Origin of the sequence: Streptomyces sp. NRRL F-5122, from assembly GCF_001507435.1 — a bacterium.
GTDB lineage: Bacteria > Actinomycetota > Actinomycetes > Streptomycetales > Streptomycetaceae > Streptomyces > Streptomyces lannensis.
Map to the genome: position 1 here is coordinate 285,193 of NZ_LMWH01000001.1, position 196,823 is coordinate 482,015.

At 71.4% G+C, this 196,823-nt stretch carries 173 protein-coding genes, 1 tRNA gene and 1 rRNA gene (1 of these 175 running past the window's edge); 75 read left to right on the plus strand and 100 right to left on the minus strand.

Annotated elements, in window-relative coordinates:
- The 3 genes from ADL25_RS01320 to ADL25_RS01330 form a co-directional block, all read right to left on the minus strand.
- Positions 1 to 460, minus strand: partial view of an FKBP-type peptidyl-prolyl cis-trans isomerase gene (locus ADL25_RS01320; protein WP_059125683.1) — the beginning only. 545 nt of this gene lie to the left of the window's left edge; 460 of the gene's 1,005 nt are visible here — the first part of the coding sequence; its start codon is at positions 458 to 460; its stop codon lies beyond the left edge, outside the window.
- Between the two features lie 127 nt (positions 461 to 587).
- A complete protein-coding gene (pafA, locus tag ADL25_RS01325; protein ID WP_059125684.1) occupies positions 588 to 1,949 on the minus strand; it encodes a Pup--protein ligase in 1,362 nt (453 codons plus the stop codon).
- 9 nt (positions 1,950 to 1,958) lie between these two features.
- Positions 1,959 to 3,218: an MFS transporter gene (locus ADL25_RS01330; protein WP_059125685.1), complete on the minus strand. Its 1,260-nt coding sequence runs from the start codon at positions 3,216 to 3,218 to the stop codon at positions 1,959 to 1,961.
- A 129-nt stretch (positions 3,219 to 3,347) separates the two neighbouring features.
- Between ADL25_RS01330 and ADL25_RS01335 the strand changes: the two genes are divergently transcribed.
- Positions 3,348 to 4,361: a LacI family DNA-binding transcriptional regulator gene (locus ADL25_RS01335; RefSeq protein ID WP_059125686.1), complete on the plus strand. Its 1,014-nt coding sequence runs from the start codon at positions 3,348 to 3,350 to the stop codon at positions 4,359 to 4,361.
- 89 nt (positions 4,362 to 4,450) lie between these two features.
- Here ADL25_RS01335 and prcA read toward each other — a convergent pair whose 3' ends face one another.
- The 6 genes from prcA to arc form a co-directional block, all read right to left on the minus strand.
- Entirely contained in the window at positions 4,451 to 5,206 is a 756-nt protein-coding gene (gene prcA / locus ADL25_RS01340) for a proteasome subunit alpha (protein WP_059125687.1), read from the minus strand.
- 61 nt (positions 5,207 to 5,267) lie between these two features.
- Positions 5,268 to 6,113, minus strand: a complete 846-nt coding sequence (gene prcB / locus ADL25_RS01345) for a proteasome subunit beta (RefSeq protein ID WP_059125688.1) — start codon at positions 6,111 to 6,113, stop codon at positions 5,268 to 5,270.
- Positions 6,065 to 6,658, minus strand: a complete 594-nt coding sequence (locus ADL25_RS45550) for an endonuclease VII domain-containing protein (protein ID WP_107116481.1) — start codon at positions 6,656 to 6,658, stop codon at positions 6,065 to 6,067. Before ADL25_RS45550 ends, prcB begins: the two co-directional genes overlap by 49 nt.
- A 41-nt stretch (positions 6,659 to 6,699) precedes the next feature.
- Positions 6,700 to 6,918 carry a ubiquitin-like protein Pup gene (locus ADL25_RS01350; RefSeq protein WP_058079921.1) on the minus strand — a complete coding sequence of 73 codons (219 nt, stop codon included), beginning with the start codon at positions 6,916 to 6,918 and terminating at the stop codon, positions 6,700 to 6,702.
- A 183-nt stretch (positions 6,919 to 7,101) separates the two neighbouring features.
- A complete protein-coding gene (gene dop / locus ADL25_RS01355) occupies positions 7,102 to 8,613 on the minus strand; it encodes a depupylase/deamidase Dop (RefSeq protein WP_365298008.1) in 1,512 nt (503 codons plus the stop codon).
- A 233-nt stretch (positions 8,614 to 8,846) separates the two neighbouring features.
- Positions 8,847 to 10,613, minus strand: a complete 1,767-nt coding sequence (gene arc, locus ADL25_RS01360; RefSeq protein WP_059125690.1) for a proteasome ATPase — start codon at positions 10,611 to 10,613, stop codon at positions 8,847 to 8,849.
- Between the two features lie 245 nt (positions 10,614 to 10,858).
- On the opposite strand from arc, the gene ADL25_RS01365 reads away from it, so the two are divergent.
- A complete protein-coding gene (locus ADL25_RS01365; protein ID WP_059125691.1) occupies positions 10,859 to 11,161 on the plus strand; it encodes a ferredoxin in 303 nt (100 codons plus the stop codon).
- A 119-nt stretch (positions 11,162 to 11,280) separates the two neighbouring features.
- Here the strand turns inward: ADL25_RS01365 and ADL25_RS01370 are convergent, their stop codons facing one another.
- From ADL25_RS01370 to ADL25_RS01380, 3 genes are all read right to left on the minus strand, one after another.
- The gene (locus ADL25_RS01370; protein ID WP_059125692.1) at positions 11,281 to 11,856 is read right to left on the minus strand and encodes a hypothetical protein; all 576 of its coding nucleotides are present in this window, start codon (positions 11,854 to 11,856) and stop codon (positions 11,281 to 11,283) included.
- Positions 11,857 to 12,072: 216 nt separating this feature from the next.
- The gene (locus tag ADL25_RS01375) at positions 12,073 to 12,975 is read right to left on the minus strand and encodes a tRNA (adenine-N1)-methyltransferase (protein ID WP_059125693.1); all 903 of its coding nucleotides are present in this window, start codon (positions 12,973 to 12,975) and stop codon (positions 12,073 to 12,075) included.
- A gap of 89 nt (positions 12,976 to 13,064) precedes the next feature.
- The gene (locus ADL25_RS01380; protein WP_059125694.1) at positions 13,065 to 14,750 is read right to left on the minus strand and encodes a site-2 protease family protein; all 1,686 of its coding nucleotides are present in this window, start codon (positions 14,748 to 14,750) and stop codon (positions 13,065 to 13,067) included.
- 259 nt (positions 14,751 to 15,009) lie between these two features.
- Between ADL25_RS01380 and ADL25_RS01385 the strand changes: the two genes are divergently transcribed.
- Together ADL25_RS01385 and ADL25_RS01390 are read left to right on the plus strand one after the other, a co-directional pair.
- Positions 15,010 to 15,975 carry a RecB family exonuclease gene (locus ADL25_RS01385; protein ID WP_079050108.1) on the plus strand — a complete coding sequence of 322 codons (966 nt, stop codon included), beginning with the start codon at positions 15,010 to 15,012 and terminating at the stop codon, positions 15,973 to 15,975.
- Positions 15,976 to 15,989: 14 nt separating this feature from the next.
- Positions 15,990 to 16,661 carry a response regulator gene (locus tag ADL25_RS01390; RefSeq protein WP_059125695.1) on the plus strand — a complete coding sequence of 224 codons (672 nt, stop codon included), beginning with the start codon at positions 15,990 to 15,992 and terminating at the stop codon, positions 16,659 to 16,661.
- 228 nt (positions 16,662 to 16,889) lie between these two features.
- Here the strand turns inward: ADL25_RS01390 and ADL25_RS01395 are convergent, their stop codons facing one another.
- The 3 genes from ADL25_RS01395 to metH all read right to left on the minus strand — a co-directional run bounded on the left by ADL25_RS01395 (position 16,890) and on the right by metH (position 23,587).
- Positions 16,890 to 18,494 (minus strand): ABC transporter substrate-binding protein, encoded by a 1,605-nt coding sequence (locus tag ADL25_RS01395; protein WP_059125696.1) that lies wholly within the window; start codon positions 18,492 to 18,494, stop codon positions 16,890 to 16,892.
- A gap of 421 nt (positions 18,495 to 18,915) precedes the next feature.
- Positions 18,916 to 19,617 (minus strand): HAD family hydrolase, encoded by a 702-nt coding sequence (locus ADL25_RS01400; RefSeq protein WP_059125697.1) that lies wholly within the window; start codon positions 19,615 to 19,617, stop codon positions 18,916 to 18,918.
- A 445-nt stretch (positions 19,618 to 20,062) separates the two neighbouring features.
- The gene (metH, locus tag ADL25_RS01405) at positions 20,063 to 23,587 is read right to left on the minus strand and encodes a methionine synthase (RefSeq protein ID WP_059125698.1); all 3,525 of its coding nucleotides are present in this window, start codon (positions 23,585 to 23,587) and stop codon (positions 20,063 to 20,065) included.
- A 269-nt stretch (positions 23,588 to 23,856) separates the two neighbouring features.
- Between metH and ADL25_RS01410 the strand changes: the two genes are divergently transcribed.
- The 8 genes from ADL25_RS01410 to ADL25_RS01445 all read left to right on the plus strand — a co-directional run bounded on the left by ADL25_RS01410 (position 23,857) and on the right by ADL25_RS01445 (position 33,221).
- Positions 23,857 to 24,621, plus strand: coding sequence for an IclR family transcriptional regulator (locus tag ADL25_RS01410; RefSeq protein ID WP_059125699.1), 765 nt, complete (start codon positions 23,857 to 23,859; stop codon positions 24,619 to 24,621).
- A gap of 399 nt (positions 24,622 to 25,020) precedes the next feature.
- On the plus strand, positions 25,021 to 25,809 hold the full coding sequence (locus ADL25_RS01415) for an MIP/aquaporin family protein (RefSeq protein WP_059125700.1): 789 nt from the start codon (positions 25,021 to 25,023) through the stop codon (positions 25,807 to 25,809).
- 88 nt (positions 25,810 to 25,897) lie between these two features.
- Entirely contained in the window at positions 25,898 to 27,436 is a 1,539-nt protein-coding gene (gene glpK / locus ADL25_RS01420) for a glycerol kinase GlpK (protein WP_059125701.1), read from the plus strand.
- Between the two features lie 6 nt (positions 27,437 to 27,442).
- Positions 27,443 to 29,050, plus strand: a complete 1,608-nt coding sequence (locus ADL25_RS01425) for a glycerol-3-phosphate dehydrogenase/oxidase (protein ID WP_059125702.1) — start codon at positions 27,443 to 27,445, stop codon at positions 29,048 to 29,050.
- 143 nt (positions 29,051 to 29,193) lie between these two features.
- Complete coding sequence (locus ADL25_RS01430) at positions 29,194 to 29,955, plus strand: nucleoside phosphorylase (RefSeq protein WP_059125703.1); 762 nt, start codon at positions 29,194 to 29,196, stop codon at positions 29,953 to 29,955.
- Positions 29,952 to 31,253: an amidohydrolase gene (locus ADL25_RS01435; protein ID WP_059125704.1), complete on the plus strand. Its 1,302-nt coding sequence runs from the start codon at positions 29,952 to 29,954 to the stop codon at positions 31,251 to 31,253. Before ADL25_RS01430 ends, ADL25_RS01435 begins: the two co-directional genes overlap by 4 nt.
- Positions 31,254 to 31,394: 141 nt before the next feature.
- Complete coding sequence (locus tag ADL25_RS01440; protein ID WP_059125705.1) at positions 31,395 to 32,066, plus strand: FadR/GntR family transcriptional regulator; 672 nt, start codon at positions 31,395 to 31,397, stop codon at positions 32,064 to 32,066.
- A 183-nt stretch (positions 32,067 to 32,249) separates the two neighbouring features.
- Positions 32,250 to 33,221 (plus strand): PAC2 family protein, encoded by a 972-nt coding sequence (locus ADL25_RS01445; protein ID WP_059125706.1) that lies wholly within the window; start codon positions 32,250 to 32,252, stop codon positions 33,219 to 33,221.
- A gap of 347 nt (positions 33,222 to 33,568) precedes the next feature.
- On the opposite strand, the gene mshC is transcribed toward ADL25_RS01445, so the two are convergent.
- The 4 genes from mshC to ADL25_RS01465 all read right to left on the minus strand — a co-directional run bounded on the left by mshC (position 33,569) and on the right by ADL25_RS01465 (position 37,099).
- Positions 33,569 to 34,798 (minus strand): cysteine--1-D-myo-inosityl 2-amino-2-deoxy-alpha-D-glucopyranoside ligase, encoded by a 1,230-nt coding sequence (mshC, locus tag ADL25_RS01450; RefSeq protein ID WP_059125707.1) that lies wholly within the window; start codon positions 34,796 to 34,798, stop codon positions 33,569 to 33,571.
- A 119-nt stretch (positions 34,799 to 34,917) separates the two neighbouring features.
- Positions 34,918 to 35,736, minus strand: coding sequence for an SCO1664 family protein (locus ADL25_RS01455; protein WP_079050109.1), 819 nt, complete (start codon positions 35,734 to 35,736; stop codon positions 34,918 to 34,920).
- Positions 35,700 to 36,290 (minus strand): DUF3090 domain-containing protein, encoded by a 591-nt coding sequence (locus ADL25_RS01460; protein ID WP_059125709.1) that lies wholly within the window; start codon positions 36,288 to 36,290, stop codon positions 35,700 to 35,702. The genes ADL25_RS01455 and ADL25_RS01460 overlap by 37 nt, the downstream gene beginning before the upstream one ends.
- Positions 36,291 to 36,412: 122 nt before the next feature.
- Positions 36,413 to 37,099 (minus strand): histidine phosphatase family protein, encoded by a 687-nt coding sequence (locus ADL25_RS01465; RefSeq protein WP_059125710.1) that lies wholly within the window; start codon positions 37,097 to 37,099, stop codon positions 36,413 to 36,415.
- 173 nt (positions 37,100 to 37,272) lie between these two features.
- Here ADL25_RS01465 and corA point away from each other — a divergent pair, with 173 nt between their 5' ends.
- A complete protein-coding gene (corA, locus tag ADL25_RS01470) occupies positions 37,273 to 38,271 on the plus strand; it encodes a magnesium/cobalt transporter CorA (protein ID WP_059125711.1) in 999 nt (332 codons plus the stop codon).
- A 40-nt stretch (positions 38,272 to 38,311) separates the two neighbouring features.
- Here the strand turns inward: corA and ADL25_RS01475 are convergent, their stop codons facing one another.
- Positions 38,312 to 39,100, minus strand: coding sequence for a hypothetical protein (locus tag ADL25_RS01475; protein ID WP_059125712.1), 789 nt, complete (start codon positions 39,098 to 39,100; stop codon positions 38,312 to 38,314).
- Between the two features lie 215 nt (positions 39,101 to 39,315).
- A complete protein-coding gene (locus ADL25_RS01480) occupies positions 39,316 to 40,371 on the minus strand; it encodes an LLM class F420-dependent oxidoreductase (protein ID WP_059125713.1) in 1,056 nt (351 codons plus the stop codon).
- Between the two features lie 160 nt (positions 40,372 to 40,531).
- Between ADL25_RS01480 and ADL25_RS01485 the strand changes: the two genes are divergently transcribed.
- Entirely contained in the window at positions 40,532 to 41,515 is a 984-nt protein-coding gene (locus ADL25_RS01485) for an aldo/keto reductase (protein ID WP_059125714.1), read from the plus strand.
- On the plus strand, positions 41,446 to 43,713 hold the full coding sequence (locus ADL25_RS01490) for a helix-hairpin-helix domain-containing protein (protein ID WP_420711330.1): 2,268 nt from the start codon (positions 41,446 to 41,448) through the stop codon (positions 43,711 to 43,713). The genes ADL25_RS01485 and ADL25_RS01490 overlap by 70 nt, the downstream gene beginning before the upstream one ends.
- Positions 43,714 to 43,829: 116 nt before the next feature.
- On the opposite strand, the gene ADL25_RS01495 is transcribed toward ADL25_RS01490, so the two are convergent.
- The gene (locus tag ADL25_RS01495) at positions 43,830 to 44,531 is read right to left on the minus strand and encodes a hypothetical protein (RefSeq protein ID WP_059125716.1); all 702 of its coding nucleotides are present in this window, start codon (positions 44,529 to 44,531) and stop codon (positions 43,830 to 43,832) included.
- Between the two features lie 47 nt (positions 44,532 to 44,578).
- Between ADL25_RS01495 and ADL25_RS01500 the strand changes: the two genes are divergently transcribed.
- A complete protein-coding gene (locus tag ADL25_RS01500) occupies positions 44,579 to 44,767 on the plus strand; it encodes a DUF5703 family protein (protein ID WP_005485166.1) in 189 nt (62 codons plus the stop codon).
- A gap of 232 nt (positions 44,768 to 44,999) precedes the next feature.
- Here the strand turns inward: ADL25_RS01500 and ADL25_RS01505 are convergent, their stop codons facing one another.
- The 3 genes from ADL25_RS01505 to ADL25_RS01515 all read right to left on the minus strand — a co-directional run bounded on the left by ADL25_RS01505 (position 45,000) and on the right by ADL25_RS01515 (position 47,644).
- Positions 45,000 to 45,728: a chaplin gene (locus ADL25_RS01505; protein ID WP_059125717.1), complete on the minus strand. Its 729-nt coding sequence runs from the start codon at positions 45,726 to 45,728 to the stop codon at positions 45,000 to 45,002.
- Between the two features lie 169 nt (positions 45,729 to 45,897).
- Positions 45,898 to 46,131: a chaplin ChpH gene (chpH, locus tag ADL25_RS01510; protein ID WP_059125718.1), complete on the minus strand. Its 234-nt coding sequence runs from the start codon at positions 46,129 to 46,131 to the stop codon at positions 45,898 to 45,900.
- Between the two features lie 187 nt (positions 46,132 to 46,318).
- Positions 46,319 to 47,644 carry a M20/M25/M40 family metallo-hydrolase gene (locus ADL25_RS01515; RefSeq protein ID WP_059125719.1) on the minus strand — a complete coding sequence of 442 codons (1,326 nt, stop codon included), beginning with the start codon at positions 47,642 to 47,644 and terminating at the stop codon, positions 46,319 to 46,321.
- Between the two features lie 186 nt (positions 47,645 to 47,830).
- Here ADL25_RS01515 and ADL25_RS01520 point away from each other — a divergent pair.
- Together ADL25_RS01520 and polX are read left to right on the plus strand one after the other, a co-directional pair.
- A tRNA-Leu gene (locus ADL25_RS01520) sits at positions 47,831 to 47,915 on the plus strand.
- Between the two features lie 115 nt (positions 47,916 to 48,030).
- Positions 48,031 to 49,758, plus strand: coding sequence for a DNA polymerase/3'-5' exonuclease PolX (polX, locus tag ADL25_RS01525; protein WP_059125720.1), 1,728 nt, complete (start codon positions 48,031 to 48,033; stop codon positions 49,756 to 49,758).
- 63 nt (positions 49,759 to 49,821) lie between these two features.
- Here polX and ADL25_RS01530 read toward each other — a convergent pair whose 3' ends face one another.
- Genes ADL25_RS01530 through ADL25_RS01540 form a run of 3 tightly spaced genes read right to left on the minus strand, consistent with a single transcriptional unit; the run spans position 49,822 to position 52,640 of the window.
- Positions 49,822 to 50,952 carry a CapA family protein gene (locus ADL25_RS01530; protein ID WP_059125721.1) on the minus strand — a complete coding sequence of 377 codons (1,131 nt, stop codon included), beginning with the start codon at positions 50,950 to 50,952 and terminating at the stop codon, positions 49,822 to 49,824.
- A 52-nt stretch (positions 50,953 to 51,004) separates the two neighbouring features.
- Positions 51,005 to 52,315, minus strand: coding sequence for a phosphoribosyltransferase family protein (locus ADL25_RS01535; RefSeq protein ID WP_059125722.1), 1,311 nt, complete (start codon positions 52,313 to 52,315; stop codon positions 51,005 to 51,007).
- Between the two features lie 13 nt (positions 52,316 to 52,328).
- Positions 52,329 to 52,640, minus strand: a complete 312-nt coding sequence (locus ADL25_RS01540; RefSeq protein WP_059125723.1) for a dsRBD fold-containing protein — start codon at positions 52,638 to 52,640, stop codon at positions 52,329 to 52,331.
- A 142-nt stretch (positions 52,641 to 52,782) separates the two neighbouring features.
- On the opposite strand from ADL25_RS01540, the gene ADL25_RS01545 reads away from it, so the two are divergent.
- Positions 52,783 to 53,157, plus strand: a complete 375-nt coding sequence (locus ADL25_RS01545) for a YchJ family protein (RefSeq protein ID WP_059125860.1) — start codon at positions 52,783 to 52,785, stop codon at positions 53,155 to 53,157.
- A 51-nt stretch (positions 53,158 to 53,208) separates the two neighbouring features.
- On the opposite strand, the gene ADL25_RS01550 is transcribed toward ADL25_RS01545, so the two are convergent.
- On the minus strand, positions 53,209 to 53,910 hold the full coding sequence (locus ADL25_RS01550) for a FadR/GntR family transcriptional regulator (RefSeq protein WP_059125724.1): 702 nt from the start codon (positions 53,908 to 53,910) through the stop codon (positions 53,209 to 53,211).
- Between the two features lie 127 nt (positions 53,911 to 54,037).
- Between ADL25_RS01550 and ADL25_RS01555 the strand changes: the two genes are divergently transcribed.
- The 4 genes from ADL25_RS01555 (at position 54,038) to ADL25_RS01570 (ending at position 57,889) form a co-directional block, all read left to right on the plus strand.
- The gene (locus ADL25_RS01555; RefSeq protein WP_059125725.1) at positions 54,038 to 54,562 is read left to right on the plus strand and encodes a gluconokinase; all 525 of its coding nucleotides are present in this window, start codon (positions 54,038 to 54,040) and stop codon (positions 54,560 to 54,562) included.
- 120 nt (positions 54,563 to 54,682) lie between these two features.
- On the plus strand, positions 54,683 to 56,080 hold the full coding sequence (locus tag ADL25_RS01560) for a GntP family permease (RefSeq protein WP_059125726.1): 1,398 nt from the start codon (positions 54,683 to 54,685) through the stop codon (positions 56,078 to 56,080).
- Between the two features lie 10 nt (positions 56,081 to 56,090).
- Positions 56,091 to 56,849 carry an SDR family oxidoreductase gene (locus tag ADL25_RS01565; protein WP_059125727.1) on the plus strand — a complete coding sequence of 253 codons (759 nt, stop codon included), beginning with the start codon at positions 56,091 to 56,093 and terminating at the stop codon, positions 56,847 to 56,849.
- Positions 56,850 to 56,863: 14 nt separating this feature from the next.
- Positions 56,864 to 57,889 (plus strand): L-idonate 5-dehydrogenase, encoded by a 1,026-nt coding sequence (locus tag ADL25_RS01570; protein WP_059125861.1) that lies wholly within the window; start codon positions 56,864 to 56,866, stop codon positions 57,887 to 57,889.
- Positions 57,890 to 57,907: 18 nt separating this feature from the next.
- Here ADL25_RS01570 and ADL25_RS01575 read toward each other — a convergent pair whose 3' ends face one another.
- The 5 genes from ADL25_RS01575 to ADL25_RS01595 form a co-directional block, all read right to left on the minus strand.
- Entirely contained in the window at positions 57,908 to 58,531 is a 624-nt protein-coding gene (locus ADL25_RS01575; RefSeq protein WP_079050110.1) for a cytochrome b/b6 domain-containing protein, read from the minus strand.
- A complete protein-coding gene (locus ADL25_RS01580) occupies positions 58,515 to 59,288 on the minus strand; it encodes a molybdopterin-dependent oxidoreductase (RefSeq protein ID WP_059125728.1) in 774 nt (257 codons plus the stop codon). The genes ADL25_RS01575 and ADL25_RS01580 overlap by 17 nt, the downstream gene beginning before the upstream one ends.
- Before the next feature lie 115 nt (positions 59,289 to 59,403).
- Complete coding sequence (locus ADL25_RS01585; RefSeq protein ID WP_059125729.1) at positions 59,404 to 60,954, minus strand: APC family permease; 1,551 nt, start codon at positions 60,952 to 60,954, stop codon at positions 59,404 to 59,406.
- Positions 60,955 to 61,015: 61 nt separating this feature from the next.
- Positions 61,016 to 61,969, minus strand: a complete 954-nt coding sequence (locus ADL25_RS01590; RefSeq protein WP_059125730.1) for a hypothetical protein — start codon at positions 61,967 to 61,969, stop codon at positions 61,016 to 61,018.
- Positions 61,970 to 62,169: 200 nt separating this feature from the next.
- Complete coding sequence (locus ADL25_RS01595) at positions 62,170 to 63,825, minus strand: FAD-binding dehydrogenase (protein ID WP_059125731.1); 1,656 nt, start codon at positions 63,823 to 63,825, stop codon at positions 62,170 to 62,172.
- A 239-nt stretch (positions 63,826 to 64,064) separates the two neighbouring features.
- Between ADL25_RS01595 and ADL25_RS01600 the strand changes: the two genes are divergently transcribed.
- The 7 genes from ADL25_RS01600 to ADL25_RS01630 all read left to right on the plus strand — a co-directional run bounded on the left by ADL25_RS01600 (position 64,065) and on the right by ADL25_RS01630 (position 69,142).
- The gene (locus tag ADL25_RS01600) at positions 64,065 to 64,958 is read left to right on the plus strand and encodes a DMT family transporter (RefSeq protein ID WP_059125732.1); all 894 of its coding nucleotides are present in this window, start codon (positions 64,065 to 64,067) and stop codon (positions 64,956 to 64,958) included.
- Positions 64,959 to 65,028: 70 nt separating this feature from the next.
- The gene (locus ADL25_RS01605; protein WP_059125733.1) at positions 65,029 to 65,547 is read left to right on the plus strand and encodes an NUDIX hydrolase; all 519 of its coding nucleotides are present in this window, start codon (positions 65,029 to 65,031) and stop codon (positions 65,545 to 65,547) included.
- A 61-nt stretch (positions 65,548 to 65,608) separates the two neighbouring features.
- Positions 65,609 to 66,001 carry a YidH family protein gene (locus ADL25_RS01610; protein WP_059125734.1) on the plus strand — a complete coding sequence of 131 codons (393 nt, stop codon included), beginning with the start codon at positions 65,609 to 65,611 and terminating at the stop codon, positions 65,999 to 66,001.
- Positions 65,998 to 66,321, plus strand: coding sequence for a DUF202 domain-containing protein (locus tag ADL25_RS01615; protein WP_059125735.1), 324 nt, complete (start codon positions 65,998 to 66,000; stop codon positions 66,319 to 66,321). Before ADL25_RS01610 ends, ADL25_RS01615 begins: the two co-directional genes overlap by 4 nt.
- A gap of 106 nt (positions 66,322 to 66,427) precedes the next feature.
- Positions 66,428 to 66,727, plus strand: coding sequence for a hypothetical protein (locus ADL25_RS01620; RefSeq protein ID WP_059125736.1), 300 nt, complete (start codon positions 66,428 to 66,430; stop codon positions 66,725 to 66,727).
- A gap of 171 nt (positions 66,728 to 66,898) precedes the next feature.
- Positions 66,899 to 67,921, plus strand: a complete 1,023-nt coding sequence (locus tag ADL25_RS01625; RefSeq protein WP_059125737.1) for a phosphotransferase family protein — start codon at positions 66,899 to 66,901, stop codon at positions 67,919 to 67,921.
- A 6-nt stretch (positions 67,922 to 67,927) separates the two neighbouring features.
- The gene (locus ADL25_RS01630) at positions 67,928 to 69,142 is read left to right on the plus strand and encodes an acyl-CoA dehydrogenase family protein (RefSeq protein ID WP_059125738.1); all 1,215 of its coding nucleotides are present in this window, start codon (positions 67,928 to 67,930) and stop codon (positions 69,140 to 69,142) included.
- 56 nt (positions 69,143 to 69,198) lie between these two features.
- Here the strand turns inward: ADL25_RS01630 and ADL25_RS01635 are convergent, their stop codons facing one another.
- The 3 genes from ADL25_RS01635 to ADL25_RS01645 are packed head-to-tail and all read right to left on the minus strand — an operon-like array spanning position 69,199 to position 72,238.
- Complete coding sequence (locus ADL25_RS01635; protein WP_059125863.1) at positions 69,199 to 69,792, minus strand: TetR/AcrR family transcriptional regulator; 594 nt, start codon at positions 69,790 to 69,792, stop codon at positions 69,199 to 69,201.
- 38 nt (positions 69,793 to 69,830) lie between these two features.
- Positions 69,831 to 71,477 carry a class I adenylate-forming enzyme family protein gene (locus ADL25_RS01640; protein WP_059125864.1) on the minus strand — a complete coding sequence of 549 codons (1,647 nt, stop codon included), beginning with the start codon at positions 71,475 to 71,477 and terminating at the stop codon, positions 69,831 to 69,833.
- Positions 71,474 to 72,238, minus strand: coding sequence for an SDR family oxidoreductase (locus ADL25_RS01645; RefSeq protein WP_059125739.1), 765 nt, complete (start codon positions 72,236 to 72,238; stop codon positions 71,474 to 71,476). Before ADL25_RS01645 ends, ADL25_RS01640 begins: the two co-directional genes overlap by 4 nt.
- Before the next feature lie 187 nt (positions 72,239 to 72,425).
- Here ADL25_RS01645 and ADL25_RS01650 point away from each other — a divergent pair, with 187 nt between their 5' ends.
- On the plus strand, positions 72,426 to 73,670 hold the full coding sequence (locus ADL25_RS01650; protein ID WP_059125740.1) for an exo-beta-N-acetylmuramidase NamZ domain-containing protein: 1,245 nt from the start codon (positions 72,426 to 72,428) through the stop codon (positions 73,668 to 73,670).
- Positions 73,671 to 73,751: 81 nt separating this feature from the next.
- Positions 73,752 to 75,116: a hypothetical protein gene (locus ADL25_RS01655; protein WP_059125741.1), complete on the plus strand. Its 1,365-nt coding sequence runs from the start codon at positions 73,752 to 73,754 to the stop codon at positions 75,114 to 75,116.
- Between the two features lie 21 nt (positions 75,117 to 75,137).
- On the opposite strand, the gene ADL25_RS01660 is transcribed toward ADL25_RS01655, so the two are convergent.
- Positions 75,138 to 77,939 (minus strand): penicillin acylase family protein, encoded by a 2,802-nt coding sequence (locus tag ADL25_RS01660; protein ID WP_059125742.1) that lies wholly within the window; start codon positions 77,937 to 77,939, stop codon positions 75,138 to 75,140.
- 262 nt (positions 77,940 to 78,201) lie between these two features.
- On the opposite strand from ADL25_RS01660, the gene ADL25_RS01665 reads away from it, so the two are divergent.
- Complete coding sequence (locus ADL25_RS01665; protein ID WP_059125743.1) at positions 78,202 to 78,804, plus strand: hypothetical protein; 603 nt, start codon at positions 78,202 to 78,204, stop codon at positions 78,802 to 78,804.
- A gap of 76 nt (positions 78,805 to 78,880) precedes the next feature.
- Positions 78,881 to 79,609: a 3-keto-5-aminohexanoate cleavage protein gene (locus ADL25_RS01670; protein ID WP_059125744.1), complete on the plus strand. Its 729-nt coding sequence runs from the start codon at positions 78,881 to 78,883 to the stop codon at positions 79,607 to 79,609.
- Between the two features lie 44 nt (positions 79,610 to 79,653).
- Here the strand turns inward: ADL25_RS01670 and soxR are convergent, their stop codons facing one another.
- Positions 79,654 to 80,160, minus strand: a complete 507-nt coding sequence (gene soxR / locus ADL25_RS01675; protein WP_059125745.1) for a redox-sensitive transcriptional activator SoxR — start codon at positions 80,158 to 80,160, stop codon at positions 79,654 to 79,656.
- A 110-nt stretch (positions 80,161 to 80,270) separates the two neighbouring features.
- Here soxR and ADL25_RS01680 point away from each other — a divergent pair, with 110 nt between their 5' ends.
- A complete protein-coding gene (locus tag ADL25_RS01680) occupies positions 80,271 to 80,732 on the plus strand; it encodes a MaoC family dehydratase (protein WP_059125746.1) in 462 nt (153 codons plus the stop codon).
- Here ADL25_RS01680 and ADL25_RS01685 read toward each other — a convergent pair.
- The 3 genes from ADL25_RS01685 to ADL25_RS01695 form a co-directional block, all read right to left on the minus strand.
- Entirely contained in the window at positions 80,723 to 81,370 is a 648-nt protein-coding gene (locus ADL25_RS01685) for a TetR/AcrR family transcriptional regulator (RefSeq protein ID WP_059125747.1), read from the minus strand. The genes ADL25_RS01680 and ADL25_RS01685 overlap by 10 nt on opposite strands.
- Before the next feature lie 89 nt (positions 81,371 to 81,459).
- The gene (locus ADL25_RS01690; protein WP_059125748.1) at positions 81,460 to 81,747 is read right to left on the minus strand and encodes a YiaA/YiaB family inner membrane protein; all 288 of its coding nucleotides are present in this window, start codon (positions 81,745 to 81,747) and stop codon (positions 81,460 to 81,462) included.
- Positions 81,748 to 81,807: 60 nt separating this feature from the next.
- Positions 81,808 to 82,959, minus strand: a complete 1,152-nt coding sequence (locus ADL25_RS01695; RefSeq protein ID WP_059125749.1) for an acyl-CoA dehydrogenase family protein — start codon at positions 82,957 to 82,959, stop codon at positions 81,808 to 81,810.
- 87 nt (positions 82,960 to 83,046) lie between these two features.
- On the opposite strand from ADL25_RS01695, the gene ADL25_RS01700 reads away from it, so the two are divergent.
- From ADL25_RS01700 to ADL25_RS01710, 3 genes are all read left to right on the plus strand, one after another.
- The gene (locus tag ADL25_RS01700) at positions 83,047 to 83,697 is read left to right on the plus strand and encodes a TetR/AcrR family transcriptional regulator (RefSeq protein WP_181923015.1); all 651 of its coding nucleotides are present in this window, start codon (positions 83,047 to 83,049) and stop codon (positions 83,695 to 83,697) included.
- Positions 83,698 to 83,753: 56 nt separating this feature from the next.
- Positions 83,754 to 84,470 (plus strand): ArsR/SmtB family transcription factor, encoded by a 717-nt coding sequence (locus tag ADL25_RS01705; RefSeq protein WP_107116484.1) that lies wholly within the window; start codon positions 83,754 to 83,756, stop codon positions 84,468 to 84,470.
- A 66-nt stretch (positions 84,471 to 84,536) separates the two neighbouring features.
- Complete coding sequence (locus ADL25_RS01710; protein ID WP_059125865.1) at positions 84,537 to 85,469, plus strand: DMT family transporter; 933 nt, start codon at positions 84,537 to 84,539, stop codon at positions 85,467 to 85,469.
- On the opposite strand, the gene ADL25_RS01715 is transcribed toward ADL25_RS01710, so the two are convergent.
- From ADL25_RS01715 to ADL25_RS01735, 5 genes are all read right to left on the minus strand, one after another.
- On the minus strand, positions 85,466 to 86,548 hold the full coding sequence (locus ADL25_RS01715) for a Zn-dependent alcohol dehydrogenase (RefSeq protein ID WP_059125752.1): 1,083 nt from the start codon (positions 86,546 to 86,548) through the stop codon (positions 85,466 to 85,468). The two genes, ADL25_RS01710 and ADL25_RS01715, sit on opposite strands and share 4 nt — an antisense overlap.
- 5 nt (positions 86,549 to 86,553) lie before the next feature.
- Complete coding sequence (locus ADL25_RS01720; protein ID WP_059125753.1) at positions 86,554 to 87,951, minus strand: aldehyde dehydrogenase family protein; 1,398 nt, start codon at positions 87,949 to 87,951, stop codon at positions 86,554 to 86,556.
- 269 nt (positions 87,952 to 88,220) lie between these two features.
- Positions 88,221 to 90,461, minus strand: coding sequence for a molybdopterin oxidoreductase family protein (locus ADL25_RS01725; protein ID WP_059125754.1), 2,241 nt, complete (start codon positions 90,459 to 90,461; stop codon positions 88,221 to 88,223).
- Between the two features lie 162 nt (positions 90,462 to 90,623).
- On the minus strand, positions 90,624 to 91,244 hold the full coding sequence (locus ADL25_RS01730; RefSeq protein WP_059125755.1) for a TetR/AcrR family transcriptional regulator: 621 nt from the start codon (positions 91,242 to 91,244) through the stop codon (positions 90,624 to 90,626).
- 81 nt (positions 91,245 to 91,325) lie between these two features.
- The gene (locus ADL25_RS01735) at positions 91,326 to 91,853 is read right to left on the minus strand and encodes a hypothetical protein (protein WP_059125756.1); all 528 of its coding nucleotides are present in this window, start codon (positions 91,851 to 91,853) and stop codon (positions 91,326 to 91,328) included.
- Positions 91,854 to 92,057: 204 nt separating this feature from the next.
- On the opposite strand from ADL25_RS01735, the gene hmgA reads away from it, so the two are divergent.
- The 3 genes from hmgA to ADL25_RS01750 are packed head-to-tail and all read left to right on the plus strand — an operon-like array spanning position 92,058 to position 95,338.
- Positions 92,058 to 93,374 carry a homogentisate 1,2-dioxygenase gene (gene hmgA / locus ADL25_RS01740; RefSeq protein WP_059125757.1) on the plus strand — a complete coding sequence of 439 codons (1,317 nt, stop codon included), beginning with the start codon at positions 92,058 to 92,060 and terminating at the stop codon, positions 93,372 to 93,374.
- Positions 93,375 to 93,400: 26 nt separating this feature from the next.
- Entirely contained in the window at positions 93,401 to 94,150 is a 750-nt protein-coding gene (locus tag ADL25_RS01745) for a GntR family transcriptional regulator (RefSeq protein WP_059125758.1), read from the plus strand.
- Positions 94,151 to 94,162: 12 nt separating this feature from the next.
- Positions 94,163 to 95,338: a type ISP restriction/modification enzyme gene (locus tag ADL25_RS01750; RefSeq protein WP_059125759.1), complete on the plus strand. Its 1,176-nt coding sequence runs from the start codon at positions 94,163 to 94,165 to the stop codon at positions 95,336 to 95,338.
- On the opposite strand, the gene ADL25_RS01755 is transcribed toward ADL25_RS01750, so the two are convergent.
- A complete protein-coding gene (locus ADL25_RS01755) occupies positions 95,335 to 96,048 on the minus strand; it encodes a TetR/AcrR family transcriptional regulator (RefSeq protein WP_059125760.1) in 714 nt (237 codons plus the stop codon). The two genes, ADL25_RS01750 and ADL25_RS01755, sit on opposite strands and share 4 nt — an antisense overlap.
- A 64-nt stretch (positions 96,049 to 96,112) precedes the next feature.
- On the opposite strand from ADL25_RS01755, the gene ADL25_RS01760 reads away from it, so the two are divergent.
- Both ADL25_RS01760 and ADL25_RS01765 read left to right on the plus strand, forming a co-directional pair.
- The gene (locus ADL25_RS01760; protein ID WP_059125761.1) at positions 96,113 to 97,081 is read left to right on the plus strand and encodes an ATP-binding cassette domain-containing protein; all 969 of its coding nucleotides are present in this window, start codon (positions 96,113 to 96,115) and stop codon (positions 97,079 to 97,081) included.
- Entirely contained in the window at positions 97,078 to 97,860 is a 783-nt protein-coding gene (locus ADL25_RS01765; RefSeq protein WP_059125762.1) for an ABC transporter permease, read from the plus strand. The genes ADL25_RS01760 and ADL25_RS01765 overlap by 4 nt, the downstream gene beginning before the upstream one ends.
- A gap of 515 nt (positions 97,861 to 98,375) precedes the next feature.
- On the opposite strand, the gene ADL25_RS01770 is transcribed toward ADL25_RS01765, so the two are convergent.
- The 3 genes from ADL25_RS01770 to ADL25_RS01780 all read right to left on the minus strand — a co-directional run bounded on the left by ADL25_RS01770 (position 98,376) and on the right by ADL25_RS01780 (position 100,210).
- A complete protein-coding gene (locus ADL25_RS01770) occupies positions 98,376 to 98,642 on the minus strand; it encodes a hypothetical protein (protein WP_059125763.1) in 267 nt (88 codons plus the stop codon).
- A gap of 115 nt (positions 98,643 to 98,757) precedes the next feature.
- Positions 98,758 to 99,579, minus strand: coding sequence for an anti-sigma factor (locus tag ADL25_RS01775; RefSeq protein ID WP_059125764.1), 822 nt, complete (start codon positions 99,577 to 99,579; stop codon positions 98,758 to 98,760).
- 88 nt (positions 99,580 to 99,667) lie between these two features.
- A complete protein-coding gene (locus ADL25_RS01780) occupies positions 99,668 to 100,210 on the minus strand; it encodes a sigma-70 family RNA polymerase sigma factor (protein ID WP_059125765.1) in 543 nt (180 codons plus the stop codon).
- Between the two features lie 207 nt (positions 100,211 to 100,417).
- On the opposite strand from ADL25_RS01780, the gene ADL25_RS01785 reads away from it, so the two are divergent.
- From ADL25_RS01785 to ADL25_RS01800, 4 genes are all read left to right on the plus strand, one after another.
- On the plus strand, positions 100,418 to 101,947 hold the full coding sequence (locus tag ADL25_RS01785) for a DUF4331 domain-containing protein (protein ID WP_059125766.1): 1,530 nt from the start codon (positions 100,418 to 100,420) through the stop codon (positions 101,945 to 101,947).
- A 144-nt stretch (positions 101,948 to 102,091) separates the two neighbouring features.
- A complete protein-coding gene (locus tag ADL25_RS01790; RefSeq protein ID WP_079050111.1) occupies positions 102,092 to 103,774 on the plus strand; it encodes a tetratricopeptide repeat protein in 1,683 nt (560 codons plus the stop codon).
- Positions 103,771 to 105,318, plus strand: coding sequence for a sulfite exporter TauE/SafE family protein (locus tag ADL25_RS01795; RefSeq protein ID WP_059125767.1), 1,548 nt, complete (start codon positions 103,771 to 103,773; stop codon positions 105,316 to 105,318). The genes ADL25_RS01790 and ADL25_RS01795 overlap by 4 nt, the downstream gene beginning before the upstream one ends.
- 63 nt (positions 105,319 to 105,381) lie before the next feature.
- Positions 105,382 to 106,983, plus strand: coding sequence for a serine/threonine-protein kinase (locus tag ADL25_RS01800; protein ID WP_059125768.1), 1,602 nt, complete (start codon positions 105,382 to 105,384; stop codon positions 106,981 to 106,983).
- A gap of 3 nt (positions 106,984 to 106,986) precedes the next feature.
- On the opposite strand, the gene ADL25_RS01805 is transcribed toward ADL25_RS01800, so the two are convergent.
- On the minus strand, positions 106,987 to 107,793 hold the full coding sequence (locus ADL25_RS01805) for an SGNH/GDSL hydrolase family protein (protein WP_059125769.1): 807 nt from the start codon (positions 107,791 to 107,793) through the stop codon (positions 106,987 to 106,989).
- Positions 107,794 to 108,160: 367 nt separating this feature from the next.
- On the opposite strand from ADL25_RS01805, the gene ADL25_RS01810 reads away from it, so the two are divergent.
- The 6 genes from ADL25_RS01810 (at position 108,161) to ADL25_RS01835 (ending at position 116,419) form a co-directional block, all read left to right on the plus strand.
- Positions 108,161 to 108,583, plus strand: coding sequence for a hypothetical protein (locus ADL25_RS01810; RefSeq protein ID WP_059125770.1), 423 nt, complete (start codon positions 108,161 to 108,163; stop codon positions 108,581 to 108,583).
- 4 nt (positions 108,584 to 108,587) lie between these two features.
- The gene (locus ADL25_RS01815; protein WP_059125771.1) at positions 108,588 to 109,682 is read left to right on the plus strand and encodes a GNAT family N-acetyltransferase; all 1,095 of its coding nucleotides are present in this window, start codon (positions 108,588 to 108,590) and stop codon (positions 109,680 to 109,682) included.
- Between the two features lie 369 nt (positions 109,683 to 110,051).
- Complete coding sequence (locus tag ADL25_RS01820; protein ID WP_059125772.1) at positions 110,052 to 110,870, plus strand: glycosyltransferase family 2 protein; 819 nt, start codon at positions 110,052 to 110,054, stop codon at positions 110,868 to 110,870.
- Complete coding sequence (locus tag ADL25_RS01825; protein ID WP_059125773.1) at positions 110,867 to 111,862, plus strand: glycosyltransferase family 2 protein; 996 nt, start codon at positions 110,867 to 110,869, stop codon at positions 111,860 to 111,862. Before ADL25_RS01820 ends, ADL25_RS01825 begins: the two co-directional genes overlap by 4 nt.
- On the plus strand, positions 111,859 to 112,659 hold the full coding sequence (locus ADL25_RS01830; RefSeq protein ID WP_181923016.1) for a polysaccharide deacetylase family protein: 801 nt from the start codon (positions 111,859 to 111,861) through the stop codon (positions 112,657 to 112,659). The genes ADL25_RS01825 and ADL25_RS01830 overlap by 4 nt, the downstream gene beginning before the upstream one ends.
- The gene (locus tag ADL25_RS01835) at positions 112,652 to 116,419 is read left to right on the plus strand and encodes a lipopolysaccharide biosynthesis protein (RefSeq protein ID WP_059125774.1); all 3,768 of its coding nucleotides are present in this window, start codon (positions 112,652 to 112,654) and stop codon (positions 116,417 to 116,419) included. The genes ADL25_RS01830 and ADL25_RS01835 overlap by 8 nt, the downstream gene beginning before the upstream one ends.
- Positions 116,420 to 116,448: 29 nt before the next feature.
- Here the strand turns inward: ADL25_RS01835 and ADL25_RS01840 are convergent, their stop codons facing one another.
- Positions 116,449 to 117,870 carry a GH39 family glycosyl hydrolase gene (locus ADL25_RS01840; protein ID WP_059125868.1) on the minus strand — a complete coding sequence of 474 codons (1,422 nt, stop codon included), beginning with the start codon at positions 117,868 to 117,870 and terminating at the stop codon, positions 116,449 to 116,451.
- Positions 117,871 to 118,037: 167 nt separating this feature from the next.
- Here ADL25_RS01840 and ADL25_RS01845 point away from each other — a divergent pair, with 167 nt between their 5' ends.
- Both ADL25_RS01845 and ADL25_RS01850 read left to right on the plus strand, forming a co-directional pair.
- Positions 118,038 to 119,132, plus strand: a complete 1,095-nt coding sequence (locus ADL25_RS01845) for a DUF5925 domain-containing protein (protein ID WP_059125775.1) — start codon at positions 118,038 to 118,040, stop codon at positions 119,130 to 119,132.
- Positions 119,133 to 119,173: 41 nt separating this feature from the next.
- A complete protein-coding gene (locus tag ADL25_RS01850) occupies positions 119,174 to 119,965 on the plus strand; it encodes a DUF72 domain-containing protein (RefSeq protein WP_059125776.1) in 792 nt (263 codons plus the stop codon).
- Positions 119,966 to 120,054: 89 nt separating this feature from the next.
- Here ADL25_RS01850 and ADL25_RS01855 read toward each other — a convergent pair whose 3' ends face one another.
- A complete protein-coding gene (locus tag ADL25_RS01855) occupies positions 120,055 to 120,423 on the minus strand; it encodes a GntR family transcriptional regulator (protein ID WP_059125777.1) in 369 nt (122 codons plus the stop codon).
- Positions 120,424 to 120,492: 69 nt separating this feature from the next.
- On the opposite strand from ADL25_RS01855, the gene ADL25_RS01860 reads away from it, so the two are divergent.
- Both ADL25_RS01860 and ADL25_RS01865 read left to right on the plus strand, forming a co-directional pair.
- Complete coding sequence (locus ADL25_RS01860) at positions 120,493 to 121,419, plus strand: GNAT family N-acetyltransferase (protein WP_059125778.1); 927 nt, start codon at positions 120,493 to 120,495, stop codon at positions 121,417 to 121,419.
- Positions 121,400 to 121,900, plus strand: a complete 501-nt coding sequence (locus tag ADL25_RS01865) for a DUF402 domain-containing protein (RefSeq protein ID WP_059125779.1) — start codon at positions 121,400 to 121,402, stop codon at positions 121,898 to 121,900. The genes ADL25_RS01860 and ADL25_RS01865 overlap by 20 nt, the downstream gene beginning before the upstream one ends.
- Before the next feature lie 10 nt (positions 121,901 to 121,910).
- Here the strand turns inward: ADL25_RS01865 and ADL25_RS01870 are convergent, their stop codons facing one another.
- Positions 121,911 to 122,552, minus strand: coding sequence for a class I SAM-dependent methyltransferase (locus ADL25_RS01870; protein WP_059125780.1), 642 nt, complete (start codon positions 122,550 to 122,552; stop codon positions 121,911 to 121,913).
- A 166-nt stretch (positions 122,553 to 122,718) separates the two neighbouring features.
- Here ADL25_RS01870 and ADL25_RS51485 point away from each other — a divergent pair, with 166 nt between their 5' ends.
- Complete coding sequence (locus tag ADL25_RS51485; RefSeq protein WP_107116480.1) at positions 122,719 to 122,853, plus strand: hypothetical protein; 135 nt, start codon at positions 122,719 to 122,721, stop codon at positions 122,851 to 122,853.
- Between the two features lie 23 nt (positions 122,854 to 122,876).
- Here the strand turns inward: ADL25_RS51485 and ADL25_RS01875 are convergent, their stop codons facing one another.
- Positions 122,877 to 123,365: a GNAT family N-acetyltransferase gene (locus tag ADL25_RS01875; protein WP_059125781.1), complete on the minus strand. Its 489-nt coding sequence runs from the start codon at positions 123,363 to 123,365 to the stop codon at positions 122,877 to 122,879.
- Between the two features lie 201 nt (positions 123,366 to 123,566).
- Between ADL25_RS01875 and cseB the strand changes: the two genes are divergently transcribed.
- From cseB to ADL25_RS01905, 6 genes are all read left to right on the plus strand, one after another.
- Positions 123,567 to 124,331, plus strand: coding sequence for a two-component system response regulator CseB (cseB, locus tag ADL25_RS01880; RefSeq protein ID WP_059125782.1), 765 nt, complete (start codon positions 123,567 to 123,569; stop codon positions 124,329 to 124,331).
- A 1-nt stretch (position 124,332) separates the two neighbouring features.
- Positions 124,333 to 125,586, plus strand: coding sequence for a sensor histidine kinase (locus tag ADL25_RS01885; RefSeq protein WP_059125783.1), 1,254 nt, complete (start codon positions 124,333 to 124,335; stop codon positions 125,584 to 125,586).
- A 208-nt stretch (positions 125,587 to 125,794) separates the two neighbouring features.
- On the plus strand, positions 125,795 to 126,883 hold the full coding sequence (locus ADL25_RS01890) for a D-alanyl-D-alanine carboxypeptidase family protein (protein WP_059125784.1): 1,089 nt from the start codon (positions 125,795 to 125,797) through the stop codon (positions 126,881 to 126,883).
- 7 nt (positions 126,884 to 126,890) lie between these two features.
- Positions 126,891 to 127,877 (plus strand): endonuclease/exonuclease/phosphatase family protein, encoded by a 987-nt coding sequence (locus ADL25_RS01895; protein WP_234380283.1) that lies wholly within the window; start codon positions 126,891 to 126,893, stop codon positions 127,875 to 127,877.
- A gap of 443 nt (positions 127,878 to 128,320) precedes the next feature.
- Positions 128,321 to 132,478 (plus strand): Pls/PosA family non-ribosomal peptide synthetase, encoded by a 4,158-nt coding sequence (locus ADL25_RS01900; RefSeq protein WP_059125785.1) that lies wholly within the window; start codon positions 128,321 to 128,323, stop codon positions 132,476 to 132,478.
- A 57-nt stretch (positions 132,479 to 132,535) separates the two neighbouring features.
- Complete coding sequence (locus tag ADL25_RS01905; protein ID WP_059125786.1) at positions 132,536 to 133,282, plus strand: BPL-N domain-containing protein; 747 nt, start codon at positions 132,536 to 132,538, stop codon at positions 133,280 to 133,282.
- Positions 133,283 to 133,637: 355 nt separating this feature from the next.
- Here the strand turns inward: ADL25_RS01905 and ADL25_RS01910 are convergent, their stop codons facing one another.
- Both ADL25_RS01910 and ADL25_RS01915 read right to left on the minus strand, forming a co-directional pair.
- Positions 133,638 to 134,531, minus strand: a complete 894-nt coding sequence (locus tag ADL25_RS01910) for an esterase/lipase family protein (protein WP_059125787.1) — start codon at positions 134,529 to 134,531, stop codon at positions 133,638 to 133,640.
- Between the two features lie 193 nt (positions 134,532 to 134,724).
- The gene (locus ADL25_RS01915) at positions 134,725 to 135,171 is read right to left on the minus strand and encodes a MarR family winged helix-turn-helix transcriptional regulator (RefSeq protein ID WP_059125788.1); all 447 of its coding nucleotides are present in this window, start codon (positions 135,169 to 135,171) and stop codon (positions 134,725 to 134,727) included.
- Positions 135,172 to 135,260: 89 nt separating this feature from the next.
- Between ADL25_RS01915 and ADL25_RS01920 the strand changes: the two genes are divergently transcribed.
- Positions 135,261 to 135,635 carry a cupin domain-containing protein gene (locus tag ADL25_RS01920; RefSeq protein WP_059125789.1) on the plus strand — a complete coding sequence of 125 codons (375 nt, stop codon included), beginning with the start codon at positions 135,261 to 135,263 and terminating at the stop codon, positions 135,633 to 135,635.
- Positions 135,636 to 135,638: 3 nt separating this feature from the next.
- Here the strand turns inward: ADL25_RS01920 and ADL25_RS01925 are convergent, their stop codons facing one another.
- The 7 genes from ADL25_RS01925 to ADL25_RS01955 form a co-directional block, all read right to left on the minus strand.
- Positions 135,639 to 136,613, minus strand: coding sequence for a DNA polymerase Y family protein (locus tag ADL25_RS01925; RefSeq protein ID WP_059125790.1), 975 nt, complete (start codon positions 136,611 to 136,613; stop codon positions 135,639 to 135,641).
- A complete protein-coding gene (locus ADL25_RS01930) occupies positions 136,610 to 140,116 on the minus strand; it encodes a DNA polymerase III subunit alpha (protein WP_059125870.1) in 3,507 nt (1,168 codons plus the stop codon). Before ADL25_RS01930 ends, ADL25_RS01925 begins: the two co-directional genes overlap by 4 nt.
- A gap of 233 nt (positions 140,117 to 140,349) precedes the next feature.
- Positions 140,350 to 141,579, minus strand: a complete 1,230-nt coding sequence (locus tag ADL25_RS01935) for a S1 family peptidase (protein WP_402523654.1) — start codon at positions 141,577 to 141,579, stop codon at positions 140,350 to 140,352.
- Positions 141,580 to 141,707: 128 nt separating this feature from the next.
- On the minus strand, positions 141,708 to 142,613 hold the full coding sequence (locus ADL25_RS01940) for a slipin family protein (protein ID WP_059125792.1): 906 nt from the start codon (positions 142,611 to 142,613) through the stop codon (positions 141,708 to 141,710).
- A gap of 173 nt (positions 142,614 to 142,786) precedes the next feature.
- On the minus strand, positions 142,787 to 143,689 hold the full coding sequence (locus tag ADL25_RS01945) for a S1 family peptidase (protein WP_059125793.1): 903 nt from the start codon (positions 143,687 to 143,689) through the stop codon (positions 142,787 to 142,789).
- A gap of 208 nt (positions 143,690 to 143,897) precedes the next feature.
- Positions 143,898 to 144,680 carry a DUF1684 domain-containing protein gene (locus ADL25_RS01950; protein WP_059125794.1) on the minus strand — a complete coding sequence of 261 codons (783 nt, stop codon included), beginning with the start codon at positions 144,678 to 144,680 and terminating at the stop codon, positions 143,898 to 143,900.
- 305 nt (positions 144,681 to 144,985) lie between these two features.
- Entirely contained in the window at positions 144,986 to 146,164 is a 1,179-nt protein-coding gene (locus tag ADL25_RS01955; protein WP_079050113.1) for a DUF5685 family protein, read from the minus strand.
- A 290-nt stretch (positions 146,165 to 146,454) separates the two neighbouring features.
- Between ADL25_RS01955 and ADL25_RS01960 the strand changes: the two genes are divergently transcribed.
- Entirely contained in the window at positions 146,455 to 146,892 is a 438-nt protein-coding gene (locus ADL25_RS01960) for a cell division protein SepF (protein WP_059125796.1), read from the plus strand.
- Between the two features lie 39 nt (positions 146,893 to 146,931).
- Here ADL25_RS01960 and ADL25_RS01965 read toward each other — a convergent pair whose 3' ends face one another.
- Complete coding sequence (locus ADL25_RS01965; RefSeq protein ID WP_059125797.1) at positions 146,932 to 148,122, minus strand: acyl-CoA dehydrogenase family protein; 1,191 nt, start codon at positions 148,120 to 148,122, stop codon at positions 146,932 to 146,934.
- 132 nt (positions 148,123 to 148,254) lie between these two features.
- The gene (locus ADL25_RS01970) at positions 148,255 to 149,868 is read right to left on the minus strand and encodes an MFS transporter (protein WP_059125798.1); all 1,614 of its coding nucleotides are present in this window, start codon (positions 149,866 to 149,868) and stop codon (positions 148,255 to 148,257) included.
- Positions 149,869 to 150,126: 258 nt separating this feature from the next.
- Between ADL25_RS01970 and ADL25_RS01975 the strand changes: the two genes are divergently transcribed.
- Entirely contained in the window at positions 150,127 to 151,293 is a 1,167-nt protein-coding gene (locus ADL25_RS01975; RefSeq protein WP_059125799.1) for a glycosyltransferase family 39 protein, read from the plus strand.
- Positions 151,294 to 151,531: 238 nt separating this feature from the next.
- Positions 151,532 to 152,551: a phosphatase PAP2 family protein gene (locus tag ADL25_RS01980; RefSeq protein WP_059125800.1), complete on the plus strand. Its 1,020-nt coding sequence runs from the start codon at positions 151,532 to 151,534 to the stop codon at positions 152,549 to 152,551.
- 99 nt (positions 152,552 to 152,650) lie between these two features.
- Here the strand turns inward: ADL25_RS01980 and ADL25_RS01985 are convergent, their stop codons facing one another.
- From ADL25_RS01985 to ADL25_RS02005, 5 genes are all read right to left on the minus strand, one after another.
- Positions 152,651 to 152,866: an I78 family peptidase inhibitor gene (locus ADL25_RS01985; protein ID WP_059125801.1), complete on the minus strand. Its 216-nt coding sequence runs from the start codon at positions 152,864 to 152,866 to the stop codon at positions 152,651 to 152,653.
- 325 nt (positions 152,867 to 153,191) lie between these two features.
- Positions 153,192 to 154,193: a helix-turn-helix transcriptional regulator gene (locus tag ADL25_RS01990; protein ID WP_059125802.1), complete on the minus strand. Its 1,002-nt coding sequence runs from the start codon at positions 154,191 to 154,193 to the stop codon at positions 153,192 to 153,194.
- 50 nt (positions 154,194 to 154,243) lie between these two features.
- The gene (locus tag ADL25_RS01995; RefSeq protein ID WP_059125803.1) at positions 154,244 to 155,068 is read right to left on the minus strand and encodes a hypothetical protein; all 825 of its coding nucleotides are present in this window, start codon (positions 155,066 to 155,068) and stop codon (positions 154,244 to 154,246) included.
- Positions 155,065 to 156,312, minus strand: coding sequence for a glycosyltransferase (locus ADL25_RS02000; RefSeq protein WP_059125804.1), 1,248 nt, complete (start codon positions 156,310 to 156,312; stop codon positions 155,065 to 155,067). The genes ADL25_RS01995 and ADL25_RS02000 overlap by 4 nt, the downstream gene beginning before the upstream one ends.
- A 464-nt stretch (positions 156,313 to 156,776) precedes the next feature.
- Positions 156,777 to 157,430 carry a transglycosylase family protein gene (locus ADL25_RS02005; RefSeq protein ID WP_059125805.1) on the minus strand — a complete coding sequence of 218 codons (654 nt, stop codon included), beginning with the start codon at positions 157,428 to 157,430 and terminating at the stop codon, positions 156,777 to 156,779.
- Between the two features lie 540 nt (positions 157,431 to 157,970).
- Between ADL25_RS02005 and ADL25_RS02010 the strand changes: the two genes are divergently transcribed.
- Together ADL25_RS02010 and ADL25_RS02015 are read left to right on the plus strand one after the other, a co-directional pair.
- On the plus strand, positions 157,971 to 158,744 hold the full coding sequence (locus ADL25_RS02010) for a hypothetical protein (RefSeq protein ID WP_059125806.1): 774 nt from the start codon (positions 157,971 to 157,973) through the stop codon (positions 158,742 to 158,744).
- A gap of 212 nt (positions 158,745 to 158,956) precedes the next feature.
- Positions 158,957 to 159,346 (plus strand): hypothetical protein, encoded by a 390-nt coding sequence (locus tag ADL25_RS02015; protein ID WP_059125871.1) that lies wholly within the window; start codon positions 158,957 to 158,959, stop codon positions 159,344 to 159,346.
- Between the two features lie 70 nt (positions 159,347 to 159,416).
- Here ADL25_RS02015 and der read toward each other — a convergent pair whose 3' ends face one another.
- From der to ADL25_RS02095, 16 genes are all read right to left on the minus strand, one after another.
- Positions 159,417 to 160,895 carry a ribosome biogenesis GTPase Der gene (gene der, locus ADL25_RS02020; RefSeq protein WP_059125807.1) on the minus strand — a complete coding sequence of 493 codons (1,479 nt, stop codon included), beginning with the start codon at positions 160,893 to 160,895 and terminating at the stop codon, positions 159,417 to 159,419.
- A gap of 73 nt (positions 160,896 to 160,968) precedes the next feature.
- A complete protein-coding gene (locus ADL25_RS02025) occupies positions 160,969 to 161,655 on the minus strand; it encodes a lysophospholipid acyltransferase family protein (RefSeq protein WP_199839089.1) in 687 nt (228 codons plus the stop codon).
- Positions 161,613 to 162,308, minus strand: coding sequence for a (d)CMP kinase (gene cmk, locus ADL25_RS02030; protein ID WP_059125809.1), 696 nt, complete (start codon positions 162,306 to 162,308; stop codon positions 161,613 to 161,615). Before cmk ends, ADL25_RS02025 begins: the two co-directional genes overlap by 43 nt.
- A gap of 109 nt (positions 162,309 to 162,417) precedes the next feature.
- Complete coding sequence (locus ADL25_RS02035; protein WP_059125810.1) at positions 162,418 to 163,512, minus strand: prephenate dehydrogenase; 1,095 nt, start codon at positions 163,510 to 163,512, stop codon at positions 162,418 to 162,420.
- Positions 163,509 to 163,871 (minus strand): chorismate mutase, encoded by a 363-nt coding sequence (gene aroH, locus ADL25_RS02040; RefSeq protein ID WP_059125811.1) that lies wholly within the window; start codon positions 163,869 to 163,871, stop codon positions 163,509 to 163,511. Before aroH ends, ADL25_RS02035 begins: the two co-directional genes overlap by 4 nt.
- A 141-nt stretch (positions 163,872 to 164,012) precedes the next feature.
- A complete protein-coding gene (locus ADL25_RS02045) occupies positions 164,013 to 165,035 on the minus strand; it encodes an ADP-ribosylglycohydrolase family protein (protein ID WP_059125812.1) in 1,023 nt (340 codons plus the stop codon).
- The gene (locus ADL25_RS02050) at positions 165,032 to 165,760 is read right to left on the minus strand and encodes an NUDIX hydrolase (RefSeq protein ID WP_059125813.1); all 729 of its coding nucleotides are present in this window, start codon (positions 165,758 to 165,760) and stop codon (positions 165,032 to 165,034) included. Before ADL25_RS02050 ends, ADL25_RS02045 begins: the two co-directional genes overlap by 4 nt.
- A gap of 111 nt (positions 165,761 to 165,871) precedes the next feature.
- Positions 165,872 to 166,939: a pseudouridine synthase gene (locus tag ADL25_RS02055; protein ID WP_059125814.1), complete on the minus strand. Its 1,068-nt coding sequence runs from the start codon at positions 166,937 to 166,939 to the stop codon at positions 165,872 to 165,874.
- Positions 166,939 to 167,610, minus strand: a complete 672-nt coding sequence (gene scpB, locus ADL25_RS02060; RefSeq protein ID WP_059125815.1) for an SMC-Scp complex subunit ScpB — start codon at positions 167,608 to 167,610, stop codon at positions 166,939 to 166,941. Before scpB ends, ADL25_RS02055 begins: the two co-directional genes overlap by 1 nt.
- A complete protein-coding gene (locus ADL25_RS02065; RefSeq protein ID WP_402523710.1) occupies positions 167,607 to 168,557 on the minus strand; it encodes a segregation and condensation protein A in 951 nt (316 codons plus the stop codon). Before ADL25_RS02065 ends, scpB begins: the two co-directional genes overlap by 4 nt.
- Positions 168,558 to 169,054: 497 nt before the next feature.
- On the minus strand, positions 169,055 to 169,624 hold the full coding sequence (locus ADL25_RS02070; protein ID WP_079050114.1) for a hypothetical protein: 570 nt from the start codon (positions 169,622 to 169,624) through the stop codon (positions 169,055 to 169,057).
- The gene (locus ADL25_RS02075) at positions 169,609 to 170,784 is read right to left on the minus strand and encodes a ParA family protein (RefSeq protein WP_079050115.1); all 1,176 of its coding nucleotides are present in this window, start codon (positions 170,782 to 170,784) and stop codon (positions 169,609 to 169,611) included. The genes ADL25_RS02070 and ADL25_RS02075 overlap by 16 nt, the downstream gene beginning before the upstream one ends.
- A gap of 358 nt (positions 170,785 to 171,142) precedes the next feature.
- The gene (ald, locus tag ADL25_RS02080; RefSeq protein ID WP_059125819.1) at positions 171,143 to 172,267 is read right to left on the minus strand and encodes an alanine dehydrogenase; all 1,125 of its coding nucleotides are present in this window, start codon (positions 172,265 to 172,267) and stop codon (positions 171,143 to 171,145) included.
- A 135-nt stretch (positions 172,268 to 172,402) separates the two neighbouring features.
- Complete coding sequence (locus ADL25_RS02085) at positions 172,403 to 174,472, minus strand: tetratricopeptide repeat protein (RefSeq protein WP_059125820.1); 2,070 nt, start codon at positions 174,470 to 174,472, stop codon at positions 172,403 to 172,405.
- Positions 174,473 to 174,665: 193 nt separating this feature from the next.
- Positions 174,666 to 175,292: an NUDIX domain-containing protein gene (locus ADL25_RS02090; RefSeq protein WP_059125821.1), complete on the minus strand. Its 627-nt coding sequence runs from the start codon at positions 175,290 to 175,292 to the stop codon at positions 174,666 to 174,668.
- 86 nt (positions 175,293 to 175,378) lie between these two features.
- Positions 175,379 to 177,028 carry a CTP synthase gene (locus ADL25_RS02095; protein WP_059125822.1) on the minus strand — a complete coding sequence of 550 codons (1,650 nt, stop codon included), beginning with the start codon at positions 177,026 to 177,028 and terminating at the stop codon, positions 175,379 to 175,381.
- A gap of 469 nt (positions 177,029 to 177,497) precedes the next feature.
- Here ADL25_RS02095 and ADL25_RS02100 point away from each other — a divergent pair, with 469 nt between their 5' ends.
- The 3 genes from ADL25_RS02100 to ADL25_RS02110 all read left to right on the plus strand — a co-directional run bounded on the left by ADL25_RS02100 (position 177,498) and on the right by ADL25_RS02110 (position 182,496).
- Positions 177,498 to 179,300: a glycoside hydrolase family 15 protein gene (locus tag ADL25_RS02100; RefSeq protein ID WP_059125823.1), complete on the plus strand. Its 1,803-nt coding sequence runs from the start codon at positions 177,498 to 177,500 to the stop codon at positions 179,298 to 179,300.
- Between the two features lie 111 nt (positions 179,301 to 179,411).
- Positions 179,412 to 180,794 (plus strand): FAD-binding oxidoreductase, encoded by a 1,383-nt coding sequence (locus ADL25_RS02105; RefSeq protein ID WP_059125824.1) that lies wholly within the window; start codon positions 179,412 to 179,414, stop codon positions 180,792 to 180,794.
- A gap of 46 nt (positions 180,795 to 180,840) precedes the next feature.
- A complete protein-coding gene (locus ADL25_RS02110) occupies positions 180,841 to 182,496 on the plus strand; it encodes a PucR family transcriptional regulator (RefSeq protein WP_059125825.1) in 1,656 nt (551 codons plus the stop codon).
- On the opposite strand, the gene ADL25_RS02115 is transcribed toward ADL25_RS02110, so the two are convergent.
- The 6 genes from ADL25_RS02115 to ADL25_RS02140 all read right to left on the minus strand — a co-directional run bounded on the left by ADL25_RS02115 (position 182,487) and on the right by ADL25_RS02140 (position 188,700).
- Positions 182,487 to 183,626 carry a glycosyltransferase family 4 protein gene (locus ADL25_RS02115; RefSeq protein WP_059125826.1) on the minus strand — a complete coding sequence of 380 codons (1,140 nt, stop codon included), beginning with the start codon at positions 183,624 to 183,626 and terminating at the stop codon, positions 182,487 to 182,489. The two genes, ADL25_RS02110 and ADL25_RS02115, sit on opposite strands and share 10 nt — an antisense overlap.
- 259 nt (positions 183,627 to 183,885) lie before the next feature.
- Complete coding sequence (locus ADL25_RS02120; RefSeq protein ID WP_059125827.1) at positions 183,886 to 184,686, minus strand: hypothetical protein; 801 nt, start codon at positions 184,684 to 184,686, stop codon at positions 183,886 to 183,888.
- Positions 184,687 to 184,711: 25 nt separating this feature from the next.
- Complete coding sequence (recN, locus tag ADL25_RS02125; protein ID WP_059125828.1) at positions 184,712 to 186,430, minus strand: DNA repair protein RecN; 1,719 nt, start codon at positions 186,428 to 186,430, stop codon at positions 184,712 to 184,714.
- Between the two features lie 179 nt (positions 186,431 to 186,609).
- On the minus strand, positions 186,610 to 187,515 hold the full coding sequence (locus ADL25_RS02130) for an NAD kinase (RefSeq protein WP_059125829.1): 906 nt from the start codon (positions 187,513 to 187,515) through the stop codon (positions 186,610 to 186,612).
- A complete protein-coding gene (locus ADL25_RS02135) occupies positions 187,512 to 188,327 on the minus strand; it encodes a TlyA family RNA methyltransferase (RefSeq protein ID WP_059125830.1) in 816 nt (271 codons plus the stop codon). The genes ADL25_RS02130 and ADL25_RS02135 overlap by 4 nt, the downstream gene beginning before the upstream one ends.
- A gap of 55 nt (positions 188,328 to 188,382) precedes the next feature.
- The gene (locus tag ADL25_RS02140) at positions 188,383 to 188,700 is read right to left on the minus strand and encodes a hypothetical protein (RefSeq protein ID WP_079050116.1); all 318 of its coding nucleotides are present in this window, start codon (positions 188,698 to 188,700) and stop codon (positions 188,383 to 188,385) included.
- 42 nt (positions 188,701 to 188,742) lie between these two features.
- Between ADL25_RS02140 and ADL25_RS02145 the strand changes: the two genes are divergently transcribed.
- Positions 188,743 to 189,090 (plus strand): SCP2 sterol-binding domain-containing protein, encoded by a 348-nt coding sequence (locus ADL25_RS02145; RefSeq protein WP_059125832.1) that lies wholly within the window; start codon positions 188,743 to 188,745, stop codon positions 189,088 to 189,090.
- On the opposite strand, the gene ADL25_RS02150 is transcribed toward ADL25_RS02145, so the two are convergent.
- The 4 genes from ADL25_RS02150 to ADL25_RS02165 are packed head-to-tail and all read right to left on the minus strand — an operon-like array spanning position 189,074 to position 193,164.
- A complete protein-coding gene (locus ADL25_RS02150) occupies positions 189,074 to 189,985 on the minus strand; it encodes an ABC transporter ATP-binding protein (RefSeq protein ID WP_079050117.1) in 912 nt (303 codons plus the stop codon). The genes ADL25_RS02145 and ADL25_RS02150 overlap by 17 nt on opposite strands.
- Positions 189,982 to 191,019 (minus strand): FecCD family ABC transporter permease, encoded by a 1,038-nt coding sequence (locus tag ADL25_RS02155; RefSeq protein ID WP_059125834.1) that lies wholly within the window; start codon positions 191,017 to 191,019, stop codon positions 189,982 to 189,984. Before ADL25_RS02155 ends, ADL25_RS02150 begins: the two co-directional genes overlap by 4 nt.
- Entirely contained in the window at positions 191,016 to 192,059 is a 1,044-nt protein-coding gene (locus ADL25_RS02160) for a FecCD family ABC transporter permease (protein WP_059125835.1), read from the minus strand. Before ADL25_RS02160 ends, ADL25_RS02155 begins: the two co-directional genes overlap by 4 nt.
- Before the next feature lie 55 nt (positions 192,060 to 192,114).
- Positions 192,115 to 193,164 (minus strand): HAD hydrolase-like protein, encoded by a 1,050-nt coding sequence (locus tag ADL25_RS02165; protein ID WP_059125836.1) that lies wholly within the window; start codon positions 193,162 to 193,164, stop codon positions 192,115 to 192,117.
- Positions 193,165 to 193,236: 72 nt separating this feature from the next.
- Here ADL25_RS02165 and ADL25_RS02170 point away from each other — a divergent pair, with 72 nt between their 5' ends.
- Positions 193,237 to 194,538 carry a DUF1015 domain-containing protein gene (locus ADL25_RS02170; protein ID WP_059125837.1) on the plus strand — a complete coding sequence of 434 codons (1,302 nt, stop codon included), beginning with the start codon at positions 193,237 to 193,239 and terminating at the stop codon, positions 194,536 to 194,538.
- 64 nt (positions 194,539 to 194,602) lie between these two features.
- Here ADL25_RS02170 and ADL25_RS49605 read toward each other — a convergent pair whose 3' ends face one another.
- Positions 194,603 to 195,385 carry a tetratricopeptide repeat protein gene (locus ADL25_RS49605; RefSeq protein ID WP_234380294.1) on the minus strand — a complete coding sequence of 261 codons (783 nt, stop codon included), beginning with the start codon at positions 195,383 to 195,385 and terminating at the stop codon, positions 194,603 to 194,605.
- Positions 195,386 to 196,714: 1,329 nt separating this feature from the next.
- Positions 196,715 to 196,823 (minus strand): 5S ribosomal RNA (rrf, locus tag ADL25_RS02185); the annotation flags it as partial.

Consider the following 196,823-nt stretch of genomic DNA (forward strand, 5'->3'; position numbering starts at 1 on the left):
ACATCTCGACCCGGCTGCCCACCTTCTTGCCCTGCAGGGCATAGCGCCAGCCGTCGATGATGCCGCCCTGGGCGAGCTGGATCACCAGCGGCGTCTTGCGGTCGTAGGAGTTGTCGAAGACCTTCGCCGTGTCCCAGATCTGGCCCAGGTAGTGCACCTGGACGTAGTCGTTCTCCGCGACCGTCTGACCCGTGCCCGGAATCGCCGTCCTCACCGCCAGGTCCTTCGACGGCGCGCCCGGGCCCTTGGCCACCGTCGGCTTCTCGCCGAACTTGGTTCCCGCCGTGATGGCAGGCAGCGGTCCGTCGACGATCTTGGGCGATGGGGCGGCCGACGGGGCCGTGGCCGTGGGGGACGGGCTTGCACTCGCCTGGCCCGAGCCGGACTTTCCGTCGCCGCATCCGGCGAGCGTGACCAGTCCTGCGGGCAGAGCGGCGAGGATGAGTGAGCGTCGGCGCACGATGGGGCCTCGTAATCGGTCGATCTTGATTGATGGCGTGCGCGCAACTCTACGGTGTGACGAGGGCGCCGTACGGCAAACGTACGGCGCCCGCGTTGCGTTACGGCGACAGGTGTGAAACCCGCGTTCACATCCCGGCGATCAGCTTCTCCACCCGGTCGTCCACGGAACGGAACGGGTCCTTGCACAACACGGTGCGCTGCGCCTGGTCGTTGAGCTTGAGATGCACCCAGTCCACCGTGAAATCACGTCGCTGTTCCTGAGCCCTGCGGATGAAGTCACCGCGCAGGCGGGCCCGAGTGGTCTGCGGCGGAACCGACTTCCCCTCGAAGATCTTCAAGTCGTTGCAGATCCGAGTGGCTTGACCCTTCTTCTCCAGCAGGTAGTACAGGCCACGACGGCGGTGGATGTCGTGGTAGGCGAGGTCTATCTGGGCGACCCGCGGATGCGACATCGTCATGTTGTGCTTGGCGCGGTACCGCTCGATGAGCTTGTACTTCATCACCCAGTCGATCTCGGTACCGATCCGGTCCAGGTCCTCGGACTCGATCGCGTCCAGAGTGCGGCCCCACAGCTCCAGGACCTGCTCCACCGTGCCCGTGCGGATCCCGCGGCGCTCGCAGAAGTCAACGGCCTTCTCGTAGTACTCGCGCTGCACCTCCAGGGCGGAGGCCTCCCGGCCGCTCGCCAGACGCACCTTGCGACGGCCCGTGATGTCGTGGCTGACCTCGCGGATCGCCCGGATCGGGTTCTCCAGGGTGAGGTCACGCATCACCGTGCCCGCCTCGATCATGCGCAGCACCAGGTCCGTGGCCCCGACCTTGAGCAGCATGGTCGTCTCGGACATGTTCGAATCGCCGACGATCACATGCAGACGGCGGTAGCGCTCGGCGTCCGCGTGCGGCTCGTCCCGTGTGTTGATGATCGGCCGGGAGCGCGTGGTCGCCGAGCTGACGCCCTCCCAGATGTGCTCGGCACGCTGGCTCACGCAGTACACGGCCCCGCGCGGGGTCTGCAGCACCTTCCCGGCCCCGCACAGCAGCTGCCGTGTGACCAGGAACGGGATCAGGATGTCCGCGAGCCGCGAGAACTCTCCGTGCCGCGCCACCAGATAGTTCTCGTGACAGCCGTAGGAGTTACCGGCCGAGTCGGTGTTGTTCTTGAAGAGGTAGACGTCGCCCGCGATTCCCTCCTCGTGCAGACGACGTTCGGCATCGACCAGCAATCCCTCGAGAATGCGCTCGCCGGCCTTGTCGTGGGTGACCAGTTCGATCACGTTGTCACATTCGGGTGTCGCGTATTCCGGATGTGAGCCCACGTCGAGATACAGGCGGGCGCCGTTCCGCAGAAAGACATTGCTGCTACGGCCCCATGACACGACACGGCGGAAGAGGTACCGCGCCACCTCGTCAGGCGACAGACGGCGCTGTCCCCTGAACGTGCACGTGACGCCGTACTCGTTCTCCAGCCCGAAAATGCGGCGGTCCATGAGTGAACATTACGCCCGATCCCCCGAGCTGAAACGGGGTTCGACGGCACGGTTTGGATCATTTTCCGGTGAAGGCGCAACCACCGCACCCCCGGCAGGAGCTGCGAGGACCCCTCCCGTCGCCAGGAGGACCAGCAGGGACGCGGCCCCCGCGGCACCCGGCACCGCGAACCCCCACAGGGCGCCACCCGCCTGCACGACCGGTCCCGCGAGGCCCGTCCCGACCGACGCCCCCACCGTGAACGTCGTGACAAGCCAGGAGAACGCCTCGGTGACCGTGCCGCCCGGTGCGTGCCGGTCGACGATGATGAACGCGCAGGCGATGCACGGCGCAAGGAAGACCCCGGCGAGCACCGTGAGCAGCACCATGGCGACCGCCCCCGGCATCAGCATCAGGGGCAGGTAACACACCGCCAGAAGCCCCACGAGCACACGCAGTCGCCGCTCCGGCGCACCGGGCCACTGCCGTACCCCGTACGCCGTCCCGCCGACCAGGGCGCCCAGCCCCAGGGCGGCCATCAGCCAGCCGTACACCCTGTCACCGCCGTGACCGTCCGCGTACGACACCGCCGCCACCGTGATGGAGCCCAGCGCGATGCCCACGAACAGGAACGCGCCGAGCAGCGCCAGGAGCCCCGGCGAGCGCAGGGCACCGAGCCAGTGCGCCTCACGCGGCCCCGAGCGCCACGCCCGCGAGGGCGGCGACACGACCACGGAGAGTGCCCCCAGCACCCCGATGACGTTGATCACGACGAGCGCCACCCGGGCGGACCACAGCGCCACGCAGGCGGTCACCAGCAGCGGGCCCACGGTGAACATCACCTCCTGGGCGACGGCGTCCAGCGCGTATGCCGTGGGCACCTGAGCGTCACGGCGCAGCACCACCGGCCACAGCGCCCGCAGTCCGCCCTCCAGGGGAGGTGTGAACAGCCCCGCGACGATCATGGCCGCGTACGCCAGTACGGGTGACGCGACACCCGCCAGGCCGAACCCGGCCATCGCGAGGCCCGAGACGATCGCGGCCGGCAGCTGCACACGCGGCTGACCGTGCAGATCGACCAGTCGGCCCAACAACGGCTGGCCCACGGCGTTCGCCACCCCGTACACCGCGGCGAGGGCGCCGGCGAAGCTGTAGGTGCCGCCCTCGGCCCGCACGAAGAGCACCACAGCGATCGCCGCGGTCGCGTTCGGGAGCCGGCCCACCAGTGTTCCGGTGAGCAGACGCGCGGCGTGCCTCGCCCTGAGGATCTCCAGGTATCCCGCGGCCATGCCCCGTCCCTTCTGGTGCGCCCCGTCGCCGTCGGTCAGTCGGCCACGGGGGAGGTTGTACGTATAACGTCGTCCGCCATACGTACCATGTGCGCTGTCCAGGAGTCCAGACGAAAGAGCAGGCCCACGGTGGCACCAGGTAGCACGCGCCCCACCAGCCGCGATGTCGCCCAGGTCGCCGGAGTCTCCCAGGCCGCCGTCTCCCTCGTCCTCGGCGGCAAATGGCGCGGGCGCGTCTCCGAGACCACCGCCGAACGGGTCCGCGAAGCCGCGCGCGAACTCGGCTACCGCCCCAACCTCGCCGCCCGCAACCTCCGCCTCGGCCGCACCCGCACCGTCCTGCTCGTCGTCCCGGCGCTCACCACCGAATTCTTCGCCGGCGTCTACACGGGCGCCGCCCGCGTCGCCGCCGAACACGGATTCGGCGTGGTCCTCTACCCCTCCCCCGAAGGCGTCGGCCCCGCCAAGGACCCATTCCACTCCGCACAGGCCGCCCTCGACGGTGTCATCGCCTCCTCCATGGCCCCGGAAGCCCTCAGCGCCATCCGGGGCGACCAGCTCCCCCTCGTCATGCTCGACAGCGACCCCAGGGGAAGCCTCGGCGCCGCAACCGTCAACCTCGACATCGCCGACGGCCTGCGCCAAGTGGCCGAACACCTGCTCGCACTCGGCCACCGGCGCTTCCTCCACCTCGCCGCCGGCATCCCCTCCTGGACCTTCGACACCCGCGCCCGCTCCCTGGCCACACACCTCGCCCAGGCACCCGGCACCAGCCTCGGCAGCACCCGGGCGCCCATCTCCATCGAAGACGCCCTCACGGCCACCGAGTCCGCCCTGGCCGCCCCCGGCCCCCGCCCCACCGCCATCGTCTGCGACGACGACCTCCTGGCAGCCGGCGCCTACAAAGCCGCCCGGCGCCTCGGCCTGCGCATCCCCGACGACCTCTCCATCACCGGAGTCGACGACCTCGCACTCGCGACCGCCATCGACCCCGAGCTGACCACCGTCCGCCTCGACGCCGAACTCTTCGGCGAACGCGGCATGCAGGCCCTCCTCGCCGTCCTGGAGGGCCGCACACCCGCCCAGGACGCCATCCCCGTCGAACTCGTCGTCCGCGGCTCCACGGCGCCACCGGGCCCCTGACCACGAATGCCGTGTGCCCCGACCCTTTCCGGGTCGGGGCACACGGCGTTCGAACCAGGCGCCGGCCCCTCACGGAGCGGCGCCGGCGATCACTCCTCGTCCTCGGCGCCCTCGACGTCCTCGGCCTCCGCGGCCGTGGCCGCACCGTTCGCCTCCAGCAGCCGCGCCAGCTGACGGCCCACGATCCGCCTGAACTTCCGCTTCTGCGGACGCGTACGGTCCAGAAGCGCGACCTCCAGGCGCTCCGCGGGAATCTCCCGCTCACTGCCGTTCGTGTCACGCGACAGTGCCTGAACGGCCAGCTTCAACGCCTCCGCGAGCGTCATGCCGTCACGGTGACGCTGATCCAGGAAACTGCTGATCTGCTCCGCGTTGCCGCCCACTGCGACCGAGCCGTGCTCGTCCACGATCGACCCGTCGTGCGGCAGACGGTAGATCTGGTCGCCCTCCGGGGTCTCCCCCACCTCGGCGACCACCAACTCCACCTCGTACGGCTTCTCCGCCGCACTCGAGAAGATCGTGCCCAGCGTCTGCGCGTAGACGTTGGCAAGACCGCGGGCCGTCACATCGTCACGGTCGTAGGTGTAACCCCGCAGGTCCGCGTACCGGACCCCGCCGATACGCAGATTCTCGTACTCGTTGTACTTGCCGGCGGCCGCAAAACCGATCCGGTCGTAGATCTCGCTGAACTTGTGCAATGCCCGGGACGGGTTCTCGCCGACGAACACGATGCCGTCGGCGTACTGCATCACGACCAGACTGCGGCCGCGCGCGATGCCCTTTCGGGCGTACTCCGCCCGGTCGGCCATGGCCTGCTGGGGGGAGACATAGAACGGCGTCGACACCGGTTATCCGTCCCTTTCTGTCGAAGTCACTCGATCACCTTGGAAACCACCGGGGCCGACGTCAGAGCAGAGCGGCCCTGGGGCCGTCCGGCTGCTCCAGACGTCGCTGCAGCACCACCCGGGCGATCTCACCCGCCTCGTCCTCGGTGAGCCGGCGGAAACCGTCCTCGGTGATCACAGTGACGACCGGATAGATCCGGCGGGCGACATCGGGACCACCGGTCGCCGAGTCGTCGTCTGCCGCGTCGTACAGAGCCTGAACAACCAGGGTGGTCGCCTGCTCCTCGTTCAGATCATCACGGAAAAGCTTCTTCATGGCGCCGCGCGCGAAGATCGAGCCGGAGCCCGTCGCCGCGAACCCGTGCTCCTCCGAGCGGCCGCCCGTCACGTCGTACGAGAAAATACGGCCCTTCTCCCGGTCCACGTCATAACCGGCGAAGAGCGGCACCACGGCCAGGCCCTGCATGGCCATGCCGAGGTTGGAACGGATCATGGTCGACAGGCGGTTCGCCTTGCCCTCCAGGGAGAGCTGGGCACCCTCGACCTTCTCGAAGTGCTCCAGCTCCAGCTGGAACAGCTTCACCATCTCCACGGCGAGACCCGCCGTACCGGCGATGCCCACCGCCGAGTACTCGTCCGCCGGGAACACCTTCTCGATGTCCCGCTGCGCGATCACATTGCCCATGGTCGCCCTGCGGTCTCCGGCGAGCACCACACCGCCGGGGAACGCGACGGCCACGATCGTCGTCCCGTGCGGGGCCTCGATCACGCCCTGGGTGGGGGGCAGCTGCCGCTTGCCGGGCAGCATCTCGGGCTGGTGGTCCGACAGGAAGTCCATGAAGGACGACGACCCGGGCGTCAGGAAGGCAGCTGGTAGACGCCCGGTGCTACGAGGGTTGGCTTCCACGAAGTTCCTTCCAGATAGGCGGCAGCCCGACGAACTGCGTCGGGATCATCTCCCAACTTGCCGATGGCCGAATTGCAGTTGAAGCACAGTACGCCACGGACCTTACCCGTCTCGTGGCAGTGATCCACATGGACAGCCGGAGCTTTCAGGCAGATCACGCAGAGACCCCTTTGAGACGCGACCCTCTCGTCACGCCCGGCCTGGGTCAATCCGTAGTGGCGCTTCAGATGACCTACGTGCCCCTGGACCGCTCGACACGCCTTGCAGCGCGTGGACAGGCCATCGGACGCGGTCGCATTGCGATGCCACTCGCTGTGAGGCTTGATCTCCCCGCAGGTCCGGCAGTACCTGTGCCCCTCGGGCGCGTCCATCCGCGGTCGGTTGTTGCGCCCGTTGGCCACCTGCCGCCGCTGGTGGTACGCGGCCACGCACTCCCTGCAGTAGGCCTGCAATCCGTCGCGCATGGCCTCAGGGCGCGCGAACGCTGCTCGCGGCTTGTGCTGCCGACACCGTGAGCAGCGCTTCACGCCCTCGTCTCCAGACAACGCCAGCCCCCACTTACCTTCGACTCGAAGGAAGAATGAGCTCACTGCCCGCCTTTTTGCACGAAGGAGCGCACGAAGTCCTCGGCGTTCTCCTCGAGCACGTCGTCGATCTCGTCCAGAACCGAGTCCACGTCGTCACTCAGCTTCTCGTGTCGCTCCTTGAGGTCCTCGGAGCCCTGCGCGTCCTGCGCCTGCTCCTCGACCTCCTCCGTTGAGCGCGTGGCCTTCTGCTGTCCGCCGCCGGTGTCCTTGGTCGCCATAACCCTCACCCCGCTCAGTTCGCCCGACATGGTCGACATTCCTGCCGATCGGTGATGATCAGACCCTACAAGCCCGGTCCGACATCGGCCCCGCAGTTACTCCAACGTACGGGGGCCACCTCGATGATTCCCTTCCATGGGGTTCTCCACCCCGTCCGACCGGTACCGTCCGGGGGTACCCGTTCAGCTCCCGGACAGGACCCTGACCAGGTCCTCGGCCGTGCGGCATCGGTCAAGGAGTTCCTTGACGTGATTACGCGTTCCGCGAAGCGGTTCCAGGGTTGGCACCCGCTGGAGCGAGTCCCTGCCCGGCAGGTCGAAGATCACCGAGTCCCAGGACGCCGCGGCGACGTCGTCCGCGTACTGCTCGAGGCACCGGCCGCGGAAGTAGGCCCGGGTGTCCTCCGGCGGCTTCGTACGGGCCCGCTCGACGTCGTCCTCGTCCAGGAGGCGCTTGATGCGTCCTCGGGCCACCAGACGGTTGTAGAGGCCCTTCTCGGCGCGTACGTCCGCGTACTGGAGGTCGACCAGGTGGAGCCGGGCGGCGTCCCAGTCGAGGCTGTCGCGGCGCCGGTAGCCCTCCATGAGCTCCCGCTTGGCGACCCAGTCGAGTTCGCCGGCGAGACTCATGGGGTCCCTCTCCAGCCGGTTCAGGGTGTCCTCCCAACGGGTGAGGACGTCCCTGGTCTGTTCGTCGGCGTCGCCGCCGAACCGCTCCTCCACGTACTTGCGCGACAGCTCGTAGTACTCCATCTGGAGCTGGACGGCGGTGAGTGTCCGGCCGCTGCGGAGCGTGACGAGGTGCTTGAGCGTGGGGTCGTGGGAGACCTGGTGCAGGGTGCGAACCGGCTGGTCGACCGCCAGGTCCACGGCGATGAAGCCGTCCTCGATCATCGACAGGACCAGCGCGGTGGTGCCGAGCTTGAGGTAGGTCGAGATCTCGGAGAGGTTCGCGTCGCCGATGATCACGTGCAGACGGCGGTATTTCTCCGCGTCGGCGTGGGGTTCGTCCCGGGTGTTGATGATGGGGCGCTTGAGCGTCGTCTCGAGGCCCACTTCGACCTCGAAGTAGTCGGCGCGCTGGCTGAGCTGGAACCCGTGTTCGTGTCCGTCCTGGCCGATGCCGACGCGGCCCGCGCCGGCGAAGACCTGGCGGGAGACGAAGAACGGCGTGAGGTGGCGCACGATGTCCGAGAAGGGGGTCTCCCGCTTCATCAGGTAGTTCTCGTGCGTGCCGTAGGAGGCGCCCTTGTTGTCGGTGTTGTTCTTGTAGAGATGGATCGGCTGGGCTCCGGGGAGCTGGGCGGCCCGTTCGGCCGCCTCGGCCATGATCCGCTCGCCGGCCTTGTCCCAGAGGACGGCGTCCCGGGGATTGGTCACCTCGGGGGCGCTGTACTCGGGGTGTGCGTGGTCGACGTAGAGCCGTGCGCCGTTGGTGAGGATCACATTGGCGAGGCCGATGTCCTCGTCGGTGAGCTGGCTGGCGTCGGCGGCCTCGCGCGCGAGGTCGAAGCCTCGCGCGTCCCGCAGCGGGTTCTCCTCCTCGAAGTCCCAGCGGGCCCGGCGGGCCCGGTGCATCGCCGCCGCGTAGGCGTTGACGATCTGGGACGAGGTGAGCATGGCATTGGCGTTGGGGTGGCCGGGGACGGAGATGCCGTACTCCGTCTCGATGCCCATTACTCGCCGTACGGTCATGCGGCCCTCCTTGCCCGGCGGCGCCCTCGGTCGGGGGCGGCGCTCAGATACCGCTGGTGCTCCGGTGCGCGTGCGGTGCCCGTCCCCGCACGGCGCGACGCGGCGGTACGAAGAGCCTAGAACGCCTTTGCGCTGGTGGGGAGATCATTTGCGTCATTGCCTTGCTCCAGCCGTGCCGGAAAAGCAGTCGGCTGCGGGCACCCGGTGAGGGCACCCGCAGCCGCCCCGGCCTTTTACAGGTACTGGCCGGTGTTCGCCACCGTGTCGATGGAGCGTCCGGTGTCCGCGCCCTGCTTTCCGGTGATGAGGGTACGGATGTAGACGATCCGTTCGCCCTTCTTTCCGGAGATCCGGGCCCAGTCGTCCGGGTTGGTGGTGTTGGGAAGGTCCTCGTTCTCCTTGAACTCGTCCACACACGCCTGGAGGAGGTGGGAGACGCGCAGGCCCTTCTGGTTGTGTTCCAGGAAGTCCTTGATCGCCATCTTCTTGGCGCGGCCGACGATGTTCTCGATCATGGCGCCGGAATTGAAGTCCTTGAAGTAGAGGACTTCCTTGTCGCCGTTGGCGTAGGTCACCTCGAGGAAGCGGTTCTCGTCCGATTCGGCGTACATCTGCTCCACGGCGGTCTGGATCATGCCGTGGACGGTGGCCGACTTGTCGCCTCCGTGCTCGCCGACGTCCTCGCCGTGCAGCGGAAGCCTCTCGGTGAGGTACTTCCCGAAGATGTCCTTGGCCGCTTCGGCGTCCGGACGTTCGATCTTGATCTTCACATCGAGGCGGCCGGGCCGCAGGATGGCGGGGTCGATCATGTCCTCGCGGTTGGAGGCACCGATGACCACCACGTTCTGCAGGCCTTCCACACCGTCGATCTCGGCGAGCAGCTGGGGGACGATGGTGTTCTCCACGTCCGAGCTGACACCGGAGCCACGGGTGCGGAAGAGGGACTCCATCTCGTCGAAGAAGACGATGACGGGGGTGCCCTCGCTGGCCTTCTCACGGGCGCGCTGGAAGACGAGGCGGATCTGCCGTTCGGTCTCGCCGACGTACTTGTTCAGCAGCTCGGGGCCCTTGATGTTGAGGAAGAAGCTCTTGCCCGCCGCCTGGCCGGTGACTTCGGCGACCTTCTTGGCCAGTGAGTTGGCCACGGCCTTGGCGATGAGCGTCTTTCCGCATCCGGGAGGCCCGTACAGCAGGACGCCCTTGGGCGGCCGCAGTTCGTGCTCCTTGAACAGGTCGGGATAGAGGTAAGGGAGCTCGACCGCGTCGCGGATGGCCTCGATCTGGCCGGCCAGACCGCCGATCTGCTCGTAGCCGATGTCGGGTACCTCTTCGAGGACGAGTTCCTCGACCTCGCTCTTGGGCACGACCTCGTAGACGTAGCCCGAGCGCGGTTCGAGCAGCAGGGCGTCGCCGGGACGGATGGTGACGTCCAGCAGCGGCTCGGCGAGCCGTACCACCCGTTCCTCGTCGGTGTGCCCGAGCACCAGGGCGCGCTCGCCGTCCTCGAGGACTTCCTTGAGGGTGACGATGTCCCCGACCCGCTCGAATTCCATGGCCTCGACCACGTTGAGCGCTTCGTTGAGCATCACTTCCTGGCCGCGGCGGAGCTCGTCGAGCTCCACGCTTGGGCTGACGTTCACGCGGAGCTTGCGGCCGCCGGTGAAGATGTCGGCCGTGCCGTCCTCGATCGCCTGCAGGAACACACCGAAGCCGGCCGGTGGCTGTGCGAGCCGGTCGACCTCCTCCTTGAGGGCCACGATCTGGTCGCGGGCCTCACGGAGCGTGTTGGCGAGTCGCTCGTTCTGTGCGGACACGCCTGCCAGGTTGGTCTGCAGTTCGACGATCCGCTCTTCGAGAATCCTCGTGTGTCGCGGAGAGTCGGCGAGCTTGCGTCGCAGGACGGCGATCTCCTGCTCAAGGTAGGCGATCTGCCCGGCCGGGTCGTCGGACCCTCGTCCCGGGCGGATGCCGCGGTTCATGTCGTCGTCGTGGGCTGCCACGGTCCTCACCTCCTCCAAGGGGAGCTGGACGCTTCCAGACCCTACCTGGGTGGGTGTCGATTGAAACCCCTAGATCACAAAGACTGTCGAGGTGTGTCCGATCTTCACCCTTGCGCTCTCCCTCACGCCAGGGGAATACCCACCGAACATGATTGGGAAGCCGCCGAAGGTAGGCTCACGGTGTTCAACACCCGTCAGAGCCTGCCGGATTCCCGCGGCCGGCTGCGCAGGAAACGGCAGGGGAGATGACCGTGGAGCAGGCCGCAGTCGACAGCGAGGCGCTGGAGGTCTGGATCGACCAGGATCTGTGTACCGGCGACGGTATCTGCGCCCAGTACGCTCCGGAAGTCTTCGAGCTGGACATCGACGGTCTGGCCTACGTGAAGGGCCCGGACGACGAGCTTTTGCAGGCCAGGGGGGCCACAACGCCCGTACCGCTGCCACTTCTCACGGATGTGGTGGACTCGGCGCGGGAGTGCCCGGGCGACTGCATCCATGTACGTCGAATTTCGGACAGCGTGGAGATCTACGGCCCTGACGCGGAGTGAGCACAGAGCCACTCCGCGTCACCCGCTGTCTCGTTTCTCACAGCGGGTTCGCCGTACCGACGCCTGCGCGCCGCCGGGCGCTCACACGGCGGTGAGCGCCGGAAGTGAGGTGCGCGACGTCACACGCTCCGTGCGCCGGAGGGCGTGGACCGGACGAACGCGCCGCCCTTCCACTGCCAATGGGCGGGGGTCTTCACGTCGGGGCAGCAACTCGGTACGTCGGGCGAGGAGTAGCCGAGGAGGGTCGCCGTGACCGCCGCGTCACGGACGGCGAAGTCGGTGACGGTCGATCGGTCCTTGGGGTCGACCAGGGTGGCGACCACCCGGGGTTCGGTGGCGCCCGCGGCCTGGGTGAGGACGTAGACGCCGTCGGGCGGGGTTCCCATGCTCGCGTCGCAGTGGGCCACCACGACGGTTTCGGGGCGGCCGTCGCCGTCGAGGTCGCCGGTGGCCTTCTTCACGACGACGAGCTTGACCGGGCCGCAGTCGAGCGGGATGTCGGCCTCGGCGGGGTCCGGGGCTGCCGCGGTGGCCTGTGCCGCCTTGGTCCCTCCCGGGGGCTGGGCCGCCGTCGCGGAGCCGGGGTGCAGCATGGATGACAGGGCGATCACGCCGGAGACGGCGGTGGCCGTGGCGACCCAGTGGATGGGCCGGGGGGTGGTGTGAGCGAGTTCCGGAACGGCGGGGTGCTGCACGCGAGAAGTTTCTCCTGTGAGAGCTGTGCCGGTGGGGGTGGACCGCATCGTGCCACACGTCACATCGAGGCGGAACGGCGGGGGCGGTACTTCTGGCGTCGCGTCAACTCCCGGTGTACTGCGGGGCCTCAACGGACGAGCGCCGTGGCCCGTTTCCGCGATGTGTGCGGGAACTGGGCCACGGCGCTCGTCCGTTGGTTGCTGCGGGAGTCCGGGTCAGTGACCGGCGCCTCCGTCGGCGTTGGGACCTGCGTAGTCCTCGCCGTAGGCGCCCTTGGCGGGCCGGCGGCGGCGCATGGGCGGCTCGACGCCGTCGGCGAGCCGGCGGGCGGTGAGGAGGAAGCCGGTGTGGCCGATCATCCGGTGGTCGGGGCGCACGGCCAGGCCTTCGATGTGCCAGTTGCGGATCATCGTCTCCCATGAGGTCGGCTCGTTGAAGCAGCCGATCTCGCGGATGGATTCGACGGTCCGGGCGAGCTGGGTGGTGGTGGCCACGTAGCAGCACAGGATGCCGCCGGGGACGAGCGCCTTGGAGACGGCTTCCAGGCACTCCCAGGGGGCGAGCATGTCGAGGATGACGCGGTCGACGTCGGTGTCGCTGAGGTTGTCCTGGAGGTCGCCGACGGTGAGCTGCCAGGCGGGGTGCGGGCCGCCGAAGTAGCGTTCCACGTTCTGCTGGGCGATCTCGGCGAAGTCCGCGCGGCGCTCGTAGCTGTGCAGCATGCCCTGGTCGCCGATGGCGCGCAGCAGGAAGCTGCTGAGGGAGCCGGAGCCGACGCCCGCCTCCACGACGCGTGCGCCGGGGAAGATGTCGGCGAAGGCGAGGATCTGCCCCGCGTCCTTGGGATAGACGACTGCCGCCCCGCGGGGCATGGACAGGACGTAGTCGGGGAGCAGGGGGCGCAGCGCGAGGTAGGCGACGTTCCCGGTGGTGCGGACAACGCTGCCCTCGGGAGCACCGATCAGCTCGTCGTGCGGGAAGGAACCCTTGTGGGTGTGGAAGTTCTTCCCCGCTTCGAGCGTGAACGTGTAGTGGCGGCCCTTGGGGTCGGTCAGCTGTACCTGGTCCCCGACCTTGAAGGGCCCGCGACGGCGGGCGGCACCGGTCGGTTCGGACATGTGACCAGCCTACCGGTCACCGGGGAGGCCGCCGACCACGCCGGGGTGGGCCCGGGGTCCGCAGGCGAGGGGCGTTGGACGGGGAAGCGTCAGTTGGGCCGGGCCATCGCCTTGACGAAGGCGCGCTCGACGTCGGCGGCGGACAGGACGCCGTAGATCGCGCCGGTCTCCTCGACGACCAGGTATTCGGTGGCGGGGGTGGCGCGCAGGACGTCCAGGAGGGCCTCGCCGGCGAGTTCTGCGGAGACGCGCATGCCGTCGTTCAGTTCCTGGGCGAGGCCGCTGACCGGGACCCAGGGGCGGCGGTGCTCGGGTACGCCGACAATGGCCGCCTCCCGTACGAGGGAGAGGGGACGGCCGTGGGCGTCGACGACGACCAGGGCGCGGGCGCCGACCTCGTTCGCACGGCGCAGGGCCTCGGACAGAGGGGTGTCGCCCTGGACGGGCACCGCGCGGCGGGTGAGTGAGCGTGCGCGCAGTTCGGGGAGGTGCTCACGCAGCCGCGCCATGCGCAGGCTGTTTCCGGCGCCGGTCCAGATGATCGCGGCGAGGATTGCGGCGAGCAGGGCGTCGGTGACGGTGTCCATGCCGACGTTGTCCTCCGCCCTCGAGCCGAGGGCGCCGGACTGGGTGAGCAGCGGCAGGCCGATGAGCACGGCGATGGCGAGGGCGCGGCCGACCCAGGCGGCAGCGACGGTGCCGCTCATGGGCCTGCCGGTGATTTTCCAGACGACGGCGCGCAGCATGCGGCCGCCGTCGAGGGGCAGACCGGGCAGCAGGTTGAAGACGGCCACGATGAGGTTGGAGATCATGAGGCCGGCCAGCAGGACGCCGGGGACGGTGCCGGGCCGGACGGGCAGCATGGCCAGGTAGAAGACGCCGGCCAGGACGAGGGAGAGCAGCGGCCCGACGAAGGCGAGGACGAACTCGCGGCCCGGGGTCTCGGCCTCCTTCTCGATCTCGGAGACACCTCCGAAGAACTGGAGCTGGATGCGCCGCACCGGCAGTTTGAAGCGCAGGGCCGCCACGGTGTGGGCCAGTTCGTGGATGAGGACGGAGGCGTAGAAGGCGACGGCGAAGAACAGCGAGACCAGGTAGCGGGCGGCGCCGAGTTGGGGCAGTACGCGGTCGAGCTGGCCGCCGAACACCCAGGTGATCAGGGCGGCGACGAGGAACCAGCTGGGGGCGACGTAGACGGGGACGCCGAAGGGCCGGCCCATGAGGATGCCGCCGCCCGGTTCCTTGGGCCGCTGCGGCGGCCTTCCCGGTCCGTCGGGTGCCGAGTGGGCGAGGCTGCGGCCCGGGCCGTGCGCCGTGGGGTGTCCGGTCGGCGGGGTGTCGGCGGGGTCGCGGGGCTGCGCAGGGCCTTCCGGCGGGGCCGTCGGGCCGCCCTCGGTGGGGTGTCCCTGGTCGGGGGTGTCCGGGGCCGGGTGGTCGCCGGCGGCCGGGGTGTCCCCCTGGTCGCCGTGCGGCCCGGGTGTTCCTGGACCGTCGGAGTGGTCCGGGGACCGGTGGAGCACCGCGGGCCCGTCCGGGTCCGGCCGGGTGTGGTGCTCGTTCTCCCCCTGGGGCGCGGACGGTTCCTGCGGCGGCCCGTGGGACGACGACGCCGCGGCGGTCTGCTCGCGCGGGTCCCCCGGGGCCGGGCGGTGGATGCCGTCCCGGTCGTGTTCGGGGCGTGCGGGGTCGGCGGTGCGCGCCGCGGGGGCCGCCTCGCGGTCGTTCGCCCCGTCGTTGCCGGGGCGCGGGTGTCCGCTCCCGCCGCTCTCGTCCACGATGTCCCCTCGATCGAAGCGTTTCCCGGCCCCGGTCGTGCCGGGTGGGAGGGCCTGTGGTCGATGGTATGCGGCTGTCGCTGTGTGTTCTGCCCCGGCACCCCCTCTGTTGCCCCCGTCGTCGCGTGGATACACCCCCGTCACAGGAAGGGGGTCGGCCGGTTTGCGAGGCGCCGGGCGGCCGGGGACGCCGGTACGGTGCGGGCCCTACCAGGCACGGCTGTGTCACTGTCGGTGGCGGGCCGTATGGTCTGTCGTCATGGAGACCAGCCCCGACGGCACCGCCGAGCCGTCCGCCGAGGCCGCAGTGCCCCCGGGGTCGCTGTCGCCCTCGCGTGCCAGTGATTTCATGCAGTGCCCGCTGCTCTACCGGTTCCGGGTGATCGACAGGCTGCCCGAGAAGCCGAGCGAGGCGGCGACCCGGGGCACGCTGGTGCATGCGGTGCTGGAGAGGCTCTTCGACGTACCGGCCGGAGAGCGGACACCTCCTCGCGCCAAGTCGCTGGTGCCTGGCCAGTGGGACCGGCTGCGGGAGAGCCGGCCGGAGGTGCTGGAGCTGTTCGCCGACGACCCGGACGGGGAGCGGCTGGCACGCTGGCTCGGTGAGGCGGAGCAGCTCGTCGAGCGCTGGTTCGCGCTGGAGGACCCGACCCGGCTGGAGCCCGCCGAGCGGGAGCTGTTCGTCGAGGCGGAGCTCGATTCCGGGCTCAAGCTCCGGGGGATCATCGACCGTGTGGACGTGGCGCCCACCGGCGAGGTGCGGATCGTCGACTACAAGACGGGCAAGGCACCCCGGCCCGAGTACGCCGAGGGCGCGCTGTTCCAGATGAAGTTCTACGCCCTGGTGGTGTGGCGGCTGAAGGGGCTCGTCCCGCGTCGGCTGCAGCTCGTATATCTGGGCAGCGGCGATGTGATGACGTACGACCCCGTGCTCGCGGATCTGGAGCGTGTCGAGCGGAAGCTGCTGGCGCTGTGGGAGGCGATCCGCCGGGCCACGGAGTCGGGTGACTGGCGGCCGAGGCCCACCAAGTTGTGCGGCTGGTGCGACCACCAGGCCCTGTGCCCTGAGTTCGGTGGCACTCCCCCGCCCTATCCGCTGCCGGTGCGGGCAGCCGGCGGACGCCTGCCGGAGGCTGAGCGGGGCGACTCCCGGCAGACGCCCGCTGCACCGGTCGGGGTGCCCGAATCGGGCGACGCCGAGCAGGGCAGAATGGGCCCGGACTAGCGAAGGAGACTCACGTGGCCATCCGCGTCCTACTGGTCGACGACCAGCCGCTGCTGCGCACGGGCTTCCGGATGATTCTGGAGGCCGAGCAGGACGTCGCGGTCGTCGGCGAGGCCGGAGACGGCCTCCAGGCGCTCGACCAGGTGCGTGCCCTGCAGCCCGATGTGGTGCTGATGGACATCCGCATGCCGCGGATGGACGGGGTGGAGGCGACCCGGCAGATCACCGGGCCCGGGCGGGACGGCCCGGCGAAGGTGCTGGTACTGACCACCTTCGACCTCGACGAGTACGTGGTGGAGGCGCTGCGCGCCGGTGCCAGCGGTTTCCTCCTCAAGGACGCTCCCGCCCATGAGCTGGTGCAGGCGATCCGGGTGGTCGCGGCGGGCGAGGCGATGCTCGCTCCGAGCATCACACGCCGGCTGCTGGACAAGTACGCCGGTCATCTGCCGTCCGGGGACGAGCCCGTCCCCGACACACTGCACACCCTCACCGAGCGCGAGGTGGAGGTGCTGAAGCTGGTGGCGCGCGGGTTGTCCAACGCCGAGATCGCCGCCGACCTGTTCGTCAGCGAGACGACGGTCAAGACCCACGTCGGCCATGTGCTCACCAAGCTGGGGCTGCGGGACCGGGTGCAGGCCGCGGTGTACGCGTACGAGAGCGGGCTGGTGCGCCCGGGCGCTCAGTAGGGCGACGGCCCACGGGTTTCCCGGCGGCGCGGAGGGCGCCCCCTTCCTTGTGGTGGGGGGCGCCCTCCCGTGCTCGGTACCGCCGGCTCGGCCCCTGCGGGTCAGCCGGAACCGAACACCGTCGGGGCTCGGTCCACGGGCCGGCCCGAGTTCCGGAGTTCCGAAATCGTGTGGACGCAACTGAAGGCCCCCCGGGGGTGATCCCCGGGGGGCCTTCCAGGCATGAGGTCAGCCGCTCACGCCGCGACCGAGCTCCCACAGCTGCAACGTGGAGGAGGAGTTCATCGCGTACTCGCTGCCCGTGATGTCGTCACGGGTGGCCACGTACTGCTTGCCCTGCCACAGCGGGAGGATCGGTACCTCGTCGGCGACGATGTCCTGGATGTCGGTGAGGCTCTTCGACGCGGTGAGGCGGTCGGCCTCGCGCCGGGACGCGGGGATCAGGCTGTTGCGGATCTCGCTGTTGTTGTACGGCGAGCCGAGGGTGTTGTCCTTGTCGAGGAACGGCGCGAGGTAGTTGTCCGCGTCCGGGAAGTCGGGGAACCAGCCCATGCCGTAGACGTCGTACTGGCCCTTGATCTCGGCCGGGCGGAACTTGTCCCAGGTGGTGCCCTCGACGCTGATGTCGAACAGACCGCTCGCGTTGAGCTGCTGCTTGAGGACGTCGAACTCCTTGGCGGTGGCCGGACCGTAGTGGTCGGTCGTGTAGTGCAGCGTCAGCTTCACCGGGGTGCTGATGTTCGCCTTGTCCAGCGTCGCGCGGGCCTTGGCCACGCTCGGGTCGCCGTACTTGTTGAGGAAGGAGTTGGAGTGGCCGGTGATGGTGGCCGGGACGAGCGAGTACAGGGGCTGCGCCTCGGTGCCGTACACCTTGGACACCAGCGCGCCGCGGTCGATGATCTCGGCCATGGCCTGGCGGACGGCCACGCTCTTCACCGAGTCGGCACCGGTGTTGAAGCCCAGGTAGCGGATCTCCAGACCCGGCATCTCGACCAGGTTGACGTTGCCGTCCGTGTCGTTCTGCAGCTTGCGGATCTGGTCCGGCGCCATGGTGCGGGTCATGACGTCGATGTCGCCCTTGTCCAGGGCGGTACCCATGCCGTCGGCGTCCTTGAAGGACTCCAGCACGACCTTGTCGTTCTTCGGGGTGAGCAGACCCTGGTAGTTCGGGTTCTTGGTGAAGGTGGCCTTCACCATCTCGTTGTTCTTGATCTCGGCCTGCAGTGTGTACGGCCCGGAACCGTCGACCGAGAAGCCGTCGCGCAGCTTGCCCTTGTCGTAGTCCTTGGGGTTCACGATGCCCGCGACCGGCGTCGACAGCTTGAACGGGAAGGTGGCGTCCGCGGTCTTCAGGTGGAAGATGACCTCGTCCTTGCCCTGCGTCTCGACGGTGTCCACGGTGGACAGCAGGGCGAACACGCCGCTGTCGGCCTTGATGGCAAGGGCACGGTCGATGGAGAACTTCACGTCGGCAGCGGTCACCGGATCGCCGTTGGCGAACTTCAGGTCCTTGCGCAGCTTGCACGCGTAGCGCTCGTTGCCGCTGTCGGTGAAACCGCAGCTCTCGGCGGCCTCGGGCTCGGGGTCGCCGTCACCGCGGGGCTGGACCATCAGCGTCTGCACGGTCTGCCGGAGGACGTTCCAGGTGCCCACGTCGTACGCGTACGCCGGGTCGAGGGGCGCGGGTGCGTCGCTGGAGGCGGTGAACCGGTCGGTGGTACCGACGACGATGGCGTCACCGCTGCTGCCCCCGCTGTCGGACCCGCCGCAGGCGGCGAGAACGGGGGTGAGCAGCCCAACGACGGCCGGCAGCACCAAAGTCTTACGGTTCATGCTCGAGTTTCTCCAGAGCTGTCAAGTCCGTGTACCCGGCAAGCAAGGGTGGTGCGGCGGATCACGGGGAGTTGTGGCGATGTTCTCGCGATGAGATTAGTGCGCACCCGCACGAAGGCTGACAGCTACCGGAGTTGAGCGCTCATCACGCTGCGGAACCGATCGGGGACGCATCGGAAAACCGGACGGGGAAGGATTCGTGCAGCGTTTCATCAATCAGGACACAAAGGTACGCCCCGGCCGCCCGAAAGGGGCGGAACAGCACACCCCGGGCCCACTGTCGACCCCCTGGAACGTGGTAAACGTCACACCATCAACTGGGCGGACCGGCACCGGAATTCGGCCGCGTCTCGCCGAATTAATTCATGCGGCTGGACACCCGGAGGTAATCCGTCCATTCGGGAGCACGCTGGGTGAACGCTCAGCGCATTTCCGTCATCAAACCGCGGAGGAATGCCAGGTCGACCTCTTCGAGCGAGGTCACGACGGTGCGGCCTGCGGCGGGGGCGATGGGGGCCACCGACGGGACGGCCACCACGCGGCAGCCGGCGGCCTCCGCGGCGGCGACCCCGGTCGCCGTGTCCTCGATCACCGCGCACCGGGCCGGGTCCGCGTCGAGCCCCTTCGCCGCCATCAGATACGGGTCGGGGAACGGCTTGGTGCGCTCGACCTCGTCGCCCGCGACGGTCAGTGCGAAGTACTGCGGGCCGACGGAGGCCAGGATGCGGTCGATGATGCGCCGGTGGGACGCGGAGACCAGCGCGGTCGGGATCTCGTGCGCCGCCAGTTCGGCCAGCAGTCGGGCGGCACCCGGCATCAGGGGCAGTCTGCGGTCGATACGCGTCTCGAACCCGTCGTTGAGCAGCACGGAGAGCTCGTCGAGGGTGATGTCGGCACCTGTGGCCTCGATCAGGAAGCCCGCGCTGCGTGTCATGGGGCCGCCGACGACGACATGGCGCCATGAATCGTCGAGCGTGTGTCCGAGGGCGGCGAAGACCTCGACCTCGACGTCCCACCAGAATCCCTCGGTGTCCACCAGGGTGCCGTCCATGTCGAGGAGTACGGCCTGCAGCGCTGAGTCTTCGCCCGTACGGGTGCCGAGGGCAGGAACCGTGGTGGTCATCCGGCGTACCTCCTTGAAGGGACGACCAGGCCGGTTCCCACGGAGGGAACCGGCCTGCGGTGGACCGACCAGTGTACGTCGCCCGTGAGCGAAGCGCCTTTTCGGCACGGCAGCACCACGCCTCGCAATCGCACGTATGGGCGAACGGCGGGTGCACGCATGCGTGTGCAGGCGGGCCGGGACGGGGCGGGGACGCACAGGCCATGCTTCGCCCGGCCGGACGGGGCGTGGCCCGTCCACGGCGGGCGGGGCGCTCCTCGGACGGACGGCGTGCGGCCCTCCCCGGCCCCGGTCGCACTGCACGGCCCGCACCGGCGCAACCGCTGCCCGGCGACGTCCGCCGTGCGGGCGCACACCGGACCCCGGCCTCGGCGGCCGGGGGCCCGCACGGTTGCCGTGCCGGGGTTCACCGGTACACCGCGGGCGCCGTGCGGGCGTGGACGCCCTACCGTGCGTTGAAGTACTTCGCCTCGGGGTGGTGGATCACGATGGCGTCCGTGGACTGCTCCGGGTGAAGCTGGAACTCCTCGGACAGATGGACGCCGATCCGCTCGGGCTCGAGCAGCTGGGCGATCTTGGCACGGTCCTCGAGGTCGGGGCAGGCGCCGTAGCCCAGCGAGAAGCGGGCGCCCCGGTACTTGAGGGCGAACATGTCCTCCATGTCGTCCGGGTCCTCGCCCGCGAAACCGAGCTCCGAGCGCACCCGCGCATGCCAGTACTCGGCCAGCGCCTCCGCCAACTGCACGGACAGGCCGTGCAGTTCGAGGTAGTCGCGGTAGGAGTTCGACTCGAAGAGCCGCGCGGTCTCCTCGCCGATCCGGGAGCCGACGGTGACGACCTGGAAACCGACGACATCCCTCTCACCGGACTCCTCGGGCCGGAAGAAGTCGGACAGACAGAGCCGCCGGCCGCGCCGCTGGCGCGGAAAGGTGAACCGGGTGCGCTCGTTGCCCTGTTCGTCGAGGATGATCAGGTCGTCGTCCTTGGACACACAGGGGAAGTAGCCGTGGACGACGGCCGCTTCGAGGAGGTTGTCCGTCTGGAGCCGGTCGAGCAGCCCGCGCAGCCGTGGCCTGCCCTCGGTCTCGACGAGCTCCTCGTAGGTCGGCCCGTCTCCCGTACGCGTCTGCTTCAGACCCCACTGGCCCTTGAACAGCGCACCCTCGTCCAGCCAGGCCGCGTACTCCTTGAGTGCGATGCCCTTCACGACGCGGGTGCCCCAGAAGGGCGGTGTGGGCACGGGGTTGTCCGTGGCGACGTCGGAGCGGACGTGGCCCTCCTCGGGCCGCTCCTCGATCTCGACGGTCGCGGCTCGTACCCGGCGCTGCCGCAGTTCGGGCAGCTTCGCACCGGGCACCCCGCGCTTGACCCCGATCAGCGCGTCCATCAGACGCAGGCCCTCGAACGCGTCGCGGGCGTAGCGCACCTCGCCCTCGTACAGCTCGTGCAGGTCCTGTTCGACATACGCCCGGGTCAGCGCCGCGCCGCCGAGGATGACGGGGTAGTCGGTGGCGAGCCCGCGCTGGTTGAGCTCCTCCAGGTTCTCCTTCATGATCACCGTGGATTTGACCAGGAGCCCCGACATGCCGATGACATCGGCCCTGTGCTCCTCGGCGGCCTCCAGGATCGCGGAGACCGGCTGCTTGATACCGAGGTTGACCACGTTGTAGCCGTTGTTGGACAGGATGATGTCGACGAGGTTCTTGCCGATGTCGTGGACGTCGCCACGCACGGTCGCCAGGACGATGGTGCCCTTGCCGGCCTCGTCGGTCTTCTCCATGTGGGGTTCGAGGTAGGCGACCGCGGTCTTCATCACCTCGGCGGACTGGAGCACGAACGGCAGCTGCATCTGGCCGGAGCCGAACAGCTCGCCGACGACCTTCATGCCGTCCAGCAGCGTGTCGTTGACGATGTCGAGGGCGGACCGGGAGCTCAGGGCGGCGTCGAGGTCGGCCTCCATGCCGTTCTTCTCGCCGTCGATGATCCGCCGCTTGAGTCGCTCCTCCAGCGGCAGTGCGGCCAGCTCCTCGGCCTTGCCGGCCTTCAGCGACTTGGCGGTGGCGCCCTCGAACAGCGCCATGAGCTTCTGCAGCGGGTCGTAGCCTTCGGCGCGCCGGTCGTAAATCAGGTCGAGGGCGGTGGTCACCTGCTCCTCGTCGAAGCGCGCGATGGGCAGGATCTTCGAGGCGTGCACGATGGCCGAGTCGAGCCCCGCCTTGACGCATTCGTCGAGGAAGACGGAGTTGAGCAGGATGCGCGCGGCCGGGTTGAGGCCGAAGGAGATGTTCGACAGACCGAGGGTGGTCTGCACGTCCGGGTGGCGCCTCTTCAGCTCGCGGATGGCCTCGATGGTCGCGATGCCGTCCTTGCGGGACTCCTCCTGGCCGGTGCAGATGGTGAAGGTCAGGGTGTCAACGAGGATGTCCTCCTCACGGATGCCCCAGTTCCCGGTCAGGTCGGCGATCAGCCGCTCCGCGATCTCGACCTTCTTCTCGGGGGTACGGGCCTGGCCCTCCTCGTCGATGGTCAGCGCGATGAGCGCCGCGCCGTGCTCCCCCGCGAGCCGGGTGACCTTCGCGAAGCGCGACTCCGGGCCGTCGCCGTCCTCGTAGTTGACCGAGTTGATCACGGCGCGGCCGCCGAGCTTCTCCAGTCCGGCCTCGATGACGTCCACTTCGGTGGAGTCGAGGACGATCGGCAGGGTGGAGGCGGTGGCGAAGCGGCCCGCCAGCTCCTCCATGTCGGCGACGCCGTCGCGGCCCACGTAGTCGACGCAGAGGTCGAGCATGTGGGCGCCCTCGCGGATCTGCTCCCGGGCCATCTCCACGCAGTCGTCCCAGCGGCCGTCCAGCATGGCCTCGCGGAACTTCCTGGAGCCGTTGGCGTTGGTGCGCTCACCGATGGCCAGGTACGAGGTGTCCTGACGGAACGGCACGGTCTGGTAGAGGGAGGCGGCACCCGGTTCGGGGCGGGGGTGGCGCTCGGCGGGGGCGAGGCCCCGGACGCGCTCCACCACCTGGCGCAGGTGCTCGGGGGTGGTGCCGCAGCAGCCGCCGACCAGCGACAGGCCGTACTCGCGGACGAAGGTCTCCTGGGCGTCGGCCAGTTCGGGGGCGGTGAGCGGGTACTGGGCGCCGTCCTTGCCGAGCACGGGCAGACCGGCGTTGGGCATGCAGGACAGTGGGATGCGGGAGTGCCGGGCGAGGTAGCGCAGGTGCTCGCTCATCTCGGCAGGCCCCGTGGCGCAGTTCAGGCCGATCATGTCGATGCCGAGCGGCTCCAGCGCGGTGAGGGCGGCGCCGATCTCCGAGCCGAGCAGCATGGTGCCGGTGGTCTCGACGGTCACGGACACGATCAGCGGCAGGTCGAGGCCGAGGGCGTCCAGTGCCCGGCGGGAGCCGAGGACGGCGGCCTTGGTCTGGAGCAGGTCCTGGGTGGTCTCGACGAGCAGAGCGTCGGCGCCGCCGGTGACCAGTCCCTCGGCGTTGCGCTGGTAGGCGTCGCGCAGGGTGGTGTACGGGGCGTGGCCCAGGGTGGGCAGCTTGGTGCCGGGGCCCATGGAGCCGAGGACCCAGCGCTGCCGGCCGTCGCGGCCGGTGAACTCGTCGGCGACCTCGCGGGCGACCCGGGCGCCGGCCTCGGACAGCTCGTACACGCGCTCGGCGATGTCGTACTCGGCCATGGCCGCGTGGTTGGCCCCGAAGGTGTTGGTCTCGACGCAGTCGACGCCCACCGCGAAGTACGCCTCATGGACGGAGCGGACGATGTCGGGGCGGGTGACGTTCAGGATCTCGTTGCAGCCCTCGAGGTCCTGGAAGTCCTCGAGCGTGGGGTCCTGGGCCTGGAGCATCGTGCCCATCGCTCCGTCGGCCACCACGACACGGGTGGCGAGGGCTTCCCGGAGCGCTGCGGATCGGGATCGGCTGTCGGTGGAGACGGACGTGGGGGACGGGTTCGGCGACGAGGCCATGGAAGATGCTCCCTGGAGTGCGACGGCTGTCGGCTTTGCGCTTCCCGTGGAAGGCGCACGCGGCCAGGGTAGCCCGCGGCAGGCCGTACGGTCAGAGGCGTCCAGGGGGCGGACGGGCGTGGCTCGCCATGATCACTGCGGAGATTCCGCCCGAACGGATGGCGTCCTGCCATTAGCGGGAGGTCGGCATCGACCGGTAGTGTTCGGCATTGCCGAACGGCAGCACACGAATGACGCCGGCGGTTGATCGGACGGAGGGCAGGACGGCGATGGCACGGAACATCCAGTCGCTCGAACGGGCGGCCGCGATGCTGCGGCTCCTCGCGGGCGGCGAGCGACGGCTCGGCCTGTCGGACATCGCCTCGTCGCTGGGCCTGGCCAAGGGCACGGCCCACGGCATACTCCGCACGCTCCAGCAGGAGGGGTTCGTCGAGCAGGACACGGCCTCGGGCCGCTACCAGCTGGGCGCCGAGCTGCTGCGCCTCGGCACGACCTACCTGGACGTCCACGAGCTGCGGGCGCGCGCCCTGGTGTGGACGGACGACCTGGCCCGCTCGAGCGGGGAGAGCGTCTATCTGGGCGTGCTGCACCAGCAGGGCGTGCTGATCGTGCACCACGTGTTCCGGCCCGACGACAGCCGGCAGGTGCTGGAGATCGGGGCGATGCAGCCGCTGCACTCCACCGCCCTCGGCAAGGTCCTCTCGGCGTACGACCCGGTGGCCCACAGCGAGGTGCTGGAGGCGGACCGCAAGCCCTTCACCGACCGCACCGTCTGCGAACCGGAGGACTTCGAGCACCTGCTCGACCTGACGCGGGCGCGCGGATACGCGGCCGACGTCGAGGAGACGTGGACCGGGGTCGCCTCGGTCGCCGCGCCCATCCACGACCGGCGGCGGATGCCGGTGGGCGCGGTGGGCATCACGGGCGCGGTGGAGCGTGTGTGCCGGGACGGGGAACTGCGTCCCGAGCTGGTCGCGGCGGTCCGGGACTGCGCCCGCGCGGTCTCCCGGGACCTGGGCGCCGGAAGGTTCTGACCCGCGCGCACGCCCGGCCGGCACGGCGACGCCGTGCCGGCCACTCGGCATGTCCGGACACCCCCGCGGCACCCCCCGGCGCCGGCATCACCGACGGACCTCACGCCGGCGCTCGTACGGCCACGGATGGTGCACGCCCGTACGCGGTTCACGCCCGCACAAGATCGATAACCCCAGGCGATCAATAACGATCCTGCTTTCGATTACCGAACTCTTGACGCGTCGCCGAACCTGAAGCGAGACTCCCGTCCAACGGTCGGCATTGTCGAACACCTACCGGCAATAAGCGCTAGAGTGTGACAACGCCAAGGGCCGGCATCGCTCTCACCCCCGAGGGCGCGGACCACCGGAGGGACCCGGGGTTCGCCTTCCCCTGGACGAAGGACAAAGGAGTCGCGGGTGTCCAGCTCCGACATCTTCATCGGCGAGACCATCGGTACCGCCATACTCATCCTGCTCGGCGGCGGCGTCTGCGCCGCAGTGACGCTGAAGGCCTCCAAGGCCCGTAACGCCGGCTGGCTCGCCATCGCTTTCGGGTGGGGCTTCGCCGTTCTGACGGCGGTCTACACCTCGGCACCTCTCTCCGGTGCCCACCTCAACCCGGCGGTGACACTCGCTCTCGCCATCAAGGACGGCGACTGGAGCAACGTCCCGGTCTACTGGGCCGGACAGCTGCTCGGCGCGATGATCGGTGCGGCCCTGGTCTGGGTCGTCTACTACGGCCAGTTCCAGGCCCACCTCACCGACAGAGAGGTCGTCGGGGGCCCGGGCGCTCAGGACACCAAGGCCGTCGAGGCCCAGGAGGCCCAGGCGGGTCCGGTGCTCGGCATCTTCTCCACCGGTCCCGAGATCCGCAACGCGGTGATGAACCTCGCCACGGAGGTCATCGGCACCATCGTGCTGGTCCTCGCCGTGCTCACGCAGGGCCTCAACGACAAGGGCAACGGTCTCGGCAACCTGGGTGCCTTGATCACCGCGCTGGTGGTCGTCTCCATCGGCCTCTCGCTCGGCGGCCCGACCGGCTACGCGATCAACCCGGCCCGCGACCTGGGTCCGCGCATCGTCCACGCTCTCCTTCCCCTGCCCAACAAGGGCGGCTCCGACTGGGGCTACGCCTGGATCCCGGTCGTCGGCCCGCTGGTCGGCGGCGCGATCGCCGCAGGCATATACAACGTCGCCTTCGCCTGAGAGAACTGATCTTCTCCGGACATCGCCTCTCAGCACCGCGCGCCGTAAAGACAGCCCCTCTTATCCACGGACATCCCAGGAGCACACCGTGACCGACGCACACACCGCCGGCCCCTTCATCGCCGCCATCGACCAGGGCACCACGTCCTCGCGCTGCATCGTCTTCGACCGGGACGGCCGCATCGTCTCCGTCGACCAGAAGGAGCACGAGCAGATCTTCCCCAAGCCGGGCTGGGTCGAGCACAACGCCACCGAGATCTGGACCAACGTCCAGGAGGTCGTCGCCGGAGCCATCGAGAAGGCCGGCATCACCCGGGACGACATCAAGGCCATCGGCATCACCAACCAGCGCGAGACCACCGTGCTGTGGGACAAGAACACCGGTGAGCCCGTCCACAACGCCATCGTCTGGCAGGACACCCGCACGGACGCGCTCTGCAAGGAGCTCGGCCGCAACGTCGGCCAGGACCGCTTCCGCCGCGAGACCGGTCTGCCGCTGGCCTCCTACTTCGCCGGTCCCAAGGCCCGCTGGCTGCTCGACAACGTCGAGGGTCTGCGCGAGCGCGCCGCGGCGGGCGACATCCTCTTCGGCACGATGGACACCTGGGTCATCTGGAACCTGACGGGCGGTGTCGACGGCGGCCGCCACGTCACCGACGTGACCAACGCCTCCCGCACGCTGCTGATGAACCTGCACACCATGCAGTGGGACGAGAAGATCGCCGAGTCCATCGGCGTGCCGCTGACGATGCTGCCCGAGATCCGCTCGTCCGCCGAGGTGTACGGCGAAATCACCGGCGGACGCCTCGGCGAGCTGCTCGGCGGCATCCCGGTCGCCTCCGCGCTGGGCGACCAGCAGGCCGCCCTGTTCGGCCAGACCTGCTTCTCCGAGGGCGAGACCAAGTCCACCTACGGCACCGGCACCTTCATGGTGATGAACACCGGTGACAAGCTCATCAACTCCTACTCGGGCCTGCTGACCACGGTCGGCTACCAGATCGGCGACCAGAAGCCGGTCTACGCCCTGGAGGGTTCGATCGCGGTCACCGGCTCCCTCGTGCAGTGGATGCGCGACCAGATGGGCCTGGTCAAGACCGCCGCCGAGATCGAGACCCTCGCGCTCTCGGTCGAGGACAACGGCGGCGCGTACTTCGTGCCGGCCTTCTCCGGCCTGTTCGCCCCGTACTGGCGCTCCGACGCCCGCGGTGTGATCGCCGGCCTGACCCGTTACGTCACCAAGGCACACCTCGCGCGTGCCGTCCTGGAGGCGACCGCCTGGCAGACCCGCGAGATCGCGGACGCCATGACCAAGGACTCGGGCGTGGAGCTGTCGACCCTGAAGGTCGACGGCGGCATGACGTCCAACAACCTGCTGATGCAGACACTCGCGGACGTCCTGGACGCGCCGGTGGTACGCCCGATGGTCGCCGAGACCACCTGCCTCGGCGCCGCCTACGCCGCCGGTCTCGCCGTCGGCTTCTGGAACAGCACCGACGACCTGCGCGCCAACTGGCGCCGCGCCGCCGAGTGGACGCCCCACATGGACGCGGAGACCCGCGACCGTGAGTACAAGAACTGGCTCAAGGCCGTCGAGCGGACCATGGGCTGGATCGAACACGAGGAGTAGACAGCGATGACCACCCTGCAGAGTGTCCCGGCTCTGGGGACGCACCCGGCCTTCGGCTCCAACCCGAGCCGCGCCGAGACCAGGGAACAATTGTCCAGGGCGACATTCGACCTCCTGGTGATCGGCGGCGGAATCCTGGGCATCTCCACTGCCTGGCATGCTGCGCAGTCGGGCCTGCGGGTGGCGCTGGTGGACGCCGGCGACTTCGCCGGCGCCACCTCGTCCGCCTCCTCCAAGCTTCTCCACGGCGGACTGCGCTATCTGCAGACCGGCGCGGTGAAGCTCGTGGCGGAGAACCACTTCGAGCGCCGTGCGGTCTCCCGTCAGGTGGCCCCCCATCTGGCGAATCCGCTCACGTTCTACCTCCCCGTGTACAAGGGCGGGCCGCACGGCGCGGCGAAGCTCGGGGCGGGCGTCTTCGCCTACTCCGCGCTGTCGGCGTTCGGTGACGGCGTCGGCCACCTGCTGTCGCCGGCCAGGGCGCAGCAGGACGTGCCGGAGCTCCGCACCGAGAACCTCAAGGCCGTCGCCGTCTACGGCGACGACCAGATGAACGACGCGCGCATGGCGCTGATGACGGTCCGCGCGGCCGTCGAGGCGGGTGCCGTCGTCCTCAACCACGCCGTCGTCACCGGACTGCGCTTCACCAAGGGACGGGTGACCGGCGCCGATCTGAGGGACGGCCAGTCCGGCGACGAGTTCGGGGTCGACGCGCGACTGGTGCTCAACGCGACCGGCCCCTGGGTCGACCACCTGCGCAGAATGGAGGACCCGAAGGCGGCGCCCTCCATACGCCTGTCCAAGGGGGTGCACCTGGTGCTCAAGCGCACCTCGCCCTGGAAGGCGGCACTGGCCACGCCGATCGACAAGTACCGCATCACCTTCGCCCTCCCCTGGGAGGACATGCTGCTGCTCGGCACCACCGACGAGCAGTACGAGGGCGATCCGGCCGAGGTCTCCGTGGGCGAGAAGGACATCGCGCAGATCCTCGACGAGGCGGCCTTCTCGGTCCGCGACCAGCAGCTCCAGCGCGATCTGATCACCTACTCCTTCGCCGGTCTTCGGGTGCTTCCCGGCGGCCCCGGCGACACCGCCAAGGCCAAGCGCGAGACCGTCGTCACCGAGGGCAGGGGCGGCATGCTGTCCGTCGCGGGCGGCAAGTGGACCACGTTCCGGCACATCGGCCGCACGGTCATGAAGAAGCTGGAGGCGCTGCCGGGCCGCCCGCTCGGCGACGACTTCGAGCCGATCTCCACGCTGCCGAAGCGGCTGCCGCTGCCCGGCATCGCCAACCCGCGCGCGGTCGCCCACCGGCTGGTCGTCGACGGTCCGGCGCCCGGTCCGCGCATGGCGCCCGACACCGCCAAGCACCTGGCGACCCACTACGGTTCGCTGGCCTTCGACATCGCCCGGCTGGCCAACGAGAACCCGGAGCTGGGCGAGCGCGTGCACCCGGACGCCCCCGAGATCTGGGCGCAGGTCGTCTACGCCCGCGATCACGAGTGGGCCGAGACGGTGGACGATGTGCTGCGCCGGCGCACCACTCTGACGATCCGCGGCCTGGCCACGGACGAGGTGCGCGGGCAGGTCCAGAACCTGCTCGACAAGCGGTAGGCGACCCGAGCCGAGGGGCGGCCCCCAGGGGGCCGCCCCTCGCTCATGTCCCGGCGTCCCGCTTGCGTACGGTGTCCGAGTGCGCGGTGCGCGCCCGCCGTGCACCGCTCCCCCCGCACTCGCCGATCCGCTGGAGTCGCCTCATGACGCAGACCCTGTCGCCCGTCACCCGCATCCCCAACACCGGGCTGCCGCCGTACGCCGTTCTCGTGGGCGACCCGGCGCGTGCGGCGACGGTCGCCGCGCTGCTCGAGGACGCCGCCGAGGTCTCCTACCACCGTGAGTACCGGGTGTTCACGGGGAGCTGGAAGGGACTGCCGGTGACGGTGGCCTCGCACGGTGTGGGCGCGCCGGGCGCGATCCTGCTCTTCCAGGAACTGACGGACGCCGGGATTCACACCCTCGTCCGTCTCGGCACGGCGGGCGCGATGAAGGCGGGGATCGCCGACGGGGATCTGGTGATCGCGGAGGCGGCCGTGCGCGACGACGGTGTGACCGGCCAGCTGCTGCCCCCCGAGTACCCGGCGGTCGCGGCGCCCGAGGCGGTCCTCGCCCTGCAGCGCGCAGCCCGTGAGGCGGGTGCGCCGCACCACCGCGGGATCGTGTGGACCCGGGCGGCCTTCCAGCCGGGGCTGATCCCCCTGGACGCGTACGAACGGGCCGGTCTCGCGGCGATCGAGATGGAGCTGTCCGCGCTGCTGGTCACCGCATCCCTGCGCGGGCGGGTCGCGGGCGGCGTGCTGGTCGTGGACGGCGTCAACGCCGATGAACTGACCGACGAGAAGGCGGCTTTCTCCACGGGCGGCTACGACCCGCACCGGGATGTGGTCGCGCGGGGTGTGGAACGCGGGGCGGTAGTGGCACTGGAGGCGCTGCGGCTGCTCGAGGAGGGGAACGCGCGATGAGCGAGCGCATCGATCTGCTGGTGCACGGCGGCGACGTCCTGACCGTCGACGCCACCGGAACCGTCGTACCTCAGGGCGCCGTCGCCGTGCGTGAAGGCGCGATCGTCGAGGTCGGCCCGGCCGAACGGCTGCGGGAGCGCTACAGCGCGGACGAGGACGTCGACTCCGCGGGCTGCCTGGTCCTGCCGGGCCTGGTCAACGCGCACACCCATCTGGCGATGACGCTGCTGCGGGGCCGCGCCGACGACGTCACCCTCCAGGGCTTCCTGGAGCGTGTGCTGCGCTGGGAGGCGGAGCTGCTGTCGCCGGGGAACATCGCGGTGGCGGTGCGCGCGGCGATCGCCGAGAGCGTGCGCGCCGGGGTGACCTCGGCCCTCGACATGTACTGGTTCCACGAGGCGGCGGAGCGGGTGGCGCGGGAGGCGGGCTGGCGGCTGCTGACCGGGCCGACCTTCATGGACGTCCCCGGCTCCCCCGACGGCCGGCCGTACGGGGAGCGCCTGGAGTGGGCGCGCCGTGACCTGGCCGCGCGGACAGCGGACCGGCCGGGGACGCGGCCCGTGCTCTTCGCCCACTCGGCGTACACCCTCGGGCCCGAGCAGCTCGTCGAGATCGCCGCGCTTGCGCGTGAGTTCGGGGCGCTGCTGCACATCCACGCCGCGGAGAACGCGGCCGAGGTCGAAACCGTCGAGCAGCGCTACGGCAAGCGCCCGGTGGAACTGCTCGACTCGCTCGGTCTGCTCGGCCCCGATCTGCTGCTGGCCCACGCCGTCGACCTGACCGGTCCGGAGATCACGGCGCTGGGCCGCACGGGTACCTCGGTGGCGCACTGCCCGGTGTCCAACCTCAAGCTGGGCTGCGGGATCGCGCCTGTGCCGCGGCTGCTGGACGCGGGGGTGACCGTGGGTCTCGGCACGGACGGAGCGGTGAGCTCGAACACGCTGGACGTGCTCGGCGCGGTACGGCAGGCGGCCCTGGTGCACAAGGCGGCCGGGGACCCGACCGCGGTCGGGGCCGAGCAGGCGGTGCGGATGGCGACCGCCGACGGCGCCCGTGCGCTGGGTCTCGGCGACCTGCTGGGGTCGCTGGAGACGGGCAAACGGGCCGATCTGATCGTCCTCGATCTCGGCGGACCGCATCTGCGGCCACGGCACGACCCGTGGTCGGCGCTCGCTTACGCGGCGCAGTCCGCCGACGTACGGGACACGGTCGTCGACGGCCGGATCCTCATGCGGAACCGAGTGCTGACGACGCTCGACGAGAAGGCGGCGCTGGCGGAGTTCGAGGCGCTGGACTGAGCCGGGCCCGACGTACCGGCACAGGGTCTCCCGCGGTGCCGGGGCCCCTTCGACGACATCGGGATTCCTTGCCCCGTTCAGCCTACTGAACCCCCATAATGACCGAGACATCGGATGTCTGAGCGTACAGGGAGGGCCGCCATGGCAGTCACCGATGAGGCGATCGAAAAGATCAAGGGGATGATCGTCTCCGGCGCCCTGCGGCCGGGCGACCGTCTGCCGAAGGAGAGCGAGCTCGCCGCCGAGCTCGGTCTCTCCCGCAACTCCCTGCGCGAGGCCGTACGCGCCCTGTCGCTGATCCGGATCCTGGACGTGCGGCAGGGCGACGGCACCTATGTGACGAGCCTCGACCCCCAGCTCCTGCTGGAGGCCCTGAGCTTCGTCGTGGACTTCCACCGCGACGACACCGTGCTGGAGTTCCTCGCGGTGCGCCGCATCCTGGAGCCGGCCGCGACCGCCATGGCGGCGGCCCGTATCAGCCAGCAGCAACTGGACGCGTTGACGGCGCAGTTGGACAAGCTGGGCCCCGAACCGTCGGTGGAGGAACTGGTCGCCTGCGACCTGGAGTTCCACCGGGGCATCGTGCAGACCTCCGGCAACTCGGTGCTGTGCTCCCTGCTGGACGGGCTCTCCGGACCCACCACCAGGGCCCGGATCTGGCGCGGTCTGACGCAGGAGGACGCGGTCAGCCGCACTCTGCACGAGCACCGGGCGATCCTCGGTGCCCTGCGTGACCGCGACGCGGAGGCGGCCCGCTCATGGGCGACCGTGCACATCGCGTCCGTCGAACAGTGGCTGCGCTCGACGCTGTGACCGTCCGCGGCCCGGACCGGGGACGGGCCGGTCGGAGGGGCATCCGCCGACGATCATGGGTGTTCGACGACGCCGTAGTGGGCAGTGATCCGTTCACTCCCCCGTGCAAGGGGGCTGCGGGCGTCCCCGCCGCACGCCGTAAGGTTGGGACGTACGCGAGGGCACGTTGGAAGGAGGCACTGGGTGATCGAGCTCGAGGGGGTTCCCGAGCTGATCGACCCGGTCATGGTGGCCGCGTTCGAGGGCTGGAACGATGCCGGCGACGCCGCCTCCACCGCGGTCGCGCATCTGGACAGGGAGTGGAAGGGCGATGTGTTCGCGGCGCTGGACGCCGAGGACTACTACGACTTCCAGGTGAACCGCCCCACTGTGTTCATGGAGGCCGGGGTCCGCAAGATCACCTGGCCCACGACCCGGCTCTCCGTCGTCCGTGTGGGCGGCGAGAAGCCCCGCGACCTGGTACTGGTCCGCGGTATAGAACCGTCGATGCGCTGGCGCTCGTTCTGCAACGAGCTGCTGGGCTTCGCCCACGAACTGGGCGTGGAGCTGGTGGTGATCCTGGGCGCCCTGCTCGGGGACACCCCGCACACGCGTCCGGTCCCGATCAGCGGAACCACGTCCGACGCGGACCTGGCCCGCCGGATGGACCTGGAGGAGACCAAGTACGAGGGTCCCACCGGCATCGTCGGCGTGCTGCAGGAGGCCTGTGCGCACGCGGGGGTCCCGGCCGTGTCCCTGTGGGCGGCGGTGCCGCACTACGTGTCGCAGCCGCCGAACCCGAAGGCCACGCTGGCCCTGCTCAACCGCCTGGAGGACCTGCTGGACCTGCGCATCCCGCTCGGTGAACTGCCGGAGGACGCGCGCGCCTGGCAACTGGGCGTGGATCAGCTCGCCGCCGAGGACAGCGAAGTCGCCGAGTACGTGCAGACGCTGGAGGAGGCCCGGGACACCGCCGAGCTGCCGGAGGCGTCGGGCGAGGCCATCGCCCGCGAGTTCGAGCGGTATCTGCGCCGACGGGACGTGAGCCCGCCCGGCGGGCACGCCACGGCGGAGGGCGACACCGGTCCGTTCCGCCTCGACAACCCCGGCGGGCGCCAGCGTCCGCCGAAGCCACCGCGGTCCGGCGGCGAGGACGAGGACTCCTCGGAGGACTAGGAGGACTAGAAGGGGGGCGGTGCGCATCGGCGCACCGCCCCCCTCTCGTCGGTCGTCGCAGGTGCCGGATTTCCCAGGCTGCCCCGGTCGATGCGGCACAGGAGAAGGCCGATCGCGGTCCACACGGTCGGTCCGTCTCCGACGCCGAGCCATGAGGGCGTGTGCGCCGGCCGTCGTGTTGCTGCGCCGGCCTCCCCGACTTCCGTCGCGGCTGCGGCCGTTGGACCGGCTCCTCGTGGCGCGGACCCCGCAGTGAACAAGGGGCGGGCCGCCTGCCGAAACCGCCGAGCGGCGCCGGGCGGGGTGATGCCCCGCCCGGCGCCGCTCGCACGGACGCGGAGGAAGATTCAGAGCGCCACGCCGAGCAGCGCGTCCACAGCGCGCGAGACGACGCCGGGCGCACCCGTGTCCGTGCCCCCGCTCTGCTGCTGGAGCGCCGCCCAGCGGTCGACCGCAGCGAGTGCGGCCGGGGCGTCCAGGTCGCTCGCGAGGGCTCCGCGGATCTCCTCCACCAGCGCCTCGGCAGGAGGCCCGTCGGGCCGCGAGACGGCGGAGCGCCAGCGCTCGAGCCGTGCCTCGGCGTCCCGCAGGACCTGGTCGGTCCACTCCCAGTCGGAGCGGTAGTGGTGGGCGAGCAGCGCCAGCCGGATCGCCGCCGGGTCGACGCCGTCGCGCCGCAGCTGGGACACGAAGACCAGGTTGCCCTTGGACTTCGACATCTTCTCGCCGTCCAGCGCGACCATGCCCGCGTGGACGTACGCCTTGGCCATCGGGTACTCGCCGGTCAGCACCTGAGCGTGCGAGGCGCCCATCTCGTGGTGCGGGAAGGCAAGGTCGGAGCCGCCGCCCTGTACGTCGAAGCCCATGCCCAGGTGGTCCAGGGCGATGGCGACACACTCGATGTGCCAGCCGGGACGGCCGTTGCCCAGTGAGCCCCCGTCCCAGCTCGGCTCTCCCGGGCGGGCGGCCATCCAGAGCATCGGATCGAGCGGGTTCTTCTTGCCCGGGCGGTCCGGGTCCCCGCCGCGTTCGGCGGACAGCAGCCGCATGGCGGCGGCGTCCAGGTTGGACACCTCGCCGAAGTGCGGGTCCGACTCCACGGAGAAGTAGATGTCGCCGTCGAGTTCGTACGCGGCTCCGGCGTCCCGGAGCCGTTCGACGAGCGGCACGATGCCGGGTATCGCCTCCACCGCCCCGATGTAGTGGCGGGGCGGCAGCATCCGCAGGGCGGTCATGTCCTCGCGGAAGAGCGCCGTCTCCTTCTCGGCGAGAGCGACCCAGTCGACGCCGTCGCGCTCCGCCCGCTCCAGCAGCGGGTCGTCGACGTCGGTCACGTTCTGGACGTAGTGAACCTGCCGCTTGGTGTCGAGCCACACGCGCTGAACGAGGTCGAACGCGTTGTAGGTCGCCGCATGACCCATGTGGGTCGCGTCATAGGGGGTGATGCCGCAGACGTAGATGCGGGCGACGGGACCGGGGTCGAGGGTGACGGGACCACCGGTCGCGGTGTCGTGGATCCTCAGGTCGCGGCCCTGACCAGGCAGGGCGGGGACCTCGGAAGCGGGCCAGGCATACATGCCATGAGCGTAACCGGCCGGAACTTCCCCCTACGAACCGGACCGGGCCGGATGGCCGGGAAGGCGTTCTTGCGCGTAGCCTCCCCGTGTGCGTGCCGTGCAGACGCACCGGCCGCTTCTCACACCGGCGGCCAGGGAATCGCGGGCCACTCCCCGCTGGGCTCCGGATGTCTTCCCGACTCCAGCAGCGCCGCCACCCGCGCCCGCGTGGCCTGCACCTCCGCCGGGGTCAGCAGCTCGGCCAGTCGCAGGGCCAGCGCCGCACCCTCCTCCAGGGACTCCTTGAGGCCCTTGAGGACCTCGACGGCCTCCCCGGTCAGCGGCTCGCCCGCCCAGCCCCACAGCAGCGTGCGCAGCTTGTTCTCGGCGTTGAAGGTGACCCCGTGGTCGATGCCGTACAGGCGTCCCTCGCCGCCGGGCAGCAGATGCCCGCCCTTGCGGTCGGCGTTGTTGATGACGGCGTCCAGGACGGCCAGTCGCCGCAGCCGCTCGTCGTCGGCGTGCACGAGCAGGGCGGTCCTGCCCTCGCCCACGTCGGCGAGGCCGATTGCCTTCCAGCCCTCCTCCGCCTCCTCGCCCTCCACCAGGGCGAGCAGCTCGGCATCCGGCTGCCCCTCGATCCACAGCTGGCACATGCCCTGGCCGTAGGGCCCCTCGCGCAGCACGGTGGGCGGGACGAGCCCCCAGCCGGTCGCCTCGGACACCTCGTACGCCGCGACCTCGCGCTGCGCCAGTGTGCCGTCCGGGAAGTCCCACAGGGGCCGCTCGCCCGCGACGGGCTTGTAGATGCAGGCGGCTTCCCGCCCGTCGTAGGAGACCGTGCAGTACAGCGCCGCATTGGAGGCGTCACGGATGCGTGCGACCACGGCGAGCTCGCCCTCGGCGAGCAGCTCTGCCGTGGTCACGCTCCGCGGCGGTATCCGTTCTGGCGCGGACATACGTGTCCTTCCGGGTCGAGCGGGAGACTGCACAGCGGGCACGGCGGGCGGCCGGCGTTGACGACGTCGAGGGCGCGTTTGGCGAAGGCCCTGGCCTGGGCGCCGGTGAGCCGGACGCGGAGCATCGGCGGCCCGTTCTCCTCGTCCTGGAGCAGCCGCTCCTCGGCCTCGGCCAGGTCCTCCTCGGAATCTGCGTCGAGCTCGACGAGTGCCTGGGCCTCGACGACCATGCGCTGTTCCTCGCCGTCCCAGGCCAGTGCCATGGTGCCGACGCGGAACTCCTCGTCGACGGGGGTGTCGAGCGGAGCCGTGTCCGAGATCTCCGTGGGGGCCACGGCCGGTACGGACGCGCTGCCGCCGCTACGGCGCACGACTTCGTCGAGAAGCTCGTCCATGCGCTCGGCGAGCGCCGCGACCTGGGTCTTCTCCAGGGCCACGCTGGTCACCCGGGGTCCGGACGTGGCCTGCAGGAAGAAGGTACGGCGCCCGGGCAACCCGACCGTACCGGCCACGAAGCGGTCCGGGGGGTCGTAGAGGAACACCTGACGGGACACGTCCTGTCTCCATTGGATCGGGATCGGGGCCGGCTGACCGCGCCGGTCCGCTTCGGTTGCTGACTACTGCTGCTGACAACTACTGCGCTGGTGCGCCCGCTTCACCCTACTGCGGCCGACGATCACGGGGCGCCCGCGCCGCCCCCGACCGCGGCATCCGAACCGGAGGGTTCCTCACGCGGCACGAGAGAGGTGAAATCGCCGGTGTCCCCGAGACGAACGAGAAATGGCCTCACCCGGGTGTAGCGGATCGCGGTGATGGAACACGGTTCGACGGAGATCCGCTGGAAGAGGTCGAGATGAAGGCCGAGTGCGTCCGCGACGAGCGATTTGATGATGTCACCGTGCGAGCACATGACATACACGGCGTCGGGACCGTGGTCGCGCTCGATGCGGTCGTTCCACTCGCGCACCGCCTCCGCGGCCCGGGTCTGCATGGCCCGCATCGACTCACCGCCCGGGAAAGCGGCCGCCGACGGATGGGCCTGGACGACCTCCATCAGCGGCTCGTCCTTCAGCTCGGCGAGCTTGCGTCCGGACCAGTCGCCGTAGTGGCACTCGCCGATGCGGTCGTCGGCGTGCACGGGCAGTCCCGGACGGGCGTCGAGCAGCGGCTGGACGGTCTCCCGGCAGCGTTGCAGAGGGCTGGTGACCACCTCCGCGAGCGGCAGCGCGGCGAGTCGCCCGGGCAGGGCGGCGGCCTGTTCTGTGCCGCGCTCGTCGAGGGCGACGCCGGGCGTCCAGCCGGCGAGGAGTCCCGCGGTGTTGGCGGTGGAGCGTCCGTGCCGGACGAGGATCAACGTGGGCATGGCGTCCAGCCTAAAGGGACGCCTCCGAAAGCCGGGCCGGTGGTGGGAGCGGCGGCGGCCGAGGGGAGGCGGGCCCGATGGGGTTTGCCGGGCCGGCGACGGCGCCTGGCGGCAGAAGCCATCGAAGAGTCCTCGGCATGCGCCGGTGCCCGGCCGACAGGAGAATACGCTCCGTGATCATCGACTGCGCCATCTACCGGGACGGGCGCCGCACAGAGAGCCCCGAGGACCTCTCCGACGCCCTGAGCGAGGCGCGTACCGCATCCGACACGTTCTTGTGGATCGGCCTGCACGAGCCGACGGAGAACGAGTTCGACCTGGTCACCCAGGAGTTCGGGCTGCATCCGCTGGCGGTCGAGGACGCACTGAAGGCGCACCAGCGCCCCAAGCTGGAGGTGTACGACGACTCGCTGTTCGTGGTGCTCAAGCCGGTTTCCTACGAGCCGCGCAGCGACACCGTCTCCACCGGCGAGCTGATGCTCTTCCTCGGCGACTCCTTCGTGGTGACCGTGCGCCATGGCGAGCACATGCCGCTCGCCCGCCTCCGGCGCCATCTCGAGGAGCAGCCGGAGATGCTGCGGCACGGCCCCACGGGGGTGTTCTACTCGATCGCGGACTCGATCGTCGACCACTACCTGGACGTGGCGACCGAGCTGCAGACCGACCTGGAGGAGCTGGAGACGGAGGTCTTCTCACCCTCCGGTGGCGGCTCCCACCACACGGCCTCGCGGATCTACACCTTCAAGCGGCAGATCCTCGAGTTCCGGCGGGCCACGGTCCCGATGGCCCCGCCCCTGTCCCGGCTTGCGGGCCAGGGGACGTACGGGACGACGGTGCCCTTCGTACAGGAGAAGTCACGGCCCTTCTTCCGCGACGTCTCCGATCACCTGGCCCGGGTGAACGAGTCCGTGGAGGCCCTGGACCGGCTGGTGTCCGACATCCTCTCGGCGCATCTCGCGCAGGCGAGCGTGCGGCAGAACGACGATGTGCGGAAGATCTCGGCGTGGGCGGCGATGGCCGCGGTCCCCACGATGATCGCGGGAATCTACGGAATGAACTTCGACCACATGCCCGAGTTGCACTGGCTCTGGTCGTACCCGGCGCTGATCCTGGCGATGGCGGCCGTCGAAGTGATGCTCTACCGGACGTTCAAGCGGCGCGGCTGGCTGTGAGGCCGTCCCCTTCCGTGCCTCACGGGCGGCGACGGGCGGCTCAGGCGAACTCGTGCGCCTGTGTGGCGGGACCGCCGAGCGCGTCGCGCCGCTCCGGCATCCTCAGGGTCACCATCCGCCGCCATCCGGCGATGCGCTCGTAGAGGTACACGGCGCGGATCCCCGCCGCGAGCATCGCCGACCTGGCCGCGGGCCAGCAGAGGATGTGCCCCATGTGGGCCATGACGGCGAGACTGACGTCCCGGTGGACGCGGATCTCCGCGAACGCGCACGCGCGCAGCGTCCGCCGGATGAACCGGCTGTGCCCGGCGGCCGCGAAGCGCAGCAGTTCCTCGTTGGAGTACGCCAGGTGGTTGTCCTCGTCCTGGGAGATCATGCGTACGGCCCGGCCGATCTCGGGATGGTCCGTGAAAAACGTGCGCAGCATCGCCATCTGTTCCGCGGCGCGCTGTTCGGTGACCCTGCTGTGTGCCAGATAGGTGATGACGTCCTGCACCGACAGCGGGCGGTCGGCCTTGAGCTTCTCGTGCGCGACACCGATGCCCCGCTTCTCGAGGAGCATCGTGTAGTCGGTCTCGGGCGGTACGGGAACGGGGTCCAGGCCGCGCTTCCTCATCAGCGCGTTGAAGATGCGTCCGTGCTTGTCCTCGTCCGCGCCGTGACGCACGATCCGGGGAACGAGCGCCCGCTCGCTCTCCGGCACGAGTGCGGCGATCCGGCCGTTCTCCCAGCCGCCCTGCGACTCCCCGCTGGCCGCGATCGAGCAGAACAGGCGGAAGGATTCGTCGTTGTCGACGATCTCCTCGAACAGACTCTTCGCCGAAAGCATGGTGGGCACCTCTCTGCAGGACTCCGCAAAGAGAGAGTCAAATGCCGTCGTGGAGGTGGTGCAACAGCTGTGCGGGGCGGCTGCGCCGAACGGAGGAGCGTCCCGGTCCTGTCGATGCCGTAACCGCTCGGGGCCCGGAGCGTTGTTCCCCGTGACGGCCGTGGCGGGGTGGACCCCCGAGCCCCCACCACGGCCGTGGAGACCATTCGCCCCCGTCAGCCGAGTCCGGCCCGCTCCAGGGCCTCGGACCCGGCACGCAGAGAGGCGATCCGCTCGTCGAGGGTGAAGCCCGCGGGAGCCAGGGTGAGGGTGGTGACGCCGACTTCGGCGTAGGCCTTCATCCGGTCGGCGATGCGGTCCACCGAGCCCAGCAAGGTGGTCCGGTCGATCAGCTCGTGCGGTACGGCGGCCGCGGCGCCCTGCTTGTCCCCCGACAGGTACTTGTCCTGGATGTCGGCGGCCGCCTGCTCGTAGCCCATGCGCCGGGCGAGCTGGTTGTAGAAGTTCTGCTTGCGGCTGCCCATGCCGCCGACGTACAGAGCGGTGTACGGGCGGAAGGTGTCGGCCAGGGCCGTCACGTCCTTGTCGTCGCCCACCGCGAGGGGGAGCGTGGGGCAGACGTCGAAGCCCTCGAGGGTCCTGCCCGCCTTCTCGCGCCCCGCGCGCAGGTAACTGATCGCCGTCTCCTCGAGGTGGTCCGCCGAGGGGAAGATGAGCAGCGCCCCGTCGGCGATCTCGCCGGTCTGCTCCAGGTTCTTGGGGCCGATCGCGGCGATGTAGAGGGGGATGTGCTCGCGCTGGGGGTACACGGTGAGCTTGATCGGCTTGCCGGGACCCCCGGGCAGCGGGAGGGTCCAGTGCTCGCCCTCGTACGACAGCCGCTCGCGCGTCATCGCCTTCCGCACGATCTCCACGTACTCGCGGGTGCGGGACAGCGGCTTGTCGAACTTGACGCCGTACCAGCCCTCGGAGACCTGGGGCCCCGAGACCCCGAGACCGAGGCGGAAGCGGCCACCGGAGAGCGAGTCGAGAGTGGCGGCGGTCATCGCGGTCATCGCGGGCTGGCGGGCCGGGATCTGGAAGATGGCCGAGCCGACGTCGATGCGCTCGGTCTGGGCGGCGACCCAGGTGAGCACGGTGGCCGCGTCGGAGCCGTAGGCCTCGGCGGCCCAGCACACCGCATAGCCGAGCCGGTCGGCCTCCTGGGCCACGGCGAGATTGTCGCCGTCCATTCCGGCACCCCAGTAGCCGAGGTTGATCCCGAGCTGCATGGCCGATTCCCCTTACCGATCAGTAACGTCCGTTGTGGGCAGACCATAGCGCGGTGTCCTCCACGGTAGGGAGAGCGACGCATCCCTCGCCGCGCGGCACGGCAACTCGGTTGTCCACAGGCCCCCCACGACCCGAGCTCAGGCCGTAATCTCGGCGTTCATGGAGCAGAGGCATCTCGGCCGTACCGGCCTTCGCGTGTCCCGGATCGGACTCGGCACCCTGACGTGGGGGCGTGACACGGACGAGCACGACGCCGCGGAGCAGTTGAAGGTGTTCTGGGAGGCGGGGGGAACCCTCGTCGACACGGCCGACGTGTACGGGGACGGGGAGGCCGAGTATCTGCTCGGGCAGCTGATGGACGGCCTCGTGCCGCGCCGGGACCTGGTCATCTCGACGAAGGCGGGGAGCGTGCCCGACCCCGACCGCCGGTTCGACGGCTCGCGCGGCCATCTGCTCGCCGCGCTGGACGCCTCGCTCGCGCGTCTCGGCACGGACTACGTCGACGTGTGGCACATCCATGCCTTCGACCCCTCCACCCCGATGGAGGAGACCCTGCACGCGCTCGACCTCGCCGTGGCCAGCGGCCGGGCCAGATACGCGGGTGTGTCCAACTTCTGCGGCTGGCAGCTCGCCAAGGCGGCGACATGGCAGCTCGCCGCCCCTGGCATACGGACCCGCCTCGCCAGCACGCAGATGGAGTACTCGCTGCTGCAGCGCGGCGTGGAGCGCGAGGTGCTGCCCGCCGCACTGGACCTGGGGGTCGGGCTGCTGCCGTCCTCCCCGCTCGGCCGCGGCGTGCTGACCGGCAAGTACCGGCAGTCGACGCCGGCCGACTCGCGCGGGGCCTCCGAGCACATGGCCCCGTTCGTGGAGCCCTACCTCGACGACACGGCGAGCAGCATCGTGGACGCGGTGCAGACGGCCGCCGACGGGCTGTCCGCCACGCCGCTCCAGGTGGCGCTGGCATGGGTCCGCGACCGGCCGGGCGTGATCGCACCGATCGTCGGCGCGCGCAACGCACAGCAGCTCTCGGCGGCACTGTCAGTGGAGGCACTTAGTCTTCCTGACGAGATCTGCCGGGCGCTGGACGACGTGTCGGCCCCGGTGCACCGCTATCCCGATCACGACTGGAGCACGCTGTGACCACGGACCCGGAGACCAGGGAGACGTCCCCCCAGCCGGAGGACGGGACCGGGCAGGACACGGGCCGGACCGAGGCGGAGACGGCTCCTGGGGGCGAGGACCGGGACGGTGCGGTCGCGGCGCCCACCGGCGAGGGCGCCGCCGCGCCCGAGCGGTCCGAGGCGGAGGCCGAGCTGGCCGCCCAGCGCATCGAGCGGGAGCGGATCGAGCAGCGGAAGGCCCAGAAGCAGGGGCCGGTCGAGGCCGGCACGAAGCTCAGCGGGAAGGCAGCCGACCTGCTGGCGGCGGTAAGGGCTGTGGAGAGCGGTGAGAAGCCGGTCTCGAGCGCGTTCCGGGAGCCGGCCCCCGCTCCGCGCCGTGCCGCCCCCGAGCCCGAGCGGCCCGCACGGCCCGTCGCACCTCCGCAGTCGCCCACCGCCCCGGGCACAGAACTCGTCGCGGCCGTGCGTGCCCTGCTGACCGGGGCAGGAGCGCCCGACACGCTCGCGCCCCAGGTCGCCGCGGTCCTCGGCGAGACTGCGGACGCGCGCCTGCAAGCGGATCCCTGGCAGTTGCTGCGTGTCGCGGGGGTCAGGCCGGAGCAGGCCGACGGCTTCGCCCGGGCCCTGCTCGGCGCCGAGTGCCGTCAGGACGACGACCGACGGGCCCGCGCGATGACACTCTGGCTGCTGGAGCAGGCCGCCCTCGCCGGACACACCGCACTGGAGGTCCCGGCTCTCGAGGCCGCGCTCGACCGGTGCTCGGTGCCGGACCCGGACGCGGCCGTGCAGAGCAGCATCGCGGAGGGCGAGGTCCTGGTCTTCCAGGACGCCCTGGAGACGACCGGGCCGGGCACCGCACCGGTCGAGGGGGCGGCCGGGGAGGGCGTGGAGGAGGCCGAGGAGCGCCCGGTCCGGGTCCTGATCGGCCTGGAGAGGTACGCGCTCGCGGAGGAGAGCCTCGCCGACGGACTGGCCCGGTTGATCAACTCCGTGCCGAAGGAGAACGGTTCGGCCGACGCCTGGGAGCGGGCGGCCCGCTCGGCGACCGGCGCCGCAGGGGAGCTGATCCGCGCGGTCGCGGGCCATGGCCTTGTGCTCCACACCGGCGGGGAGGCCTCGCGCATCGAGCCGGCCACGCTGCTGTACGCGGCGCGCGACCTCGGAGTGCGCGCCTGGGCGGCCACGCACAGCCCTGCGGGGCGCGACACGTTCGCCGCGCTGCGGGACCGGCTCGGCCTGCCCGACACCGCCACGACGCACCCGGCGCTCACCACGGTCGCGGGGCTCCTGTCCGGCGCCGAGGGCCCGGGGCGGGACGCGGACGGTGCGCTGGGCCTCGACCTGCTCGTCGTGCTTGACGCCCCTCAGCTGGACGTCGAGTCGGCCGCCCTGCTCACCGAGTCGCTGCCGGACGGCGTACGCCTGGTGCTGAGCGGTGACCCGGGAGTGCTGTGGTCGGCCGGGCCCGGGCGGGTCTTCGCCGATCTGCTCACCGCCCGTGCGTGCCCGCAGATCGCCTCGAGGACCCCCGACCCCGGCCCGATCGGGGAGCTCGTCTCCTCGGTCGGCATCGGTGAGCTCCCGCAGGTCGAGGCGCCCGGCAAGGAGGTCGTGATCGTGCCGGTGCGGGACGCCGGGGAGGCGGTGCACCGGACCGTTCAGCTGGTCGTGGACTCCGTGCCGCGCGCGATCGGGATCCCCTCTCAGGAGACACAGGTCATCACGCCCGGCCATGGCGGAGCGGCGGGGACCCGTGTCCTGAACGCGGCGCTCAAGGAGCGGCTCAACCCGGGCCCCGGCCGTTTCGGGGGCTTCGACGCCGGCGATCGGATCGCCTACTCCCCCGCCCCGGGCCGTACTGTCCAGGGGCATGTGGTCACAGCGGACGCGGAGGGGCTGCACCTGGAGTGCTCGGGCGAGCCCGTCGTCGTGCCGAAGGAGCGGGTGGACCAGACCGTGCGGCACGGCTGGGCGCTCACCGCGCACCAGGCGGTGGGGCAGCGGTGGCCCGCGGTGGTCGTGGTGCTGCCCGGTGATGCCGCCCAGGCGCTGAGCAGACCCTGGGTGTACACGGCCTTCGGCAGGGCGGACCGCCATCTGTCCGTCGTCCATGGAGTGGAGCAGGCGCTGCCGCGCGCCGTGGCCGAGACCCCGGCCAAGCCACGGACCACCCGCCTGCCCCTGCTGCTGCGGGGCCAGCTCCCGACGACGGGCTGATCCGAGCGCCCGGCTCCCTGCCTGCGAGGTCTTGATGCGGTAAGGGGAGGTGCCGCCGGGCACCTCCCCGGCCGCGCGGCGCGGTGCCCGGAAACGCCCCGCCCGGCCCGCGCGGGCTAGCGGTCGACCTCCAGCGGTTCCAGGTCCTCGTCGTCCTCAAGCTCCGATACGGGCCCGAAGTCGTCCTCGAGGTCGTCGTCCGGTTCGTCGTCCGGTTCGTCGTCGAAGACCGTGCTCACATCGAAACGGCAGACCACACGCTGCGGATCGACCTGCTCGAAGGGCGCCTCCAGCCAGTCACCCGGTTCCGCGGGTTCGTCCGCGGCCGTCACCCACAGCGTGGAGTCGCCCTCCTCCAGCCCGAACTCCTTGTGCCGGGAGGCGATCTCGTCGGGTTCGAACTCTCCGAAGAGGACACCCACCGCGCCGTGGACGGTGCCGGCCGACGATCCCCGCACACCCTCCTCGTCCGCGGCCTCCACACGCCGTGCCTGCGCCAGCAGCCGCTCGGGCTCCGCCACGGCGTAGTCGCGGCGGATCAGCACACTGAGCGCGTTCGGTTCCTCGGGGCCGGTATACGGAGGCAGCGCGTCCTCCACACCGGGGATCTCGAAGGGTGTGACCTCGTCATACCGGTCGTACAACAGTTCGTCGTACTCCTCGGCCGCCGCGGCCAGCTCGTTGAACGCCTCGTAGACGGCCGGGTCGTCGTCACCCGTCCTGCGCTCGATCGCCGCCAGGTGGCGGTCGAGCGCGGTCTTGACCGCCTCTACGGCGGCGCGTACCTCGGCAGCTGTGGGCTGCGCAGCATCAGACATAGAGCAGACGCTATCCGTACCGGGCCCCAGCCCGCACAATAGATGCGATGCCGGAATACGAATTTGTCGACGTGTACGTACCGCGCGGGGTGTCCCGCAAGGACGCCACACGCCTTCTCACGGATCATGCCGAGTACGGACACTGGGAGTTGGACCGCCTGAGCCTGCTGCGTGACGGCAGCCGCAGGGTGCGGCTGCGCCGGAGGATCATCCGCCAGGTGCGCGCCACGTGGTGAGCGAAGGCGGCAGAAACGGATCGGGCCCCGCCAGAGCGGGGCCCGATCCGTTTCACAGGCCACCGGGGAAGGATGTGGCACCGCGGTCCATATTGTCCGGTTTGGTGCTATGTGCACCCGGCTGCGCTCACCGAGGGTGTTGATCAGCCGACGGGCCCCGCGTCCGCCACCGCGCGAGGCCGGCCCCGAAGGGCGACGCGTCGCGCGGTGGACATGGCGGCGGGCCAACGGCTCACCTGCTCGTGCGCGCCCGGCGGTAGAGCAGCACGCCACCGAGCAGCGCCGCCGCACTCGCCGGCACCATGACGCCGACCGGGAGGTCGCTACCGGTCTCGGCGAGCTGCGAGCCGCCGGTGGGGGTGAGGGACTGCGTACCGGGCTGGTTGACCTGGGTCGACCCACCGCCACCGGGAGGCGTGACACTGCCGCCACCACCGGGAGGCGTCGTACCGCCACCGCCGGGAGGCGTGGTCCCGCCACCGCCACCACCGGGAGGCGTCGTGCCGCCACCGCCGCCGGGCGGGTTGGTGGAGTGACCGCCGCCCGGGATGTTGCCGCAGTGGTTGCCGGTGGCCGGGTTGCCGACACCGACCACGTTCACACTGTTGCCGCAGGCGTTCACCGGGATGTCCACCGGGACCTGCACATGGTTGCCGGAGCCGACGCCGGGCGAGCCGCTGGTGCGCCCGCTCGCATGGGAGCCGCCGGTTCGGCTGCCGCCCGCGTTGGCGCACATGTTGCCCGCCGCCGGGTTGAGCAGCCCGATCACGTTCACGGTGTTGCCGCAGACGTTCACCGGGATGTGTACGGGTACTTGCACCGAGTTGCCCGACAGCACGCCGGGCGAGTTGGTGGCCGAGCCGTGCGCACCCGAGTCCGCGTGCGCATAGCCGCCTGTGACGGCGAGAACGCCGGTCGCCGCCGCCACCGTCATCAGGCCCTTACGGGTCACCTGTCGCATTGCTGATTCCCTGTCTTCGACCTTGCGTGGACCTTCTGGAACGCGGACGCGCGCCGAAGGCGCGGCCGCGAGGGCAACCGGTCGGGCCCCGGAGCGCATGGCACACACTCCGGGGCCGACTCACTCAGCCCCTCACGGGGTGAGGCCCCTCATGGGATGGGGCACAACGTCAGTTGTTGATGCACGTGTTGCCGAAGGCGGGGTTCAGCAGCCCGATCACCGAGATCGTGTTGCCGCAGACGTTCACCGGGACGTGCACCGGGACCTGGACGACATTGCCGGACACGACACCCGGGGAGTTCAAGGCGGCACCCTGGGCACCCGAATCGGCGACGGCCAGACCCGCACCCGCGAGAACCAGACCACCGGTGGCAGCCGCAGCAGCGACGACCTTCTTGATCATTCTTCCTCCTTGTTGGCAAAAGCGATCCAAGCCTCGGACCACATCACCTGTAACGAGGAGGGAGTAATGGAGCTACGAGCTTATGGTCGCATTCACTCGTCCTGGTCGATCTCCGTACGTGCTGGCGAATACTGCGGCCTCGTTTCGGCGTGCAAACCAGGACGGAACCCAGGGAGTCGGCCGGGCATCAGGCGGAGTCGAGGAATCGGTCGAGGACCCGCACGCCGAACTTGAGCGCGTCCACCGGGACCCGCTCGTCGACACCGTGGAACATGCCCGCGAAGTCGAGTTCCGGCGGCAGCTTCAGCGGCGCGAACCCGAAGCCGCGGATGCCGAGGTCGTCGAAGGACTTGGCGTCCGTCCCGCCGGAGAGCATGTACGGGATGGCCTTCGCGGCGGGGTCCTCGGCGAGCAGGGCCGACTGCATCGCCTCGACGAGCGCCCCGTCGAAGGTCGTCTCGACGGCCTTGTCGGAGTGCAGGTCCTCACGCCTGACCGTGGGCCCGAGGATGGTGTCGAGGTCCGCGAGGAACTCCTCCTCGAACCCGGGCAGGAATCGGCCGTCGACATGGGCGGTGGCCTCGCCCGGGATGACGTTGACCTTGTATCCGGCGCCCAGCTGCGTGGGGTTGGCCGTGTTGCGCAGGGTCGCGCCGATGAGCTTGGCGATGCCTCCGAGCCTGGCGAGGGTCGCCTCCATGTCGTCCGCTTCGAGCTCGATGCCGAGCGCGTCGCCGAGTTCGTCGAGGAAGGCCCGGGTGGTCTTGGTGACCCGCACCGGGAACTCGTGCCGCCCGAGCCGCGCGACCGCCTCGGAGAGCTCGGTGATCGCGTTGTCCCGGTGGATCATGGATCCGTGCCCCGCCGTGCCGGCCACGGTCAGCTTCATCCAGTGCATGCCCTTCTCGGCCGTCTGGATCAGATAGAGCCGCCGCTGCTCGTTCACGGTGAACGAGAACCCGCCCACCTCGCTGATCGCCTCGGTCACGCCCTCGAAGAGATGGGGGTGCTTGTCCACGAGATACCGGGCGCCGTAGGTCCCGCCCGCCTCCTCGTCCGCGAGGAACGCGAGGACGATGTCCCGCGGGGGCCTGCGTCCGCTGCGCAGCCGGTCGCGGACGACCGCCAGCGTCATGGCGTCCATGTCCTTCATGTCGACCGCGCCCCGGCCCCACACGCACCCGTCGGCGATCTCGCCGGAGAACGGGTGGTGCGTCCAGTCGTCGGCGTTGGCCGGTACGACGTCGGTGTGGCCGTGGATCAGCAGGGCGGGGCGCGAGGGATCCTCGCCCTCGATGCGGGCGACCGTGGAGGCACGCCCCTGGTGGGACTCGAAGATCTGCGGTTCGAGCCCGACTTCCGCAAGCTTCTCGGCGACGTACTCGGCGGCCCCGCGCTCGCCTGGTCCCGAGTGGTCGCCGTAGTTGCTGGTGTCGATCCGGATCAGCTCGCGGCAGAGGTCCACGACCTCGTCCTCGCCGGTGACGCTCCTGGCCGTGTCCTTGTCGGTCACGCTGCTTCCTCCCGGTGTCACTGCTGGTGGTACCCCACATCCTCTCTCCGACCCCCGCCCCGCCCCAAGACCGGGCCGACTCCGTCACGCGGCGTTCACGCCGGAACAGGGTGTGATCGAACGCCCCCGAAAGCCTGGTAATGTTTCCTTCGTCGTCGCGGGGGAAGCCCGCACGACAGACACCTTGTCCGGGTGGCGGAATGGCAGACGCGCTAGCTTGAGGTGCTAGTGCCCTTTATCGGGCGTGGGGGTTCAAGTCCCCCCTCGGACACTCTCAGCACTCATGGTGCCGACCGATTCCGGTCGGCACCATGTGCGTTTTCCCGCCGCTGGTGGACGCCGTCTCCGCTGGCCCGTCGAGCACGCCCCTTCCTAGACTCGGAAGTGTGGCCCGGACCAACGAAGAGGTCGAAGCGCTCCTCCAGGAGTACGCGGACCTCGTCGCGATCACGGGAGGCGACGCGTTCAAGGTGCGCGCCTACGAGAAGGCCGCACGCGCGATCGGCGGCCATCCCGCCGACGTCTCGCGTCTGGACGCCGACGGGCTGCGGGACATACCGAACGTGGGCAGGTCGATCGCCGAGAAGGTGCTGGAGTACCTGCGCACCGGCAGGGTCTCGGCGGTCGAGGAGCGCCGGGCGAAGATCCCCGCCGGCGTACGGGAGCTCATCACCATCCCCACCCTGGGCCCGAAGAAGGCGATGAGGCTCTACGAGGACCTGCACATCTCGTCGGTGAGCGAACTGGCCGCGGCCATCGAGGCGGACGTACTGCACGATCTCAAGGGCTTCGGCGAGAAGACGCAGGAGAACATCCGGCACGGCATCGCACTGATGCAACAGGCGGGCGGGCGCATCCCGTTGCACCTCGCGCTCCAGACCGCCGAGGAGATCGTCGCCGAACTCTCGGCAGGAAGCGGCTGCAGGCGCTGCGCCTACGCCGGGTCCCTGCGCCGGATGAAGGAGACCGTCGGCGACATCGACGTCCTGGTCGCCGCGCAGCAGTCGGGGCCGTTCATGGACGCGCTCACCGCGCTCCCGTCCACCGCGGAGGTGATCGCGCACGGCAGGAAGAAGACGTCCGTCCGCACCACCAGGGGCGTCCAGGTGGATCTGCGGGTCCTGCCACCCGACTCGTGGGGCGCCGGACTTCAGTACTTCACCGGGTCCAGGGCCCACAACATCCGCACCCGCACCCTCGCCGTCCGTCAGGGGCTGAAGCTCTCGGAGTACGGCCTGTTCGACGTGGACAGCGGGGAGTCGCTCGCCTCCCGGTCCGAGGAGGAGGTGTACGCCAGGCTCGGACTGCCCTGGATACCGCCCACGCTGCGGGAGGACCGGGGGGAGATCGAGGCCGCGCTGCGCGGGGAGTTGCCGGACGTCGTGACCGAACGCAGCGTCCGCGGTGATCTGCACACCCACACCGACCTCACCGACGGTCTTGCGCCGCTGGAGGAGATGGTGACGGCCGCAGCCGAACGCGGCTACGCGTACTACGCGGTCACGGACCACGCACCCAACCTGTACATGCAGCGCATGACCGACGCGAAGATCCTCGCTCAGCGCGAGCGGGTACGGGCGTTGGACGGCTCCCGGCACAGGATGCGGCTGCTGCACGGTACCGAGCTCAACATCGGCCCCGACGGCGACGTGGACTGGCCGGAGGACTTCCTCGCCGGCTTCGACCTCTGCGTCGCCTCCGTGCACTCGCACTTCGATCTGGGCCGCCGGGAGATGACCGCGCGGCTCGTACGGGCCTGCGAGAACCCCCATGTCAACATCCTCGGCCACCCGACCACCCGGCTGATCGGCAAACGGAAGGGAGTCGACGCCGATTGGGACGAGGTGTTCGCGGCCTGCGCCCGCACCGGGACCGCGCTGGAGGTCAACGCCCAGCCCGACCGGCTCGACCTGTGCGACGAGGACATCCTGCGGGCCAAGGAGCACGGCGCGAAGTTCGCCGTGAACACCGACGCCCACTCCGTTCTCCACCTCGCCCACCTGCGCTACGGCATCGGTACCGCGCAACGCGGCGGACTCACCCCCGACGATGTGATCAACACCTGGCCGCTGCGCAGCCTGCGCAGGTTCCTGCGCAAGGGCGTGTCCGCGTGAACGGCCCGGGGTCCGCCGCGGCAGGACGCCGGTCCGGGACACAGGCACTGCGGCCGTCACGGCTCACACGAGCCACGTCGCGCGCAGCGGGCGGAGCGTGAGCGTGCCGTCGGGCCCGGCGTCGACGCGGGAGCCGAACTCCCGTCCGTGCCGGTCGAGTACGTCGCACAGCCACCGCGTGTCCTCGGGTGTGGCGTGCTCCAGCCGCATCCTGCGCGCCTGGAGGGGCACCATGCGCACTCCGGTGAGCCGGCCCGAGTCCCGCGCCACCGACACCAGGTACAGCAGTCGCAGGTCGTCGCGGTAGCCCTCGTGGCCGCCGATGCCCTCGTAGTCGTCGACCAGGTCGCCGCAGCCGTACAGGACGAGCCGGCCCCGGTACGCCTCCAGCGGACGCGGATGGTGCGAGGAGTGCCCGTGCACGATGTCGACGCCCGCGTCGACGAGCGCATGGGCGAAGGCGATCTCGGCGCGGTCCACGCCGTAGCCCCAGTTGGCGCCCCAGTGCACGGAGACCACCGCGATGTCGCCCGGGCGCTTCGACTGCCGCAGGCGGCCGGCGAACGCGGCCGCGGCCCCCGCCGAGGGCCCCTCGACGAAGGCGACGCCGGAGCGGTCCTCGGTGGCGGCCCAGTCGTCCGGGATCCCGCTGGACGCCGTCCCCAGGGAGAACACCAGCAACCGGCCGCCCGTCGCCAGGGGAACGACCGCCGGGCGCCCCGCCGCGACGGCGTCCCGGCCCGCCCCCGCGGTCCGCAGTGCCGCTCCCGCCAGACAGTCGAGCGTCTCCTCGAGTCCACGCCGGCCGAAGTCGAGGACATGGTTGTTGGCGAGGGCGCAGACGTCCGGACGTACGGCGGCCAGGCACGGCAGGTTGCCCGGACTCATCCGGTAGTGGACGCCCTTGCCGGGCGCGAAGTCCCCGTCCCGGGTGACGGAGGTCTCCAGGTTGATCACCCGCACGTCGGGGGCGGCCGCGTCCAGTTCGGGCAGCGCCACGCCCCAGGGCCATCGGAAGGGGACCGGCCGGGGAATCAGCCCGTTCGCCTCCTCGGCCAGGCCGACATAGGCCCGGGCGTCGCGCACGTATGACTCCCGCAGCGCCGGATCTCCAGGGTGCGGAAGGATCTGGTCGACGCCCCGGCCGAGCATCACGTCACCGCCGAGGAACACGGTGACGGCGTCACCGGGCACCCTCCCAAGCTAAGTCGGCCGGGGGCATGGTGCGAGCGACCGGCTTCGTCGCTCAGGGACGCCCGGCGTGGGCGGGAGCCATGTGGTCGGTGAACCAGTCGCGGGCCAGCTCGGTCACCGCCTCCAGAGCGCCGGGCTCCTCGAACAGGTGCGTGGCGCCGGGCACGATCGCGAGGTGGTTCTCGCAGCGCAGCCGGGCCTGCGCCTGCCGGTTGAGGTCGAGCACTGTCAGATCGGCGCTGCCGACGATGAGCAGCGTGGGTGCGCCGACGGCGGGAAGCCGCGGCCCCGCGAGGTCGGGCCTGCCGCCGCGGGAGACGACGGCCGCGATGCCCGAGCGCGGCTCGGCGGCGGCCCACAGGGCGGCGGCCGCGCCGGTGCTGGCGCCGAAGTACCCGAGGGCGAGTCCCTCGGCCTCCGGCTGTCCGCGCAGCCAGTCGGTGGTGGCGGTCAGCCGTTCCGCCAGCAGGCCGGTGTCGAACACGTTCGCCCGGTCCCGCTCCTCCTCCTCGGTGAGCAGGTCGAACAGCAGTGTGCCGAGCCCGGCCCGGTTCAGCCCCGTGGCGACGAACTGGTTGCGCGGGCTGTGCCGGCTGCTGCCGCTGCCGTGTGCGAACAGCACGATCCCGTTCGCGCCCTCCGGCACGGTCATCCGGCCGCGAAGCCGGACGGTACCGGCCGCCGCCTCGACCTCCCGGTCCGTGGGCCCGGCCGCGAGACCGCGGGGGCGGGCCGCCATCCGCTCCAGGCAGGCGGCCACCTCCTCGTCGCCGATCTGGGCGAAGTCGATGTAGAACTGGCCGACCGCGAAGAAGTCCACCGGCGTGTCCAGGGCGACCAGTTCGTCGGCCTCCCCACCGAGTCGCGCGGTCCAGTCCTGCGGTGCGACGGGCACCGCGAGCACGATCCGCGCCGCTCTTCGGGCGCGGGCGATCCGGCAGGCGGCCCGGGCGGTCGATCCGGTGGCCACGCCGTCGTCGACGATCACGGCGGTCCGTCCCTCGACGCCGACGGGTGGGCGTCCGCCCCGGTAACGCAGGCCGCGCCGCTCGAGCACCTCGCGTTCGTGCTCCTCGACCTGCGCCAGCTCGAACGGTGTGACGCGCGCCTCGCGGATCACCGCGTCGTTGATCACGCGTACGCCGTCCTCACCGATCGCTCCCATACCCAGCTCCGGCTGGAAGGGCACACCGAGCTTCCGCACCAGGCACACGTCCAGCGGGCCGTCGAGCACGCGGGCGACCTCCGCCGCGACCGGCACGCCTCCCCTGGGCAGCCCCAGCACCACGACGTCCTCCCCCCTGAGGTGCCGGAGGCGTTCGCCCAGCTGCCGCCCGGCGTCGAGACGATCCGTGAAGACCACGATGACCGCCTCCTCACTCCTCGGGAGACCACAGTGGAGTGGGCGGGGGCTCCTCCGGGGCCCCGGCCGCCGTGATGTCCCCCGCGGCGGCGCGCAGCAACTGCCGGCCCATCGAGATCAGCGCCCGTCCGGCGGCGAGTTCGTCGCCGATCTCGGGCACCGCCATGTCGTACGGGTTGCGGTGGGCCTCGGCGCAGCTCTCCATGACGTTTACACCGGTGTCCAGGACGACCCGCGCCCTGGTGGAGGGGTCGCGTTCGGACAGGTACAGGTTGAGCCTCCACTCCTTGGCGGACGGAGGCCGGTTGCCTGTGGCTCGAGTCATCTTCCGTCCTCCTCACGCCTGCTCATACCCGTACGAGGCAGCAGGGCACCCGGGTGAGCGGCTTTCTTCCACTGTGACCCCGATGGCCGCGTGCCGCATGGTGCCCGCGGGCCGCCGCGCCGGAGCGGGCAGAATGGCGGTCATGACCACGCGTTCCTGCCCGTGCGGGCTGCCCGGACCGTACGAGGGGTGCTGCGGCCGTTTCCATGCCGGCGCCGGCGCCGCGCCGACCGCCGAGGCGCTCATGCGGTCGCGGTACAGCGCGTTCGTGAAGGGCGACGCCGGCTATCTGCTGCGGACCTGGCATCCGCGCACCCGGCCCCAGCGCCTCGACCTCGACCCCGGGACGCGCTGGACGCGTCTGGAGGTCCTGGAGACGACCGCCGGGTCCGCCTTCCACACCACGGGCACCGTGACCTTCCGTGCCTCCTACCGGGGCGGCAGCCTGCAGGAGCGCAGCCGGTTCGAACGGCTCGACGGCGCCTGGGTGTATGTCGACGGGGATTTCCTCGACTGACGGCACGGTGGAGAGGCCGCGCGGACGGCCGCCGCGGGACCGGAGCTCCCGCTACGGCGCGAGGATGTCCAGTTCGTGGAGCGCGCCGACCGTGATCTCACGGGTCAGTTGCTCAGCGCGCACCGGGTCGCCCTCCCGCACGGCCTCGGCGAGCTGCACGTGGAGGGTGACCGCGGCCGGATCGGGGTCCTCGAACATGACGTCGTGGTGGGTCCGGCCCGACAGGACCTCGGCGACGACGTCGCCGAGGCGCGCGAACATCTCGTTGCCCGACGCCTCGAGGACCACTCGGTGGAAGGCCACGTCGTGCACCAGGTAGCCCTCCAGCTGATGGCCGCGTGAGGTGGCGACCATGCCCAGGGCGCACCGGGTGAGCTCGGCGCACTGCTCGGCCGTGGCGTACCGGGCGGCCAGTCCCGCGGCGACCGGTTCGATCGCCGAGCGCAGCACGGTCAGCGATCGCAGCTGCCGGGGGCGGTCGGCGCCGGTCAGCCGCCACCGGATGACCTGGGGGTCGTAGACGTTCCACTCGGACTCCGGGCGGACCGTCACGCCGACCCGGCGCCGGGACTCCACCAGGTGCATCGACTCCAGGACACGGACGGCCTCGCGCATCACGGAACGCGACACCTCGAAGTGCTGGGCGAGTTCGTCGGTGCGCAGAACACTGCCCGGCGGGTACTCACCCGCGGTGATCGCGGGCCCGAGGGTGTCCAGTACTCGGCCGTGCAGCCCCCGGCCCGGTGTGCTCATGCACTCAGAGTACGAGGCAGGTCACGGGAAGAAAAAGTCAGACTTAAATGTCACAGACTCTTGAATTCGTCGTACCTAATCGGTTTCAGTGACGTCGACAGCAGTCGACGAAGACAGCGAGGAAGCGATGAGTACCCCCCACGTCGTCGTGGTCATGGGTGTCGCGGGCACGGGCAAGACCACGATCGGTCCCCTGCTCGCCTCCCGGCTCGGCGTTCCGTACGCCGAGGGCGACGACTTCCACCCCCCGGCCAACATCGCCAAGATGTCGGCCGGAGTCCCGCTCGAGGACGAGGACCGCTGGCCCTGGCTGGACGCCATCGGTGCCTGGGCCCACGAGCGGGCGGGGCTCGGCGGCGTGGTCAGCAGCTCGGCGCTGAAGCGGGCGTACCGCGACCGGCTGCGGGCCGCGGCTCCCGGCATCGTCTTCGTGCACCTCACGGGCGACCGCTCGCTCATCGAGGACCGGATGGCGCACCGGCAGGGGCACTTCATGCCCACAGCACTGCTGGACTCCCAGTTCGCCACGCTCCAGCCGCTGGAGCCGGACGAGCCGGGAGTGGCGGTGGACGTCTCGGGCAGCCCCGAGGAGATCACCGACCGTGCCGTCGACGCACTGCGCGACCGGGAGCGGTCCTCCGCCGCGCAGTAGCTCCTCCTCCCCGCAGTACCCCTCGGCCCCACCTGCCGCGGTCCTCTCCCCCGGGCCGCCCTGCCGAGGGTCCCCCTCACCCGAAACCGAGAGTTCCTCTCCTCACCCAAGGGACCCCCCGTGACCAGACTCAGCGTCGAGATGCTGGCAGCGGACACCGTCGAGCCGATCACATCGGCGGGCCACGCTCAGCTGGGCATCGCGGTACTGGCGGGCATCGCCGTCATCGTGCTGCTCATCACCAAGTTCAAACTCCACGCCTTCCTGGCCCTGACCATCGGCTCCCTCGCGCTCGGCGCAGCCGCCGGAGCCCCGCTCGACAAGGTGATCACCAGTTTCACCACCGGGCTCGGCTCGACCGTCGCCAGTGTGGGCGTCTTGATCGCGCTGGGCGCGACGCTCGGCAAGCTGCTCGCCGACTCCGGCGGGGCGGACCAGATCGTCGACACGATCCTCGCCAGGGCCAAGGGCCGCGCGATGCCCTGGGCGATGGTCCTGATCGCCTCGGTGATCGGTCTGCCGCTGTTCTTCGAGGTCGGCATCGTGCTGCTGATCCCGGTCGTGCTGATGGTGGCCAAGCGCGGCAACTACTCGCTGATGCGCATCGGCATCCCGGCGCTCGCGGGCCTGTCCGTGATGCACGGCCTGATCCCCCCGCACCCCGGCCCGCTGGTCGCCATCGACGCCGTCAAGGCGAACCTCGGTGTGACGCTGGCGCTCGGCGTTCTGGTAGCCATCCCCACGGTGGTCATCGCGGGTCCGCTGTTCTCGAAGGTCGCCGCCCGGTGGGTGGACGTCCCGGTCCCGGACCGCATGATCCAGCCGCGTCCCTCCGAGGAACTCCAGCGGCGCCCCGGCTTCGGCCCCACCCTCGCCACCGTGCTGCTGCCGGTCGTCCTGATGCTGTCCAAGGCCCTGGTCGACATCGTCGTGGACGACCCGGCGAAGACGGTGCAGCGCGTCTTCGACGTGATCGGATCCCCGCTGATCGCGCTGCTCGCCGCGGTCCTCGTCGGCATCTTCACGCTGGGCCGCCCGGCCGGGTTCAGCAAGGAGCGGATCTCGCGGACCGTCGAGAAGGGGCTCATGCCCATCGCGGGCATCCTGCTCATCGTCGGTGCCGGCGGCGGCTTCAAGCAGACGCTGATCGACTGCGGCGTGGGTCAGATGATCCTCGACATATCCAAGGACTGGTCGATTCCGGCACTGCTGCTGGCCTGGCTGATCGCGGTGGCCATTCGGCTCGCGACGGGTTCGGCGACCGTCGCGACCGTCTCGGCAGCCGGTCTGGTCGCACCGCTGGCGGCCGACATGTCGACCACCCACGCGGCCCTGCTCGTGCTGGCGATCGGTGCCGGCTCGCTGTTCTTCAGCCATGTGAACGACGCCGGATTCTGGCTGGTCAAGGAGTACTTCGGGCTGAGCGTCGGACAGACGGTCAAGACCTGGTCCGTGATGGAGACGATCATCTCGGTGGTCGCGGGCGGTCTGGTCCTGCTGTTGTCCCTGGTGATCTAGGAGCAGGGCGATGACGGCTCACCCCCTCTTCGACATCGGCGGCCGTACGGCGCTGGTGACCGGCTCCAGCCGCGGCATCGGGCTCGCCCTGGCCCGCGGCCTCGCCGAGGCGGGCTGCACGGTCGTCCTGAACGGACGGGACGCCGCACGGCTCGACGAGGCGGCGGCAGCACTGCCCGGTGACGTCCACACGGCCGTGTTCGACGTCACCGACGGCGCCTCGGTGGCCGCCGGTGTCGCGGACGTCGAGGAGCGGGTGGGCCCGCTCGACATCCTGGTCAACAACGCGGGCATGCAACTGCGCGCGCCCCTGCTGGAGTTCAAGGACTCCGACTGGCACCGGATCCTGGACACCAACCTCACCAGCGCGTTCCTGGTCGGCCGTGAAGCCGCCCGGCGGATGACACGACGCGGCCACGGCAAGATCATCAACATCTGCTCGTTGCAGAGCGAGGTGGTCCGCCCCGGCATCGCTCCGTACGCGGCGACCAAGGGCGCGCTGAAGATGCTCACCAAGGGCATGTGCGCGGACTGGGGACCGCACGGCGTGCAGGTCAACGGACTCGTCCCCGGGTACATCGAGACCGAGCTGACCCGGCCGCTGGTCGAGGACGAGGAGTTCAGCGCCTGGGTGCGTCGGCGTACCCCGGCCGGCCGCTGGGGGCGTACGGAGGACCTGGTGGGCGGGTTGCTGTTCCTCGCCTCGGCGGCGGACTTCATCGGCGGACAGGTGCTGTACGTCGACGGCGGTATGACGAGCGTGCTGTGAAGGAGGGCCGGGAGATGCTCGGTTGTGTGATCCACGGTCGGGGCGACCTCCGCGTGGACGAGCTGCCCGTCCCGGAACCCGGCCCCGGGCAGGCGCTGGTCGCCGTCCGCTTCGGCGGTGTGTGCGGCTCGGACCTCCACTACTGGCGGCACGGCGGGGTCGGGGACTTCCGGCTCAGGGAGCCGATGCTGCTCGGACACGAGGTGGTGGGCACGGTCGTCTCCTACGGCCCGCAGGCGTCGGGCCCGGCCGCCGGGAGCGCCGTCGCGGTGCATCCGGCCACGCCCTGCGGAGTGTGTCCGGAGTGCGCGAACGGCCGCCGGAACGTGTGCCGGGACACCCGCTATCTCGGCAGCGCGGCCCGATTCCCGCACGTCCAGGGCGGGTTCGCGGCCCGGGTGGCGGTGCCCGCCGGCCAGTTGAGAAAGGTTCCGGCGGGCCTCGGATTGCGCCGGGCGGCACTCGCGGAACCGCTGGCCGTGGCGATGCACGCGGTACGGCGGGCCGGTCCGGTGGCGGGACGGCATGTGCTGGTGGCGGGCGCCGGACCGATCGGCTGCCTGGTGGTGGCCGCCGCGAAGGCGGCGGGCGCGGCGGAGGTCACCGTCACCGATCTGCTGCCCCGGGCACTGCGGTTCGCCGCGGCGGCGGGCGCCGGAACGCTTGTACGGGCGGACGACCCCGGCGACTCCGGGTGGCCGGCCGAAGTCGACGTGGCCGTCGAGGCCTCCGGGGTCGCCGCCGGACTCGACACCTGTCTGCGGCTGGTGCGGCGGGGCGGGGTCGTGGTGCAGCTCGGCATGCTGCCGTCCGGCCGGAGTCCGTTCGCGGGGAACCTGGTGGTGAGCCGGGAGCTCGAACTGCGCGGGGCGTTCCGCTTCGATACGGAGTTCGACGGCGCGCTCGAGCTGCTGGCGGCGGAACCGGCCTTCGACGCCCTGGTCAGCGCGGTGGTGCCGGTCGCCGAGGCCGAGTCGGCGTTCTCCCTGGCGGCCGACCGGAGCCGGTCCTGCAAGGTGCTGCTGGACTTCGGCTCCTGACCCCGGCCCCCGTGCCGGTCACGGCCGCCACAGGGGGTGCTCCCGCTCCGCCCACTCCCTGCTGACCTCTCCTGTTCTCAGGCCCCTGCGCGCCTCCGGGTCGCCGAGGGCCATGCCGATGTGCCCGGCGAGGACCACGCCGACGGTCAGGGCGAGCCAGTCGTGGACGAAGGTCGCGGAGCTGCGCCACATCAGCGGGGTGAGGCGCGTGAACCACATGAGCAGGCCCGTGCCGAGCATCACCAGTGTGGCGCCCGCGATCCAGGCCGCGTACGTCTTCTGCCCCGCGTTGAACTTGGCCGCGGGACGCGATGCACGGCGGTGGTCCCGGCGCAGCACAGCGCGCAGCCAGATCCGGTCGTGCGGACCCCAGCGGTTGAGGTGGCCGAGGTCCTTGCGGAAGGCCCGGGAGACCGAACCCGCCAGGACCGGGACGGGCAGCAGCAGGCCCGCCCACTCGTGGATCCTCACCACCAGTTCGCGGCGGCCCACCAGTTCCGCGAGCGCCGGGATGTACAGGCAGGCCGCCGTCGCCACACACACGCCCATCAGCGCGGCCGCCGCGCGGTGCACCCACTTCTCGCCGCGGCTGAAGCGGCGCACCCGCGTGGACCGGGCCGGAGCCTCAACCGGTGGGTGCATCGTCCCGCCCGTTCGACCGGCCGACCCACGCGTCCACGTCGTACCCGCGCTCCTCCCAGTAACCGGGGCGCACTGCGCGGGTCACGGTGATGCCGGAGAGCCACTTGGCCGATTTGTAGAAGTACATGGGCGCGACATACAGGCGCACCGGGCCGCCGTGGTTGTGACCGACCGGCTTGTCCTGCATCTTCAGGGCGACCAGGACATCGCTGCGGCGTGCCTGGTCGAGGGTGAGGCTCTCGGTGTACGCCCCGTCGAAGCAGGTGAAGCGGACCGCGCCGGCGGACGGATCGACGCCAGCGGCGTCCAGCAGCGTGGACAGCCGTACCCCCTCGAAGGGTGTCTTCGGCACCCGCCAGCCCGTGACGCACTGGACGTCGTGCACGAGCCGGGTCTGCGGCAGGGCGCGCAGGTCGGCGAGCGTGTACGACGCCGGACGGTCGACCATGCCGTCGACAGTGAGCCGGTAGTTCGTGTCGTCCTTGCGCGGGACGGAGGCCGTCACCGAGTAGTAGCGGAAGCCGCCGCCGTTGGGCAGCAGTCCGGTCAGGCCCGTCGGGTCCTTTCCGGAGACGCCGCCGAGGAAGGCTTCCAGGCCGCGCTGGAGCGTGGGTGCGGCGACCACACCGAGCGCGCCGAGCCCCAGGGTGCCCAGCAGGACCCGGCGGCCGATGGGACTGCCGTCCGCACGGCCGTCCGGCGCCGCCGGCTCGGCGGGCTCCGGGGCGTCCCTCTCTTCGGGTCGTTCAGAGTTCACACAACGATTCGAACACCCGGCACCCCCTTCAGGCCAGGGGGGCCGGGTGCACGTCAGAATTCCGTCATCTCTTCTTACCCGCTTCTCATGAACCGGGTCGTGGCCCGTGTCCGGGTCAGTTCGCCGACTCCGCCGCCTTGTCCAGCTGGAACGCCTCGTTGCCGAGGCCGATGCGGGCGTGCGCCTGCGGTCTGCGGGAGCGCATCAGCAGGCCGTGGACGAGGCCGACCACGAGGGCCATGCCGATGATCGACGGGAGCAGCCAGGCGAGCACGGAGTCCGGACCGCTGCCGACCAGGACGTCGAAGTCCTTGACCGTGTAGCCGACGATCACCAGCAGCGCCAGACCGGCCACCGCCGAGGTGACGAGCCGCCAGGCCTGGGCGCCCGCGGATCCGCGGCGCGCGAAGAAGACGATCACCGAGGCGGAGGCGCCCACCATCAGCAGGGTGACACCGAGCGCGCCGACACTGCCGAACCAGGTGAACAGGTGCAGCACCGGCGCGGTCGGATCGCCGGTCGGCTTGTCGTCGGCCACGGCGAAGGCGATCACGGCCACCGCGGACACCACGCTCTGCAGCAGCGACCCCGTGCCCGGGGCCCCGCTCGTGCCCGTCGTACGCCCGAAGACGGCCGGCAGCAGGCTCTCGCGGCCCATGGCGAAGGCGTACCGGGCGACGACGTTGTGGAAGCTGAGCAGCGCGGCGAACATGCCGGTCACGAACAGTACGTGCAGCACATCGGTGAAGGAGTGGCCGAGGCGGGACTCGGTCAGCCAGAACAGCAGGCCGGCGCTCTGCTTCTGTGCGGCCGGGACGATCGCGGAGGGCCCCGCGGCGATCGTCAGCGCCCAGGAGCTGACGGCGAAGAAGACGGAGACGAAGCCGATCGCGAGGAACATCACTCGGGGCACCAGGACGTGCGGGCGGCTGGTCTCCTCGGCGTAGACGGGCGCCTGCTCGAAGCCGGTGAAGGCGGCGATGCAGAAGCACAGCGCGGTACCGACGCCGGCGCCGGTGAGCGTGTCCGGGTTGAAGGCATGCAGCGACAGGCCTTCCCTGGCGGGGTCGCCCACGGCCGCCACGTCGAAGATGACGACGAGTGCGACCTCGATCAGCAGCAGCACGCCGAGCACACGCGCGTTGACGTCGATCTTCAGCAGGCCCAGCGCACCGACGACGAGGACGGCGGCCAGCGCCGGTATCCACCAGGCGACCTGGAGATCCAGATAGGTGCCGAACAGTCCGGAGACCTCGAAGCCGAAGATGCCGTAGATCCCGAACTGCAGGGTGCTGTAGGCGACGAGGGCGACCGCGGCCGCGGCCGCGCCGGCCGTGCCGCCGAGACCGCGGGAGATGTAGGCGTAGAAGGCGCCCGCGTTGTGGACGTGACGGCTCATCTCCGCGTAGCCGAAGGAGAACAGGGCCAGCACCACGCCGAGGATCACGAAGAGCAGCGGCAGGCCGACGATGCCCATCACGCCGAATGTGGTGGGCATGACACCCGCGACCACCATGAGGGGCGCGGTCGCCGCCAGCACCGACAGCAGCAGTCCCGCCGTGCCGAGCCGGTCGGCACGCAGCGCGCGCTCCCGCCCCTTGAAGGTGCTGATGGCGCCGCCGTCGGCGGCGGCCGGTCTGCTCGTGCTCGAACTGCCGGTCGTCATCTCGCGGTTGTCCTTTCGGGTCGGGTGAGCGGGACTTTCGGATCGTTCCGGCGGGGGGCCGTCACACCGCACCGAGCGCCCATGCGCATGCGGTACGGAAGGCCGGATACGGGTCGCGGTCCGGATACGACCACGGCGCGGGGGTCGCATACGGTCCGATGCGGTGGAAGAGGGCCGCGGCCTCGGCGCCCCGTCCCTCGCAGTACTTGGCGTGGGCCAGGAAGTTGAGGTCGACATGACGACGCGGGTGATCCTCGCGCTCCCACTCCAGCCACCAGTCGAACGCGGCCTTCATCACCTGCCGGGCCCGCCGCCCCACCCAGTGCCCCGAGGCGGCGGGATCGGCGGACTCGATGCCTGCGGCGGCGAGCACGCGGTACCGCTCGGCGTGCGCGACGACCGGAAGGATGGCGAGCGGCGAGTCGGCGGGGGCCTGTTCGGCGGCCCAATTGGCGAAGTCGTACACCTCGTGCAGCGGGTCCTGACCGGCGTCGGCCCGGCGTTCGGCGAGCCGGGCGATCATCAGATGGTGCGCGTGATGATGGTCCGGGTAGCGTGCGCGGACCTCGTCGAAGAGGCGGACCACCTCGTCCTCGGTGCCGAGCGAACGTTCGAGGATCAGCCGGCCGAGCCAGGGCGTCGGGTCCTGCGGGGCCAGCGCGGCCGCCGCCAGACAGGCCTCGCGTGCCGCGTCGGGGCGTTCCCTGCCGTCCAGCGCCCGGTACACCAGGGCATGGGCGGCGAGGGCGGACGCGCAGGACGAGTCCGGTTCGGCGAGTTGCCACTCGCGCGCCCAGCCGAGGGCGGTGGGCTCCTGGGCGAGCACGGTGACGCGATGGCCGCGACGGTCCCAGTCGTCACCGGTGACGGCGAGCAGGGAGCGGACCGCAGCCCATCGCCCCCGTGCGAGGGAGGCCCGCGCGGTGACGAGTTCGGTGTCGTCGAGCGCGGCGTCGAAGGCATGGGCGGCGCGCTTCCGGCCGCGGCCGAACGACGGTGGAGGTGGGGGTGGCACCGCGGGAATTCCTCACAGAACGCGGCTCGTCAAGGCTCAATCACGCGCAGTAAACCCCGCGCCAATGGTTTGCGTCAAGGGTGAACCGGCACCGATCCAGACACCAACTGACCGAAAGGTCACGCGGGTTGACGGCCCGGCAGGTGCGGGGGCGGCACCACGCCGGGCGCCGCCTCCGGCCTCGCCGCGAAGGCCGCCTGCTATCCGACCGCCTTGGCCGCCGCCCGGCCTGCGGTACGGCCCGAGAACAGGCAGCCGCCGAGGAACGTGCCCTCGAGGGAGCGGTAGCCGTGCACCCCGCCGCCGCCGAAGCCAGCCGCCTCCCCGGCCGCGTACACACCCGCCAGCGGATCACCGCCCTCGGTCAGCACCCGCGAGGAGAGGTCGGTCTCCAGCCCGCCGAGCGTCTTGCGGGTCAGGATGTTCAGACGAACCGCGATCAGCGGGCCCGCCTTGGGATCGAGGATGCGGTGCGGCGCGGCCGTACGGATCAGCCGGTCGCCGATGAACCTGCGGGCGCCGCGTATCGCCGTCACCTGGAGGTCCTTGGTGAAGGGGTTCACGATCTCCCGGTCGCGCGCGACGATCTCGCGGCGCAGTGCGTTCTCGTCGATGAGCGGCTCCCCGGAGAGCGCGTTCATGCCGCGCACCAGCGCCCCCAGGTCCTTCTCGACGACGAAGTCGGCGCCGTTGTCCATGAACGCCTTGACCGGCCCCGGCACGTCCGCGCGGGCCCGCCCGATCACGTCCCTGACCGACTTGCCGGTGAGGTCGGGGTTCTGCTCGGAGCCGGAGAGCGCGAACTCCTTGCCGATGATCTTCTGGTCGAGCACGAACCACGTGTATTCGTATCCGGTCCTCATGATGTGCTCGAGCGTGCCGAGGGTGTCGAAACCGGGGAAGAGCGGCACCGGCAGACGCCGGCCGCGGGCGTCGAGCCAGAGGGAGGAGGGGCCCGGCAGGATGCGGATCCCGTGGTTCTCCCAGACGGGACTCCAGTTGTGCAGGCCCTCGGTGTAGTGCCACATGCGGTCGCGGTTGATCAGCCGGGCACCGGCCTTCTCGGCGATCCCGAGCAGCTTCCCGTCGACATGCGCGGGCACACCGGAGACCATGCGCTCCGGCGGGGTGCCGAGACGCTCCGGCCAGTTGGCGCGCACCAGCTCGTGATTGCCGCCGATGCCGCCACTGGTGACGATCACCGCCTGGGCGCGGTACTCGAAGGCGCCGGTGACGGTGCGGCTGCTGGCCTTGCCCCGCTCCACCTCCGACGGCTCCAGGACCTCGCCGCTGACGGTGTCGACGTCACCGGCACTGCGCGCGAGGCCGGTGACCCGGTGCCGGAACTTCGGTTCGACCAGTCCGCGCGCGACCCCCGCCCGTACCCGCCGCACGAAGGGTTCGATCACACCCGGACCGGTCCCCCAGGTGATGTGGAAGCGGGGCACGGAGTTGCCGTGCCCGGTGGCCTCGTAGCCGCCGCGTTCGGCCCAGCCGACGACCGGGAAGAAGCGCATGCCCTGGCCGTGCAACCAGGCCCGCTTCTCACCGGCCGCGAAGTCGACGTACGCCTCGGCCCACTTGCGCGGCCAGTGGTCCTCGGGGCGGTCGAAGGCGGCCGTGCCCATCCAGTCCTGGAGGGCGAGGGCGTGGCTGTCCCTGATCCTCAGGCGGCGCTGCTCCGGGGAGTCGACGAAGAAGAGACCGCCGAACGACCAGAACGCCTGGCCGCCCATCGACTGCTCCGGCTCCTGGTCGAGGAGGATCACCTTCCGGCCGGCGTCCACCAGTTCCGCGGTGGCCGCGAGCCCGGCGAGGCCTGCCCCGATCACGATGACATCAGCGTCGTAGGCCATGCGCCCGTCCTCTCACGGTGACTACCGGTCGGTACGTTGTTGCTGACGCGCCAGATCCTTGGCCAGATGGGTGAGCGAGTCAACCGGCTGACGACGGGTACCCGGTGCGGCCCCGACCGGCGGCTTCGCGGACGGGGCCCGACGAGGAGAAGTGGCCAAGCGCGGGCAGGGCACAGCGACGAGCGCTACAGTCGGCGTGATACGCCTCCCGTGACTCCGCCGAATCATCGAGGTAAAGCGTGTCGGTACTGGTTCTGGCTCTCGCCGTGAGCGCCGCATTCTGCCTGGGCACCGGGTTCGTGCTGCAGCAGAGCGCCGCCCAGCAGGCGCCGTTGAGCGACTTCCTCTCGCCGCGGCTGCTGCTGGACCTGATGAAGATGCCGCGCTGGCTCGGCGGCATCGGCCTGATGGTGGCCGGCATGATCCTCAGCGCCGTCGCACTGGCCCACGGGGAGATCTCCCTGGTCGAGCCGCTGGTGGCCACGAACCTGCTGTTCGCCCTGGCGGAGTCCCGCCGGCAGACCAAGCAGCCCCTCGGCCGCCAGGGCTGGTCCGGCCTTCTGCTGCTGGCCGGCGGTGTCTCCGCGTTCATCGTGGCCGGTCAGCCCGAGGGGGGCAACGCGGTCACGGATCCTGTGCGGCACTGGCTGATCATCGGTGTGGTGGTGGGCGTCGCACTCGTCCTGACGACGTATGCGAAGAAGTCGCGGCTGATCATCGGGCCCGTACTGCTGGGACTCGCGGCCGGACTGCTCTACGGGGTGCAGGACGCGCTCACCCGGGTCAGCGGGCAGCGGCTCACCGAGGGCGGCTGGACCGAGTTCATCACGGGCTGGCAGCCCTACGGCGTGCTGGTGCTCGGGGTGACGGGGCTGATCCTGGTGCAGAGCGCGTTCGAGACGGCGCCGCTGCGGATGTCGCTGCCGGCGCTCACCGCCGCTCAGCCGCTGGCCGGAATCCTGTGCGGGGTGGGCTTCCTCGGGGACCGGCTGCACACCGATACGGGGGCACTGGCCTGGGAGGCGGCCGGACTCGGGGCGATTGTCTTCGGCATCGTGCTGCTCGGCCTTCACCCGGCCCTGCCGCGAGGGCTCGGAGAGCCGGAGCGGGAGAAGGACCTGCAGCCGCGGTAACGAGCGGGCACAGGTCCCGCGACCGGTCGCCGGCGGCGCCCCACAGGACGCGGGCTGCTTGGATGGGCCCATGAGTGCCGCTGACGAACTCCTCGACATCGTGGACGAGAACGACCGGGTCATCGGGCAGTCGCCGCGCGGGGAGGCGTATGCGCGCGGACTGCGTCATCGGTGCGTGTTCATCCAGGCCCGGGACGCCGAGGGCCGCCTCTTCGTGCACCGCCGCACCCCCACCAAGCTGGTCTTCCCGTCCCTGTACGACATGTTCGTCGGCGGGGTCGTCGGCGCGGGGGAGAGCTACGACGACGCCGCCCTGCGCGAGGCGGAGGAGGAACTCGGCGTCAGCGGTCTGCCCCGGCCCGAACCGGTCCTGAAGTTCCTGTACGACGGCGGCGCCGGCCGGTCCTGGTGGTCGTCGGTCTACCAGGTCCGCTGCGACCTGCGCGTCAGCCCGCAGGTCGAGGAGGTCGCCTGGCACGCCTTCCTCCCCGAGGACGAGGTGGAGCGCCGCCTGTCCGAGTGGGAGTGGGTCCCGGACGGGCTCGCCGCCTACCAACGGCTCAAGGCGCACCGGAGCACCGGGGACTGATCCGCCGTCCCGCCTCCGGGCCCCGCGCGAGGTCCGCGCACGGCCCGGTAGGGTCCTCCACGTGAGCGAATTCGTACGGAACGTCCGGCTGTGGTTCGCACCTCAGGAGGTCCGGGAGGAAGGCCGTACGCCCGACTATCGATTCTCGCTGGCCAACGAGCGCACCTTTCTCGCCTGGTTGCGCACCGCCCTGGCGCTCATCGGCGGTGGCTTCGCCGTGGACCAGTTCCTGCCGGATCTGCGCTGGGCCTGGCGCGTCGGGCTCGCCCTCGCGCTGCTGGGCGCGGGGGTCCTGTGCTCACTGCGCGCCATCAACCACTGGGTGCGCTGCGAGCGGGCGATGCGGCGTGGCGAGGACCTTCCCACGTCCCGTTTCCCGGCGCTGCTGAGCGTCGTGATCGCCGTGGTCGCCGTGGTGATGGTCGTGGTCGTCCTCGTCGGCTGGGAAGGATGAGCACCCCGGCCGGGGACCGCGACCCGGGTCTCCAGCCGGAGCGGACCCGGCTCGCCTGGCGGCGCACCACCCTGTCGGGCACCGTGGCCGCCGTGCTGGCCGCGAAGGCGGCACTGCACACCGGGAAGGGGGTCGGCCTCACCGCCGTCGCCGTCAGCAGTCTGCTCTGGCTCGGCTTTCTGGCCCTCGCCCACCTGCGCATTCACGCCCTGGCGACGGCCGCCCCGGGTCATCCGCCCCGTCTCACGGCGCGCCACGCCGCCGGCGCGACCCTGTGCACGATCGCGCTCGCCGTGTGCGCGGTGGCACTGCTGTTCTGACGCGCTCGGGGCACCTAGACGCACACGCCTCGAATGAGACGGAAATGCGCCACTTTGTCCCGTTAGCCTGAGCCATCACGCACAACCTCCTGCGAAGGCGAGCACCATGAGCACCCTCCACCGGGAACACTCCGGACACGATCACAGCCACGGCCCGGCCTGCGGCCACGAGGCCGTACCGCACGGGGACCACGTCGACTACGCGCACGACGGCCATCTGCACCGCGAGCACGGCGGCCACTGGGACGAGTGCGAGCCGGGCGGCCATGTCACCCACGCCGGCGACCACGAGCACCGGCACGGCGAGGGCTGCGGCCATCGCCCGGTCCAGCACGGCGACCACGTCGACTACCTGCACGACGGCCACCGGCACGCCGGGCACGAGGGGCACTGGGACGACCACTGACCCCAGCCCGCCGCCACCCGCCGCGGCAGCGCGGGGGGCCGTGACAGCGGGAACCCTCCGGCGCCACCATGACACCGTGGCGCCGATCACGTTTGCTTCGCGCACTGGACGACATACCGACCGGTCGGCATCATGATTCAGGTCCTGTTCGCCGCGCATGGAGGAGCAACGATGAGCCCAGACCACCCGCCGGGTCTCGATCTCGACCGGTTGAGCGGCCTGCTCGACGCCGAGCGGCCCGGACTGGTCACCGGCCCGCTGACGGGGCGGCTGATCGAGGGCGGGCGGTCGAACCTCACCTATGCCGTCTCGGACGGTACCTCCCGGTGGGTCGTACGGCGCCCCCCGCTCGGGCACGTCCTGGCCACGGCGCACGACATGAAGCGCGAGCACCGGGTGATCAGCGCGCTGCACCCGACCGCCGTGCCGGTGCCCCGCCCCATCCTGCTGTGCGAGGACGAGTCGGTACTGGGCGCCCCCTTCTACGTGATGGACTTCGTCGAGGGCACCCCGTACCGCACCGCGGGGCAACTGGAGCCGATCGGCCCGCAGCGCACCCGGGAGGCGGTGCTGGGCCTGGTGGACACGCTCGTCGAGCTGCACGCCGTGGACCCGGCCGGGGTGGGCCTCGCGGACTTCGGCCGCCCGGAAGGGTTCCTGGACCGTCAGCTGCGGCGCTGGGGGAAGCAGCTGGACGCCTCCCGCAACCGCGAGCTGCCCGGCATCGACGAGCTGCACGCGGCACTCGGCCGCGAACTGCCCGACTCCCCCGCGGCCACGGTGATCCACGGCGACTACCGCCTGGACAACGTGCTGCTCGGCGACGACGACCGGATCACCGCCATCCTGGACTGGGAGATGTCCACGCTCGGCGACCCGCTGACCGACGTGGGCCTGCTGGTGATGTACAGCGTGCCGCTCGGCACGCCCCACTCCCCCGTCTCCACCACCGCCGAGGCCGCCGGCCATCCCGAGCCGGCGGAGCTGATCGAGCGGTACGCCCGGCTCTCGGGGCGGGACCTCGCCGCCGTCTCCTGGTACACGGCGTTCGCCTGGTTCAAGCTCGCCGTGATCCTCGAGGGCATCCACTACCGCTACACCCTCGGCCAGACGGTCGGGCCGGGCTTCGACCGTATCGGCGCTCTGGTGCCCGTCTTCATCGAGCACGGCCTGACCACTCTTCAGGAAGGCTGATCCGCCATGGACTTCGCATTCGACGCCCGCACCGAGGAGCTGAGGGCCAGACTGCTCGCCTTCATGGACGAGTACGTCTACCCGGCGGAGGCCGTCGCCCACGAGCAGCGCGAGCGGCTGGCCTCGCCTTGGGACACCCCCGCGATCGTGGAGGAGCTCAAGGCGGAGGCCCGCAGGCAGGGGCTGTGGAACCTGTTCCTGCCCGACTCCGAGTACGGCGCCGGCCTCACCAACCTCCAGTACGCGCCGCTCGCCGAGATCACCGGCCGCTCCCCGCAGCTGGCGCCCACCGCGCTGAACTGCGCCGCGCCCGACACGGGCAACATGGAGGTGCTCGCGCAGTTCGCCGACGAGCGGCAGAAGAAGCAGTGGCTCGAGCCGCTCCTCGCCGGTGAGATCCGCTCGGCGTTCGCGATGACCGAGCCCGAGGTGGCCTCCTCGGACGCCACGAACATCACCACGCACATCGAGCGGGACGGCGACGAGTACGTCGTCACGGGCCGCAAGTGGTACATCTCCGGGGCGATGAACCCGGACTGCAGGATCTTCATCGTGATGGGCAAGACGAACCCCGACGGACCCGACATCCGCCGTCAGCAGTCCATGGTGCTGGTCCCGCGCGACACCCCGGGCGTCACGGTCAAGCGGGCGATGCAGGTCTTCGGCTACGAGGACCACTACCACGGCGGGCACGCCGAAGTGGTCTTCGACCAGGCGCGTGTGCCGGTGTCGAACCTGATCGGCGAGGAGGGCGGCGGCTTCGCCATCGCCCAGGCCCGCCTCGGTCCGGGCCGTATCCACCACTGCATGCGGCTGATCGGCATGGCCGAGCGGGCGATCGAGCTGATGTGCAGGCGTGCCGTCTCCCGCGCGGCGTTCGGCAAGGCGCTGGCCCAGCAGGGCGTGGTGCACAACTGGATCGCGGACGCGCGCGTGGCCGTCGAGCAGATGCGGCTGCTCGTCCTGAAGACGGCCTGGATGATGGACACGGTCGGCAACAGGGGCGCCCACACCGAGATCCAGGCCATCAAGATCGCCACCCCGCGCACCGTCGTCGGCATCATCGACAAAGCGATACAGCTGCACGGCGCGGGCGGCGTGAGCCAGGACTTCCCGCTGGCCGAGCTGTACGCGGGCGCGCGCACCCTGATGATCGCGGACGGCCCGGACGAGGTGCATCAGCGATCGCTGGCGCGCCGGGAACTGAAGAAGTACCTGTGACGCACGGCTGAGGGCGGACGCCCCGGCGTCCGCCCTCAGCCGTGTGTGCCCGTCGGCTACGGCCGCAGCGCCCTCAGCAGCAGATCCGCCAGATGGTCGGCGACCTGCTGGGGGCTGAGCGGGCCGTTCGGCCGGTACCACGTCGACAGATGGTGCACCGAGCCGAAGTGGTAGTCGACGACCAGGTCGGCGGGCGTGGCGTCGGAGAACACGCCCTCCTTCTGGCCCTCCTCGATCAGCGCACGGAAGCGCTCGTGGTAGCGCCGTCGCTCGGCGCGCACCTGCTTGTTCTTCTCCGGGCTCAGATGGTGCATGGACCGGAAGAAGATCATCGCGTCGTCGAGGTTCTCGATCGTGGTGACGACGACGTCGGCGGCGGCGTCCCGAAGGCGCTTCGCGACCGGCTCGTCGGCGTCCGCGAAGGCGTCCAGGCGCTCCTGCTGGACGCGCAGCACACGTGCGTACACCTCGTGCAGCAGATCGTCCTTGGACCCGAAGTAGTGGTACAGCGCCCCCTTGGTGACACCGGCCGCCTCGACGATCTCCTGCACGGACGTGCGGTCGTACCCCTGGCCGGCGAAAAGCCGGGTGGCGGCGGCCAGGAGCCGCTGTGGGACGGGGGTGCCGTCGCCGTCCGTCGTTCTGGGCACTGCGGCCACCTGCCTTTCCGTGATGTCCGCCGGCTCGTTCACTGGCGGGAACGAAGTTCCCGACGGAGGATCTTCCCGGTCGCCGTCTTCGGCAGCTCGGGCAGGATCTCGACCTGACGCGGATATTTGTAAGCGGCCAGTCTCTCCTTGCAGTACGCCGCGAGCGCATCCGGGTCCGCCTCGGAGCCCGGCCTGAGGCTGATGTAGGCCTTGACGGTCTCCCCGCGGTACCCGTCCGGCACCCCGACGACGGCCGCCTCGCGCACCGCCGGATGCGTGTAGAGGACGTCCTCCACCTCGCGCGGCCACACCTTGAAGCCGGAGGCGTTGATCATGTCCTTCTTGCGGTCGACGACGTACAGCCAGCCCTGCTCGTCCATGAATCCGATGTCGCCGGTGCGCAGCTCGCCCTCCGGAAACGTCTCGGCGGTGGCTTCGGCGCGCCGCCAGTAACCGGGCACGACCTGCGGCCCTCGTACGACGATCTCGCCCTGCTCGCCGAACGGCAACTCCTCTCCCCGGTCGTCGAGGATGCGCACGACCGTGTCGGGACCCGGCACGCCCACGGCCAGCGTCCCGGAGACCGGGTCCACGGGTGCCTCCCGGCCGGGCGGTACGGAGGCGCAGGGGGCCGTGCACTCGGTGAGGCCGTAGCCGTTGCGGATGTACGGCCCGAAGCCGGCGCGGAACTTCTCCACCAGCGCCGGCGGCAGCGGGGCCCCGCCCGAGGAGATGACCTGGAAGGAGGAGAAGTGGTCCGGCGTCACGGCCGGGTGGGCGGCCAGTGCCATGAAGGCGGTCGACGGGCCGACGGTGTACTGGGGCCGGTGCTCCGCGAACGCGTCCAGGACGACGCCCGGATCGAAGCGGTAGGCGAGTACGAGCGTGCCCCCGCTGATGAGACAGGCGACCAGTTCGCAGACCATGCCGGTGATGTGGAACAGGGGTGCCAGCGCGAAGTAGACCGGCGCCTCGGGCAGCCCCAGGCCCGTCCGCTGCCGCTCGGCGTTGTACATGATGTTGCCGTGCGTGTTGGTGGCGCCCTTGGGGGTGCCGCTGGTGCCCGAGGTGTAGCTGATCAGTGCGATGTCGGACGGACCCGGGGCGCGGCGCTGCGGCGCCTTCGCGCCCTGCCCCGCGACGGTGACCAGGTCGTCGGCGTCGGCGGCCGGCTCCAGCCGCTCGAAGGTCAGCACACGCGCGTCGCCGCGGGTCTGCAGATCCAGCTCGCAGGCGGTGAGCACGATCCGGACGGACGAGCCGACGGCCGTCTCGCGCAGATACGACTCCCAGGCGCGGTCGGAGCACACCAGGGCGACCGCCTCGGAGTCCTTCAGGACATGGGTGACCTCGCCCGACTTGTACATCGGGTTGACGGGCACGACGATCGCGCCCGCCTTCCAGGCGCCGAGGAGGGCGAGCACGAAGTGCGGGGAGTTCTGCAGCAGGATCGCGACCCGGTCACCGCGCTCCAGGCCCCGGGCGGCGAGGTGCCCGGCGACGGAGTCGGTGAGCACGTCCAGTTCGGCGTAGGTGATGCGCCCGTCGAAGTAGGACAGGGCGGTGCGGTCGGCGGGAGCGCCGCGCAGCGCGTGCAGCAGGGAGTCGGCGGGGCGCACAGGTGCCCGCTGGGCCTCGTCGAGCAGGTCGAGCCAGGGCTTGGCGGCGTATCGCGACGTGCTCATCGGCCGGCCTCCCACTTCTGCTGGATGTGGTTCATACCGGCCAGCCATCGGTCCGGCTCGGCGGCGCGCGCCCGGTAGTACCCGGCGACCTCGGGGTGCGGGAGGATCAGGAACCGGTTGTTCTCGATGCCCTCGAAGAGTGCGTCGGCGACGTCCTCGGGGTCGATCGCGGTCGGGGCGAGCACCAGCTCACCGGCGCTGCCCGAGGCGGTCAGCATGTCGGTGCGGACACCCTGGGGACAGATCGCGTGGACCTTGAGGCCGCGGTGCCGGTAGGTCAGCGAGAGCCACTCGGCGAAGGCGAACGCACCGTGCTTGGTGACGCTGTACGGCGCGGCGCCGATCATGGTGAGCAGTCCCGCGGCCGAGACGGTGGAGACGAACCGGCCCTCGCCCCGCTCCAGCCAGTCGGGCAGCAGGGCGCGGGCTGCACGGACATGGGCCATGACATTGAGGTCCCAGGCCTTCGCCCACACCTCCTCCTCTGCGGCCTCGGTGCCGCCGGAGCCGAGCCCCGCGTTGGCGCAGTAGACGTCCACCGTGCCGCCGAGGGCGTCCCGCGCCTCGGCCACGATCGCGGATGCGTCGCCCGGGACCGCGATGCCGCCGATCTCGCCGGCGACGGCCTTCGCCCGGTCGGCGTCCAGGTCGTTGACGACAACGCGGGCCCCCTCGGCGGCGAACCGGCGGGCCAGCGCCGCCCCGATGCCACCTCCCGCTCCGGTGACGACCACTCCCGCATCCTGCACGGCTTCCACCATCGGTCTCCTTCGACACGACGCGAATCGGCTCTGCGCACGTCAGACTAACCAGTCGGTATGTAATGCGGGAAGAGGCGCCGGCTATGCCCCCGGTCACGGATCCGGCCGGTCCGTTTCCTTCCGCGGCCCCGGATGGCGCATTAGCTTGTGTGACCATGGGAATTCCGTCGATCACGGAGGTCACCGCATGAGGCTGTCCAGACGAGGACTGCTGGCCGCGACCGCGGCGGCCGTGGCGCTCCCCGCGCCCGCCGCGTCCGCCACGACCGCCACCGGAGGCGGGCGGCACACCCGCACCGGCTTCGAACGGCTCGAGGCGGACGGCTACGCGTTGCTCGACGGCCGACGGGTCGGTGTCGTCACCAACCCCACCGGGGTGACCAGAGACGTGCGTCACATCGTCGACGTGATGCACGCCGACCCCCGGGTGAACCTGGTGGCGGTCTTCGGACCCGAACACGGTTTCCGCGGCACCGCGCAGGCGGGTGGCTCGGAGGGCCGCTACGACGACCCGGCGACCGGACTGCCCGTCTACGACACGTACCTCAAGAGCGGCAAGGCGCTGGCGGACATCTTCACCGCGTCCGGCGTGGACACGATCGTCTTCGACATCCAGGACGCGGGTGCCCGCTTCTACACCTACATCTGGACGCTGTACGACTGCATGGAGGCGGCGCAGCTCGCCGGCAAGCGGTTCGTGGTCCTGGACCGGCCGAACCCGGTGACCGGGCGGTCCGCCCAGGGGCCGGTCCTGCACAAGGAGTTCGCCACGTTCGTGGGCCGGCAGCCGATCTCCCAGGCGCACGGCATGACGGTGGCGGAGCTGGCGCGGCTGTTCAACGGTGAGTTCCTCGCCGCCCCGGTCGCGCTGGAGACCGTCCTGATGACGGGCTGGAAGCGGTCGGACTTCTTCGACGCCTCCGGCCTGCCCTGGGTGCCGCCGAGCCCGAACATGCCGACCCCCGACACCGCGCTGGTCTACTCGGGGACCTGCCTCTTCGAGGGCACGAACCTGTCCGAGGGGCGCGGCAGCACCCGTCCCTTCGAACTCCTCGGCGCCGAGGGGATCGACGGACGGTGGGCGGCCGAGGCGGAGCGACTTGATCTGCCCGGTGTGCACTTCCGGGAGGCGTACTTCGCCCCCACCTTCTCCAAGTTCCAGGGGAAGACCGTGGGAGGGCTGCAGATCCATGTCCACGACCGGACCGCGTACGACCCCGTCCGCACCGGCGTCGCACTGCTCGTGACCGCGAAGAAGGTGTGGAGCGGCTTCGCCTGGCGGCCCGACAACTGGATCGACACGCTCACCGGATCCACCCGGGTGCGCACGATGATCGACGCGGGAGCGACGGCCGACGAGGTGGTGGCCGCCTGGCAGGACGAGCTGGCCGCGTTCCGGCGGGTCCGCAAGGGGTATCTCGTGTACCGGTGAGGCGCGGCCTCTGGCCAACCTCCCCCGCCGGCAGGACGATGCGCCCACAGCGCATTCGACCTCGGGGCAAGGGGGCCCGTCATGGCGGCACCGGTGATCGGCGTGAGCCCCTACTGGGAACTGACCTTCGACGCGGACGGGGACGTGGACGAGCCGGAGCGGAACCGGCTGCTCGCGGACGTGTCCCGGGGCAAGGTGCGGGACCTGCTGGTCTTCGCACACGGCTGGAACAACGAGCGCTCCGGCGCGACGCGGCTGTACGGCCGCTTCTTCGCGCCGGTGCCCTCGCTCGCGCCGAAGGCAGGTCTCGGATACGTGGGCGTGATCTGGCCGTCGATGATGTTCGCGGACGAACCCGTCCCGGACTTCCCGCCGTCGGCGGCCGCCGCCGTGCCGGTTCCCCCGCGGCCCCAGCTGGACAAGAACAGCAGGCACGCCCTGCTGGAGGTGTTCCCCGGCCGCGCGACCGTGGTCGAGCAGATCGCGCGGCTGCTGGAACAGCACCCGGACGACGGTCCCGCGCTCGAGGAGTTCGGGCGACTGGTACGGCTGCTCGTGGAGGTGCGGGCGCAGGGCCCTCAGGCGTCGTGCGCCGCGGACCTGCTGGTGGCGCAGGCGTCCGATGCCCAGCCGGGAATGCTGACCCGCGACACGGCGCAGGTGTGCCGGGACTTCGCGCGGGCGCTGGAGCGGGTGGAGTCGGGCGAAGGGGAGGCTCCCGGGACCGCAGCATTCTCGTTCACGCCGAAGGGTCTGTGGGACGGGGCGCACGAACTGCTGCGGCAGGCCACGTACTACGCGATGAAACGGCGCGCGGGAGCGGTCGGGGAGCACGGCCTCGGACCGGTGCTCGGACGGCTGGCCCGGATCGCGCCGGATGTGCGCGTGCATCTGGTCGGGCACAGCTTCGGCGGACGACTGGTCTCCTTCGCCCTGCGCGGACTGCCGGAGGGTGTGCGCACGGTGAAATCCGTGACGCTCCTCCAAGGGGCCTTCTCCCACTACGCCTTCGCGGCGCGGCTGCCCGACGCCCCGCACACCGAGGGCGCCCTCAGCGGGCGGCAGCACCGCATCGACGGTCCCCTGGTGTGCTGTCACTCCCGCTTCGACTCGGCGCTCGGCACGCTGTATCCGCTGGCGTCGCGGATGGCCGGCGACGACCGCTCGTTGACCGGCGGCGCTCCGGGGGCCGCCGAGGGGTTCGGCATCGGCCGCGCACTGGGGCCGAGATGGGGGGCGATGGGGCACGACGGGGTGCAGGCGGTGGACGGGACCCCGCGGTTCACGCTCGCCGAGGCGCTGAACGGGAGGCTGCCGGCCTCCGGCTGTGTGAACGTCGACGTGTCCGCCGTGGTCCGCCACGGCGGCCCGCCCTCCGGTGCCCACAGCGACATCGTCCACCGGGAACTGGCCCGGGTGGTGCTGGCGGCGGGCCGGGTGAGCTGACCCGCCGCCGCCCTGGCTCACCTACCGGTGCGACGTGAACTCCACCACCTGCTGGTACGTCGGCCGGTTCTGCCAGCTGATCCTTCCGTGCTTGATACCGCCGAGGGCACGCTGGACGATCGAGTCGGCGCACCACTGGTCACCCGCCGAGCACTGGTCGTCACCGGGGTACACCTGGGACGCGGTCATCCCGGCTGCCTGCTTCAGCGTGCCGGTCAGGACGTCCCGGCAGGCGCCGAGGTCACCACCGCCGCAGTACTTCTGCGCCAACGGGCCCTGGACCGGTTCACCGAGCACCGCCCGGATGTCCTTGTCGACATAACTCCACCAGCCGTACTGGAAGGAGCTTCCGGCGTGCGATCCGGTCGGGCCGTGCGCGGCCGAGGGCGACTCGTCGACCGGCAGGTTGGCGGTGAAGGCCGTGTACAGATCGCTGCCGAGTCCCGGCTCGAACTCGGCCTTCACCAGCAGCGGCCACCAGGCGTCCAGGATGCGGATCGCGTCGGCGTCCGCGTACTTCTTCGAACCGGCCGAGGTCTCGGTGCGCCTCGCGCCCGCCGACACCCAGGCGGACAGCTTGCCCACCGCCGCCGCGGTCGCGGGGTCGGTCACCGTCGAGCTGTTCACCACCTTCAGCAGATCGGGCAGCACGTCCTCGGCGCGCAGATCCGCGAGAGCGGCGTCCGCCATCGCCTTCACCAGGGACGACCGGGTCACGCCGCCCGCCGCGACGAGCTTCTTCACCCGGTCCTCCAGCAGATTGCCGCGATGGACCGAGCCGTCGCCCCAGGGAGCCGTCGTGTAGTCCTTGGCCTGCTTGTTGTTCCAGGAGATGTAGTAGTCCTGGTCGACGGAGCCGGGGTGCTGGGCGGGCGGCGTGTAATCGGCGGTGTTCGTCGCCGGATCCCAGTTGCGCCACTCGTACGCCGGCTGCGCCCACACCGGGAACTCGGCGTCGACGCCGCCCGCCCGCACCGGGTTGTCACCGCTGTTGTAGTACGCGGTGTGCCGCGAGTCGGCGTAGAACCAGTTGAAGGTGAAGTTGATGTGCTGCGCCGCGCTCCGGAAGTCCTCCGGTCCCTTGACGTAGTCGGGGTCGTTGAGCATCTGGAAGCCGATGATCGAGTCGGCCTCGTGCAGATAGGACGAGCGCAGGGTGGTGTACGCGACCTTCTTGCCGCCCACCGTGGCGCGGTACTGCACCGGCCCGTACTTCGTGCGCCAGACCCGCATCGTGTAGGAGCCGGCCGCGGTTCCGTCGGCGACCGTCGGGGACCAGGCGTTCTTCTGCTCGACCTTGTCCATGGCGGTGCAGGTGCCGTGGTACAGGTAGTGGTAGTCGTCCTGGCACAGCTCGACCGCGTAGGTGTCGATGATGTCCTGGCCCGAGGTCGTGGCGCTCCACGAGTAGTCCTGGCCGCGGCCCAGTTCGACGTACATGCTCAGGCCCGCGAAGGAGGCGCCGCGGGCGCTGATGCCCGGACCCTGGATCTCCTGGAGCATGAGCAGCTGGGGCGCGAAGTAGCCGGTCTGCGGCCCGAACACGGCGACGGGATGGCCACTCGCGGTGTACTTGCCGCTGACCACGAGCGCGTTGGACATGCCGCGTTTGGCGGAGGTCAGTGCGGTGGCGGCCGCGGTCTTCGAGGCTCGGGCGGCACCGGAGGTGGCGGCGCTGCCCGTGCGGTCGTGGACGAGCGTCTCCTCGGTCACCGAACCGACGTCGGGCAGTGCCTCGCCCTGAGGGTTGTCGGGCTTCGACGCGTAGGGGAAGCTCTCGCCGTTGTGCACGGTGAGAACGGCCTCGGGGTCGTTGCGCTCACGGAAGGACTCCCAGACCCTGGTGCCCTGCTCCACTCCGTACTTGGACTGGGCGGCCAGCAGCGAGATCGCGTTGCTGACCTCGCCGCCGCCTCCCGAGCCGAAGAGCGAACCGACGACGGAGGCGAGCGCGACCATGTCGGTGACCTTGAAGTGGTCGATGGTGCCGGCGTTGGTGATGGAGTCCTTGTGCCCGGTCAGGACGTACTCGCCGGGGAAGTAGCGGCCGCTGTCGGAGGCGTCGATGTAGGCGTTGATCCCGTCCAGGTAGGCGCCCACGTCGGCGAGGGCCTGCCGGCCGCGGTCGCCGGCGGAGGCCACCGCGTGGTCGATCTGGGCCTGCAGGTCCGCCTCGGTGTAGGGCGCGTTGCGCCAGAACTCCTGCTCCAGGCCCTGGTTGGCGGCGGCGCCGCCCGCGAACGAGGTCAGCTGCCCGCGTCCGACGTGCCGGAAGACGTCCATCAGCCACAGCCGGTCCTCGGCGGCGGCATAACCGGCGCCGAACTCGGTGCCGTATCGAGTGGTACCGGTGATGTGCGGCACACCCGTCTTCTTGTCGCGGACGATCGTCACATCGCCGCGGCCCGCGGGCTTCTCGCTGGAGGCGACCTGGTCGGAGGGCACGCCGAACGACGCGTCGTTGAAGAACGAGTTGATCTTCGCGTCGGTCAGCGTGGAACGGCCGGTGGCCAGATTCGCATAGGGGCCGAGTTGGTCCTCGGCGTGACCGGGCTGGATGCCGAAGGCCTGGTTGAGCAGGATCTGGGCGAGCGTCGCGTTGCCGTTCTCACCCGGCGGGAGGATGTCCGAGCACTGACCGCCGCAGTGGTCGGCGGCGGCCGCCGTGTCGGCCGCCGCCGCGCTGTCGGCCGCGGCCGCCTGGGAGATCGGCGTGAAAAGACCGCCCACGAGGATGCATATCGCGGCGGTCTTGAGGAACTTCGGAAATCTGCGAGGAGTTCTCAGTCTGTCGAGGGCGTTGCGTGGGGTGCGCCGTGGCATGGCAGCTCCTCCCGACGATGGGGTCCTCCCTCTGCTCGAGCGGAACATGAGCGCGGGAGGGGGTGGGCAGACGTTACCGCCGGTACCCCCGCGATTGAAGGTGAACATGCGTCACTTTTCAACTGGTCGTCAGGTGTTTTTTGGAGGTCGTGGAAAGTCGGATGGAGCCGAATCGCCTGTCGACACGTCTATTCGGCGACGTCCGTACAACGACGCCGAAGTGACCGGAGTACAGGTGCAGGTGTGACGGAGGTGCAGGGCGATGGCCGGTTTCAGGAGTCTGGCGAGACAGGTTCGCGATCCGAGGTGCGATCTGGCACTACGCCGCTACTCACTGCGCAAGTGCCTTGAGAAGTTCGCCCCCTACGGGCATCGGGCGACCTGGGACCATCTCTGCTCCCGGGCCGGGTTCGGCCCCGAGGACCGTTCTCCCGACCCGGCGCGGCTCGTGGCCGCACTGGAGGAGCTGGAGGAGGCCCGCTCCGTCTGGCTCGCCTACGAGGCCGAGTTCACGGAACGCCGCAGGAAGGAGAAGCACGACGGACTGCGCAGGCCCGGCAGTGTGGACGACTGGCACCGGCTGACCTGGGGCGGGTTCGGCGTCGCCTGGTGCGACGATCCGCGGGTCCACCCCCATGAACCACTGGCCGAGGTACTGCGCCGGCTCATCGCCGCGCTGGAGCGTGAACCGGGCTCGGCCTGCCCGGTCTGCGCCGGTGAGCAACTCGTGTGGACCTACGACCTGGCCCACGAGCCTTCGTCGGGTCCGGTCTGCACGAACTGCGGTGTCGTCGTGCCGAGGCCTTTGCTGACCACCGAAGCCCTGGCCGAGTCCCGGCGCGCGCGACTGCTCGTGTCGGCGTGACGCGTGAACGTGGGGGCGCGGGGGTGCGCCGAAGCCGCACCCCCCGCCGTCAGCGGCATACGGCACCATCGACGACATGGTGCAGGTCTGTCTGAACGGAGTCCGGGGAGCGGGCGACGGCCCGGCCGTCCCCTTGTCGCCGGCGGCGCTGGCCGATGCGGCGGCGGCCGCCGTGGCGGCCGGGGCCTCGGACATCCATGTCCATCCCAGGACGCCCTGCGGACAGGACACGTTGTCGGCGAGGGTGGTCGCGGCGACGCTCGAGGCGATACGGGCACGCGTCGCCGTCCCCGTGGGCGTGACCACCGGCGCATGGACCGAGCCCGACCCGGACGCGCGTGCGGCGCGCATCCGATCGTGGACGGTGCTGCCCGACCACGCCTCGGTCAACTGGCACGAACCGGGTGCCGAGGAGGTCGCGGCGGCGCTGATCGAGCGAGGCGTCGGGGTGGAGGCGGGCCTCTGGTCCGGTACCGACGGCGCGGCCCGGTTCGCCGTGTCCCGGCTGGGTCCGAGCGTGCTGCGGGTGCTCGCCGAAGTCACGGACCCCTCCCCGGACACGGCGGAGGACACCGCCCATGCCCTCCTCCTGGACCTCGGGCCGGCCCACAGCCGCCCCGTGCTGCTGCACGGCGAGGAGGGCGGAGCCTGGCCGGTGCTGCGTCTCGCCGCACATCTCGGCCTCGCGACCCGTATCGGGCTCGAGGACACACTGGTTCTGCCGGACGGCCGACCCGCTCGGTCCAACGCCGAGTTGGTCACGGAGGGCCTGGCCCAGTACGGGCGGCATCGGCGCGGCTTCTGAGGAGCGGCCGTGCGGCCCGGCACCCGCCGGACTCCGCCCGCCGGTCAGCGGCAGGACGCCGGCTCGTCCCCCTGCCTGCGCTGCTGCCCGGCGGCCCCGCGTTCGACCATCAGACGCGAGCCGGCGTGCCGTTCGCCGAAGACGTCGTCCGGGTTGGACAGGACGCAGGTCTCCAGGGACAGGCAGCCGCAGCCGATGCAGTCGGTGAGATGGTCGCGGAGCCGGCTCAGCTGGCTGATCCGTTCGTCGAGTTCGGAGCGCCAGGCCCGGGAGAGCCTGGCCCAGTCCTCGCGGGTGGGGGTGCGCTCCTCGGGCAGTTCGGCGAGGGCGTCGCGGATGGTGGCCAGCGGGATGCCGACGCGCTGGGCTGCGCGCACGAAGGCGACCCGGCGCAGCGCGTCGCGCTGATAGCGCCGCTGGTTGCCCGCTGTGCGGCGGCTGCTGATCAGGCCCTTGGACTCGTAGAAGTGCAGGGCGGAGACGGCGGCGCCGCTGCGTGCGGCCAGCTGGCCGACCGTCAGCTCGTGGATCTTCTCGGGGATCTGGGGCACCCCTCAGACCCTACCCACGGTCGCGCAGCCGGGTCCGTTGACATGACTGTGGGAGCCGACCATGCTAAGCAGTTGCTTAGAGTGACTTCGTGAGGCGAGAGGCCGGGAACATGGCAGAACCGAGGACCTTCACGTCCGCCGACGAGCTGAAGGCGGCGGTGGGCGAGCAACTGGGGTACACCGACTGGCTGGAGATCGACCAGAAGCGGATCGATCTGTTCGCGGACGCCACGGGCGACCACCAGTGGATCCACATCGACCCCGAGAAGGCGGCCGCGGGCCCCTTCGGGACGACCATCGCGCACGGCTATCTCACGCTGTCGCTGCTCCCCCTCTTCGGGCCCCAGCTGATCAGCGTCGAGGGCGTGAAGATGGGTGTGAACTACGGGACGAACAAGGTCCGCTTCCCCGCCCCCGTCCCGGTCGGGTCGCGGCTGCGCGCCACCGCGACGATCAGCGGTGTGGAGGACGTGCCCGGCGGGATCCAGGTGGCGATCGCCTTCACCGTGGAGCGCGAGGGCGGCGACAAGCCGGTGTGCGTGGCGGAGTCCGTGTCGCGCTACTACCTCTGAGCCCGGGGGGACCGAGCCCCCGCCCCCACCATCCGCAGGACGAGGTCGGCGTAGCGCGCGCCGACCTCGTCGGGCGTGCGCGGCCCCTCGATGTTGAACCAGCGGGCGACGTCGATGCACAGCGAGAGCACGGCGAGCGTGGTGGCCCAGACGTCCAGCACGTCGAACTCGCCGGAGGCCACACCCTCTTCGATGACGCCGCGCACCTCTGCGTCGCACTGGCGGCGCAGCGCGACGATCTCCGCGCGGGCCTCCGGGCCGAGCGCGTCGAGTTCGTACTGCACCACCCGGGCGGTGGTGCGCCGCCCGGCGTGCCACCGGACGAAGGAGCTCACGGCGTCGGCGAGCCGGTCCGCCGCGCTGCCCTCGCGCCGGGTCGCCGTGCGCAGGATCTCGAGGGCCTTCTCGTGCCCGATCCGGCTGATGCGGTGAAGCAGCTCTTCCTTGGTCTTGTAGTGGATGTAGAGCGCGGCGGGGCTCATGCCGGCGCGTCCCGCGATGTCACGTGTCGTGGTGGCGTGGTAGCCGCGCTCGGCGAAGGCCTCGACCGCGGCGACCAGCAGTCGCCGGGCCGCGTCCGGCGTCACCTCGACCCACGGCTCGGCCTCGCCGCCGGCCGTCTCCTCCGCCGCACTCATCGCTCGCCCCTTCCGATGGCAGGACGAACACCATACCCCCGAAGCTGAGCGGGCGCTTAGTCTCCCCGCTCAGCGGCGCGCTCCCCGGCTCAGAGCTTCTCGAAGGGGTCGTGCTCGGCGAGCAGCTTCTCCAGCCGCGCCTGGTCGACACGGCTGACGAGCTGACCCGCCTCCTGCCGGTCCCGGATCACCTTGGCCAGAGTGAAGGCGGAGGTGACCAGATACAGGACGGCGATGCCCAGGAAGGCCCGTACCCAGGCATCGGCGTTCAGCCTGGCGATGCCGACGGCCGTCGCCGCCATGGCGACGGCGAAGGACGCGACGGCCTGACCGTAGAAGGCGGCCGTGTTCTGCTGCTTGACCGGAGTCTCACTCATGCCGACCAGGATCGGCGGACATGGCACGCGTCACATCCGCCGAAGTACTCAAAGGGGTACTCAGAACGCCGAAACGCCCGTCAGCGCCCGCCCGATGACCAGCTTCTGGATCTGGCTGGTGCCCTCGTAGAGGGTCATCACCCGGGCGTCGCGCAGGAGCTTGCCCGCCGGGTACTCGTCGATGTAGCCATACCCGCCGAAGACCTGGAGCGCGTTGTTGGCGGCGCGCACGGCCGCCTCGGAGGCGAAGAGCTTGGCCTTGGAGGACTCCACGGCGAAGGGCAGGCCCCGGTCGATCAGATCGGCGACCCGCCAGGTGAGCAGCCGCGCCGCGTCCACGTCGACGGCGATGTCGCTGATGAGCTCCTGGACGAGCTGGTGGTGGGCGATGGTCCTGCCGAACTGCTCCCGCTCGGTGGAGTAGCGCACGGCGGCGTCCAGGGCGGCCCTGGCTATGCCGACGCAGCCCGCCGCGACCGACATGCGCCCCTTGGCGAGCGCCGACATGGCGACGGAGAAGCCCTTGCCCTCGGGCGCCAGCATCGCGGAGGCGGGCACCCGGACGTCCTCGAGGACCAGCTCGGCCGTGGCCTGGCCGCGCAGCCCGAGCTTGCCGTGGATGGTGCGGCGGGTCAGCCCCGGCGTCGCGGTCGGCACGAGGAAGGCGGACACGCCCCTGTGGCCGGGGGCGTCCGTGGAGCGGGCGAACAGCAGCACGACGTCGGCCCAGGTGCCGTTCGTGATGAACATCTTGCTGCCGTTGATCACGTAGTCGTCGCCGTCGCGCACCGCTTTCGTGGCGAGGTTGCCCGCGTCCGAACCGGTTCCCGGCTCGGTGAGCCCGAAGCAGCCGACGTACTCGCCGGAGGTGAGGCCCGGCAGCCACCGCCGCTTCTGCTCCTCGCTCCCCCACGCGGCGATCGTCTTGGCGACGAGCCCCAGCGAGACGGACACGATCCCGCGCACGGAGGAGTCGCCGCGACCCAGTTCCTCGGTCACCAGACAGTACGCGAGATGGTCACCGCCGGACCCGCCGTACTCCTCGTCGACGGTGAGGCCGAGGAACCCCACCTCGCCCAGCTTCCTCACGATCGACCGGTCGACCTCCTCGGCCCGGTCCCAGACGACCACATGGGGAGCGATCTCACGCTCCACGAAGTCCTCTGCCAGCCGCCGGACGGCGACCTGCTCCTCGCTGAGCTCCAGGTTCACGGCGCGTCACTCCAAGGGAAGGTCCGGAAGGTCATTGAATGCCACACATTTAAATTAGCACTGCTAGTTTCAAGTCGCAGCCCTACTATGTGCGCCATGGCCCGACCCCACAAGCCCCTCCTCAGCACCGAACGCATCGTCGCCACGGCGCGGGCGCTGGTGGACTCGGAGGGCCTCGCGGCCGTCTCCACACGACGGCTCGCCGCGGAACTCGGGGTCAGCGGGCCCTCGCTGTACAACCACTTCCGCACGAAGGACCAGATCCTGGAGGCGGTGGCGGACTCGGTCAGCGCCCAGGTCGACCTGTCGATGTTCGAGGACGGCCGGGACTGGCGGACGGCGCTGCACGACTGGGCGGTCTCCTACCGGGCGGCGCTGCGCGACCATCCCAACATCGTGCCGGTCCTCGCGCACGGCCCCGGCCGCAGGCCGGCCGCGCTGCGCCTCGCGGACGCCGTCTACGGCGCGATGGTGGACGCCGGCTGGCCGCCTGCGCAGGCGACCTCCATCGGGGCCCTGATGCGCTATTTCGTCATGGGCTCCGCACTCGGCTCGTTCGCCGGCGGATTCGTCGACGACCGGGCGGCGTACGACCCGGCCGACTACCCCCACCTCGGACAGGCCCACCTCCTGGCCGAACAGCAGGGGAGGATCGACGAACGGGCCTTCGAGACAGGCCTGACGGCGCTGCTGGACGGGCTGGAGCAGCAGTACGAGCGGTCCACACGTCAGGCATGACCGGGCCTGCCACCCTTCGGCGGGCGCCGAAGCGTCCATGTCCCATGCTGGAGGACATGGAGCGTGGCAAGGACGCGAGGGCGGCCGGTCTCGCCGGGTTCGCCGCCCTGATCGCCGACGAGACGCGGGCCGCATGCCTGCTGGCGCTGCTCGACGGTCGGGCCTGGACCGCCGGTGAGCTGGCGCGGCATGCGGGGGTCGCCCCGTCGACGCTGAGCGAGCACCTGGGCAAGCTCGTCGCGGGCGGGCTGCTGGCAGTGGAACGGCAGGGCCGGCACCGCTATGTGCGGCTGGCCGACGCACGCCTCGCCCAGCTGGTGGAGGACCTGGCCGCGCAGGTCGCGCCGGACGCCGTGGCCGGACGCCCGCGCAGCCTGCGGGAGGTGAGCGCCGGTTCCGCGATGGCACGCGGCCGCACCTGCTACGACCATCTCGCCGGCCGGCTGGGGATCGCCGTGACCGATGCGCTGACGGCACGTGGACTGCTGCGCCAGGACACCGGGTTCGCGCTGACGGACGCCGGCTTGGCGTGGTTCGACACCGCCGGTATCGGTCTCGACCGCCGGGGCCGACGGCCACTGGTCCGCGCCTGCCTCGACTGGACCGAGCGCCGTCCCCACCTCGCGGGCGTGGCGGGCGCTGCCCTGTGCCGGCACGCCCTGGACGCCGGCTGGTGTGTGCGCATCGGCTCCGGGCGGGCGGTGAAGGTCACGACCGCGGGCCAGCGGGCGCTGTCCGAACTGCTGGGCATCGAGGCCGAGTCACTGCGCTGAGCCCCGGTGTCCCGTCCGAAATCCGCGAGCGCCCGCATTGCGCCCCCGCTTAGCCTCTGGAGCATGATGAACGCCTCCCCGTCCCGCCTCGCCGCAGGCGCCGCCACGGTCACCGTCGTGCTGTGGGCCTCCGCCTTCGTCTCGATCCGCAGTGCGGGAGCCGCGTACGCGCCCGGTGCGCTGGCGCTCGGGCGACTGCTGGCCGGAGCTCTGACACTGGGAGCGATCTGTCTCGTACGGCGTGAGGGACTTCCGCCGCGCTCTGCCTGGCGCGGCACGGCGATATCCGGCGTGCTGTGGTTCGGGGTGTACATGGTCGTCCTCAACTGGGGCGAACGGCAGGTGGACGCCGGCACCGCCGCACTGGTCGTCAACATCGGACCCGTCCTGATCGCGCTGCTCGGGTCGCGGCTGCTGGGCGACGCCATGCCGCCGCGGCTGCTCGCGGGCATGGCGGTGTCGTTCGCCGGTGCCGTGACCGTGGGGCTCTCGATGTCGGGGGACGGCGGCTCCTCGGTGCTCGGGGTGGTGCTGTGCCTGCTCGCCGCCATGGCCTACGCGGCCGGTGTCGTCGCGCAGAAGCCCGCGCTGGGCTCGGCGAGCCCGCTCCAGGTGACCACGTGGGGGTGCCTGGTGGGTGCGCTGACGTGTCTGCCGTTCGCCGGGCAACTGGTGCGCGACGCGGCCCACGCCCCCGTCTCCGCGACGCTCAACATGCTCTACCTCGGCGTCTTCCCGACGGCGCTCGCCTTCACGACCTGGGCCTACGCCCTGGCGCGTACGACCGCGAGCCGTATGGGTGCGACGACGTACGCCGTGCCCGCGCTGGTCGTACTGATGTCCTGGCTCTTCCTCGGAGAGGTGCCGGGTCTGCTGACGCTCGCCGGCGGGGTGCTGTGCCTGGCCGGCGTGGCGGTCTCCCGGTCGCGCCCTCGCCGGACGGCACCGGTCACGGCCGCGACCACCAAGCCCGGGCAGGTCACGGCCGCCGAGTCCTAGAACACCACCAGCGCGCGGCCTCCCTTGCCCGCCAGCATGTTCCCGAATGCCGCCGGGATCTCCTCGAGCGCGATCCGCTCGGTCACCAGCGCGCCCAGGTCGAGCCGCCCGGCCCGTACATGCTCGGCCAGGACCGGCAGGTCGGCAGCCGGGTCGCAGTTGCCGTAGACACAGCCCGACAGGGTTCGGCCCCAGTGGAAGATCTCCAGGGCGTTGAAGGTGACCTGCTGGTCCTTGCCTCCGATGCCGACGACCGTGGTGCGGCCGCCGCGGCGCGTGGAGTCCCAGGCCGCGCGGATGGTGGCCGCGCGCCCCACGCACTCCACCGCCACGTCCACGCCCTGCTTGTCCGTGAGTCCGCGGATCTCGCGGTGAGTGGTGCCGGAGGCGAGCACGAAGTCGGTGGCACCCGCGTGCCGGGCCAGTTCCTCCTTCGCGGGGGACACGTCCACCGCGACGATCCGCTCCGCCCCCGCGATCCGTGCCGACTGCAGCGCCGCGAGGCCCACGCCTCCCACGCCGAAGACCGCCACCGTCTCCCCGGGCCGCACCTTCGCCGCGTGGTGCACGGCGCCGTACCCCGTGAGCACGGCGCAGCCCAGGAGGGCGGCATCCGCGAGCGGCACACCGTCGGGCGCCGGCAGCACACAGGGCGCCGCCACCACCGTCTCCTCCGCGAACGCGGCCACGTTGAGGCCCGGATGCAGATCCGTGCCGTCGTCGCCACGGCGGGCGTGGACGTCCCCGGAGCCGTTCAGCGCGTTCGCGCAGAGCCACACCTCTCCGAGCGCGCAGGCATGGCAGGTCCCGCAGGAGGGCGCCCAGTTGAGGACCACGCCGTCGCCCGGGGCGACATGGGTGACCCCCTCCCCCACGGACACCACGGTCCCCGCGCCCTCGTGACCGAGCACCGCGGGCACCGGAACCCGCATGGTGCCGTCGGACAGGGACAGATCGGAGTGGCAGACCCCGGCGGCGGCCAGCCGGATCCGGACCCGGCCGGGCCCCGGCTCGGGCAGCTCGATGCCGGTGACCTCCAGCGGGGCACCGACGGCGGGCAGGACAGCGGCACGGACCATCTGGCTCAGCGCTCCTGGAACTGGAGGGACTTGGTCTGGAGGTATTCGGCGAGCCCGTGCGCGCCCAGTTCGCGGCCCACCCCGGACTGCTTGTAACCGCCGAAGGGGGCAAGGGGGTTGAAGCGTCCGCCGTTGATGTCGACCTGACCGGTCTCCAGCCGCCGGGCGAACGCGGCGGCCTCGGCGTCGTCGCCCGCCCAGACGGCACCGGCGAGTCCGTACACGGTGCCGTTGGCGATGCGCAGGGCGTCCTCCTCGTCCTCGTAGCGCAGGACGCAGAGCACAGGACCGAAGATCTCCTCCTGGGCGATCGTCATCTCGGGAGCGACGTCGGCGAAGACCGTGGGGCGGACGAAGTAGCCGCGCTCGCACGGGGATTCGGGGCCGCCCGCGATCAGGCGCGCGCCCTCCTCGATGCCCTTGTGGATGTAACTCCGCACCCGTTCCTGCTGCCTGGCGTTCACCACCGGACCGATGCGGTCGCCGTACTTCGCCGCCGCCGCGGCGGCGAGTTCCAGCGCCTCCTCGTACTGCTCCCGGTGCACCAGCATCCTCGTCCAGGCGCTGCACGTCTGCCCGGAGTTGGACATGACGTTGGCCACGCCGACGTTCACGGCCCTGGCGAGGTCCGCGCTCGGCAGGATGACGTTCGCGGACTTGCCGCCCAGTTCCAGCGCGACCTTCTTGACCGCCGCCCCCGCCGTCGCGCCGATCTGCCTGCCGACCGCGGTGGAGCCGGTGAAGGAGACGAGGTCGACGCCCTCGTGCGCGGCGAGCGCCTGGCCCGCGACCCGGCCCCGACCGGTGACGAGGTTGAACACCCCGGCCGGCACGCCCGACTCATGGACGGCCTCGGCGAAGATCTGGGCGGTCAGCGGGGTGTCCTCGGCGGGCTTGAGGACCACCGTGCAGCCCGCGGCCAGGGCGGGGGCGACCTTGGCGACGATCTGGTGGAGGGGGTAGTTCCAGGGCGTGATGGCACCCACGACCCCGATCGGCTCCTGGTGGACGACGGAGTTGCCGACCCGCTCCTCGAAGGCGTGCGTCGCGGCGAGTTCGGCGTACGAGCCGGCGACCAGGATCGGCATGCCCACATGGACGCTCTGCGAGAACGGCAGCGGTGCGCCGAGCTCGGCGGTGACGGTCTCGGCGATCTCGTCCTTGCGGGCCACGAGGACGTCGCGGAGGGCGCGGAGCCGGGCGGCGCGCTCGGCCGGCGAGGTCGACGCCCAGGACGGGAAGGCGGCGCGGGCGGCACGCACGGCGGCGTCGACGTCATCGGCGGTCCCGGCCGGCACCTGGCCGACGACCTGCTCGTCGAGCGGGTTCACCACCTCGATGACGTCCGGTCCGGCGGCGGGACGCCAGGCGCCGTCGATGTACATGCCGTCATGTGCCTTCATCGTCTTTCCTCCCGGGCCGCGCAGCCTCGTCCGGCCCCAAACTAGCGCCGTTAGTTTTGGTGCGCCAGAGGCCTCCTGACACATGGGCACGGAGCCCAGGGGCGACGATCTCACGCCCGGGCCAGCAGTTGCCGGACGTGGCGCCACCGGTCCGAGGCCGCCCCGGGACACGGACCGCCCGTCGGGCCCGTCCCGTAACGGCTTCGTGCCGGGCGGAGTACGGGGCGGCCGGAACGCGCGAGGTGCCGGCCGCCGCGTGACCACCCGGGTCAGCTCGGTGTGTCGAGCGGCGCGAGCTCCACGGGAACGCCGTTGAGCACCGCGTTGCCCGACAGCGGGTCGAGCAGGCTGCCGTCGAGGAGCTGGTTGACGTTGACGCCCGGGTCGAGGGAGGCGTGGCTCATCCGGGTGCCGGGCCGGTCGTGGCCCCAGCCGTGCGGCAGGCTGACCACCCCGGGCCGGATGCCCTCGGTGAACTCGACGGGCGCGACGACCGCGCCACCCGCACCCTTCACCCGCACCCGGGCCCCGTCGACGAGCCCGAGCCGCTCGGCGTCCGAGGGGTGGATGTGCAGGGTGCACCGGTTGGACCCGCCGGTGAGCGCGGGCACGTTGTGCAGCCAGCTGTTGTTGGACCGCAGATGCCGCCGCCCCACGAGCACCAGCCCGTCGGCGCGCTCCCCCAGCGCCCGTTTCAGGCGCGGAAGGTCGTCCGCTATCGGCCGCGGCAGCAGTTCGACCTTGCCGCTCGCCGTCTTCAACGGCTGCGGCAGACGCGATCGGAGCGGTCCGAGATCGATGCCGTGCGGGTGGGCGAGCAGCCTCTCCAGGCTGAGCCCGTCGGTCCGGGCGCCGAATCCGTCGCCGTAGGGGCCGAGGCGCAGCATCATGTCGAGCCGGCGCTCGGGCCCGTTGTCACCGGTGAGCAGACCCGCGAGCTCGCGCGGGTCGCGGCCGTGGACCGGCGAGTGGGCCTCGGTGACCGCTTTGCCGAGGGTCTGGTCGACGACCATGGCGTCGACGGCTTCCGGGTCGGCGCCGTGCATTCCGGTGGCGGCCAGCACCAGCCTCGCGAGGATCTCGGTCTCCGCCATGCGATCCGGTTCCAGGGGGACGGCGGCGCGCGTGTAGCGGACCTGGTTGCGCACGGCGAGGGTGTTGAACGCGAAGTCGAAGTGCGGGGCCCGGGAGGGCGGGGGCGGCGGCAGGAGCACATGCGCGTGGCGCGAGGTCTCGTTGAGGTACGGGTCGACCACGACCATGAAGTCGAGTGAGCCGAGCGCCTTGTCGAGGCGGTCGCCGTCCGGCGCGGAGAGCACCGGGTTGGCGGCGACGGCGATGACGGCGCGGATGGGGCTGCCGTCGTCGGTGGCGGTGTCGATCTCCTCCGCGAGTGCGGAGATCGGCAACTCCCCCTTGGCCTCCGGGTGTCGGCTCACCCTCGAGTTCCAGCGCCCGAGCGCGAACCCGCGGCCGGGTCCGGCGGGCCGGGGCGTCCTGTCGGTGGCCGACAGCGGGAAGAGCGCGCCGCCGGGACGGTCGAGATTGCCGGTGAGGACGTTGAGCACGTCGACCAGCCAGCTGGCCAGGGTCCCGTGCGGAACGGTGCAGCTGCCGATGCGTCCGTAGACGGCGGCGGTGGGCGCGGCGGCCAGTTCGCGGGCGAGCGTACGGATGGTGTCCGCCCCGACGTCGCACGCCCCGGCGGCGGCCTCGGGCGTGAAGTCCCTTACGGCGGCGGCGACGTCGTCGACACCCTGCACATACGGGGCGAGGTGCCCCAGGTCGACGAGGTCCTCCTCGAAGAGGACGTGGGTCATCGCGGCGAGGAGCAGCGCGTCGGTGCCGGGGCGGGCGGCGACGTGCCGGTCGGCGAGCCGCGCGGTCCGGGTGCGGCGGGGGTCGATCACGGTGAGCGTGCCGCCTCGCGCCCTGAGCGCCTTCAGCTTGCCGGGGAAATCGGGGGCGGTGCACAGACTCCCGTTGGATTCCAGGGGGTTGGCGCCGATCAGCAGCAGGTGGTCCGTGCGGTCGAGATCGGGCACGGGGACGGCGTTCGCGTCCCCGTAGAGCAGTCCGCTGGACACGTGCTTGGGCATCTGGTCCAGCGTGGAGGCGGTGAAGAGGCTGCGGGTGCGCAGACCGGCGAGCAGGACGGTCGGGTAGAGGGCGCCTGCCACGGTGTGCACGTTCGGGTTGCCGAGGACCACACCGACGGCGTGCGGCCCGTACCGCTCGACGACCGGCCGCAGCCCCGCGGCCACGGCGTCGAAGGCCTCGTCCCAGGTCGCCTCGCGCAACTCCCCGCCGCGCCGCACCATGGGGGTGCGCAGCCGGTCCGGATCGGAGTCCGCGGCTCCGAAGGAGGCGCCCTTCGGGCAGATGAACCCCCGGCTGAACACATCGTCGCGGTCACCCCGGGCACCGGTGACACGGTCGTCCTCGACGGTGAGCGTCAGTCCGCAGGTGGCCTCGCAGAGGGGACAGATGCGCAGGGCGGTGCGGGACACGGTTCCTCCCGGAGGGGTGGCGGCGGTGGCGCACGAACGGGGCCGAGCATACCGACCGGTATGGATGGACGGGAGAGGCGGACCGGGCACAGGTCGGCGCCTTCGCGAGGACCCGGCGGCCGACCCGCTCCCGTGGACCGCCGAGGGTCTGCACGACAGGCCCTAGTCGAGCACCCTGCCGAGATAGGCCCGCAGCAACCGCCGTGTCTCCTCGATGATCTTCTCGTCGCCCTCCGGGTCCACCCGGAAGGCGAGATGGACCAGGGTGTCGGCGGTTTCCACGGCTATCAGGACCGTGCGCCGGAGGTCCTCGTCCGGTTCACGGCCGAGGTACGCCGAGAGCAGGTCCGCCAGCCGGTCGGCCACACGGTGGTTGGGCTCGGCGTACCGCGAACCGACCGGGATCTGGTTGCCGAAGTCGACGAGCGAGAACCCCGGGGCCGTCCGCTTCATGTCCAGGTACTCGTCGAGCACCGCGTCCATCGCCGAGCGCCAGTCCCCTTCGCCCCCGGCGCCCGCGAGGCGGCCGGTGACGCGCTCGGTGTAGCGCTCGAGATTGCGTTCCGCGAGGGCGTCGGCCATCGCCCGCTTGTTGCCGAAGAAGCGGTAGACGGAGCCGATGGGCACACCGGCGCGCAGCGCCACGGCCCGGGTGCTCAGATCGTCGTAGCCCACCTCGTCGAGGAGTTCGGCGCAGGCGTCGAGGATTCTGGTCAGTCGTTCGGCGCTGCGGCGTTGGACGGGCGCGCGGCGCAGCGATGTCGCTCGGGGCACGGGCTTCATAATGCCTCTCCGCCAGGGGCCGGTGAACCTCGCCCGTCCTTACGGAAATCGGTGGGTCCAGCACTCATCGATCCCCCGCCGTCACTCCTCCCGGGGGCCCGCCGTTGTCGTCCCGGACCCGGAGGCGGTGATGTCCGCCGTGCTCTCCACGGGCTTGCCGTGCACCGCCCACACGGTCTGGTCGTCCGCGTACAGCCGCGCGGTCACCTGGTGGGTGCCGCGCGGCACGAGCCGGGCGGAGAGGTGGTAGTCGGCGGCCCTCAGCCGGGTGAGAGGGTGCCCGTCCAGGTAGAGCCGGACCACACCGCGGCCGGCCACGGCCACCGGACGCGTACCGCCCGGCGAGAAGCGGAAGTTGCGGACGGTCAGCCGTACGTCCCAGTCGTCACCCGGGTCGGGCCGGACCTGGATCCCCACCTGGGGCGCGCTCTTCGCGCCGACCTCACGGTAGTGCCGCCCCTCCTCGTCCGTGTCGTCCAGCACCTTGCCCACCGGCGAGATGGTCACCCCGTTCCCCCGCTCGTGCGCGACGCCCGATCCACAGCCGGCCGAGCCGCCGAGCAGGGCACCCACCGCGAGCGCTGCGAGCAGTCCGCGCGTCCACGACATGGCCGGGAGCGTATTGCACGCGTCCGGCGGTGGAATCCCCCTCAAGGCTGGTTCTTCCACCCCGGCGACCGCCCCGCGGTCCGCCGGTCCAGCGGTCCGGCGCCGCGAGGGTCCGCATCCCTTTGCGTACCGCGGCGTTCCCCTTGCGCGACCGACCCCTGAATCCTACGGTGACACATAGGAATCAGCGACGAGGGAGCGGTGATGAGCGGGGACGCGAGGAAAACCGCGGAGGGGCTGTCGTATCTCTCCGGTTTCGGCAACGAGCACAGCTCGGAGGCGGTCCCGGGCGCGTTGCCCGAAGGCCGCAACTCGCCACAGCGTGCACCGCTCGGGCTGTACGCGGAGCAGCTCAGCGGCACGGCGTTCACCGAGCCGAGGGCGCTCAACCGGCGCTCGTGGCTGTACCGCATCCGCCCGTCGGCCGCCCATCCGGCGTTCAGCCGTGCGGACAACGGACTGGTCCGTTCGGCGCCCTTCACGGAGACGGTGCCCGACCCCAATCGGCTGCGCTGGAACCCGCTGCCCGAGCCCGCTCCCGGGACGGACTTCCTCGCCGGCCTGTGGACGCTCGGCGGCAACGGTGACGCCACTCAGCGCACCGGCATGGCCGTGCACGTGTACCACGCCAACGCCTCCATGCACCGCGTCTTCAGCGACGCCGACGGCGAGCTGCTGATCGTGCCGGAGCGCGGCGGGCTGCTGCTGCGCACGGAGTTCGGGCTGCTGCATGTGGAACCCGCCGAGGTGGCGCTGATTCCGCGTGGTGTCCGCTTCCGCGTGGAACTGCTCGACGACTCCGCCCGCGGTTACGTCTGCGAGAACTACGGGGCACCCTTCCGCCTCCCCGATCTCGGGCCGATCGGCGCCAACGGCCTTGCCAACGCCCGGGACTTCCGGGCGCCGGTCGCCGCCTACGAGGATGTCCAGGGCCCGGTCGAGGTCGTCAACAAGTTCTGCGGCAACCTGTGGTCGGCGATGTACGACCACTCGCCGCTGGACGTCGTCGCCTGGCACGGGAACCATGTGCCGTATGTCTACGACCTGCGCCGATTCAATGTGATCGGCACCATCAGCTATGACCACCCGGACCCGTCGATCTTCACCGTGCTGACCTCGCCGAGTGACACACCGGGTCTGGCCGGCGTCGACTTCGTGGTCTTCGCGCCGCGCTGGCTGGTGGGCGAGGACACCTTCCGGCCCCCCTACTTCCACCGGAACGTGATGAGCGAGTACATGGGTCTCGTCGAGGGCGCCTACGATGCCAAGGCGGAGGGTTTTGTGCCCGGCGGGGGCTCGCTGCACAACATGATGTCGGCGCACGGTCCGGACCGGGACACGTTCGACAGGGCGAGTGCCGCCGAGCTCGCGCCCCGGAAGATCGACGACGGGCTGGCGTTCATGTTCGAGACCCGCTGGCCGGTGACCCTCACAGCGCACGCGACACGCGCCGACCACCTGCAACGCGGGTACGACGAGGTCTGGCAGGCCCTCGAACGTCACTTCCGCCCGTTGCACTGAGCGCCCACGACCGGTACGGATAGCCCGTGACCTCCTTCGCTCCGGATTCGATCGTCCTGAACCGCAAGCTCCCGCTGTGGTATCAGGTGTCGCAGTCGCTGCGCGCCTCGATACTCGGCCGTTCGCCCCGGGACCCGTTGCGCCTGCCCACAGAGGAGCAGTTGGCGGGGCACTACGGGGTGAGCGTGCTGACCATGCGGCAGGCGCTGAAGGAGCTGGAGGACGAGGGGCTGATCACACGCCACCGCCGGCGGGGCACGTTCATCGAACCCAGCGCGAGAAGGGGTGCGCCGGTGCGGCTGCTGGGTTCGGTGGACGCGATCGTGGCCCAGCAGTCCGGGATGACGACCGAACTGCTGGACCACGGCAGGACCCCCGTGCCCGCGGAGATCGCCGACCACTTCCCGGATCTCAGCGAGGTGGCGACGTACCACCGGCTGCGCAGTGACGAGAAGACCGGCGAGCCGACCAACCACGCCCGCAACTACGTCCGCCCCGAACTGGCCGAGCGCATCGACCGCGAGGACCTGGTGCGGTGGCCCATGACCAAGGTGCTGCGGGACGTGGTGGGTGCGGACATCAGCCGCATCACGGACACCGTGGAGGCCCGGCTCGCCGATCCGGAGACGGCCCGGCTGCTCGAAGTCCCCCTGCTCAGCCCCATCCTGCACTACACGGGCATCACATTCGACGCCGCCGGACGGCCGCTCGACGTGGCGGTGATCCACTACCGCGGGGACCGGTTCTCCTTCACAGTCACCCTCGAGGCCACCTGACCACGTCGTACGATGCCCAGCGTGACGCACGACGACGCTCCGCTGCTCGCGGACCTCATGCCGTGGTCCGTCGCACCCCTGCGGCCGGGCCGCGCCTGGCCGTCGGCACCCGACGCGGCCTCGCTGAAGGCACGGTGGGAGGCCTTTGTGAAGGCCGAAGGACCCGACCGGGAGGCGCTGTTCGAGCCGACGCGCTCGCGCACGCTGCACTCGGCGGTCGGCCAGCTGCCGGGCCGGGCCGGCGGCACCGAGAAGCTGGTGCGCGCCTCGGGCCCCTGCCCGGAGCCGGTCCGGGTACTGCTTGCGCCGTTCGACGAGCAATGGCTCATCCCCGACCACCGGCTGATCGACGTGGCCCGCCCGGAGCTGTGGCGGGTCGCGGACGAGCACCAGATCTTCGCCGTGGAGACGGCGGCCGCGTCCGACTCCCCCGGCCCGCTCCTGCTCGCGACCGCACTGCCGCCCGTGCTCCGGGCCGGCCGCGTCCGACCGCTGTACCGACGCCCCGGCGGCGCCGAACCCAACCTGGCTCCCGGCCTGCTGGAGCATCTCGGCGCCCGTCTGGGCCTGTCCCCGACCCCGGTGGACGTCCTCGCCTGGATCATGGCGGCGGTACGTCCCGGGCACGACGGGCCGGCCGTCCCCCTCACCGAGGACCCCGAACTCTGGTCCCGCGGCCTCGAGCTGGGCCACCGCGCCCTGTGGCTGATGCGCCGCGACGGCGAGCGCCCGAGGCTCCCCGGCGGCCGCCGACCCTATGTCCGCGCCCCCCTGCCCGCTCGCCCCCTGACCCTGCACTACGACCGCGACGAGGAGAGCCTGCACCTCGACGACGGACGCATCTCTCCGGTACCGCCGGAGGCGTGGGACTTCGAGGTGGGCGGGGACCGTGTCCTCGAACAGTGGTTCACGGCCCGGACCGCAGAGGCCAGGCCGGGCACGCTGGAGGCGATCCGCCCCGCCACCTGGCCGCAGGCCTGGACGTCCGAACTGCTGGAACTCGTCACGATCCTCACCCTCCTCGCGGAACTGCGACCGCGGCAGGCCGCGTCGGAGGTGGCCGCGCCTCTCACGGCCACCGCGCTGCGCAAGGCCGGGGTGCTGCCGGTGCCGGCTGGGGCGCGGCGGCCCGCGTCGGTGCTCGACCACCACGAAGAGGGACCCGAGGGCCAGTTCGTGCTGCTCTAGGCCTGGGGATCGAAGCCGTCGAGCACCCGCTCCAACGCCCTTTCGAAGACCGCCTCCAGATCGATCGGCCCGGCGTCCTCCGCGAAGGCCGCCGCCATCCGCGGATACGCGCCCGTGGCGATCCGCCCGCCGAGATAGGCGATGCGCACCGCGTTCTCCTCCGCCTCCGACCAGGGCAGGGAGCGGGCGCGTTCGGCGGCGGCGAGTTCGTTCGCCACATACATGGTCACCACGCTGTTGAGCATCGCGACCAGTTCCATCTTGGTGCCGTAGGACGCCTCCAGCGGGTCGAGACAGGCCAGACAGTGCTCGAGGTACCGCAGCGCGTTGGGGCTGAAGCCGTAGATGCTCGACATCAGGCGGGGCAGCCAGGGGTGTCGGCGCATGAGGCCCCGCGTCCCGTGGGCCGCCCGCACCATGTCGGCCCGCCAGTCGCCCGACGGCTCCCACAGTTCGTGCTCGCCGCTGACGGCGTCCACCATCAGCTCGTACAGGTCTTCCTTGCGGGGGACGTAGTTGTACAGCGACATGGTGCCGCAGCCGAGCTCGGCCGCCACCCGTCGCATCGAGACCGCGTCGAGCCCTTCGGCGTCGGCGATCCGCACCGCGGCATCCGCGATGTCGGCCCGGCTGTAGGCCGGCTTCGGCCCCCTGCCCGCCCGTTCGGGACGGGCCCAGATCACTTCGGGTACGGCCGCTCGGCCAGCCATCGATCATCACCTCGCTCCACCATCGTAGTTACGTACACCGTACGTAATGCGCTATGGTCACCCCATGATTACTACGTACGCTGTACTTAGTGAAGGTCTGGAGAGGCGGTTCGGGGACGTCCACGCGGTGCGCGGACTGGATCTGGCCGTCGCGGAGGGCACTGTCTGCGGTCTGCTCGGACCCAACGGGGCGGGCAAGACCACGGCGCTGCGGCTGCTGACCACGCTGCTGCGACCGGATGCGGGGTCGGCGCGCATCGCCGGGCACGACCTCGTACGGGAGTCGGCCGCGGTGCGCCGCAGGATCGCCGTCACGGGGCAGTACGCGTCGGTCGACGAGGACCTCACCGGACGGCAGAACCTGCGGCTGTTCGCTCGGCTGTACCGGATCAAGTCCGCGGCCGCGCGGGTGGACGACCTGCTGGACCGGTTCGGCCTCGCCGAGGCCGCCGACCGGACCGCATCCACCTACTCCGGCGGTATGCGGCGCCGCCTCGACCTGGCGGCCGGTCTGATCCGCCGTCCGGACGTGCTGTTCCTGGACGAGCCGACCACCGGACTGGACCCGGCCGGTCGCAGCCTCGTCCGGGACGCCGTGCACGACCTCAGGCAGCAGGGGACGACGGTGCTGCTGACCACCCAGTACCTGGAGGAGGCCGACCAACTCGCCGACGAGATCGCCCTGGTGGACCGGGGCCGGGTCGCCCACACCGGTTCACCAGCCCAGTTCAAGTCGCTCATCGGTTCCTACGCGGAAGTCGTGGTCGCGCAGGCGGACGCCATGGTGCGGGCCGCCGGTGTCCTCGACCGGCTCACCGGGTCCGAGCCGGCGTTCGATCACGGGCGGCACAGCGTCGGCGCGCTCACCACGGACCCGACCCTCACCCTTCCCCGCCTGGTGCGCGAACTCGACGCGGCCGGCGTGCCGTTGCTCGACGCGACCCTGAGACCGCCGACTCTCGACGATGTCTTCCTCCGGCTGACCGGGCAGTACCCCGGCATCTCTCCCGACACCAAGGAGCTCGTGTCATGACCGCGTTGGTGTACGACGGTACGGCGATGGTGGGCCGCCAGCTGCGCCGGGTCCGCAACAACCCGGGACTGGCGATCCTGACGCAGCTCATGCCCATCAACATGCTGCTGTTCTTCGGCTACGTCTTCGGCAGCGCGCTCGCGATGCCCGGCCGGGAGTACCGCTCCTTCCTGGTGCCGGGACTGTTGGTGGCGACCGCCGCGGGCGGGATCATGACCGGGATGTTCCAGGCGGCCCAGGACTCCCATCGGGGTGTCATGGACCGCTTCCGCACGATGCCGGTGAGCCGGACGGCGGTTCCGGTCGGGCAGGCCGCGGCGGATCTTGTCGTCACGGCCGTCGGGACCGTGCCGCTGCTGCTGGTCGGACTCGCGGTGGGCTGGCGGGTCCAGGGATCGGTGCCGGAGGTCCTGGGCGCCGTGGGCCTGCTGCTCCTGTTCCGGCTCGCGTGCACCTGGATCGGAATCTTCCTCGGGCTGCTGACCCGCAGCGAGGACGCCGCGGGTCAGCTCGGTGCCGCCACCTTCGTGCTGCCTCTGTTGTCCAACGCGTACATTCCGACCGACAACCTGGCCGGCTGGTTGCGCACGGTCGCCGAGTGGAACCCCATCAGCGCGGTGACCACCGCCCTGAGGGTCCTCTTCGGCAACGCACCCCTCCCCCGTGGCGCCGCCTGGCCGGTGGCCCACCCTGTGGCCGGGTCACTGGCCTGGTGCGCGGTGCTGATCGCGGTGTTCGCCCCCCTGGCCGTACGCCACTGTGCCCACGGGGAGCGGTGAAAGGCCGGGCGGACAGCGATGACCGGCCGCCGACGAGGTGTGCGCCTCCCGAGCGTGATCGCCGCCGCCGGTGATGCACGGCGGCACCGCCCGGCGCGCACCCGGAGGGCGCACGCCCTCATCGCCCCGATGCGGGGGCGTGCACGCACTGCTCGGCGCGGGCCGGACACGCCCGCCGTGTGTGAGGCCGCCCAGGCGGACTCCGGGGAGCACGGGACCGCGTGGGAACGTCTCAAAGATGGCGCGGGCGGTGGCGGGCCGACGGCCGGTGAGCGGTGGACGGTGGGGAGGCCGGTCGAACGCTCAGGACGCGCTGCCGTCGATCACGCTGCCGGGCGGGAACGAGGCACGGATGGGGAGTGTGCCCGCGCTCGGGGAGCACACCGGGGGCGCTGCCGCGTGCCGTGGGGATGACGGACGACGATGTCGCGGTGCGGCGCCGGGACGGTGCGACGGCCTGAGCGCGGGCCCTTGCCGGGCGCCCGCTTCGCGGGCGCCGTGAAGAACGCCGGAGTTCAGCGCCCGCCGAACAGCGAACGACGCAGTCGGCGCAACGGCGCGAACAGGGAGACCTTGCTCACTCGCTTCCCCCTGGCACTCCGCTCGTGCGTGGAGTCGTGTGCGGTCAGCTCGCGCATCAGTGAGGTGGCCTCGGCCGTCTCACGCTGCGGAAGGGCAGGTCCCGCCAGCACCGAGAGATGGCGGTCGAGACGCGAACTGGTCGCGCTGCTCCCGCAGGTGATCGCAGGGACCCTGGCCCTGCGCACTGTTATCTGTTCCATGTCACTCCCCACCCGTACGAGTCCACCCGGCCCGGGCAGACTAACCCTATCGCTCCCAGGCGGCACTCGTGTATCGCGGGCAAAGGATTCACCTTCCCTACAAGGGGGTTGACGACTACTGTCCGAAACCGACTGATTGCAGGGCGAGTTGGACAACTGGCTGGCTGGTGGGCTGCCGTGAGCCCCCGTCCGGTTCGACGGTAACGGCGAGTGACGTCGCCGTCCTGTCGAGACCGCTCGCGACCAAGGGCGTGTCGCCGTCGAAGAGCCCGAGGGAGCGCGGATGCGCATGGGGGCGCATCAGCCAGAGTTGATGCACACGCCCACCGGGCAACGCGTCGAGCCCGCTGAGAGTCACGACCGCGCGCCCCTCGGATGCGGAGGCGATCACTCCGATGCCCCGCCCCCTGGTGTCCGCGTCACTGCTCGCACGGGCGTCCGGGGCGGCGAGGACGTGGGCGATCTCACGCGCCTGGGCCCGCTCGGCGTCGAGCTTGTCCTGCGTCTGTGCGGCCTGCACACCGAAGAGCGCCGCGACGACGAGGGCCGCCGCGGCCGTGGCGGTGGCCAGGGGGGCGAACAAGGGGCGCAGCCGGGGCGCATGCGGGCGCGCGGGCGGCGGTTCCGTGCCCCACACGTGCGGCGGCAGATGCGGAGCCCGCGACCGCGCCGCGTCCTGGCCGGGCGCCGGGTCCTGAGGGGTGTTCCGCACGGCGGTGAGAACGCGGTCGCGCAGTGCGGGCGGGGCGACGGAGGTCGTGGTCCAGGCGAGGCGGACGGCGTCCTGGGACAGTGCCCGCACTTCCGCGGCGCACCGGTCGCAGCCGGCGAGGTGCCGCTCGAACCGCCGCCGTTCGTCGGGGTCGAGGGCGTCGAGCGCGTAGGGGGCGGCGAGCGAGTGCAGATCACCCTGGCGCAGACGGGAGAAGACGCTCATGCGGCACCTCCCCCGACACCGCGGAGCGCTCGGTCCGACGGCGGCACCGCACGGATGGGCCGATCCCCGGGCGGGCGGTACAGGACGCTCATGCGACTCCTCCCAGGCATTCGCGCAGCCGCGTGAGTCCGTCGCGCATCCGCGTCTTGACCGTGCCGAGCGGGAGTGCGAGCCGCTCGGCCACCTCACGGTACGTGTAACCGTCGTAGTAGGCGAGCGTGACGGACTGGCGTTGCAGGGCGGTGAGCCGGTCCAGACAGCGGCGCACCCACTCGCGCTCGAGACCCGCCTCCACCTCCTCGGCGACCTGGTCGAAGGCAGGGTGGTGGGCGCGCCGCGCCTCGCGCTGCTCGCGTTCGCCGGCCGCGCGGGCGCTGCGCACCCGGTCGACGGCACGGCGGTGCGCGAGAGTGAGGATCCACGACAGGGCGCTGCCGCGTCCGGGGTCGAACCGCGGCGCGGAACGCCACAGTTCGAGCAGCACCTCCTGGGCCACCTCCTCCGACTGCGCCGGGTCCCGCACCACCCGGCGCACCAGACCGAACACCGGCCCCGACACCAGTGCGTACAGATCCTCGAAGGCCTTCTGGTCACCCCTGGCCACGAGCACCAGAAGTTCGTCCGCCTCCACCCGTAACCCCCCTCCCCGCCGGCGTCCACGGCCGACTCGCTCCACTGTGGCATTCGCTGCGCTCACGCCTTCGGATGGGATACGGATCAGCGGGCCCGAAACGCGGGTCGAGCAGGGGCGAAAACATTTTTCGCCTTCGACCAATCCGCCTCGGCGGCAGTTCCGAATCCCGATGCGTCAGGCAAGTTGGCACTGAGGACGGACGGCATGACAGCTAACGCGAGGAGCGGCTCGGGGCGCAGGAGTATCGCGACCCTCATCTGTGGTGCGCTGGCCGCCGGGGGGCTCGCAGCCGCCGGCGCGACCGCGCTGCAACCGGGGGCGGCCTCCGCCTCCTCCCACCGGGAGGCCCCGCTGATCTCGGGGCAGCCGCAGTACGACAACACGGACCTGTACGCGTTCGTGAGCCCCGACAAGCCGGACACGACGACGGTCATCGCGAACTTCGTCCCGTTCGAGGAACCGGCGGGCGGGCCCAACTTCTACACGTTCGCAGACGACGCCCAGTACGACATCCACGTCGACAACAACGGTGACGCACAGGGCGAACTGCTCTTCCGCTACACCTTCAGGACACACACGAAGAACAAGAACACCTTCCTGTACAACACGGGTCCCGTCGCCGCTCTCGACGACCCGGATCTGAACATCACCCAGACCTACGACATCGACCTGCTCAAGCTGCACAACCAGAAACCGGTCTCCCGGACGAAGATCGCGGACGATGTCCCGGTGGCCCCGTCGAACGTCGGCAAGGCGTCGATGCCCGACTACGGCACACTGCGCGACCAGGCCGTCCACAAGCTCGCGAGCGGCGCGACCACGTTCGCCGGCCAGGCCGACGACCCGTTCTTCGCCGATCTGCGCGTCTTCGACCTGCTGTACGGCGGCAACCTCTCGGAGGTCGGCAACGACACCCTCAAGGGGTACAACGTCAACTCCCTCGCGCTGCAGGTGCCGAACGACTACATCCGTGCCTCGGCGCAGCAGCCGGTCGTCGGCATCTGGTCGACGGTCCAGCGCAAGGACGCGCACGGCGACTGGACGCAGGTGTCACGACTCGGCAACCCGCTCGTCAACGAGGTCGTCAACCCGCAGAAGGACAAGGACACGTTCAACGCGTCCGCCCCGTGGAACGACGGGCAGTTCCTGAAGAACGTGACCAACCCGGAACTCCCCGAGCTCATCGAGGGGATCTACAAGATCAAGGCCCCGGCCGAGCCGCGCACCGACCTGGTGGACGTCTTCCTCAAGGGTGTGAAGGGCCTCAACCAGCCGCCGCACGTGCGTCCGGCGGAGGAGCTGAGGCTCAACACCTCGATCAAGCCGGCCGCCGCCCCGAAACGGCTCGGCGTGCTCGACGGCGACAACGCGGGATTCCCGAACGGGCGCCGGCTCACCGACGACGTGATCGACGAGGCGCTCCAGGTCGTCGAGGGTGAACTGGTCGGATCCAAGAACGACCTGGGTGACGCGGTCGACGCCAATGACAAGGAGTTCGGCCACTCGTTCCCGTATCTGGCCGAGCCCACCTCGGGTTCACGCGGCCCGCTGGCCAAGGGGAGCGGCACCGACGTGCGCAACCAACTGGGCGGCGGACTCCAGCCGGCCGGTGCGAGCGGCACCGACGCCACGCTGATCGCGAGTTCGGCTGCGGCGGGCGTCGCCGGGGTGCTGCTGATCGGCACCGCGGTCTTCTGGTGGCGCCGGCGCGCCTCCCGCTACCGGGCGTACTGAAGCCCCACCCACCCGGCGGGGCCGTCCCGACGGCTCCGCCCCCTCGACCGGCGCGGCCCGTACCCCATCCATCCCCCACGGCGCGGGCCGCGTCGCCCACCCCCGACAGCGACCGTTTCCACTCGGCAGATTGAGGAGAAGGGCATGTCCCCGCGTACGAAAGAGAGCGCGCCGGAGAACGGGCCCGGCGACCGGCGGGAGGCCGTGCCCGCGGGCACGGCGACCGGCGCGGCGCAGACCACGCCAAAGCCGGGCTCCCCGGACTCCTGGAGGCACGGTGGGAGCGTTGTCGCAAGGCGTGTCAAGGACGGCATGAACGCGGACACGTCCGACGAGAAGAAGGCAATGAGGGTACCGGCGGCCGGGGAGGACGCCGGGTCGGCGGCATCGGCTCCCGGACCGGCGGGCGGCACCGTGGACGGCGGGGACGAGGCCCGCGAACCGGCCGGGGCCGCCGACGAGCGGATCGTCGCGGTGCGGCGGTTCTCGGCGCTGGGACGGCGGTGGCGGGCGGCACAACTGGGGCTCTGCGCCGCATCGCTGGCCGTCGCCCTCACCGCGGGCGCGGTGGCCGTCGGCGCCGTACGCGACGGCGGCGGCCCGGTTCCGGTCGCCTCCTCCCCCGGTGGGGTCTCCCCCGAGCTGCTCGCCGGTGGTGATCTCGACGCCGGCATCCGCGCCCTGCAGGCCCATCTGCGCGTCCAGCCGCGGGATCACGGCAGTTGGGCCACCCTGGGCCTCGCGTACGTCGAGCAGGCCCGCACCCACGGCGACCCGTCCCGCTATCCGCAGGCGCAGCGCGCCCTGGACCGGTCGCTGAGGCTGCGTCCCGGCAACGACGCCGCGCTCGCCGGCCGTGCCGCCCTGGCCGCGGCCCGCCACGACTTCACCGGCGCCCTCAGGTACGCGGACCTGGCCCTCTCCCAGAACCCCTACAGCGAGCGCGCCCTGTCCTCCCGGGTCGACGCGCTGGTCGAACTCGGCCGCTACACCGACGCGTCACAGGCCGCGGACCTCGCCGACTCCCGGCGCCCCGGCATCCCCGTCTTCACCCGCTACGCCTACGTCCACGAACTGCGGGGCGACGTCCGGGCAGCCCGCCGCGCCCTCGAGCAGGCCCTCGCCACGGCCACCTCCCGCGGCGACATCGCCTACGTGGCCACCACGCTGGGACAACTGGCCTGGAACCAGGGCGACTACAAGAGTGCCCTCGCTCACTACGCCCGCGCCCTCGCCGCCGACGACACCTACCTCCCGGCACTCGAGGGCCGTGCCCGTGCCCAGTCCGCCCAAGGTGACACCGAGGGCGCGATCCACGGTATGGAGCTGGTCGTCGACCGCTATCCGCTTCCCCAACCACTCGTGGAACTCGGCGAGTTGTACGAAGCCCGTGGCAAGCCGGGCGACCGGGACAAGGCCCGCGACCAGTACGCCCTGGTCGACGCCTGGGTGTCGCTGGCCCGCGCCAACGGCGTCGACGCCGACCTCGACACCGCTCTCGCCGCCGCCGACCACGGCGACCGCGGGGCCGCGCTGACGGCGGCACGCGCCGAGTGGGCGCGCCGCCACACCGTGCACACGGCGGACGCCCTCGCCTGGGCGCTGCACGTCAACGGGCGTGACGCGGAGGCCCTCCCCTATGCGGGGCGTGCCACAGCCACCGGCTACCGCAACGCAGCCTTCCTCTACCACCGCGGCATGATCGAGCGCGCCACCGGTCACACGGACCGGGCCCGCGCCACGCTCACCGCGGCGCTGAAGCTCAACGCGGGTTTCTCACCGCTGGGCGCGCACGAGGCCCGCAAGGCACTGGAGGCGGTGAAGTGAGCCTCCGTCGTCTCGTCGCCTCCGGCGCGGCGGCCCTGACGGCCGCCAGCGCCCTCGTCCTGATCCCTTCCGGCCCGGCGAGCGCCCACCCGCTCGGCAACTTCACCGTCAACCGCTACGACGGCCTGGTCGCCGCCCCGGGACAACTGCGCGTCGACCATGTCGAGGATCTGGCGGAGATACCGGCCACGCAGGCCGAGTCCGACATCGCCGGGACGGGGCTGACCGGCTGGGCCCGGAAGCGGTGCGCAGCGGCCGCCGAAGGCAGCAGGCTCACCGTCGGCGGGCGCCCGGTGACGCTGACCGTCGGCACCAGCAGCGCCCGGTCACGGCCGGGTCAGGCCGGTCTCAGCACCCTGCGCGTGGAGTGCCGGCTGACGGCACCGCTGCCCAGGACGGGCACCGCCGGCATCGCCTTCCGGAGCGCGGGGGCATCCACCGGTCCCGGCTGGCGGGAGATCACCGCGCGCGGGGACCGTACGACACTCATCGCGTCGAACGTGCCGAAGTCCTCCGTCTCCCACGAACTGACCGCGTATCCGGTGGAGTTGCTGTCCTCACCGGCCGACACGGTCACGGCCTCCCTGCGGGTGCGTCCCGGTGGCCCCGCCCTGGCCGGCGAGCAGGGCGACGCCCCGGCCGCCTCCGTGCTTCCCCGCGGTGCCGACCGCTGGACCCGGGCCCTGGACGACCTGGTCGCCCGGCACGACCTCACCGTCGGCTTCGCCGCGCTCGCCCTCATCATCGCGATCGGTCTCGGCGCCATGCACGCGCTCGCGCCCGGCCACGGCAAGACCCTGATGGCCGCGACGGCGGCGGCCCGCGGCAGCCGGGCGAGGCTCAAGGACGTACTGCCCCTGGCGGCCTCGGTGACGATCACCCACACCCTGGGCGTCGTCGCGCTGGGGCTGCTGGTCACGGCGGGTTCCGCGGCGACGCCGTCGGTGATCGCCTGGCTGGGCCTGGCCAGCGGGATCCTGGTCACCCTGGCGGGCGCGTCGCTCGTCCGCCGGGCGTGGCTCAGCCGCCGGCACGGCCACCTCGGCACGGACCGGCCCGGACCCGCGCCGGGACACCTCGGCCACACCCACCGTACGCACGGCCACGGTGAAGGACACCAACACGGCGACCACGGTCACCACCACGACCCCGGCGTCCCCCACACCCATGGCGGGGTCACGCACACCCACCCCACCGCGCCCACCCTCCGCGGCACGATCCTCCTCGGTTTCGCCGGCGGGATGGTGCCCAGCCCCTCGGCGGTGGTGGTCCTGGTAGGCGCGGCCGCGCTCGGCCAGGCCTGGTTCGGGCTGCTGCTCGTCGTCGCGTACGGCATCGGCCTCGCCCTGACGCTGACCGCCGCCGGAGTCGCCGTGGTCAGGCTGGGCAGCGGGATGAAACGCGTACTGGAACGCCGTCCGCGCTGGACCGCCGGTCCGGCGGCTGCGCTGGTGCGCAGGACCGCACCGCTGGGATCGGCCTTCGTCGTCGTGGCCCTCGGGGCCGGACTGGTGTTCAAGGGGGCGGCATCCGCACTCGGTTGAGCTACTTTTGGGGAGAAAAAGCGCGGAGTGGATACAGCACGCGGATGCGAATGGGGGACGCCCGTGTCCGAAGATCCGGGCCGTGAACGTGTGATCGCGGGTCGCTACCGTCTGTTGTCCCCCCTCGGCCAGGGCGGCATGGGGACGGTGTGGCGCGCCCGTGACGAGGTGCTGCACCGCGAGGTGGCCGTGAAGGAGGTGCGCGCCCCGGCCGGCCTTCCGGCGGCCGAGGTCCAGCGCATGTACACCCGGCTGGAACGCGAGGCCTGGGCGGCGGCCCGGGTGGCCGACCGCAATGTCGTGACGGTCTACGACGTGGCCCACGAGGACGGACGCCCCTGGATCGTCATGGAGTTGATCCGCGGCATCGCCCTGTCGGACCTGCTGGACGCCGAGGGGCCGATCCCCCCGCAGCGTGCCGCGCACATAGGCGCGGAGGTCCTGGCCGCCCTGCGTGCCGCGCACGCGGCCGGAGTCCTGCACCGCGACGTCAAACCCGGCAACGTGCTGCTGGCGAACGACGGCCGGGTGGTCCTCACCGACTTCGGCATCGCCATGGTCGAGGGCAGCTCGGCACTGACCATGACCGGCGAGGTCATCGGCTCGCCCGAGTTCCTCGCCCCCGAGCGAGCGCTCGGACGCACCCCGGGCCCCGAGTCCGATCTGTGGTCGCTCGGCGTACTGCTGTACGCGGCGGTCGAGGGCAACTCACCGTTCCGGCAGAGCACCCCGCTCAACACACTGCGGGCGGTCGTCGACGAGGAACTGCCTCCACCGCGGCGGGCGGGTCCGCTGACCCCGGTGATCGAGGGGCTGTTGCGCAAGGATCCGGCGGAGCGCATTCCGGCGGCACAGGCCGAGCGGGATCTGCGGATCATCGGGGCGGGCGGCACCCCGCGCATTGGCGCCGTCCCGGCGTACGCACCGACGGTCGCCGCGTTCCCAGGTGAGACGCCCACGCCCCCGCAGCCGGCCCCCGTCCCCACCACCGTCTCCCGGTCCGGGTACGGGAGTCCCGCCGAGCCGCCGGGCCGTGACCGCCGTGCCGTGGTGGTCCTGATCGCGGGTCTGGCCGCCCTGGTGCTGGCCGTGGCGGGGCTGACATACGCCCTGGTCCACCGGGATGGCGGCCAGGGCGGCGACGCCGCGGGCAGCGGGGCCTCACACAGCGACGACACGGGCAGTGCGGATGCAGGCGGGCCCGGTAGCGACACGGACTCGAGCCCCGCTCCGAGTGGCGGATCCACCTCGGACGGCAAAGGCGGCGGTCGTACGACCGAACCGCCCGCGCAGTCGGTCCGGGTGACGGTCACCGGCGTGCACACCGACTACTCCGGTGCCTGCCCGCCACCGGACGCACAGGCCCCGACGTTCACGGCCACGTTCACCGTGGGCCGGGTGCCGGTCGATGTGAGCTATCGCTGGGTGACCAGTACGGGACACGTCTCCGACCCCGGCTGGAAGACGCTGTCGTTCCCCGCGGACGGGGGGCGGACCCAGCAGCGCCAGGTCGTCGTGACCACGTACGAAGAAGGGGGTTCGGTCCGGAACGAGATCGGTGTGGAGGTCCGCGATCCGGTGCGGGTCACGTCCGACTCCGTGCCGTTCTCGGTGACCTGCGAGACGGAGACCCCGACGGGCGGGGCCTCCCCCTCGAGTTCGTGACCGTCAGGCCGCGCCGTTCAGTGCCGGCAGATAGCCGCCGGACTGACCGGCCGCGGTCGGGTGGTAGGACTCGCCTATGTTCAGCCAGTTGACGCTGTGCAGCCAGGCGGAGCCGGAGCAGATCTCGTGGCCGGTGAAGGTGGTGCGCACATCACCGAAGGTGAAGCCGTGGTCGGCGGCGCGCTTGGCGATGGCCGCGTTGATGTAGTCCGCTGCGTCGTTTATCGCGGACCGCTTGGTCTCGGACAGTCCGAGGCAGGTCGTGCCGAGCTTGTAGAAACGGGGGTAGCCCAGCACGACCACATGGGCCGCCGGGGCCTTGGCACTGATCGCCGAGTAGACGCTGTCCAGCCGGCCGGGCAGCGTCGAGTCCACGTACGCCTTGGCCGTCGCGATCCGTGACAGACAGGAGCTGTCCGACTGGAGCACGCATGTCGTCATGACGTCGGCGAAGCCGGCGTCGTTGCCGCCGATGGTGAGGGAGACGAGGCCGGTCGACGCGCTCAACGGGCCCAGCTGGTTGTTGAGCACGTCGGTCGTCCGGGCGCCCGAGCACGCCATGAAGCTGAACGACGCGGGGGCGTGGGCGGCCTGCCACAGATACGGGAAGGCCTTGGTGCTGCGGTCGCAGTCGCCGCTGGAGCCGATGTAGCTTCCGGCGCCGACACCCGAGGAGTAGGAGTCGCCGAGGGCCACATAACCGGTGGCCGCCGCCTGAGTTGACGCCTGCGCCGCGGCCGCCCCGGTGAGGGTGAAGCCGACGGCCAGGAGGAGTGACGTCACGTACGCCGCACATCGGGAACGTCTCATGGAACCTCCCTTTAGCAGGATCTCTGCCACAACTGTGGTAGCAGCCACGCATGTTGACAGGAAGTGTCCATGCCAAGACTTTCGGCGCAGGACGTCGCGGCACCGTTCACCGACCTGTCCGACCACGTGCGCCCGGCGGCCACACGAGGGGGTGTCGGACCGGGCCGTCCCGGCGGCGGTTCACGGATCACCACGCAACCCCGCACGAGGCTCGAACTCCGGTTTGACCGGAGCCCTGCATTTCCGGGCAACACATGTTTGAACCGCGCCAATAACCTGTGGGTGCCGCCTCCGCGTCTTGACGGCCCCCTCACGGCTGCGCGACATTGAAGCCCGGCATCCGGCGCTTCGGGGGGCAAAGTCGCCAATGCAGACCTTACGCATCAAGCCACCGTCATCAGACAGGGACGGGAGGTCGGGACAGGATCCGGGGAGGAGCCTGTCCCCCCTGCTCGCCGGCGCGGCAGTCGTCGTCGCCGGGGTCGGGGCGATCCTCGCGCTCAGCGGCGCGGACTCGCCGCTGCGCGGCCCGTTCACACTGTTCTTCCTGCTCGCCGCGCCGGCATCGGCCGTCGGCGCCGCCCTACGGGGACTGGAACCCTTCCCCCGCACGGTGGTGTCCGTGGCAGGAGCGATCGCGATCGATCTGCTGATCGCCCAGGGCATGCTGGCGGTGCACCGGTGGTCGGTGACCGGCGGCATCATCGCGGTGGCCGTGGTCAGCGCCGTCGTTCTCCTGCTGGTTCTGGTACGGCGGCAGCGCCGCCACACGGCGAGAAGACGGGCCTGAAGACGTGGACATCAGCGTGTACCGCCCGGGCGAGCTCAGGGCGGCCGACCGGGCGGCCTGGACGGCCCTGCAGTCCAAAGCCCATCTCAACGGCTCACCCGGACTAACGAACCCCTTCCTGTCACCCGAGTTCGCGCTCGCCGTGGGCCGGACGAGACGCGGCGTGCGTATCGCGGTCGTCCGCGAGGACGCCGAACCGGCCGCGTTCCTCCCGTTCCAGAGAACGGCCGCCGGCGTCGGCCGTGCCGTCGGCCTCGGGGTCTCGGACTGCCAGGGCATGGTGCACCGGCCGGGATTCGTCTGCGACGCGCGGGAGCTCCTGCGGGCCTGCGGGCTCGCCCTCTGGGAGTTCGACCATCTGGTCGAGGGCCAGACGCCGTTCGAGGCGGGAGTCTCCGGCACCTTCGCCTCCCCGGTCATGGACGTCGACCAGGGATACGAGGCGTATCTGAGCCGACTGCGCGACCGGTCACCGAAGTTCACCCGCACCACACTGGCCAAGGAGCGCAAGCTCGGGCGGGACGCCGGCGAGCTGCGTTACGTCCACGACGAGCGCGATCCGGCCGCCCTTCGGACGCTGATGGGCTGGAAGTCGGCGCAGTACCGCAGGACCGGGCGCAGCGACCGTTTCGCGCACGACTGGATCACCCAGCTGGTGCAGCAGCTCTTCCACACCCGCGCGGAAGCGTTCACGGGCATCCTGTCGGTCCTCTACGCGGGCGAACGGCCGATCGCCGCCCACTTCGGACTGCGCACCGATCGAGTGCTGGCCTGCTGGTTCCCGGCCTACGACCCGGAGTTCGCCAAGTACTCGCCCGGCCTGGTGCTGCATCTGCGGATGGCCGAGGCGGCCGCCGCCGACGGCATCGCCCATCTGGATCTCGGCCGGGGCCGCAAGGAATACAAGGACTCCCTGAAGACACGCGATCTCTACGTGTCCGAGGGGTGGGTGACACGACGTCACCCCGTTGCGTTCGGGCACAGGGCGCGCCGCGCCCCGGTCCGGGCACTGCGCAATGCGGTGCTGTCTCGGCCGGAGTTCTTCGAGCCGGCCGACCGCGTCCTCAAACGGATGGGGAAAATCCGTTCGAGGGGTTGATTTTCGCCCATTTACCGGTCAAAACCAGGGACACGTCCCAGGTCTTGCCATAAAGTCGCAATCGTCAATACCGTCATACATCAACCCGCATCGGTCCATCATCACGCGGCTCCAGGGGAGGGCTCAGGTACCGCGATGGTTCCGGCGCGGGGCGCGGTAGGGGGGTGCCGTGCTCGGCGACCACAGTCGTTCGAGTCGTGCCGCGCGGTCGGCTGCCGTTTTCCCGGCAGACGGCCAGCTTTGCCAGCTCACCCGACATGCACGGAGATCCATATCGGCATGCCGTAGGTGAGTACCCCCCTTTCGAACCGGACACAATGCCGGACCGTCCAGGGGCGGACGGTCCACCGGACGAGAGGGACCAGACCCATGAGTTCTGTTCTGCGCTCTGCAATTTCGGATCAAGGTCCGTTACATCAGGGCAGGTACCGACCCATCTCCTCTCACCTGGCCATCGCGCCACCGGTGAGCGTGGTGATTCCCGCCATGAACGAGGCGGAGAACCTCCCGTACGTCTTCAAGACACTTCCCGAGTGGATTCACGAAGTGGTCCTTGTGGACGGCAATTCCACCGACGACACCGTCCAGGTCGCGCGCGATCTGTGGCCGGGTGTGAAGGTCGTCGGCCAGCAGGGCAAGGGCAAGGGGGATGCCCTGATCACCGGCTTCGAGGCCTGCACGGGCGACATCATCGTGATGGTCGACGCCGATGGCTCCGCGGACGGTCAGGAGATCGTCAGCTATGTCTCCGCGCTGGTGTCCGGCGCCGACTTCGCGAAGGGCTCGCGGTTCGCGAACGGCGGCGGCACCTCCGACATGACGCCGATCCGCAAACTGGGCAACCGGGTGCTGTGCGCGATCGTCAACGCCAAGTTCGGCGCCCGCTACACCGACCTCTGCTACGGGTACAACGCGTTCTGGCGGCACTGCCTCGACAAGATCGAGCTGGACTGCACGGGATTCGAGGTGGAGACCCTGATGAACATCCGGGTCGTCAAGGCCGGGCTCAAGGTGCAGGAGATCCCGAGCCACGAGTACCTCCGCATCCACGGTGCGAGCAACCTGCGCGCGGTGCGTGACGGTCTGCGGGTGCTGAAGGTCATCCTCCAGGAACGCTCCAACCGGCGTGCGCTGCGCAGCCGCCCTCGCGCGGTGGCGCTCAACTCGGGTCAGGGAGAGCTGTCTTGAGCGCTCCGGACATCTCCGTGGTGATCTGCGTCTACACCGAGGACCGCTGGGAGGACATCCTCGCGGCGGTCTCCTCGGTGCGGGCGCAGTCCCGGCCGGCGCGCGAGACGCTGCTGGTCGTGGACCACAACCAGACCCTGCTCGAACGGCTGAGCGGGGAGTACAAGGAGGTCGAGGAGGTCCGCGTGCTCGCCAACGCGGGCCCCCGCGGCCTGTCCGCGGGACGCAACACCGGGATCGCCGCCTCCCACGGGGAGGTCATCGCGTTCCTCGACGACGACGCCGTGGCCGAGCGGGACTGGCTGAGGCACTTCACCGAGGGCTACGCGGACCCGCGGGTCATGGCCGTCGGCGGCCGTACGATGCCGATCTGGGCCTCGGGCCGCCGCCCGGCGTGGTTCCCGGAGGAGTTCGACTGGGTGGTGGGCTGCACCTACAAGGGGCTGCCGCCAGGCCGGGCGCGGGTGCGCAACGTCCTCGGGGGCAACGCCTCCTTCCGCCGCACGGCGTTCGCGGCGGCGGGCGGCTTCGCCACGGGCATCGGACGCGACGGCGACAAGCGCCCGCTCGGCTGCGAGGAGACGGAGCTGTGCATCCGGCTCAGCCGGGCCAGACCGGATGCGATCCTGCTGATCGACGACCGTGCGGTGATCCACCACCGGGTACCGGCGCCACGCGAGCACTTCGCGTACTTCCGCACCCGTACCTACGCCGAAGGCCTCTCCAAGGCCCTGGTGGCCCGGAGCGTCGGCTCCGACAAGGGACTGGAGTCGGAGCGCCGCTACACCACCCGGGTACTGCCCGCCGGTGTCGCCCGCGGACTGCGTGACGCTCTGCTGGCCCGCCCCGGCGGCGCGGGCCGGGCCGGCGCCATCGTCGCGGGGGTACTCACGGCCGCCGGTGGGTACGTCCTCGGGAGCGTCCGGGCGCGCAGGGGCGGCGCCACCTTCTCCGTGGTGCGGATACCGGACGGCGAGGGGGACATCGCATGAGCGGACAGGCCGTGCCGATCCTCATGTACCACTCGGTGGCGACGGCGCCCAACGAGGCGACCCGTGCCCTGTCGGTGGCGCCCGAGGCCTTCACCGAGCAGATGGCACAGCTGGCGGACCTGGGACGCACACCCGTCACCACCGCCGAGCTGGCCCGCTGCTGGCGGCAGGGGGACCCGCTGCCCGAGAGGCCCGTCCTCATCACCTTCGACGACGGATACGAAGGCGTGCACCGCCACGCCCTGCCCGTGCTCGCCAAGCACGGCTTCGTCTCCACCCTGTTCGTCTCGACCGGCTGGCTCCGGGGCGCCCACGACACCGGGGGCGGCCTCGACACCATGCTCGACTGGGACCAGGTGCGCGACCTCGCCGGCGGCGGGGTCGAGATCGGCGGGCACAGCCACACCCATCCGCAGCTGGACCAACTGGACGACGACACCCTGCGCTTCGAACTCCTGCGCTGCAAGGAGATCGTCACCGGCGAACTGGGCGCCGCCCCGGTCTCGTTCGCCTACCCGTACGGCTACTCCAGTCGCCGGGTGCGCCGTACCGTGCGCGAGACGGGGTACCGCCAGTCGCTCGCCGTCGGCAACGGTCTCGCCCGCCCGGGTCAGGGGCCGTACGCGCTGCAACGTGTCACCGTGCGCCGCAGCACGGGCGCGGAGGAGTTCGAGCGGCTCGTCCAGGGCCGTGCGATCGCTCGCAATTTCGCCAGGGACCGCGCCCTCACCAAGGGATACGCCGTGGTCCGAAGAGCACGACAGGTTCGCCGGAAGGCCATCGGTTCCCGTGTCTGACACGACCACCACAGCCCAGGCCCAACAGACCTCGACCGCGGCGCCCGAGCAGTCCGGGCGCCGCCTTCGCCTGCCCAGGAGCGGCGCGGGCGGCGGCAGCCAGCTGTTCCGCAACGCCTATGCGCTGATGCTCAACACCGGTATCTCCGCGGTGCTGGGCCTTGGCTATTGGCTGGTCGCCGCCCGCTACTACTCGGACGCCGCGGTCGGTCAGGGTTCCGCCGCGATCGCCGCGATGAAGCTCCTCGCCGGCCTCACCGCGGTGACCCTGACCGGCGCCCTGGCCCGCTTCATCCCGATCTCGGGCCGGGCCACCGGCCGCCTGATCTTCCGCACCTACGCGGGCAGTTGCGTCGTCGTGGCACTCGCCGCCGGCGTCTTCCTGCTGACGCTGCACGTGTGGGGCCCCTCGTACCGCTTCCTGCACGGGCCCGCTCCGGCGCTCGTCTTCGTGGTGGCCGTCATCGCCTGGAACCTGCTCACCCTCCAGGACGGTGTGCTGACCGGGCTGCGCAGCGCGCTGTGGGTCCCGGTGGGCAACACCGTGTTCTCCGCGGTGAAGCTGGTGCTGCTGATCGGGCTGGCCGCCGCGATCCCCATGATGGGTGTCTTCGTCTCCTGGGTCGCGGCCATCGCCACGTCCGTGCTGCCGCTCGGCTGGCTGGTGTTCCGGCGCCTGGTGCCCCGGCACGTCAAGGCGACGCAGGACCAGGCCGCCCCGCCCTCGGTGAAGGAGATCGGGCGCTTCCTGGCGGGCGACTACACCGGTTCGCTGTTCTCCCTCGCCGTGGTCTACCTCGTACCGGTGATCGTGGCCTCGCAGGTCAGCGCCGCGGACAACGCGTACTTCTACATCACCACCACGATCGGCGGCACGACCAATCTGCTCGCCATCAACATGGGGGCCTCGCTCACCGTCGAGGGCTCGCACGATCCGGCGCGCCTCGCCGCCAACACCCGGGCCGCGCTCAAGCGCATGGCCCGGATCATGCTGCCGGTGTGCGCGCTGCTGTTCCTCGGCGCTCCCTTCATCCTGCACGTCTTCGGCGAGGGCTACGCCCACGCGGCGACCCCGCTGCTGCGCTGGTTCGCGGTCGGGGCGGCGCTGCGGGTCGTCATGGAGACGTACTTCGCGGTGCTGCGCGCCCAGAGCCGTACCTCCGGACTCGCCTATCTCCAGGGCCTGTTGTGTGTCCTGGTGCTCGGGCTCACCGTGCTGCTGCTCCCCCGGATGGGGCTGACCGGCGCGGGTGTCGCGGAGATCTCCAGCCTCGCGGTGATCGTGGCGATCGCCGCACCCAAGCTGTTCAAGATCGTGCGTACCGCCCCGGCGGACGCCGTGCCGGAGGAAGCGGCACCGGACGGGGACCTCGCCGACCTGGGGGCGCGCGAGGTCCCCGCGTCGAAGGGCGGTCCGTCCTGGGCGAAGAAGCTCGACGCCGACACGCTCGCGCTCGGCATACACGTCGACTTCGACCATGTGGAGCGCCGGCCCGACGTACGCCCGGGTCCCGGCACCCCACCCACCGGGACGCCCGTGGTGTCCGTCGAGGGCGACCGCCCGACACGGCCGCTCGGGCCGCCGGGCGCGGAGGGTCCGGTGGGTCTGCCGGTGGAGGAACGGAACCCGGCCGCGGAGGACGGAGCCCTGTCCAGGGCCCGGGACTTGGCATCGGGCGGTTCCGCCGAGCGGTCGCGCCCCGCCACCTCGGAGCCGCCCCCCGAGGAGCGTCCGAATGCCCTCGGACCGCTCGGCGGTGTGCTCCTCGGCTGTCTGCTGGTCTCGGCGCTGCTGCTCTACTGGGTCCCGGTTCTGGGCCTCGACGACGGCTCCCTGGAGCGGATGGGCGGCCTGGGACTCATCTCGGTCCTGCCGCTGCCGACCCTGGTCGGGGCCGCACTGCTGGTCGTGGTGTTCGCCGCGCTGCTGTGGCGCGGCCGCGAGTCCAAGGTCCTGCTCCTGGTCACACTCCTAGCCACGGTCGTGTCGCTGCACGCCCTGCCCGCCGTGATCGAGACCGAACCCCGGTTCGCGACGGCCTGGCAGCACCTGGGGTTCCTCGACTACATCGACCGGACTGGGTCGGCCGTGCCCGACCTGGACGCCCGCTGGAGCTGGCCGGGCTTCTTCGCGGTGGCCGCGTTCGTCGCGAAGGCGTGCGGGGTCACCGATCTGACGGAGGTCATCCGCTGGTGGCCCCTGGCCATCCAGCTCCTGTATCTGGCACCGATGTTCCTGCTGCTGCGCTCCCTGCGGGCGAGCTGGCGCGCCAAGTGGACCGGCCTGTGGATCTTCGTGCTCAGCGGCTGGGTCGGCCAGGACTACTTCTCACCGCAGGGCTTCACCTATCTGCTCTACCTGGCCTTCGTGGCCGTCCTGCTGGTGTGGTTCCGCGCGCCGCGCGTGATCTGGACCAAGGCACGCCCCGGCGAGGCCGAGGTCGAGCCGGCCGGGCGCGGGCAGCGGGCCGTGTTGCTGATGGTGCTGATCGGCCTGTACGCGGCAAGCGTCCCGGCCCACCAGCTCACCCCGTTCGTAATGCTGGGCGTGCTCGCGGCGCTCGTCCTGATCGGCCGCTCCGAACTGCGCGGGCTGCCCATCCTGTTCGCGGTGCTGGTGGCCTTCTGGGTCGGCTTCATGGCCGAGCCCTACTGGTCCGGGCACTTCAACGAGCTCTTCGGCGGGGTCGGCGGCGTCGGCAGCAATGTGTCGACATCGGTCTCCGGGCGTATCCAGGGCGGCGACTCGACGCACAAGCTGGTCCTCTACACGAGGGTGGCGCTCGCGGGCGCCGTGATGGCGTTCGCCTGCTGGGGCTGGTGGCGGCGCCGCGAGAACAAGTACCGCGAGCGGTCGCTGCTCGTATTGACCTTCGTGCCGTTCCTGGGCTTCGGCATGCAGTCGTACGGCGGCGAAATGGCGCTGCGCGTCTTCATGTTCGCCCTGCCGGGTGCGGCCCTGCTCGCCGGGCTCGCGCTCTTCCCGCGCACCGGCGTGACGGCCGAGGAACGGGACAAGGACCGGATGAGCCTCGCACCGCTCGCGGCGCTCGTGGCCGGGCTGCTGCTGATGGGCGGCTTCCTGGTGGCCCGATGGGGCAACGAACCCTTCGAGCGGATCCGCCCCGGCGAGGTCGCGGCCATGGACTACGTGTACGCCCACGACGACCCGACGGTACGGCTGCTGTGGCTGAGCAACGACACGGTCGACAACGTCACGCCGGCGATGCCGTGGGGCGCCAGGGACATGGAGAAGGTGCAGTACGTGCCGACGCTCGCTCCCACGGATCCGGTGCTGGTGTCGGGTCTGGTCAAGTCGCTCAAGGACGCGGGTCCGAACTCCTATCTCATGATCAACGTGAGCCAGGTGACCTATCTGCGGATGGACGTGGGCTACTCGGCGACATGGGAGTCCCGGCTCGTCAAGAGCCTGGACGACCGCCAGGAACTGACGAAGGTCCTGGTCAACGACGACGTGACCATGTACGCGCTGCGCGAGCAGCCGGCGGGCGGCGTCGCGAAACCGGCTCCGGGTCCGATCGGACCGCGGGTGACCTGGACGCCGTGGTCGGTGGTCGGAGGACTCGCGGCCGTCGCCCTGGTCCTGATGCTCACGGCCCGCGAGATCGTACGCGTCGCGGTCCGGCCGAGCGTGCGCAAACTGCGCTGGCTGCAGTCGGGCTTCTGGTTCTCTCTCCCGCTGCTGGCCGTGCTGCTGGCCTCGCTGGTGCAGCGGTTCCTGACCATGGGGAAGGGCTGAGCGTCACCCGGCGTACGAGGTGAAGCGGCTCATCGCTCGAGCCACTTCACCTCGTACGCCTTCATGTCGAACCGCTTGCCGTCCACCTGGGCGCTGATCGCCCGGTCGAGGGTGTTGACCACGAGGACGACCCTGTCGGTGGCGAGGACGCGCACGTTCGGGACGTCGTCCTTGGCGACCGGCACCGTCCGGTACCTCGTGCCCGGCGGGAACTCCTCGCCGAAGCGGGAGACCAGGCCGTACATGGGCAGCGCCCGGCCGCCGTTCGCGGTGTCGGTCGGTGTCCACAGGCAGCCCGCGCAGTCGGTGCCCTTCTCCTTCTCCGGGTTCCAGTAGAAGCCCGAGGAGGCCCCGCCCTTGACCATGGCGATCATCCCGGCGGCCTGCACGGCGACACGGTGGCCCTCCGTCCAGCCCTTGCGGTCGTCGTTGCCGTCGGCGGGTTCGACGTAGTACTCCGCCCACCACAACGGCAGGTCGTGGGTCTGCCGCCGCACCCAGGCGCCGACGGCGGTGAGCTTGTCGGTGGCGGCGAACTCGTCGGGCAGCAGGTCGTCGTCCTTGGTGTAGCTGGAGCCGTCCACCACGACGAAGTCGGCGCCCGTCTTGTTCTTGTTCCAGTAGTCGAAGGCGTCGAGAACACGCTGGTCCATAGCGCCCCAGGGACCACGCAGGTCCGGGGAGGCGTTCTCCTTCTGCCGCGGGTCGACGCTGTCCATGACCAGGTACGGCCCGCCCACCATGATCTTCGGGTCGACCTGTTTGAGCGCCTTGTAGACCAGGTTGTACAGCCGGGTGTAGCCCTCGTAGTCCCAGCGGGCCTCGGAGTTGTTCCAGAAGCCCTTGAACTCGTTCCAGACGACGAAGTGGCGCACGTCCGGATAGCGCCTGGCGACGGTCGCCGCGAGCGCGGCGAAGTCCTTGTAGTGATCGGGCGTCGGCGCGGTCTCCAGGGCGGTCTGGCTCCAGTCGGTGCTGTCCGCGCCCGCCTTGCCGCCCTTCATCCAGTCCGGGGCGCAGCACAGGGTGACGACCGGGGTGCCGCCCGCCTTGCGGGCGAAGTCGATACGGCGGTCCATCGCCCCGAAGTCGTAATGTCCCTCGACCGGCTCGGGATTGTCCGCGCCCCAGCCCATGATGTGCTGGTTCTCCGGCAGCCGGGTGCCGGAGAGCAGGTCCTCGACGCGCGCGGTGGCGCTGCCGCTGCCCTCGTCCGCGCTGTACTGCGTATGCGTGAAACCCCAGCCGACGTCCGGCTTCGCCTCCTTCGGCACCTTGGCCGGCGTGCCATGCACCTTGTCGCCGTCCGGCGACGTACCGCTGGTGCTCCCACCGTTCCCCGGCAGTGTGTTGATCAGCGTCACCACCAGGGCCAGAGCGGCCACCCCCACGCCGAGCAGCGCGGTGAGCCGCCACCGCCATGCCCCCGTATCCCACTCATGACGTCCCATCATGGGCCACACTAACGGCGGGGTTCGACCCAGGAACAGATTTCGTCGTGCGACAGCCCTGTAACAGGACGTAGGGGGGCGGACCGGAAGCACCGGGCACTGCCGACACACCCGGCACACCTCGGAAAGCGGGTGCACGGGACGCCTGCGTGACAGATCATGGCGACATGTCCGCGAACCCACACGACGCTCTGCCGATCCGGCTCAACGTCGACGACAGCGACTCGCCGTCCGACGTCGTCGACGCGCTGTTCCTCGGCCGCTTCGCGACGGGCGAGCAGCCGTACTCGCACGCATCGAACATCGACCGCGTACGCTCCGGGGCCACGCTGCTGCCTCCGGGCGCCCGGGTGCTGCGCATCGCCCGTGACGACGACCGCAGCGCGACCCTCGCGGAGGGCGACGGCTGGACCCTGCTGGTCTCCCGGTGGAACCGCGGCGCGGACGTCACCGTGACCGCGACCAGCGCCGAACTCGCCGAAAAGGTGCTCACCCAGGCCACGGACGGCGCGGCGGACGAGCCGGAACCCCAGCCGGAGAACGTCACCATGGGCTTTTGGTACGTGTCGCCGAGGCGCGGCCCGCACCGCACGACACGGCAGATCGCGGCCGGCACGTGGGAGGAGGTCCGCCCCAACTACACGGCGCCGGTGGCGGACGCGATGGACCGCCTGATGAAGACGACACCGGAGGACATCGCGGGCCGTCTGCTGCTGCTCCACGGCCCGCCGGGCACGGGAAAGACGTCCGCCCTGCGCACACTGGCCCGCTCATGGCGGGACTGGTGCCAGGTGGACTGCGTCCTCGACCCCGAACGCCTGTTCTCCGACATCGGGTACCTCATGGACATCGCCATCGGCGAGGAGGACGGGGCGGGCAAGGGGCGCTGGCGTCTGCTCCTGCTGGAGGACTGCGACGAACTGATCCGCGGGGAGGCGAAGCACACCGCGGGCCAGGCGCTGTCGCGGCTGCTGAATCTCACCGACGGGCTGCTGGGGCAGGGCAGGAACGTTCTGGTGGGTGTCACCACGAACGAGGACCTGGAGCGGCTCCACCCGGCCGTCGTCCGACCCGGCCGCTGTCTCGCCCGGATCGAGGTGGGCCGTCTGACCCGCCCCGAGGCGGTGAGCTGGCTCGGCGGGGAGGAGGGTGTGGGCCGCGAAGGCGCGACGCTGGCGGAGCTGTACGCGCTGCGGCGGGGCACGTCCCCCACATCGGTTCCGGATCAGCGGGCGGGAACGGATTCGGGGCTGTACCTGTAGCGGAACGGTGAAAAGACCGTCGACAGTGCTTTGATGGTCGTATGACCGTGTTCGTCGGCACGTCGGGATGGCAGTACAAGGACTGGCGCGACGTCCTGTACCCGTCCGGCGTGCCTGTGCGGTTGTGGCTGGAGGAGTACGCGACCCGATTCGCCACGGTCGAGATCAACAACGCGTTCTACCGGCTGCCGTCCGAGGAGACCTTCGAGGACTGGCGCGAACGGGTTCCGCGTGACTTCGTTGTCGCGGTGAAGGCGAGCCGCTATCTGACGCACATCAAACGGCTGCGGGACCCGCAGGAACCGGTGCACCGCCTGATGAGCCATGCGGCGGGCCTCGGCGACCGGCTCGGCCCCGTGCTGCTCCAACTCCCGCCCACCCTGCGTGCCGACCCGGCCCTGCTCGACGACTGCCTCGCCTGCTTCCCCTCCGGCACCCGTATCGCGGTCGAGCCGCGCCACGACTCGTGGTGGACGCCGGAGGTCCGCGCGGTGCTCGAGGCCCGGGGGGCGGCGCTGTGCTGGGCCGACGTACTCTCCCGCCCGGTCACCCCGCTGTGGCGCACCACCGACTGGGGCTACGTCCGCTTCCACGCCGGTCGCGCCCGGCCGTGGCCGCACTACGGCCGCCGGTCCCTGACCTCCTGGGTCCAGCGCATCGACGCCGTCTGGCCGGACGGACGGGACGTCTACGCCTACTTCAACAACGATCCGCACGCAGCGGCGGTCCTGGACGCGATGACCTTCGCCCGCGCGGCGACGGCGGCCGGCCTGAAGGTGACACGCACACCCCAGCACCTCCCGGCGGCGGCCAGGGACACGGCACGGCGATAGAGCCGGCCGTCCGGATCACGCCGGCGTCGCGGGACCCGGCGCACCGCGACGGCCTTCACGGCCGTCATCACCCACCGCGGCGTCTCCGCCTACTTCGCAAACGCCGCCCGCAGCGCCTCCCGCACCGCGACCAGCGCCTCGGCCTCCGTGAGGCCGAGGCGGTGCACACGCTCCGCGTACCCGGCGGCGGCGCCCGCCGCCTCACGCTCCGCGGCCGAACCCGCGGCGGCCACGAACGTCCCGTTGCGGCCGCGGGTCTCGATCACCCCGTCCGTCTCCAGCGCCCGGTAGGCCTTGGCCACCGTGTTCGGCGCCAGACCGAGGGACTCGGCCAGCCCGCGCACGGTGGGCAGGCGGTATCCCACCGGCAGCGAACCGGACCGGGCCTGTTCGGCGATCTGGGCGCGCACCTGCTCGTACGGGGCGCCCCCCTCCATGATGTGGATCTTCAAGGTCACAGGCCGATTGTCCCCCAGCGGCGGGAATTCGGAGGCACCCGACCACAACCTCCGCGTAGCGTGCGAGCCATGACCGTGACCGTGCGCGACGTCCGTCCCGACGCACCCGAGGACACCGACGCCTTCGCCCGCATCCGCCGCCGCACGCTGCCGTACATGATCTCCACCGGCGCGTCCCTCGCCTACGACCTGCGGCACACGCACCCGGACGCCCACTACCGGCCCCTCCTCGCGGAGGAGGACGGCGAGCCCGTCGGGACGGCCCAGGTCGGCCTGGTGTACGACAGCCCGGAACCCGGACACGCCTACGTCAACGTCTACGTCGACCCGGACCGGCAGGGCCGCGGCGCGGGCTCACTGCTGGCGGCCACCGCCGAGGAGCGGCTGCGGGCCCTGGGCGCGACCCGGCTGTACACCTGGGTGTCGGACGCGCCCGCACCCCGCGGCTTCGCCGAGAGGCGCGGTTGCCGCGCGGGCCGCTCCGCCCACTTCCTCCGTCTCGACCTGGCGCACGGCGCACTGCCCCCGCTGCGGACCCCTCCGCCGGGCGTGGAGCTCGTCACCGGCACGGACTTCGCCGACGACCCGCGCCCCCTGTTCGCGCTGGACGCGGAGACGGTCGCGGACGAACCGAGTGAGGTGGAACGCGAGTTCACCGACTACGAGGCCTGGCTCGAGGAGACCTGGAACCATCCCCTCCTGTCCCGGGAACTGACGTCGGTGACGGTCGTGGGCGGCCGCCCGGTCGCCTTCACCGCGGCCCGCACCGACGGCACCCGCTACGGCACCGTCATGACGGGCACCCTTCGCGCCTTCCGGGGCCGCGGCCTCGCCAAGCTCGCCAAGAACCACTCACTGCACCGTGCCCGCGAGGCCGGGCTGAGGGAGGCGTTCACGGGCAACGACGCCGGCAACGAACCGATGCTCGCGATCAACAAGTGGTTCGGCTACGAGGTCTGCGCGACGGAGGTGCAGTATGTCCGCGAACTCGGCTGACACAACGGGCTCGGTGGAGGTCGTCCTGGTCAAGGCGGGCCGCACGAAGATCCGTTACCCCGCCGAACTGCTCCACGACGACGGGACCAGGATCGCCGTGCGCGCGCCCTGGGCGGCCGCCGGCGTCCGCGACTTCGGATTCGTACGGTTCGAACCCGGAGACGTCCTCACGGAGTACTACTGGCGCGACCGCTGGTACGCGGTGAAGGAGGTCCGTGACGGACAGGGCAGGCTGAAGGGCTGGTACTGCGACATCACCCGACCGGCCACCGTCTCGGCCGGCGAAGTGACCGTCGACGACCTCGATCTGGACCTGTGGCGCTCCGCCGACGGCCGGACCGTGGTCCGCCTGGACGAGGACGAGTTCGCGGCGAGCGGGCTCGCGGTGACGGACCCGCAGGCGGCCGCGGCCGCCGTACGGGCCCTGGCCGACCTCGAACTCCTCGCCCGTGGGGGCGATTTCGAGAGCTTGCTGGCCTGAGCCCGGCCGGTCAGGACACCGCCACCGCCGCATACCGCTCGTCGTCGACCTCCTTGCCCCACAGCCGGGCGTCGTCCGACAACCGCTCGACCCGTACGTCGAGACCGAGGGGCGCGAGGAGTCCGTTGAGGCGGTCGGCGGGGATGCCGACCGGGGTCGTGGCGCCCCACACGCCCTCGACCAGCACCAGTCGTCCCCCCTCCGCGCCGCGGACGCGCCCCGGCCGCAGCAGTCCCCGCCAGTGCCGCAGGACCCGGCCCGGATCGGGCAGGGCCCACAGCACATGCCGGACGAGGATCACGTCGAAGAGTTGTTCGCCGACCGGCGGGGCCGCGGCGTCACCGACGTGGAACACGGCGTCACGGCCGGCGAGCTTGGCGCGGGCCTTCGTCACCATCGCCGGTGACATGTCCACGCCGGTGACGCGGTGCCCACGCTCGGCGGCGAGGAGTGACAGGCTGCCCGTGCCGCAGCCCAGATCCAGCACATCCGCGGGCTGCGACGGCAGCCACTCCCCCAGCCGGGCGGCCCAGGCCTCGCGCACCGCGGGATCGCGCAGACCGTGGTCCGGCTCCTCGTCGAAGGTGGCGGCCGCGGCGTCCCAGTCCACGCCCCCGCCCGCCGAGGTTTCGGAGTTCCCGTTCTTGGCCATGTTCCTGGTCATGTACCTGGTCATGAGGCCAGGGTGACAGCCACCACTGACAGCGACATGGTGACAGCCGCCACAGACAGACCGCGATCGATGAGGAACCCTCGCCCAAAGGGTCTACCTCAGGACAAACGAGGAACCCGAAAAAAATAGGCACAAGGAGGCAGTCATGCGCCGAGTGACCCTGCACAAGCCCCTGAAGAGGACCGACTCCCGCCGACTGCGCGAGGAAACCGAAGAGCGCCCCGTCGAGCGCCCCGAGATGCGCAAGGACATCGCGCGCATCTGGTGGCCGGACGGCTGAGGCCGCCCCTCGCCTCCGGCACGTCAGGCAGGACGGTCCGAGTCCAGCCGCTTGCGATAGTGCACCCGGTCGTACGGCCCGTCGGCGCGGCGCTCCACGACCTCGTATCCGTACTTCGGGTAGATCCTCCGGTTCTCCCACATCATCGCGTTCGTGTACAGCCTGATCTCGTTCCGTCCGAGCGCACGCGCGTGCGCGTCGACGAAGGCGAGCAGCCGCCGTCCCACTCCCTGCCCCTGTGCGTCGGGGTGCACGGCGAGGCTGTCCAGGAACAGACGGTCCCCGCGCGCCTCCACGACCACGAGACCCGCCACGGGCTCCCCCGTCACGAACACCCGCCCTGCGGCCACGTCCGCCGCGTGGTCCGCCTCCATGGGCTGCGGCACCACCCCGATGCGCGCGATGTAGGGGCGGTACGCCGCATCCGTCAGGGCGCGCACCGCCGGCACATCGGCGGCGACCGCCCGCCTGACCCCCTCGCCCGCCCTGTCGTCCGCGATGCCCTCTGCCATGGGACGCACGCTACCCGCCCGGGCAGCGCACCCGGCACCGCGTGGCCGGCCGCGCGGCCCGTACGAGGCGGGCCGATACACAGCTGATGCCCGGCTGAGCTGCGCCGGATGCCTGGCGGGGGTGCGGTGACGGCAGAATTCGGGCAGGACGCGATCCCCGTCGCATGATGGAGATCCAGCACCTACGTCCGATGGGGAGAGATGTCGGTTCCAGTGGCTGGGGGCAGTACCCCGGCACCCGTGACGATCCTGCTCGTCGAGGACGACGAGGTGATCCGCAGATCGGTCACGATGGCGCTGGAACGCTACGGCTACCGTGTCACGTCCGCGGGTGACGGCCTGAGCGGACTCGAACTGTTCCGGGAGGGCCGACACGACCTGCTGCTGCTCGACGTCATGCTGCCCGGGCTCGACGGGATCGGGCTGTGCCGCAGGGTCAGGGAGACCAGCACGGACCCGGTACTGATGATGTCCGCACGCGGCGACGCTCTGGACGTGGTCTCCGGTCTGGAGGCGGGTGCCGACGACTACGTCGTCAAACCCGTCGACACCGCGGTGCTGGTGGCCCGGATCCGCTCACTGCTGCGGCGGGCGGCCTTCGCCCCCGCCGCGTCCCGGACCCCGGCCGACGTGGCCGACGGAGCGGGCCGGCCGGGCGAAGGCGGTCACCCCGGCGGACAGGCCACGCTCGTCTTCGGTGATCTGACCATCAACACGGCGGGGCTCGAGGTCTTCGTGGCGGGCCGGCCGGTCGCGCTGGCCCCCACCGAACTGCGGCTGCTGCTCGAGTTCGCCGCGAACCCTGGCATCGTGCTGGACCGGCAGATGCTGCTGCGCAACGTGTGGGACTACGGCTGGGACGGCGACAGCCGCGTGGTCGACCTGTGCGTGCAGCGGCTGCGGAAGAAGATCGGAGCCGAGCGGATCCAGACCGTGCGCGGGTTCGGCTACAAGTTGCGGCGCTGACGTGGACACCCTGCGCGACCTGCTCAACTGGCGTTCGCTGCGCTGGCGGATCGCCCTGCTCGTCGCCGTGGCCTGCTGCGCCATCGCGCTGACGGTCGGGGTGCTGGTCCATCGCAGCACCCTCGACCGGTCGATGAACGACGGCGAGTCCAAGGCCGTCACGCAGTTGTCCAGGGCCCTGCAGGACTACGAGCGGGACGGGGTCGCGCCCGACTGGCTGCGGATGTCGCCCGGTGCCATGCCCGACGAACTGCTGCGTCGGCTCCGCGACCGGCAGGGGCCGAGCGGCGGATACGCCACCTGGTACGACGGCGACGGCCCCGGGGACCATCCCTCGATGTGGGCGGCGCGGACATACCGCGGCAGCCCCGTGGCGGTGCAGGTCGACATGACGACGGACCTGCTCACCCGGCGCGCCCTGGACCGGCACATGTGGAAGTACTCCCTGGTGGCGCTGGCCGTCGTCGTGCCGCTGTCGGCGCTCGCCGCGGAACTGCCCAACCGCAGGCTGCGGCAGGTGGCACGGACCGCACGCCGGATCGCGGCCGGTGACCTGGCCGCGAGGACCGCGGCCGGCCGCGGCGGCGACGAGATCACCGAGATCTCGGCCACCGTCGATTCGATGGCCGACAGCCTGCTCGGACGGCTGCGCAGCGAGCAGCGTTTCACCGCCGACGTCGCCCACGAACTGCGTACCCCGCTGATGGGCCTGGTCACCGCCAGTGGGCTGCTCCCCGAGGGGGAGGCCACCGATCTGGTGCGTGACCGGGTGCGGGTACTGCGGACACTGGTGGAGGACCTGCTGGAGATCTCGCGGCTCGACGCGGGTGCCGAGCGGGCCGAACTCAGGCCGGTTCCGCTGGCCGAGGCGGTCGGCGAGTCACTGGCCCGCACCGGGCTGGGGACACGACTCACCACGACCGGTGCCCTGTCCGCCGAGACCGACCCGCGCCGGCTCGACCGGATCGTCGCCAACCTGGTCGTCAACGCCCACCGGCACGGCCGTGGACCCGTCGAGGTCGAAGTGGCGGGGACCTGTGTGACCGTGCGCGACCACGGCCCGGGTTTTCCCCGCGAACTGCTCGCCGAGGGCCCCCAGCGGTTCCGCACCGGGGCGTCGGAACGCGGCCGGGGCCACGGTCTCGGGCTGACCATCGCGCTCGGCCAGGCCCAGGTCATCGGGGCATCGCTGTCCTTCGCCGACGCGCCTGGCGGCGGGGCCGTCGTCACCCTCCGGCTGCCGAAGGCCGGCTGACGCCTCGCGCGGCGCCGCACGGCACCGCGGGGCCGCCGTGCCCCGGGGCACGGCACACGGAACGGCCCGGGCGGGCCGGCGCTGATACACGACGGATGAACGGCCGAGCGGGGGCCGAGGCACGGTCTCGGCCGTGCGGACATCCGCCCCGCACAAGGTGGTCGACGTGCGTGAACGCCGCGCACATGCCCCTTGGAGGTGCCCCCGTATGCGCACAGCCCCCGAGTCGTGCGAGCGCGACACGGACCGTACATCACCGCCGGGGTCCCCCGGTCCGTGGCCCGTGCCCGGCCGGTCACGTCATCTGCCCCGCCGGACGGCCCTGCTGACGACAGGCGCCACCGCCCTGGTCACCCTGGCCGCGCTCGCCGCCGCCGTCGTCACCCCGGAAGGCGACGGGGGCGGTCCGCCGGGGACCGGCCGGGCGGGCGGACGGACGGGGCGGCCCGCCGTGGCACCGCTGCCCTGGCCGCACGAGGGGCAGGCGAGTGTGCTGGTCGAAGGGCTGGGTGACCGTGGCGACCTCGGTACGCACGGCGCGCAGACACCGGTCCCGATCGCCAGTATCGCGAAGGTGATGACCGCGTACGTGATCCTGCGCGACCATCCGCTGCGCGACGGCGAACCCGGCCCCCGGATCACCGTCGACGAGTCGGCGGCGAACGAGTCCGTCTCCGGTGTGGAGTCCAGCGTGCCGGTCGTGCAGGGGCGGCGGCTGGGCGAACGGCAGCTGCTGGAACTGATGCTGATCCCCTCCGGCAACAACATCGCCCGGCTGCTGGCCCGTTGGGACGCGGGCTCGCAGCAGGCGTTCGTGGCGAAGATGAACCGGGCCGCCCACGACCTCGGCATGGACCGGACCACCTACACCGGGGCGAGCGGTATCGAGCCCACGACCACAAGCACCTCCGCCGACCAGCTGAAGCTGGCCCGGCAGGTCATGCGCGACAAGGTCTTCAGATCCGTCGTCGCGCTGCCCAGCACCACCGTCCCCGGTGTGCCCGGCACGATCCTCAACACCAACACGCTGCTCGGCACGTCCGGCGTGATCGGGCTCAAGACCGGCTCCAGCACCCCCGCGGGGGGCGCGCTGATGTGGGCGGCCACCGCACCCGACCGCCGCGGCCGGGACCGTCTCGCCCTCGGTGTCGTCCTGCACCAACGTGCCGGCACCAGCCCGCAGGAGGGCCTGAACGCCGCGCTCGACGCGAGCAGTTCACTGATCGAGGGCGTACGGCGGTGGATGTCCGGTAACGAGTCCGCGCCCACCGCCGGTCCCCGGCCCGGAAGGCGGTGACATCGCCGTGGCCACCTTCCTCGGAACTGAGCCGGCGCCGCCCGCGCCCGACCGCCCGCGACGGCCGGGTCCGTACCCCGGCGTCTGGCGGCGAGGTCGGATCGCCGCGGCCCTGGCACCGTTGTCCGTGCTGGTGATGCTCGGCCATTCCCGTGTCCCCGACCGGGTCGGCCACCTCGGCAGCCTCATCGAGACGTTCCTGCCCTGGACCGGTCTCGCCGTGCCGCTTCTGCTGCTGTGCGCGGCGGTCCGGCGCTCCGCGACCGCCGCGGTGGCCGCACTGCTGCCCGCCGTCGTCTGGTCCTCACTGTTCGGCGGCACACTCCTCGACAAGCGGGCGGCCGGAGCGGACCTGACGGTGGTGACGCACAACGTCAACGAGCACAACCCACACCCGGCGCACACCGCTCGTGTCCTGGCCGCCTCCGGCGCCGACGTGGTGGCCCTGGAAGAGCTGGGCGATGCCACCGCCGCGTACCGCACGGCGCTGGCCGCCGACTACCCGTACCACTCGGTACACGGCACCGTCGGCCTGTGGAGCCGCTACCCGCTCGCCGATGCCCGGACCGTCGACATCGCCCCCTGGCCGCGCGCTCTGCGTGCGACGGTTCGCACGCCCGAGGGACCGGTCGCCGTCTACGTCGCCCATCTGCTGTCCGTCCGGTTCTCCGCCGCATCGGGCTTCGGCACGGACGCGCGTGACGCCGCCGCGCGCCGTCTCGCCGCCGCCCTGCGCGCCGAACCGCTGCCCCGCACCGTGCTCATGGGCGACTTCAACGGCACCACGGACGACCGGGCCCTGTCCGCGGTCACCTCCCGACTGCGCTCGGCGCAGGAGGAGTCGGGGGCCGGCTTCGGTCTGAGCTGGCCGGCGTCGTTTCCGGTGGCGCGGATCGACCACATCCTCGTGCGCGGCGTGGAACCGCGCTCCGCCTGGACCCTCCCGGCCACCGGCAGCGACCATCTGCCGGTGGCGGCGTCCGTGCGGCTGTAGGGGCCGGAACGGGTCCCCGGTGGTGGCGGTGCTCTTGCTCCAGCCGCGGTGACGGGCGGCCGTACGGTGCCTGTGCGGGCGTCACCGGCACGACCGGTGCGGGACGTTCGGCAGATCGCGGAAGGTGCGGACGGGGACGTGGCCCGGAGCAGGACAGGCAGTTCGGGCCGGGTGAGCGGGATCCGCCCGGTGTCGGGCGCCGGGTCGGTGGACCGGTGGCGGACGAGGCCATGGCCACCGGGTCGGCCGGGGCCGCGGGCGTCGTGGAGCGGCAGCGGTGGAAGGAGGTCTCACCTGTACGGCGATGGCGGCGCAGAAGCACGGCACTCCACCCGCCCCGGGCCTGTGCGAGGCGCAGCCCGCGCCTCCGCGGAAACCGGCAGGTCAGCGGGGTGCTGCGAACCGGAAATGCGATCACCGGTGTTCGGCGATGCGATGGAGTCATGGCCACGACCAACAGGGGCGCGGCGCGCCTGCACCGACTCTTCGAAGCCAGCTGTGATCGGGTGCCCTCGGCAACGGCACTGGAGTGCGGGGAGCACGTCCTGACCTACGCCGAACTGGACGCCCGCGCCAATCGGCTATCGCACCTTCTCCATGGTCTGGGCATCGGCCGTGGATCCCGGGTCGCGATCCTGCTGCCGCGATCGGTGGACATGTACGCAGCGCTGCTGGCGGTCGGCAAGGCGGGGGCCGCGTTCGTACCGGTCGACCCGGCGGCACCCCCCGACCGGGTCGCCTTCATCACGGCGGACGCGCAGGTGGACGCGGTGCTGACGGTGTCCGCGCTGTCGGCAGGGGTGTCGGACCGCGTGAAGCCGGACCTCGGGGAGCGGACGCGGCTGGTGGAACTCGACCGGTGCGCGGCCGCGTTGGCCTCCGTACCGGCCACGCGGCCGGACACCCCGGACATCCGGGGTGCGGCGTCAGGTGCCCGGTGGGAAACGGCGGGCCTGCGGGCCGACGACGCCACCGCCCGCACGGCCGACGACGACCCCCTCGCCTACATCATGTACACCTCGGGCTCCACCGGCCGTCCCAAGGGCGTGGCCATCGCCCACTCCAGCATCTGCAACTTCCTCGACGTCGTCCCGGACATCTACGACGTACGGCCGGAGGACCGGGTCCACCAGGGCATGATCATCGCGTTCGACTTCTCCATCGAGGAGATCTGGCCCACCTGGACGGTCGGCGCCACCCTCGTCGCAGGGCCGGTCGGCTCCGGAACCGGGCTGTTCGGCGCCGAACTGGCCGACGCACTGGAGGAGTCCGGGATCACGGTGCTGTACTGCGTGCCCACGCTGCTGGCGACGATCCCCAGGGACCTGCCCGGAATCCGTACTGTCCTGGTCGGCGGCGAGGCCTGCCCGGCTCAGCTCGTCGAACGGTGGAGCCGGCCGGGGCGCCGGATCCTCAACACGTACGGGCCGACGGAGACGACCGTCACCGCGACCGTCACCGAACTCCGGCCGGGGCGACCGGTCACGATCGGCAAACCGCTGCCCACCTACACGGTGGTGCTGCTGGACGACCATCGCCGGTCATCGCCGGCGGGGGCGGTCGGCGAGATCTGTGTCGGCGGTCCCGGTGTCGCCCGGGGCTATGTGGGGCGCCCGGAACTGACCGCGGAACGCTTCATCGAGCACCCGCTGGCGCCCCGGGGCAGTCGGCTCTACCGCACCGGCGACCTCGGCCGGCTCACGGCGGACGGCGAGATCGAGTACCTGGGGCGGGCCGACGACGAGGTCAAGGTCCGGGGATACCGGGTCGATCTCGGCGAGATCGACAACGTGCTGCTCGAAGACCCCGGCGTGGCCGAGGCTGCCACCGCGCTCGTCGCGATACCGGAACGGAACGGAGCGGAGAACCGCCGGGAGCTTTCCGCGTACGTGGTCCCGGTGCCGCACGGCACAGCGCGGCGGACCGGCACGGCGCGGGCCGGGACGGGGAACGAGGATGACCTGATCGCCCGCCTGCACCAGCACCTGCGGCATCGGCTCCCTGCCTATATGGTCCCGCACTTCCTCGACATTCTGCCCCGGCTGCCCGCCTCGCCGAGCGGCAAGGTGGACCGGAAGCGGCTGCCCGCCCCGACCGGCCGAAGGCTGGTCAGCCTGGGGCATGTAGAGGCTCCGCGGGGCGAGTTGGAGACCCGGGTGCGGGACGTCTGGGCGGAGGTCTTCGGCATCGGCCCCGACACGCTGTCCACCGAGGCGGACTTCTTCGCCGATCTCGGCGGGCACTCACTGCTCGCCGCCCAGGCCGTGTCGCTGCTCCGCGGCCGGGGCATCGGGGCCGATGTCGGCCCCACCCTGCGCGACCTCTACGCCAACCCGACCGTGGGCCTGCTCGCCGCACACCTGGACACGCCGGACGCCACCTCCGGGACGCGCGGTGAGGGCCCGGCCTCCGCTGCCGACGGCTCGCCCTCGACCCCCCTGGCCCGCCCCCGCCCCCTTCGGCACGGGAGGGGCCGGATCGCCGCCGCCGGTCTGGTCCAGGCCGGCGTGATCTACCTCCTGCTCTCCCTCACCGTCCTCCCGCTCGCCGACGTCCTGGGCCGGCAGGCGGGCCAGGCCACCGAACAGACGCCGGTCCCCGTGCAGCCCCTACTCGCCGCACTCGTCAGTTACTTCGGCGTCCGCTGGCTGCTGCCCGCCGTCCTCGCCCGTCCCCTCTCCGCAGGCATCCGGTCGGGGCGCTACCCCCTGTGGGGCGCGACCTACCTCCGCCTCTGGGCCCTCGCTCTGCTGCTGAGAGTCAGCCCGTTGCCCGCCCTGAGCGGCTCCCCTCTGGTGGGCTGCTATCTGCGACTGCTGGGCGCCCGGATCGGCCCGCGGACGACCATCGCCACCGGCGCCATCCCGTTGCCGTCCCTGCTCCAGGTCGGCGCGGACGCCTCGGTCGGCTACGGGGCGATGCTGAACGCCTGGCGGGTGGCGGACGGCTGGGTGACCGTCGCCCCGATCAGCATCGGCTCCCGCGCCTACGTGGGCGCGCACACCGTGCTGGAGCCGGGCGCCCGGGTGGAGGCCGGTTCCGGGCTCGGCGAGCAGTCGGTGCTCGGCGAGGGCGAAGTGGTGCCGCCCGGGGCCCGTTGGGCCGGATCGCCGCCGGTCCCGTTGAAGGCGCTGGACCCGCGTATCGAGGACATGCTGCGGGCCGGCGGGACGGCCGAGCGCCGACGGCCCCGGTATGTCGCGGCGGCGCAACTCGGCGTCGCCCTCCTCGAAACCCTCAGGCTGGCCGTCGTGCTGCCGAGCGCGGCACTGATCTGGTTCACCTGGCTCGACTGGGGCACCCCGCCCGCGGTCCTGGCCGCCCTCATCCTGGCGGGCCCGCTCTATGTCGTCACCGCCTGCGCCGCGATCGCCCTCGCCAAGCGGCTGGTGCTGCGCCGCTCCCCGGTCGGCACTCATCCGGTCCGCTCGGTCCTGGGCGTCCGCAAGTGGTTCTCCGACAAGCTGCTGGAAGCCAGCCTCGCCGTCACCAACTCCCTTTATGCCACCCTCTACACCGTCCCCTGGCTACGGCTGCTGGGCGCGCGCATCGGCCCCGGTGCCGAGGTCTCCACCGCCTCCCATCTCGACCCGGACCTGCTCGCGCTCGGCGAGGGCAGCTTCGTCGCGGACATGGCGGGGGTCGGCGGCGCCGCCTTCGCCGGCGGCCGGGTCGACTGCCGGCCCACCGAGATCGGCCGCCACGCGTTCGTCGGCAACGCCGCGTATCTGCCCGCCGGGACGCGGACGGGGCCGGACTCCCTGATCGGCGTCGGCACCGTCCCGCCGCAGGACGGGGTGCCCGCCGGCACCTCCTGGCTGGGCTCGCCCGCGATCCGCCTCCCGCAGCGCCAGAGCAGCGGCAACTTCCCCGAGGAGCTGACGTTCCGGCCCACGCCGAAGGCGGTCCGCCGCCGCCTGGCCATCGAGTTCCTCCGCGTCACCATGCCCGCGTCCCTTCTGGGCGTGACCGCCTTCCTCTTCCTCCTCGCCCTCGCCGGCGTCGCCCACGCCGGCCCGGCCCTCTGCGTCCTGCTGGCCCCTCTCCTCCTCATGGCCGCGGGCCTGACCGTCATCGCCTACTGCGCCCTGCTCAAACGGCTCGTCATCGGAACCTACGAGCCACACGTCGCGCCCCTGTGGAGCTGGTTCGTCCGCCGCACCGAGTTCGTCACCGGTCTCTACGAGGCGGCCGCCGTCCCCGCCGGTCTCGCCACCCTCACCGGCACCCCGTTCCTGCCGCCCGCGCTGCGTCTGTTCGGCGCGCGGATCGGCCGGCGCACGTGGATCAGCACCACCTTTCTCACCGAGTTCGACCTGGTCGAGGTCGGCGACGAGGCGGCGATCGGCCCAGGCGTGAGCCTGCAGACGCACCTGTTCGAGGACCGGGTCATGAAGATGTCGAAGGTCACCGTCCAGGCGGGCGCCACCGTCGGCAGCCGCACGGTCGTGCTGTACGACGGGGTCGTCGGCGAAGGCGTCTGGCTCGACGCCCTCTCCTTGGTCATGAAGGGCGAGCGTCTCACCCCCGGCACGGCTTGGCGCGGCGTCCCCGCCCAGGGCCGGGCCCTCCGTCGCGCCGACCGCCCTCACCCCCGCTGACCCCTCACCGCACCGGCCAATCCCGGTGACAACCCCCGACCCTGGCGGTGGGAATCCATGCCACCTGCTTCCGACTTCCTCGACTCCCTCCGCCGGGCCCTCGGCGCGCGGCGCTCCCCGACGCAGCCCTCGCTCCCCCTCCCCGGCGGACGCCCGCTGGCCCTCGTGTACCGGGGTCCGGCCGCCCGCCCCGCCGGCTGCTCCGAGGCGGTCGCCGCACTGCTCGCCTCCGGCCCCTGGGACCTCGACGTCCGCTACACCGGACCGCACGAGGAGATCCCGCTCTCCGCCGCGGCCCTGGCCCACGCCCGCGTCTACGCCCAGCCCGGCGGCGGCACCCTCTCCGCCGCGTACCGCCGTCTGAAGAAGCACGCCGACGAAATCCGTGACTACGTCCACGGCGGCGGGCGTTATCTGGGTTTCTGCCTGGGCGGCTACCTGGCCGGCGCCACCCCCGGCTTCGCCCTCCTTCCCGGCGACACCGACCAGTACATCGCCACGCCCGGCGCCACCGTCCATCACGACCGCGACACCCTGGTGGAAACCGCGTGGCGCGGCATCCCCCGCACCCTCTACTTCCAGGACGGCCCGCACTTCGTCCTCGACCGCGACGCCGACGTCACCGTCCTCGCCACCTATCCGAACGGCACCGTCGCCGCCCTGGTCACCCCTTTCGGCAACGGTCGCGTCGGCGTCGTGGGCCCGCACCCGGAAGCCACCGACGACTGGTTCCTCGACGAGGGCCTCTCCGTCCACTGCACCCACGACCTGGGGCTGGACCTGGTGGGGGAAGTGCTGAAGTGACCAGAGCCCGCTCGGCTGCCTGCTCCTCCGTGCCGCGGTGGGCGCGGTCGCAGATGAGGAAGCCCGTCCTGACTTCGTTTCCTGATCGCTCCGTTAGCCCTGCCTTAACGGCGCCATAAGGATCTCGTCCGCCCGCCCCCAGCAGGCGATTTCTCGGTTTCCCGGGGCTAGCTTGCTGAGCGCAGCCCCCACGGGATGGATTCCAGGAGTCTCCGCCCGTGCCGCTCCGTCGCGGAGGCGGCGGCCGGCGTGGGTGAGGCTCCGGGGCCTGTCCGGCGGCTCAGGTCGGACAGGCCCCGGCGACGGCCGCAGCGGCTGGGGACGGCTACGGACGTCCGGTGGTGGCACTCAGGCGTCAGCTGAAGGCGGACGCGCAGGTGGTCGGGGTGGCGTGCGCCGGGTCGAGGGCGTTGGCCACCTCATGGAAGGCGATCCGGTCGGTCAGCCCGATCAGCACATGTTCGGAGAGGTCGAGCACGCACAGGTTCTGCAGCAGGACGTTGTGGACGTCGGATCCGCTGAGGAACTGCGAACTGTAGGGCGTCACCACCTCGTCGTACTTGGTGGCGATGACCGTGTAGTGGACTCCGGGCACGGTGTCGCCGCCCGCGTTGAGTTTGGTCAGGAACGCCGAGCCGGCCACCTGGTCGGCGAGGCCGGGGGTGGCGCTGGAGAGCAGGTCCTCGGCGCCGGGGAAGTAGGGCAGCAGGTTGGTGAGCCCGTTCAGGGTGGTGCCGTGGTTGTCGGGCGCGATGCCGACGAGGGCGTTCACCTTGGCCGCGCCACCCAGGAACTTGAGGTAGTAGCGGGGCATCATGCCGCCCTGCGAATGCCCGACGATGTCGACCTCGGCGGAACCGGTCGCGGCGAGCACCTTGTCGACGAAGGCACTGAGCTGTCCGGCGGAGTCGGCGATGGGGCCGAGTCCGTAGAACAACGGGACGCCCGGCAACTTGCCGTAGTCCAGGGAGAAGACGCAGTACCCGCGGTCCTCCAGGTAGGGGGCGAGGGCGAGCCAGTTGTCGACGGAGTTGGCGAAGGTGCCGTGGACGAGGACGACGGGGCGGGGGTGGGCGGCGGACGGCTTGCAGGAGTAGTCGTTCCAGCCGCTCGCGGACGCTTGACTCTGCTGGAGCGAGGGAGCCCTGCTCGGCGCGGCGGCCTGCGCTCCGGCGGCGGGGACGACGGCGACCGCGGTCGTCAGCAGGAGTGCTGCGAGCGGTCTGAACAGGCGTTTCCAGGGCAGCATCGGGTGATCTCCTTGCGGCTCGGGGGAGGTACGACGGCCTTGCGCCCCTGCGATCCGGATCACGGGATGCTGTTCACTCGTCAAGTTACGAACGAGTAGGACAACTGTGAAGTTACGCGTCAGTAAAAAATTTTCGATGTACCCTCGTACAGCCGGGGTTCCTGGTAATGGTCCAGGCGTATGTGATGTCTCGTCACCAGGCGGGCTTGATCGGCCCATAGGGTGCGATACGCAGCAACTGACGTCGCAGTGAACGGATTTCGGCGGCCCCCAGCAACTCCGCCCACGGCCGTACGGCCTCCGCCGCGGCCTCCTCGGCGGCCCGGGTGCAGGCCCAGCCGCGCTCCGTCAGCACGACCAGCCGGGCCCGCGCGTCCCCGGGATGCGGACGCCGCTCCGCGTACCCCTTGCACACGATCTCGTCGACGAGCTGACTCGCCGCCTGCTTGGTCACCCCGAGATGGGCGGCCAGCTCCGTCACGGTGGCGCCGTCCGGGGCGAGCCGGGCGAACGCGAAACCGTGCGCGGGCCGCATCCCCTCGAAGCCGCGCGCGACGACACCGTCGTTGATGCGTTGTGTCAGTTCGCCGGCGACGGCGAGCAGGGCGACGGACAGGGCCATGGCTTCGGAGTTCTGCACCCGGGCATTGAAACACCCTTGACCCGGTGGTCAAGCTGCTTGACCATAGTTATGGTCAAGCAGCTTGACCATTTCGGAAGGAGACATCCATGCCTGTCGTCCGCTCGTCCGAGGCCGTCACGCACGAGATGCACGGTGCCCGTTTCGTCTCGTACGCCACCTCCCTGACCGGCAGCAGGGAGCTGTGCGCCTGGCGCGGGGAGATCCCCGCGGGCACCCGCGCACCCCTGCACACCGTCGACCGGGAGGAGATCTTCCACCTGCTCGACGGTGAGCTGCTCATCACGCTCGACGGCCGCACCGAACGGATCACCGCGGGCGACACGGTGATCGTCAATCCCGGTACGACCCTGGGCATCGAGAACCCGACGGGCGAGGTCGCCGTCTCCTGGGTCACCACCTCCATCGGGCTGGAGGCGCAACTGGCCGACGGCACGCGGCTCACTCCCCCATGGGCGCGCTGACGCCTACGCGGCCAGCGTCCCGGGCATCACGGCGCGCGGCCCGAACCTCGCTCGCGCGCGGTCCGCGACCTCCTCGATCCTGCGGACCTTGTCGTCCACGGGGTCGAAGGTGAGCTGACGGGACGCCTGTTCGGCGGGGGTCAGGCCTTCGGCGCGCAGGACGAGCGCACGCACCCGGGCGCGCTGCAGACCCAGCGCCTCGTACAAGCGGTACGCCTCGGTGGTGAGCGCGGCGGAGTGCGCGGTCGGCTCGGCGAGGGTGCGGCTGCGGGTCGTCGAGGACCTGTCGGCATAGCGCGTGGTGAGGGTGAGCGCACCGCACACCCGGCCCACATTGCGCAGCCGTGAGCCCAGTTCCTCGGCGGCCGACAGCAGTGCGCGCCGGTGCCGGTCGGGGTCCAGCTCGTCACGGGTGAAGGGGCGTTCGGCCACGAGGGAGCGGGAGACCCCGTTCGGCACGACCCGGCCCCGGTCGACGCCGTTCGCCTTCTCGTGCAGTTCACGGCCGGCCCGGGCGCCGACGAGCCGCTGCACCGTGGACAGCGGTGCTCCGGCGACCTTGCCGACGGTGTCGAGCCCGTACTCGCACAGGGTGCGGGCGGTCACGGCACCGACCCGGGGCAGCGCCCCGACGGGCAGGCCGGCCAGGAACTCCGCGGCCGCCGTGCGCCCTTCGGGCACCAGACGGATCGTCCCGGGCGCCGCCTCCCGCAGCGCCATGCGGGCCAGCATCGGCCCGGGTCCGGCCCCGATCGCGCAGTCGACCCCGTGGTGCGCGAGGGCGCGTACCCGGATCACCGTGGCCAGTTCGGCGGTGTCCCGGCCGAAGTACCGTCCGGCGCCCCGCAGATCGGCCAGCGCCCCGTCCGGCGGGAGCGCCTCGACGACGGGTGTGAACTCCTCCAGGAGTCCGAGCAGCCCCGGCAGGGCCGCCTCGTACATCGGAGCCAGCTGGAAACGTACGCAGAGGATGGTCATCCCGCACTCCCCGGACTCTGGTGCCACAACTTCTTCCCACCCGCGGGGCCTTCGCCCGCGGGACGCAGATCGGACCAGGGGTTCATCTCGTACCCCGTGGCCATACGGATACGGCGGCCCTTCGCCGCGTCGCCGTCACCGTCCTGCTGATGCGGGGCGGGTACCGCCAGCCGCTCCGCCACCATGTCGAGGCCGCCCTCGGCACGCAGTTCGACCAGTTCGGCGAGGTTCCAGGCGGCGGCGCCCACCACGCTGAGACTGCGCGGCCCCCTTCGCTGCACCACCCCGCGCACCAGCAGCAGCCAGGAGTGGAAGACGGTGTGGGCGCAGGCGTCGTGGGAGTCGTCGAAGAAGGCGAGGTCGACCAGGCCCGTACCGTCGTCGAGGGTGGTGAAGATGACCCGCTTGCCGGAGCGGATGGGCGGGGTCTGGGTGGCCGCCTTGGCACCCGCGACCAGTACCGTCTCCCCGTGCCGTGCCGAGCGCAGCCGGTGCGCCGGCACCACGCCCAGTTCGTCGAGGAACGCCCGGTGGTCGTCCATCAGATTGTGCGAGGCGTCCATGGAGAGCACGCCCAGTTCGGCACTGAGCCGCTCCGCCGCGGAGAGGTCGGGCAGCCCCGCCGAGGCCGTCCTCCGTCCCCCGGCCAGGGGGAGCTGGCCCCCGCCCGCGCCCCGGGCACCCCGGTGGAGTTCGGTCAGATGCAGTTGCAGGTCGCGGCGGTTGGCGCCGAACCCGTCCAGCGCACCGACCTGCGCGAGCCGCTGCGCAAGGGGACGGCTCGGCCGGGCCCGTTCCCAGAAGTCGAGCAGGGAGGCGTACGGCTGCCCGGCCTCGATCCGCTGCGCTTCGGCCTCGCTGATGCCGTGGACGTCGCAGAGCGCGAGCCGGAGCCCCCAGCGGCCGGTGGAATCAGTTGATTCAGAAACCAGTTCGATGCGATGAGCGACACCCGACCTGTTCACGTCCAGCGACAGGATCGGCACCCCTCGGCGCCGCGCGTCCGCAAGCAGCAGCCGCTTCGGGTACATCCCGGGATCGTGCGTGAGCAGTCCCGCGTAGAAGGCGGCCGGGTGATGGGCCTTCAGCCACGCCGACTGGTACGTCGGCACGGCGAAGGCGACCGCGTGCGCCTTGCAGAAGCCGTACGAGCCGAACGCCTCGACGATCTCCCAAGTGCGCTGAATCGTTTCTGCGTTGTATCCGTTCGCCGCCGCCTGCTGGGCGAACCAGACCCGGATCCGTCCCTGCGACTCCGGTTCGGACAGCCCGCGCCGCACCCGGTCCGCCTCGTCCCGTCCGCAGCCGGTCATGATGTCCAGGATGTGGATGATCTGCTCGTGGAAGACGACGACGCCGTACGTCTCCTTCAGCGGCCCCTCCAGGTCGGGGTGCGGGTAACGGACGGGCGCCCGCCCGTGCCGCGCGTCGATGAACGGCCGCACCATGTCGGCCGCGACCGGCCCCGGCCGGAACAGCGAGATGTCGACGACGAGGTCGTGGAAGTCGGCCGGCTGGAGCCGCCCGACCAGGTCCCGCTGGCCCGGCGACTCGATCTGGAAGCAGCCCAGCGTCTCGGCGGTGCGGATGAGGCGGTACGTCTCCGGGTCGCCCGGCTCGACGGCGTCGAGGTCGAGGCGCTCCCCCGTCGTCCGCTGCACCTCCGCGACCGCGTGCGCCATCGCGGACTGCATCCGTACCCCGAGCACGTCGAGTTTGAGCAGTCCGAGCTCCTCGACGTCGTCCTTGTCGAACTGCGACATCGGGAAGCCCTCGCCGCTGGTCGGCACGACCGGTGTACGGGCGAGGAGGGAGGCGTCGGAGAGCAGCACCCCGCACGGGTGCATGGCGATTCCGCGCGGAAGGGCGTCGAGGGCCTCCACCAGTTCCCAGAAGTTTCCGTACTTCTCCCGCTCCGCGGCCAGGGGCTTGAGTTCGGGCAGTTCGTCGAGGGCCGCGCGGGCGTCGCGGGCCCGGATGTGCGGGAAGGACTTGGCGATGCGGTCGATGTCGGCCGGGTCCATGGACAGGGCCGCGCCCACGTCGCGGATCGCGTGGCGGACACGGTAGGTCTCCGGCATCGCGACCGTCGCGACCCGCGCGGTCCCGAAACGGTCGATGATCGCGCGGTAGACCTCGAGACGACGGGCGGATTCGACGTCGATGTCGATGTCGGGCAGGGCCAGGCGGCGCTTGGACAGGAAACGCTCCATCAGGAGCCCGTGCTCGACCGGGTCGGCGTGCGCGATGCCGAGGAGGTGGTTGACGAGGGAACCCGCGCCCGAGCCGCGCGCTGCGACCCGGATGCCCATGCTCCGTACGTCGTCGACCACCTGGGCGACCGTGAGGAAGTAGGAGGCGAAACCGTGGTGGGCGATGACGTCCAGTTCCTCGTGCATCCGCTCCCAGTAGGCGCGCCGGGCGCCGTAGCCGCGCAGCACCATGCCCGCCGCCGCCCGGGAGGCGAGCGCACGCTGGGCGGTGCGGTGGCCGGCGCCCACGAGATGGGCCTCGGGGAAGTGGACGGTGCCGATGCCGAGGTCGTCCTCGGGGTCGACCACGCACTCGGCGGCGGTGTCCCGGGTCTGCTCCAGCAGACGGTGTGCGGTGTCGCGCCGGTAGCCCGCGGCCTCGACGATCCGTTCGGCGACCCGGAGCATGGCCGGTGCGTCCTTGAGCCAGGCCTCTCCGGAGTCCAGTTCCTTGGCGGGGTCGACGGGGACGAGGCGGCGTGCGGCGTCCAGGACATCGGCGACCGGGCCGAGACCGGGGTCCGCGTACCGCACGGCATTGCTGAGCACAGGGCGTACTCCCTGCTCGGCGGCGAATCCGAGGGTGCGGGCGGCCAGCCGCAGCGAGCCCGGTCCGGTACCCGTGCGGCCGTGCCAGACGGCCTCAAGGCGCAGGGCGTCGCCGTAGACCTCACGCCAGGGTGCGAGGAGCCTCGCCGCACGGTCCGGTCGTCCCGCGGCCAGGGCGCGGCCCACGTCGGAGGCGGGGCCGAGCAGGACGGTCAGACCGTCGGCGTGGTTGTCGGCCCAGGGCAGCAGCGGGGTGCCCGGGGACAGGGACTCGGGAGAATGGGCGGCGGTGACGAGCCGGCACAGATCGGCCCAGCCGCGGGCGCCGTCCCGGGCGAGGAAGGTCACACGTGGTGTCGACTCGTCGATGAAGGCACCCCCGCGCACCGGGGCACGGCGCCTCCCCCGGGCTTCCGGCTCCTCCCCCGTTCGCTCGACGGGACCCCCATGGACCGGCAGAACCCCCGTGCGCCGGGTCGGCTCGGGCTCCGTCACCGCGAGTTCCACTCCGAACAGCGGCCGGACGCCCGCCGCCGCGCAGGCCTTGGCGAACCGGACCGTGCCCGCGACGGTGTCCCGGTCGGTGAGCGCCAGGGCGTCCATGCCCAGCTCACCGGCGCGCTCGGCCAGCCGCTCCGGATGCGAGGCGCCGTATCGCATGGAGAACCCTGAGACGGTGTGCAGATGCGTGAATCCCGGCACACGCACCTCCCGTACCCGTGAGCCCCGCATACGGCTCTCGAACGTTCGTTCCCATCCCCCGCTCCCACCATAAACCAACTTTCGAACTGTCGTGCGACATCTGTTCGAGCCTCCCCCACCTGGGCGAACGCCGACCGGGCCGTCCGCCCCGGGGAGAGACCGGCCGGACCGGCCCATGGAAAAGTCCCGCCCCCGGACAATCCGGGAGCGGGACTCCGTCGGGCCGCGGGAGATCAGCCGATCTGGGCGCCGAAGGCCGAAAGCGCCTCGGTGACCGGCTGGAAGAAGGTCTCGCCGCCCGAGGTGCAGTCACCGCTGCCACCCGAGGTGAGGCCGATCGCGGTGTCACCGTCGAAGAGCGAACCGCCGCTGTCACCGGGCTCGGCGCAGACGTCGGTCTGGATGAGGCCGCTGACCGTGCCCTCCGCGTAGTTCACGGTGGCGTCCAGACCGGTGACCGTGCCGGAGTGCACCTGGGTGGTCGAGCCGCTGCGCGTCACCTTCTCGCCGACGGTCGCGTCACCCGCCTTGGTGATCGCTTGCGTGGAGCCGTTGTAGAGGTCGACCGCGCTCGGGTGGTCGACCTCCGCCGTGTATTTGACCAGGCCGAAGTCGTTGCCCGGGAAGCTGGACTGCTCGTTCTGGCCGATCACGTTGCCACTGGAGTCCGACCAGCTGGAGATGGCCTCGGTGCAGTGTCCGGCGGTGATGAAGTACGGCTGGCCGCCCTTGACCACGTTGAAGCCGAGCGAGCAGCGCCCGCCGGAGCCGGTGATGGCGTCGCCGCCCGCGACGAAGGGCTTGAACTCACCCGGCGAGCGCTTGATCTCGGCCTTCCCGCCGAGCCCGTCGACCACCTTGGAGAGCTTGGCCCACTCGGCCTTCGAGACGGTGCTGTCGGCCGTGACGACGACCTTGTTGGTCCTCGGGTCGGTCGCCCATGAGGTGCCCGGGATGGTCGCGTCCTTCTTGAGCGTGGTGCGGGCGCCCGCCAGCTCGGCCAGGGAGTTCTGGACGATTCTGGCCGTGGCGCCGGCCGTCCGGGCGGACTGCGCGGCGGACTCGTCGAGCACATTGACGACGAGCTGCTTCGTCTTCGCGTCGTAATACGTTCCGGCCGCGCCGGAACCCAGGTCCTGACCGAGCGTCGAGGCGAGCTTTCCGGCCGCTTCGGCCGAGAGAGTGCGAGGCGTCCCGGTCTTCGGCGCCTCGCTCGCGTTCGCATTCTGGAAGGTGACGCCCGCTGCGATCAGTGCGGCGACAGCCCCGCCTGCCATGGCGGCCCGCCGCCCGGATATGCGTCGGTGCTTCAACTCACGTCCTCCTGTGGGGGGTCGGTCGCGGAGGTTGTGGGGACCGCCGCGACCGGAAGGCGTAGGGGCACGAAGGCGGTACACCGAATGAGCCGCGTCCGTACCCACCGTGCGGAGCCCACTATTCCGACGCCCACAGGGGGCACACAAGGTCGACTTCAGGACGCGCGCAGGTCAACGAATGTGCGCCCCCTGCCGCTTGACCATGCCTGTTCCCCTCCGGTTCGATTCCCGCTGCAAATGCCATGCGAGGGTTATCCCTCTGCCGGCCGCGAGGTCTAGTCCTGTCTTGAATTCGACCCCTCGGGTTCCGATTCCAGGTCGGTCGCGGCGGCGGGGAGTTGCTCCTGCACCGATTGCTCACCGGTCGCGGCCGACGGCGGCGGGGGCGCCGGCGCCTGCTGTTCGGGGGGCGCCGCCACCGGCTGCTGGGCCCGCTCCAGGAACCGCAGCAGTTCCACCGGGAAGGGCAGGACGAGGGTGGAGTTCTTCTCCGCGGCGACCGCCACCACGGTCTGCAGCAGCCGCAGTTGCAGCGCGGCGGGTGTCGCGGCCATCTGCTGGGCCGCCTCCGCCAGCTTCCTGGACGCCTGCAGTTCCGCGTCGGCGTTGATGACACGGGCCCGCCGCTCGCGGTCGGCCTCGGCCTGCCGGGCCATGGACCGCTTCATCGTCTCCGGCAGCGAGACGTCCTTGATCTCGACGCGGTCGATGGTGACGCCCCACTCCACCGCCGGGCTGTCGATCATCAGCTCCAGACCCTGGTTGAGCTTCTCACGGCTGGAGAGCAGATCGTCGAGTTCACTCTTGCCGATGATCGACCTCAGCGAGGTCTGCGCCATCTGCAGTACGGCGAACCGGTAGTCCTCGACCCGGACTATCGCCTCGGCGGGTGAGGTCACCTTGAAGTAGACGACGGCGTCCACGCGCACCGTGACGTTGTCCCTGGTGATGCCCTCCTGCGCGGGCACCGGCATCGTCACGATCTGCAGATTCACCCTGCGGAGCCGGTCCACGAGGGGCACGATCATCGTGAGGCCGGGCCCCCGGACCTCGGGCCTGAGCCGCCCGAGGCGGAACACCACTCCCCGTTCGTATTGTTTGACGACCCGGGCCGCCGCCGCCACGTAGACGACCCCGACGGACGCGAGGGCCACCCCCGCCGTCACCAGCTCCTCGACCATGTCGGCCCCCCAGGGTCCGAAGTGGGCGTGCTCAGGGGAGTGCACGCGAACCTGCCACGTGCCCTTCGACGGTAACTCCGCCGAGCGGGCAAAGGGGAGCCCCCGCACGCGGAGTTGCGTGCGAGGGCTCCCCTCCTGCCGGCTGCAGATCGGGTGTGCGGTTCGGGATCGCGTCAGAAGACGTGGACCCCGTAGGCGCTGAGGGCCTCGGTGACCGGCTGGAAGAAGGTCGTACCACCGGAGGTGCAGTTGCCGCTGCCGCCGGAGGTCAGACCGTAGGCGGTGGAACCGCCGTACAGCGGGCCACCGGAGTCACCCGGCTCGGCGCAGACCGTGGTCTGGATGAGGCCGCTGACGACGTCGCCGCCACCGTAGTTGACCGTCGCGTTGAGCGCGGTGACCCGGCCGCTGTGCGTCCCGGTCGTGGAGCCGCGGCGGTAGACGGTGGTGCCGACCGAGGGCGTGGCCGCACTGGTGATGTCCTGGCTGCCCACGGCACCCGACTTGGTCACCGAGGTGTTGGTGTAGCGCACGATGCCGTAGTCGTTGCCGGGGAAGGAGGAGCCGGCCGTGGTGCCGAGCGTGGTGGTGTGCGAGGAGTTCGACCACCAGGTGCCCGCGCCGTCGGTGCAGTGGCCCGCGGTCAGGAAGTAGTAGTTCCCGCTGGAGTCCTGGACGTTGAAGCCCAGGGAGCAGCGCCAGCTACTCGCATAGATCGCGTCGCCACCGGAGATCAGCTTGTTGAACTTGCCCGAGGTGTGCTTGATCGTGAGGGCGCCGGCGTTGCCTCCGGCCTCCTCCCTGATCTTCGCGATCTCGGCCTTGGAGACCGTGCTGTCGACGGTGACGACCACGCGGTTCGTCGTGGGGTCGACGGCCCAGGCGGTGCCTGCGACATCGGACTTGAGCACCGAGTCCCTCACCTGGGTGAGCTGGTTGGTGCTGAAGGTCCGGGCGTCGCTCGCGTTCGCGTTGGGGACCGCGATCGCGGCAGCGGCCACGAATCCGGTGGCCACGGCGATCAGCCGGGTCCGTCTCGCGATGCCGCTGGTGGGGGTGGTGCGCTTGATCCTCACTTTTCGTTCCCTCCAAGGGAAGTCGGGGGCCCACGTGGGGTTGGGGCCCGTGAGGCGCAGCCAAGGACGGCCTGCCCGGATTCCGGACAAGTCGTGGCCCTGACAAGCGCTGAGGGGGAGTATTCGGCCGTACGACCGACCGGCGCAAGGGCGGCTTTCGGCCGTACGGCCTTCAACTTACAGATGACCGGGGAGATTGACGGACCTTCTACAGCAGGGTCCGCTCCCCCGCCTCGACCGCGGCGGCCAGCGTGTTGCCGGGCGGCGGGAACGGGCAGACGAAGTGGTCGGCGAACGCGCACGGGGGCAGCAGTGCCCGGTTGAAATCGACCGTCGTACGTCCCTCGGCGTCGGGCGCCGGCGGCCGCAGGAACCGGAAGGGGTAACTGCCGTCCCCGCTGGTGGTGTCGGCGAAGACGGCCCACAGCGAGCCGTCGTCCTCGACCGAGACCTGAAGGGTGAGATCCTGCCCGTCGAGCGTGAAGGCGAGCACACCGCCGAGGCCGAGCCCGCGGTGACGCCCGTCGGCGCTCTCGACACGTACGGTGCGGTGCTCGCCGTACGGGGTGAAATGTCCCTCGAGCGACCAGCGCGGATCGTACGGCGTGGCGTCGATCCCCTTGAAGGCCCGGCGGCCCGGGGAGCCGGGGTCGTAGTCGCGCACACCCCACACGCCCTCGCGAACGAGGACGACCAGGCGGCGCTCACCCGCCCCGACACGGGCGGCGGTCGCGGGTCCCCGGTCGGCCTCGAGGCGGACCTTGCCCGTGAACGGCACTCCGTCGACGGTAAGTCCGTCCTCCTCGGCGGCCGTCAGCACCACCGCGTCACCGTCCTGCGTCCACTGCCCGGGAACTTCCGGGATCCGTCCTTCCGGATGGTCCTCCAGCCAGTAGGTGCCGGTCAGCGCGAGCGGTCCGTAGGGCCCCGACACCCGCGCGGTGCGGTGCTCGTGCCACTGCTTCCACTCGTCGGATGCGTCCGTCGTCATGCGATCAACCCTTCCACACGGAAATCCGCAGGTCCGAGATGCGAGCGCATCGTGGTGCCCGTGTATTCCGCGTGCGGGGCGCCCCGCTCCGGATCAACGGCACGCCCCGGCCACGAACTCGACGTGCGCGCCCCGGGTGGGACGGCACACGAGGATGAACCCATCGGCCGCGTCCGTCCGGACGAACCCGCGTCGGCGAAGGAGTCCCGGCCGCGACCCCGGTGACGGTCCGTCGGACGGTTGCTCCTCCTCGCCGGGCAGGCCCCGCCGCCATCGGGCCGGCGTGCGGGTACGCCGCTTCGGAGTCAGCAGTCGCAGCCGCAGTCGCAGCAGTCGCAACCATCGCACCCACTGCAGCAGTTGCCGCAGCAGTCACAGCAGTCGCAGCAGTCCCCGCAGTCCTGGCAGGCCGCGTCCTTGCGTTCCCGGGTCCAGGGATCCTCGTAGGTTCCGCAGCAGAGTTGGCAGGTGCAGGCGAGCCCGAGCCACACGGCGCAGCCCGCGATCAGCCCGCGGCGGTCGCGGCGGGGCGGTTCCGGGGGCGGGGGCCCTGCCGGGCCTCCGGGGCCGCCGGGCGCGTACGGCCCGGAGGGAGGCGGTCCGAACAGTTCGGGCGCGTGCGAGCAGGAGGTCGTACCGAAGGCCCGGTCGACGGAGTTCCGTAGTTCGTGGGCGAGCAGGACATGCGCGAGCCGGCCGTCGGTGAAGGCCACTTCGCGCAGTGCGAGCCGAATGCCGTGCAGCGCGTCGTCGGCGAGGCGGCGGGCCTCGGCCAGGGACGTCCCGGTCGCCGTCAGCGGGTTCCAGGAGCCCGACGCGGCGTCGGCCTCCCTGTCCTCCACGGCGTCGAGCAGATGGGCGAGCCGCCCGAACAGCCGGCCCACCTCGGCGAGCGCCTCCGCGTTGCCGGGCCGCCCGGCCAGCACCGCGGTGTACGCGAAGGCCGCGGCCGTGGCCGTCTCGGTGGGCTCGGTGACGTTCAGTATCGAAGTGCCCGGGCCGGCGAGCGTCTCGATCCCGAGCTGCCGCTCCACCGCGTCCACGAGCACGTCGGTGTCGAACCCGATGTCGGAGCCGGTGCGGGCACCGGCCCTGCCCCAGCTCAGGGCTACCCGGCGGGCGGCGAACGCCACCGGCCGGCGGGCCAGCATCCCGTCCCCGTCGGCCATGTGATCGCGCACCTTGGCGGAGGCGAGCACCAGCGACACGGCGGCCGCGAGCCGCGCCCCCTCACCGTGCGCCACGGAGGCGGTGCGCATGCCCCGCAGCGGACAGGGCCCTGCCGTGCGCCGCCGTCCCGTGGTCCGCTCCGCCTGAGCCTCCGTCAGGACCGAGACCAGCAGGCCGTCGTAGTTGGTGACGACCCGGGCCAGCTGCCCGTGGTCTCCGCGAAGCGCGAGACACAGCCCGCACAGATGTGCCATCCACTGTGTTCTCAGACCTTCACTCAATCGGTGACGGCAGGGCCGGACCATTCCGAACACGACACTCCCCCGTGGCTCGTTCGACGTTGAGCTGCGGCAGCCTATCTGCCACTTCGTTCACCCGTACGCACCGACCGCCACCCGAACGCCGACGACGATATTATTTCACTCTCCGTCAGCAGCCATATGTGTGCCAAGCCTTGGGGTACACGGGCTCTCGACGTATTGGCTGTGCACCAGTACCGTCACGAAACCCCCGCGCGGCGTCTATCCACTTGGCGCTACATCCGCATCATGGACGACCATGGGGTTGCGGAAAGCTAGAAAGACCGCTGTGAGAGGAGGCGTCCATGGGATCTGTACGCAAGGCGAGTGCCTGGCTCGGCCTCGTCGACGACAACGATGACGAGCGTTACTACGACGACGACTACGCCGAGGGCCAGGAGCACGGCGACGCCTGGGTGACCGACCCGCGCGTGAAGGTCGCCACCGACACGGCGGAGGAGAAGGGACGCCGGATCGGCACGGTCACCCCGGACAGCTTCCGGGACGCCCGCGCCATCGGTGAGCTCTTCCGGGACGGCGTCCCCGTCATCATGAACCTCACGAACATGGAGGGCGCCGACGCCAAGCGCGTGGTGGACTTCGCCGCCGGCCTGATCTTCGGCCTTCGGGGTTCGATCGACCGCGTCTCCAACCGGGTCTTCCTGCTGACCCCCGCGAACACGGAGATCGTCAGCGGCGACGCCGCGAGCCGGCGGCCCGACGGATTCTTCAACCAGAGCTGAGGCAGGGCCGCTCGCCGGCCCTGCCCGCTTCGGGCCCGGTCACCGGAAGGCGTCGAGCCCGGTGAGCGCCTTGCCCAGCACGAGCTGGTGCATCTCGACCGTGCCCTCGTAGGTGAGCACGGACTCCAGGTTGGTGGCGTGCCGCATCACGGGGTACTCCAGGGAGATCCCGTTGGCGCCGAGGATCGTGCGCGCGGTGCGGCAGATCTCGATGGCCTCCCGCACGTTGTTGAGCTTGCCGAAGCTGACCTGCTCCGGACGCAGCCGCCCGGCGTCCATGCGCCGCCCCAGATGGTGGGCGAGCAGAATCCCCTTGTGCAGTTCGACCGCCATGTCGGCGAGCTTCGCCTGGGTGAGCTGGAACCCGCCGATGGGCCTGCCGAACTGTTCCCGGCTCTTGGCGTACTCGACGGCGGTCTCGAAGCAGGACCGCGCCGCCCCCATGGCACCCCACACGATCCCGTACCGGGCGTGGGACAGACAGCTGAGCGGTCCCTTGAGGCCGACCACCGCGGGCAGCACGGCGTCGGCGGGCAGCCGCACGTCGTCGAGGACCAACTCGCTGGTGACGGAGGCCCGCAGGGACCACTTGTGCCGGATCTCGGGCGCGGAGAAGCCGGGGCTTGCGGCCGGGACGACAAAGCCGCGTACCCCTTCGTCGGTCCGGGCCCAGACCACCGCGACGCCCGCGACCGAGCCGTTGGTGATCCACATCTTGCGGCCGTTGAGCACCCAGTCCTTGCCGTCGCGCTTGGCGTAGGTGCGCATCGAGGCGGGGTCGGAGCCGTGGTCGGGTTCGGTGAGCCCGAAGCACCCGATGATCTCGCCGGCCGCCATCCCGGGCAGCCACTGCTGCTTCTGCTCCTCGCTCCCGAACCGGTGCAGGGCGTACATCGCGAGGGACCCCTGGACGGAGACCAGGGACCGGATGCCCGAGTCGGCGGCCTCCAGTTCCAGGCAGGCGAGTCCGTACTGCACCGCGCTCGCCCCGGCACACCCGTAACCGTCGAGCGACATGCCGAGGGCGCCGAGGGATCCCAGCTCCTTGGCGAGCTCCCGGATCTGCGGCAGCTCCCCCTTCTCGTACCAGTCGGCGACGTACGGCAGCACGCGGTCGGCCGCCCAGGTCCGAACGGCGTTGCGGATGGACAGGTCCTCGTCGTCCAGCAGGTCGTCGAGCCCCAGCGGATCGGCGGGGTCGAAGGGCGGCAACGTCGAGGACGCGGACATGGGGACAGCCTCCGTGACACTGAAAACTAGCAGCGCTAACCGAACCGGACGGCCCGACGGTACGACGCCCCGGGCCGCACGTCCAGTATCGGGCGCCGGGTGACGGCGGTCACGCCCGGTCGCCCGGGCCCGTCAGGCCGAAACGCGGGAGTCCGCGGCCTCCCGCGGCGCGGGTACCGCGGCAGGGCCGGGCGCGGGCGGCGGTTCGCAGTTCATGACCCGGGGCAGCCGCAGTGCCATGACCGCTCCCAGCAGCAACAGCCCGGCACTGACCAGGAGCGTCACATGCAGGCCGTGCACGAAGGAGTCGCGCGCCGCGTGGCGCAGGGCCGCGCCCCGCGCGCCGCCCAGCCGGTCGGCGACCTCGTAGGCCTCCCCCAGCGAGTGACCGGCGGCCGCGGACGCGGAGGCGGGCACCCCCGGCACCGAGGACGGACCGGGCGCATACGCGGCGTTCATCACACTGCCCAGCAGCGCTATCCCGATGCCCGCGCCCAGTTGGTACGACGTCTCACCGATCGCCGCGGCACCGCCCGCCTGCGCGTGCGGCGCCTCGCTGAGCATCGACTCGTAGGCCCCGAAGAGCGTCGTCTCGATACCGAAGCCCAGCAGGACGAAGCCGGACAGCAGGAGTGTCGCGTTGTCGCGCCCGCCCATGGCCGTCAGCATGAGGACCGACCCGGCCGTGAGGCAGAAGCCGAAGGCGACCATGAGCCGGGGGCCGAAGCGGGCGAGCATCTTCGAGCCGAGCAGACCCGCCGCCATCGCCGCGAACGTCAGCGGCAGCAGCCGCAGTCCGGTCTGCAGCGGCGAGAGGTGCAGCACCAGTTGCAGGTACTGGGCGGCGATCAGTTCGAGGCCCACCAGCGCCAGCATCGCCAGCACGATGCAGCCGACCGAGGTGCTGAACGCCGGACGCGCGAACATCCGGAGATCCACCAGCGGATGCGCACGGCCGCGCTGACGCCGTACGAAGGCCACCAGCAGGGCGGCGCCCAGCACGAGCGGCAGCAGCGTGAAGGGGTCAAGCGGCGGCTCCCCGCCGCCCAGGCGCTTGACGCCCAGGACGGCTCCGAAGAGACCGGCCGCCGCCATCAGGGCGCCGACGACGTCCCAGGGGCCGTCGGGGTCGCCCGTCGACTCCGGCAGCAGCAGCCGCCCGATCGGCAGACTGACCAGCATCAGCGGGATGTTGATGAGGAAGACCGAGCCCCACCAGAAGTGCTCCAGCAGGAAGCCGCCGAGCAGCGGCCCGACCGCGGCGCCCACCGCGGCCACGGCGCTCCAGATGCCGATGGCCAGGGCACGCTCGCGCCGGTCGGGGAAGACATGGCGCAGGATGGACAGCGTCGCAGGCATGATCATCGCCCCGCCGACGCCCAGCAGGGCCCGTGCGCCGATCAGCACCTGTGCGTCCTGGGCGAGGGCCGCGGCACCCGAGGCGATGCCGAACAGGCCGTATCCGAGCAGCAGGACCCGTCTGCGGCCGATCCGGTCGCCGAGCGTGCCGAAGAGGATCAGCAGCGAGGCGCAGACCAGCGGATAGGTGTCGACGATCCAGAGCAGTTCGACGGCGCTGGGCTTGAGGTCCTCGGTGACGGCCGGCATCGCGACGTGCAGCACGGTGGCGTCGACGGCGACCAGGAGCAGGCTCACGCAGAGGACGACGAGGACGACCCAGCGGCTCGCACCGGCCCCGGGGGCCCGACGGCGCAGCCCGGCGGAGGCCGTGGTCGTCCCGTACATGTACGTACCTCCCAGATGGTCCCTCGCACCGGCGGAATCCACGGGGTGGGGACATCCCCGCGGCAGCGACCGGGAGGTGGGTGTTCCCGGGCCCACGCAACGAAGCGAGTGAGTCGTCAGAGTACGCGAGTCCCCGCGGGCGTCGCGTGGCGGACCTCTCACCTTCGCGGGCGGAGGGTGTGGCGTACGCCACCTCCCCCCGGTCCATCACGATGCCGGGCGGCCCTTCGGTTCCGTACGCCGTCGATAATCGGGCGCGTGACCGATCTTGGAACGCGCCCGGCGCCACCCCCCACCGGCGCCGTGCGCCGGGCCGCCCCCGCTCTGGCGGGATACGTGGCCGTCCGTGCCCTGGGCCTCGTCGCGCTCGCGCTGTGGAGCGCGGCACGCGGCAGCAGTCCGCACACCCTGCTGACCGCCCGCTGGGACTCGCTCTGGTACACCCGGGTCGCCGAGCTGGGCTACGGCTACGAGGTCCGCCTGCCCAACGGCGACGTGCACTCCGATCTCGCGTTCTTCCCGCTGCTGCCCTGGCTGGAGCGGCTCGGCGGGGCGCTGTCCCCGCTGTCCTCCGCCGACGCCGGTCTGCTCGTCTCGACGCTCGCCTCGATCGCGGCGGCCTGGGGGATCTTCGCCGTCGCCGACCATGTGTACGGCAGCCGGGCCGGCTTCTGCGCCGTCCTGCTGTGGGCAGTGCTGCCGGTCGGGATCGTGCAGTCGATGGCCTACAGCGAGTCCCTCTTCACGGCGCTCGCGGCCTGGTCGCTGTACGCGGTCCTCAGGGGCCGCTGGGTGACGGCGGGGGTGCTCGCGTCGCTGGCGGGGCTGACCCGTCCGGTGGGGGCTGCCGTGGTCGCCGCGGTCTGGGCGGCCGCGATCACCTCGTACCTACGCGACCCGCGTACGCTGCCGGCTCGCGAAGTACCGGTCCTGCGCCGGGCGCTGGGCATGGGCCTCGCCCCCCTCGGCGCCGCCGGCTACGTCCTGTGGGTCGGCCGTCGCACCGGCAAGGGCCCCCTCGGCTATCTCGATGTGCAGGCGGGCTGGCGCAACGGCTTCGACGGCGGCTACGCGTTCGCCCGTTTCGTCGCGGGCAAGTTCACCGCCTTCCCCTCGGCACTGGCCGGAGCGGGACTGATCATCGGGGTGGCACTGATCGTCTGGCTGTTCGTGGTGTGCGTGCGGCAGCGCCAGCCGCTGCCGCTGCTCGTGTACACCGGGATCGTCACCGCACTCGCCCTGTGCGCGTCGAGCTACTTCGGCTCCAAACCGCGTCTCCTGCTCCCTGCCTTCCCCCTGTTGCTGCCCCTGGCCCGCGCCCTCGCCCGGGTGCGTCCGTCCAGGTCGGCCGCGGTGCTCGGCGGCGTCGCAGCGGCATCGGCCGTCTACGGAGCGTTCTGGCTGAACGGCTCCGGTCCACCATGATCATGCGGCGACGGGCGGTGAGCGTCCGGCCAATTCCACACCAGCATTCGGTGAACGAATAGATAAGGGCCATAAAACGGGGACCCTTGTCGATCAAAGGAATTGAAGGCCGAGGGGGATCCCGATTACGGAATCCACAGAAATAAACCCGCTGTTGAGAGGAATCCCACATCACATCGTCATCACAAACCCGGTGATTCGCGGGGGTACGCACCTCACTCGCTGTAACGTCGATTGAGTGCGTACCGAACGAAAGCTGAGCCGTCTGGACCGGGTCTTCGCCCGGTTGGACCGTGAGCCGGAACGACCGACCCACATTGACGTGCCCAGGATGAGCCGCCACCGGGTGGTTCTCTTGTCGGCAACTCTCGCCTTCTACACGGCGATCGTGTGGGCCGTGGTCGTTTCCTCGTGGCTGGTCCGCCTCGACTGGCAGGTCATGTTCTTCCGGCCGTACCAGCAGTGGCCGCAGATCCACGCCTTCCTCGACTACTACGTGGTGCTGGGTCAGCGCGGCCCCACCGCCGTGATGGTCGCGGCCTGGCTGGGGTGGCGCTCCTGGCGCCAGCACACCCTCCGCCCCCTGCTCACGCTGGGGGCCGCGCTGCTTCTGCTCAACATCACGGTCGGCGCGGCCAAGTACGGGATGGGCCGACTCGGACCGCACTACGCGACCGTCATCGGATCGAACGAGATGTGGCACGGCGGCGATATATTTCCTTCGGGACACACCGCGAACGCCGTGGTGACCTGGGGAATCCTGGCCTATCTGGCCTCGACTCCCCGGGCGAGACGCTGGCTTTCCGCAATCTCCGCGGTGACCTCCCTCGGCGTGGGCCTGACCACGGTCTACCTCGGTACGCACTGGCTGAGCGACGTGCTCCTCGGCTGGGCCGCCGGCCTGCTGATCCTGCTGGCGCTGCCCTGGTTCGAGCCGCTGATCGCCCGTGCCGAGTCGGCCATCCTCGACCTGCGCGACCGCAGGCGCAGCAGCAGCGCCCTCCCGGTGCCCACGCCGGCCCCGGTCGGTGCGGGCAGCCTCGTCCTCACCCCGCGCAACTCCACGGAGCCGAAGGCCGAGGTCCTGGAGCCGGTGGGCGTCACCCGGTCGACCCGGGCGCCGGTCTACCTGGCCCCCGGTCCGTACACGAGCAGGGGGGAGCGCACGCCGGTCACCCCGGTGGGCAGCCGCCGCCCGCAGCATCCGGACCGGGTCTCCCGGGGCACCACCCCCGCACGGCCCCTGGCAGGGGGCTGAGCGCCGGCGACGCCGCGGGGCCGGTACGCACGACCTCCCCGCACGGCGAAGGCCCCGGCTCGCACGAGCCGGGGCCTTCGCCATCGACGTCCCGAGCGGTCAGCCCTTCCAGCAGCGCCTGACCCTGCCGTCCTCGACCTCGAAGTTCAGCCGCCCGAACCGGTACTCCATGGTGATGATCGTGCCCGGCGGAAGGGAGCGGACCGTGCTCCAGCCGCGCTCACGGGCGAGCCGCTCCGCCCGGTCGGCCTCCAGGCCGACATACGACTCGGTGGAGTCGTCGGGTTCGGCTCCATGCGTGGGAATGGGTGCCATGCCGCCACGTTAGGCCGCGGTCCCGCGGCGTGGAAGTCCACAGCCGCCACTCATGTCGCGTATCCCTCTCCGGTCACGCTTCTGTCACAGAATCACGACAAGCGTTTCGGCCCCAACACCGTCACACGTACGGGGGGTTCCGCACTCACCGGACACCCCTTCGAACGCAATTCGGAGTCTGTTCGTCCGTCGCCCGAACGGTTTCGAATATTCCACCGATAGCACGGCACACGCTCCGGTCTCCCGGCTCTTTTCATTCCGATTTCAAGACGACCGCGCCAACCGTCCGTGCATAAGAAATACACGGATCCAGCACAGAATCCCCCTACGCGTGCCGGGCTCGCTCCGGCGCGGCGTCCCGGCGCGAGCCCCGTTCCAGCGCCCGGGTCAACCGTTCCCGCGCCGCCGTGATCTTCCCGGTCAGTTCGGCGGGCTCCAGCACCTCGAACTCGAAACCGGTCATCAGTACATGAACCACCATCACGTCGAGGTCGGGAGCCCCGGTGAGCAGCAGGCAACTACCGTCGGTCTCCGCCTCCAGGATCCCCGCGGACGGCGAGATCCGCCCGGCCGCCTCGTGAAGGGGCACCAGCAGCCGTACGGCGGCCTGCGCGGCGTAGGCGCCGATGGAGACGCCCTTCGACACATACGCGGCCAGGTCCTCGGCCGGAGGCGTGCGCGGGGTGAAACGCGGTCCGTGCGGCGGCTTCAGGGTGATGCGGTCGGCACGGAACGTCCGCCAGTCGTCGCGGTCGACGTCCCAGGCGACCAGGTACCAGCGGCGCTCGGTGCACACCAGACGATGCGGCTCGACCGTCCGGCGGGTCGAGGCTCCCTCGTGATCGCGGTACTCGAAGCGCAGCCGCTCCGTGTCCCGGCACAGGTGGGCGAGTTCGGTCAGAACGGCCGGGTCGACGGGTGAGGACCGGGGATGCAGCATCGGCACGGTGAAGGCGTTCAGGGCGCCCACCCGGCGCCTCAGCCGGCCCGGCAGGACCTGTTCGAGCTTGGCTAGGGCCCGGACGGAGGTCTCGCCGATCCCCTCGATGCCCTGCCCGGCGGCGGTGCGCAGGCCGACCGCGACGGCGACCGCCTCGTCGTCGTCGAGCAGCAGCGGCGGCAGTTCGGCCCCCGCACCGAGCTGGTATCCGCCGCCGGTACCCGGGCTGGCGTTGACCGGGTAGCCGAGTTCCCGCAGCCGGTCGACGTCCCGGCGCACGGTGCGCGGGCTGACTCCGAGGCGTTCGGCGAGGTCGGCTCCGGACCATTCGCGGTGGGCCTGGAGCAGGGACAGCAGGCGCAGCAGTCGTGCCGAGGTCTCCAGCATGTCCCCGAGTCTGTCAGCCGTTGCGGACAGCTGTTGTCCGCAAGGGCGTTTCAGGCCGGCCGGTCCGTGGCGCTGACGGTCACCGACAGATCGTTGTCCACCGTGTAGTACGGCCAGGCCTCCACCGCGCCGTGTTCCGCCCGCACCGCGGCCCGTGGATAGCGGAAGACCGGCTTCTTGTCCGCGACGTCGTCGAGCAGCCGCGCGAGGCGCACCCGCGGCCCCTGCTCGCCGGCCGGGCGCAGCCACAGATCCCAGATGCCGGGCGCGAGCGGCGCGTACGGAACGGTGAAGCCGAAGTCCGCCGCGCTCCCGCTCACGTCGGCGCGCAGCACGGACCGGGGCCCGCCCCGCTCACGGACCTCGGCGTAGGCGTCCTCGGCGAGGCCCGTGCCGTACATCCGGCCCCGGACCCTCAACTCGCCCTCACCGATGCGGAGCTCGCCCGCCTCGGCGTGCGGGGCACGCAGCCAGCTGCGGACGGCGAGGGTGCCCTGCCGGGTCGGGTACGGGATGCGGACGGCGATTCTCGGTGCCGTCTCGCCGGGGGCGCGGTCCACGAGGGAGCGCAGGTCGTTGCAGCCGGGCGTCAGGTGCCGGGGGGTGCCCTCGGCGAACTGCGCATAGGCGTCCCAGCGGCCCTCGGGCAGGTCGACACTGCTGGGCAGGGCCGCGCGCAACCGGCCGCCCTCGGCGGGGGTCAGCGGCAGCGCGATCTCGTCGCCGTCGCGGCGGCGCAGCAGCAGATGGGCGGGGCCCGGGTCGTCGGTGCCCCCGATGTCGAAGGTCAGCCCGCCCGCGCTGTCGGCGACGCAGTCCGCGCGCAGGGGCGCCGCGATGCGCTCACGGCCGGCCCCGGGGGCCTCGGTCATCATGCGGGGCGCCCCTTCCTCAGAGCGCCGCGCCCGGCGTCCAAAGCGGCCTGGGCGCCACCGAGCAGCGTCACCCGTGCGCGGTGCAGAGTGGCACGTCTGCGGATACCGCGCGGCGCGGTGGACAGGAACAGCGACTCGTAGCGCTCGGCGATCCGGGACGGGTCGAACCGCGCGGCGTTCCGCAGGGCCGCGGCCGCCATCCGCCGGCGCAGCGCGCCGTCGTCGATCAGCTCGAGCAGCCCCCTGGCGACGGAGTCGGCGCTGCCCGGCTCGACGAGGCGTCCGTCGACGCCGTCGCGGATGATCTCGCGCGGCCCGTGCGGGCAGTCGGTGGAGACCACGGGCAGTCCGCAGCGCATGGCCTCGACGATGGTCATGCCGAACGACTCCGTGCGTGAGGTGACGGCGGCGATGGAACCCTTGACCCACTCGGGCTCGATGGGGTGTGCGGGACCCATGAGATAGACGTGGTTGTACAGGCCGAGACGGTCGACGAGGGTGCGCAGTTCGTCCCCCTGCTCCCCGCCGCCGTAGATGCGCAGCCGCCAGTCGGGCCGTTCGGTGCGGACCCGGTCGAAGGCGGTGACCAGCAGGTCGTACCGTTTGACGGGGGCGAGTCGCCCGGCCGCCACCACCCATCGGGCCGAGCCGTCGGCGGGCGCGAGGGCCGGCGCGGGCACCGGATTGGGCAGGGCCTCGACCCGGACGCCGGGCAGCCGCATCCGGGCACGGTACGCGCCGGCGTCGGCCTCGGTGGTCGTGGTGAAGGCGTCGAGATCCGGGTAGGCGCCGCGCAGAACCAGGCGCAGCGCCTTGGAGTGGCTCTCGAGGGTGAGGTGCTCCTGGCCGACGCGGAGCGGGCCGCGCCGGATCTGGCGGGCCAGGTGCACGTTCAGGCCGGGGCGGGTGGCGACGACCACGTCGGCCTCGGTGGACGCGAGGTGCTCACCGATGCGGCGGTCGGTGAGGAGGCTGTACTGCTGGTAGCGGCCCTCCGCACGCGGAAAGATCCGCGCGGGCCTCGCCAGTTCCCCGTGACCGCGGTCGGGGCCGTCGGCGCGCAGGTCGACCAGGGACCGCAGCCGGATGCGCGGGTCCGGTGCGAAGACGGGCGCGTCGCGGTGGCGGAAGACGGAGACGATCTCCACGTCGTGCTGGTCGGCCAGTGCGGTCGCAAGGTTGTACGTCGTCCGGTTCGTACCCCCGATCCCGTACGCGTTGTGTATCAGGAAGGAGATGTGCATGCGTCCCTGGATTCCTCGTCCGTCCCCTGTCGCTCTGTGAGACCCGGGAGTGCGGGGAACGGTTGGGCGGCCTGGCCATGTTGTGCCGCAACGGTTGCCCCATCGGTAGCCGATGGCGGGAACCTTTCGGCTGTGGAACGCATCAGGGGTGCGCACGCCGGCTGCGGTGCGCCGAGGCGGGGCGCTGTTGTCCGCCCCGGCCGGCTCGGCCCTTCGCGTCCTCCCAGACTGCCACGGCGGGGCGGCTCCTGCGCGTCGTCGGGGTGCGGCCGCCGGCCGGCGTCGCATGCTCCCGAGGTCCTGTGGCCCCGCCCGCATGTGCGCTGGGCCGGGGCGATGGTGTTCGGCGGCCGGAAAAGGGGTCGTGGGGCGCGCACAGGCCGCTCCGGAGAGGGAGGCGGGACGAGGACCCCGGCGGGCCCCGGCGTCACCACAGGACGCCGGGGCCCACCGGGCCGACAGGATCAGAGCTCGAGCCGCTGCCCGGGCACGATCACATCCGGGTCACCGCCGATGACCGCCTTGTTGCGCGCGTAGAGCCGCTGCCAGGTGGTCCCGTGCCGCTCGGCGATACCGCTCAGGGTGTCACCGCTGCGGACGGTGTAGTCACCGCGGGACGACCCGCGCCCCGTGTGTCCCGTCGAACGCTCCGGCGCCTTCGCCGGCTGCTTCGACGGAGCGGACCTGGTGGTGGAACCCTTCGACGGCTTGGCTGCCGTCTGGTGGCCCGCGGTGCCGGGCGCACTTCCGGAGGCTCCGGCACGCGCCGAGCAGACGGGCCATGCGCCCCATCCCTGCGCGTGCTGCACCTTGGTGGCCACGGCTATCTGAGCCTCCCTCGAGGCCCGGTCCGCGGTCGACGCGTAGGCGGAGCCGCCGTACGCGCGCCAGGTACCGGCGGAGAACTGCAGTCCCCCGTAGTAGCCGTTGCCGGTGTTGATGTGCCAGTTCCCGCCGCTCTCGCACTGGGCGATGCGGTCCCACACCCCACCGTCGGCCGCGGCTGCCTCACCGGTCGTGGCCAGCAGTCCCAGCGGGGCGAGCAGCGCCGCTCCGGCGAGGACCACCGTCGTACGGGTCGTGCGGGTCTTACGGGCGTTATCGGCACATTCGGACATGTAATTCCCTCTCCACGGACCCGGGGTCCCCCAGGGCGGGACGTGCCGTCCGCGCATGGAACGCGGTCGTCACGTGCCGCCCCGCCCACCGGAGGTGATGCTGCGCGCCGACTGCGCGGCGCGGCCGGTGGGCGTCCCGGGCGGGTGCTCGATGCACACGGCGGAGGAATGTATGGAGATCCGTCGCCCGATTTCAACCAACTCCTAGTCATTCCAGGCCAGTTCGACGTTACCCCGGGTATCGGCGATTTTCAGCCACCCACTTCATTCGCTGATTTCCGGATTTGTCGACCATGCGCTCCTGCGATCTGTGAGCCACTTCACGGAACCAACTTCCTTACACATCGGGACAGTTGACATGGAGTGACGGATTCCGCGGGCATGTTCACCCAGCGCATCGGATGGTTCGATTCCGTTCGCTCCCGGGCGTGACTCCGGCCACAGATCGCCCGTTGTCATCTTCATGAGCCCGGGGACCCCCGGACTCATGGGCCGGGAGCCACCCGGCACGCCACGTACGACATCCCGAGGGAGCCACCCGTGCCGCGCATGCTCGACGTCAGCGACGCCGTACGCGCCGAGATCGGCGACGAAGAAGCCGACCGGCTGCTCGTCGGAGACAACGCCCCGGGCAGTTACGACTGCACCTCATGCCGCACTCCGGGCGACTCCGAACAGGAGCGCACCAGCACCGTCCTGTTCATCGGCGACGAGACCGCCGTCCTCGCCTTCGCCCATGCCACCTGCCTGCCCTCCCAGGTCGTCCAGGTCACCGAGGAGCAGTTGCAGGGCGCCGTGCGCTCCATCACCGCCGAGGAGGGGTTCGGCACGGCCGCCCCCCAGCAGGCCGTGCTGGGCGTCACCAGCGGGCTCGTCCTGATCGCCGGGGAGCTGCATCCGGCGCTCGTCGTGGAGCCGACCGCGCCCATCGTGCGCCCGGGCTCGATGGGTGTCGGCGACGACTTCCTGCCCCTGCTCATCGAGCAGGGCTTCATGCCGCTGACCGTCATCGAGTCCGTGCCGCCCGTACTGCACGGCTGGTCCGTGCTGCTCGCCATGGGCCAGCTGCACGCCGTGCTCCAGCCCGGTGCGAACGGGGCCGGTCAGGTCGCCTGGTGGCAGGCGCACCAGCCGCTCCAGGTCACGGAGGGCTGGCGGGCCGCCGCCAACAAGCACCAGCAGGTGCTGATGTTCGCGGCACCGGTCGGCTCGATCGGCCGGCAGCCGCGGGAGGATCTGCTGCGGGACGCGCTGGACAAGGCCGCGGCCAACGGCAAGCTCGTCGCCGCTGCGCTGCCGCTGGCGGGGACCTGAGCCTCTGACCGGTGTGCGGGTGGGCCGCCTGCGGCCGCGGCCACCCGCGCCCCCGTCGTGGCCCGGCGGGCCGTACTCCGGACGCGGGCGGCCTGCCGGCCGGACGCGCGGTTCTCCATGCCCGGACGCACCGCGTCCCGGGCCTGGCACAAGAGCGCGTGAAGCGGACTAATCGACCGCATCCCTTGGGCGACGGGGTCGTTGGCACCTACGTGCACGCATATGACGTCCCCCGCCGCCGGTCCTACCAGCCGGCCCCCGCCGGGCGAGCCGGCCAGGACCCCTCCGGCTCATCGGCCACGCCGATCTACGACGCGCTCTACGACGAGTACGTCAGGTCCTTCCGGGCCTTCCCGGGCGACCGCACCGGCGAGGAGGACATGGCCTTCACCGCCTTCGCCAACTCCCCGGTGAGCGCAGTCTCGTACGACACCGGGACGTATGCCTCACACCACGGCGCTCCTCAGCACGCCACCGGTCATCTGGCCGCCCACCACGGCCACTCGCCCATGGCGAGCGACGTCTGGCAGCAGGTGGCCCGGCACGCCAGGGGGATGCACCACGTCCCGGCGCTGCCGCCCGCACCGCGCAGGGGGCTGTGAGCCTGACACAACGGGTGAGGGGCGGCTCCCGCGGGGGCCGCCCCTCACCCGTGTTCCGGTGTCTCCCGGCTCACTTCTTCTTGCCGCGCTTCTCCCGCACGCGCACGGAGAGATGGATCGGCGCGCCCTCGAAGCCGAACTCCTCACGCAGCCGCCGCTCGATGAACCTGCGGTAGCCCGCCTCGATGAAGCCGGAGGCGAAGAGCACGAACCGGGGCGGCTTGGTGCCCGCCTGGGTGCCGAAGAGGATGCGCGGCTGCTTGCCACCGCGGACGGGGTGCGGGTGCGCGGAGACCAGCTCGCCGAGGAAGGCGTTGAGACGGCCCGTCGGCACCCGGGTCTCCCACCCCTCGAGCGCGGTCTCGATCGCCGGGACCAGCTTCTCCATGTGCCGTCCGGTGCGCGCGGAGACGTTCACCCGCGGTGCCCAGGCGACCTGTCCGAGCTCGGTCTCGATCTCCCGCTCGAGGTAGAAGCGGCGCTCCTCGTCGAGCGTGTCCCACTTGTTGTACGCGAGGACGAGCGCACGGCCCGCCTCCACCGCCATGGTGACGATGCGCTGGTCCTGGATCGAGATGCTCTCGGTGGCGTCGATCAGCACGACGGCGACCTCGGCCTTCTCGACGGCGGCCGCGGTGCGCAGCGAGGCGTAGTAGTCCGCGCCCTGCTGGAGGTGCACCCGCTTGCGGATGCCCGCCGTGTCGACGAACTTCCAGGTCTTGCCGCCCAGCTGGATCAGTTCGTCGACCGGGTCGCGGGTGGTGCCGGCGAGTTCGTTGACGACGACGCGCTCCTCGCCCGCGACCTTGTTCAGCAGCGAGGACTTGCCGACGTTCGGGCGGCCGATGAGGGCGATGCGGCGAGGTCCGCCGATGGCGGTGCCGAAGGTCTGGGCGGGCGCCTCGGGCAGCGCCTCGAGGACCGCGTCCAGCATGTCGCCGGTGCCGCGGCCGTGCAGGGCCGAGACCGGGTGGGGCTCGCCGAGGCCGAGGTTCCACAGATAGGCGGCGTCGGCCTCGCCGCTCTGGCCGTCGACCTTGTTGGCGGCGAGCACCACGGGCTTGCCGGCCTTGCGCAGCAGCCGGACGACCGCCTCGTCCGTGTCGGTGGCGCCGACCTTGGCGTCCACGACGAACACGACCGCGTCGGCCGCCTCGATCGCGTACTCGGCCTGCGCGGCCACCGAGGCGTCGATACCGAGGACGTCCTGCTCCCAGCCGCCGGTGTCGACGACCTTGAAGCGGCGGCCCGACCACTCGGCCTCGTAGGTGACACGGTCGCGGGTGACGCCGGGCTTGTCCTCGACGACTGCCTCACGGCGGCCGATGATCCGGTTCACCAGAGTCGACTTGCCGACGTTGGGACGGCCGACGACGGCGAGCACGGGCAGCGGACCGTGGCCCGCCTCCTCGATCGCGCCCTCGACGTCCTCGACGTCGAAGCCCTCTTCCGCGGCAAGCTCCATGAACTCCGCGTACTCGGCGTCGCCGAGCGCCCCGTGCTCGTACTCGTGCTCGGCCGAGCCGTCGGGCTGGATCTGGTCGTTCATGAAGTCCGTACCTCGTTCATCGTGGTGATCGGTGGAGCACCGCACCCGCGGTGATCCACTACTCAAGTGTCGCCTAGCGCCCGGTGAGGCGCCTGGCGGATTCCAGGTGCTCGGTGAGCTGCTTCTGGATATGCGTGGTCGCCTCGTCCAGCGCCCTGCGCGTGCGCCGCCCGCTGCCGTCGCCCGCCTCGAACGGGTCGCCGAAGACGATGTCGATGCGGCTGCGCAGCGGAGGCAGCGCCTTTACCAACCGTCCGCGCCGCTCGGCGCTTCCCAGCACCGCGACCGGCACGATCGGAGCCCCGCTGCGGACCGCGAAGTAGGCGAGCCCGGCACGCAGCGAGGCGAAGTCGCCCTCGCCCCGGGTGCCCTCGGGGAAGATGCCCAGCACTCCCCCGTTCTCGAGCACGCCCAGCGCATTGGTGATCGCCGAGCGGTCGGTGGTCGTGCGGTCCACCTTCAGCTGGCCGATCCCCGTCAGGAAGGCGCCCAGCGGGCCGATGAACGCCTCCTTCTTGATCAGGAAGTGCGTGGCGCGGGGCGACACGCCCATGACCACCGGCCCGTCGACGTTGTGGGAGTGGTTGACCGCGAGGATCGCCGGACCCGTCGCCGGGACCTTCCAGCCGCCCAGGACGCGCGGCCTGAACAGCCCGTGGATCACGCCGACGCCCAGACGCCGTCCGGCTTCGGCGCCCCGCTCGGAGGGAGCCTCGCTCACTTCGCCGCCCGCTTCTCCTCGACGAGGGTGACGACGCATTCGATGACCTGCTGGAGCGTGAGGTCGGTGGTGTCCACCTCGACCGCGTCGTCCGCCTTGGCGAGGGGGGACGTCTTGCGGCTTGAGTCGGCCGCGTCCCGCTGGATCAGCGCCGCGCGGGTGGCATGGACGTCGGCGCCCTTGAGCTCACCGCTGCGACGGGCGGCACGCGCCTCCGCGGAGGCGGTGAGGAAGACCTTCAGGTCGGCGTCGGGCAGCACGGTGGTCCCGATGTCGCGGCCCTCCACGACGATGCCCGTCCGCGCCGACTCGGCGAGGGAACGCTGCAGCTCGGTGATCCGCGCCCGCACCTCGGGCACCGCGCTGACCGCGCTGACCCGGGAGGTGACCTCCTGGCCGCGGATCGGCCCTGACACGTCCACGCCGTCCACCGTGATGGTGGGCGCCGACGGGTCCGTACCGGAGACGATCTCCGGCTTTCCCGCCACCGCCGCGATCGCCGACGGGTCCGTTATGTCGATGTTGTTGTTGACCATCCACCACGTGATCGCCCGGTACTGGGCGCCGGTGTCCAGGTAGCTCAGCCCGAGGTGCGCGGCCACGGCCTTCGAGGTGCTCGACTTGCCCGTGCCGGAGGGGCCGTCGATGGCGACAATCACTGCCGGGGCGGTCCGGGCGGCGCCGTTTTCCACGGTGAGGACACCTTCCTGGTGCGGGGTGGTGGGTACGGGCGGGACGCACAGGCGCCCCGCACAAGGTTACTGGCTCCCCGGACCCGGTATGACTGGCCTGCCCGTCGCCCTACTGGCGGATCGTCCAGCCCCGCTCCCGCAGCGCCGCGCTCAGGACCGGGGCCGCCTTCTGCTCCACCATCAGCTGGACCAGACCCGCCTGCTGTCCCGTCGCGTGCTCGATACGGACGTCCTCGATGTTGACGCCCGCCATGCCCGCGTCCGCGAAGATACGGGCCAGCTGGCCCGGCTGGTCGCTGATCAGGACGGCGACGGTCTCGTAGGCCCGCGGCGCGCTGCCGTGCTTGCCGGGCACCCGGACCTGGCCCGCGTTGCCCCGGCGCAGCACGTCCTGGATCCCGTCGACGCCCTCCCGCCGCTTGGCCTCGTCGGACGACTGCAGAGCGCGCAGGGCCCGTACCGTCTCGTCGAGGTCGGTGGCGACCTCGGAGAGCAGGTCGGCGACCGGGCCGGGGTTCGCGGACAGGATGTCGATCCACATCCCGGGGTCGGAGGCGGCGATCCGGGTCACGTCCCGGATGCCCTGCCCACACAGCCGTACGGCCGCCTCCTCGGCGTGCTCGAGGCGGGCGGCGACCAGGTTGGAGACCAGATGCGGCATGTGCGAGACGAGGGCGACCGCCCGGTCGTGACCGTCGGCGTCCATCACGACGGGCACGGCACGACAGTGCGAGACCAGTTCCAGGGCGAGGTTCAGCACCTCGGTGTCGGTGTCCCGGGTCGGGGTGAGCACCCAGGGGCGGCCCTCGAAGAGGTCCCCGGTGGCCGCCAGCGGTCCGGACTTCTCACGCCCGGACATGGGATGCGTGCCGATGTACCTCGACAGGTGGGCCGGGTCGAGGCCGAGCGCCTCCAGTTCGCGGCGCGGGCCGCCCTTGACGCTGGCCACGTCGAGGTAGCCGCGCCCGAGGCCGCGCCGCATGGCGTCGGCGAGCCCAGCGGCGACGTGCGCGGGCGGGACCGCGACGATCACCAGGTCGACGGGGCCCTCGGGCTCCTCGTCGGTGCCGGCGCCGAGGACGGCCGCCGTGCGGGCCTGCTCGGGGTCGTGGTCGCGCAGGTGCACGGTGACGCCGCGGGCGGCCAGCGCCAGGGCCGCCGAGGTGCCGATGAGCCCCGTGCCGATGACGAGTGCGGATCTCACTGGGCGATGTCCTTGCGCAGGGCGGCGGCGGCACCGAGGTAGACGTGCACGATGTCGGCGCGCGGCATGTCGGACTCGATGTGGGCGAGGATGCGGACGACGCGGGGCATCGCGCCCTCGACGTCCAGCTCCTGGGCGCAGATCAACGGGACGTCGACGATGCCGAGCTTGCGGGCCGCGGCCGCCGGGAAGTCGCTGTGCAGATCGGGGGTGGCGGTGAACCAGATGCTGATCAGCGCGTCGGCGGTGAGGCCGTTCCGCTCCAGGACGGCGGTGAGCAGGGCGCCGACCTGCTCACTCATGTGCCCGGCCTCGTCCCTTTCGAGTTGGACGGCGCCCCGGACCGCTCGTACCGCCACGGTGATGCTCCTCGCTGATGTACGGAAACCTCTGGTCACACCAGCGTAGTCAGCCCGGGACGCACTCCGGCGCGGCGCCCGTCCGGCGAGACGCGCCGCGCCGCCGTGCGAGCGCCCGCGGTGATGGACCGGGCCGCCCGCTCACATGTCCCAGAGGGCCCCGAGCGCCTGCAGTTCGCCCCCGTACTCGATGCGGTCCGCCCACTCCCGCGGCCAGGCCTCGGAGCCGAGGTGGGCGCCTGCGAAGGCCCCCGCAAGGCATGCGATCGAGTCGGAGTCGCCGGAGGTGCAGGCGGCCCGGCGCAGTGCGGTGACCGGCTGGTCGGGGAACAGCAGGAAGCACAGCAGACCGGTGGCGAGGGCCTCCTCCGCGATCCACCCCTCGCCGGTCGCGAGACAGGGGTCCGTCTCGGGCGACACGGTCGCCACGGCTGCCTGGAGGCGTTCGAGGATCTCCAGGCACTCGTCCCAGCCGCGGGCGATGAAGTGCTCCGCGGTGGGGTCCTGGGCGCGGGTCCACAGATCGCCGAGCCACGACTCGTGGTACCGGCTGCGGTTCTCGTACGCGTACGAGCGCAGCTGCCCGACCAGTCCGGCCGGCTCGGCGCCCTGGACGAGCAGCCGTATCGCGTGGGCGGTGAGGTCGGAGGCGGCGAGCGCCGTGGGGTGGCCGTGGGTGAGCGCCGCCTGCAACTGAGCGGCCCCGGCGCGCTGTTCGTCGCTGAGCCCCGGTGCGAGTCCGACGGGCGCCACCCGCATGTTGGCCCCGCAGCCCTTGGAGTCGATCTGGCTCGCCTCCTGCCAGGGCCGGCTCTCGTCGTTCAGCAGGTTGCAGGCGACGAGGCAGGTCCGTCCTGGTGCCCGGTTGTTCTCCGGGGAGTGGTACCAGTCGACGAACTCCTCGCGCACCGGCCGCTCCATGCGCTTCGGCGCCAGGACCCCGCGGTCCATGGTCGTCCGAAGCCCGCGTCCGAGCGCCAGCGTCATCTGGGTGTCGTCGGTGACGATCGCCGGCTTCGGCAGCTCCATCTCGCGCCACGGCCCGCACTTGGCGAGGATGGAGGGCACGTCGTTGAACTCGGTCGGAAAACCGAGCGCGTCGCCGAGGGCGAGTCCGATCAGTGATCCGGTGGCGGCGTGCTTGGCGAGGGCGGTGGCGGTCATGAGGGCCGTCCTTCCGTGGCGGGGCGGAGCAGGGGCGGGTGCAGGGCGGTGGCGGTGCCCGCGCGGTAGAGCGCGGCGGGCTTGCCGCGGCCACCGGTGAGCCGGACGGCGCCCGGGACCGGTTCGACGAAGCCCGGGGTGGCGAGGACCTTGCGCCGGAAGTTGGGGCGGTCGAGCGCGGTGCCCCACACGGTCTCGTAGACCTGCTGCAGCTCCCCGAGGGTGAACTCGGGCGGGCAGAAGGCCGTGGCGAGGCAGGAGTACTCCAGCTTGGCGCCGACCCGTTCGTGGGCGTCGGCGAGGATCCGGTCGTGGTCGAAGGCGAGCGGCCCGGCCGCTTCGTAGGGCAGCCAGCGTGCCTGTGCCGCGTCGCCGCCGCCGTGCGGCTCGGGAGCGTCGGGCAGCAGGGCGGCGAAGGCGACGGAGACGACCCGCATCCGGGGATCGCGGCCGGGGTCGCTGTAGGTGCGCAGCTGCTCGAGGTGGAGCCCGGAGACGTCCGCGAGGCCGGTCTCCTCGGCGAGCTCCCGCCGGGCGGCCTCCTCCGCGGACTCCTCCGGCCGCACGAAGCCGCCGGGGAGCGCCCAGCGGCCCGCGTAGGGCTGCTGTCCGCGTTCGACGAGCAGAACGTGGAGCCGGCCCGCCCGGACGGTCAGGACGGCCAGGTCGGCGGTGACACCGAAGGGCTCATGGGCGTACTTGTCGTAGCCCGGCACGGTCCCCATGACCCCCACCCCCTTTATGGTCGACATGACTCTAATGGCGGACAGGGCCCGCGCACAAGAAGAAGGCCGGTTCCCGTCACACGGGAACCGGCCGCTTCGAGAGCCCGGGGCCTAGAGGTCGACTTCCTTCATCAGCATCCCGACCTCGGTGTTCGACAGCCGGCGCAGCCAGCCCGACTTCTGGTCGCCGAGAGTGATCGGGCCGAAGGCCGTCCGCACCAGCTTGTCGACCGGGAACCCGGCCTCCGCGAGCATGCGGCGCACGATGTGCTTGCGGCCCTCGTGCAGGGTCACCTCGACGAGGTAGTTCTTGCCGGTCTGCTCCACCACCCGGAAGTGGTCCGCACGCGCGTACCCGTCCTCGAGCTGGATGCCGTCCTTGAGCTTCTTACCCAGGTCGCGCGGGATGGGGCCCACGATGTGCGCGAGATAGGTCTTCTTCACGCCGTACCTGGGATGGGTCAGCCGGTGGGCCAGCTCGCCGTGGTTGGTGAGCAGGATGACGCCCTCGGTCTCGGTGTCGAGCCGGCCGACGTGGAAGAGCCGGGTCTCACGGTTGGTGACGTAGTCCCCGAGGCACTGGCGCCCCTCCGGGTCCTCCATGGTGGAGACGACACCGGCCGGCTTGTTCAGCGAGAAGAACTGGTACGACTGCGTGGCCACGGTCAGCCCGTCCACCCGGATCTCGTCCTTCTCCGGGTCGACCCGCAGCCCCTGCTCGGTGACGATCTCGCCGTTGACCTCGACCCGGGCCTGCTCGATCAGCTCCTCGCAGGCACGCCGGGAGCCGTACCCGGCACGCGCGAGCACCTTCTGCAGCCGCTCGCCCTCCAGCTCGGCGCCCGGGAAGGTCTTGGGCAGCTTGAGGTCCTTCTTGCCGGCGTACCGCTCGCGGTTGCGCTCCTCGGCCCGGGTCTCGTACTCGCGCGAGCGGGCGGGTGCCGTGCGGCCCCCGTCACGCTGCTGCGACTGCCTGGGGCCGCCCTTGGCACCGCCGCGCGCGGTGGTGCCGCGCCCGGACTTGGGGCCGTCCTTGGAGGCGCCGGGGCCCACGTCGTAGCGGCGCTCCTCGGGTCGGGGCTTTCGAGGTCGGCCCGCACCCTGCCGCTCGTCCTTGCTGTTGCCGGCACCGCGGTAGTTGCCGCGCCCGTCGTTCCTGCCGCTGCCGCTGCTTCGCATCAAAATTCCGTCGTCGTGTTCGTCGGGTGATCGTCGTCCGGGTCCGGAGCATCAAGAGCGTCCGGGTCGAACGACGGAACGCCCTCCTGGGTCTCGGCCTCGATCGCCTCCGCCTCCGGGAGGAAGGGCGCGAGTTCCGGAAGCTCGTCCAGGCCGCGCAGGCCCATCCGCTCCAGGAAGTAGTTCGTCGTCCTGTACAGGATCGCACCTGTTTCGGGTTCCGTGCCCGCCTCTTCGACCAGACCCCGTTGGAGCAGGGTGCGCATGACCCCGTCGCAGTTGACTCCGCGGACCGCCGAGACACGGCTGCGGCTGACCGGCTGACGGTACGCGACCACCGCCAGGGTCTCCAGGGCGGCCTGGGTGAGCCGGGCCTGCTGACCGTCCAGCACGAAGCGCTCCACGGCCGGGGCGTACTCGGCCCGGCTGTAGAAGCGCCAGCCGCCCGCGACGAACCGCAGCTCGAAACCGCGTCCCTGCACGGTGTACTCGTCGGCGAGCTCGCGCAGCGCGTCGGCGATGTGCCGCCGGGGCCGCTCGAGGATCTTCGCCAGATGCTCCTCGGTGGCGGGCTCGTCCACGACCATCAGGACGGCCTCCAGCGCGGGCTTGAGGTCGAGGCCGGCCACCGCGGCCAGGCCTGCCGGAACCTCCACGGTCTCCTCGCTCACGCCTTCTCCTCCGTCTTCGCGCCGTTCCTGCCGGGTTCCGTCTTCGTGCCGTCGGCCTTGGCTTCGGGATCCTCGGGTGGCCGGTCGAACTCGTCCGTCACCACCGGTGCCTCGTCCCCCTCCCCGCCGGTCCAGCGCACCAGCAGCTCGCCGAGCGCGTCCTCCTGCTCCAGCGCCACGGCCTTCTCCCGGTACAGCTCCAGCAGGGCCAGGAAGCGCGCGACGACCGTGAGGGTGTCCTCGCTGTCCGCCACGAGCACACGGAAGCTGGCCGCGCCGAGTTCCCGCAGCCTGGCGACCACGATCTGGGCCTGCTCCTGCACGGAGACCAGCGGGGCGTGGATGTGGTCCACATAGACCTGGGGTTTGGGCTTGGGCTGCATCGCCTTGACGGCGAGTCCGGCGAAACCCTCGGGCCCGATGCTGATGACGACCTCGGGCAGCAGCTCGGCGTGCTGGGGTTCGAGGCCGACGGTACGGGGGTAGCGCCGTGCCTCGTCCTCGGTCCGCCGGTTGAAGATCTCGGCGATCTGCTTGTAGGCGCGGTACTGGAGGAGCCGCGCGAACAGCAGGTCGCGAGCTTCCAGCAGCGCGAGGTCGGCCTCGTCCTCGACCTCGGCGGCGGGCAGCAGCCGCGCCGCCTTGAGGTCGAGCAGGGTCGCGGCGACCACGAGGAACTCGGTGGTCTCGTCGAGGTTCCAGTCCGGCCCCATCGCCCGGATGTGCCCCATGAACTCGTCGGTCACCTTGGACAGCGCGACCTCGGTCACGTCGAGCTTGTGCTTCGAGATCAACTGGAGGAGCAGGTCGAAGGGGCCCTCGAAGTTCGACAGCCGTACCTTGAAGACACCGTCATCGGGCTCAGGACCGTCCGAGGGTTCGACGGGCGCGTCCGCGGGCTCGACGGCGACGTCCGGCGCATCGGTCGGGGAACCGGGCTGCGGCACGGCCGTGAGGGCCGACGGCGTGGACACGGCGGACGACACCCGGTCGGGTCCGGCCTCCTCCTCCGGGGTCACGGTGACCACGGACGCCTCGGGCGACTCCGATCCCGGTCCGGCACCGACCGGTTCCTCGGCGGTCGCACCCGGGGACGCCTCCTCGGACCTGTCCGTCCCACCGGGCGGGTCGTACGGGCCGCTCTCCTCGGCCGCCTCCGCCGGCCCGGACCCGTCGCGGGCCGGGCGACCCTCGGCCGGCGGCTCCCCGGCCCCGGGGTGCCCGGCCGCTGCGGGCTCCTCGAACGCGGTGTCCCGCCCGGAAAGCGCTGAAGGTGGTGCCTCTTCGGGAGCGTCGGCTCCATGGAGTGCTGCGGGCTCCTCCTCGACCACGCGCGCGACCGGGGCGGCCCCCGGCCCGCGACCCAGCGCACGCCGACGGCCGACCGGGCCGGTGCTGGGAGTGGAGCCGTCGTACGAGGTCATAGCCGTCGCAGGCTACCTGCTTACCGTCCCCGCAGCCGACGCACGAGGATACTGGCGTCCCCGCGGGACTCCAGATCCGCCAGCACCACCGCAACCGCCTCACGCACGATCCGCCCGCGGTCGACCGCGAGCCCGTGCTCGCCCCGGAGCACAAGACGCGCGTGCTCGAGGTCCATCAGCTCCTCCGCGGACACGTACACGGTGATCTTCTCGTCGTGCCGTTCACGCCCGCTGGGCCGCCGCCCGGCCGCACGCCCCCGCTTGCGCGGCTGAGAGGCCGCCGGGCCCTCCTGCGACGCCGCCTGACGCCGCGCCGGCCGTTCCGCGGCGGCGGAGCGCGTACGGGACTCCCCCGCCTCCGTCTCGACCACGTCCGCCGCGACGTGCTCGTCGCCCTCGCCGTCGCCGCCCTGCACGGGCACCGACGGCGGCGCGTCCTCCGTCGCGGCCGCGGGGTCGCTCTCGCCCGCGGGAGCCGGCACCCGGGCCTCGCCGTTGGCCGGGCGCCTGGGGGTGGACGCCTGGAGCGCCATTCCCCCGGTGGTACGAAACAGTTCGTCGGCCCCGGGCAGACTCACTCGGCGTGACACCGGGCGAGCACCTCCCTGGCGAGCTGGCGATAGGCGGCGGCACCGACGGAGTTGGAGGCGTACGTGGTGATCGGCTCACCGGCGACCGTGGTCTCCGGGAAGCGCACGGTCCGGCCGATGACCGTGTGGTAGACGTGGTCGTCGAACGCCTCGACGACACGCGCGAGGACCTCACGGCTGTGCACGGTCCGGGAGTCGTACATCGTGGCGAGGATGCCGTCCAGCTCCAGCTCGGGGTTGAGCCGCTCCTGGACCTTCTCGATGGTCTCGGTGAGCAGCGCGACACCGCGCAGGGCGAAGAACTCGCACTCCAGCGGAACGATCACCTTGTGCGCGGCGGTGAGCGCGTTCACCGTGAGCAGGCCGAGCGAGGGCTGACAGTCGATCACGATGTAGTCGTAGTCGGGCATCAGCGGCTTCAGCGCACGCTGGAGCGTCGACTCGCGCGCGACCTCCGACACCAACTGGACCTCGGCCGCCGACAGGTCGATGTTGCTCGGCAGCAGATCCATGTTCGGGACCGCGGTCTTCAGCAGGACCTCGTCCGCGGACATGCCCCGCTCCATGAGCAGGTTGTAGACGGTGAGGTCGAGCTCCATGGGGTTGACGCCGAGACCCACGGACAGCGCGCCCTGCGGGTCGAAGTCGACGAGCAGCACCCTGCGGCCGTACTCCGCCAGCGCGGCACCCAGATTGATGGTCGACGTCGTCTTGCCGACGCCGCCCTTCTGGTTGCACATCGCGATGATCTTCGCGGGGCCGTGATCGGTCAGCGGACCCGGGATGGGGAAGTACGGCAGCGGGCGCCCCGTCGGGCCGATGCGCTCGCGGCGCTGGCGGGCCGCGTCGGGCGCGAGCGTGGCCGCGTATTCGGGATCGGGCTCGTATTCCGCGTCGGGGTCGTAGAAGTGCCCGTCGGGCAGTTCGTCGTAGTCGGCGAAGTGGTTGTGGACCCCGCCACTTCCGTTGCCGGCCATGGCGTTCACGTGTTGGCCATCCAAGCTCTGATGTGCTGTCTGAGTCAGGCGAGGGCTCTGGCTCTGGTGGGCAGCGAAGGTACGGACAGCGACGGAGCCGACAGCCTCGAGCCCCGTGGGGACCGTGCCCCGCGCAGGCGTTCCTGGTTGACCACCCCCGGGAGAAAATGTCGACTCATTCACAAGTCGTCTTACCTCCTTGGTGACCAGGGGACTTCTAGATAGGTCAGCGTGGCACCATGCCGACGGTTGGCGACTCTATGGCGTGTCGGCGGTCCGCAGCAACACAATCCGCCGGACCCGGCCCGATGTGTCGGCAATGAAACATCCTGCTGTCAAGGGTGTCCGAGCACCGTTCGCCAGGTTTCACCGGTGTGCGAAACGGTTAAAGAGTTGCGTTCGAGGCGAGTTGAACGAGTGCCGCAAAGTGACCATACGCACATCCGGCCGGACCTTGTCGGGCAAGGTCCGGCCGGACGCTCGGCGTTGACGAGGCGGGTTGACCTGCCGCCCTGCGGCTCCGGGCCAACACGTGGCGGGACTAGCCGAGGAGGGTCTCCAGGTCCACGTGGTCCAGCCCGTGCGCCTCGGCGACCTCCTTGTAAACCACCTGGCCGTCATGGGTGTTGAGGCCCTTGGCCAGCGCGGCGTCGCGGCGCAGCGCCTCGACCCAGCCGCGGTTGGCCAGCTCCACGATGTAGGGCAGCGTGGCGTTCGTCAGCGCGTAGGTGGAGGTGTTCGGGACGGCACCGGGCATGTTGGCGACGCAGTAGAAGACCGACTCGTGGACCTTGAAGGTCGGCTCGGCGTGCGTGGTGGGCCGGGAATCCTCGAAGCAGCCGCCCTGGTCGATCGCGATGTCGACAAGGACACTTCCCGCCTTCATCCGGGAGACGAGCTCGTTGGTGACCAGCTTCGGAGCCTTGGCACCCGGGATGAGGACGGCGCCGACGACGAGGTCGGCCTCGAGGCAGGCCTTCTCCAGTTCGAAGGCGTTGGAGACGACGGTCTGGATCTTCGTGCCGAAGATCTTGTCCGCCTCCTTGAGCTTGTTGATGTCCTTGTCGAGCAGGGTGACGTGGAAGCCCAGGCCGATGGCGATCTGCGCGGCGTTCCAGCCGGACACGCCACCGCCGATGACGACGGCCTTGCCGGCCGGCACACCCGGGACACCGCCGGGCAGCACACCGCGGCCGCCGTTCGCCGCCATCAGGTGGTAGGCGCCGACCTGCGGGGCCAGTCGGCCGGCGACCTCGGACATGGGGGCGAGCAGCGGGAGCGCGCGGTTCGGCAGCTCGACCGTCTCGTACGCGATGGCGGTGGTCCCGGACTCCAGCAGGGCGTCCGTGCACTCCTTGGAGGCGGCCAGGTGCAGGTAGGTGAAGAGGATCTGGTCCTTGCGCAGACGGTGGTACTCCTCGGCGACCGGCTCCTTCACCTTGAGCAGCAGGTCGGCGGTGGCCCAGACCTCGTCGGCGGTGTCCAGGATCTGCGCACCCGCGCTGATGTACTCCTCGTCCGGGATCGAGGAGCCGACGCCGGCGTTCCGCTCGACGACGACCTGATGACCGTTGCGCACCAGCTCGTGCACGCCGGCGGGGGTGATGGCCACCCGGAACTCGTTGTTCTTGACCTCGCGGGGGATGCCGACCTTCACGTCGATCACGGTCCTTGGCTCAGAGAATGAGGGGCATTGCAACGCACACCCGGACGTGCAGGGGCACATCGGGAGACACCGCAGGAGAACGTGCGGCAGAGCCAGTCTAATGAAGGCCTTCCCTGTGTCTAGCCTTTCATTACATCAATCTTCAGCTGATGGACCGCGGATTTCGTAGGCGTTAGCTTCCTGTTCCGGCTCTGTCGCATCATCGTGGGCCTCCTCGCCCAGCAGGCGTTCGGCCGTTCCGCGGTGGAGACGGGCCGCCGCCGGGTCGCCGAGGTGCTCCAATGTGTCGGCGAGTCTGAGCTGCAGCGCCGCCTGGAGCCGTACGTCCTCGGCGTGGCGCGCCCACTCGACCGCCTCCTGGCAGGTACGCAGCGACTCCTCGGGCCGTCCGGCGTACTCCTGAACCCTCGCCAGCTCGCTCAACGCCCGCGCGTGGGCGGCCGCATCGCCGCTTCTGCGGTGCCCCGCGACCGCGGCACGCCACTGGCGCTGCGCCTCGCCGTAGCGGCCCGCGTACGTGTGGACGGCGCCGAGGCGCCCGTAGAGCCGGGCGGCGTCCGCGCGCTCGTCCCGGGCGAGCCGGTGGGCGAGCGCCCGGCCGTACCAGTCGGCCGCCCGGTCGTAGTCCCCGAGCTCCTGGTGTGCGCCGGCTACGGATTCCATTGCGCGGGCCGTCGCATACGGGTCGTTCCCCCGTCGTGCCGCGTCCAGCGCGGCCCGGTAGCGGGGCAGCGCCTCCGCTGTCCGGCCCGTCTGCACGTCCAGGTCCGCGAGGTTCAGCAGGGCCGCCGACTGCTCGCGGGGCAGGTCCCGGCGCTCGGCGACATCGAGGACCAGCCGGTGGATGCCGTACAGCTCGGGGGCGGCGGCCCGGGTGCCGAAGTGCGCGACCATGGCCCTCACCAGCGCGGCCATGAGGCGGCGGGCCAGCGTGTCCAGCTCGCCGTCGGCGACCGCGAGCCGGGCCGCGGCCAGCAGCGCGGGCTGCCGGACGCGCAGCCATTCCTCGGCCGCGCGGGGGGTCGCGAAGCGCAGGGCCTTGGGCAGCCCGGCGAGCTTCTCGCGGGCCTGCGGGCTGTCGGTCTCGGTGATCGCGCGGCAGGACTGGAGCAGCCGTACGGTCCGCTCCAGCATCCGCGCCCGGGCCAGCTGCAACTCGGCCGGGCGGTCCTGGCTCTCGCTGCGGGCGCGGAGCAGGGGGTGCAGACAGCCGGGGATCTCGAACAGCGACAGGGCGGCGTCCACGGGCCGCAGGAACCCGAGGGCCGCGAAGTCGTCGAGGACGGCACGGGCGTCCTCCACCGAGCAGCCGGCCAGTGCGGAGGCGGTGTGCGGATCGACGAGGCCGAGGGGGGCCAGGTGGAGCAGGCGCAGCATCCGCTGGGCGGTGCCCGGCAGTCCCGCGTACGCGAGCCGGAAGACCCGGTGCGGTGCCGGCCCGTCGTCGCCCTCGGCGCGCAGCTGCTTGGCCAGGTCGGCGACGCCGGCCTTGGGACGGGCACCCAGCCAGCCGCCGGCCAGGACGAGCGCGGCGGGCTGGCCGGCGCACTCCTCCACAAGACCCTCGGCGGCACGCGGGTCGACGGTGATGCGCACCGATCCGGTGAACCGGGTGAGGAGATCCAGCGCGGACTTGGTGTCGAGTCCGCCGAGGGTGCAGGGGCGCACGTCCGCGATCCCGGTCAGCGGCCCCTTGGAGACGGCCACGACCAGGCAGTCGGGCGCGTCCGGCAGCAGGGCGTCCACCTGCTCGGCGGTCACCGCGTCGTCGAGCAGGAGCAGCACCCGGCGTTCGGCCAGGCCCTCGCGCAGCGCCTGGGTCAGGTCGTCCTCGCCGGCTCCGGCCGGGGCCGGCAGGTCGAGGGCCGCCAGCAACGCGCGGGCGATGCGCTCGGCCGGTACGGGGGTGCCGTCGGGCTCACTGAGCCGGGCCCGCAGCACACCGTCCCGGTAACGGTGTGCGACCTGGCGCACCAGCTCCTCGGCGAGCGCCGTGCGCCCGAAACCGGAGCGGCCGGCGATGAGCAGCACACGGGCACGGGGTGCCTTGCGGCCGGAGAGGGTGTCCAGGCCCGCGCGTTCGATGTCGAGCAGGAGTTCCTTCAACTCCCGTGTACGGCCGAGGAACTGACCGTCCGTGGCGGGGGGACGCCGCTCGCCCTCCGACAGCTCGACGCCGCCTGCGTCCACCGCCTGATCCGCCACGGGCCACGCTCCCGTCCCACTGCGCACACGGGCCCGCCGGGCCTTGGGGCGGGTCGTTCCCAGAGCCTAGTTCACGCTCTGCGACGATCCGGGCCGAGCAGGGCAGGCACATCCCCCGATCGGATCAGGCGATCGTACGACCAGCACTGTCGGAGGGGGTGCCGGACCGTGAACGGGCCGGTTCCTCGCGTTCTCAGGACTCGAACGGCCGAGCGGGCCACGGCGCCTCGGCCGGGCGCAGGGCGTCCAGACCGTCGCCGTTCCGCGCGGCGACCAGCGAGAGGACGCCCACCACGAGGCAGTTGTTGTGCAGGTCGCCTGCCAGCACGCCCCGCACGAGGTCCTGGAGCGGGATCCGGGCCAGCTCCATGTCGGCCTCCTCGTCCTCCACCTCGAAGCGCTGTCCCTCGGCCTCGGACAGATCACGGGCGAGGAAGACGCGCACGGCCTCGTCGCAGCCGCCGGGGGTGGTGTAGACGTCGGTCAGCACCCGCCAGTCCTCGGCCTTGACGTGCGCCTCCTCGTACAGCTCGCGCTGGGCGGCGTGCAGCGGGTTCTCGCCGGGAACGTCGAGAAGCCCGGCCGGGATCTCCCAGAGCTTGTGGCGCACGGGGTGCCGGTACTGGTGGATGACCAGCACGCGGTCCTCGTCGTCCAGGGCGAGGACGGCCACCGAACCGGGGTGCACCTGGTAGTCGCGGCGGGCGACCGAACCGTCGGGCATCACCACGTCGTCGGTGCGGACGGAGGTCTTTTTGCCGACGAACGGGGTGTCGCTCGCCCTGACCTCCCACTCCTCGGGGGTGTCCTTGATCGTCATGTCGCCCTGTTCCTCCCACGCCCTTGCACACGACCGGGGCACGCCTCCCGAAGGACGCGCACCCCGGCCACCGTACAGCTCTCGCGCTACTTGCCGTTCTTCCGCTCCACGGCCGCCTTCACCAGGCCCGCGAACAGCGGGTGGGGCCGGGTCGGGCGGGAGCGCAGCTCGGGGTGCGCCTGCGTCGCCACCAGGTAAGGGTGCACTTCGCGCGGGTATTCGACGTACTCCACGAGCTTGCCGTCCGGCGACGTGCCGGAGAACACGACACCGGCCTTCTTCTCCAGCTCGGCGCGATAGGCGTTGTTCACCTCGTAGCGGTGACGGTGGCGCTCCTCGACGTACTCCTTGCCGTCGTACACCTCGCGCACGATCGAGCCCTCGGCCAACTTGGCCGGGTACATGCCCAACCGCATCGTGCCGCCCATGTCGCCCTCGCCCGCCACGATGTCGAGCTGTTCGGCCATGGTGGAGATGACCGGGTGGGCGGTCGCCGAGTCGAACTCGGTGGAGTTCGCGTCGGGGATGTCGGCCAGGTTGCGCGCCGCCTCGATCACGATGCACTGAAGGCCGAGGCAGAGTCCGAGCAGCGGGATCCTGTTCTCGCGGGCGTACTGGATGGCGCCCACCTTGCCGGAGACACCGCGATCGCCGAATCCGCCGGGGATGCAGATCGCGTCCACGTCGGACAGCTGCTTCCTGGCGCCGGCGGGGGTCTTGCAGTCGTCCGACGTGACCCACTTGATCTTCACCCGGGCCTTGTTGGCGAAGCCGCCCGCGCGCAGCGCCTCGGTCACCGACAGATAGGCGTCGGGCAGGTCGATGTACTTGCCGACCAGGGCGAGGGTGATCTCGTGGTCGGGGTTGTGGACCCGGTCGAGCAGGTCGTCCCAGGTCGTCCAGTCCACGTCGCGGAACGGCAGATCCAGCTTGCGGACGACGTAGGCGTCCAGGCCCTCGGTGTGCACGACCTTCGGGATGTCGTAGATGGAGCGGGCGTCGGGGCACGCCACGACCGCGGCCTCGTCGACGTCGCACATCAGCGAGATCTTGCGCTTGATCGCCGTCGGCACCTCGCGGTCGCAGCGCAGGACGATCGCGTCGGGCTGGATGCCGATGTTGCGCAGGGCGGCGACCGAGTGCTGGGTCGGCTTGGTCTTCAACTCGCCGGACGGGCCGATGTACGGCAACAGTGAGATGTGCACCACGAAGACGTTGTCACGACCGACCTCATGGCGGACCTGGCGCACGGTCTCCAGGAACGGCAGCGACTCGATGTCGCCCACCGTGCCGCCGACCTCGGTGATCACGACGTCCACCTCGTCGGTGGCCATGCGCCGGATGCGGTGCTTGATCTCGTTGGTGATGTGCGGGATGACCTGCACCGTGTCGCCCAGGTACTCGCCACGCCGCTCCTTGGCGATCACCGTCGAGTAGACCTGCCCGGTGGTGACGTTGGCGGAGCCGTCCAGGTCGCGGTCGAGGAAGCGCTCGTAGTGGCCGATGTCCAGATCGGTCTCGGCGCCGTCGTTCGTGACGAACACCTCACCGTGCTGGAAGGGGTTCATGGTGCCCGGGTCCACGTTCAGGTACGGGTCGAGCTTCTGCATGACAACACGAAGACCCCGCGCCTTGAGCAGCATGCCGAGGCTGGACGCCGTCAGGCCCTTGCCGAGCGAGGAGGCGACACCCCCGGTGACGAAGATGTGCTTGGTCGTCGTGGATTTGGGCGGCATGGCCAAGAGGGGGCTCCCGTGGTCGCGGTCTGGGTTGCGGGGCGGTCCACCCGCCGAAGGTTTCCGGAGGTGCCGTCGCTGCGGTTCGGGGGTTTCGTGCCCACCGGTCCACGGGCTACCAGAGTAACAGCGCCCGAGCATGACCGCTTCCGGCCACCCGCCGGACCCGTGTCACCATGGACGCGCGACACTCACCCGCGCCCCACTCGTTCGGCGCACTCGCGTTGCCCGGACCGGGACGCGGATCATGGAGGTGCGTCGTATCCTGCTCGGACACTCGCTGCCGAGCACTCCCCGGAAAACGGCACCACCCCCGCCCGTCACCGGAACAACAAGAGCTTGTCAGTTTGTTGAACATCGACCGCTTGCTTTCCGAATGGGTCGGTGAACAACGTCTGTCTCACCGACCCCATGACCGCAAAGAGCGACCGCCCCTCGTGGGCGACGTGGCCGTTCGACTGGAGTTCAATTGGCCGGGCGCATCGAAGACTATGCACTCATTGGAGACATGCAGACCGCGGCGCTGGTCTGCCGGGACGGCACCGTGGACTGGTTGTGCCTGCCCCGATTCGACTCCCATGCCGTCTTCGCAGGACTGCTCGGTACAGAGGAGCACGGCTTGTGGCGTCTGGGCCCCGCCCACGCCTCGGGCGCGCAGCCGCCCACGGCGACCCGGCGCTCCTACCGCGGCGACTCCCTGATCCTGGAGTCCGAATGGGACACCCCGCGCGGCACGGTCCGGGTCATCGACTTCATGCCGCCGCGTGACGGCGCCCCGCAGCTGATCCGGATCGTGGAGGGCGTCACGGGCCGGGTGCCGATGCGCTCCGCGCTGCGCATGCGGTTCTCCTACGGGCGTGTGGTGCCCTGGGTGCACAAGCACGAGGGACGCACCGTGGCCGTGGCAGGGCCGGACTCCGTGTGGTTCGACACCGAGGCCGAGACCTACGGCAAAGGCCTGACCACGTATGCGGACTTCACGGTCGCTCCGGGTGACCGGATCGCCTTCACCATCTCCTGGCAGCCCTCGCACCAGAAGCCGCCCTCGCTTCCCGAGCCCGAACAGTCGCTGGAGGCGGCCGAGGACTTCTGGCGCGAGTGGGTGGAGCACTGTACGTACCACGGTCCCTACCGCGAGGCCGTGGTCCGCTCGCTGATCACCCTCAAGGCCCTCACCTACGCGCCGACGGGCGGCATCGTGGCCGCGCCGACGACCTCGCTGCCCGAGGAGATCAGCGGCGTACGCAACTGGGACTACCGCTACACCTGGCTGCGGGACGCGGCGATCACCCTGTCGTCCCTGCTGCGCACCGGCTACCGCGAGGAGGCCCGCGCCTGGCGCGAGTGGCTGCTGCGGGCCGTGGCCGGCGATCCGGAGAACCTCCAGATCATGTACGGCATCGCGGGTGAGCGTGAACTGGGCGAGGCCGAGCTGGACTGGCTGCCCGGCTACGAGAACTCCGCGCCGGTACGCGTGGGCAACGGCGCCGCACACCAGTTGCAGCTCGACGTGTACGGCGAGGTCACCGAGGCCCTGCATCTGGCCCATATGACGGGCCTGGCGCGCAACGACTACGCGTCCCTGCTCCAGCTGAAGCTGATCCGCTACCTGGAGCAGCACTGGGACGAGCCGGACGAGGGCATCTGGGAGGTGCGCGGCCCCCGCCGCCACTTCGTGCACTCCAAGGTCATGGCCTGGGTGGCGGTCGACCGCACGATCAAGCTGATCGAGTCCGGCGACGCGGACGGCCCGCTGGAGAAGTGGCGCGAGCTGCGCGACGACATCCACCGGGACGTGTGTGAGAAGGGTTACGACAAAGAGCGCAACACCTTCACACAGTCCTACGGCTCCAAGGAGCTGGACGCCTCCCTGCTGCTGATCCCGCAGATGGGCTTTCTGCCGCCGGACGACAAGCGGGTGATCGGCACGATCGAGGCGATCCAGCGCGAGCTGTCCACCCCAGACGGTTTCATCCTGCGCTACCCGACCTCGGGCGCGGAGGAGGGTGTGGACGGACTGCCTGGCGACGAGGGCGCGTTCCTCGCCTGCTCCTTCTGGATGGCCGACGACCTGGCGATGATCGGCCGCGTGGACGAGGCCCGCAAGCTCTTCGAGAAGCTGCTCGCGCTGCGCAACGACCTGGGTCTGCTCGCCGAGGAGTGGGATCCGCGTCTGCAGCGCCAGGTGGGGAACTTCCCGCAGGCGTTCAGCCACGTGCCGCTGATCGACACCGCGCTGCGGCTGACCGCCTCGGGCGCGTACGGCGGCTGATCTCGCCTGTGCGGGGCCTGCGAGGCCCCGCACGCCGGCGGACAGGACCGGTGCGCGCCGCCCGCCTAGGCTGGGGGGAGATGTGTCCCTCGCTGGAAGGGGGCGGCTGGCATGGCTGCCCTTTCGAAGGCGGGCGCGGCGCTCGCCGCGCTCCGCTCGGATCTGGCAGGCGACGTCCACGCCCCGGGCGATGCGGGCTACGACGAGGCCCGGACCGTCTTCAACGCGACGATCGACCGCCGCCCGGCGGTGATCGCGCAATGCGAGGGGGAGGCCGACGTCGTCCGGGCGGTGCGCTTCGCCCGGGAGCTGGATCTGAAGATCGCCGTGCGCGGTGGCGGGCACAGCGTCGCCGGGATGGCGCTGTGCGACAACGGTCTCGTCGTCGATCTGCGCCGGATGCGCGAGGTCACGGTCCACCCCGGTTCCGCGTCGGTGCGGGTCGGGGGCGGTGCCGTGATGAGCGACCTGGACCGCGCCACGCAGCCGCACGGGCTCGCGACCACCGGCGGCCGGGTCTCCACCACCGGGGTCGGCGGCTTTGTGCTCGGCGGCGGCAACGGCTGGCTCGACCGGCCGTTCGGCCTCGCCGTCGACAACCTGCTCGGCGTCGAGCTCGTGACCGCCCAGGGCGACACCGTGCTCGCCACCGGCGAGGAGAATCCCGAGCTCTTCTGGGCCCTGCACGGCGGCGGTGGCAACTTCGGCATCGCCACCGCGCTCACACTCAGGCTGCACGAACTGCCCGAGTTCTCCATCGCCCTGCTGATGTTCCTGCCCGAGACCGGCCCCCACGCGGTGCGGACCTTCCGCGACGTCGTCACCACGGGCCCGCCGGAGGTGGGCGGTGCCGTGCTGTACGTCACGGCACCGCCCGAACCGTTCGTCCCCGGGCACCTGGTCGGTTCGCTGCTGTGCACCGCCCTCGTCACGTACACCGGCGGCGAGGAGGATCTGCGCAAGCTCGCCCGACCGCTGCTGGCGCTGCCGCACGAGTGCGAGGTCGTCTCGACGATGCCGTACGCCGACGTCCAGTGCATGCTCGACGGCCCGCCGGGGCTGCGGAACCACTGGTCGGTCGAGTACGTGAGCGCCCTGCCCGACGAGCTGGTCGACGTCTTCTGCTCGCGCGCCCGCTCGATGCCCGTGCCCTCGGCCAGTCAGCAGGTGCTCTTCCCGCAGGGCGGCGCGATCGCAGCCGGGCCCGCCGAGTACCCGGTCCCCTACCGGGACGCGCCGTGGACCGTGCACCCTTTCGGCGTCTGGGAGGATCCGGCGGACGACGAGCGGGCGCTGCGGTGGGTCAGGGACGTGTGTGCGGACGCCCGGCCCTGGCGCACGGGCGCGGTGTACCTCAACTTCATCGGGGACGAGGGCAGGGACCGGGTGGTGGCCGGCCTCGGCACCGGGAACTTCAACCGGCTGGCCCGGATCAAGCGGCAGTACGACCCGGACAACGTGTTCCGGTACAACCACAACATCCCGCCCGCCTGACGGGCCCGCGGTGCGCCCGGCGTGTGCCCGCGGGTAGCGTCACCGCATGGACAGCCGTCACGAGCCACGGGGCACCGAGGGCGCCGGGATCACGGTGCAGCGGGCGCTGGAGCTGCCCGGGCTGCGCAGCGGGCTGCCGGAGGTGCTGGCCGGCGCCGATCGGCTGAACCGCACGGTGCGCTGGGTGCACGCGGGCGAGGTCCCGAACATCGCCTCGCTGCTCAAGGGCGGCGAGCTGCTCCTGACCACGGGCTACGGTCTCGGCACCCGCCCCGCCGACCAGCGCGCGTTCGTCCGCACACTCGCCGAACGCGGCATCGCGGCCCTGGTCGTGGAGCTGGGCACGCGTTTCACCCGGCTGCCCGCCGCCCTCGTCGAGACGGCCCGCACCACGGGTCTGCCGCTCGTGCAGCTGCACCGCGAGGTGCCGTTCGTGACCGTCACCGAGGAGATCCACACCGAGATCGTCAACGGCCACTACGCGCTGCTCCAGCGGGCCGAGGAGGTGCACCGCCGCTGCACCGAGGCGCTGCTCGGGGGTGGCGGGGTGCCCCAGGTCCTGCGGATCCTGGCCGACTTCGGCGGCAACCCCGTGTTCCTCGAGACCGCCGACGGGCAACTGCTGTACGCGGCCGGGACGGGACCCGCCGACACCGACCCGCTCCAGGTGTGGGAGGGCCTGCGCGGTCAGCACAAGGACGCTCCCCCGGCCGGCACGGTCCTCGTGGACGTGCCCGGCGGCGGGCCCGCCACGGGTTCCGTCCGGGCGCGGCTGGTGCTGCTGCCGGTGGGTACGCCGACGGCGCCGGTGCACCGAATGGCCGCGGAGCGGGCCGCGGGCGTCCTGGCCGTCGTACTGATGCAGGCCCGGCAGGAGGAGGAGCTGGCCGCGCGCGGGCGAGGCGACTTCCTCACCGACCTCGCCGAGGGCCGTGTCGCCGCGGAGGACGCGCCCGCGCAGGCCCGGGTGCTGGGCTTCAAGCCGGGTGCAGGGCCTCTGCTGCCCGTCGTGATGCGGCTGGCGGACGGCCTCGACCCGGGGGGCGGCGGGTGGGCTGTCCTGGCAAGGGCGGTCGCGGAGGAACTGGCCGCGGTGGGTGTGCCCGTGCTGCTGGGCGTACGGCCGGTGGAGGGCAGGGTGCTGCTGCTGTTGAAGCTGCGCTCGGAGGCGGAGCGTCCGGCGATCGCGGACCGGGTGGCCGCCGCGCTGCGGGCCGGTGTCGAGCGGGCGGGCATACAGCGGCCGGGGGTGCGGCCGCCGGTGGTGGTGGTCGGTGCGGCGGGCGGCTGGGCGGCGGCGTCGGCGGGACTGCGGCACGCGGCGGAGACGGCGACGGCGGCGCAGGGGCTGCCGGAGCACTCCTGGTACGACGCCCGCCGTCTCGACATCGACCTCCTGCTGTGGCGCCTGCGGGACCATCCCGACCTCGCGGCCTTCGTGGACCGCGCGATCGGTCCGCTGCGCGACCACGACCGCCGCTCCAAGCCGCCGCTGCTGCCCACGCTGGAGACCTATCTGGCACACGCGGGCCGCAAGGCGGAGACGGCCCGCGAGCTGCACCTGAACCGGCAGACGCTCTACAACCGGCTGGCGAGGATCGGCGAGTTGCTGGGCACGGACCTCGACGACCCGCAGACCGTCCTGACCCTCAGCCTGGCGCTGCGGGCGCGCAGACACGTGCGCCGCCTGCCTCAGACGTAGGGCAGGACCTGCGTCAACTCGTCGTACACACTGAGTACTTGGGCCACCGTCTCGTCCTCGGTTGGCCAGGTGGCGGCCTGAGCCGTGCCCTTGTCCCGCAGCAGCGCCCGGCGTCCGGGGTCGTCGAGAAGCCGTACGACGGCGCCGGCGAGCGCGTCCGCGTCGCCGTACGGGACCAGTTCGGCCGCGTCCCCGACGAGTTCGCGGATACCGCCGACATCCGTGGCGACGAGCGGCACACGGGCGTGCAGGGCCTCCTGGGCGAGGACCGACCGGGACTCCCAACTGGTCGGCAGCAGGGCGAGATCGGCGGCCGCAAGCAGTTCCGCGACGTCCTCGCGCCGCCCGATCAGCCGTACCGGCAGCGACTCGTCCTCGATGCGCCGCTGGAGCACGGTCCGCAGCGGGCCCTCCCCCGCGACGACGACCAGGGGAGCCGGTTCGAGGCGGCGCCAGGCGCGCGCGGCGTCGAGCAGTACGTCGTATCCCCGGTGCCGGTCGAGGCTGCCGACGGCCATGAGCAACGGCCGGTCGGTGGCGCCGAGTTCGGCCCGGGTCTTGGAACGCAGCCGATCGGGGTCGTCTTCGTGCTCGACCGGGGTGCGATGGGCGGGCAGGGCGACGGCGGCGAGCCGGGCGTCACGGGCACCCCGGCGGCGTGCCCGGTCGACCAGGTCGGAGGACGTGCCGAGGACGACGGACGCGGCCCTGGCCACGCGTCGTTCGAGGAGGCGTACAACAGCGGCGCGGGCGCCCTCGGCGTGCGCCCGCGTGTGCCATGTGACGACGAGCGGGACGGGGCGGCCGCTGAGCGCGAGCGCGGCGCGCAGGCCCGCGTGCAGCCCGTGCGCATGCACCAGGTCCGCCTCGCCGCAGGCGATGCGGAGGGCGGCGAGGGCGGCGGGCTCCGTGCTGCGGGGCACCGGGACGTGCCGGCCCCCCACGCCGGAGAAGTCGTAGAGGCGTTCGGCCTCGACGGGGGCGCACACGATCACGCCCACCCCTCGGGCGACCAGCCCCGAAGTCAGCGTGCGCACGTGCGCACTGCTGCCCGCGCTGCCTCCGCCGAGCACCTGCACGGTGCGCAGCGGCGACCGTCCGTGCAGTGAAGGGCTGCTCGCAAGGCTCACGGGGCCTGGGCTCCTGGTTCGGCTTCGGACGGTCACGAGGAAACGTACAGAAGGATCGCGCGCTGGGGGTGGACCGCGCGAGGTGCTCCGCGGACGACTCAAGGATGCCAGGGCGCGGGCGTGTTGCGGCACCGGCGGAGGCGCGGGACGGGGGCGGATCCAACCGTCGGGGACGGACACGGTCACTCACATGGATGAAGAGCGTAGCGAGTCGGACCGCACTTGTGCCGCAGACCCGGACAATCCGTCGACCCGGGTGTCACCCCGTGCCCCACGACCTCGCCGCCGCACTCACCCTCTCCCCGTACGCGGCCGCGGCCACCAGGACCGCCGCATGGACGAGCGGTCCGGCTCGCCGTCCCCCGCGAGCGGAGCCCCGTGCGCGCGGGGCCGCCCATCCGGCGACGGCGGCGGCACCGAGGGCGGCGCCGAGAGCGTGTGCCCCCGTGTCGCCGATCATCACACGTTCACCGAGGTCGTCCGCGAGGACGGCCGTCGCCGCGCCTGCCGCGGCGGCGGAGAGCTCCCCGGCCGCGCCGTGGTGCAGCAGCCCGAGGGTGCCCAGCACGGCCACCGCCCCCGCGGCACGTCCCGGTCGTACGTCGACGAGGTTGACGAGATGGGCGGTCCCGGCGATCACGACCGAGGCGAGCACCGTGTCCAGCGGCCGCTTCCGCAGCACGGCGCCCGTGGCCAGCGCGGCCGCGGAGATCCCGAACAGCTTCACGGCACCGCTGCTGACCTCGCCGTCCCGCAGGGCCGACAGATGCGCCCGGAAGCCTCGCCGGGGGTCCCCGGCGCCCGCGATGTCGTCGTAGGCACCGCAGAGACCGGCGGCGAGCACGGCCGCCCCCACGGCGGGACGTGTCCTCCCGGCCGCGAGCGCGGTGGCGGCGGCCACCGCGGGCCCCGCGTACAGCCCGACGGTGCGCCCGACGTGGTTCTTCCGCTCCCAGCGGCCGCGCCCGCCAGGAGCTGTGGCGCGCAGTGCGGCCGTGGCGGTCCGGGTGACGGCCGCGGCGAGTGCGAACGAGGCGGTCCTGCCCGTGCAGCTGATCATCCGGACACCCTAAGGGGCCCGTCCGTCAGGCGTCCGCGCGTGCCGTCGCCAGCAGCTCCTCCGCATGCGCCCGGGCCGTCTCCGAGTCCTCCTGCCCGGCCAGCATCCGGGACAGCTCCCTGATGCGGTCCTCGCCCTCGAGGACCTTCACGCCCGACCTCGTCACCGACCCGTCGTTGCGCTTCTCCACCAGCAGCTGCCGGTCGGCGAACGCCGCCACCTGCGGCAGATGGGTGACGACCACGACCTGCGCGGTCTTCGCGAGCCGCGCGAGACGCCGCCCGATCTCCACTGCCGCCTTGCCGCCGACGCCCGCGTCGACCTCGTCGAAGAGGTACGTCGGCACGGGGTCGGTCCCGGCGAAGACGACCTCGACGGCGAGCATGACTCGCGACAGCTCACCACCCGAGGCGCCCTTGGCGATGGGCCGCGGCGGCGCACCGGGGTGGGGTGCGAGCAGCAGCTCGACCTCGTCGACACCCGACGGGCCGTAGGCGACCGTGCGTCCACCGACCTCGACACCCTCGGGGTCGTCCGTCTGCCGGAGCTCGAACGACACCCGCGCGTGCGGCATGGCGAGCGAGGCCAGCTCGGCGGTTACGGCGGCGGCGAATCGCTCGGCCGCCTCCGTGCGCGCGTCCGTCAACGCCTGCGCCAGACCACCCAGTTCGGTGCGCAGCGCGTCCCGCTCGGCGGTCAGCTCCCCGATCCGCTCGTCGTCGCCGTCGAGTTCGGTCAGCCGTACGGCGCCCTGCTCGGCCCAGGCGAGGACCGAGGCGATGTCCTCGCCGTACTTGCGGGTCAGCGCGTTCAGTGCGGCCCGCCGCTCCTCGACGGCGGCCAGTCGCAGCGGATCCGCGTCCAGGTCGTCGGCGTAGCCGGCCAGCTCGCCGGCCACGTCGCCGAGCAGGATGCCGATCTCGCCGATCCGGTCGGCGAGCCCCGACAGCGCCGGATCGTGCGACCGCACCGCCTCCAGGGCCCGGTGCGCGCCCGCCACCAGGGTGGCCGCGTCGACGCCCTCGGGGTCCTCCGGATTGCCCGCGAGCGCCGCGTGCGCGGACGTCGCGGCCGAGGCGAGCGCCTCCGCGTGCCCGAGCCGCTCCGCCTCCTCGGCCAGTTCGACGTCCTCGCCCGCGCGCGGCTCCACAGCCGCGATCTCCTCGAGCCCGAAGCGCAGCATGTCGGCTTCCTGGGCCCGCTCACGGGCGCGTGTGGTGATCTCCTCCAGCTCCACGGAGACCGCCCGCAGCCTGCGGTACGCCTCCCCGTACTTGGCCTGCGGAACCGCCACCGCGTCACCTGCGTACCGGTCCAGTGCCTGCCGCTGGCGGGACAGCTTCAGCAGCCCCTGCTGGTCCGTCTGCCCGTGCACGGCCACCAGTTCGTCGGCCAGCTCCGCGAGCACCCCGACGGGCACGGAACGTCCGCCCAGATGGGCCCGCGAGCGTCCTTCGGCGGACACGGTGCGGCTGATCAGCAGCGCTCCGTCGTCGAGCTCGGCCCCGGCCTCCTCGGCGCGTACGGCGACGGAGGCGCCCTCGGGCATGGTGATCCGCCCCTCCACGACCGCGCTCTTCGCCCCGATCCGGACGAGGGCCGGGTCGGCGCGCCCGCCGAGGAGCAGGCCGAGGCTGGTGACGACCATGGTCTTGCCCGCGCCCGTCTCACCGGTCACGGCGGTGAAGCCGGGCGACAGCTCCACGACCGCGTCGTCGATGACTCCGAGCGACCGTATCCGCATCTCCTCCAACACGGAGAAGACCTTACGAGGTCGGGCGGGGGATGTGCGAGCGGCCCATGTCACTCCCGAGAGGTACACCGCGCCCGGGAGGGGCGCGGTGTCATCACGTCGGGTGCCTGCGCCGCGCGGAGGAAGGCAACTTCGGACGGCCCGCGCCCGGGAACCGGCCCGGCGGACGATCAGTGCGGCCGGCCCCGCCACCCCGAGACCGGGAGCGCGAACTTGGCCACCAGGCGGTCGGTGAACGACGCATGGTGCAGGCGGGCCAGCCGCACCGGCACGGCTCCTCGCCGCACCTCCACGCGCGCCCCCTGGGGCAGCTCCACCATCCGCCGACCGTCGCACCACAGCACACCGTGCGGGGTGTCCGGCTGCACCTCCACGGCGAGCACGGAGTTCGGCGAGGTCACCAGCGGCTTGGCGAACAGCGCGTGTGCGCTGATGGGCACCATGAGCAGCGCCTCCACCTCCGGCCACACCACGGGACCGCCGGCGGAGAACGCGTACGCGGTCGAACCGGTGGGGGTGGCGCACACGATGCCGTCGCAGCCGAACCCGGTCACCGGCCGTCCGTCGATCTCCAGGACGACCTCGAGGAGCTTCTCGGCCGAGACCTTCTGCACGGCGGCCTCGTTCAGCGCCCAGTCGGTGTGGACGATGTCGCCGTTCTTGTGCACGACGACGTCGACGGTCATGCGCTCCTCGACCTCGTAGGCCTTCATCACGACCCGGTCCACGACCCGGTCGAGGTCGTCGCGCTCGGCCTCGGCGAGGAAGCCGACGCGGCCGAGGTTGACGCCGAGCATCGGCACACCGGATGCGCGGGCGAACTCGGCGCCGCGCAGCAGCGTGCCGTCGCCGCCGAGCACGATGAGCAGCTCACACCCGTCCAGACACTGCGGGGTGGCCTCCTTGACGAGTTCCACCTCGTCCGGAAGGGGCAGGTCCTCGGCCTCCGTCTGCAGGACGCGCACCCCGATCCCGCAGCGCAGCAGACCCTTGACCACGAGTTCCGCGCTGCGGATCGCCGCGGGCCGCCCGGTGTGGGCGAGCAGGAAAACAGTACGAGCTCGGTTGTCGGTCACCGCGGCCCCTCCGCCACTGCACGGTCAACGTCGGCCGGGTCCAGTGCGGGTGCTCCGGCACGCAGCCACAGAAAGTACTCGACGTTGCCCGACGGTCCGGGCAACGGGCTCGCCGTCACACCCTGCACGCCGAGCCCCAGTTCCGCGGCTCGTCCGGCCACCCCGCACACGGCCTCGGCGCGCAGCTGCGGGCTGCGGACGACCCCGCCGCTGCCCAGCCTTTCCTTCCCCACTTCGAACTGGGGCTTGACCATCATCACCAGGTCGGCGTCCGGCTTCGCGCACCGCACCAGGGCGGGCAGCACCAGTCCGAGCGGGATGAAGGAAAGATCCCCCACAACAAGATCCACAGGCTCCCCATCGATCGCTTCGAGCGTCAACTCGCGTACGTTCGTACGGTCCTTGACGGTGACGCGTTCATCACTTCGGAGAGTCCAGGCGAGCTGTCCGTATCCGACGTCGACGGCGACGACATGGGCGGCACCCGCCCGCAGCAGGACATCGGTGAAGCCGCCGGTGGACGCGCCGGCGTCGAGCGCACGCCGGCCCTCGACCGCGAGGCCCTGCGGCACGAACGCCTTGAGCGCGCCCGCCAGCTTGTGGCCGCCCCTCGACACGTAGTCGGGGTCGCTGCCGTCCTGCGCGACGACGATGGCCGCGGCGGTCTCCACCTGACTGGCGGCCTTGGTGGCGACGGTCTTGCCGACGGTGACCCGGCCCGCGGCGATCAGCTGGCCGGCGTGCTCGCGCGAGCGCGCGAGTCTCCGGCGGACCAGCTCCGCGTCCAGACGGCGGCGTGCGACTCCTGCCACGTTCGGTCAGCTCCTGTTCCCCTGCGTCGGATCGGAAGGTGTGCCCCGTAGGGTCTCATCGGCCGGTGGGACCCGGCCGATGGACGGGGGCCGCAGGCCCCTGCCGGGCGTCGAGCGCGGTCAGCGCGTCCCGCAGCCCCCCGTGTACATCCTCGTACACCTCCACGTGTCCGTCCGTGGCGAGGTGGTCGGCGTCGGACAGCCGCTCCAGCCGGTCGTCGACATCGGCGTTGCCGGTGGGGGTCCTGGGCACGTTCAGCGGGGCGGGCGCGGCCGGGTCGTCCTCGGGCTCATTGACGGATTCGCCCGGAAGGTCCGGGTCCGCCGGCGCTGACTCCGCCGGGACCCCGGCCTCGGGCACAGTGTCGCTCATGCCCCGACGCTACCCCGAACCCCTGGGGTACCGTCGCTGACGATGGCGACGATTGAGGAGTGCCGCAGCGCACTCGACAAGCTCTCGGACAATCTGGCGGGCGCCGAAGGCGACGTGCATGCGGCGGCGGCTCTGGATCGCTCGCTCAGCTGCCATGTCACCGATCTGGACATCACCTTCGTCGGCCGCCTCAGAGACGGCCGGATCGAGGTGCTCGACACGGTCCAGGGACCACCCCCGGACAAGGCCCAGATCCGGCTGGCGATGACCGGGGACGACCTGGTGGCGATGGTCGACGGCGAGCTGCACTTCGCGAAGGCCTGGGGCTCGGGCCGGGTGAGGCTGGAGGCGTCCCTGCTCGATGTGTTCCGGCTCAGGAAGCTCCTGTAGCCCCCGCAGGGCCGCCGGCGGCCCTGCCCGCGTCAGGGGAGGCCTCCGCCGCGGCCGCACGGGTGCGTGTCCCGCGTGCCGCCGGCACCACCAGTGGCGTCCCCGTCTCCGGGTCGTCGATGACCTGGCAGCGCAGCCCGAACACCTCCTCCACCAGTTCGGCCCTGACGATGTCCTTCGGGGCGCCCTCGGCGATCACCTTCCCCTCGCGCAGGGCGATGAGGTGGGTGGCGTAGCGGGCGGCGTGGTTCAGGTCGTGCAGCACCGCGACCAGCGTCCGTCCCTGTTCCTCGTGCAGCTCCGCGCACAGGTCGAGCACATCGATCTGGTGCTGGATGTCCAGGTAGGTGGTCGGCTCGTCGAGCAGCAGCAGCGGGGTCTGCTGGGCGAGCGCCATGGCGATCCACACGCGCTGCCGCTGACCACCGGAGAGCTCGTCGACGTAGCGGTCGGCGAGCCCGGCGACACCCGTGCGCGCCATCGACTCCCGTACCACCCGCTCGTCGTCCGCCGACCACTGGCGCAGGATCCCCTGGTGCGGATAGCGGCCACGGCCCACGAGGTCGCCGACGGTGATCCCGTCGGGCGCGATCGAGGACTGCGGCAGCAGGCCGAGGGTCCGTGCCACCTTCTTCGCCGGCATCGACTGGATCAGCTGGCCGTCGAGCAGCACCCGGCCCCGGGACGGCTTGAGCATCCGGGACAGGGCGCGCAGCAGCGTGGACTTGCCGCAGGCGTTCGGGCCGACGATCACGGTGAAGGAGTTGTCGGGGATCTCCAAGGACAGCTGTTCTGCGATCACGCGCTGGTCGTAGGCGAGGGTGACGTCGTCGGCGGCCAGGCGGTTCACGGTGCTCCTCTTGTCGTTCGTTACGGGTCCGCGCGCGGCGCTCATATGCGGCCCGCCCGGCGTTCGGTGACCAGCAGGCCCAGCAGATAGAAGCCGCCGAGGACGCCCGTGACGACGCCGACGGGCAGTTGGTCCGCGCCGAAGACCCGCTGGGAGGCCCAATCGGCGACGATCAGCAGCGCGGCCCCCATGACCATGGAGGGCACCAGGTTCGGGCCGGGTGAGCGGGTCAGCCGGCGGGCGAGTTGCGGCGCGGTCAGCGCCACGAAGCCAACCGGGCCCGCGGCGGCGGTCGCGCCGGCGGTGAGCAGTACGGCGGACACCATGAGCAGCAGCCGTACCTGCTCTACGCGCACTCCGAGGGCGTACGAGACGTCGTCGCCCATCTCCATCATCCGCAGCCCCCGCGCGTTGCCCAGGACGAGCGGTACGAGAACGCAGACCAGTGCGAGCAACGGCCACACCTGGTCCCAGTCGCGGCCGTTGAGGGAGCCGGTCATCCAGACGAGCGCGCGGGCCGCGTCGACGATGTCGGCCTTGGTGAGCAGATAGCCGTTGACCGCCGTGACGATCGCGGACACGCCGATGCCGACCAGGACCAGCCGGTAGCCGTGCACACCCCGCTTCCAGGCCAGCAGATAGATGGCGAGTCCGGTCACCAGCCCGCCCACCAGGGCACCGGCGGCGACCTGGGTGGCGCTCCCGGAGAACAGCACGATCATCACAAGCGCCCCGGCCGTCGAACCCTGTCCGAGACCGAGCACGTCGGGGCTCCCCAGAGGGTTGCGGGAGACGGACTGGAACAGCGCACCGCCCAGCCCGAGCGAGGCCCCGACCAGCAGCCCCACGAGCACACGCGGCAGGCGCAGTTCGGTGATGATGAACTCCTGGCCCGGCTTGCCGTCGCCGGCCAGCGTCCTGAGGACGTCCCCGGCCGGGATCGGGAAGTCGCCGGTGCCGATCAGCACGACACTCGCGACGAGCGCGGCCGCCAGGAGCAGGACGACGACGGTGCACGCGCGCACGTCCAGACGCAGCGAGAGCCCGCCCGGCGTGCGCAGGCTACGGATGTCCTTCACAGCTGCGCCGTCCTCCGCCGTCGTACGAGGAAGATGAAGACCGGGCCGCCGAGGACCGCGGTCACGATTCCGACCTGGAGCTCCGCTGGCCGGGCGACGATGCGGCCGACCACGTCGGCGCCGAGCAGCAGCACAGGCGACAGGACGGTCGCGTACGGCAGGATCCAGCGCAGGTCCGGGCCGGTGAAGGACCGTACGACGTGCGGGACCATCAGGCCGACGAACACGATGGGCCCGCACGCGGCCGTCGCGGCGCCGCACAGCACGGTGGCGGCGGCCATGGACAGGGCACGGGTGCGGTTGAGGTGGGCGCCGAGGGCGCGGGCGGTGTCGTCGCCCATCGCCAGGGCGTTCAGCGGGCGCGCCAGCGCCAGCGCGAGGACCGTCCCGGCCACGAGGAACGGCAGGACCTGGGTGATGGTCGCGTCCGTCGCCGAGGCCAGGGACCCGACGGTCCAGAAGCGCATCTTGCCGAGCGCCGCGTCGTCCATGATCATCACGGCCTGGAGATAGCCGTAGAGCGCGGCGCTGATCGCGGTGCCGGCAAGCGCCAGCCGCACCGGTGTGGCGCCGCGGCTGCCGCCGAGGAACCACACCAGGGCCCCGACGGCGGCCGCGCCGAGGAAGGCGAACCACACGTACCCGCTCAGGCTGGTGACGCCGAAGAAGGTGATGGCGGTGACGACGGCGGCGGAGGCGCCCGCGTTGATACCGAGAAGACCGGGATCGGCGAGCGGATTGCGGGTGAGCGCCTGGAGCACGGCACCGGACAGGCCGAGCGCCGCCCCCGCGAGCAGCCCGAGGACGGTGCGCGAGAGCCGGTCGCCCACCACTACGTCCGCATACGTGCCCGAATCATGGAACAGACCGTGCCAGACCTGGGCCGGTGACAGCCCTTTCGCGCCGATCGCGATGCTCGCCAGCACGACGAGGGCCAGGATCACGACGGAGACGAAGAGCCCGAGGGCCCGTATCGCCCGGCGGTTCGGGGGCGCGGGGGCGGTCTCCGCGCGCGGTTCGGGGGGACTGTCGACCAACACGCAGTTAGGTTAGCCTACCCTCGCCATCCCCCTCGACGGGCGGCCGCCTTCCCCCTCACAGCCCCAGCCGGGCCAGCGCCTTCCCGCCGTCCAGCCGGCACACACCCCCGCCCGCCGCCGTCCACGCCGCCGCGCACAGCGCCCGCAGCCCGTCCAGGGTCTCCCCCTCGCCCTCCAGCCGGAGACTCCCCGACGCCTCCCCCGCGGCGGATGAGGCGTCCGCCGCCGTCCAGCCCCCGCAGCGGAACCCGCCGTCCACCGCGAGCACCTCCGGCTGCCCGGTCAGCAGCCCGCGCAGATCCGCGTCCACATACGTCGGCCGGTGCTGCGGGGGGGCGGCGAGCAACTGGGCGCCGTCCGTCACGCCCGTCAGCACGAGCAGCGAATCGACCCCGCCGTTGAACGCGCCCTCGATGTCCGTGTCCAGCCGGTCCCCGACCACCAGCGGCCGCTCCGCACCGGTCCGCAGGATCGTCTCCCGGTGCATCGGCGGCAGCGGCTTGCCCGCCACCTGCGGCTCGGCACCGGTGGCGATCCGTACGACCTCCACGGCCGCCCCGTTGCCCGGCGCGATCCCGCGCGCGCTCGGGATGGTCAGATCGGTGTTGGACGCGAACCACGGCAGGCCGCGCGCGACGGCGTAGCAGGCCTCCGCGAACCGCCCCCAGGGCAGGTCCGGCCCGCCGTACCCCTGCACCACGGCCGCGGGGTCGTCGTCGGCCGACTCGACGGGCTCGAGCCCCCGCTCCCGCAGGGCGACGCGCAGGCCCTCACCGCCGACGACCAGGACACGCGATCCCGCGGGCAGTTGCTCACCGATCAGCCGGGCCACCGCCTGCGCCGATGTGATGACGTCCGGGGCCTTCGTCGGTATCCCCAGCTCCGTGAGATGGCCGGCCACCGCGTCCGGTGTGCGCAACGCGTTGTTCGTGACGTACGCCAAATGCATTCCGCCCGCACGGGCGGTGTCGAGCGACGCCACGGCGTGCGCGATCGCGTTCCCGCCCGCGTACACAACCCCGTCCAGGTCGAGCAACGCCGTGTCGTACGCCGCGCTCAGGGGGCGCGCACTGCCCTCGGGCCGCGTCCTGACGGTCTGGCTCATTGGGCATCGCTCCTCGTTCGTTTGCTTCACCCGAATCATCGCGCATCGCGCCGACACAACTACGATGCATCAATGAACACTGCAGGTCCCGGGCACGTACCGGCGCACATGGGCCTTGAACTGACCCCGTTCCGTGGCCTGCGCTATGACCCCGACCGCGTCGGCAGCCTCGCCGCGGTCACCTCTCCGCCGTACGACGTCGTCGTTCGCCCGGACGGAGTGCTCCACCTCGAATCGGCCGATCCGCACAACATCGTCCGGCTGATCCTGCCCCAGGCGTCGACCCCCACGGCACGCAACAAGCAGGCCGCGAACACCCTGCGCCGCTGGGTCACCGAAGGCGTCCTGACGACGGACGACCAGCCCGGCCTCTACGTCTACGAACAGCGCGGTGCCGGACTGGTGCAGCGGGGCGTCATCGGCGCGCTGCGCGTGTCGCAGCCGTCGGACGGTGTGGTCCTCCCCCACGAGGACGTGATGCCGCATGTCGTCGCCGACCGGGCGGCCCTGATGCGCGCGACCTCGGCCAACCTGGAACCTCTGTTGCTCACTTACCGCGGCGACGGGGACGAGGCGGGGGCGGCGGCCACAATCGAACGCACCGCCGAACGCCCACCGCTGCTGTGCACCACCACCGAGGACGGTTTCAGCCATCGCCTCTGGGCGGTCACGGATCCCGCCGAGCTCGAGCGCATCCAGACGGACCTGGCACGGCACCAGGCCCTGATCGCCGACGGCCACCACCGCTGGGCGACCTATCTGCGTCTACGCGGGGAGCACGCCTCGCCCAGTCCCTGGGACTACGGCCTCGTCCTCCTGGTCGACACGGCCCGCTATCCGCTGCGGGTCCGGGCGATCCACCGCCTCCTGCACCGTCTTCCGGTCGCCGAGGCGCTGTCCGCGCTCTCGGGGCTGTTCCGGGTGCGCCAACTGCACACCCCGCTGAACGAGGCCCTGGAGACGCTGGCCGACGCGTCCTGTGCCGGCAACGCGTTCCTGCTGGCGGGCGACGGCGCCTTCCACCTGGTCGACAAGCCGTCCCCGGACCTCCTGGCCCGCACGGTCCCGCTGGACCGGCCGGAGGCCTGGCGCACCCTCGACGCGACCGTGCTGCACAACGCGCTGCTCGAGCATGTCTGGCGCATCCCCGACGACTCCCCGGAACACATCGCCTATATCCACGACACCGCCGCGACGGTCGAGAAGGCCGAGCGCGACGGTGGTACGGCCGTGCTGTTGCACCCAGTCCGCGAGGAGGTCGTACGCGAGCTGGCCCGGCAGGGCGTGACGATGCCGCGCAAGTCGACATCGTTCGGTCCCAAGCCGGCGTCGGGGCTGGTGCTCCGGGCGCTGACGCCTCCCGACGCGCTCTGAGCGCGGACGGGGCGGGATCCTTGCCCGGATCCCGCCCCGTCACGCGCCTCGACCTGGAGTCGGGTCAGCTCTCGTCGTCCTCGTGGTCGCCGTCCCGCTCACCCGGAACAGGCTCGTCCGACGAGGACCGCACGCCCTCGTCGTCGACCGCGTCGTCGGGGGCGTCGTCGTCGAGGGCGTCGACGAACTCCACTCCGTCCAGCTCGGCGAGTCGGTCGGAGGCGTCCGTGCTGCCGTCCTTGTCGGCCTCGACGGCCTTGGCGAACCACTCGCGCGCCTCACGCTCCCGTCCTGCGGCCAGGAGCGCGTCGGCGTACGCGTACCGCAGCCGCGCGGTCCACGGCTGCACGGAGTTGGAGGCCAGCTCCGGGCTCTGCAGCGTGACGATGGCGGCGTCCAGCTGGCCCATGTCGCGGCGCGCACCGGCCGCGACCAGCCGCATCTCGACCTGACCCGCCTTGTCGAGCTTGTGCACCTCGGGCGCACCCGCCATGTCGAGCGCCTTCTCGGGCCGGCCGAGGCCGCGCTCGCAGTCGGCCATCACGGGCCACAGCTCGATGTCCCCGGTCATGCGCCGGGCGGCCCGGAACTCGGCCAGGGCCTCGCCGTACTTCTGGTTGGCGTACGCCGCGAAGCCTGCCGCCTCACGCACGGCCGCGACACGGGACGCCAGGCGCAACGCCACCTTGGAGTACCCGTACGCGCCTTCGGGGTCCTCGTCGATGAGCCGCGCGATCATCACCAGGTTCTTGGCGACGTCCTCCGCGAGCGTCTTGGGAAGGCTCTGCAGCTCCTGCCGAACGTCCCTGTCGAGCTCCTCGCCGGAGACGTCCTCGGGAATCGGCAGCCGCTTGATCGGCTCGCGGTCACGGTCCCGCTCGTCACGGAAGCGGCCGCCACCGCTCCGGTCGTCACGCCCGCGGAAGCCGCCGGGGCGACCGCCGCGCTCGTCGCGACGGGGACCGCGCGCACCGCGCTCGTCGCGTCCTCGGAAGCCGCCGCGGTCACCGCGGCTGTCGTCACGGCGCCCGTAGCCGCCCCGGTCGTCGTCGCGCCGGTAGGCGGGCCGGTCGCCGTAGCCACCGCGGTCGTCACGACGGTCACCCCGGCCGTCCTCACGACGGCCGTGGCCACCACGGTCGTCGCGACGGTCGTCACGTCCGCGGAAGCCACCACGGTCGTCGCCCCGGCGATCGTCGCGGCGGTCGTCACGGCGACCGTAGCCGCCCCGGTCGTCGTCGCGGCGGTCGTCGCGGCGACCGTAGCCGCCCCGCTGATCGTCACGGCGGAAGGCGCGGTCGCGGTCGTCACGGCGGTCACCGCGACTGTCGTCACGACGGCCGTAGCCACCCCGGTCGTCGTCGCGGCGGCCATGACCACCCCGGTCGTCGCGACGGTCGTCACGCCCGCGGAAGCCACCACGGTCATCACCACGGCTGTCGTCACGGCGACCGTAGCCACCGCGGTCGTCGCGACGGTCGTCACGTCCGCGGAAGCCACCACGATCGTCACCACGCCGGTCGTCACGCCGGTCGTCACGACGGCCGTACCCACCACGATCGTCGTCGCGGCGGGGGGCCGGACGATCGTCGCGGCGGGGGGCCGGACGGTCACCGTCGCGGCGGAAGCCCCGGTCCCGATCGTCACGGCGCGGGGCACCGGGCCGGTCGTCACGCCGGAAGGGCGGACGTCCACCGCGGTCGCCGTAGCCACCGCGGTCATCCCGGCGGATCCCGCCACGATCGCCGCGATCGCCGTCCCGACGGTCATCCCTGCGGTCGTCGCGACGGTCGTCACGTCCGCGGAAGCCACCACGGTCGTCGCCCCGGCTGTCGTCACGCCGGCCGTACCCACCGCGGTCGTCGTCGCGCCGGTAGGCGGGCCGGTCGCCGTATCCACCGCGGTCGTCACGACGGTCACCCCGGCCGTCCTCACGACGGCCGTGGCCACCACGGTCGTCGCGACGTACCCCTCCGCGATAACCGCCTCGGTCACCACTGTCCCGGCGGCGCTGGTCGCGCTCAGGACGCTCGTCGGGAGAGTTGGTGGACATGGTGACTCCTGTCTTCGGTACCGCAAGTCATTCTCGCGCAGCCGAGTACCCGGCGCGCTCCGGAAAAACAAAAAGGACCTCTGGCCCCAGCAAGTCGCTGGGACCAGAGGTCCTCCAAAGATTGTTCGGCGGCGTCCTACTCTCCCACAGGGTCCCCCCTGCAGTACCATCGGCGCTGAAAGGCTTAGCTTCCGGGTTCGGAATGTAACCGGGCGTTTCCCTCACGCTATGA

Coding starts and splice junctions, on each gene's coding strand:
- pafA (WP_059125684.1), bottom strand. CDS start 1,949: ATGGACCGCCGCATTTTCGGGCTGGAGAACGAGTACGGCGTCACGTGC.
- ADL25_RS01330 (WP_059125685.1), bottom strand. CDS start 3,218: ATGGCCGCGGGATACCTGGAGATCCTCAGGGCGAGGCACGCCGCGCGT.
- ADL25_RS01350 (WP_058079921.1), bottom strand. CDS start 6,918: ATGGCGACCAAGGACACCGGCGGCGGACAGCAGAAGGCCACGCGCTCA.
- dop (WP_365298008.1), bottom strand. CDS start 8,613: ATGACCGTACGGCGAGTAATGGGCATCGAGACGGAGTACGGCATCTCC.
- ADL25_RS01365 (WP_059125691.1), top strand. CDS start 10,859: ATGACCGTGGAGCAGGCCGCAGTCGACAGCGAGGCGCTGGAGGTCTGG.
- ADL25_RS01375 (WP_059125693.1), bottom strand. CDS start 12,975: ATGTCCGAACCGACCGGTGCCGCCCGCCGTCGCGGGCCCTTCAAGGTC.
- ADL25_RS01385 (WP_079050108.1), top strand. CDS start 15,010: ATGGAGACCAGCCCCGACGGCACCGCCGAGCCGTCCGCCGAGGCCGCA.
- ADL25_RS01395 (WP_059125696.1), bottom strand. CDS start 18,494: ATGAACCGTAAGACTTTGGTGCTGCCGGCCGTCGTTGGGCTGCTCACC.
- ADL25_RS01400 (WP_059125697.1), bottom strand. CDS start 19,617: ATGACCACCACGGTTCCTGCCCTCGGCACCCGTACGGGCGAAGACTCA.
- metH (WP_059125698.1), bottom strand. CDS start 23,587: ATGGCCTCGTCGCCGAACCCGTCCCCCACGTCCGTCTCCACCGACAGC.
- ADL25_RS01410 (WP_059125699.1), top strand. CDS start 23,857: ATGGCACGGAACATCCAGTCGCTCGAACGGGCGGCCGCGATGCTGCGG.
- ADL25_RS01425 (WP_059125702.1), top strand. CDS start 27,443: ATGACCACCCTGCAGAGTGTCCCGGCTCTGGGGACGCACCCGGCCTTC.
- ADL25_RS01430 (WP_059125703.1), top strand. CDS start 29,194: ATGACGCAGACCCTGTCGCCCGTCACCCGCATCCCCAACACCGGGCTG.
- ADL25_RS01435 (WP_059125704.1), top strand. CDS start 29,952: ATGAGCGAGCGCATCGATCTGCTGGTGCACGGCGGCGACGTCCTGACC.
- ADL25_RS01440 (WP_059125705.1), top strand. CDS start 31,395: ATGGCAGTCACCGATGAGGCGATCGAAAAGATCAAGGGGATGATCGTC.
- mshC (WP_059125707.1), bottom strand. CDS start 34,798: ATGTATGCCTGGCCCGCTTCCGAGGTCCCCGCCCTGCCTGGTCAGGGC.
- ADL25_RS01455 (WP_079050109.1), bottom strand. CDS start 35,736: ATGTCCGCGCCAGAACGGATACCGCCGCGGAGCGTGACCACGGCAGAG.
- ADL25_RS01465 (WP_059125710.1), bottom strand. CDS start 37,099: ATGCCCACGTTGATCCTCGTCCGGCACGGACGCTCCACCGCCAACACC.
- ADL25_RS01475 (WP_059125712.1), bottom strand. CDS start 39,100: ATGCTTTCGGCGAAGAGTCTGTTCGAGGAGATCGTCGACAACGACGAA.
- ADL25_RS01480 (WP_059125713.1), bottom strand. CDS start 40,371: ATGCAGCTCGGGATCAACCTCGGCTACTGGGGTGCCGGAATGGACGGC.
- ADL25_RS01485 (WP_059125714.1), top strand. CDS start 40,532: ATGGAGCAGAGGCATCTCGGCCGTACCGGCCTTCGCGTGTCCCGGATC.
- ADL25_RS01495 (WP_059125716.1), bottom strand. CDS start 44,531: ATGTCTGATGCTGCGCAGCCCACAGCTGCCGAGGTACGCGCCGCCGTA.
- ADL25_RS01500 (WP_005485166.1), top strand. CDS start 44,579: ATGCCGGAATACGAATTTGTCGACGTGTACGTACCGCGCGGGGTGTCC.
- ADL25_RS01505 (WP_059125717.1), bottom strand. CDS start 45,728: ATGCGACAGGTGACCCGTAAGGGCCTGATGACGGTGGCGGCGGCGACC.
- chpH (WP_059125718.1), bottom strand. CDS start 46,131: ATGATCAAGAAGGTCGTCGCTGCTGCGGCTGCCACCGGTGGTCTGGTT.
- ADL25_RS01540 (WP_059125723.1), bottom strand. CDS start 52,640: ATGACTCGAGCCACAGGCAACCGGCCTCCGTCCGCCAAGGAGTGGAGG.
- ADL25_RS01545 (WP_059125860.1), top strand. CDS start 52,783: ATGACCACGCGTTCCTGCCCGTGCGGGCTGCCCGGACCGTACGAGGGG.
- ADL25_RS01550 (WP_059125724.1), bottom strand. CDS start 53,910: ATGAGCACACCGGGCCGGGGGCTGCACGGCCGAGTACTGGACACCCTC.
- ADL25_RS01555 (WP_059125725.1), top strand. CDS start 54,038: ATGAGTACCCCCCACGTCGTCGTGGTCATGGGTGTCGCGGGCACGGGC.
- ADL25_RS01565 (WP_059125727.1), top strand. CDS start 56,091: ATGACGGCTCACCCCCTCTTCGACATCGGCGGCCGTACGGCGCTGGTG.
- ADL25_RS01570 (WP_059125861.1), top strand. CDS start 56,864: ATGCTCGGTTGTGTGATCCACGGTCGGGGCGACCTCCGCGTGGACGAG.
- ADL25_RS01575 (WP_079050110.1), bottom strand. CDS start 58,531: ATGCACCCACCGGTTGAGGCTCCGGCCCGGTCCACGCGGGTGCGCCGC.
- ADL25_RS01585 (WP_059125729.1), bottom strand. CDS start 60,954: ATGACGACCGGCAGTTCGAGCACGAGCAGACCGGCCGCCGCCGACGGC.
- ADL25_RS01595 (WP_059125731.1), bottom strand. CDS start 63,825: ATGGCCTACGACGCTGATGTCATCGTGATCGGGGCAGGCCTCGCCGGG.
- ADL25_RS01605 (WP_059125733.1), top strand. CDS start 65,029: ATGAGTGCCGCTGACGAACTCCTCGACATCGTGGACGAGAACGACCGG.
- ADL25_RS01615 (WP_059125735.1), top strand. CDS start 65,998: ATGAGCACCCCGGCCGGGGACCGCGACCCGGGTCTCCAGCCGGAGCGG.
- ADL25_RS01620 (WP_059125736.1), top strand. CDS start 66,428: ATGAGCACCCTCCACCGGGAACACTCCGGACACGATCACAGCCACGGC.
- ADL25_RS01625 (WP_059125737.1), top strand. CDS start 66,899: ATGAGCCCAGACCACCCGCCGGGTCTCGATCTCGACCGGTTGAGCGGC.
- ADL25_RS01630 (WP_059125738.1), top strand. CDS start 67,928: ATGGACTTCGCATTCGACGCCCGCACCGAGGAGCTGAGGGCCAGACTG.
- ADL25_RS01640 (WP_059125864.1), bottom strand. CDS start 71,477: ATGAGCACGTCGCGATACGCCGCCAAGCCCTGGCTCGACCTGCTCGAC.
- ADL25_RS01645 (WP_059125739.1), bottom strand. CDS start 72,238: ATGGTGGAAGCCGTGCAGGATGCGGGAGTGGTCGTCACCGGAGCGGGA.
- ADL25_RS01650 (WP_059125740.1), top strand. CDS start 72,426: ATGAGGCTGTCCAGACGAGGACTGCTGGCCGCGACCGCGGCGGCCGTG.
- ADL25_RS01655 (WP_059125741.1), top strand. CDS start 73,752: ATGGCGGCACCGGTGATCGGCGTGAGCCCCTACTGGGAACTGACCTTC.
- ADL25_RS01660 (WP_059125742.1), bottom strand. CDS start 77,939: ATGCCACGGCGCACCCCACGCAACGCCCTCGACAGACTGAGAACTCCT.
- ADL25_RS01665 (WP_059125743.1), top strand. CDS start 78,202: ATGGCCGGTTTCAGGAGTCTGGCGAGACAGGTTCGCGATCCGAGGTGC.
- ADL25_RS01670 (WP_059125744.1), top strand. CDS start 78,881: ATGGTGCAGGTCTGTCTGAACGGAGTCCGGGGAGCGGGCGACGGCCCG.
- ADL25_RS01680 (WP_059125746.1), top strand. CDS start 80,271: ATGGCAGAACCGAGGACCTTCACGTCCGCCGACGAGCTGAAGGCGGCG.
- ADL25_RS01685 (WP_059125747.1), bottom strand. CDS start 81,370: ATGAGTGCGGCGGAGGAGACGGCCGGCGGCGAGGCCGAGCCGTGGGTC.
- ADL25_RS01690 (WP_059125748.1), bottom strand. CDS start 81,747: ATGAGTGAGACTCCGGTCAAGCAGCAGAACACGGCCGCCTTCTACGGT.
- ADL25_RS01700 (WP_181923015.1), top strand. CDS start 83,047: ATGTGCGCCATGGCCCGACCCCACAAGCCCCTCCTCAGCACCGAACGC.
- ADL25_RS01705 (WP_107116484.1), top strand. CDS start 83,754: ATGGAGCGTGGCAAGGACGCGAGGGCGGCCGGTCTCGCCGGGTTCGCC.
- ADL25_RS01710 (WP_059125865.1), top strand. CDS start 84,537: ATGAACGCCTCCCCGTCCCGCCTCGCCGCAGGCGCCGCCACGGTCACC.
- ADL25_RS01715 (WP_059125752.1), bottom strand. CDS start 86,548: ATGGTCCGTGCCGCTGTCCTGCCCGCCGTCGGTGCCCCGCTGGAGGTC.
- ADL25_RS01720 (WP_059125753.1), bottom strand. CDS start 87,951: ATGAAGGCACATGACGGCATGTACATCGACGGCGCCTGGCGTCCCGCC.
- ADL25_RS01730 (WP_059125755.1), bottom strand. CDS start 91,244: ATGAAGCCCGTGCCCCGAGCGACATCGCTGCGCCGCGCGCCCGTCCAA.
- ADL25_RS01735 (WP_059125756.1), bottom strand. CDS start 91,853: ATGTCGTGGACGCGCGGACTGCTCGCAGCGCTCGCGGTGGGTGCCCTG.
- hmgA (WP_059125757.1), top strand. CDS start 92,058: ATGAGCGGGGACGCGAGGAAAACCGCGGAGGGGCTGTCGTATCTCTCC.
- ADL25_RS01750 (WP_059125759.1), top strand. CDS start 94,163: ATGCCCAGCGTGACGCACGACGACGCTCCGCTGCTCGCGGACCTCATG.
- ADL25_RS01755 (WP_059125760.1), bottom strand. CDS start 96,048: ATGGCTGGCCGAGCGGCCGTACCCGAAGTGATCTGGGCCCGTCCCGAA.
- ADL25_RS01760 (WP_059125761.1), top strand. CDS start 96,113: ATGATTACTACGTACGCTGTACTTAGTGAAGGTCTGGAGAGGCGGTTC.
- ADL25_RS01765 (WP_059125762.1), top strand. CDS start 97,078: ATGACCGCGTTGGTGTACGACGGTACGGCGATGGTGGGCCGCCAGCTG.
- ADL25_RS01770 (WP_059125763.1), bottom strand. CDS start 98,642: ATGGAACAGATAACAGTGCGCAGGGCCAGGGTCCCTGCGATCACCTGC.
- ADL25_RS01775 (WP_059125764.1), bottom strand. CDS start 99,579: ATGAGCGTCTTCTCCCGTCTGCGCCAGGGTGATCTGCACTCGCTCGCC.
- ADL25_RS01785 (WP_059125766.1), top strand. CDS start 100,418: ATGACAGCTAACGCGAGGAGCGGCTCGGGGCGCAGGAGTATCGCGACC.
- ADL25_RS01790 (WP_079050111.1), top strand. CDS start 102,092: ATGTCCCCGCGTACGAAAGAGAGCGCGCCGGAGAACGGGCCCGGCGAC.
- ADL25_RS01805 (WP_059125769.1), bottom strand. CDS start 107,793: ATGAGACGTTCCCGATGTGCGGCGTACGTGACGTCACTCCTCCTGGCC.
- ADL25_RS01810 (WP_059125770.1), top strand. CDS start 108,161: ATGCAGACCTTACGCATCAAGCCACCGTCATCAGACAGGGACGGGAGG.
- ADL25_RS01820 (WP_059125772.1), top strand. CDS start 110,052: ATGAGTTCTGTTCTGCGCTCTGCAATTTCGGATCAAGGTCCGTTACAT.
- ADL25_RS01830 (WP_181923016.1), top strand. CDS start 111,859: ATGAGCGGACAGGCCGTGCCGATCCTCATGTACCACTCGGTGGCGACG.
- ADL25_RS01840 (WP_059125868.1), bottom strand. CDS start 117,870: ATGGGACGTCATGAGTGGGATACGGGGGCATGGCGGTGGCGGCTCACC.
- ADL25_RS01845 (WP_059125775.1), top strand. CDS start 118,038: ATGTCCGCGAACCCACACGACGCTCTGCCGATCCGGCTCAACGTCGAC.
- ADL25_RS01850 (WP_059125776.1), top strand. CDS start 119,174: ATGACCGTGTTCGTCGGCACGTCGGGATGGCAGTACAAGGACTGGCGC.
- ADL25_RS01860 (WP_059125778.1), top strand. CDS start 120,493: ATGACCGTGACCGTGCGCGACGTCCGTCCCGACGCACCCGAGGACACC.
- ADL25_RS01865 (WP_059125779.1), top strand. CDS start 121,400: ATGTCCGCGAACTCGGCTGACACAACGGGCTCGGTGGAGGTCGTCCTG.
- ADL25_RS01870 (WP_059125780.1), bottom strand. CDS start 122,552: ATGGCCAAGAACGGGAACTCCGAAACCTCGGCGGGCGGGGGCGTGGAC.
- ADL25_RS51485 (WP_107116480.1), top strand. CDS start 122,719: ATGCGCCGAGTGACCCTGCACAAGCCCCTGAAGAGGACCGACTCCCGC.
- ADL25_RS01875 (WP_059125781.1), bottom strand. CDS start 123,365: ATGGCAGAGGGCATCGCGGACGACAGGGCGGGCGAGGGGGTCAGGCGG.
- cseB (WP_059125782.1), top strand. CDS start 123,567: ATGTCGGTTCCAGTGGCTGGGGGCAGTACCCCGGCACCCGTGACGATC.
- ADL25_RS01890 (WP_059125784.1), top strand. CDS start 125,795: ATGCGCACAGCCCCCGAGTCGTGCGAGCGCGACACGGACCGTACATCA.
- ADL25_RS01900 (WP_059125785.1), top strand. CDS start 128,321: ATGGCCACGACCAACAGGGGCGCGGCGCGCCTGCACCGACTCTTCGAA.
- ADL25_RS01905 (WP_059125786.1), top strand. CDS start 132,536: ATGCCACCTGCTTCCGACTTCCTCGACTCCCTCCGCCGGGCCCTCGGC.
- ADL25_RS01910 (WP_059125787.1), bottom strand. CDS start 134,531: ATGCTGCCCTGGAAACGCCTGTTCAGACCGCTCGCAGCACTCCTGCTG.
- ADL25_RS01920 (WP_059125789.1), top strand. CDS start 135,261: ATGCCTGTCGTCCGCTCGTCCGAGGCCGTCACGCACGAGATGCACGGT.
- ADL25_RS01925 (WP_059125790.1), bottom strand. CDS start 136,613: ATGACCATCCTCTGCGTACGTTTCCAGCTGGCTCCGATGTACGAGGCG.
- ADL25_RS01940 (WP_059125792.1), bottom strand. CDS start 142,613: ATGGTCGAGGAGCTGGTGACGGCGGGGGTGGCCCTCGCGTCCGTCGGG.
- ADL25_RS01950 (WP_059125794.1), bottom strand. CDS start 144,680: ATGACGACGGACGCATCCGACGAGTGGAAGCAGTGGCACGAGCACCGC.
- ADL25_RS01960 (WP_059125796.1), top strand. CDS start 146,455: ATGGGATCTGTACGCAAGGCGAGTGCCTGGCTCGGCCTCGTCGACGAC.
- ADL25_RS01965 (WP_059125797.1), bottom strand. CDS start 148,122: ATGTCCGCGTCCTCGACGTTGCCGCCCTTCGACCCCGCCGATCCGCTG.
- ADL25_RS01970 (WP_059125798.1), bottom strand. CDS start 149,868: ATGTACGGGACGACCACGGCCTCCGCCGGGCTGCGCCGTCGGGCCCCC.
- ADL25_RS01985 (WP_059125801.1), bottom strand. CDS start 152,866: ATGGCACCCATTCCCACGCATGGAGCCGAACCCGACGACTCCACCGAG.
- ADL25_RS01990 (WP_059125802.1), bottom strand. CDS start 154,193: ATGCTGGAGACCTCGGCACGACTGCTGCGCCTGCTGTCCCTGCTCCAG.
- ADL25_RS01995 (WP_059125803.1), bottom strand. CDS start 155,068: ATGATGACCGAGGCCCCCGGGGCCGGCCGTGAGCGCATCGCGGCGCCC.
- ADL25_RS02000 (WP_059125804.1), bottom strand. CDS start 156,312: ATGCACATCTCCTTCCTGATACACAACGCGTACGGGATCGGGGGTACG.
- ADL25_RS02005 (WP_059125805.1), bottom strand. CDS start 157,430: ATGTCCGAATGTGCCGATAACGCCCGTAAGACCCGCACGACCCGTACG.
- der (WP_059125807.1), bottom strand. CDS start 160,895: ATGAACGACCAGATCCAGCCCGACGGCTCGGCCGAGCACGAGTACGAG.
- ADL25_RS02025 (WP_199839089.1), bottom strand. CDS start 161,655: ATGCGTCGTCACCCTCGTCGAGGAGAAGCGGGCGGCGAAGTGAGCGAG.
- ADL25_RS02045 (WP_059125812.1), bottom strand. CDS start 165,035: ATGACCGCCACCGCCCTCGCCAAGCACGCCGCCACCGGATCACTGATC.
- ADL25_RS02050 (WP_059125813.1), bottom strand. CDS start 165,760: ATGGGGACCGTGCCGGGCTACGACAAGTACGCCCATGAGCCCTTCGGT.
- ADL25_RS02055 (WP_059125814.1), bottom strand. CDS start 166,939: ATGCGAAGCAGCGGCAGCGGCAGGAACGACGGGCGCGGCAACTACCGC.
- ADL25_RS02090 (WP_059125821.1), bottom strand. CDS start 175,292: ATGACGATCAAGGACACCCCCGAGGAGTGGGAGGTCAGGGCGAGCGAC.
- ADL25_RS02095 (WP_059125822.1), bottom strand. CDS start 177,028: ATGCCGCCCAAATCCACGACGACCAAGCACATCTTCGTCACCGGGGGT.
- ADL25_RS02105 (WP_059125824.1), top strand. CDS start 179,412: ATGGCTGCCCTTTCGAAGGCGGGCGCGGCGCTCGCCGCGCTCCGCTCG.
- ADL25_RS02110 (WP_059125825.1), top strand. CDS start 180,841: ATGGACAGCCGTCACGAGCCACGGGGCACCGAGGGCGCCGGGATCACG.
- ADL25_RS02120 (WP_059125827.1), bottom strand. CDS start 184,686: ATGATCAGCTGCACGGGCAGGACCGCCTCGTTCGCACTCGCCGCGGCC.
- recN (WP_059125828.1), bottom strand. CDS start 186,430: ATGCGGATACGGTCGCTCGGAGTCATCGACGACGCGGTCGTGGAGCTG.
- ADL25_RS02140 (WP_079050116.1), bottom strand. CDS start 188,700: ATGAGCGACACTGTGCCCGAGGCCGGGGTCCCGGCGGAGTCAGCGCCG.
- ADL25_RS02145 (WP_059125832.1), top strand. CDS start 188,743: ATGGCGACGATTGAGGAGTGCCGCAGCGCACTCGACAAGCTCTCGGAC.
- ADL25_RS02150 (WP_079050117.1), bottom strand. CDS start 189,985: ATGAGCGCCGCGCGCGGACCCGTAACGAACGACAAGAGGAGCACCGTG.
- ADL25_RS02165 (WP_059125836.1), bottom strand. CDS start 193,164: ATGAGCCAGACCGTCAGGACGCGGCCCGAGGGCAGTGCGCGCCCCCTG.
- ADL25_RS02170 (WP_059125837.1), top strand. CDS start 193,237: ATGAACACTGCAGGTCCCGGGCACGTACCGGCGCACATGGGCCTTGAA.